This window comes from Rhizobium rhizoryzae, assembly GCF_011046895.1.
Classification (GTDB): Bacteria; Pseudomonadota; Alphaproteobacteria; order Rhizobiales; family Rhizobiaceae; genus Neorhizobium; species Neorhizobium rhizoryzae.
Genome location: NZ_CP049250.1, coordinates 1,691,173 through 1,920,423, shown reverse-complemented (window position 1 = coordinate 1,920,423; position 229,251 = coordinate 1,691,173). Strand labels below are relative to the sequence as shown.

At 58.8% G+C, this 229,251-nt stretch carries 208 protein-coding genes, 2 tRNA genes, 1 other RNA gene and 2 pseudogenes (1 of these 213 only partly in view); 113 read left to right on the top strand and 100 right to left on the bottom strand.

Features of this window, described 5'->3' with window-relative positions:
• Both livM and G6N80_RS15190 read right to left on the bottom strand, forming a co-directional pair.
• Positions 1–1,287, bottom strand: partial view of a high-affinity branched-chain amino acid ABC transporter permease LivM gene (livM, locus tag G6N80_RS15195; protein WP_376781753.1) — the 5' portion only. Its footprint begins 66 nt before the window's first position; the window shows 1,287 of its 1,353 coding nt (coding positions 1–1,287); it begins with the start codon at positions 1,285–1,287; its stop codon lies beyond the left edge, outside the window.
• Between the two features lie 49 nt (positions 1,288–1,336).
• Positions 1,337–2,239: a branched-chain amino acid ABC transporter permease gene (locus G6N80_RS15190; RefSeq protein WP_062555517.1), complete on the bottom strand. Its 903-nt coding sequence runs from the start codon at positions 2,237–2,239 to the stop codon at positions 1,337–1,339.
• 478 nt (positions 2,240–2,717) lie between these two features.
• Between G6N80_RS15190 and G6N80_RS15185 the strand changes: the two genes are divergently transcribed.
• The 3 genes from G6N80_RS15185 (at position 2,718) to G6N80_RS15175 (ending at position 5,315) form a co-directional block, all read left to right on the top strand.
• Positions 2,718–3,746, top strand: a complete 1,029-nt coding sequence (locus G6N80_RS15185) for a DUF2793 domain-containing protein (RefSeq protein WP_165134982.1) — start codon at positions 2,718–2,720, stop codon at positions 3,744–3,746.
• A 238-nt stretch (positions 3,747–3,984) separates the two neighbouring features.
• Positions 3,985–4,260: a CtrA inhibitor SciP gene (gene sciP / locus G6N80_RS15180; RefSeq protein WP_062555519.1), complete on the top strand. Its 276-nt coding sequence runs from the start codon at positions 3,985–3,987 to the stop codon at positions 4,258–4,260.
• Between the two features lie 773 nt (positions 4,261–5,033).
• Positions 5,034–5,315: a GNAT family N-acetyltransferase gene (locus G6N80_RS15175; protein ID WP_062555942.1), complete on the top strand. Its 282-nt coding sequence runs from the start codon at positions 5,034–5,036 to the stop codon at positions 5,313–5,315.
• Positions 5,316–5,532: 217 nt separating this feature from the next.
• Here the strand turns inward: G6N80_RS15175 and G6N80_RS15170 are convergent, their stop codons facing one another.
• The gene (locus G6N80_RS15170) at positions 5,533–5,883 is read right to left on the bottom strand and encodes a flagellar export protein FliJ (protein WP_062555520.1); all 351 of its coding nucleotides are present in this window, start codon (positions 5,881–5,883) and stop codon (positions 5,533–5,535) included.
• A gap of 441 nt (positions 5,884–6,324) precedes the next feature.
• Between G6N80_RS15170 and ctrA the strand changes: the two genes are divergently transcribed.
• Positions 6,325–7,026, top strand: a complete 702-nt coding sequence (gene ctrA / locus G6N80_RS15165) for a response regulator transcription factor CtrA (RefSeq protein ID WP_062555521.1) — start codon at positions 6,325–6,327, stop codon at positions 7,024–7,026.
• A 181-nt stretch (positions 7,027–7,207) separates the two neighbouring features.
• Here the strand turns inward: ctrA and G6N80_RS15160 are convergent, their stop codons facing one another.
• Both G6N80_RS15160 and chpT read right to left on the bottom strand, forming a co-directional pair.
• The gene (locus tag G6N80_RS15160; RefSeq protein ID WP_062555522.1) at positions 7,208–7,570 is read right to left on the bottom strand and encodes a response regulator; all 363 of its coding nucleotides are present in this window, start codon (positions 7,568–7,570) and stop codon (positions 7,208–7,210) included.
• 96 nt (positions 7,571–7,666) lie between these two features.
• A complete protein-coding gene (gene chpT / locus G6N80_RS15155) occupies positions 7,667–8,314 on the bottom strand; it encodes a histidine phosphotransferase ChpT (RefSeq protein WP_062555523.1) in 648 nt (215 codons plus the stop codon).
• Positions 8,315–8,533: 219 nt separating this feature from the next.
• On the opposite strand from chpT, the gene G6N80_RS15150 reads away from it, so the two are divergent.
• Positions 8,534–9,118 (top strand): DUF1134 domain-containing protein, encoded by a 585-nt coding sequence (locus G6N80_RS15150; protein WP_062555524.1) that lies wholly within the window; start codon positions 8,534–8,536, stop codon positions 9,116–9,118.
• 130 nt (positions 9,119–9,248) lie between these two features.
• A complete protein-coding gene (locus G6N80_RS15145) occupies positions 9,249–10,430 on the top strand; it encodes a coiled-coil domain-containing protein (protein ID WP_165134979.1) in 1,182 nt (393 codons plus the stop codon).
• A 4-nt stretch (positions 10,431–10,434) separates the two neighbouring features.
• Here G6N80_RS15145 and G6N80_RS15140 read toward each other — a convergent pair whose 3' ends face one another.
• Positions 10,435–11,277 carry a TrmH family RNA methyltransferase gene (locus tag G6N80_RS15140; protein WP_165134976.1) on the bottom strand — a complete coding sequence of 281 codons (843 nt, stop codon included), beginning with the start codon at positions 11,275–11,277 and terminating at the stop codon, positions 10,435–10,437.
• Between the two features lie 2 nt (positions 11,278–11,279).
• On the bottom strand, positions 11,280–11,663 hold the full coding sequence (locus G6N80_RS15135) for a hypothetical protein (protein WP_062555527.1): 384 nt from the start codon (positions 11,661–11,663) through the stop codon (positions 11,280–11,282).
• 42 nt (positions 11,664–11,705) lie between these two features.
• Here G6N80_RS15135 and G6N80_RS15130 point away from each other — a divergent pair, with 42 nt between their 5' ends.
• From G6N80_RS15130 to G6N80_RS15120, 3 genes are all read left to right on the top strand, one after another.
• Entirely contained in the window at positions 11,706–12,734 is a 1,029-nt protein-coding gene (locus tag G6N80_RS15130; RefSeq protein WP_165134973.1) for an RluA family pseudouridine synthase, read from the top strand.
• 288 nt (positions 12,735–13,022) lie between these two features.
• Positions 13,023–13,925, top strand: a complete 903-nt coding sequence (rpoH, locus tag G6N80_RS15125) for an RNA polymerase sigma factor RpoH (protein ID WP_062555529.1) — start codon at positions 13,023–13,025, stop codon at positions 13,923–13,925.
• A gap of 368 nt (positions 13,926–14,293) precedes the next feature.
• Positions 14,294–16,120, top strand: a complete 1,827-nt coding sequence (locus G6N80_RS15120) for a methyl-accepting chemotaxis protein (RefSeq protein WP_165134970.1) — start codon at positions 14,294–14,296, stop codon at positions 16,118–16,120.
• Between the two features lie 37 nt (positions 16,121–16,157).
• Here G6N80_RS15120 and fosX read toward each other — a convergent pair whose 3' ends face one another.
• From fosX to G6N80_RS15105, 3 genes are all read right to left on the bottom strand, one after another.
• A complete protein-coding gene (fosX, locus tag G6N80_RS15115; RefSeq protein WP_165134967.1) occupies positions 16,158–16,583 on the bottom strand; it encodes a FosX/FosE/FosI family fosfomycin resistance hydrolase in 426 nt (141 codons plus the stop codon).
• Between the two features lie 132 nt (positions 16,584–16,715).
• Positions 16,716–19,235 carry a hypothetical protein gene (locus G6N80_RS15110; protein ID WP_165134964.1) on the bottom strand — a complete coding sequence of 840 codons (2,520 nt, stop codon included), beginning with the start codon at positions 19,233–19,235 and terminating at the stop codon, positions 16,716–16,718.
• Positions 19,236–19,295: 60 nt separating this feature from the next.
• The gene (locus G6N80_RS15105) at positions 19,296–20,594 is read right to left on the bottom strand and encodes an adenylosuccinate synthase (protein WP_062555533.1); all 1,299 of its coding nucleotides are present in this window, start codon (positions 20,592–20,594) and stop codon (positions 19,296–19,298) included.
• Positions 20,595–20,763: 169 nt separating this feature from the next.
• Here G6N80_RS15105 and G6N80_RS15100 point away from each other — a divergent pair, with 169 nt between their 5' ends.
• Both G6N80_RS15100 and G6N80_RS15095 read left to right on the top strand, forming a co-directional pair.
• Positions 20,764–21,678: a DMT family transporter gene (locus tag G6N80_RS15100; RefSeq protein ID WP_062555534.1), complete on the top strand. Its 915-nt coding sequence runs from the start codon at positions 20,764–20,766 to the stop codon at positions 21,676–21,678.
• A 113-nt stretch (positions 21,679–21,791) separates the two neighbouring features.
• Positions 21,792–22,589 (top strand): creatininase family protein, encoded by a 798-nt coding sequence (locus G6N80_RS15095; protein ID WP_165134961.1) that lies wholly within the window; start codon positions 21,792–21,794, stop codon positions 22,587–22,589.
• On the opposite strand, the gene G6N80_RS15090 is transcribed toward G6N80_RS15095, so the two are convergent.
• Positions 22,590–23,552: a LysR family transcriptional regulator gene (locus G6N80_RS15090; RefSeq protein WP_062555536.1), complete on the bottom strand. Its 963-nt coding sequence runs from the start codon at positions 23,550–23,552 to the stop codon at positions 22,590–22,592. It lies immediately after the preceding gene.
• A gap of 197 nt (positions 23,553–23,749) precedes the next feature.
• Here G6N80_RS15090 and G6N80_RS15085 point away from each other — a divergent pair, with 197 nt between their 5' ends.
• The 8 genes from G6N80_RS15085 (at position 23,750) to G6N80_RS15050 (ending at position 32,757) form a co-directional block, all read left to right on the top strand.
• Positions 23,750–24,751: an ABC transporter substrate-binding protein gene (locus tag G6N80_RS15085; RefSeq protein ID WP_376748566.1), complete on the top strand. Its 1,002-nt coding sequence runs from the start codon at positions 23,750–23,752 to the stop codon at positions 24,749–24,751.
• A 293-nt stretch (positions 24,752–25,044) separates the two neighbouring features.
• A complete protein-coding gene (locus tag G6N80_RS15080) occupies positions 25,045–25,881 on the top strand; it encodes an ABC transporter ATP-binding protein (RefSeq protein WP_062555537.1) in 837 nt (278 codons plus the stop codon).
• Positions 25,881–26,699: an ABC transporter permease gene (locus G6N80_RS15075; protein ID WP_165134955.1), complete on the top strand. Its 819-nt coding sequence runs from the start codon at positions 25,881–25,883 to the stop codon at positions 26,697–26,699. The genes G6N80_RS15080 and G6N80_RS15075 overlap by 1 nt, the downstream gene beginning before the upstream one ends.
• The gene (locus G6N80_RS15070) at positions 26,699–28,006 is read left to right on the top strand and encodes a cytosine deaminase (protein WP_165134952.1); all 1,308 of its coding nucleotides are present in this window, start codon (positions 26,699–26,701) and stop codon (positions 28,004–28,006) included. Before G6N80_RS15075 ends, G6N80_RS15070 begins: the two co-directional genes overlap by 1 nt.
• Before the next feature lie 5 nt (positions 28,007–28,011).
• Positions 28,012–29,427, top strand: a complete 1,416-nt coding sequence (locus G6N80_RS15065; RefSeq protein WP_062555540.1) for an FAD-binding oxidoreductase — start codon at positions 28,012–28,014, stop codon at positions 29,425–29,427.
• A gap of 413 nt (positions 29,428–29,840) precedes the next feature.
• On the top strand, positions 29,841–30,422 hold the full coding sequence (locus G6N80_RS15060) for an NAD(P)H-dependent oxidoreductase (protein ID WP_062555541.1): 582 nt from the start codon (positions 29,841–29,843) through the stop codon (positions 30,420–30,422).
• A gap of 82 nt (positions 30,423–30,504) precedes the next feature.
• Positions 30,505–31,074, top strand: a complete 570-nt coding sequence (locus G6N80_RS15055; RefSeq protein ID WP_062555542.1) for a transglycosylase SLT domain-containing protein — start codon at positions 30,505–30,507, stop codon at positions 31,072–31,074.
• 162 nt (positions 31,075–31,236) lie between these two features.
• Positions 31,237–32,757 carry a pyruvate kinase gene (locus G6N80_RS15050; protein ID WP_246251416.1) on the top strand — a complete coding sequence of 507 codons (1,521 nt, stop codon included), beginning with the start codon at positions 31,237–31,239 and terminating at the stop codon, positions 32,755–32,757.
• Positions 32,758–32,760: 3 nt separating this feature from the next.
• Here G6N80_RS15050 and G6N80_RS15045 read toward each other — a convergent pair whose 3' ends face one another.
• The 7 genes from G6N80_RS15045 to galE form a co-directional block, all read right to left on the bottom strand.
• Complete coding sequence (locus G6N80_RS15045) at positions 32,761–33,171, bottom strand: RidA family protein (protein WP_165134949.1); 411 nt, start codon at positions 33,169–33,171, stop codon at positions 32,761–32,763.
• A 56-nt stretch (positions 33,172–33,227) separates the two neighbouring features.
• Positions 33,228–34,073: a DUF4214 domain-containing protein gene (locus G6N80_RS15040; RefSeq protein WP_165134946.1), complete on the bottom strand. Its 846-nt coding sequence runs from the start codon at positions 34,071–34,073 to the stop codon at positions 33,228–33,230.
• Positions 34,070–34,420, bottom strand: a complete 351-nt coding sequence (locus tag G6N80_RS15035; RefSeq protein WP_165134943.1) for a spore germination YkwD domain-containing protein — start codon at positions 34,418–34,420, stop codon at positions 34,070–34,072. The genes G6N80_RS15040 and G6N80_RS15035 overlap by 4 nt, the downstream gene beginning before the upstream one ends.
• Positions 34,421–34,623: 203 nt before the next feature.
• Positions 34,624–35,232: an alpha/beta hydrolase gene (locus G6N80_RS15030; protein WP_165134925.1), complete on the bottom strand. Its 609-nt coding sequence runs from the start codon at positions 35,230–35,232 to the stop codon at positions 34,624–34,626.
• Positions 35,233–35,250: 18 nt separating this feature from the next.
• Positions 35,251–36,177 (bottom strand): VOC family protein, encoded by a 927-nt coding sequence (locus tag G6N80_RS15025; protein ID WP_062555546.1) that lies wholly within the window; start codon positions 36,175–36,177, stop codon positions 35,251–35,253.
• Between the two features lie 132 nt (positions 36,178–36,309).
• Complete coding sequence (gene ung, locus G6N80_RS15020; protein ID WP_165134922.1) at positions 36,310–37,005, bottom strand: uracil-DNA glycosylase; 696 nt, start codon at positions 37,003–37,005, stop codon at positions 36,310–36,312.
• A gap of 16 nt (positions 37,006–37,021) precedes the next feature.
• Positions 37,022–38,011 carry a UDP-glucose 4-epimerase GalE gene (gene galE, locus G6N80_RS15015; RefSeq protein WP_165134919.1) on the bottom strand — a complete coding sequence of 330 codons (990 nt, stop codon included), beginning with the start codon at positions 38,009–38,011 and terminating at the stop codon, positions 37,022–37,024.
• Positions 38,012–38,175: 164 nt separating this feature from the next.
• On the opposite strand from galE, the gene G6N80_RS15010 reads away from it, so the two are divergent.
• On the top strand, positions 38,176–38,535 hold the full coding sequence (locus G6N80_RS15010) for a YbaN family protein (protein ID WP_062555946.1): 360 nt from the start codon (positions 38,176–38,178) through the stop codon (positions 38,533–38,535).
• Between the two features lie 12 nt (positions 38,536–38,547).
• On the opposite strand, the gene G6N80_RS15005 is transcribed toward G6N80_RS15010, so the two are convergent.
• Positions 38,548–38,736 (bottom strand): DUF3008 family protein, encoded by a 189-nt coding sequence (locus G6N80_RS15005; protein ID WP_165134916.1) that lies wholly within the window; start codon positions 38,734–38,736, stop codon positions 38,548–38,550.
• A gap of 159 nt (positions 38,737–38,895) precedes the next feature.
• Here G6N80_RS15005 and G6N80_RS15000 point away from each other — a divergent pair, with 159 nt between their 5' ends.
• The 6 genes from G6N80_RS15000 to G6N80_RS14975 all read left to right on the top strand — a co-directional run bounded on the left by G6N80_RS15000 (position 38,896) and on the right by G6N80_RS14975 (position 45,766).
• Complete coding sequence (locus G6N80_RS15000; RefSeq protein WP_165134914.1) at positions 38,896–39,165, top strand: hypothetical protein; 270 nt, start codon at positions 38,896–38,898, stop codon at positions 39,163–39,165.
• Between the two features lie 100 nt (positions 39,166–39,265).
• The gene (locus G6N80_RS14995; RefSeq protein ID WP_082547267.1) at positions 39,266–40,096 is read left to right on the top strand and encodes a nucleotidyltransferase family protein; all 831 of its coding nucleotides are present in this window, start codon (positions 39,266–39,268) and stop codon (positions 40,094–40,096) included.
• Positions 40,093–40,854, top strand: a complete 762-nt coding sequence (locus G6N80_RS14990; protein ID WP_246251415.1) for a metallophosphoesterase family protein — start codon at positions 40,093–40,095, stop codon at positions 40,852–40,854. The genes G6N80_RS14995 and G6N80_RS14990 overlap by 4 nt, the downstream gene beginning before the upstream one ends.
• Positions 40,855–40,956: 102 nt before the next feature.
• Positions 40,957–43,635, top strand: a complete 2,679-nt coding sequence (treY, locus tag G6N80_RS14985) for a malto-oligosyltrehalose synthase (RefSeq protein ID WP_165134908.1) — start codon at positions 40,957–40,959, stop codon at positions 43,633–43,635.
• Positions 43,636–44,132: 497 nt separating this feature from the next.
• Positions 44,133–45,485, top strand: a complete 1,353-nt coding sequence (locus G6N80_RS14980) for an NAD(P)/FAD-dependent oxidoreductase (protein WP_082547238.1) — start codon at positions 44,133–44,135, stop codon at positions 45,483–45,485.
• Complete coding sequence (locus G6N80_RS14975) at positions 45,482–45,766, top strand: hypothetical protein (protein WP_062555553.1); 285 nt, start codon at positions 45,482–45,484, stop codon at positions 45,764–45,766. The genes G6N80_RS14980 and G6N80_RS14975 overlap by 4 nt, the downstream gene beginning before the upstream one ends.
• A 46-nt stretch (positions 45,767–45,812) precedes the next feature.
• Here G6N80_RS14975 and G6N80_RS14970 read toward each other — a convergent pair whose 3' ends face one another.
• The 3 genes from G6N80_RS14970 to G6N80_RS14960 form a co-directional block, all read right to left on the bottom strand.
• Positions 45,813–46,625 carry an SDR family oxidoreductase gene (locus tag G6N80_RS14970; RefSeq protein WP_062555949.1) on the bottom strand — a complete coding sequence of 271 codons (813 nt, stop codon included), beginning with the start codon at positions 46,623–46,625 and terminating at the stop codon, positions 45,813–45,815.
• Positions 46,626–46,757: 132 nt separating this feature from the next.
• Entirely contained in the window at positions 46,758–47,345 is a 588-nt protein-coding gene (locus G6N80_RS14965; protein ID WP_246251414.1) for a DedA family protein, read from the bottom strand.
• 125 nt (positions 47,346–47,470) lie between these two features.
• A complete protein-coding gene (locus G6N80_RS14960; RefSeq protein ID WP_165134899.1) occupies positions 47,471–48,406 on the bottom strand; it encodes an alpha/beta hydrolase in 936 nt (311 codons plus the stop codon).
• Between the two features lie 164 nt (positions 48,407–48,570).
• On the opposite strand from G6N80_RS14960, the gene G6N80_RS14955 reads away from it, so the two are divergent.
• From G6N80_RS14955 to G6N80_RS14935, 5 genes are read left to right on the top strand one after another with little or no spacing between them, the layout of a single operon-like run.
• Entirely contained in the window at positions 48,571–49,485 is a 915-nt protein-coding gene (locus G6N80_RS14955) for a siderophore ABC transporter substrate-binding protein (protein ID WP_062555556.1), read from the top strand.
• Between the two features lie 48 nt (positions 49,486–49,533).
• Positions 49,534–50,493 (top strand): ABC transporter permease, encoded by a 960-nt coding sequence (locus tag G6N80_RS14950; RefSeq protein WP_165134896.1) that lies wholly within the window; start codon positions 49,534–49,536, stop codon positions 50,491–50,493.
• Positions 50,483–51,436 carry an iron chelate uptake ABC transporter family permease subunit gene (locus G6N80_RS14945; protein WP_165134893.1) on the top strand — a complete coding sequence of 318 codons (954 nt, stop codon included), beginning with the start codon at positions 50,483–50,485 and terminating at the stop codon, positions 51,434–51,436. The genes G6N80_RS14950 and G6N80_RS14945 overlap by 11 nt, the downstream gene beginning before the upstream one ends.
• A complete protein-coding gene (locus G6N80_RS14940; protein WP_165134890.1) occupies positions 51,433–52,191 on the top strand; it encodes an iron ABC transporter ATP-binding protein in 759 nt (252 codons plus the stop codon). The genes G6N80_RS14945 and G6N80_RS14940 overlap by 4 nt, the downstream gene beginning before the upstream one ends.
• Positions 52,192–52,212: 21 nt before the next feature.
• Positions 52,213–53,070, top strand: coding sequence for a glycerophosphodiester phosphodiesterase (locus tag G6N80_RS14935; protein WP_165134887.1), 858 nt, complete (start codon positions 52,213–52,215; stop codon positions 53,068–53,070).
• Positions 53,071–53,126: 56 nt separating this feature from the next.
• Here G6N80_RS14935 and G6N80_RS14930 read toward each other — a convergent pair whose 3' ends face one another.
• The gene (locus G6N80_RS14930; protein ID WP_376748564.1) at positions 53,127–53,417 is read right to left on the bottom strand and encodes a hypothetical protein; all 291 of its coding nucleotides are present in this window, start codon (positions 53,415–53,417) and stop codon (positions 53,127–53,129) included.
• A 336-nt stretch (positions 53,418–53,753) separates the two neighbouring features.
• Here G6N80_RS14930 and G6N80_RS23505 point away from each other — a divergent pair, with 336 nt between their 5' ends.
• Positions 53,754–55,574 carry a methyl-accepting chemotaxis protein gene (locus tag G6N80_RS23505; RefSeq protein WP_062555562.1) on the top strand — a complete coding sequence of 607 codons (1,821 nt, stop codon included), beginning with the start codon at positions 53,754–53,756 and terminating at the stop codon, positions 55,572–55,574.
• Between the two features lie 129 nt (positions 55,575–55,703).
• On the opposite strand, the gene G6N80_RS14920 is transcribed toward G6N80_RS23505, so the two are convergent.
• Positions 55,704–56,414 (bottom strand): GntR family transcriptional regulator, encoded by a 711-nt coding sequence (locus G6N80_RS14920; protein ID WP_062555950.1) that lies wholly within the window; start codon positions 56,412–56,414, stop codon positions 55,704–55,706.
• A gap of 255 nt (positions 56,415–56,669) precedes the next feature.
• Between G6N80_RS14920 and G6N80_RS14915 the strand changes: the two genes are divergently transcribed.
• The 6 genes from G6N80_RS14915 (at position 56,670) to G6N80_RS14890 (ending at position 62,794) form a co-directional block, all read left to right on the top strand.
• Positions 56,670–57,755, top strand: a complete 1,086-nt coding sequence (locus G6N80_RS14915) for an ABC transporter ATP-binding protein (RefSeq protein WP_062555563.1) — start codon at positions 56,670–56,672, stop codon at positions 57,753–57,755.
• Between the two features lie 50 nt (positions 57,756–57,805).
• Positions 57,806–59,095, top strand: coding sequence for an ABC transporter substrate-binding protein (locus G6N80_RS14910; protein WP_165134884.1), 1,290 nt, complete (start codon positions 57,806–57,808; stop codon positions 59,093–59,095).
• 394 nt (positions 59,096–59,489) lie between these two features.
• Complete coding sequence (locus G6N80_RS14905; protein ID WP_062555565.1) at positions 59,490–60,395, top strand: ABC transporter permease; 906 nt, start codon at positions 59,490–59,492, stop codon at positions 60,393–60,395.
• Position 60,396: 1 nt separating this feature from the next.
• A complete protein-coding gene (locus G6N80_RS14900; RefSeq protein ID WP_062555566.1) occupies positions 60,397–61,215 on the top strand; it encodes an ABC transporter permease in 819 nt (272 codons plus the stop codon).
• Positions 61,215–61,958 carry an aspartate/glutamate racemase family protein gene (locus tag G6N80_RS14895; protein ID WP_165134881.1) on the top strand — a complete coding sequence of 248 codons (744 nt, stop codon included), beginning with the start codon at positions 61,215–61,217 and terminating at the stop codon, positions 61,956–61,958. The genes G6N80_RS14900 and G6N80_RS14895 overlap by 1 nt, the downstream gene beginning before the upstream one ends.
• Positions 61,955–62,794: a GNAT family N-acetyltransferase gene (locus G6N80_RS14890; protein ID WP_062555568.1), complete on the top strand. Its 840-nt coding sequence runs from the start codon at positions 61,955–61,957 to the stop codon at positions 62,792–62,794. Before G6N80_RS14895 ends, G6N80_RS14890 begins: the two co-directional genes overlap by 4 nt.
• On the opposite strand, the gene G6N80_RS14885 is transcribed toward G6N80_RS14890, so the two are convergent.
• Positions 62,795–63,625: a universal stress protein gene (locus G6N80_RS14885; protein WP_165134878.1), complete on the bottom strand. Its 831-nt coding sequence runs from the start codon at positions 63,623–63,625 to the stop codon at positions 62,795–62,797.
• Positions 63,626–63,981: 356 nt separating this feature from the next.
• On the opposite strand from G6N80_RS14885, the gene G6N80_RS14880 reads away from it, so the two are divergent.
• Positions 63,982–64,209, top strand: a complete 228-nt coding sequence (locus tag G6N80_RS14880; protein ID WP_062555570.1) for a helix-turn-helix domain-containing protein — start codon at positions 63,982–63,984, stop codon at positions 64,207–64,209.
• A 350-nt stretch (positions 64,210–64,559) separates the two neighbouring features.
• Here G6N80_RS14880 and G6N80_RS14875 read toward each other — a convergent pair whose 3' ends face one another.
• Complete coding sequence (locus G6N80_RS14875) at positions 64,560–64,985, bottom strand: hypothetical protein (protein WP_165134875.1); 426 nt, start codon at positions 64,983–64,985, stop codon at positions 64,560–64,562.
• Between the two features lie 121 nt (positions 64,986–65,106).
• Between G6N80_RS14875 and G6N80_RS14870 the strand changes: the two genes are divergently transcribed.
• Complete coding sequence (locus G6N80_RS14870) at positions 65,107–66,555, top strand: glycerophosphodiester phosphodiesterase family protein (RefSeq protein ID WP_165134872.1); 1,449 nt, start codon at positions 65,107–65,109, stop codon at positions 66,553–66,555.
• A gap of 235 nt (positions 66,556–66,790) precedes the next feature.
• The gene (locus tag G6N80_RS14865; RefSeq protein WP_165134869.1) at positions 66,791–67,831 is read left to right on the top strand and encodes a hypothetical protein; all 1,041 of its coding nucleotides are present in this window, start codon (positions 66,791–66,793) and stop codon (positions 67,829–67,831) included.
• A gap of 25 nt (positions 67,832–67,856) precedes the next feature.
• Here G6N80_RS14865 and G6N80_RS14860 read toward each other — a convergent pair.
• The 3 genes from G6N80_RS14860 to G6N80_RS14850 all read right to left on the bottom strand — a co-directional run bounded on the left by G6N80_RS14860 (position 67,857) and on the right by G6N80_RS14850 (position 70,556).
• A tRNA-Met gene (locus tag G6N80_RS14860) sits at positions 67,857–67,933 on the bottom strand.
• 145 nt (positions 67,934–68,078) lie between these two features.
• Positions 68,079–69,275 (bottom strand): tRNA 2-thiouridine(34) synthase MnmA, encoded by a 1,197-nt coding sequence (mnmA, locus tag G6N80_RS14855; protein WP_062555573.1) that lies wholly within the window; start codon positions 69,273–69,275, stop codon positions 68,079–68,081.
• A 153-nt stretch (positions 69,276–69,428) separates the two neighbouring features.
• Complete coding sequence (locus tag G6N80_RS14850; protein WP_165134866.1) at positions 69,429–70,556, bottom strand: mechanosensitive ion channel family protein; 1,128 nt, start codon at positions 70,554–70,556, stop codon at positions 69,429–69,431.
• 123 nt (positions 70,557–70,679) lie between these two features.
• Here G6N80_RS14850 and G6N80_RS14845 point away from each other — a divergent pair, with 123 nt between their 5' ends.
• Positions 70,680–71,096: a DUF1810 domain-containing protein gene (locus G6N80_RS14845; RefSeq protein WP_165134863.1), complete on the top strand. Its 417-nt coding sequence runs from the start codon at positions 70,680–70,682 to the stop codon at positions 71,094–71,096.
• A 2-nt stretch (positions 71,097–71,098) separates the two neighbouring features.
• On the opposite strand, the gene G6N80_RS14840 is transcribed toward G6N80_RS14845, so the two are convergent.
• The 3 genes from G6N80_RS14840 to G6N80_RS14830 all read right to left on the bottom strand — a co-directional run bounded on the left by G6N80_RS14840 (position 71,099) and on the right by G6N80_RS14830 (position 75,150).
• Positions 71,099–72,115: a Tim44 domain-containing protein gene (locus tag G6N80_RS14840; RefSeq protein WP_165134860.1), complete on the bottom strand. Its 1,017-nt coding sequence runs from the start codon at positions 72,113–72,115 to the stop codon at positions 71,099–71,101.
• Between the two features lie 177 nt (positions 72,116–72,292).
• A complete protein-coding gene (gene serA / locus G6N80_RS14835; RefSeq protein WP_165134857.1) occupies positions 72,293–73,888 on the bottom strand; it encodes a phosphoglycerate dehydrogenase in 1,596 nt (531 codons plus the stop codon).
• A gap of 83 nt (positions 73,889–73,971) precedes the next feature.
• On the bottom strand, positions 73,972–75,150 hold the full coding sequence (locus G6N80_RS14830; RefSeq protein ID WP_165134854.1) for a phosphoserine transaminase: 1,179 nt from the start codon (positions 75,148–75,150) through the stop codon (positions 73,972–73,974).
• 304 nt (positions 75,151–75,454) lie between these two features.
• Here G6N80_RS14830 and G6N80_RS14825 point away from each other — a divergent pair, with 304 nt between their 5' ends.
• Entirely contained in the window at positions 75,455–76,045 is a 591-nt protein-coding gene (locus G6N80_RS14825) for a DoxX family protein (protein WP_165134851.1), read from the top strand.
• Between the two features lie 70 nt (positions 76,046–76,115).
• On the opposite strand, the gene G6N80_RS14820 is transcribed toward G6N80_RS14825, so the two are convergent.
• The 17 genes from G6N80_RS14820 to ruvC all read right to left on the bottom strand — a co-directional run bounded on the left by G6N80_RS14820 (position 76,116) and on the right by ruvC (position 92,617).
• The gene (locus G6N80_RS14820; protein ID WP_062555657.1) at positions 76,116–76,964 is read right to left on the bottom strand and encodes an outer membrane protein; all 849 of its coding nucleotides are present in this window, start codon (positions 76,962–76,964) and stop codon (positions 76,116–76,118) included.
• 216 nt (positions 76,965–77,180) lie between these two features.
• Positions 77,181–78,533, bottom strand: coding sequence for a phosphoglucosamine mutase (glmM, locus tag G6N80_RS14815; protein WP_062555658.1), 1,353 nt, complete (start codon positions 78,531–78,533; stop codon positions 77,181–77,183).
• A 223-nt stretch (positions 78,534–78,756) separates the two neighbouring features.
• A complete protein-coding gene (gene ftsH / locus G6N80_RS14810; protein WP_062555659.1) occupies positions 78,757–80,691 on the bottom strand; it encodes an ATP-dependent zinc metalloprotease FtsH in 1,935 nt (644 codons plus the stop codon).
• 102 nt (positions 80,692–80,793) lie between these two features.
• A complete protein-coding gene (tilS, locus tag G6N80_RS14805) occupies positions 80,794–82,152 on the bottom strand; it encodes a tRNA lysidine(34) synthetase TilS (protein WP_165134848.1) in 1,359 nt (452 codons plus the stop codon).
• A gap of 36 nt (positions 82,153–82,188) precedes the next feature.
• Positions 82,189–83,208: a tol-pal system protein YbgF gene (ybgF, locus tag G6N80_RS14800; protein ID WP_062555661.1), complete on the bottom strand. Its 1,020-nt coding sequence runs from the start codon at positions 83,206–83,208 to the stop codon at positions 82,189–82,191.
• 183 nt (positions 83,209–83,391) lie between these two features.
• Positions 83,392–83,931, bottom strand: a complete 540-nt coding sequence (gene pal, locus G6N80_RS14795; protein ID WP_137133577.1) for a peptidoglycan-associated lipoprotein Pal — start codon at positions 83,929–83,931, stop codon at positions 83,392–83,394.
• A 148-nt stretch (positions 83,932–84,079) separates the two neighbouring features.
• Positions 84,080–85,387 carry a Tol-Pal system beta propeller repeat protein TolB gene (gene tolB, locus G6N80_RS14790; RefSeq protein ID WP_062555663.1) on the bottom strand — a complete coding sequence of 436 codons (1,308 nt, stop codon included), beginning with the start codon at positions 85,385–85,387 and terminating at the stop codon, positions 84,080–84,082.
• A 14-nt stretch (positions 85,388–85,401) separates the two neighbouring features.
• Positions 85,402–86,577, bottom strand: coding sequence for a cell envelope integrity protein TolA (gene tolA / locus G6N80_RS14785; protein ID WP_062555664.1), 1,176 nt, complete (start codon positions 86,575–86,577; stop codon positions 85,402–85,404).
• Positions 86,578–86,587: 10 nt separating this feature from the next.
• Entirely contained in the window at positions 86,588–87,046 is a 459-nt protein-coding gene (gene tolR / locus G6N80_RS14780) for a protein TolR (RefSeq protein WP_062555665.1), read from the bottom strand.
• Positions 87,047–87,074: 28 nt separating this feature from the next.
• A complete protein-coding gene (gene tolQ, locus G6N80_RS14775; RefSeq protein WP_062555666.1) occupies positions 87,075–87,794 on the bottom strand; it encodes a protein TolQ in 720 nt (239 codons plus the stop codon).
• Positions 87,795–88,006: 212 nt separating this feature from the next.
• Positions 88,007–88,471, bottom strand: a complete 465-nt coding sequence (gene ybgC / locus G6N80_RS14770; protein WP_062555667.1) for a tol-pal system-associated acyl-CoA thioesterase — start codon at positions 88,469–88,471, stop codon at positions 88,007–88,009.
• An 84-nt stretch (positions 88,472–88,555) separates the two neighbouring features.
• Positions 88,556–88,792, bottom strand: coding sequence for a hypervirulence associated TUDOR domain-containing protein (locus tag G6N80_RS14765; RefSeq protein WP_165134829.1), 237 nt, complete (start codon positions 88,790–88,792; stop codon positions 88,556–88,558).
• A 63-nt stretch (positions 88,793–88,855) separates the two neighbouring features.
• Positions 88,856–89,377: an NUDIX hydrolase gene (locus G6N80_RS14760; protein ID WP_165134826.1), complete on the bottom strand. Its 522-nt coding sequence runs from the start codon at positions 89,375–89,377 to the stop codon at positions 88,856–88,858.
• A complete protein-coding gene (locus G6N80_RS14755) occupies positions 89,374–90,279 on the bottom strand; it encodes a metallophosphoesterase (RefSeq protein ID WP_246251413.1) in 906 nt (301 codons plus the stop codon). The genes G6N80_RS14760 and G6N80_RS14755 overlap by 4 nt, the downstream gene beginning before the upstream one ends.
• Before the next feature lie 2 nt (positions 90,280–90,281).
• Positions 90,282–91,322, bottom strand: coding sequence for a Holliday junction branch migration DNA helicase RuvB (gene ruvB / locus G6N80_RS14750; RefSeq protein ID WP_062555669.1), 1,041 nt, complete (start codon positions 91,320–91,322; stop codon positions 90,282–90,284).
• An 88-nt stretch (positions 91,323–91,410) separates the two neighbouring features.
• Positions 91,411–92,028: a Holliday junction branch migration protein RuvA gene (ruvA, locus tag G6N80_RS14745; protein ID WP_165134823.1), complete on the bottom strand. Its 618-nt coding sequence runs from the start codon at positions 92,026–92,028 to the stop codon at positions 91,411–91,413.
• A gap of 79 nt (positions 92,029–92,107) precedes the next feature.
• Positions 92,108–92,617, bottom strand: coding sequence for a crossover junction endodeoxyribonuclease RuvC (gene ruvC, locus G6N80_RS14740; protein WP_062555671.1), 510 nt, complete (start codon positions 92,615–92,617; stop codon positions 92,108–92,110).
• A 187-nt stretch (positions 92,618–92,804) separates the two neighbouring features.
• On the opposite strand from ruvC, the gene G6N80_RS14735 reads away from it, so the two are divergent.
• Both G6N80_RS14735 and G6N80_RS14730 read left to right on the top strand, forming a co-directional pair.
• On the top strand, positions 92,805–94,085 hold the full coding sequence (locus tag G6N80_RS14735; protein ID WP_165134820.1) for a hypothetical protein: 1,281 nt from the start codon (positions 92,805–92,807) through the stop codon (positions 94,083–94,085).
• A 95-nt stretch (positions 94,086–94,180) separates the two neighbouring features.
• Positions 94,181–95,179, top strand: coding sequence for an LLM class flavin-dependent oxidoreductase (locus tag G6N80_RS14730; RefSeq protein ID WP_165134817.1), 999 nt, complete (start codon positions 94,181–94,183; stop codon positions 95,177–95,179).
• Between the two features lie 15 nt (positions 95,180–95,194).
• On the opposite strand, the gene G6N80_RS14725 is transcribed toward G6N80_RS14730, so the two are convergent.
• Together G6N80_RS14725 and G6N80_RS14720 are read right to left on the bottom strand one after the other, a co-directional pair.
• Positions 95,195–95,818 carry a hypothetical protein gene (locus G6N80_RS14725; RefSeq protein ID WP_165134814.1) on the bottom strand — a complete coding sequence of 208 codons (624 nt, stop codon included), beginning with the start codon at positions 95,816–95,818 and terminating at the stop codon, positions 95,195–95,197.
• 138 nt (positions 95,819–95,956) lie between these two features.
• Positions 95,957–96,703: a YebC/PmpR family DNA-binding transcriptional regulator gene (locus G6N80_RS14720; RefSeq protein WP_062555675.1), complete on the bottom strand. Its 747-nt coding sequence runs from the start codon at positions 96,701–96,703 to the stop codon at positions 95,957–95,959.
• A 160-nt stretch (positions 96,704–96,863) separates the two neighbouring features.
• Between G6N80_RS14720 and G6N80_RS14715 the strand changes: the two genes are divergently transcribed.
• A complete protein-coding gene (locus tag G6N80_RS14715; protein WP_165134811.1) occupies positions 96,864–97,367 on the top strand; it encodes a pyridoxamine 5'-phosphate oxidase family protein in 504 nt (167 codons plus the stop codon).
• Between the two features lie 9 nt (positions 97,368–97,376).
• On the opposite strand, the gene G6N80_RS14710 is transcribed toward G6N80_RS14715, so the two are convergent.
• A complete protein-coding gene (locus tag G6N80_RS14710; RefSeq protein WP_062555676.1) occupies positions 97,377–98,210 on the bottom strand; it encodes an MBL fold metallo-hydrolase in 834 nt (277 codons plus the stop codon).
• A gap of 101 nt (positions 98,211–98,311) precedes the next feature.
• Positions 98,312–99,571 (bottom strand): MFS transporter, encoded by a 1,260-nt coding sequence (locus tag G6N80_RS14705; protein ID WP_165134808.1) that lies wholly within the window; start codon positions 99,569–99,571, stop codon positions 98,312–98,314.
• A 251-nt stretch (positions 99,572–99,822) separates the two neighbouring features.
• Between G6N80_RS14705 and G6N80_RS14700 the strand changes: the two genes are divergently transcribed.
• Both G6N80_RS14700 and G6N80_RS14695 read left to right on the top strand, forming a co-directional pair.
• Positions 99,823–99,984, top strand: a complete 162-nt coding sequence (locus G6N80_RS14700; RefSeq protein WP_165134805.1) for a hypothetical protein — start codon at positions 99,823–99,825, stop codon at positions 99,982–99,984.
• A 125-nt stretch (positions 99,985–100,109) separates the two neighbouring features.
• Entirely contained in the window at positions 100,110–101,504 is a 1,395-nt protein-coding gene (locus G6N80_RS14695; protein ID WP_165134802.1) for an FAD/NAD(P)-binding protein, read from the top strand.
• A gap of 63 nt (positions 101,505–101,567) precedes the next feature.
• Here G6N80_RS14695 and G6N80_RS14690 read toward each other — a convergent pair whose 3' ends face one another.
• The 3 genes from G6N80_RS14690 to G6N80_RS14680 all read right to left on the bottom strand — a co-directional run bounded on the left by G6N80_RS14690 (position 101,568) and on the right by G6N80_RS14680 (position 105,813).
• A complete protein-coding gene (locus G6N80_RS14690; RefSeq protein WP_165134799.1) occupies positions 101,568–102,482 on the bottom strand; it encodes a fructose bisphosphate aldolase in 915 nt (304 codons plus the stop codon).
• 216 nt (positions 102,483–102,698) lie between these two features.
• On the bottom strand, positions 102,699–103,901 hold the full coding sequence (locus tag G6N80_RS14685) for a phosphoglycerate kinase (RefSeq protein WP_165134796.1): 1,203 nt from the start codon (positions 103,899–103,901) through the stop codon (positions 102,699–102,701).
• Between the two features lie 82 nt (positions 103,902–103,983).
• Entirely contained in the window at positions 103,984–105,813 is a 1,830-nt protein-coding gene (locus G6N80_RS14680) for a potassium/proton antiporter (RefSeq protein ID WP_062555681.1), read from the bottom strand.
• 214 nt (positions 105,814–106,027) lie between these two features.
• Here G6N80_RS14680 and G6N80_RS14675 point away from each other — a divergent pair, with 214 nt between their 5' ends.
• Positions 106,028–106,531 carry a hypothetical protein gene (locus tag G6N80_RS14675; protein WP_246251412.1) on the top strand — a complete coding sequence of 168 codons (504 nt, stop codon included), beginning with the start codon at positions 106,028–106,030 and terminating at the stop codon, positions 106,529–106,531.
• A 74-nt stretch (positions 106,532–106,605) separates the two neighbouring features.
• Here G6N80_RS14675 and gap read toward each other — a convergent pair whose 3' ends face one another.
• Both gap and tkt read right to left on the bottom strand, forming a co-directional pair.
• Positions 106,606–107,616: a type I glyceraldehyde-3-phosphate dehydrogenase gene (gap, locus tag G6N80_RS14670; RefSeq protein WP_062555683.1), complete on the bottom strand. Its 1,011-nt coding sequence runs from the start codon at positions 107,614–107,616 to the stop codon at positions 106,606–106,608.
• Positions 107,617–107,683: 67 nt separating this feature from the next.
• Positions 107,684–109,663: a transketolase gene (tkt, locus tag G6N80_RS14665; RefSeq protein WP_165134793.1), complete on the bottom strand. Its 1,980-nt coding sequence runs from the start codon at positions 109,661–109,663 to the stop codon at positions 107,684–107,686.
• Positions 109,664–110,011: 348 nt separating this feature from the next.
• On the opposite strand from tkt, the gene G6N80_RS14660 reads away from it, so the two are divergent.
• The 11 genes from G6N80_RS14660 to rcdA all read left to right on the top strand — a co-directional run bounded on the left by G6N80_RS14660 (position 110,012) and on the right by rcdA (position 118,049).
• Complete coding sequence (locus G6N80_RS14660; protein ID WP_062555685.1) at positions 110,012–110,284, top strand: DUF4164 domain-containing protein; 273 nt, start codon at positions 110,012–110,014, stop codon at positions 110,282–110,284.
• Between the two features lie 33 nt (positions 110,285–110,317).
• Positions 110,318–110,698: a cell division protein ZapA gene (locus tag G6N80_RS14655; RefSeq protein ID WP_062555686.1), complete on the top strand. Its 381-nt coding sequence runs from the start codon at positions 110,318–110,320 to the stop codon at positions 110,696–110,698.
• A 61-nt stretch (positions 110,699–110,759) separates the two neighbouring features.
• Positions 110,760–110,918, top strand: a non-coding RNA gene (ssrS, locus tag G6N80_RS14650) — 6S RNA.
• A 94-nt stretch (positions 110,919–111,012) separates the two neighbouring features.
• Positions 111,013–112,512, top strand: a complete 1,500-nt coding sequence (locus G6N80_RS14645) for a sensor histidine kinase (protein ID WP_156379261.1) — start codon at positions 111,013–111,015, stop codon at positions 112,510–112,512.
• Positions 112,509–112,946 (top strand): response regulator, encoded by a 438-nt coding sequence (locus tag G6N80_RS14640; RefSeq protein WP_062555687.1) that lies wholly within the window; start codon positions 112,509–112,511, stop codon positions 112,944–112,946. Before G6N80_RS14645 ends, G6N80_RS14640 begins: the two co-directional genes overlap by 4 nt.
• 15 nt (positions 112,947–112,961) lie before the next feature.
• The gene (locus G6N80_RS14635) at positions 112,962–114,002 is read left to right on the top strand and encodes a sensor histidine kinase (RefSeq protein ID WP_165134790.1); all 1,041 of its coding nucleotides are present in this window, start codon (positions 112,962–112,964) and stop codon (positions 114,000–114,002) included.
• 243 nt (positions 114,003–114,245) lie between these two features.
• Positions 114,246–115,475, top strand: coding sequence for a hemolysin family protein (locus G6N80_RS14630; protein ID WP_246251499.1), 1,230 nt, complete (start codon positions 114,246–114,248; stop codon positions 115,473–115,475).
• Positions 115,472–116,053 carry a 5-formyltetrahydrofolate cyclo-ligase gene (locus G6N80_RS14625; protein WP_165134784.1) on the top strand — a complete coding sequence of 194 codons (582 nt, stop codon included), beginning with the start codon at positions 115,472–115,474 and terminating at the stop codon, positions 116,051–116,053. Before G6N80_RS14630 ends, G6N80_RS14625 begins: the two co-directional genes overlap by 4 nt.
• A 10-nt stretch (positions 116,054–116,063) precedes the next feature.
• Positions 116,064–116,888: a TIGR00282 family metallophosphoesterase gene (locus G6N80_RS14620; protein ID WP_165134781.1), complete on the top strand. Its 825-nt coding sequence runs from the start codon at positions 116,064–116,066 to the stop codon at positions 116,886–116,888.
• A gap of 7 nt (positions 116,889–116,895) precedes the next feature.
• Positions 116,896–117,087: a DUF1192 domain-containing protein gene (locus G6N80_RS14615; RefSeq protein WP_062555691.1), complete on the top strand. Its 192-nt coding sequence runs from the start codon at positions 116,896–116,898 to the stop codon at positions 117,085–117,087.
• A gap of 449 nt (positions 117,088–117,536) precedes the next feature.
• Positions 117,537–118,049 carry a protease adaptor protein RcdA gene (gene rcdA / locus G6N80_RS14610; protein ID WP_062555692.1) on the top strand — a complete coding sequence of 171 codons (513 nt, stop codon included), beginning with the start codon at positions 117,537–117,539 and terminating at the stop codon, positions 118,047–118,049.
• An 80-nt stretch (positions 118,050–118,129) separates the two neighbouring features.
• Here rcdA and G6N80_RS14605 read toward each other — a convergent pair whose 3' ends face one another.
• Positions 118,130–119,023, bottom strand: coding sequence for a D-alanyl-D-alanine carboxypeptidase family protein (locus G6N80_RS14605; RefSeq protein WP_165134778.1), 894 nt, complete (start codon positions 119,021–119,023; stop codon positions 118,130–118,132).
• Positions 119,024–119,149: 126 nt separating this feature from the next.
• Positions 119,150–119,371 carry a 50S ribosomal protein L31 gene (gene rpmE / locus G6N80_RS14600; protein ID WP_062555693.1) on the bottom strand — a complete coding sequence of 74 codons (222 nt, stop codon included), beginning with the start codon at positions 119,369–119,371 and terminating at the stop codon, positions 119,150–119,152.
• Between the two features lie 199 nt (positions 119,372–119,570).
• On the opposite strand from rpmE, the gene G6N80_RS14595 reads away from it, so the two are divergent.
• Entirely contained in the window at positions 119,571–121,355 is a 1,785-nt protein-coding gene (locus tag G6N80_RS14595) for an ABC transporter transmembrane domain-containing protein (RefSeq protein WP_062555694.1), read from the top strand.
• A 243-nt stretch (positions 121,356–121,598) separates the two neighbouring features.
• The gene (locus tag G6N80_RS14590; RefSeq protein ID WP_246251498.1) at positions 121,599–122,534 is read left to right on the top strand and encodes a Bug family tripartite tricarboxylate transporter substrate binding protein; all 936 of its coding nucleotides are present in this window, start codon (positions 121,599–121,601) and stop codon (positions 122,532–122,534) included.
• 63 nt (positions 122,535–122,597) lie between these two features.
• On the opposite strand, the gene G6N80_RS14585 is transcribed toward G6N80_RS14590, so the two are convergent.
• The 6 genes from G6N80_RS14585 to G6N80_RS14560 all read right to left on the bottom strand — a co-directional run bounded on the left by G6N80_RS14585 (position 122,598) and on the right by G6N80_RS14560 (position 129,501).
• The gene (locus tag G6N80_RS14585; RefSeq protein WP_246251411.1) at positions 122,598–124,241 is read right to left on the bottom strand and encodes an FAD-binding dehydrogenase; all 1,644 of its coding nucleotides are present in this window, start codon (positions 124,239–124,241) and stop codon (positions 122,598–122,600) included.
• Between the two features lie 107 nt (positions 124,242–124,348).
• Complete coding sequence (locus G6N80_RS14580; protein ID WP_062555697.1) at positions 124,349–125,380, bottom strand: peptidoglycan -binding protein; 1,032 nt, start codon at positions 125,378–125,380, stop codon at positions 124,349–124,351.
• 3 nt (positions 125,381–125,383) lie between these two features.
• On the bottom strand, positions 125,384–126,439 hold the full coding sequence (locus G6N80_RS14575; RefSeq protein ID WP_165134769.1) for an OmpH family outer membrane protein: 1,056 nt from the start codon (positions 126,437–126,439) through the stop codon (positions 125,384–125,386).
• A 306-nt stretch (positions 126,440–126,745) separates the two neighbouring features.
• Positions 126,746–127,546 (bottom strand): inositol monophosphatase family protein, encoded by an 801-nt coding sequence (locus tag G6N80_RS14570; RefSeq protein ID WP_165134766.1) that lies wholly within the window; start codon positions 127,544–127,546, stop codon positions 126,746–126,748.
• 156 nt (positions 127,547–127,702) lie between these two features.
• Complete coding sequence (locus G6N80_RS14565; RefSeq protein WP_165134748.1) at positions 127,703–128,839, bottom strand: tetratricopeptide repeat protein; 1,137 nt, start codon at positions 128,837–128,839, stop codon at positions 127,703–127,705.
• A gap of 8 nt (positions 128,840–128,847) precedes the next feature.
• Positions 128,848–129,501, bottom strand: a complete 654-nt coding sequence (locus tag G6N80_RS14560) for a thiamine phosphate synthase (RefSeq protein WP_165134745.1) — start codon at positions 129,499–129,501, stop codon at positions 128,848–128,850.
• A gap of 149 nt (positions 129,502–129,650) precedes the next feature.
• Between G6N80_RS14560 and G6N80_RS14555 the strand changes: the two genes are divergently transcribed.
• Both G6N80_RS14555 and G6N80_RS14550 read left to right on the top strand, forming a co-directional pair.
• On the top strand, positions 129,651–130,427 hold the full coding sequence (locus G6N80_RS14555) for a sulfite exporter TauE/SafE family protein (RefSeq protein WP_165134742.1): 777 nt from the start codon (positions 129,651–129,653) through the stop codon (positions 130,425–130,427).
• 77 nt (positions 130,428–130,504) lie between these two features.
• Complete coding sequence (locus tag G6N80_RS14550; RefSeq protein ID WP_062555702.1) at positions 130,505–130,762, top strand: ArsR/SmtB family transcription factor; 258 nt, start codon at positions 130,505–130,507, stop codon at positions 130,760–130,762.
• Between the two features lie 133 nt (positions 130,763–130,895).
• Here the strand turns inward: G6N80_RS14550 and G6N80_RS14545 are convergent, their stop codons facing one another.
• A complete protein-coding gene (locus G6N80_RS14545) occupies positions 130,896–131,069 on the bottom strand; it encodes a YdcH family protein (protein ID WP_082547245.1) in 174 nt (57 codons plus the stop codon).
• Between the two features lie 455 nt (positions 131,070–131,524).
• Here G6N80_RS14545 and G6N80_RS14540 point away from each other — a divergent pair, with 455 nt between their 5' ends.
• From G6N80_RS14540 to G6N80_RS14515, 6 genes are all read left to right on the top strand, one after another.
• Positions 131,525–131,728, top strand: a complete 204-nt coding sequence (locus G6N80_RS14540; protein WP_062555703.1) for a YdcH family protein — start codon at positions 131,525–131,527, stop codon at positions 131,726–131,728.
• Positions 131,729–131,745: 17 nt separating this feature from the next.
• Entirely contained in the window at positions 131,746–132,246 is a 501-nt protein-coding gene (gene purE / locus G6N80_RS14535) for a 5-(carboxyamino)imidazole ribonucleotide mutase (RefSeq protein WP_137133540.1), read from the top strand.
• Positions 132,243–133,301, top strand: a complete 1,059-nt coding sequence (locus G6N80_RS14530; protein WP_062555704.1) for a 5-(carboxyamino)imidazole ribonucleotide synthase — start codon at positions 132,243–132,245, stop codon at positions 133,299–133,301. Before purE ends, G6N80_RS14530 begins: the two co-directional genes overlap by 4 nt.
• Positions 133,302–133,449: 148 nt before the next feature.
• Positions 133,450–133,575: a type B 50S ribosomal protein L36 gene (gene ykgO, locus G6N80_RS14525; protein ID WP_003497670.1), complete on the top strand. Its 126-nt coding sequence runs from the start codon at positions 133,450–133,452 to the stop codon at positions 133,573–133,575.
• Positions 133,576–133,835: 260 nt separating this feature from the next.
• Positions 133,836–134,396, top strand: a complete 561-nt coding sequence (locus G6N80_RS23245) for a tetratricopeptide repeat protein (protein ID WP_183898027.1) — start codon at positions 133,836–133,838, stop codon at positions 134,394–134,396.
• Positions 134,303–135,433: an alpha/beta fold hydrolase gene (locus G6N80_RS14515; protein WP_165134739.1), complete on the top strand. Its 1,131-nt coding sequence runs from the start codon at positions 134,303–134,305 to the stop codon at positions 135,431–135,433. The genes G6N80_RS23245 and G6N80_RS14515 overlap by 94 nt, the downstream gene beginning before the upstream one ends.
• 80 nt (positions 135,434–135,513) lie before the next feature.
• Here G6N80_RS14515 and pyk read toward each other — a convergent pair whose 3' ends face one another.
• Together pyk and G6N80_RS14505 are read right to left on the bottom strand one after the other, a co-directional pair.
• Positions 135,514–136,953: a pyruvate kinase gene (gene pyk / locus G6N80_RS14510; protein ID WP_062555706.1), complete on the bottom strand. Its 1,440-nt coding sequence runs from the start codon at positions 136,951–136,953 to the stop codon at positions 135,514–135,516.
• Positions 136,953–137,381 carry a DUF1036 domain-containing protein gene (locus G6N80_RS14505; protein ID WP_062555960.1) on the bottom strand — a complete coding sequence of 143 codons (429 nt, stop codon included), beginning with the start codon at positions 137,379–137,381 and terminating at the stop codon, positions 136,953–136,955. Before G6N80_RS14505 ends, pyk begins: the two co-directional genes overlap by 1 nt.
• Before the next feature lie 230 nt (positions 137,382–137,611).
• Here G6N80_RS14505 and G6N80_RS14500 point away from each other — a divergent pair, with 230 nt between their 5' ends.
• The 3 genes from G6N80_RS14500 (at position 137,612) to G6N80_RS14490 (ending at position 139,179) form a co-directional block, all read left to right on the top strand.
• A complete protein-coding gene (locus G6N80_RS14500) occupies positions 137,612–138,412 on the top strand; it encodes an N-formylglutamate amidohydrolase (protein ID WP_062555707.1) in 801 nt (266 codons plus the stop codon).
• A 12-nt stretch (positions 138,413–138,424) separates the two neighbouring features.
• Positions 138,425–138,733, top strand: a complete 309-nt coding sequence (locus G6N80_RS14495; protein ID WP_062555708.1) for a DUF1244 domain-containing protein — start codon at positions 138,425–138,427, stop codon at positions 138,731–138,733.
• 176 nt (positions 138,734–138,909) lie between these two features.
• On the top strand, positions 138,910–139,179 hold the full coding sequence (locus G6N80_RS14490; protein WP_062555709.1) for a DUF2312 domain-containing protein: 270 nt from the start codon (positions 138,910–138,912) through the stop codon (positions 139,177–139,179).
• 207 nt (positions 139,180–139,386) lie between these two features.
• Here the strand turns inward: G6N80_RS14490 and G6N80_RS14485 are convergent, their stop codons facing one another.
• From G6N80_RS14485 to G6N80_RS14480, 3 genes and pseudogenes are all read right to left on the bottom strand, one after another.
• Complete coding sequence (locus tag G6N80_RS14485) at positions 139,387–141,321, bottom strand: peptidoglycan L,D-endopeptidase MepK (protein WP_343048719.1); 1,935 nt, start codon at positions 141,319–141,321, stop codon at positions 139,387–139,389.
• 248 nt (positions 141,322–141,569) lie between these two features.
• A pseudogene (locus G6N80_RS23575) lies at positions 141,570–141,782 on the bottom strand (helix-turn-helix domain-containing protein); the annotation flags it as partial.
• A 134-nt stretch (positions 141,783–141,916) separates the two neighbouring features.
• Positions 141,917–143,108, bottom strand: a pseudogene (locus G6N80_RS14480) (sigma-54-dependent transcriptional regulator); the annotation flags it as partial.
• A gap of 242 nt (positions 143,109–143,350) precedes the next feature.
• Between G6N80_RS14480 and G6N80_RS14475 the strand changes: the two are divergent.
• From G6N80_RS14475 to hemH, 9 genes are all read left to right on the top strand, one after another.
• A complete protein-coding gene (locus G6N80_RS14475) occupies positions 143,351–145,150 on the top strand; it encodes a M3 family oligoendopeptidase (protein ID WP_165137101.1) in 1,800 nt (599 codons plus the stop codon).
• A 176-nt stretch (positions 145,151–145,326) separates the two neighbouring features.
• A complete protein-coding gene (locus G6N80_RS14470; protein WP_165134736.1) occupies positions 145,327–147,213 on the top strand; it encodes a sensor domain-containing diguanylate cyclase in 1,887 nt (628 codons plus the stop codon).
• 52 nt (positions 147,214–147,265) lie between these two features.
• The gene (locus tag G6N80_RS14465; protein WP_246251410.1) at positions 147,266–148,435 is read left to right on the top strand and encodes an aminodeoxychorismate synthase component I; all 1,170 of its coding nucleotides are present in this window, start codon (positions 147,266–147,268) and stop codon (positions 148,433–148,435) included.
• Entirely contained in the window at positions 148,384–149,040 is a 657-nt protein-coding gene (locus G6N80_RS14460; RefSeq protein WP_062555963.1) for an aminotransferase class IV family protein, read from the top strand. The genes G6N80_RS14465 and G6N80_RS14460 overlap by 52 nt, the downstream gene beginning before the upstream one ends.
• Entirely contained in the window at positions 149,033–149,944 is a 912-nt protein-coding gene (locus G6N80_RS14455; protein WP_343048717.1) for a heme-dependent oxidative N-demethylase family protein, read from the top strand. Before G6N80_RS14460 ends, G6N80_RS14455 begins: the two co-directional genes overlap by 8 nt.
• Positions 149,945–150,083: 139 nt before the next feature.
• Positions 150,084–151,532 (top strand): homospermidine synthase, encoded by a 1,449-nt coding sequence (locus G6N80_RS14450; protein WP_165134715.1) that lies wholly within the window; start codon positions 150,084–150,086, stop codon positions 151,530–151,532.
• A 120-nt stretch (positions 151,533–151,652) separates the two neighbouring features.
• The gene (omp10, locus tag G6N80_RS14445; RefSeq protein ID WP_165134712.1) at positions 151,653–152,021 is read left to right on the top strand and encodes an outer membrane lipoprotein Omp10; all 369 of its coding nucleotides are present in this window, start codon (positions 151,653–151,655) and stop codon (positions 152,019–152,021) included.
• Positions 152,022–152,252: 231 nt separating this feature from the next.
• Positions 152,253–154,301 (top strand): 5'-nucleotidase C-terminal domain-containing protein, encoded by a 2,049-nt coding sequence (locus tag G6N80_RS14440; protein ID WP_165134709.1) that lies wholly within the window; start codon positions 152,253–152,255, stop codon positions 154,299–154,301.
• Positions 154,302–154,439: 138 nt separating this feature from the next.
• Positions 154,440–155,474 (top strand): ferrochelatase, encoded by a 1,035-nt coding sequence (gene hemH, locus G6N80_RS14435; protein ID WP_165137093.1) that lies wholly within the window; start codon positions 154,440–154,442, stop codon positions 155,472–155,474.
• Between the two features lie 48 nt (positions 155,475–155,522).
• Here hemH and G6N80_RS14430 read toward each other — a convergent pair whose 3' ends face one another.
• From G6N80_RS14430 to queC, 4 genes are all read right to left on the bottom strand, one after another.
• Positions 155,523–156,407 (bottom strand): GGDEF domain-containing protein, encoded by an 885-nt coding sequence (locus tag G6N80_RS14430; RefSeq protein WP_165134706.1) that lies wholly within the window; start codon positions 156,405–156,407, stop codon positions 155,523–155,525.
• Between the two features lie 116 nt (positions 156,408–156,523).
• On the bottom strand, positions 156,524–157,270 hold the full coding sequence (queE, locus tag G6N80_RS14425; RefSeq protein WP_062555966.1) for a 7-carboxy-7-deazaguanine synthase QueE: 747 nt from the start codon (positions 157,268–157,270) through the stop codon (positions 156,524–156,526).
• A complete protein-coding gene (queD, locus tag G6N80_RS14420) occupies positions 157,249–157,605 on the bottom strand; it encodes a 6-carboxytetrahydropterin synthase QueD (RefSeq protein ID WP_062555717.1) in 357 nt (118 codons plus the stop codon). Before queD ends, queE begins: the two co-directional genes overlap by 22 nt.
• 3 nt (positions 157,606–157,608) lie before the next feature.
• Positions 157,609–158,316 (bottom strand): 7-cyano-7-deazaguanine synthase QueC, encoded by a 708-nt coding sequence (queC, locus tag G6N80_RS14415; protein WP_165134703.1) that lies wholly within the window; start codon positions 158,314–158,316, stop codon positions 157,609–157,611.
• A gap of 167 nt (positions 158,317–158,483) precedes the next feature.
• Here queC and G6N80_RS14410 point away from each other — a divergent pair, with 167 nt between their 5' ends.
• The gene (locus G6N80_RS14410; protein WP_165134700.1) at positions 158,484–159,503 is read left to right on the top strand and encodes an SPFH domain-containing protein; all 1,020 of its coding nucleotides are present in this window, start codon (positions 158,484–158,486) and stop codon (positions 159,501–159,503) included.
• Positions 159,500–159,961 carry an NfeD family protein gene (locus G6N80_RS14405; RefSeq protein WP_062555720.1) on the top strand — a complete coding sequence of 154 codons (462 nt, stop codon included), beginning with the start codon at positions 159,500–159,502 and terminating at the stop codon, positions 159,959–159,961. Before G6N80_RS14410 ends, G6N80_RS14405 begins: the two co-directional genes overlap by 4 nt.
• Here G6N80_RS14405 and G6N80_RS14400 read toward each other — a convergent pair whose 3' ends face one another.
• Positions 159,962–160,957, bottom strand: a complete 996-nt coding sequence (locus tag G6N80_RS14400) for a KpsF/GutQ family sugar-phosphate isomerase (protein WP_062555721.1) — start codon at positions 160,955–160,957, stop codon at positions 159,962–159,964.
• A gap of 132 nt (positions 160,958–161,089) precedes the next feature.
• On the opposite strand from G6N80_RS14400, the gene G6N80_RS14395 reads away from it, so the two are divergent.
• The gene (locus G6N80_RS14395) at positions 161,090–162,733 is read left to right on the top strand and encodes an outer membrane beta-barrel protein (protein WP_165134697.1); all 1,644 of its coding nucleotides are present in this window, start codon (positions 161,090–161,092) and stop codon (positions 162,731–162,733) included.
• 73 nt (positions 162,734–162,806) lie between these two features.
• On the opposite strand, the gene galU is transcribed toward G6N80_RS14395, so the two are convergent.
• The gene (gene galU, locus G6N80_RS14390) at positions 162,807–163,691 is read right to left on the bottom strand and encodes a UTP--glucose-1-phosphate uridylyltransferase GalU (protein WP_062555723.1); all 885 of its coding nucleotides are present in this window, start codon (positions 163,689–163,691) and stop codon (positions 162,807–162,809) included.
• A gap of 208 nt (positions 163,692–163,899) precedes the next feature.
• Between galU and G6N80_RS14385 the strand changes: the two genes are divergently transcribed.
• Together G6N80_RS14385 and G6N80_RS14380 are read left to right on the top strand one after the other, a co-directional pair.
• Positions 163,900–165,114 carry a lytic murein transglycosylase gene (locus G6N80_RS14385; protein ID WP_165134694.1) on the top strand — a complete coding sequence of 405 codons (1,215 nt, stop codon included), beginning with the start codon at positions 163,900–163,902 and terminating at the stop codon, positions 165,112–165,114.
• Positions 165,115–165,213: 99 nt separating this feature from the next.
• Positions 165,214–166,377, top strand: coding sequence for an SGNH/GDSL hydrolase family protein (locus G6N80_RS14380; RefSeq protein ID WP_165134691.1), 1,164 nt, complete (start codon positions 165,214–165,216; stop codon positions 166,375–166,377).
• Here G6N80_RS14380 and G6N80_RS14375 read toward each other — a convergent pair.
• The 3 genes from G6N80_RS14375 to gltB all read right to left on the bottom strand — a co-directional run bounded on the left by G6N80_RS14375 (position 166,369) and on the right by gltB (position 173,381).
• Positions 166,369–166,932, bottom strand: coding sequence for a nucleoside 2-deoxyribosyltransferase (locus tag G6N80_RS14375; protein ID WP_165134688.1), 564 nt, complete (start codon positions 166,930–166,932; stop codon positions 166,369–166,371). The genes G6N80_RS14380 and G6N80_RS14375 overlap by 9 nt on opposite strands.
• A 115-nt stretch (positions 166,933–167,047) precedes the next feature.
• Positions 167,048–168,502: a glutamate synthase subunit beta gene (locus G6N80_RS14370; protein ID WP_062555727.1), complete on the bottom strand. Its 1,455-nt coding sequence runs from the start codon at positions 168,500–168,502 to the stop codon at positions 167,048–167,050.
• A gap of 160 nt (positions 168,503–168,662) precedes the next feature.
• Positions 168,663–173,381, bottom strand: coding sequence for a glutamate synthase large subunit (gene gltB / locus G6N80_RS14365; protein ID WP_165134685.1), 4,719 nt, complete (start codon positions 173,379–173,381; stop codon positions 168,663–168,665).
• A gap of 413 nt (positions 173,382–173,794) precedes the next feature.
• On the opposite strand from gltB, the gene G6N80_RS14360 reads away from it, so the two are divergent.
• Both G6N80_RS14360 and G6N80_RS14355 read left to right on the top strand, forming a co-directional pair.
• Positions 173,795–174,847 carry a threonine aldolase family protein gene (locus tag G6N80_RS14360; RefSeq protein WP_165134682.1) on the top strand — a complete coding sequence of 351 codons (1,053 nt, stop codon included), beginning with the start codon at positions 173,795–173,797 and terminating at the stop codon, positions 174,845–174,847.
• Between the two features lie 244 nt (positions 174,848–175,091).
• On the top strand, positions 175,092–175,568 hold the full coding sequence (locus G6N80_RS14355; RefSeq protein WP_062555729.1) for an SgcJ/EcaC family oxidoreductase: 477 nt from the start codon (positions 175,092–175,094) through the stop codon (positions 175,566–175,568).
• Positions 175,569–175,618: 50 nt separating this feature from the next.
• Here G6N80_RS14355 and G6N80_RS14350 read toward each other — a convergent pair whose 3' ends face one another.
• Positions 175,619–176,476, bottom strand: coding sequence for a LysR family transcriptional regulator (locus G6N80_RS14350; protein ID WP_165137091.1), 858 nt, complete (start codon positions 176,474–176,476; stop codon positions 175,619–175,621).
• Between the two features lie 88 nt (positions 176,477–176,564).
• On the opposite strand from G6N80_RS14350, the gene G6N80_RS14345 reads away from it, so the two are divergent.
• Positions 176,565–177,569, top strand: a complete 1,005-nt coding sequence (locus G6N80_RS14345) for a bile acid:sodium symporter family protein (RefSeq protein ID WP_062555731.1) — start codon at positions 176,565–176,567, stop codon at positions 177,567–177,569.
• Positions 177,570–177,665: 96 nt separating this feature from the next.
• Here the strand turns inward: G6N80_RS14345 and G6N80_RS14340 are convergent, their stop codons facing one another.
• Positions 177,666–178,148: an Hsp20 family protein gene (locus G6N80_RS14340; protein WP_062555732.1), complete on the bottom strand. Its 483-nt coding sequence runs from the start codon at positions 178,146–178,148 to the stop codon at positions 177,666–177,668.
• A 399-nt stretch (positions 178,149–178,547) separates the two neighbouring features.
• On the opposite strand from G6N80_RS14340, the gene G6N80_RS14335 reads away from it, so the two are divergent.
• The gene (locus G6N80_RS14335; RefSeq protein WP_165134679.1) at positions 178,548–179,537 is read left to right on the top strand and encodes an alpha/beta fold hydrolase; all 990 of its coding nucleotides are present in this window, start codon (positions 178,548–178,550) and stop codon (positions 179,535–179,537) included.
• Positions 179,538–179,546: 9 nt separating this feature from the next.
• Here G6N80_RS14335 and hisN read toward each other — a convergent pair whose 3' ends face one another.
• A complete protein-coding gene (hisN, locus tag G6N80_RS14330; RefSeq protein WP_165134676.1) occupies positions 179,547–180,323 on the bottom strand; it encodes a histidinol-phosphatase in 777 nt (258 codons plus the stop codon).
• Positions 180,324–180,609: 286 nt separating this feature from the next.
• Positions 180,610–181,494 carry an N-formylglutamate amidohydrolase gene (locus G6N80_RS14325; protein WP_062555735.1) on the bottom strand — a complete coding sequence of 295 codons (885 nt, stop codon included), beginning with the start codon at positions 181,492–181,494 and terminating at the stop codon, positions 180,610–180,612.
• A gap of 176 nt (positions 181,495–181,670) precedes the next feature.
• Here G6N80_RS14325 and cpdR1 point away from each other — a divergent pair, with 176 nt between their 5' ends.
• Entirely contained in the window at positions 181,671–182,033 is a 363-nt protein-coding gene (gene cpdR1, locus G6N80_RS14320; protein ID WP_062555736.1) for a response regulator CpdR1, read from the top strand.
• 106 nt (positions 182,034–182,139) lie between these two features.
• Positions 182,140–182,214: transfer RNA gene (locus tag G6N80_RS14315), tRNA-Val, on the top strand.
• Between the two features lie 102 nt (positions 182,215–182,316).
• Here the strand turns inward: G6N80_RS14315 and G6N80_RS14310 are convergent.
• Positions 182,317–182,904 carry a hypothetical protein gene (locus G6N80_RS14310; RefSeq protein ID WP_165132425.1) on the bottom strand — a complete coding sequence of 196 codons (588 nt, stop codon included), beginning with the start codon at positions 182,902–182,904 and terminating at the stop codon, positions 182,317–182,319.
• 457 nt (positions 182,905–183,361) lie between these two features.
• Between G6N80_RS14310 and G6N80_RS14305 the strand changes: the two genes are divergently transcribed.
• A complete protein-coding gene (locus G6N80_RS14305; RefSeq protein WP_062555738.1) occupies positions 183,362–184,651 on the top strand; it encodes a TadE/TadG family type IV pilus assembly protein in 1,290 nt (429 codons plus the stop codon).
• A 52-nt stretch (positions 184,652–184,703) separates the two neighbouring features.
• On the opposite strand, the gene G6N80_RS14300 is transcribed toward G6N80_RS14305, so the two are convergent.
• Complete coding sequence (locus G6N80_RS14300; RefSeq protein WP_062555739.1) at positions 184,704–185,021, bottom strand: hypothetical protein; 318 nt, start codon at positions 185,019–185,021, stop codon at positions 184,704–184,706.
• Between the two features lie 229 nt (positions 185,022–185,250).
• On the opposite strand from G6N80_RS14300, the gene G6N80_RS14295 reads away from it, so the two are divergent.
• Positions 185,251–187,041: a chloride channel protein gene (locus G6N80_RS14295; RefSeq protein ID WP_165137089.1), complete on the top strand. Its 1,791-nt coding sequence runs from the start codon at positions 185,251–185,253 to the stop codon at positions 187,039–187,041.
• 83 nt (positions 187,042–187,124) lie between these two features.
• Here the strand turns inward: G6N80_RS14295 and G6N80_RS14290 are convergent, their stop codons facing one another.
• Positions 187,125–188,159, bottom strand: coding sequence for a glutamine synthetase beta-grasp domain-containing protein (locus tag G6N80_RS14290; protein WP_062555740.1), 1,035 nt, complete (start codon positions 188,157–188,159; stop codon positions 187,125–187,127).
• A gap of 396 nt (positions 188,160–188,555) precedes the next feature.
• Between G6N80_RS14290 and G6N80_RS14285 the strand changes: the two genes are divergently transcribed.
• The 10 genes from G6N80_RS14285 to G6N80_RS14240 all read left to right on the top strand — a co-directional run bounded on the left by G6N80_RS14285 (position 188,556) and on the right by G6N80_RS14240 (position 206,509).
• On the top strand, positions 188,556–188,759 hold the full coding sequence (locus G6N80_RS14285) for a DUF2735 domain-containing protein (RefSeq protein ID WP_062555741.1): 204 nt from the start codon (positions 188,556–188,558) through the stop codon (positions 188,757–188,759).
• 361 nt (positions 188,760–189,120) lie between these two features.
• Entirely contained in the window at positions 189,121–192,444 is a 3,324-nt protein-coding gene (locus tag G6N80_RS14280; RefSeq protein ID WP_062555742.1) for a transglutaminase family protein, read from the top strand.
• Between the two features lie 10 nt (positions 192,445–192,454).
• Positions 192,455–194,857 (top strand): circularly permuted type 2 ATP-grasp protein, encoded by a 2,403-nt coding sequence (locus G6N80_RS14275; RefSeq protein WP_425503928.1) that lies wholly within the window; start codon positions 192,455–192,457, stop codon positions 194,855–194,857.
• A gap of 3 nt (positions 194,858–194,860) precedes the next feature.
• The gene (locus G6N80_RS14270) at positions 194,861–195,739 is read left to right on the top strand and encodes a transglutaminase family protein (RefSeq protein WP_062555743.1); all 879 of its coding nucleotides are present in this window, start codon (positions 194,861–194,863) and stop codon (positions 195,737–195,739) included.
• A gap of 115 nt (positions 195,740–195,854) precedes the next feature.
• Positions 195,855–197,159 carry a vWA domain-containing protein gene (locus G6N80_RS14265; RefSeq protein WP_062555744.1) on the top strand — a complete coding sequence of 435 codons (1,305 nt, stop codon included), beginning with the start codon at positions 195,855–195,857 and terminating at the stop codon, positions 197,157–197,159.
• A 228-nt stretch (positions 197,160–197,387) separates the two neighbouring features.
• Complete coding sequence (locus G6N80_RS14260) at positions 197,388–199,850, top strand: glycogen/starch/alpha-glucan phosphorylase (protein ID WP_062555745.1); 2,463 nt, start codon at positions 197,388–197,390, stop codon at positions 199,848–199,850.
• Positions 199,850–202,063: a 1,4-alpha-glucan branching protein GlgB gene (gene glgB, locus G6N80_RS14255; RefSeq protein WP_165134673.1), complete on the top strand. Its 2,214-nt coding sequence runs from the start codon at positions 199,850–199,852 to the stop codon at positions 202,061–202,063. The genes G6N80_RS14260 and glgB overlap by 1 nt, the downstream gene beginning before the upstream one ends.
• A 26-nt stretch (positions 202,064–202,089) precedes the next feature.
• Positions 202,090–203,352, top strand: a complete 1,263-nt coding sequence (glgC, locus tag G6N80_RS14250; RefSeq protein ID WP_165134670.1) for a glucose-1-phosphate adenylyltransferase — start codon at positions 202,090–202,092, stop codon at positions 203,350–203,352.
• 83 nt (positions 203,353–203,435) lie between these two features.
• Positions 203,436–204,881 carry a glycogen synthase GlgA gene (gene glgA / locus G6N80_RS14245; protein ID WP_165137085.1) on the top strand — a complete coding sequence of 482 codons (1,446 nt, stop codon included), beginning with the start codon at positions 203,436–203,438 and terminating at the stop codon, positions 204,879–204,881.
• Positions 204,881–206,509 carry an alpha-D-glucose phosphate-specific phosphoglucomutase gene (locus G6N80_RS14240; RefSeq protein WP_062555748.1) on the top strand — a complete coding sequence of 543 codons (1,629 nt, stop codon included), beginning with the start codon at positions 204,881–204,883 and terminating at the stop codon, positions 206,507–206,509. The genes glgA and G6N80_RS14240 overlap by 1 nt, the downstream gene beginning before the upstream one ends.
• 211 nt (positions 206,510–206,720) lie before the next feature.
• Here the strand turns inward: G6N80_RS14240 and G6N80_RS14235 are convergent, their stop codons facing one another.
• Entirely contained in the window at positions 206,721–207,167 is a 447-nt protein-coding gene (locus G6N80_RS14235) for an SRPBCC family protein (protein ID WP_062555749.1), read from the bottom strand.
• 108 nt (positions 207,168–207,275) lie between these two features.
• Between G6N80_RS14235 and glgX the strand changes: the two genes are divergently transcribed.
• Positions 207,276–209,231 (top strand): glycogen debranching protein GlgX, encoded by a 1,956-nt coding sequence (gene glgX, locus G6N80_RS14230; RefSeq protein ID WP_165134667.1) that lies wholly within the window; start codon positions 207,276–207,278, stop codon positions 209,229–209,231.
• 120 nt (positions 209,232–209,351) lie between these two features.
• Entirely contained in the window at positions 209,352–209,840 is a 489-nt protein-coding gene (locus tag G6N80_RS14225) for a MaoC family dehydratase (RefSeq protein WP_062555751.1), read from the top strand.
• Between the two features lie 21 nt (positions 209,841–209,861).
• On the opposite strand, the gene G6N80_RS14220 is transcribed toward G6N80_RS14225, so the two are convergent.
• The 6 genes from G6N80_RS14220 to G6N80_RS14195 all read right to left on the bottom strand — a co-directional run bounded on the left by G6N80_RS14220 (position 209,862) and on the right by G6N80_RS14195 (position 218,512).
• On the bottom strand, positions 209,862–211,949 hold the full coding sequence (locus G6N80_RS14220; RefSeq protein ID WP_165134664.1) for a methyl-accepting chemotaxis protein: 2,088 nt from the start codon (positions 211,947–211,949) through the stop codon (positions 209,862–209,864).
• A 353-nt stretch (positions 211,950–212,302) separates the two neighbouring features.
• Positions 212,303–212,848, bottom strand: a complete 546-nt coding sequence (locus tag G6N80_RS14215; protein WP_165134661.1) for a sarcosine oxidase subunit gamma — start codon at positions 212,846–212,848, stop codon at positions 212,303–212,305.
• Positions 212,841–215,798: a sarcosine oxidase subunit alpha gene (locus G6N80_RS14210; protein WP_165134658.1), complete on the bottom strand. Its 2,958-nt coding sequence runs from the start codon at positions 215,796–215,798 to the stop codon at positions 212,841–212,843. Before G6N80_RS14210 ends, G6N80_RS14215 begins: the two co-directional genes overlap by 8 nt.
• On the bottom strand, positions 215,795–216,109 hold the full coding sequence (locus tag G6N80_RS14205; protein ID WP_062555755.1) for a sarcosine oxidase subunit delta: 315 nt from the start codon (positions 216,107–216,109) through the stop codon (positions 215,795–215,797). Before G6N80_RS14205 ends, G6N80_RS14210 begins: the two co-directional genes overlap by 4 nt.
• Before the next feature lie 14 nt (positions 216,110–216,123).
• On the bottom strand, positions 216,124–217,377 hold the full coding sequence (locus G6N80_RS14200; protein ID WP_062555971.1) for a sarcosine oxidase subunit beta family protein: 1,254 nt from the start codon (positions 217,375–217,377) through the stop codon (positions 216,124–216,126).
• 154 nt (positions 217,378–217,531) lie between these two features.
• The gene (locus G6N80_RS14195) at positions 217,532–218,512 is read right to left on the bottom strand and encodes a zinc-binding dehydrogenase (RefSeq protein WP_165134655.1); all 981 of its coding nucleotides are present in this window, start codon (positions 218,510–218,512) and stop codon (positions 217,532–217,534) included.
• A 303-nt stretch (positions 218,513–218,815) separates the two neighbouring features.
• On the opposite strand from G6N80_RS14195, the gene rpsU reads away from it, so the two are divergent.
• Complete coding sequence (gene rpsU, locus G6N80_RS14190; RefSeq protein ID WP_062555758.1) at positions 218,816–219,043, top strand: 30S ribosomal protein S21; 228 nt, start codon at positions 218,816–218,818, stop codon at positions 219,041–219,043.
• A 174-nt stretch (positions 219,044–219,217) separates the two neighbouring features.
• Positions 219,218–220,060: a tetratricopeptide repeat protein gene (locus tag G6N80_RS14185; protein WP_062555972.1), complete on the top strand. Its 843-nt coding sequence runs from the start codon at positions 219,218–219,220 to the stop codon at positions 220,058–220,060.
• Between the two features lie 85 nt (positions 220,061–220,145).
• Here G6N80_RS14185 and G6N80_RS14180 read toward each other — a convergent pair whose 3' ends face one another.
• On the bottom strand, positions 220,146–220,370 hold the full coding sequence (locus tag G6N80_RS14180; protein WP_062555759.1) for an aa3-type cytochrome c oxidase subunit IV: 225 nt from the start codon (positions 220,368–220,370) through the stop codon (positions 220,146–220,148).
• 305 nt (positions 220,371–220,675) lie between these two features.
• On the opposite strand from G6N80_RS14180, the gene G6N80_RS14175 reads away from it, so the two are divergent.
• Complete coding sequence (locus G6N80_RS14175; RefSeq protein WP_062555760.1) at positions 220,676–221,245, top strand: TRAP transporter small permease subunit; 570 nt, start codon at positions 220,676–220,678, stop codon at positions 221,243–221,245.
• A 1-nt stretch (position 221,246) separates the two neighbouring features.
• On the top strand, positions 221,247–223,115 hold the full coding sequence (locus G6N80_RS14170) for a TRAP transporter large permease (RefSeq protein ID WP_165137083.1): 1,869 nt from the start codon (positions 221,247–221,249) through the stop codon (positions 223,113–223,115).
• Between the two features lie 119 nt (positions 223,116–223,234).
• Here the strand turns inward: G6N80_RS14170 and G6N80_RS14165 are convergent, their stop codons facing one another.
• The gene (locus G6N80_RS14165) at positions 223,235–224,341 is read right to left on the bottom strand and encodes a TRAP transporter substrate-binding protein (protein ID WP_062555761.1); all 1,107 of its coding nucleotides are present in this window, start codon (positions 224,339–224,341) and stop codon (positions 223,235–223,237) included.
• Between the two features lie 527 nt (positions 224,342–224,868).
• On the opposite strand from G6N80_RS14165, the gene G6N80_RS14160 reads away from it, so the two are divergent.
• Positions 224,869–225,630 (top strand): gamma-glutamyl-gamma-aminobutyrate hydrolase family protein, encoded by a 762-nt coding sequence (locus G6N80_RS14160; RefSeq protein WP_165134652.1) that lies wholly within the window; start codon positions 224,869–224,871, stop codon positions 225,628–225,630.
• Here the strand turns inward: G6N80_RS14160 and G6N80_RS14155 are convergent, their stop codons facing one another.
• From G6N80_RS14155 to G6N80_RS14145, 3 genes are all read right to left on the bottom strand, one after another.
• A complete protein-coding gene (locus G6N80_RS14155) occupies positions 225,631–226,593 on the bottom strand; it encodes a 2-hydroxyacid dehydrogenase (protein WP_165134649.1) in 963 nt (320 codons plus the stop codon).
• A gap of 115 nt (positions 226,594–226,708) precedes the next feature.
• Positions 226,709–227,731: a LacI family DNA-binding transcriptional regulator gene (locus tag G6N80_RS14150; protein ID WP_062555764.1), complete on the bottom strand. Its 1,023-nt coding sequence runs from the start codon at positions 227,729–227,731 to the stop codon at positions 226,709–226,711.
• Positions 227,732–227,811: 80 nt separating this feature from the next.
• Positions 227,812–228,324 (bottom strand): MarR family winged helix-turn-helix transcriptional regulator, encoded by a 513-nt coding sequence (locus tag G6N80_RS14145; RefSeq protein ID WP_165134646.1) that lies wholly within the window; start codon positions 228,322–228,324, stop codon positions 227,812–227,814.
• A gap of 70 nt (positions 228,325–228,394) precedes the next feature.
• Here G6N80_RS14145 and G6N80_RS14140 point away from each other — a divergent pair, with 70 nt between their 5' ends.
• On the top strand, positions 228,395–229,192 hold the full coding sequence (locus G6N80_RS14140) for a creatininase family protein (RefSeq protein WP_165134643.1): 798 nt from the start codon (positions 228,395–228,397) through the stop codon (positions 229,190–229,192).
• Positions 229,193–229,251 lie beyond the last annotated feature (59 nt).

Genomic DNA, 229,251 nt, shown 5'->3' with positions numbered 1-229,251 from the left:
TTCACGCGAGCCGACAAAACCGCGCGGCTTGAACAGCATGACCACCACCATGGCCAGACCGAAAATCAGCATGCGGTACAGTTCAGGCGTGAAGTCGTCACCGAAGACATGCTTCAGGAATTCCATCTCGCGCAACAGTTCGGTACCGCCCACCATGACGATGGCGGCGACCGCAATACCGGTCAGCGAACCCATGCCACCCAGAACGACCACCGCCAGGATGACGGCAGATTCCAGGAAGACGAAGCTTTCCGGCGACACGAAGCCCTGGCGAGCCGCAAAGAACGATCCGGCAAAGCCGCCGAACATCGCCCCGATAGCAAAGGCCGTCAGCTTGGTCTTCACCGTATCGATGCCGAGCGACCGGCAGGCGATTTCATCCTCGCGCAACGCTTCCCACGCCCGGCCGATGGGCATGCGGCGCAGCTTCATGGTCACATAGGCCGTCAGCATGCACAGCCCGAGAATGACGTAGAAGAGGAAGATCTTGTAGTAGGCCGAGGACATCGGCAGACCGAAAGACTTCGCAAAATTGTTCGGCGCCCCGACATCGAAGGAATAGATGCCGAATACGGATGCCTTCGCGATACCGGAGATTCCAGCCGTACCGCCCGTGACTTCGGTCCAGTTCATCAGCACGAGGCGGATGATTTCACCAAAAGCCAGCGTCACGATGGCAAGATAGTCACCTCTCAACCTCAAGACCGGGAAGCCGAGAATGATGCCCCAGAAGGCAGCCAGAATACCCGCCAAGGGCAAAAGGATCCAGAAGGACAGGCCGAACTGGTCCGAAAGCAGCGCGTAGGAATAGGCGCCCACCGCATAGAAGGCCACGTAGCCGAGGTCGAGAAGACCGGCGAGGCCGACAACAACGTTCAGACCCCAGGCAAGCATGACGTAGATGAGGATCTGGATACCGAAGTTGTCGACAAACTTCAGCGATCCCTGCACGCCGTTCAGCATGATGGCAAGCGGCGGATACAGAACAAGAGCAACCAGAGCAATCTTCAGGAAATGGGTGTGGAAGAAACCCTTTTCGGAAGAGATCTCCGGAATGCCGGCCTTGGCCTTGGCCAGCTTGCGTCGGTCGATATGCGGCTTGATGAAGCCGACGACAAGGAAGCGACCCAGAGCGGAGGCGATCACGAAGATAGCCAGCAGACCCCAGCGGGTGCGCCATACCAGCTTGTTGTCGATGTTCTGATAGGTCTCGATACCCACATAAAGCAGGAACATTCCGAAGGCCAGCAGGCCCGCAAAAAGACCTTCCTTGATGGCTCTGGCCATCAGGCCGGACGAGTCTTCACTCGTCGTGACAGGAGAGTTTGCCATCTTCTTACACCTTCTCCACTTCAGGTCGGCCCAGGATGCCGGTCGGCTTGAAAATCAGCACGAAGGCGAGAATGGCGAAGGTCGCCACGTCCTTGTAGGCAATGGAGAAATAGGCAGACCAGAGCGATTCGATCAGCCCGATCAGGAGACCGCCCAGCACGGCGCCCGGAAGCGAGCCGATGCCGCCGAGAACGGCCGCCGTAAACGCCTTGACGCCTGGAATAAAGCCATCGGCGAACGAGGCCACGCCGTAATACATGAGATACATCGAGCCAGCCACAGCCGCCAGCGCCGCACCCATGATGAAGGTGATGGAGATCGTGCGGTCGACATCCACGCCGAGCAGCGCCGCCATCTTCCGGTCCTGCTCGGTCGCACGCTGGGCGCGCCCAAGCGGCGTCTTGTTGACGATGTACCAGAAGACGAACAGGAGAATGGACGTCACCAGAACGATGAGGATCTGCTTGAGCGAGATCGTCACATCACCGAAGTGATACACGTCATTGACCAGCGGCGGGATCGGCTTGTTGCGCGGACCCTGCGTGACCTGAATGAAGTTCGACAGAACGATGGACATGCCGATCGCGGTAATCAGCGGCGCCAGACGGAAGGATCCGCGAAGCGGCCGATAGGCAACACGTTCGATTGTCCAGTTCCAGAGACTCGTCACAAGCATCGCGACGACGAGCATGACCAGAAGCGCCAGGGCGACCGGAACGCCTGCAACGAATGTCGTGAGAACAAGAAAGACGATCAGGGCAGCGAAGCCGCCAAGCATGAAGATATCGCCATGGGCGAAGTTGATCATGCCGATAATACCATAGACCATCGTATAGCCGATTGCGACAAGGCCATAGATCGATCCAAGAGTCAGCCCGTTCAGGAGCTGCTGGATGAAGTACTCCATTAATTTTCCCCCGCGGCGCAGTCTGGCTCAGCCGTTGCGCCTCTGTATGTTTGGCCCTTATGGGTTCTTAACATTGGCCCGATTGATAACGTTTTCGTCCGAAATGTGAAGCAAAAAAGACTGCTGCGGCAAATCTTCCAACAACCTCTTCTTAAACTGATGTTAGAAAGAACAAAGGTATCAGGAAAACGGCAGCCGATGCTGAAATTCTGGCCGTGTGCCAGCGGTCGCACAGGGCATGCCCGCACACCGGCAAGGAGCGCACGCAACACGCCTGCCGCCGAGCCGTAGCGAAACTCATGACAAGTCTTCGCTTTTTGCTTTCGCTACGAAGTATAGAGAAGCATAGAATCTGCGTAGGGATCCAGACCGCCACCCTGCAGACCTGCACCTATCATCGTTCCGTTCGCTGACACCCTGCTGCAGGAAGGCTGCCTGAGTGTCGCTGATCGTCTTTGGTTTCAGGAGATCGATGAAAATGGATAAGAGCCCGCGACTTTCATTACCTTATATATTGCCCTCTCAGGCGCAGAAGCACCTGACCCATAACGAGGCCCTCGACCTGCTGGATTGCCTGGTTCAACTCACCGTCGAAATGGAGGCGCAATCCCCTCCGACAGAGCCGCGGAACGGGGAGTGCTACGCAGTGAGCCCGGGCGCGACGGGTGCGTGGTCTGGCTATGATGGCATGGTTGCGACGCTGAGAGACGGGGCCTGGGGCTTCTGGCAGCCATTGCCCGGGTATCGGGCATGGTTTCGAACTGAGGCTGTCCTCAAGGTTTTCGATGGCGTGAACTGGATCAGGCCAGCCCTGCCCCAGGTGCTGACCCCACAGAGGCTCGGCATCGGCGCAACGCCGGATGATTACAACCGGCTTCTGGTGTCCTCGCCCGCCACTCTGCTGAACCATGCCGGCAATTCGCACCGGGTTACCATCAACAAGGCAGCGACCGGTGATACGGCCTCCATCCTGTTCCAGAGCAACTGGTCCGGCCGCGCCGAGATGGGCCTTGCCGGTTCGGACAGCTTTTCGTTCAAGGTGTCTTCCGATGGCGTCAGCTGGAACACCGCGCTGCACATCCGCCCTGACGGCGCTGTCAACCAGCCGATGCGGCCTCTTGGACGGGTGCGCAATGAGGCAGGCTCGACCCTGGTGACTTCCGGATCCATCACCGGTTTTACGACCGTGAGCCTGGAACAGGGAGGCATCTCGCTTGGCAGCACGCTTGCGGGCGGTGGCAAACCGGTGATCGTTCCGATCGAGGGGCTCTATCAACTCGATCTCAAGGTCACGATTTCAACGGCCAGCGCCTATCGTGTGAGCCTGAACAGGGAGAGCGGGGAAACTTTGACGACACTCCGCTTCCCCTCGTCCGCTCCCGTCAGCCTGTCCGGCTCGACGGTCACCTATCTCGCTGCGGGCGAGAAACTGGTTCTCGTGCATCAGGGAACAGCGACCGTGACAGAAGGTCCAGCAGAAACAGAGCTGACGCTAATACGCCTCTGATTTCGACACCTTAACAACCTGGATCCGTTTCCGGCCGGTGCGGGTCCAGCATCAACCGACTTCAACCAGCAGCTCCAAGTATATTAGAATTCAGTAATTAAAAACGGCAGCGCGAGACTCCACGCAATAAGTTTCGTCGAGGACAGTGATTCGGACAATTTGCCTTTTCGATTTAGTCAATTGTTAAAGCTGCGGCGCTACGGTCGCTTTCGTGGTCTTGTGTAATGTAGAGAGTCCAATGACCGAAATGATCCGTCCACGAGTAAAATATGTCATCGGCCCCGATGGCAGCCCCCTGACGATTGCTGACCTGCCCCCGGCAAACACGCGCCGCTGGGTTATCCGTCGTAAGGCTGAAGTGGTTGCAGCGGTGCGTGGTGGCCTTTTGAGCCTCGAGGAAGCCTGCGCACGCTATACTTTGACTGTTGAGGAATTCCTGTCCTGGCAGTCTTCCATCAATGATCATGGCCTGGCCGGCCTGCGGACGACGCGGATCCAGCAGTATCGCCACTAACCAGGCATGACAGGCGCGTTTGCGCCTTGATACCCCCTGGCATTCCAGGGGTTTTTGCATGCGCCTCATCAAGGCGCGCGCCCTCTTCCGCGCTCGCTATTCGCATCACGTCAGCCATAGACCACTTCGACAGATGCGTTACGGCGCGGCGCGTTCGAACGCGCGAACGACGCTGTAAGACCTTCAAATAATGCATGTTCGTTCCGCTCAACCGAATCCGGTTGAGCGCGACATGCATTAGCGCCCGCTCGGGATTAGAGCGGAGTTCGACCTGATTGAATCATTCTGCAGCAATGGATTTTCGTCAGGATCAAGGATTTTGCCGACGGGCATATCGGGATATACGTCCGAGGCGAAAGCCGAAGGTAATGGCGAAAATACATGCTGCCCACCGGCCACGCCGCTTTGCCGAGGCAAAGCGACAAGCGTGTCCGGCACTTCAAATGCTTGCCGGATTGCAAGGCAATCCGGCGGGAGGGTTGGCCGAAACCGGCCGTCCACTTTGTCGAAGGGCTTGGGCGTATGCTACGGCTACGCCACGCGCCCTTCTCCTCGTGGAACAACCGGTTTGGGCCGACAGAATTGATCCAATCAGGTCGAATTCCGCTCTAAGACCTCCCCCTATTCCGGTTCCACTGCGTGCAGCTGCGCTGCATGGCTGCCGGGTATTGACCGCTCACCGTCCAAGACCCAATTCTCTCATCCGAAACGCACAATGATGCGTGACAGGCGGCCTGCCCGCATTGGTCAGGCTTGCGCCAATGGAGACGATCATGAATATCACACAGGGCGAAACAGGCTCGGGTGGCTTTTACAAGGCGGAACTGGACGGCCACCACGGCGAGATGACCTATTCGCGAACCTCCCCTCGCCTCATCATCATCGATCACACGCAAGTTGACGATGCGCTGCGTGGCAAGGGAGTTGGTCAGGCATTGGCCGAGTTTGCAGTCACGGAAGCAAGGACGAATGGCTGGAAGATCATTCCGCTCTGCCCCTTCTTCAAGGCTCAGGTGGAAAGACATCCTGACTGGCAGGACATCATCCAGAAATAGAGCAGGTCCAGTAAAAGTGCGTTAGCGGTTTTACGTCCGGACTGCTTAAAAACCAAAGAGATAGAGCATTGCAGGTGATCCTGCTTTCACCGGAAGTGCTCTAGGTCGTCAGCCCGGCAAGGGTCCGGCTCTTGATCAGGTGCATATCACGCAAAAAGCCCACGCCAGGTTTACCCTCGCGTGGCTTTAGTTTTTTGTTGGAACGGTGCAAACGATATCAGGCGCGAGCCCGAACCGTCGCATCCCTTTCTTCCAGTGCCGTTGCTTTTGCATGCTCGGCCTGGGCTTCTTCAAGCGCCAGTTCGGCTGCATCCTGCTGCACCTTCAACTCCTTGATGGAGACCTGAAGGTTATCGGCCCGCTGGCGAGCCGCCTTTGCAAATGTTGGATATGCAAAGTGATTCGGATCGGAAATTCCCGATTTCTTCTCTTCCAGCGAAATCTGGTGCTCCAGTTCCTTCGCCATCCGTTCGAATTCGGCCATCATCATCTGCAACTGTTGCAGCTGTCGGCGTTTCTCATTCACCTGAAATTCCTTCAGGCGTACAAGGCTGTCACGCGTCTTCATACGCAATACTCCCGTGGATAGCGAGACCCCGGCCATTTCACACTCTCAAACCCTGAGTCCACAGTGCAACACTTGGGACATAAAAATTGCCGCGCCGTTAATTATTTTTCCCGCGCGGTAACCTTTCATTTACGGGCATCATTAATGATAGGGACGATCATTTAAGGGTCCGTAAATGCCATGGCCGAATTCGGCCGACGACAATGATGAGTCGTATGAATCACTTAAGGGAATTTCCTCCCAAAAAGATTCAGGTATGGCGCTGGCAGATTCACGAGAGAAATCAGGCGAATACCAAGTTTGTTTAACGAATTCCTATGCCTTGCCAAAGGGAGTCAGAGTTTGTTAACCAATTGGTGTCAGCTTCCAAATCAGGCAACGTCTGGATCCGTTTCGCGTTAGGGGGCAATCCACACCTTCGCGGCGGTTAAGGGGAAAATTATGCGGGTTCTACTCATCGAAGATGACAGCGCGACTGCCCAGAGCATCGAGCTGATGCTTAAGTCCGAGAGCTTCAATGTTTATACGACCGACCTCGGGGAAGAGGGCGTCGACCTTGGCAAGCTGTACGACTACGATATCATTCTTTTGGATCTCAACTTGCCGGACATGTCCGGTTACGAGGTTCTTCGTACGCTTCGTCTTTCCAAGGTAAAGACACCTATCCTCATCCTGTCCGGCATGGCCGGCATCGAGGACAAGGTTCGTGGTCTCGGTTTCGGCGCCGACGACTACATGACCAAGCCATTCCACAAGGATGAGCTGGTCGCACGTATTCACGCCATCGTCCGCCGTTCGAAGGGCCATGCACAATCGATCATCGTCACCGGTGAGCTGATTGTGAACCTCGACGCCAAGACGGTTGAAGTGGGTGGACAGCGCGTCCATCTGACTGGCAAGGAATACCAGATGCTCGAGCTTCTTTCCCTGCGAAAGGGCACGACTCTGACGAAGGAAATGTTCCTGAACCATCTGTATGGCGGTATGGATGAGCCGGAACTGAAGATCATCGACGTCTTCATCTGCAAACTGCGCAAAAAGCTGGCCAATGCCGCCGGTGGGGCGAACTACATCGAAACCGTCTGGGGCCGTGGCTATGTGCTGCGCGAGCCGGACGGCAGCGAATACGCCGAAACCGCCTGATACGGTTGCCATCCCGCAGGTTTCATAAAGAAGCGCCCGGAGCTCACGCTGCGGGCGTTTTGCCGTTTCTCCCAGCAAGGAAGATCCTATTCCGGCTCAAGCGCCAAGGCACGGCAAGCCTTGGCGGCAGGCACTCGTTGCCTCGCGCTTCAACGATCTATCGGTTGGGAAAAAGTCCCGTTCAGGCAACCTTGGGCAGGTTGGCAAAGACCGAAGAGAGGATCTTGCGGTCGAAGGGCTTCAGCAGGAAGTCGTCTGCGCCAGCCCGCTTGCCTTGCATCATCTTCTTCAGATCGGCTTCGATGACGCAGTAGTAGATGCGAACCGCCTTGCCCTGTGGCAGGCCACGGACACCGGCAATCAGGTCTAGCGCACCATCCAGTGCGGCATCCACGATGAGGATCGACGGGATCTCCGCCTGGCAGCGCATCATCGCCTCGCGGCCGGACGTTGCTTCGACCACCAGAAAATCGAGTTCGGTCAGAATGCGCTTGGCAACCGTTCGAACAATGTCTGAACTGTCGGCGATCATCAGGCGCTGCATCGAACCCTCCATTGGACCAAATGGACCATACCCCGCGTACGTTATCGCACGCGGGTTGAGGTTATAGAGTTCGCGCTAATGAAAGGTTACCAGTGATTAGACGACTGCACCTTCTGCGATAAAGGTGATGCGGTCTTCGTAGGAAACGTGTTTCAGCTCCATGCCGCATTCGTCGGCCAGAAGTACCGTGTAGTAGGGCTGGATGGTGTGGCCATCGACAGCCTCTTCCAGCGTACCGGAGTTGATTTCCACATACTTGGCGGGAACGCGCAGCATGCGGCCCTTTACGGTGATGGAGAATTTCGGATCGGTCTCAACGTCCTCCAGAACGATGTCCATCGAGCCGCCGCGCGGAATGGCGCTGTAGGCCACGAGGAAGAGGTTGAGCAGCAGCTTCACGCGGTTCTTCGGAATGATGGCGCGCGGACCGCTCCACGTCACTTCGGTCTTTTTTTCCGCCGCGGCAAAGTCTTTTGCGGCTTTCTCCGCTTCACCCGTGTCAATGGAAGCGCCAACGGAACCGGAGGCCCCAAACGCCAGACGGGCAAACTTCAGGCGAACCGAAGCATTGAGGGCGGAGGTGCGGATCAGGTCCAGCGCGTCGGCATCGGTACCGCCTTCATCCAGCAGTTCGAGACCGTTGTTGATGGCGCCAACGGGCGAAATGACATCGTGGCAGACACGGCTGCACAGGAGCGCCGCCAGATCGGGACCGCTCAGAGTGAGGTTCGGATTCTTCGGCATGGATTTCGGTTCCTGTTCCGGTGGCTCTCGCAGGCGCGGCTATCGCGCATCACGAGGGACTGACATTGCAAGATTGCCCGGACCTGTTCTTCTCGACTTGGGTTCGGTGCTTCGCCGCCATAATGACACCATTTTTGGTAAACCGGTTGTTAACAGGATGGCAGCAGAATAGTGCAGCCGTGACCCAGGCATACGATTTTCGAACAAACGGACAGGCCCATGATCATCAGAAGACTTTCCGCTGTTGCCCGGCTCGTAGTCGCCACACTCGGCGCAACGCTGGTTTCAGTCATGTCCACGCCCGCACAGGCCCAATCGGGATCGCAATATTCGGTGCAGGAAATTGTCGATGCCGGACACGGCTTCTTCGGCTCCACAAGCGGCGGGCTGGCCAAGGTCGTGGAGAAGGCCTTCTCTCAGTATGGTCTGCCAAACGGTTACATCCTCGGCCAGGAAGGGTCCGGTGCATTCATTGCCGGCCTGACCTATGGCGAAGGCGAGCTTTACACAAAGAATGCTGGTCAGCACCCGGCCTTCTGGCAGGGACCATCTCTGGGTCTGGACTATGGCGGCCAGGGCGCCCGCACCATGATGCTGGTCTATAATCTGCCGGATATCCAGAGCCTGTATGCGCGCTTTGGCGGCGTCAGCGGCTCGGCCTTCGTGGTGGCAGGCGTCGGCATGACGGCCCTGCGCAACGACCAGATCGTCCTCGTTCCCATCCGCACCGGGCTTGGCGCACGCCTTGGCGTCAATGTCGGTTATCTGAAGTTCACGCAGCAGCCGACATGGAATCCCTTTTGATTCCGCGAGCCGGCGGCAGTCTATCCCGCCTTGCCGCGCCATCCTGCCTGTTAACGCAGTTGCACATATTGCTGTCCGGCATGGGATCGGTTAGCACTATCGGAAATTGCCAGCCTGCTTTGGATCTTCCGTGATACAATTCGCGCTACTCTTCGGGTTCGGCTTTCTGAGCGCCGTCCTGCTGGTCATGATCCTGGCACCGGCGGTCCATCGCCGCGTCGTCGTTTATACCGAGAACCGTCTCAAGGCCACCATGCCCATCAGCCCCTCGGAAGTGCGGGCGCAGCGGGACATGGCGCGCGCCGTCTACGCCGCCGAAAACGCACGCACCAAGCAGGAACTGCTGCAGGAACGGGATAAGGCCGTCGGCATGCAGATCCGGTTCGACAAGCTGGCGGCTGAAGCGTCCGAACTGCATTCCAGCAACCACGAACTGCAAATGCAGGTGCAGGATATGAGCACCGAGGCCGCCGATCTGCGCTCACGCCTGCGTCGCGAAGAAGGCTTCATTCGGCAGTTGAAGGAATCGCTGCATCTGGTCGAAACGAACGTATCGGCGCGGAACGAAACAATCGAGGCGCTGGAGCGTCGCATGACCCGTCTGACGGCGGAAATCGATGATCTGCGCCTCGACCTGTCTGCCCGTGAGACCGAGATTGAAAGCAGCCGCCTGCGCGGCACTGCATTGCGCGAGGAACGCGATACGCTTCGAATCGACACGAAACTTCTGACAACGCGGGCAAAAGATGCCGAAATGCGTTTGCAGGAAGCAGAGCGCAAACTGGCACGGCTGGAAAAGAAGCTGGCAAGGGAAACCGCAGCGAAGGCGGATCTCGAAACGCGGCTTCAGTGGCGCGAACAGGAACTGGATCGTATGCGCACTGCGCGTAGTAGCAGCGCAGAGGTGGTCCAGCCGGTCACGGGCAACTACCCCTTGCCGCGCAAGAAACTTCCAGCCAATGCGAAGAAGGCCGCGGCGGCAGCACTTCTCGAAACCACGGATGATGACGAAGACAACATGTTGCCCGTACAGACGCTCGAAACCGATCTTCGAAGCCGTTCTACGGCACTGACGGCCCAATTGACGAAGGCGAAGACGAAGAAGGCCCAGGATGCTGTTCGCGCGGAACTTGCCGCCATCGCCGCCGATATGGTTGCCCTGACGGCTGTGAAGGATGGCAATGGAGAAGAGCTGAAAGCCTCGTTGCTTGCCGCGGCCAGGGATAAGCCGGAAGACAACGACGATCTGAGCCTTGCCGAACGGGCGGCCATGGCGATCGACCGCGTCTCGCCAGCAGCGACGGCGGAATAAAAGATCAGCCGAGCAAGTCCTGGCCGCGCGCCATTTCATAAAGCGCGATACCGGTAGCTGTTGCTGCATTGAGGCTGTCCAGCTGCGGCATTTGCGGAATACGGGCTGTCTGGAAGCGCTCCATGATGTGGGCAGGCAGCCCCTCTCCCTCAGTCCCGGTCACCAGTGCAACGCGGTTGCCCTTTGGGACGTTCCGGATATCGATCTCGCCACGTGGCGAAAGCCCGAAAATCGCAAAGCCCGCTCGATCCACGGTTTCCAGCAGCGAAAGCGCCGCACCACCGCGTGCAAACGGTACAGATAGGACGGAGCCGACAGAGACCCGCAAGGCCTTGCGATAGAGCGGATCACAGCAGGTTTCGTCCAGAAGCAGCGCACTCACTCCAAAGGCCGCAGCGTTGCGGAAGATCGATCCTATGTTGTCATGGTTGGAAATGCCGCAACAAACGCCGACCAAGGCCTTTTCCGGCAGCGCGTTCAAAAGCGCGTCCGCACCCTGCTCCAGCATACGGGAACCGAGCGCCAGAACGCCGCGGTGAAGGTGAAAGCCTGCGATCTGATCGAGAACCGCAGCGGAGGCGACATAGACCGGGACTTCGGCGGGAAACGCCGCAAGAATCTCACCGAGACCCTCCAGGCGGTTCTCCAGCAGCAGAAGCGTCTCCGCACGAAAGCGTGCCTTGGCTGACACGTGGGCGGCAGCCAGCATGCGTAGCACGACCGTACCTTCCGCTATGAACTGCCCGTGACGGCCAACCAGATCCCGCTCGCGAATATCGCGAAACTCGGCGATACGCGGATCATGCGGATCGTTTATGCGGATGATCTGGCGGGCAGTGTCACGCATGGTCAGTTGGTGACCGTCACATCCGCTACGATCCGGCCAACGGACAGATCGAAGATCAGCGCCTTGCGCTCACCCTTCAGGCTGCCCCAGAACAGGATCTGGCTGCCGGAACTGGAAACGGACTGGATCTCGAAACCCTGCGGCAAGGCGGCGCGTGCGGAAAGCGGCTGGTCGGCGGGTACCGCGAACCCGGCAGGCGCTGCCAGTTTTTCCGGTTCAGGCCGGTTCTTCACCTTATAGACAACCGCGAACAACACGGCCATAAGGCTGACGATTATGATGCCGCTTGAGACGATCTGCAGACGAACCATCTTCCGCCGAACGTTTTCCATCACCGGATCGAGCGGCTCGTCGTCTTGCTGGTGCTCGGTATCATGATTGGCCATCAGTCAGGCGCCCTTGCTGTCAATGTCATCGGAAACAAAGAAATGAACGACCCCTTTAATCAAGGCGAGACGCCAAGGAAAGTGCTGACTGCCGGAGAAGATGCCGAAGGGCGGCTGGATTCGTGGCTGACCGGTGTTCTGGAGGGTGAGTTTTCCCGCAATCGCATCAAGTCGCTGATCGAGCAAGGTGCGGTGTACATTGATGCCAAGCCCTGCCTTGAGCCGAAAAAAAAGGTTCATCCGGGCATGGTTGTCGAAATCGAGGCCCCGGAGCCGGAAGATCCGGAGCCGAAGGGCGAGGATATTCCGCTCGAGGTTCTTTACGAAGACGATGACCTGATCGTGATCGCAAAGCCAGCCGGACTGGTGGTGCATCCGGGTGCCGGAAATTGGACCGGTACGCTGGTCAACGCCCTGATCCACCATTGCGGCGACAGTCTTTCGGGCATTGGTGGCGTCAAGCGACCGGGCATCGTGCATCGTCTCGACAAGGATACGAGCGGCGTCATGGTCGTTGCGAAGAACGATATGGCACATCGCCATCTGGCGGACCAGTTTGCCGATCACGGTCGCACGGGCGATCTGGAGCGCGCCTATCTTGCCCTCGTCTGGGGGCGTCCGCAGCAATTGCGCGGCACGATCGATGCACCGCTTGGCCGCTCGACGGCCGACCGCACCAAGCGCAGCGTGAAACGCGAGGAGAGCATGGATGCGCGTGAGGCCATCACGCACTACGAGGTGGTGGAACGTTTTCACGAGCGGGAGGATTCCACGGCTCTGGCGGCTCTGGTGGAATGCCGGCTGGAAACCGGCCGCACTCATCAGATCCGTGTTCACATGGCCCATATCGGTCATCCGCTGATCGGAGATCCGGATTACGGCGCAGCCTTCAAGACCAAGGCCAACCGCCTGCCGGATGCGGCGCGCGAGGCGGTGAACGGCTTTCGCAGGCAGGCACTGCACGCCTATCTGCTCGCCTTCGAACATCCGCGCACGGGCGAAATCATGGAATTCGAGGCACCGATGCCAGAGGATTTCGACGTGCTTCTGGACGCTCTTCGCGCAGAATAAGATGCAAACCGCAACATTCTGCTGCCTCGGGTGTTTATGAAGTGCGCCGGGCAGGTTTGGCGCGTCTGAAGTTGATCGGTAGCTCTGCGCGGGAAATCGATACCGCCGATCAACATGTCATGATCCAGCCAGATTCCACAGCGTATCTAGCTAAGGACAGGCTTGAACGGTGCAAATCCAATACTTATCTGTCACGTGGCTCGGTGCGAGGTCGCCAAGACTCGCGCCGCACAGGCTCGCCAGCGGCAGACGCTTCCAGGGAGCCGGAAACGAAGAAAGGGGTGCTCTATGGCCCGCAACACACTTCCGTCCATTACAGCCGGCGAAGCTGGTCTGAACCGCTATCTGGACGAAATCCGCAAATTCCCGATGCTGGAACCGCAGCAGGAATACATGCTTGCCAAGCGGTATAATGAACATGGGGATCGCGACGCCGCACATCAACTGGTGACTTCGCATTTGAGACTCGTGGCGAAAATTGCCATGGGCTATCGCGGCTACGGCCTGCCGATCGGCGAAGTCGTCTCTGAAGGTAATGTCGGCCTGATGCAGGCGGTCAAGAAGTTCGATCCCGAGCGCGGTTTCCGTCTGGCGACCTATGCAATGTGGTGGATCAAGGCCTCCATCCAGGAATACATCCTGCGCTCCTGGTCACTCGTCAAGATGGGTACGACCGCCAATCAAAAGCGTCTGTTTTTTAACCTGCGCCGCCTGAAGGGTCGTATTCAGGCAATCGACGAGGGTGATCTGAAGCCGGAACAGGTCCGCGAGATTGCGACGAAGCTGAATGTCTCAGAAGAGGAAGTGATTTCGATGAACCGTCGCCTGACCGGCGATGCCTCATTGAACGCGCCCATTCGCGCGACGGAAGGTGAATCGGGTCAGTGGCAGGATTGGCTGGTCGACGACCACGATAGCCAGGAAGACGTTCTGATCGAGCAGGACGAGCTGGAAACGCGACGCCGCATGTTGGAACGGGCGCTCAGCGTGCTCAATGAGCGGGAACGCCGGATCTTCGAAGCGCGACGTCTGTCGGAAGACCCGGTAACGCTGGAAGAGCTCTCAGCCGAGTTCGATATCAGCCGCGAACGCGTGCGTCAGATCGAAGTCCGCGCCTTTGAAAAGGTGCAGGAAGCCGTCCAGAAGGAAGCTCTGGCTGCTGCGAAGGCCTTGCGCGTCGTTGACGCGTAAGGCGGATCCGTCGGTACGGCGGCGCAAACCTCCGCCGGATCGCCTTACATTTTAGTCGGCAGCCGAAGTTTTGACGCTTGTTATACTTTATGACGAGAGAGGCGAATGCATGGGCGTTGCGGCTGCGTCGGTGCGACGGCCGACCTACCTATTGATTTAGCTACATTAATATTAGAAAATAACAATATATCACTTTATGCATGAAAAACTAAACCCCTAATTGTTGTGGAGGGGCTTTAAGCTTTCGGTTACCTCGCAGGCACATATCTGAATAAAACGTCAGGATGTAACTGTCGCCACATCCTCTTGAGGGTTATCGCACGGCTGACCCTGACGGATGTTCAGGTGGGCACAGATCGGGGTCAAGCATGTTTCCTTTCGCATCCGGTACAGACAGCGCAAAATTGGCAGCCATCGACATGCTCACCGCGAATGTGATGATAGCGGACGCGAAGCTGAACATCATCTACATGAACGGTGCGGTGCGCGAACTCCTGCAGGAGGCGGAAAGCGAGTTGAAGCAGGAGCTTCCCCGTTTCGACATGCGCACGCTTCTCGGCAGCAATATCGACATATTCCACAAGAACCCGTCCCATCAGCGCAAGATGCTTGCAGGTCTCACCAAGCAGCACAGGGCCACCATTCATGTCGGCAACCGTACATTTGACCTGATCGTAAACCCGATCAAGCGCGGCAGCACCATCACCGGATTTGTGGTCGAATGGGCGAATGCCCAGGAGCGCATCGAGAACACGGATTTCCGCAAGCAGTTGCAGGCCATAAGCCGCGCCCAGGCGGTGATCGAATTTACGCCGACCGGCGATATCATGCTCGCCAATGAAAACTTCCTGAAGACGGCGGGCTACACGCTTGCCGAGATCAAGGGCAAGAACCATCGCATGTTTCTGGCTCAGGGTCAGGAAGGCGATGCGGAATACGCGTCACTCTGGGCAGAGCTCAACGCGAACCGTCCGGTGATCGGAGATATCGTTCGGCAGGGAAAGAACGGCCAGGCCATCTACCTGAATGCCTCCTACAACCCGATAACCGATGAGAGCGGCAAGGTCGTCAAGGTCGTGAAATTCGCGACCGATGTCAGCGGACGCGTGCACGCGGTCAGAACGATTGGCAGTTCGCTGGCCAAACTCGCAGACGGCGATCTGTCCTTCCGTCTGGATGAAGCCTTCAGCAAGGATTTCGAGACCCTGCGTCAGAACCTGAACGATGCTGTTTCACGACTGGGCGAAACCCTGTCGGTCGTTTCACGGACCGCCGAATTGATTGATGGTGGCTCGCGCGAAATCAGCGGAAGCGCTCAGGACCTTTCAAAGCGCACGGAGCAGCAGGCGGCGGCACTGGAAGAAACCGCTGCGGCACTGGACCAGATTACCGTCAACGTCCGCAACGCCTCCGCCCGCACCGATGAGGCCCGCGAAGCCAGCGAAACGGCGGACAAGAGTGCCGCGCATTCGGGCAAGATCGTGTCAGAGGCGGTCGGCGCCATGGCCCGGATCGAACAGTCGTCGCAGCAGATCTCCAACATCATCGGCGTCATCGACGAAATCGCTTTCCAGACCAACCTCCTGGCGCTGAATGCCGGTGTCGAGGCCGCCCGCGCCGGTGAAGCCGGCAAGGGCTTTGCCGTCGTAGCGCAGGAAGTGCGTGAACTGGCCCAGCGCTCCGCCCAGGCGGCCAAAGAGATCAAGGAACTGATCCGCAATTCGACCGACGAGGTCAATAATGGCGTGAAGCTCGTCAGCGAAACCGGGGAAGCGCTGAAGACGATCCAGGAAAACATCATCGCCGTGAACGAGCACATGCAGTCGATCGCCAGCTCGGCACGCGAGCAGTCGACGGGTCTTTCCGAGGTCAACACTGCCGTCAACCAGATGGACCAGATGACCCAGCAAAATGCCGCGATGGTGGAAGAAACCACGGCTGCCAGCGCATCTCTGGCGCAGGAGGCAGAACAGCTTCGCCACCTGATCAGCGGCTTCGTGCTTCCACAGGCAAAACAGCGACCGGTTCAGCCCGCCACCACCCGACCCCCGGTCCAACGGCCGGCAACAAACCATGCAGCCAGCCATCAGGCACCGGCACAGCCGCGCGCTCCGGCTTCCGCCCCACGTCGCCCCGCCGCTTCGGCAACTGTCGGTAACACGGCCTTGAAGACGGATGACTGGGAAGAGTTCTGAGCAGAGCCATCGGTTGATCGTCTAGATGTCTAGATGTCTAGACATCTGCCTCAGGAGCGGCGTAACGCTTCAGCCGCTCCTCAAGTGTACCGGTATGCAGTTCGAAGAGATGATTGTCGTCGTCGTAGAAATAGATCGACTGACCCTCTCCTTCCACACGTGATCTCGGATCTTTCAATTCGAGCCCGAGATCCTCTATGGCCTTGAGGCGCTCGTCCATGTCCGACGGCTCGATCCGGAAGGCCACATGGTTGTAGCTGCGATGGGAGAGCCCCTCGCCTTCCATGATTGCGATCCAGACCGCCGAGGGCTCCGCGCCAATCAGGAAAAACCGCTCGCGCGACAGCGAGAAGCTCGTCTCGCCGCTGTCATAGACCTTTCGACCTTTCAGAACACGCGTGACGATCTTTTCCATGCGGTCGAGATCGCTAACGACGAAGGTAATGTGGCTGAGCGCTTGCATCTTCGGCTCCAATTCCGGTTGATGAAACCAGTCTGCCCGACAGAAACGTCGGCATGATGATGGTTGGGATCAAATAAAAAATCCCGGTCGCTTTTGGCAACCGGGATCTCGAAATCGGACGTATGGGGATTGTTACTGCCCCTGCTGCGGGGCCGCCGCTTGCCAGACGCGGGTGGCTTCATCGAACGCCTTGCGCCCATCATCACCCTTCTGCATCGTCAAAAGCGCGCGACGACCATTGCTGTAGATGAGGGGAACATCGATCCAGTCACGGCTTCTGATCAGATCGAGGTTACGCGCACGCGCATCCGGGAAGTCGTTCAGAGCGATCATGTGGAAGTCCGGCGTGATCTTTGCCGGTACCGCCACGAGCGGATCGCCGCGATCCTGCTCCGTCTGCTTCATGGAAATCCGCTGGACGCTGTCGATGGAGCCTCCTTCGAAGTTCGGCGGCAGCGAGAAGACGAACTCCACAAGATGACTTGCCGGAAGAGAAGGATCCGTATTGCGCTTGAATGTGACAAGCGCCGTCAGACCACGTCCCGGAATGCTGATGCGTCCCTGGACGGCGGGCTCGGTCTTGCCATTCTCGACCGCTTCCTTCTGCAACGACCAGGAGACAGAACCTTCAACCGCGGTCGGCGAAGACTGTCCGACCCGCTCCTCATAGAGGAAGATCTTGTTGCCAGCGACAGCAACCGTATTGGCGGGCTGGCTGGATGGCGGAACGCCAGGGGCCGTTGCGCCGGCTGCAGTGTTTGGCGCAGGCGCACCATTGGCGGGTGCGGCAGTACCAGCGGGCGGCTGGGCTGAAGCGGCTGGCGGCGAAACCTGTGCAACGGATTGATTGCCCGCTGTACCGGCTGGACCGCCGGAACCGCTATCCTTTTCGGTGCCGTCCGGCATCAGACGCTGGGTGAATTTTTGCGGTTCGCCGGGCTTGGCAGCGGTGGCCGGTTGCGCCGCCGGTGTCGTGGCTGCCGTTTGTTTTGCAGGCGGGGTCTGGGCAGCAGGCGTCGCCGTCTGCGCAGGTTGACCCGCCGGTTGGCCCGTCTGTTGAACCGCAGGCGCGGCACTATCCGTGCCACCGATCAGACCGCTCAGCGCATCACGGTTGAGCCAGATGGCATAGCCACCGCCTGCAAGGATCGCCAGACCGACAACGCCGAGCAGAATGCCGACATAGTTGCGCTTGGGCTTTGGCGCGACCCGGTAAGGACGTGCAACCGGTTGAGCCATGAGCTCTTCCAGTTCCTGATTTTCAGCCAGTTGGTCCCGTGGCTTGACATCGGACGTTGTCGCGGCCCGTGCCGCCGCAACGCCCGCAGCACCGGCGGCAACGCCCGTGGCAGCCGCAGCGGCCTTGGTCTTGTCATAGCCGATCAGTTCTTCGAGGTCGTTCCAGGGATCGGCGTCGGCAGGTTCAGGCTTCGCCGTTGTCGCAGGCTCCGGCTTGGCACTGATGAACTCGGCGAAAGGATCATGCGGCTCGAGTTCCGGCCCTCTGGATTGCGATGGGGCGGGGTCCAGATCCGGAAAATCCGAGACGGGCGGCATGCGCGCGTCCGTCGCCACATGGGTCGGCTCTTCGAAATGAGCAGAGAAAAGCTCGGCGGCAGCGCTGTCGTCAAAGGTCTTGGCAGAGGGCTCAGCGGGCTGCGCATCCTTGTAATCGGCCTCGTCGGCCCAGGCATGCTCTTCCATTGGCCGGGATGCACGCACAGGAACCTCGTCCGGCGTCCAATCGACGACGGGCTCCGGCTGACTGTATTCCCCCACGACCGGCGCCGTGGACGGCGCATCGGGCCAGGCGGGTGCGACACTGACCGGGCGTTCCGGCACCGGCGCCTCGTATGCATCGACCGGCGCATCAACAGCCGCATCGGCTTCCGATGCTTCATCGGGTTGCGTGGCTTCGGTTTCCGCCTGCACCCAGGCATTGCTGTCGATGACGGCTTCGTCCGTGGCAATGGACGCCTGATCGAAATGGCCGTGATGGACGGGCGGAGCGGGACGCGCGGTCTCGACATCGTCTTCATCGGCGAAGGGATCATTGGAACGTGCATCTGGCTCCGCTTCCACGGAGACCAGCGCGTCATCGGAATGATCTGGCTGGTAGGGTTCAGAGGAAGCGTCTGCGACGGGCTGGTTCACCCATTCCGGCTCGGCCTGGCTAGCGTCCTGGCTGGCGTAGTGGCCTCCAGACACATCATAGGGCTGAACCGGAAGAGGTTCCGGCTCGGACTGCTGATGATGGTCACCATATACGGGCTCTGCTTCTTGCTCGTCCTGCGGCTGATGATAGGCCTCAGTCTGAGCTTCCTCGGCAGCAGCGGCCTCGGGAGGTTCCTCATAGGCCTGCACTGGCTCCGCAGGCGCTTCGGCAATGGCCTCATCCGGTTGTGCAGCAGCCAAAGATGCATCGTCATCGGGCGGCGCGGCCTCCCGATGTTCAGCTTCGACATCCCGGATGGCAGCTTCCAGCTTTTCCATCTGTCGACGCAGCATGTCTTCCGAGGGCTGCGGCTTCATGCTTTCCAGCTGTCGCTGAACCGCACCGCGCGCCTTCTCGTAAACCCGGATGCGCATCTCGGGCGTATTGTTCGCCAAGCCATCCACGGCTCGGCGAATAACTGCTACAAAATCAGCCATTGATACTTTCTCTTGCTCACCAGCATTCACGCCGAGTGAAAAGGCAGATAGCGCTGAAGATTAATCTTCAAACGGATCGGTCACAAGTATTGTGTCGTCCCGTTCCGGACTGGTTGACAGAAGTGCGACCGGTGCACCGATCAGCTCTTCCACCTGACGAACATATTTGATGGCCTGAGCCGGAAGATCCGCCCATCTGCGCGCACCAACAGTCGACTCTTTCCAGCCTTCAAGCGTAATATAAATTGGCTCCACCCGGGCCTGGGCTGCCTGGGCTGCGGGCAGATAATCGATTTCCTGACCGTCGAGCTTGTAGCCGACGCAGATCTTCAATTCATCCAGACCGTCCAGCACATCCAGCTTGGTCAGCGCGATGCCGGTAATACCGTTCGTGGCGACCGACTGGCGCACAAGCGCCGCATCGAACCAGCCACACCGACGCTTACGCCCGGTAACTGTGCCAAATTCATGACCACGCTCGCCCAGGAACTGTCCGATTTCATCGGTGAGCTCGGTCGGGAACGGACCTTCGCCAACGCGCGTCGTGTAGGCCTTGGTAATCCCGAGGATATAACCGAGCGATCCCGGACCCATGCCGGAACCGGCAGCAGCCTGACCGGCAACGGTGTTGGAAGAGGTCACGAAGGGGTACGTGCCATGGTCGATGTCGAGAAGCGAGCCCTGTGCACCTTCGAACAGAATACGCGAACCCTTGCGGCGCTCCTTGTCCAGCAGACGCCAGACCGAATCCATGAAAGGAAGAACGCGCTCCGCAATCGAAGTCAGTTCTTCCATGATGGCGGAATGTTCGACTTCCGGCGCACCGAAACCACGGCGCAGCGCATTGTGATGCGTCAGGATGCGGTCGACCTTGGCGTCGAGCGCGTCGAGATCGGCGAGATCCATGACCCGGATCGCGCGGCGACCGACCTTGTCTTCATAGGCCGGGCCGATGCCGCGGCGGGTGGTGCCGATCTTCGTGCCGCTGTTGGAGGCCGCATCTTCGCGCATGCCGTCCAGTTCGCGGTGGATGGAAAGAATAAGCGTCGCATTTTCCGCGATACGCAGGTTTTCCGGGGTCACTTCGACGCCCTGGTCCTTCAGGCGGCCCATTTCCGCAATCAGCGCATGCGGATCGACGACAACGCCATTGCCGATGACAGCCATCTTGCCCGGACGCACGACGCCAGAAGGCAGCAGCGAGAGCTTGTAGCTGACGCCATCGATAACGAGCGTATGCCCGGCATTATGGCCGCCCTGGAAGCGCACAACGATATCTGCACGTTCAGAAAGCCAGTCGACAATCTTGCCCTTGCCTTCGTCACCCCATTGCGAACCGATTACCACGACATTCGTCATTTCTGAGCTTTCCTGCTGTGCCGCGGGCCTTTCACCCGCTCAAACCGGCGCATCTATACTGTGTCATTTAGCGGAAAGCGACCCGTTTATGCGTTGATAGACCGTTTTTGCGTGACATATCACAAACTGAAAGGCTATCTCCCCTGCCAGAGGAGCGGGCAACGACGCCATGTCCGCATCCATTCGGGAGCCGGAATTGCATATCAGAGCGTATTTTTTCCTCACCATTGCAGCACTCTGTTGGGGTGGCAATGCTGTTGTCGGCAAGCTTGCCATTGGCCATGTAAGCCCGATGATGCTGACCTTGTGGCGCTGGGCCTTTGCTTGCGCCATCATTTTTGCAATCTCCATTCCGCAGTTGAAAAAGGATTGGCCCGTCGCGCGCCAGCATCTGCCGCTTCTGTTTACGCTGGGCGCCATCGGCTATACTCTCTTCAACGTGCTCCTGTACTCTGCCGTACACTACACGACGGCTATCAATGCCACGATCGAACAGGCGGCCATTCCCTTTCTGATCTTCCTGGCCAATCTGATTCTCTTTCGCATCCGCATCTCGATAGCCCAGGTGCTGGGCTTTTCGCTGACCCTTGTCGGCGTTGCCCTCACGGCTTCGCATGGCGATCTGAAAAGCCTGCTTGCGCTTGAGATGAATTTTGGCGACGTGCTGATGCTGGGCGCAATTGTTGGCTACGCCGCCTATACGATCCTGCTGCGCTGGCGCCCGCCCATTGACTGGCGCACGCTGATGGCAATCCCGGCGCTTGCTGCCCTCATCTGCACCATCCCCCTGGTCGGCTGGGAAATCTCGCGCGGCACCGCCATCTGGCCAGATGCACCCGGCTGGCTTGCTGTGCTTTACACGGCCCTCTTTGCCTCGCTGGTGGCCCAGATCTTTTATGTCCAGGGCATCGTTCATATCGGCGCCAACCGGGCGGGCCTGTTCATCAATCTCGTTCCGGTGTTCGGCACGCTGCTCTCCGTCATCATTCTGGGTGAGGAACTTGCAGCCTTTCACGTGATTGCCTTGGTGCTGGCACTCGGCGGCATCGCGATTGCCGAACGCTGGAAACCGAAGCAAACCTGACGAAGCTGGCATCAGCGAACGCAAAAAAGCAGCGAGCCGCACGGAATTTGGCGCTTTTCGTGCGCGGTGCCTTTGGCTTAAGCCATGGCTATTCGATTACGAGGAGCCGCGCCATGGCCAAGCCATTTTACTGGAATGAGTTGAACACCCGCGACTTCGCGAAGCTGGATGCGGAAAAGACAATCGCCATCCTGCCGCTGGCCTCCACCGAACAGCACGGGCCGCATCTGCCCGTTGCCACCGATGTGGCCATTGCCAACGGCATGCTGGCGGAACTGAAGAACCAGCGACCGGACGATCTCGATATTCTCGTTCTTCCCACGCAGGAAATCGGCAAGGCCAATGAACATATCTATGGTCCGGGCACGCTTTCCTACGGCGCCGACCTTCTGATCCCCATGTGGACGGCAATCGGTGAAAAGGTTTCGCAGGCAGGCGTGAAAAAGCTGGTCATGGTCAATTCCCATGGCGGCAATCTGGACATCATGAGCATCGTCTCGCGCGAGATGCGCGTGCGCTTCGGCATGGCCGCGGTTGCAACCCAGTGGGGTCGCTTCGGCCACCCGGAAGGCATGGTCAGCGCGCACGAGCAGGCTTTCGGCATTCATGGCGGCGACGTGGAAACATCGCTGATGCTCTACTTCCGGCCAGAGCTTGTGCATATGGAACATGCGCAGAATTTCGAATCGAAAGCCGAATGGATGAAGAGCCGATCGCGCTTCCTGCAACCCCTTCCGCCCCACTCGCTGGCGTGGATCGCCCATGACCTCAACCCGGACGGCGTGGTCGGTAATGCCGCCAATGGCACCGCCTCGAAGGGCGAAGCCATTTGCAAACATCAGGTGGCCGGCTTCATAGAGCTGCTGCAGGATCTGCAGAACTATCCGCTTTCGAACCTCTACACGCCGTGATCAATCCCGCTGCGAAACAGCACTGCCCTGCTTCGGCACATGGCCCTTTGCCTCCAGTTCCGCAACGATCTGCGTCAGCTCGGCCAGCAGAAACTCGATGAACAGGCTGGTTGCCGTATCCAGCGTGGCGCGCGAACGGGCAAACAGCTTCATCGGCTGGTGACGGCGATAGCTTTCCGTCAGCGGACGAAACACAAGCTCGCCGCGCTGGCATTCGCCAATCACATCGAGCGGGTTGAGGAATGTCAGCCCCACGCCCTTTTTCACCAGATAGCGCAGCGTCTCAGGCCCTGCTGATTCTACGACAGGCTCCACCGGAACCGGCAATGGTGCCAGAATGAGGTTGATCATGTTGCGCAGGCTCATTCCCGGCTGGGCCAGCACGAGCGGTTCCTGCACCACTTTGACGAGGTCGATCGGTCCCGCCTCCTTCGCCAGCCGATGATCCGGCGGTAGCACGACCCCGATGGGTATGTCGAAAGTCGCAATCGTTCTGAGGCCTGGTATCGCCGGAATATTGAAGCCGATGCCGATATCCACCTCACCGGCAAGAACAGGATTGGCCGTCGTCGTCGCACCGTCAATCGCCAGCTGGATGCGCACCCGCGGATGGCTTTCCACGAATTTGGCGACGATCTCCGGAAGCGGCCCCGCCGCCAGCCCGACAGTGGAGATGAGTGACACCCGCCCCGCCTGCGGCATCTTCAAACCGCGCACGCGCGTTTCCAGCTTGTCATAGGCCTTCAACACATCGCGAATATGTTCGATGCACAATTCACCGGCAGCCGTGAGTTTGAGGCCGCGCGGCAGGCGTTCGAAAATCGGCACGCCCAACTCTTCTTCCAGTGCCAGGATCTGACGATTGATGGCAGAAGAGGCGACATTCAGATGCGCCGCCGCCTTCCGAATGGAGCCACAACGGGCAATTTCGTCAATATATTGAAGCTTGCGCGAATGTAACATGGGGTCAACCTGCTGCTTAAGCTTTCATCACTGCGTGGCCCTTGGGCAAACATTTGGCGAGCGATGCCGGAAAGGCATCAATCCGAGCGAATTTTGATGCTTTTCAAAGCGCAATTGCAATGGCTGAAATGCAGAAAAGGAAGTCGTTGACGGCTTACCTCACCAAAAAAGGGAACAGACGGATGGATCAGCACATGATGTCGAAAACCGGGCTTGCCGCACTGGCCATGGGATTGATGCTGGCGGGCACCGGCCCCGCGCTTGCCCTCGATGAGGTTTCCTATGGCACCAACTGGCTGGCGCAGGCAGAACACGGCGGTTTCTATCAGGCCGTAGCCGATGGCACCTACGAGAAGCACGGCCTGAAGGTGAAGATCATCCAGGGCGGTCCGAATGCTGCCAACCGCTCGCTGCTGATTGCGGGCAAGGTGGATTTCTACATGGGCGGCCCGCTGGGCGACATGGATGCCGTCAAGGAAGGCATTCCGATGATTTCGGTCGCCTCGATCTTCCAGAAGGACCCGCAGGTTCTGCTGGCGCATCCCAATGCTGGCGTGGAGAAGTTCGAGGATCTGGCCAAGCTCGATACCATCTTCATGGGCAAGGACGGCTACGTCACCTATTTCGAATGGATGAAGAAGAACTTCAAGGGCTTCAAGGAAGAGCAGTACAAGCCCTATACCTTCAACCCGGCGCCGTTCATTGCAGACAAGAAGTCTGCCCAGCAGGGCTATCTGACCTCGGAACCCTACGAGATCGAGAAACAGGCCGGTTGGGCACCGAAGGTGTTTCTGCTGGCTGACGCGGGTTACAGCCCCTACTCCACCATGATCACCACCACTCAAGGCATGATCGACAAGAAGCCGGATGTGGTGCAGCGCTTCGTCGATGCCTCCATCGAAGGCTGGTACAACTATATCTACGGCGACAACAAGAAGGCCAACGAACTGATCAAGAAGGACAATCCGGAAATGACGGATGGCCAGATCGCCTATTCCATCAAGAAGATGAAGGAATACGGCATTCTGGAATCCGGCGAGGCTCTGACCAAAGGCATCGGCTGCATGACGGATGCGCGCTACAAGCAGTTCTTCGATGAGATGGTGCAGATCAACGCGCTGCCGAAGGATCTGGATTACAAGAAGGCCTACACCACCAAGTTCGTCTGCAAGGGCGTTGGCATGGCGCTGAAGAAATAAATTCGCTGGCACATGTTACCCCCCTCTGTCCTGCCGGACATCTCCCTCTCAAGGGGGGAGATTTGCAAATGGCACCCTCTTCGCCACCCATCATCGCGAGCATCCTGAACGAAGCGATAGACTGGGAAATAGCATCCTGCGAAGACAAGGGTTTTGGTAGGAAGAGAGCAGGAGCCAAACATCGATCTCCCCCCTTGAGGGGGAGATGTCCGGCAGGACAGAGGGGGGGGTGACTACACCCGTTTGTCGTCTGCAAGAATACCGAAAAACCGACCTCCTGATCGCGTGACGGAATGACAGATTTGCAATCGCCTGAAGCCTCGCCACCCAGCACTCCGCACAAGCGCCCGCTCGTGGTGATGACGAATGTCTCGAAAAGCTTCTCCAGCGGCACGCTTGCGCTGTCGGATATGTCGCTGACCGTCGCTGGCGGTGAGTTCGTCAGCCTGCTCGGCCCCTCCGGCTGCGGCAAATCCACGGCGCTACGCATCATATCCGGTCTGGGTGACGTGACGACCGGCAGCATCGACTGGCCAAGTTCCCGCATCAACGCCAAGGGCCTGCCGGAAGGCGACATCTCATTCGTGTTTCAGGAACCGACGCTGATGCCCTGGCAGACGGTGTTCGGCAATGTCTACCTTCCCTTGAGATTGCGAGGCGTTTCCAAAGCTCAGGCGAGCGATGAAATCATGGCAGCGCTGGAAACCGTGGGCCTCAAGGATTTCGCCAAGGCCTATCCGCGGGAGCTGTCCGGCGGCATGAAGATGCGCGTTTCCATCGCCCGCGCGCTCGTGACCAAGCCGAAGCTGCTGCTGATGGACGAACCCTTCGCGGCACTCGACGAGATTACGCGCCAGAAGCTGAACGATGATGTGCTGCGCCTGTGGCGGGAAACCGGCATCACCGTCATCTTCGTCACCCACTCCGTGTTCGAAAGCGCCTATCTTTCCAATCGCATCGTGGTGATGAAGGCGCGTCCGGGGCGCGTGCATGCGGATTTCCCGCTGGAAACCAGCCTCGAGCGCGGGCCGCTCTACCGCACATCGGAAGAATATCGCGCCGCCTGCGAGAAAGTCTCGGCCTCTCTTCTCGAAGCGATGGGGCCCGGTGCCGCCATGGAGATGCACTGATGAATGCCGCGTCACCCTCCCTCGCCCGCCAGCACCGCGAAACGGTCCTGCGCGTCTTGATCCCCGTCGGCGTGGTTGTGGCCTTGATCCTCATCTGGCACCTGACGGTGACGCTCTCCGGCGTGCCGCAATATATTCTGCCAAGCCCGGGCGCCGTGGCCGGGGCAATGGTGAAAGACTGGGGCACGCTCGCCCCGGCGCTCTGGGTCACGACGCAGATTACGCTGGCGGCGCTCGCGCTGGCGCTGATCGGCGGGGTGGGTATCGCCGTCTTCCTCATCCAGTCGAAATGGATCGAGACGGCCTTCTATCCCATTGCCGTCATCCTTCAGGTCACGCCGATCGTCGCCATCGCGCCGCTGATCCTGATCTATGCGCCGACGACACAGGTGGCGCTGCTTGTCTGCGCCTTTCTCGTCGCCTTCTTCCCCATTCTCTCCAACATGGTGCAGGGGTTGAAGAGCGTCGATCACAACCTCCTGAACCTGTTCGATCTCTATGGCGCCTCTCGCTGGCAGACGCTGATCTATCTGAAGCTCCCGGCATCGCTTCCTTACTTCATGACCGGCCTACGCATTGGTGGCGGCCTGTCGCTGATTGCCGCGGTGGTGGCGGAGTTTGCAGCCGGTTCCGCCGGTGCCGGTTCTGGCCTCGCTTTCCGTCTTCTGGAAGCGCAGTATCGACTGAACATTCCACGCCTGTTCGCGGCACTGATCCTCTTGTCCGTCCTTGGCGTTGTGATCTTCGGTATCACCTCTTTCATCGCCTGGCTCAGTCTTCACCGCTGGCATGAAAGCAGCCTGAAAAGAGAAAACTGATGAGCTTTTGCGAACTGCCCGACGCCCCCCATTTCGTGCTGGCCAACGCCACCCTGCCCGCCGTGACGGTGGAAGGCTTTTCTGGCCCCGCAAAAGAAGGGCTTGTGACTGCCGACCTGGTGATCGGCGATGGCAAGGTGGAAAGCGTGCTTTCCCCCGGCACAGCGCCCGCTGCCCTGCCCAGCCTCGACATGCGCGACGGCATGGTCTGGCCCTGCCTGGTGGATATGCACACGCATCTGGACAAGGGCCATATCTGGGAGCGTCGGCGCAACCCGGATGGCTCTTTCATGGGCGCGTTGGAAAATGTCGGCGCAGATCGCGCTGCCAACTGGTCAGCTGATGACGTGCGCGCGCGCATGGAGTTCTCACTGAAGACGGCCTATGCCCACGGCACGAAGCTGATCCGCACGCATCTGGACAGCATTCCGCCGCAGCACGGCATTTCCTTCGAGGTTTTTTCGGAGCTGAAGCACGACTGGAAGGACAGGATCGCCCTGCAAGCCGTGGCCCTGTTGCCCCTGGAATCAGTCCTCGATGAAACCGTTTTCGGCGATATCGTTGCGGTCACCAAGCGCCACGGCGGTCTCTTGGGCGGTGCGACACGCATTCTGCCGGATTTCGAAAAGATCCTGGAAACGCTGTTTCGCGCAGCTGCCGACAACGGTCTAGACATTGATCTCCATGTGGACGAGACGGAAGACAAGCAGGTCCTGACGCTGAAGACCATTGCCGAAACAAAGCTGAAAACCGGCTTCGACGGTGCGGTCACCGTCGGCCATTGCTGCTCGCTGGCACGACAGGATGATGATCTCGCCAAGCAAACGATAGATCTCGTGGCCAAGGCCGGACTTTCGGTTGTCTCGCTGCCCATGTGCAACATGTATCTGCAGGATCGCCATGCAGGCAGAACGCCGCGCTGGCGGGGCGTAACGCTGTTTCACGAACTGGCAGCAGCGGGCGTGAAGACTGCCGTGGCCTCCGACAACACCCGTGACCCCTTCTACGCCTATGGCGATCTGGATGGCGTGGAAGTGTTCCGCGAATCCGTACGCATTCTCCACCTCGACCATCCGCTGGATACGGCAGCGCGCGTGGTAACCACCACCCCGGCCGACATTCTCGGAAGACCTGACATTGGCCGCATCAAGCCGGGTGGACCGGCAGACCTCATTCTGTTCAGCGCCCGTCGCTGGAGCGAGTTTCTTTCCCGTCCGCAGGCGGACCGCATCGTAATGCGGAATGGCATGGGCATCGACCGCCGCCTGCCGGATTATCGTGACCTTGACCCAATCCTGATGAAGTGAGCGCCATGGCCGATTACGCAAAGATCAAACAGGAACTGGAAGGCATCGCGGTAGAAGATAATCCGGCTCTGGTGCGCCAGAAAAGCCGCGATTTCTACTGGTACTCTCCAATCCTGAAAGAAGAGCTGGACAGCGTGACGGGTGATCTGGTGGTTTCCCCCACCACGGAAGAAGAGGTTATCCGCACGCTGAAAGTAGCCTTTGCCCATGGCGTACCGGTAACGCCACGCGGTGCAGGAACCGGCAATTATGGTCAGGCCATGCCGCTGTCCGGCGGCATCGTGCTCAACCTCATCAACATGAACAAGGTGAAGGAAATTCACCCCGGCCGCGTGATCTGCGAACCCGGCATCATCATCGCCGAACTCGACCGGCAGACGAAGGCCCATTCCGGGCAAGAGCTTCGTTTCCATCCCTCGACTGCACAGACGGCGACGATTGGCGGCTTCATCGCCGGCGGTTCCGGTGGCGTCGGCTCCATCCACTGGGGCGGTCTCCGCGATCTCGGCAACATCCTTAGACTTCGCGTCGTGACCATGGAAGCAGAGCCGCGTGTGCTGGAACTGACGGCCTGGGATCTCCAGAAGGTCAGCCATGCCTATGGCACCAATGGCATTATCACCGAGGTGGAAATGCCGCTCGCACCCGCCTATGACTGGGTGGATGTGCTGGTGGGCTATGATGATTTCATGGATGCAGTGCGCTTTGCCGATACGCTGGCCCATAAGAACGGGCTGCTGCTGAAGGAAATCGCGCCGATTGCAGCCCCTATCCCCTATGACTACTTCCCACGCCACAAGCCGTTCATCCGTCATCGCGGCCAGTCCATTGTCGTGGTGATGATTGCGCCGCATGCCATCGATGCGTTTACGGCACTGACGGAGCGTATGAAGGGCGAAATCCTCTTCCGCTCCGACAAGGTGGAAAGCATGAAGGGCATACCACATGCTTATGAGCTTGGCTGGAACCACACGACGCTGCGCGCCCTGAAGGTCGATCCGAGCTTTACCTATCTTCAGGTCCAGTACCCAAGTCCGGATCACGTGGCGAAGGTGGGCAAGATGGTGGAAATCTTCGGCGATGAAGTTCCGGGCCATCTGGAATTCATCAAGTTCGATGGCAACATCCAGTGCGCCGGTCTGCCGCTCGTGCGCTACACCACGAAGGAACGGCTGGAAGAGATCATCAAGATCCATGAGGATCACGGCTGCCCGATCTTCAACCCGCACCGCTATACGCTGGAAGAAGGCGGCATGAAGCAGACGGACGAGGTACAGCTTGCCTTCAAGAAGGAAACCGATCCGAAGGGCCTGCTGAACCCCGGCAAGATGATTGCCTGGGAGAACCCGGATTTCGATTTCAAGGCGGGCAAGAACTACCTCTTCCCCGGCCTTCAGTCCTTTGCCGAAGCGGGGGAGTAAAACGCTCAGCATCGCGTCATAGAAGCACCCCCCTCTGCCCTGCCGGGCATCTCCCCCTCAAGGGGGGAGATTGGCAAGGAGCGATCGCTCGTCCAGCTTGCCAACTGTCTTTGCCGCGCCCGCCCAGCCTGACGGAGAGCGGTCGGGAGCCGCAAATCGATCTCCCCCTTGAGGGGGAGATGTCCGGCAGGACAGAGGGGGTCGTTTACAAAAGGAATTCAGGAACAAAAGATAAGCCACCGCCACCACAACACCATTCCGAAGGTACTCCCGGCCGGAGCAGATCCGGCTCATGAATATGGCGGTTTCTTTGCCTCGGCTGGGCGGCGAGGCAGGAAACCGCTGGGACAAACGGCGCGGAAGTCTTTGATCTGGCCTCCAGCAGGAGGCCGCAAGATTTGGAGCTTTGACTCATGCGCGTTCTTGTTCTGCATTCCCACCCTGTCGAAGAAAGCTTCGGCAAATCCCTGTTTCGCCTGACCTGCGACAGCCTTCGCCATGCAGGCCATGAGGTGGACGCTTGCGATCTCTATGCCGAGGGTTTCGATCCCGTGCTGAGCGCGGAGGGACGGCGGATCTATCATGATTATCCGCAGAACATGGCGGGGTTGGAAACCTATGTGGAACGCCTTCTGAAGGCGGAGGGCCTCGTCATTTGCACGCCGATCTGGAACTTCGGTTTCCCGGCCATGCTGAAGGGCTACTTCGACCGCGTCTGGCTGCCGGGTGTTTCCTTCGATCTCAAGGAAGGAAAACTGATCCCGACGCTGCGGCACATTCGCAAACTTTCCGCCGTTGTGACCTATGGCGCCACACCCATGCGTGCCTTTCTGGCAGGCAATCCGCCGAAGAAGATCGTAACCCGCGTGATGCGGGTGCAGATCAAGCCTGGCGCGCCCGTTTCCTATCTCGCCCATTATGACATGAACAATTGCACGGATGAGACGCGCGCCGCCTTCATGGCCCGCGTCAAGGCGCATATGGAAGCCTTCTGAACACGAGTTCGGGAGGGCGCAATCCGTAAAGGTTTAGTTAAAACTTAGCTGTCATGGTTCTGTCAGATCGAGAGGACCAGCGATGCGTTATGCGTTTTTCATCGCCCTTCTCTTTCTTGCTGGCTGCGGAACAGCGCCAAGCAGGATTGATAATGCGTGTGCAATCTTCAAGCAGCGCGACGGGCTCTTCAACAACTGGGCACGAGAAGCACGACATGCTTCCCGCCAATATGGCGTGCCTGTACCGGTCTTGATGGCCACGATTTACACTGAATCCAGCTTCCGGGCCTATGCACGGCCGAAGCGGACGTATCTGCTCGGATTCATTCCGTGGAGCAGGCCGTCCACAGCTTACGGCTACGCACAGGCGCTGGATGGCACTTGGGCGGTCTACAAGCGCGAAACCGGCAGCTGGGGCGCAAGCCGCAGTAATTTCGGCGATAGCATTCACTTCGTCGGCTGGTATCACAACAAGAGCAACAAGCGGAACGGCATAGCGCTCAATGATACCTATCGCCTCTATCTTGCCTATTACGCGGGACACAAAGGCTATGAGCGCGGCCAGTTCACCTCGGCCATTCGTGCAGCAGCCCAGCGCTCCGCAGGCATAGCCGAACGTTATGAGCGGCAATTGCGCGCCTGTGGTTATTGACCCTTCACGAAATCCGCAAAGCTCACGCAAAATGCTTGTTTCATAAACTTTTCTTGTGATCCGGGCGTGCGGATTTGTTTAACCGCAAGGTTGCGACGGTTGCGATCATATCCATGTCATCTGCACGGCACAGCATGAACGTGCCCAATGCGGAGAGACGATATGCCAACGATTCAGCCACAGATCCATTCTCTCGGTGACAGCAGAGCCGGTTCTACCGAGATGGCGGCGCTTTACGCCGAGCTTCTTTCCTTGCGCGAAGAGGTGGCCGAGGAAGCGGGCGCAGCGTTTACCGAGCAGTTGCAGGCTAAGGATCTGGACGCCTCCGAAACCCGGCGTACCCTGAACCTCCTGCATTATCTTGCCCTGCGCAGGCGTGATCTGCGCCCCTTGCAAAGGCGGCTGATGGTGCAGGGTCTTTCTTCGCTGGGGCGTCTGGAAGGGCGCGTTCTGCCGACGCTGGATGCCGTGCTGGCAACGCTTGCCCCTCACGCCGACACGACGACACCACACGCCAGACCGAACGAAGACACTTTCTTTTTCGGCGAAGCTGCTCTGGCGCGTGAAGCCGAGCGCCTGCTGGGTGCCGCCCCTGCCCACCGGCGCGGCCGTATTATGGTAACGCTGCCGGGCGATGCTGCGGGAAGGCCGGAATTCATCGAGGATCTGGTCCGCCGTGGCATGAACATCGCTCGTATCAACAGCGCCCATGACGATCCCGAATGCTGGCTTGCCATGGCGGGGCATGTGCGGGCGGCGGCGCAAAAATTCGGTTCGCCCGTCAAGATCCTCATGGATATCGCAGGCCCGAAGATCCGAACGGAAAAAGTGCTGCCGGAGAAGAAGCTCAAGCTGCAACTGGGCGACATGCTGCGACTGGTGGCCAATGGCGAGCCCTTTCTCGATAACGAGGTCAAGGCATCCGCGTCTGTCTCCCTGCCGGAAATCGTAACCCGCCTTTCGATCGGAGATCGGGTCCGCTACGACGATGGCAAGCTGGAAGGCACCGTGGAGGCGCTGACCCGCGGTGAGGCACTCATCCGCGTCAACCGTTGCAAGACCGGCGGAACCCGCCTGAAGCCCGAGAAGGGTCTGAACCTGCCGGATACGGTGCTGGGCCTCTCTCCCCTGACCGCCAAGGATGAAACCGACTTGGCCACCGTCGTCACCTGCGCCGACATGATCGGCTATTCCTTCGTCAGCAGGCCGGAGGACATTGATCTGCTGGAGGCAGCCCTTGAGAAACTACCGCCCCGGAAGACGCCGCTTGGGCTGGTTGCCAAGATCGAGCATCCGCAGGCGGTTCACAATCTCCCGGCACTCATTGCCGCTGCCGCCGGCTCGCACCGCCCCTTCGGCGTCATGATTGCCCGTGGCGATCTGGCGGCGGAACTGGGTTTCGAGCGCGTGGCGGAAATGCAGGAGGAAATCCTCTGGATCTGCGAGGCAGCATCCGTTCCCACAATTTGGGCCACGCAGGTTCTGGAAGATCTGGTCAAGGACGGCCTTCCCTCCCGCGGCGAAATGACGGATGCCGCGATGGCCGCCCGCGCCGAATGCGTGATGCTGAACAAAGGACCAGCTGTGGCCGAGGCCGTCGAACTGCTGGACTATTTGCTCGCCAAGATGGACGAGCACATGGTCAAGAAGACGCCGATGCTGCGGGCGTTGAACTCGTGGTAATTCCTAGAGCACTTCCGGCAGTTTTGCCGCCGTGACTTCCACCTCCACCAGAAACTCAGGTCTTGTGAAGCCGCTGACGATGATCAGCGTCGAGACCGGTTTCGGATCCAGCGTGTAGCGATCGCGCACCGCCATATACGGGGCAAAATCCTCACGCTTCGTCACGAAGCCCGATATGCGGATGACATCGGCAAATGTCATGCCGGCCTCTTCCAGAATGGCCCTGATCGCCTCGAAGCACAGTTCGGCCTGCGCCGTCACATCCCGTGGTATGCTGTCATCAGGCGCAATGCCAAGCTGGCCGGATGTGACCAGCAGTGAGGCTCCCGGCGGCACCAGAAGCCCATGATTGTAGGCCCCGAAAGGCTTGCGGACCGATGGCGGGTTGAAGACCTGTTTTACGCTGTCCGGCATTCGAGGCTCCCGTGATTCTTTAAAATCATAAAGAACTTAGCACCGCCGGATGCGGATCACACGTACCAGATGCCATCCTTCACGGCTGCCGAAACGCGCGCCTGGTTTTCCGGGCTTTCCGAGAACTGGACCAGAAGATCGGCGCGGTCATTCGTGCCTGTGTCCAGGCGGGAAACCCAGAAATTCAGGCCGCCCTGGTCGAAGGCGCGACCCAGCGTATGCTGGTATAGAAGCTCGACATATTTGGTGTTGGTAACCGTGGCCGCCGTGCCGTAGGTCTGCACGAATTCTCGCGACGCCAGAAAGTTTTCCGCGACATTCTTCAGGCGGACGCCCTTGTCCATTTCCTTGATCCAGAAGGACAGCCCACCGGTATCCGGTGTACGCTCGAAGGCCGCCTGATACAGGCGATAGGCCGAACCGGCAATCTCCCCGGCGCCCTTGTCGAAGGCTAGCGTGCCATCGGAAAACTGAATGCGCTCGATGGAAATCAGCGTATCGGTGCCGCCACCAAGCTTGTCGATCCTGACGGTCGATGTCGTATCGAGACGATAATCCGAGCGCTTGCCTGTATAGACGGCCGTATCCACGCCATTGCCGCCATCCATGGTGTCCGCGCCACCACTCTGGTTCAGACGATCATTGCCGCCAAAACCCTGCAGCACATTGTTCTGGTCGTTGCCGGAGAGGATGTCGTTCCCCTCGCCGCCGGTCATGGGTCCGGTGACGACCGGCGCCCCTGCCGGGTCCGCAGCCTTGCCGAACCAGACATGCGCAACGCCCTTGTAGATGCCGACACCGATGGCGTTCCAGGTCATGGTCGACCAGGTATTCTTGTTGGTGATGACATCGTTATGCGGTGCCGAACCCTGCCAGCTTTTCAGCGCATCAGCCGGGGTCATGGTCCCGCCGTTATTAGGAATGCCCGTGCTGATTCGTATCCGTAGAAGTCGATGCCCGTGGAAGCCTTGTAGCTCGTGTTCAAGCGCTGCGGGGCCAACCACATGTTGGTCCAGGTCGCATTGTTGTTGCTGTCGTAAGGCGCATCGCTCCAGCTGTGGCCGTTATAGCCGCCCATGTTTTCGCTTTGGTCCAGCGCATGGCGACCTGCCGTGATGGTCAATCCGACAGAGAGCGGAATGGAGGGCAGACCCAGCGTCGCCCGATAGTTCATGATGAGGTTGTAGAGCTCAAGTTCGGCAGCCGAGAGACCATCCTGAGAGCTGTCTGTATAATAATTCGTCGGCATGCCCAATCCCTCCAAATATGAAGCAATGTCATATACTTTTCGGTGGGACCACGTTAACATGTGTCAAATTTTAGGTATAGACTGCATACAGTTCATTTGTACACGACCCGCGCAAAATTCAGCGCGTACAATCAAAAGTAATGCGGAAAAGAAATACTCTGATGGATAGTATGAGGCGGCGACAGCACCGCCTCAGACGCCGATCAGGCTGTGTATGGCGCGAGGAACGCTTTCACCGCCTCGATTTCATTGCCGCGGATTTCATGCCCGCCTGGATGCCATTCCACCTGAACCTCTTCGCCCTGCGCGGCAAAATAATCCGCCAGCGCCTGGGTCAGGGGAACCGGGCAGATCGGATCGTTCTCGCCTGCGGTGATCAGAACCTTGCCGCGGCCAGATCGTGGGTTGGGCTCGAACGGCATCAGCGGATGCATCAGCACGGAAGCCTCGAACAGGTCCGGCTTTTCGATCACCACATTGGCGAGGATATTGGCACCGTTCGAGAAACCAAGCCCGATGACAGGGCCAGACTGGTAGTGCTGTTTGCAGGCGGCGACGAAGGCGGCCATCTGGACTGTCGCCCGCGCCAGATCATCCAGATCGTAGACCCCTTCCGCCTTGCGCCGGAAAAAGCGCGCCGCGCCGCGTTCTGCCACATCGCCACGGGGGGAGATCACCGTGGCATTCGGCGCCAACCGGCTGGCGAAATCGAAGAACTGGTTCTCATCGCCACCTGTACCATGGAAGACAAAAAAGATCGGCGCTCCGGTCGCACCGGGCCGCGCCCGGTGCACATAGCTTTCCATTGTCATGGTCGAAATCCTCAAGCTTCAAAGCTTTTCCAGATGCTCTTCGAGATAGGAGCGAAGATGCGCATGCTGCGTTGGCAGCTTGAGTGCTTCGCCCAGATGCGCGGTATCTTCGTCGCGGTCGAAACCGGGCTCATTGGTGGCGATTTCGAACAACACGCCACCCGGTGTGCGGAAATAGATGGCCCAGAAGTAATCGCGATCGATAACCGGGGTCACCTGATAACCGGTGTCCATCAGAGCCTTGCGGACTTCCAGCTGCTTTTCACGGTTTTCGACGGCAAACGCGATGTGATGCACCGAGCCGGCACCGAGATTGGCACGCGCGATGTTCGGCATCGTCTCGATATCGATGAAATCGGCACCATTGCCTCCGGGAATGCCCAGACGCACCACCCCATCGGCGCGATCCACTTCCTCATAACCCATGAACTTCAGGAGCTCGGCCGTCGCGCCTTCGTCCCGCAACCGCATGGAAGCGGAGTGAAAACCACGAATGGCGTGGTCGATATCGACCCCATTGCCCGTCCAGGCAGCGCGATCGTCATCCTTCACCTCGACCAGTGCGAAGCCATCGCCATCCGGACCAAAGAAGTTCAGGCGCTTTTCCCCGAAAGCCTCATCGGCCTTCAGTTCCAGATTGCCCTTGGCGGCCAGACGATTGCCCCAATAGGTGAGCGATCCTTGCGGCACGGAGAAGACGGTTGTTCCAACTTCGCCCGTGCCGGGACGCCCCTTGGCGATGTGCGGGAACGGGAAATAGGTCATGACCGAGCCGGGCGTGCCAACCTCGTCGCCGTAGTAGAGATGATAGACATCCGGCGCATCGAAGTTGACGGTCTTCTTCACCCGGCGAAGGCCGAGCGTATCAGTGAAGAAGCTGTTGTTGGTCTTGGCATTGGCTGCCATCGACGTAACGTGATGCAGTCCCTTGATCTGGTTCAACATGGCAGAACTCTTTCGATCCCTGCGGCTGCGGTTATTCGCGCCGCTTGTCTGAACCGGAAGATGGCGCGAGACGCAAAGGTTTCATAGACTGAACAATCAGAACGCATTGTTCACAAATTGGAGTGAACTAATTTAAGCTGGTCGTTCCGGCAATTGCCAATCCACCGGCTCCCGTCCGTTGGAGATGAGATAGGCGTTGGCTTTGGAAAAATGGCCTGATCCGAAAAAGCCGTTATGAGCCGAAAGCGGCGATGGATGCGGTGCTTTCAGCACCAGATGACGGCGCTGATCCACAAAGGCGGCCTTCTTCTGCGCGTAAGACCCCCAGAGCATGAAGACAACATGGCTGCAGTCCTCGTTGACGGCGCGGATGACCGCGTCGGTAAAGCGCTCCCATCCCTTGCCCTGATGGGCGGCAGCCTTGCCCTCTTCCACGGTCAGAACACTGTTCAACAGCAGTACGCCCTGCTTTGCCCAATGTTCCAGAAAACCATGCTTTGCCGGAGGAATGCCAAGGTCACTCTGCATTTCCTTGTAGATGTTCACGAGCGAAGGCGGGATGCGGATGCCGGGCTGCACGCTGAAGCACAGGCCATGGGCCTGGCCCGCGCCATGATAGGGATCCTGTCCCAGGATCACGACCTTCACCTGATCGAGCGGCGTCAGGTCCAGCGCACGGAAATATTCGGAGCCTTTGGGAAAGATATGCTTCCCCCCCTCCTTTTCCTTGAGCAGAAAGGCCCGCAGGTCGGACATGTAGGCGCTGTTGAATTCGCCGGAGAGAGCGGCCTTCCAGCTCTCTTCCAGTTTCACAGTCTGCTCCGTCATGTTCGTCTGCTCCGCTTCAGGTAATCGGATGGTTGCTGCGCGAATGCCAGTTCCAGGCGGAGCGAATGATATCGTCCAGACTGTAACGAGGCTCCCAGCCAAGCACAGCCCTTGCCTTGTCGTTGTTAGCAACAAGAGATGTGGAGTCGCCCTCGCGGCGGTCAACATACTCCACCGGGAAAGGTCGGCCGGAGACGGCAGAAATCGCCGCCAGCAACTCCTTCACTGTCGTTCCCGTGCCGGTGCCAAGGTTCAACTCCACCGTCTCGCCACCGCTTAAGAGATAATCCACGGCGCGCACATGCGCATCCGCCAGATCCAGCACATGAATGTAGTCGCGCACGCAGGTGCCGTCGCGGGTATCGTAATCGGAACCGAAGACCTTGAAGCCCTGACGGCGACCGAGTGCCGCATCGATGGCGAGCGGTATCGCATGCGTCTCTGGCTGGTGCCATTCGCCGATACGCCCTTCGAAATCGGCACCGGCCGCATTGAAATAACGCAGCATGACGGAGCGCAGGCCCTTGTATTGCCCGTAATCCTTCAGTGCCTGCTCGATGATGAACTTCGTACGGCCATAGGGGTTGATGGGTGCCTGCCCGTGGCTTTCGTCCATCGGCACCTGTTGCGGCAGACCATAGGTCGCGCAGGTGGAGGAGAAGACGAAATTCTGCACCCCTGCATCCATGGCGGCAGAAAGGAGGGTAAGCGCGCCGATGACGTTATTGTCGTAGAAGGCGACCGGATTCTTGACCGATTCTCCCACTTCGATCAGCGCCGCGAAATGCAGGACGGCATCCGGCTTATGGGTTGCAAAAACTTCATCGAGCCGTGCGCGGTCGCGAATATCGCCCTCTTCCAGAGGTCCCCAGCGTACGAATTCGGAATGCCCGTTGGAAAGATTATCGAAGACAATGGGCTGGTAGCCACGCTCATTCAGCACAAGGCAGGTGTGAGAACCGATATATCCCGCACCGCCGACGACCAGCACCTTCTTTTGTACCATGAATGATTCGAAGCTCCCCAAAATCCACGGCGCGACTATATAGCTGGCTGTAGCAAATGCCAGCATTGCGCGATGCCGGGGAAGTTGAGACACGAAGAAAAGATTTCCGCCACGCTTGCGTCTCGGCTATCGTGCGAGGCAACAAACAGGATGCGGCATTTCTCATGCGATTGGTCTACTTGGCTCTCGGCTGGTTCTTCGTAGGTCTGGGTCTGCTGGGTGCGTTTCTGCCGCTGCTTCCCACAACGCCCTTCCTGCTTCTGGCCATTGCCTGCTTCACCCGCTCGTCACCACGTTTGGAAGCCTGGCTTCTCAACCATCCGCGCTTCGGCCCGCCGCTCATTGCCTGGCGGGAAAAAGGGGCGATACCGCGCCGCGCAAAGATGCTGGCAGTCGGAATGATGGCTGTCAGCTACGGCATCTTCCTGTTCGGCACCTCCCCGCCTCTGTGGCGAGCGTTGCTCGTGCTCGCCATTTTGGCCGGCTCCTCGATCTTCATTGTCACGAGACCGGACAGCACCTGAGCCACAAGAGACTTACTGGCTGGCCGCATGCTGCGGCTTTCCCTTGCGCTTGGTGGACGCCATGTCGTGAAGCTCCTTCTCGGACATGGATTTCTCCATGCTTTTCGAAGCCCCTTTGAGTTCACTTTTCTCGATGTCGCCGCGCTTGGCAGCAAGCGCTGCACCGGCAGCCTTCTGCTGTGCTTTCGATTTTGCAGGCATGACAAACTCCTTGGTCGAGGTCCAATGCGGTTCGAACGGAAATTCAGACGTCAGGTTCCGTTGCTTTTGGTTACGCCCAGGAGGAACCCAATCGCGCCCCGCCGGGTTGTCTCGCCAAAGGCTGCGATGGCGCAGCCGTCAAGAGCGAAGGAAACAGCCATGGACAACGACAACATGACAGCCCGTGACAAGATGACGGATGAAGGCTCGCGCCGGTTTGAACAGGAAGGCCGCGAACGTGCAGAAGATGCGCTTCACACGCAGCCTGACACAACGAACCACAAGGCAGTGATGGAAGCATCGCGCCTCGGCGGCGGCGATACCTATCTCGTGAAAAGCGATCTCGAAGATCTTGACGAACGCGTCGACACGGACGCCTCGGATGGTCGCCCGAGCCCCATGGCCAACGCCGACAATCCCGAGCGTTGAAATCTGATGCACAAACCGGCGCGGCGGAACCAGATGCCGCGACCGGTGTTCTTCCGCGACCAACGGAGGATCATTCATGAACGACCCGACTGACCGCGACATGAGCCCAACGCCACGGCCAGCCGACCCGAACCTGGAGGGTGTGCCGCATATTCAGGCACGCGCGGCGCCCACATTGGCAACCGCAGATGCTCAGGATTTTGTGGCGCTGTCGGTAGAGGAGCTTGCCTCCTCCCACATTCCGTTCCTGTTGGCCGGCACCTACGCCGTCAGCGCCTATACGGGCATTTCCCGTCCGACCAAGGATCTCGATATCTTCTGCAAGGCGGGTGATTTCAATCGCATTCTCGCCCATTTCAAGAGCAAGGGCTTCGACATTGAAGTCGAGGACGACCGTTGGCTTGGGAAGGTCAAGCAGGGCGAGCATTTCTTCGACGTGATCTTTGCCGGATCGAACGGGACGATGCCCATTGGTGACGCATGGTTCGAAAACGCGCGTCAGATGGATTTCAATGGCCATAAGGTGCGCGTGGTGGCTCCGACCGAACTCATCTGGTCGAAATGCTTCGTCCAGTTGCGCCACCGCTATGACGGCGCCGATGTGGTCCACGTCATCCTGCGGGCGCACGACCAGATCGACTGGCGCCGCCTGCTGGGCCACATGGAAGTGCATTGGGAGGTGCTCCTGATGCACCTTCTGAACTTCCGCTGGATCTATCCAACCGAGCGAGACAAGGTGCCGGACTGGCTGCTCGATGAATTGCTGGAACGCCTTGCCGCGCAACGCCAATTGCCCCTGCCGCAGATGAAGATATGCCGCGGCCGCATGTTCTCGCGCATCGATTTCGAGATCGACGTGAAGGAATGGGGCTTCGCCGATGTGGGCGGCGAAGGCGAGTTGAGGCAGGAACAGGAAGGGGCTTTGCTGTGACGAAACCGACCCAGAGCCGAAAGGCAGAAACGAATACAAAGGCGGCCCCCGCCAAGGTCCGGATTGCCGCCGTCGCCGATCTGCACGTCAAGGAAACGGGGTCCGTCTCCTACAAGGATCTCTTCACGGAAATTTCCACCGAGGCCGACATTCTTGTCATGGCGGGCGATCTGACAGACCTCGGCAAGAAGGCCGAAGCGGAACTGCTGGCCGCTGATCTGCGGGCCTGCACCATTCCAATGGTGGCGGTGCTGGGGAACCATGATTTCGAATGCGGGGCCGTGGACGAGGTTCGTAGTATTCTGAAAGGGGCTGGCGTTCACCTTCTGGAAGGTCAGGCGGTCGAGATTCACGGTGTTGGCTTTGCCGGCGTAAAGGGCTTTGCAGGCGGGTTCGGGCGCCACATGTTGGGCAGCTTCGGTGAACCCGCGATCAAGGCCATGGTCGCCGAAAGCGTGGAAGAAACCATGCGCCTGGAAAACGCATTGCGCCAGGTGCGGTCCGAACGCGCCATGGTCGTTCTCCATTACGCCCCCATCCCGGAAACAGTGGAGGGTGAGCCGAAGGAGATCTACCCGTTCCTGGGTTCCTCACGACTTGCAGAAACCATTGACCGTTTTCCCGTGAGTGCCGTTGTGCACGGCCACGCCCATCGCGGCCGCTTCGAGGGGAAAACCCCGGGCGGCGCGCCCGTCTACAATGTGGCGGCCCACATCGAGAAGCCGAACGGAAAGCCCTACGCCATCATCGAGCTTTGAGCGCGGCCAGTAATTCGGTTGCAGCGCGGGAACTGCTTGCCCTGACTGACGTTTCGATGGCTCGGCATCAGTATCAGACCCCGCGTCGGAGGCGCATCAAGCTTGACGATCCCTACATCCACCTACCGGATCCAGTTCCGCAATGGCATGACCTTCGACAAGGCTGTCGAGCTTGTTCCTTACCTGCGCGACCTTGGCATCAGCCATCTGTATGCCTCTCCTGTATTCACCGCCGCCAAGGGCTCTACTCACGGCTATGACGTCGCCGATTGCAACGAGATCGAGCCCGAAATCGGCGGGCGCGAAGGCTTTGACCGGCTGAGTGCTGCCTTGAAGGAGGCGGGCCTTGGCCTCATCATCGACATCGTCCCGAACCATATGGCATCCGCTCTCGAAAACCCTTGGTGGCGCAGCATCGTGGAATGGGGCAAGGACAGCCGCTTCAGCCACTTCTTCGACGTCAACTGGATGCGCAGGCTGACCCTTCCCTTTCTGGGCGACGACTTTCAACAGGTGCTCGACGCCGGTGATATCACCCTGCTCTACGACGCAGAACAGGGCTGCCTCGCACTTGGCTATTTCGAGAGCCACTATCCGATTGCCCCCTCTACCTATGCCTTGGCGCTCGGCAGTATCGACCACCCTCAGGCGGATGCCCTGATCGCGCTTGCACGGGATGCAAAGCCCGAAGAGGAAGACGCATTCCACCAGTCGGTGCGCAGCCTTTTGAGTGCCGAGCAAGCAGAACGTCTGAACGCGTCCCTCGCGCAATTGGCATCCGACAAGACGTTCCTTGCCAGCCTGCATGAGGCGCAGCCCTATCGCCTGATGTCCTGGCGTGATGCGCCGCGCGACCTCAGCTATCGCCGGTTCTTCGAAATTACAGGGCTCGCGGGACTGCGTGTCGAAGACGAGGAGGTTTTCCTTGAAAGCCACCGCCTGACGCTGGAACTGGTGAAAAACGGACAGGTAGACGGCCTGCGCATCGACCATGTGGACGGTCTGGCGGATCCCGGTCGCTATCTCGCGCGCCTGCGGGATGAAGTTGGTCCCAAATGCACGCTGCTGGTGGAGAAAATCCTGGCTCACGGAGAAAGCCTTCCGGCGAAATGGCCTATTTCCGGCACCACCGGCTATGAATTCATCTCCTCCGTGTCTGATGTCCTGATTGAGCCCTCCGGGTTGGAGACCATGCGGCGGAGCTACGCGGAGCTTGCCGGTCAGCCGATCGACGTGGAGCAGGAAATCCGCAAGGCCAAGGGGCTAATGGCGGATGTCAACTTCGAAGGCGAGTTCCGGACTCTGGTCACCACGGGGCTGGAGATTGCACAGACGCATCAGGGACAGGGCAGCGCTGCACTGGATGACGCGGCATTTTCACATGCACTTCGCGAGCTGCTGATCGCTTTCCCGATCTACAGAACCTATGGCCATGCGATTGGTCTGGAGCCCGCGGACCGTCAGCGACTGAGCGAGGTTCTGACCAAGGTTCGGGACGGCAAAGAACCACCGGATGCTGAGGCTCTGTCGATGATTGCCCGAATTCTGATCGGAGATGTCGACCAGACATCGGAAGCAAGAGCTGCCGTCTTCAGGACACGCTTCCAGCAACTCACGGGTCCGCTGATGGCAAAGTCCATCGAGGACACTTTGTTCTTCCGCCTCAACCCGGTGCTTGCCCTCAACGAAGTCGGCGCAGAACCTCTGCCCCGCAGCTTCAGCCTGCAGAACTTTCATGCAGACATGAAACTGCGCCAGGCCCAGCAGCCGGAAGGACTTTCCGCCAGCACGACACACGATACGAAGCGGGGCGAAGATGCCCGCGCACGCCTTTACGCTCTGACGGAACAACCGGACGGGTTCGCCGCTGCCATCAACGACTGGCGCGAGAAGAATTCTGTCGGCCTCGTTCAACTGAACGACGGAGCCGCTCCGGAGCCGGAAGTTGAATGGCTGTTGCTACAGGCCCTCGTCGGTGTCTGGCCGCATGATCTTGATCCAGGACACGCCGAGGGGTTGAAAGCACTCGAGGAGCGTTTCCTGCCTTACGTCGAAAAATCATTGCGGGAAGCGAAGCTCAAGACCAGCTGGAACAACCAGAATGCAGGCTATGAGAAGGCAGTGCTGGCCTATGCCTCCCGTCTGCTTGCTCCGGAAACGCTGGCCTTCCGTGAAGATTTCCTCAACCGCATGCGTCCCGTCATGCTGGCAGGGGCCGTCAACTCCGTCACGCAAACCTTGATCAAGCTCACGGCTCCGGGGGTCCCTGACATCTATCAGGGCAGCGAAACCATGGATCTCAGCCTTGTCGATCCTGACAATCGTCGCATGCCCGACTATGATCGATTGCAGGACATGCTCGATCATACGCCGGACGCTGCAGACACTGAAACCTGGCTGACAGGCCATCTGAAGCAGCATCTCATTGCAACACTGCTGAAACTGCGCCAGCAGAATCCGGATCTCTTCTGGCACGGCGACTATACACCGCTGACCATTGCCGGAGAAAAGCGGGATCACGCCGTGGCCTTCGCTCGAAAGCTCGGCAAACAGACACTCCTCGTCATTGCCCCGCGCTTTGTGCTGGCAGGCATACAGGGAATGAACGCTCTGCCTTCCGCCGAATTCTGGTACGGAACCGGCGTGTCCCTGCGCGATTTGCGCTTCGACGGTGGTCTGGAAGATGTGTTTTCGGGCAGAGGTTTCGAACCGGGCGAGCGCCTGATGCTGGACGATGTTTTCTCCGAGCGCCCCTACGCGGTGCTTCTCGGCAAGGCTTGAGGCCACGACCACGCTACCCGACCCCTCCCCCGACCGGGGAGGGATTTCTCTTGACGAATGTCCTGAACAGCAAAAAGCGCCGGTTGTTTCCAACCAGCGCTTTTTGAAATTTGCTTGCGTTCAATTCAGGCGATGCCGACGAACGACAGAACGGCCAGAACGATGACAACGGCTCCGACGAGCCAAACGATGCTGTTCATGTTTCCCTCCAGGGTTTGAAGAATGACGAGAATGGGCGCCCGGATGGCGCGTGTGATCAGGAAAGACCGATCAGGTTCAGGACCGCAATTACGATAACGACGGCTCCCACGAGCCAGACGATGCTGTTCATTTTTCCCAAGCTCCCTTGCGTTTCGCATCATCAACGGCAAGGGCAGCAAAAGGTTCCAAGACCTGTGCGGGAACCTTCCAGCCAGCGGCTGGTTGAGCGGATGCTTTCGAAGCGGCATGCAAAGACCGTGTGCCAAGCATGTCAGCCCGTACCAAGAGGATGTCGAATGAGCTTTCACCCGGATACCTCGGTTCTCCAGAGAGGGCCGCAGGAAACCCCTCCGACGGTTGTCGGGCGTCCGACCCGGATCGTCATCATTGGGGCAGGGTTTGGCGGATTGGCGGTCGCACGAGAGCTTGGCAATACCGTGCTTGAGGTGACGGTCATTGATCGACGCAATCACAACCTTTTCCAGCCGCTGCTCTATCAGGTTGCGACTGCCGCCCTTTCTCCCGCCGATATTGCCGAACCAATCCGGCGCACGCTGGGTCGATACAAGAATATCAGGGTGATGCTTGCGGAGGTCACCGGCGTGGACCAGACGGCCCGGCACGTCCTTCTGGAGGACGGCGCTCCGGTTGCCTACGATCACCTGATCATCGCGACCGGTTCCGAATACAATTATTTCGGCCATGACGAATGGCGCGCCGTCGCGCCCGGATTGAAGACAATCCACGAGGCGCGGCTGATCCGGCAAAGGCTTCTGCTCTCCTTCGAGCGAGCCGAACTCTCGCAAGATGCCACGGAGAAGAAAGCGCTCCTCACCAGCGTCATCATTGGTGGCGGCCCGACAGGCGTCGAGCTGGCAGGCGCCATCGCGGAACTGGGCCGCTATATGATCACCCGGGACTTTCGAAAACTTGCCCCGGAGGATTTCCGCGTGATCCTGATCGAGGCCGGACCGAAGATCCTAGCGGCCTTTCCCGACGAGCTGACGGATTATGCATGGCATGAGCTTGCGAAGCTCGGCGTCGACATTCGCACCGGTGTACGTGTTGAAAACATCACGCGAGGCAGCGTTCAGACCTCCGGCGGCACCATTCCGGCGGGCAATATCCTGTGGGGTGCGGGCGTCAAGGCATCGCCAGCTCACAAGTGGCTGGGGCTGGAGGCGAAGATGGGCGGACGCATTCCAGTTGGTCCCGATCTGCAGGTCGAAGGAACGAAAGGCATCTACGCACTAGGCGATACCGCGCTTCGCATCGATGATGAGGGCAAGCCGCTTCCCGCCCTCGCTCAGGTGGCGAAGCAGCAGGGCGAATATCTGGGCAAGGCTTTGCGCGAACAATTGCTCGACGGCAGGCCTTCAGAGCCGTTTCATTTTCACAATCGCGGAAACACTGCGGTCATAGGACGCCACGCCGCCATTTTCGATTTCGGCAATCGTCGCCTGAAAGGGCGGCTTGCCTGGCTGCTCTGGGCAATTGTCCATGTTTTTCTGCTCGTCAATTTCGAAAAACGCCTGCTGGTCACGGTCCAATGGCTATGGCGCTACGTGACGAGGCAGAGGGGCGCCCGTCTCATTGACGAAAACGCAGCAACCGGATTGCCTGCCACGACACACAGGAGCGAGACATGAATACGGCAAACCCGCAACTGGAAGGTCTCTATATGGCCTTGGCCGCCATCAACCGGCTTCTGGTCGAGAAGCAATTGCTGACGCACGAAGAGATCCGGGAAACACTGGCCGAGGTGGAACGTGCGGTGATCAATGATCCTAACGCGCATAACGTTTCACCTTCCCATTCGAAGGCAGTTGCCTTTCCGATCCGTCTCTTGTCCGTGGCAAACGAGGCAGCCGAAAAGGGTGTCCATCCAAGCTTCGAAGAGCTTGCGCGGCATGTTGGCCAGCAACGATAGTGTCTGGCACAGGTACGCCCGGAAGACCGGGCGCACCTGATCGAGTTCAAATAATCGGCTTGCCGCCTGTGACGGCAATCGTAGCGCCCGAGACATAGGAAGACAGCGGGTCTGCCAGCATGACATAGGCGGTTGCCAGCTCTGCCGGTTGACCCGGTCGCTTCATCGGCACCTGCTTGCCGAAGTTCTTGACGGAGTCTTCGGGAAGCGTCGAGGGAATGAGCGGCGTCCAGATCGGTCCCGGCGCAACCGCATTGGCGCGGATACCCTTTTCCGCCAGCATCTGCGCAAGACCTGCCGTAAAGTTCTGGATCGCGCCCTTCGTCGTGGCATAGGCCAGAAGCGAAGGGTTTGGACTATCCGCATTGATCGAGGTCGTGTTCACGATGGCCGAGCCGGGCTTCATGTGCTTCACGGCAGCTTTCGTCAGATAGAACATGGCGTGGATGTTGACCTTGAAGGTCAGTTCCCATTCCTCGTCGGGGATCTCGTCGATATCGGAGAAGGTGGCCTGATGCGCGGCATTGTTGACGAGGATGTCGATGCCTCCCAACTCGCGAACAGCCGTCTCGATGATCTTGCGGCAATGATCCGCCGATTGCAGATCACCCGAGACCAGCACAGCCTTGCGACCAGCCTCTTCCACCAACCGTTTGGTTTCCTGCGCATCCTCATCTTCATTGAGATAGGAGATCAGCACATCCGCGCCTTCCCGCGCATAGGCGATGGCAACGGCGCGCCCGATCCCGCTATCGGCGCCGGTCACCACTGCCTTCATGCCTTGCAGGCGGCCGGAACCCTTGTAAGAATTCTCGCCATGATCCGGCACCGGCTGCATCTGGCGCGTCAGCCCCGGCATCTCGATCTTTTCCTGCGGGAACGGCGGCGTGGGATGGTTCTGGTTCATGAAGTCTCACCTTTTGTGTTGGCGTGTCCGATTGAGGTCGGAGGTTCAACTCGGGGGTGGCCGCGATGTTCCAGTCCTGAGGGGCTATGAGAAGTTGCGTCCGTCTTCATAATTGGAGATGGGGAACCGATTGATACGCCACCAGGCAAAGGCGATGCCCGCGACCATGACGACAAGCAGAATGACACTGGCGAAACCCCAGCCAGCCAGTGCGGCTTGCTCGACCTGCCTGCCGAACACGAACCCAACCATCACGAGACAGAGAGTCCAGACCAATGCGGATGCCGCATTGCAGAGTGTGAAGGCAGGCCAGGACATCGTCCCAAGCCCGACGGGAAGCGCCCCGATGGTCCGCATGCCTTTGGGATAGCGATAGAGAAAGATGTATGCTTTTCCATAGCGTTGGATGAGCGCATTGGAGATAGCCATCGGCTTGCGAAAGAGCGGATACCGCGTCACCCAGGCGATGCCATAGCGCCGGGCGGCTAGGAAGCGCGCTTCATCCCCCAGATAGCCGCCCGCAAAAGTGACCCCGAGGACAAGGGACAGGTCGAGGAGCTGTGCCTGGGCTGCGTAGCCTGCGAGAAGTGGCAGGCTACCGCTTTTGAGCGCACAATAGAGGAAGAGGATCACATAAACCCACGCACCATATTGCTGCATCAACTCCGACATTGCGCCCATTCCAGTCTCGCCGCTCCGATCACCGGCCCGTTGCCTTACCCATCCCACACTACGGCAGGATGGGCGTACCGGTTTTCGGCATCATCGCGGCAGATACGGCAAGATGCGTGATCGACTCAGGCTGTGCGTGCCCAATCAAGAATTTGGGGCAAGGCACCCAGAAGCGTCGCGCCATGGACATGGCCTTCCAGCACACGCGATGACACGGAAAGCTGCGGCACTGATGAAAGCCGCCGGATGAGATCCATGGTTTCCGTTGCAGGTCCTGTCGGCGGCGGTCCTTTGTCGTTTGAGCGCTGTTCCTTGTCGCCAAGAGATATGAACAGGCGTTTGCTGCTCTTGAGGTTCCAGTCGGCCAGCCGCTCCAGCCGTTCCATCGGCTCCATGGCCCACCAGAGCGAGGGGCTGATCGGCGCATAGGCACTGAAGGCGTCCGGCTGCCGATAGAGAGTGATCAACGTCATCAACCCACCGAACGAGTGCCCACCGAGCGCCCGGCGGCTGGGATCGACCACCAGCCCCTCTTCCGACAGGCTACGCAAGTCGCCGGTCAAAAGCGGCAGGAACTCGAAGGCGCCGCCGATCCTCCGCTCCGGTCGCAGCGGGTCCGGCTGCGGCCCCTCGCCGGTTCTTGGCGGTGTATAGTCCAGCGTACGCTCCGCCATGGCGAACTTGCGCGGCGTATCATAGCCAAGGCCGATGACGATGAGCCCGGGGGCCCGGGCCAGCAGTTCCACAGTCAGGTCATCAAAGATCGCGTTTCCATCCAGCAGATACAGGATGGGAAAGCCCGGAGGAGGTGCGGCTGTCTTGGGTATCGCCCGGAAGATGCGAAAACTGCGCCCGTTCGAAAGCGTTACGGCGCGATTGTCGAGACGATGCGTTGGCACATCTTGCGTGAAGATATCCAGCGTCGTTTCCGCGACCCGCATCTGGGCATAGGTCAGGCTTGGCTTTGTCACAGTCGACATGATCAGCAATGGCAATCCGGTGAGAACAGAACGGCGGGCGAGCGCGACGGGGAGCATGGTTCCTCGCTTTTCAACAGACATCAGGGACAGTGCATGGTGATTTCCCGGGGTTGTGATCGGTTGCGGCATATAATTCTTGACGGAGTTACACTGCTTTAAATAAGTGAACTCAGCTTCTCAACTTATAAACGCCGGTGGATGGCCTTTTTCAGGCCTCACCGGATGGGTGCCAAGGATCAGTCCCCATGTTGCTCTCGACGGTTCGCAAATTTGCTCTTTCCGCTGCGCTGGCACTCGGTGCCTCTCAGGCCCTGGCGGCTGACATCACCATTCGCCACGCACAGGGCGAGACGAAGCTTGCCGAAACCCCAAAGAAAGTGGTGACCTTCGATCTCGCCGCCCTCGATACGATGGATGCGCTGGGCGTTCCCGTGGCAGGCGTGCCGAAGGCGCTGATGCCCGATTACCTGCAGAAATACGTAATCGGCCCTGTGCCCAAGGTCGGCACGCTGTTCGAACCGGATTACGAGGCAATTGCCGAGCTTCAGCCGGACCTGATTATCGTAACGGCCCGTTCCGCCTCGAAATTCAAGGAGTTATCCGCGATTGCTCCGACCGTGGATCTCTCCGTCGACGGCAATGACTTCCTGAAGCAATCGGAAGCGAATATCCGAACACTGGCTAAAGTGTTCAATAAGGAAAGCGAAGCTAACCGACTCATCGAAAAGCTGAATTCCTCGACCGCCGAGTTGAAGCAGAAGACGAAGAATGCCGGCAAGGGCCTGCTGGTGCTGACGACCGGCGGCAAGATGAGCACCTATGGTCCAGGCTCCCGTTTCGGCGTCCTGTTTTCCGACTACGGCATGACGCCCGCCGATGCCACGATCAAGGCAGACAATCACGGGCAGCCGATTTCCTATGAGTACATTCTGGAAAAGAACCCGGACTGGCTGTTCGTCATCGACCGCGATGCCTCGATCGGCAACAAGGGCGAAGCGGCCTCCAAGCTTCTGGACAATGACATCGTGCGCCGCACCACCGCCTGGCAGAAGGGGCATGTCGTCTATCTCGACGGCCTGTCGCTCTATGTGGTGGGTGGCGGCCTGACCGCGCTTCAGAACACGGTGGACCAGTTGAACACCGCGCTCGCAAAGCCCTGAGCCGATGGGCGGCGCGCCCTCGGTGTGCCGCCTGCTTCTCATAAGCCCATGCGCCTGACACTTGCCCTCATCGCCCTTCTCTGTCTCGGCATCACCAGCCTGTTCTTCGGCGTGAGTGACATCTCCCCGCTTGCCCTGTTGAGCGGTGAGGCAGACGAGAAGGCCGTGCTGGTGCTTCTGGCAAGCCGCCTTCCCCGCACGCTGGCGCTCGTTCTCGCCGGCTCGGGCCTCGCCGTCTGTGGCACGCTGATGCAGATGCTGGCGCGAAACCGGTTCGTCGAACCCTCCACCGCAGGCACGGTGGAATCCGCCAGCCTCGGCATGCTGATTGCGCTGATCATCTCACCCAACATGCCCGTAATGGGTAAAATGGCCTTCGCCGCCGGGTTTGCTCTGCTTGGAACCGCCCTTTTCCTCGCCATCCTGCGTCGCATTCCGCTGCGCTCGGTCATCATGGTGCCGCTGGTGGGACTGATGCTGGGAGGCGTGATCTATTCGGTTGCCGCCTTCATCGCCTATCGCCTGAACCTCATGCAATCGCTCGCCGCCTTCGAAAGTGGCGACTTCTCCTCTGTGCTTCGCGGACGCTACGAAATCCTCTGGCTCTCGCTCGTCATGACGATAGCCGCCTATGTGGCAGCCGACCGCTTCACGCTTGCCGGATTGGGCGAGGAGTTTGCCACCAATCTCGGGCTGAATTATCGCCGCATCATGATGCTGGGGCTCATCATCGTTTCCATGGTCACGGCCTGCGTCGTCGTCACGGCGGGCGTTATTCCCTTCCTCGGACTCATCGTGCCGAATGTCATCAGCATGATCATGGGCGACAGCCTGCGCCGCACCCTGCCCTGGACGGCGATCCTCGGCGCGGGACTTGTGCTGGCCTGCGATATCATTGGTCGCATCGTTGTCTGGCCCTTCGAAGTGCCAGTGGGCGCGGTGCTGGGCGTGCTGGGAAGCGCCTTCTTCCTGTTCCTCCTCTTCAGGAGGCAGAGCCGTGCGGCGTAACTCTCTGGCGATCCTGGCAATTCTGGCGCTGATCGCGCTGGCGGCGGCAATCGGTTTCATGACCATCGGCGCACGCGGCAGCTGGAGCTTCATCCTCTCCTTCCGCGGCACGAAGCTTCTGGGCATGGTGCTGGTAGGCTATGCCATCGCGCTCTCCACCGTTCTCTTCCAGACCATCACCAACAACCGCATCCTGACACCATCGATCATGGGCTTCGATGCGCTTTACGGCCTGCTGCAAACCCTGCTGGTGCTGGTCTTCGGGGCCGCCTTTATTTCGGGGCTCGATGCACGCCTGCTCTTCCTGATCGAAGTCACCGTCATGATGGGCTTTTCGCTCATTCTTTTTCGCCTTTTGTTTTCCGGGGCGCTGAAGAGCCTGCACCTGTTGATGCTGGCGGGCGTCGTGCTCGGCATCCTGTTCCGCAGCCTCTCCGGATTTCTGCAGCGGATCATCGATCCGAATGATTTCCTCGTTCTTCAGGATCGCCTGTTCGCCAGCTTCAATTCCATCGACAGCCAGTTACTGGGTGTTTCTTTCCTGCTGGTCGGCCTTGTCTCGGCTATCGCCTGGCGGATCGGGCACAGCTTCGATGTCATGGCGCTGGGACGCGAGACCGCAATCTCGCTGGGCGTGGACCACCAGCGGCAGACCCTCGTGATCCTGCTTCTGGTATCGGTCCTCGTTTGCGTCTCGACGGCGCTGGTGGGGCCTGCCACTTTCTTCGGTCTGCTGGTCGCAAACCTCGCTTACATCATCATGCCGTCCGCCAAGCATCGCCACGTCATTCCGGCGGCCTGCCTGCTGGCCATCATCACGCTGGTGGGCGGACAGACCCTTCTGGAACGCGTGTTCGCCTTTAACAGCGCACTCTCCATCATCATCGAGTTTGCCGGTGGCCTGTTCTTCATTCTCTTTCTGCTCAGAGGAGCAATCCGATGATCGAGATCCGTGATGTCAGCAAAACCTATGGTTCCACCGTCGTTGTCGATGGCGTTTCCCTTACGCTGCCGAAGGGTGGGCTGACCGCCATCATCGGTCCGAACGGTGCGGGCAAATCGACGCTGCTCTCCATGGTGGCCCGCCTTCTGCCCATGGATTCCGGACAGGTGATGGTGGACGGACTGGATGTCGCCCGCACACCGGGCGATGCGCTGGCACGTCGTCTGGCCTTTCTGCGGCAGGACAATCACATGGTCGCCCGCCTGACGGTGCGCGATCTCGTGACCTTTGGCCGCTACCCCTATTCCAAGGGCCGCCCGACGCGGGAGGATCAAGGCCATGTGGAACGGGCGCTCGGCTATCTTGGTCTGAGTGATCTCTCCGAACGCTATCTGGATGAACTGTCCGGTGGCCAGCGCCAGCGCGCTTTCGTTGCGATGGTGCTGTGTCAGGATACGGATTACATGCTGTTCGATGAGCCGCTGAACAATCTCGACATCCGCCATGCGGTCGGCATGATGAAGCTTCTGAAGGGGGCCGCAAAGGATTTCGCCAAGACCGTAGTCGTGGTCCTGCATGACATCAACTTCGCCTCCTGCTATGCGGATCACATCGTCGTCATGCGCGATGGCAAACTGTTTCTTCAGGGAACACCGGACGATATCGTGCGACCCGAGATCCTGTCATCGATCTATGCTACGGACTTTGCCGTCCATGACCTTGATGGGCACCGGATCGCAACCTATTTCACCTGATGTCTTCTGACGGAACCCGCCATGCCGAATGATACGCCCGGTCTCGACATTTTCCACGACGGGCATCGCATACGGCTGAAATGGCATCGCCTGCGCCTTGCGCTGGATGCCCCGCTCTTCTCGGCCGCAACCATGGCGGAGGGTTTTCGCGTCGGCGCCTCCATGGAGCTGGACCTGCGGGTGCGCGGCGATGGCGGCTTTGTCGTTCTGCACGACAGTGACCTCGAAGGCGAAACGACGGGTTACGGGCCGGTTTGCAAGGCTGATGCGGCGACGATCAGAGGACTGTCCATGAAGTCCGGCGGAACCCTGCCCATTCTCTCGGAAGATCTGGCGGGGTTGATGCAGACGGCTCACCCGGAGGCGCTGCTCCAATTCGACATGAAGGACGACCTGAAGACGATTGGCGAAAAGGGTCTCAATCATCTGGCTCGAACCTTCGCGGGCCTGGGCCGGTTCATGATCGTCAGCGGTGCTGACCTCGATCTGATCGAAGCGATCAAGACCCGCCTGCCCGACGCACAGCGCGGCATTGACCCGACCAATAAACTGCTGGCACTCCTGCGTCAGAAAGGCCCTTCAGCGGTCGAAGCAGAATTGCGCGCCGACTGTCTGGGACCAACCGAGCCGAAGATGATCTACCTCTCCTGGCCGCTGATCCTTGAAGGCCATGCGGCGGGCCTCGATCTCATCGGCCTTTGCCACGCTCTCGGCAAGACCGTCGACGCCTGGACCTTCAACATCGCGGATCGTGCTGAAGGCTTTTCGGATGACGAATGGCAGCGATTCTCGACACTGGTCAGCCTGAAGCCAGACCAGATCACTACCGATGAAGCTCCGGCAACGGAACACGCATGGCTTGCCCGCTGCAGAACATAAACGCAAAGAACCCGCCGGGTGGCGGGCTCTTGCAGATCTTTGGGTAATTTAGCGGATCAGATTTCCGGGCAACCGCGCTCGTTGGCGAAGGTAATGCGCTCCAGTCCACGGCGCGTGTAGCCTTCCACGATCACACGGCCGGGGGTTACACGAACCACTTCCGGGTCCCGCAGACCTGCCTCACGAGCGGCTGCACGGGCCTGACGCTCGTCACAGCCACGGCGCGGCGGCGGAGGGCCACGGCGATCATTATCGCGAATGACGGGGCGAACGCCATCGGGGCCGATGCGCAATTCAAGGTCCTGCGCCCCTGCCGGGACTGAACTGACGACGGCTGCTGCTGCCATGGTAAGCGCCACTCCGGCTGCCTGGATCGCCTTAAACATCTTTCCTCCTTGTGCGCCTTTCGAGCACATCAATCGAATATCATCCCGGCAAGAACGCCGAACGCGCCAACCGGTTCCAAGAAGATAACCGCTTCGGATGGAACACAACAGTCCAGCCTTCGCCCAATTCTTGGTAAATCGATTTATTCGCATCATCAGGAATAATTACACCATCACTTAACCATTTCCACTGCACAACTTCTTGAAACACAACGAGAAGATGAAGCGTCTTCTGTTTTAGCGGTTTTGAATATGAAACGCGTATTCAACGTCACGTCTCAAATATAAAGGTTTACCATGCTGAGCAGCCTTTCAATCCGAACCAAGATCGTCTCGCTTATCCTCTTCTTCGGCTTGTTTGCGCTGGCAGGCATGCTCTACCTCAGCAACCGGTTCGATGACGTGAACGACCGCTATGCCGATTTCATCGCACAAAAGGCATCATCGGCCGTCCTGGGCGCGCGCTCCTCGGCAGGCATGTGGACGGCAGTCAATGCGATCTCCCGCGTGGCGCTGAACGAGCCGGGCACTCCGGCCTATGATGAGGCAAAGGCAGCTTTCGTGCGCAACCTCGACGGCGCTCGTCAGAAGCTGGTCGACATTTCCAAATCCGTTCCCGCGACCCAGCCAGCGGTGGCCGAACTTCAGGGTCTGATGGACCAGTTCAAGGCTCAGTACGATAAGGTTGTTGCGGCGAAGGAAGCGGGCAAGACGGATGAAGCGCTGGCTCTGGTTCGGGGACTGGACAAGCTTTCGCAGACCTTCTCCGAGAAGTCCGGTGCCAACAACACGAACCTGACCAATCTTGTCGAAACCGGTGGCAAGCAGATTTCGAGTGACACCGATGCCGTGATTAACACCAGCATGATCGTCATGTCGCTTGGCATCCTCGCAATGATTGGCGTGGCGGTATATGTCAGCCATGCAGGCATCACACAGCCAATGGAAAAGCTTCGCAATCGCATGTCGTCGCTCGCAGCCGGTGAGGCAGCCGCACCCATCGACGGCATCGATCGTGGTGACGAGATCGGCGCCATGGCAAAAACTGTCGAAGTGTTCCGCATGAATTCGCTGGAGCGCATCCAGCTTGAACAGCGTGCAGAGGAAGCCCGCAGCCAGACGGAAGCGGAGCGTGTCGCCAATGAAGCCATCAGGGCTGAGGAAGCAGGCGTGCTGGCGGATGTCGTGCAGTCGCTCGCATCCGGCTTGAAGGCCCTGGCAGACGGCGACCTTTCCTTCCGCATCACGCGTCCGTTCTCGCCAAAGCTCGACGGCTTGCGCACCGATTTCAACCATTCGCTGGAAAAGATGGCTGAGGCCATGCAATTGGTCGGCGGCAATGCCAATGCGATCACGGCCGGCGCCAACGAGATCCGCTCCTCCAGCGATGATCTTGCGCGTCGCACGGAACAGCAGGCAGCGTCCATCGAGCAGACAGCTGCCGCGCTTGAGGAAATCACGACGACGGTTCGCGATGGTGCAAAGCGTGCCGAGGAAACACGTCGCCTCGTGACAGCAACCGGCGAGGATGCACGCAAGTCTGGCAGCGTGGTTCGCTCTGCCGTGGACGCGATGCAGGCCATTGAAACCTCGTCCGGGGAGATTTCCAACATTATTGGCGTCATCGACGAGATCGCCTTCCAGACCAACCTCCTGGCCTTGAACGCAGGCGTTGAAGCGGCACGCGCTGGCGAGGCTGGCAAGGGTTTTGCGGTCGTGGCACAGGAAGTGCGCGAACTAGCCCAGCGCTCCGCGAAGGCCGCAAAGGAAATCAAGGATCTGATCCAGGCCTCCAGCGAACATGTCGCCCGCGGCGTGTCGCTGGTCGGCGATACCGGCAAGGCACTGGAAGGCATCGTCCAGCAGGTTCAGCAGATCACATCCAACGTTCAGGCAATTGCCGAAGCCTATCGCGAACAGTCTACCGGCCTGCAGGAAGTGAACACTGCCGTCAACTCCATCGATCAGGGCACCCAGCAGAATGCGGCCATGGTGGAAGAGGCGACGGCAACCTCGCACAACCTCTCGGCAGATGCGAACGCGCTGATCCAGTTGCTCGGCCAGTTCCGCCTGCCCCAGGCTGGACAGCAAAGGCAAGGCTACAGCCGCGCCGCCTGATATCCCCCGCATACCGAATGAAAGGGCTTCCTCACGGAGGCCCTTTTTTCATGAAGAGCTTAGGGTCGTAGCTAAAAATGTGCAGCGGTTTTGTGAAAACGACATGCGATAAAACAAAGAGTTAAAACGTCAGATATCGAGCGCGTCCTTCAAAGCCAAACCATCACGCACGCGCAGATCCAGATCCGCTTCGATATGGTCTATGTGATGCAGCATGATGGCGCTCGCCCGTGCCGCATCGCGCGCTTCCAGCGCCTCCAGAATATCGGCATGCTCATTGTGGCCGCAACGCGAAACGCCTGTATTTCCATAAAGCGCAATCACAAGTGACGAGCGCGCCACCAGTTCGTCCATGAACCTTTGCAGAATGGCATTGCCAGAGACCTCGGCCAGCATCAGGTGGAAATCGCCGGATGCCTTGATCTCCGCGCGGCGGGCCACGGGTCCCCGCTGGTTCATGTAGCGCGTTTCCTCCTCCAGATGCCGGCGAAAGCGCTCCAGATCGGCGGACGTGATGCGCTCCACCGCAGCAAGAACAATACCGGGCTCCAGCAGGCGTCGCGAGGCGAAGACCTGACGCGCCTCATCCGGCGTCGGATTGGATACAAAAGCACCCCGGTTTCGTTCCGTCTTTACCAGACCCTCGAAGGCGAGCATTTGAAGAGAGGCGCGCACCACGGTGCGGCTGGCCTCGAACAGCGTGCCGACTTCACTTTCCGAAAGCTTGGTCCCAGGCGCCAGACGGCGGTCGACAATAGCATTGCGCAGGGCATCCCGAATGGCCAAGGCCCGATCGTCCGGGGCAATATCGAAGGGAGAAATCTTGTCGCTGATCTGCATGGCGGGATCCGGTTTCTGCCAGACTGTACCCTGAGATTCGGCGCAAAGGAAAGCGCGTTCGGTTTGAATGATGCATCGAATACAATAAAGCCATTGCATCGTATACGATCGCAAAAATTTTGAGCACGGCGTGCTCCTTCATTGTGCGTGCAGTGCACAAATTAACAGAACCTTGCTTTCGGAGCTTCGGAAACGCCCCGGGAATGAACTTGGCACGAACCATGCATTGAAAGTCTCATCTTGAAGGAGACGTGCATGAGCAAAGCAGCCGAGATAGAAATTGCGTCGGTTTCCAAGATCTACGGAAACACAACCGCAGTTCATGCCATCAGCCTGAAGATTCCGGCTGGAAGTTACTGCTGCCTTCTTGGCCCTTCCGGTTGCGGCAAGACGTCAACCTTGCGCATGATTGCGGGCCACGAAAGCGTATCAGGTGGCGATATTCTTCTCGGCAACAAGAATGTCACGGATCTTGCCCCTGCCGAGCGCGGCACCGCCATGATGTTCCAGTCCTATGCCCTGTTTCCGCATCTCGATCTGGTCGACAATGTCGCCTTCTCGATGAAGATGAAGGGCGTGGACAAGGAGACGCGCCGCGCCAAGGCGCTGGATATGCTGAAGCTGATGCAGCTTGAGCCCTATGCCAGCCGCCGTCCCGCGCAACTGTCTGGCGGCCAGCAGCAACGCGTGGCGCTTGCCCGTGCGCTGATCACCGATCCGGAAGCCCTGCTGCTGGACGAACCACTTTCGGCGCTCGATCCCTTCCTGAAGATCCGCATGCGCGCCGAACTGAAAAAGCTGCAGACCTCGCTCGGCATCACCTTCGTGCACGTAACCCACAGCCAGGAAGAGGCCATGGCGCTGGCGGATATCATCGTCGTCATGAACGATGGCCGCATCGAGCAGGCAGCCGCGCCGCGCACGGTGTTCGAACGACCGGCGACGGCCTTCGTCGCCCGCTTCATGGGCGACCATAACGTAATCTCCGGGCGCGCGACGTCGTCGACACCGTTGGGTCTTTCTCTCACGGTTCCGGCGGGCGGTACATTCAGCGCCCCGGCTTGCGGCATACCAGAAGGCGACCCGGTCGACATCGCCATCCGCACCGACCGTGTGCAGATCGGCAAGGCCGCGCAGGATGGGCTGGGCTTCACCGGCAGCGTCTCCAACATCGAATATCGTGGCTCCTCCGTGAAGCTCACCGCCACCGGCGCTGGGATCGAGGAGTTCACTGCAATCATCAGCGACAGAGAGTTCTTCGAACAACCGATCAAGGTTGGCGAAGCCATTCAGCTGTCCTGGGATGCCGGGGACGTGATCGTCCTCGGAAAGGCTCAATAACAAGCAGCGCAACAAATACCAGCACAATAAAAACCAGAGAGGAACATGGCATGACCGACAAGACGAACAAGCCTTCGGGCCTGACCCGCCGCAGCCTTCTGAAAACCGCATCCGCCGCCGCAGGCCTTGCTGCCGGTTCCGGCGCCATCACCGGTTTTCCGACCATCTGGGCGCAGAGCAAGATCACGCTGCGCCAGTTCGGCACCGGCGTTTCCAACATCAACGCCATTGCCGAACAGTGCAAGAAGGACCTCGGCATCACGCTGGAAATGACGGCAACCGACAGCGACGCCGCCGCCCAGCGCGCCGTGACGCAGCCGAATTCCTACGATATCGCCGATATCGAATACTGGATCCTGAAGAAGGTCTATCCGGCAGGCGTCATCCAGCCCATGGATGTCAAGAAGCTGAAATACTATGACAAGGTCGTTCCGCTGTTCAAGAATGGCAAGCTGAAGCCCGATAGCGTGATTGCGCAGGGCACCGCGCCACACACGGTCGGCTATGTCGAGAAGCCCGGCACCAAGACCTTCGCCAAGAGCGAAACCGAATGGTTCACCATGATGCCGACCATCTACAATGCCGATACGCTTGGCATTCGTCCGGACCTCGTCGGTCGCGAAATCACCACCTGGGCGGACATTCTCGATCCAGCCTTCAAGGGCAAGACCTCCATCCTCAACATCCCGTCCATCGGCATCATGGATGCGGCAATGATCATGGAAGCCTCCGGCAAGATCAAATATGCCGACAAGGGCAACATGACGAAGGAAGAGATCGACAAGACCATCGCCTTCCTCATTGAAATGAAGAAGGCCGGACAGTTCCGCGCCTTCTGGAAGAGCTTCGATGAATCAGTAAACCTGATGGCGTCCGGCGAAGTGGTCATCCAGTCCATGTGGTCGCCTGCGGTTGCCGCCGTCCGCTCCAAGGGCATTGCCTGCAAATACCAGCCGCTGAAGGAAGGTTACCGTTCGTGGGGCGGCGGTCTGGGCCTTGCCGCCCATCTGAAGGGCGCGCAGCTCGACGCGGCTTATGAATACATCAACTGGTACACCTCCGGCTGGGTGGGCGGCTATCTCAACCGTCAGGGCTACTATTCCGCCTGCATGGATACGGCAAAGAAGTTCATGACCGACGACGAGTGGGGCTACTGGATCGAAGGCAAGGCCGCCAAGGGCGACATTCTCTCGCCGGAAGGCAAGGTCATGGAAAAGGCCGGTGCCGTGCGCGATGGCGGCTCGTTCGAGGACCGCATGGGCAAGGTCGCCTGCTGGAACTCCGTCATGGACGAAGACCGCTACATGGTTCGCCGCTGGAACGAATTCATCGCGGCGTAAGGGCAACAAAGCCCTCCCGGCCTCTGGGGCAGAGACTGGGGCCTACGCCCCCCTCTGCCTTGCCAGGCATCTCCCCCTTGAAGCGGGGGAGATCGGCAGAATGGTTACTCGCTCGCGCCATTACTATGCGAGCGGGGATCCCGACTTGTTCGAGGGCTGTAGGGTCTAAGCATGGCGCGCAAAAGTGTGCTGCGGTTTTGCGGCAACGACATGCGGTAAAACAAAGACTTAAAGCGTCAGGAGCGAATCTGAAGGATCGCGACGCTCTTTAGAGGCGGCGCCACGAGTCGATCTCCCCCCTTGAGGGGGAGATGTCCGGCAGGACAGAGGGGGGTGAGCCACATCCACCTTGAGAATTGAAGGATCAGGTGTAGCGGAAAGGATCAACCTCCCCATGGCAACAGTACGTTTCATAGGCGTTGGAGAGCCGAAGCCGAAGCGGAACATCCGCATCTCGCCGAAGCTTGCCGCCTATCTGCAGGCCGCGCCGCTCACGGTCATTCTCGGCGTCTTCCTTGCGCTTCCGCTTCTGATGATCCTCGTGGTCAGCTTCTGGGACTATGACTTCGCCCAGATGTATCCCGACTTTCTCACCATGAACTATGTCGAGACTCTCGGTTCCTGGGTTACCTGGAAGACTTACCTTAATACCTTGAAATTCGCGGTCCTTGTCTGGGCCATTACACTGTTCATCGGCTTCTGGGTCGCCTATTTCCTGGCATTCCACATCAGAACCACGGCGATGCAGATGGTGCTGTTCCTGGTGTGTACCGTACCGTTCCTCACCTCGAACATCATCCGCATGATTTCCTGGATCCCGGTTCTCGGGCGAAACGGGTTGATCAATTCCGGCCTCGTCAATTCCGGCCTCGTATCCGAACCCGTCGAATGGCTGCTCTATTCGGATTTCGCTGTCGTGCTGGCCATGGTGCATCTCTACACGCTCTTCATGGTGACGCCGATTTTCAATACGTTGATGCGCATCGATAAATCGCTGGTGGAAGCAGCCCGCGATGCAGGCGCCACAAGCTGGCAGGTGCTGACGAATGTCATCATTCCACTCGCCAAACCCGGCATGGCCATCGGCACCATTTTCGTGGTTACGCTGGTGATGGCGGATTTCTCGACCGTTCAGGTCATGTCCGGCGGACAGAGTGCATCCGTGGCGCTGATGATGAAGAACCAGATGTCCCTGCTGCAATATCCGGCGGCGGCGGCCAATGCAGTGGTTCTGCTGATCCTCGTCCTTTCCATGGTCGCAGGCATTCTGCGCATCGTCGATATTCGCAAGGAGCTTTGAGATGTATGCAGACAAACGCTCCCGCGAGTTCTATATCCTGGCCTTATTCTTCGCGATCTTCGTGCTGTTTCTCTACGGGCCACTATCGGCCATCGTCATCCTCTCGTTTCAGGGCGAGAACGGCGGGCTCACCTTTCCGTTGAACGGCGTCTCACTGCACTGGTTCGCGAACTTGCTGGAAACCCAGGCCGTGGGCGATTTCGGCGGCTCCTTCCGGCGCTCGGCGGCGCTTGGCCTGATGGTCATGGCCGTCACGGTTCTGGTGTCGCTTCTGGCAGGCCTTGCCTTTCGCCGAAAATTCATCGGCGCAACCGCGCTCTTCTATTTGTCCATCGCCAGCCTTGTGGTCCCGTCGATCATCATCTCGCTCGGGATTGGCGTCATGTTTCAGCAGGCAGGCGTACAGCCCGCGTGGTTCTCTTCGGCCTTCGGCGCGCACCTGACCTGGACCCTGCCGTTCGGCGTGCTGATCATGTTCGCCGTGTTCAACCGCTTCTCGCCCTCTTACGAAGAAGCGGCGCGAGATCTGGGCGCAACCTCCTGGCAGACATTCCGCTATGTAGTTTTGCCGATGATCGCGCCATCGCTGGTCGGTGTCGGCCTGTTCGGCTTCACGCTCTCCTATGACGAGTTTGCACGAACGCTGATGACATCCGGCACCTACAATACGCTGCCGCTGGAGATTTATGGTATGACGACCAACGTCACGACGCCGGTTCTTTATGCGCTCGGCACCGTGACAACCGTTTTCTCTTTCCTCGTGATTGCCGGAACACTCGGTCTGATCGCCCTTCTCAACCGCCGCAGGACACGCGGCTGATGAAGATCCTGCTCGTCAATCCAAACACCACAGCCAGCATGACTGCGACGGCAGCCCATGCCGCGAGGCTGGTTGCAGCCCACGGCACCGAGGTCGTCGCAGTCACATCGTCCATGGGGCCGGTATCGATCGAAGGCTACTATGACGAAGCGCTTGCCATTCCCGGCCTGCTGATGGAAATCGCAGCGGGTGAAAGATCTGGCGCGCAAGCGGCCATCATCTCCTGTTTCGACGATACGGGGCTGGATGCCGCCCGCGCCTTGGCGAACATTCCGGTCATCGGCATCTGCGAGGCGGCGCTCGCCGCCGCCTCCTTCATCGCCCAACGCATTACGATCGTCACGACAATGGAGCGCTCGCGCCTGCCACTCGAACATCTCGTCCATCGCTACGGCATGGCGGGACGCACAAAGGTGCGGGCCGCCGATATCCCGGTTCTCTCTCTGGAAGAGCCCTCCTCCAATGCCCGCGCCAGACTGTGCCAGCAGATGGAAATGGCACTGCGCGACGATAGGGCCGAAGCCATCGTTCTGGGATGCGCAGGCATGGCGGACCTGACGGCGGATCTGCGCAAGGAGTTCGGCGTGCCGGTAATCGACGGCGTGGCCGCAGCCGTGAAGCAGGCGGAATGTCTCATCTCGCTTGGTCTCACCACGTCGAAGATCGGCGCCTATGCACCACCGATCCCCAAACCCTATCTCGGCGCTCTGGCCTCTTTTGCCCCGGAAGCGATGCTGGCATGAGCGAGCCGCACATCCGCAATCTGAACCTTTCCGACCTGCACACCCTGCTGGACTGGGCAAAGGCAGAAGGATGGAACCCCGGCCTTGATGATGCCGAGCCCTTTTTCGCCGCCGATCCGAACGGCTTCTTCGGCTGTTTCGTCGACGGAAAGCTTGCCTCGGCGATCTCTGCCGTGCGCTATGGCGAGACATTCGGCTTCATCGGTCTCTACATCAGCCATCCGGATTTTCGCGGGAAGGGCCTGGGCCGACGCGTGTGGGATCACGGCATGGCCTATCTCGAAGGCCGGACGGTGGGACTGGATGGGGTGCCGCAGCAGCAAGCCAATTATGCGCGCATGGGCTTTGAGACCCGATACAATACGATACGCTGGAGCGGGTCTTTCGATAGGAATACCATCGTCTCGCCAAAGGTAATCGCGCTTGATCCGTCGGCCTTCACAGAGATTGCGCAATTCGACCGACGCGCCTTTCCCGAAGAGCGAACTGCGTTTCTGGGCGCATGGATCGCCCCTCCGCATCAGGCCTTAGGAATCGTAACGCGCGGCAGGCTCTCCGGCTACGGGGTGCTCCGTGCCTGCCATCAGGGTTTCAAGATCGGACCGCTTTTTGCCGAAACGACCGAGGAAGCGCTTCATCTCTTCGCGGCGCTGGCTCAACTGGCGCCGGGCGCACCGATCCATATAGACGTGCCTGAAGACCAATCGGCATTTGGTGAATACCTTCAGGGGCTTGGCTTCACGCAAGGCTTTACCACGGCAAGAATGTATAGAGGCGTTCCTCCCCGCCTGGAAGAACGCCTCGCTTTCGGTGTCACCACGCTGGAACTGGGCTGATCAACGAGCGATCAGCACCGGAACCTCGCATTCCTCCACCATCGACTGCGTAACACCACCGAAAACACGCTCGCGCAGCCGTGAATGCCCATAGGCCCCCATGACGATCAGATCGGCACCGACCTCAAGCGCGTGACTGTTGAGAACGTCCTGCACGCGGCGCCCGCCGCTCGGCAGTTGATCCACCACCACATTCACTCCGTGGCGCGCGAGATAGGCCGCCATGTCGGCGCCCGGCTCCCCGCCATTGGCGAGATAGGTGGCATCCGGATCGACCACAACGAGATGAACCGCCTCCGCATGCCGCAGGAGGTCCATGGCCTCTCGCGCCGCACGGCCCGCTTCCGGCCTTGAGTTCCAGGCAAGCAGCACTTTGCGAACCTTGGCGGCAGGCTTGTCCGTCGCCGACGTCAAGAGCAGCGGACGCTGCGCTTCGAAGACTGCACCATCCACGACAGCAGAGAGAAGGGCCGAATTTTCACGCGTCTTTTCACCGAGAAGCACGAGATCGGCGTAAAGGGCATGCCGATAGATAACATCCGCCGCAAAAGGTCGCTCGGTATAGAAGTGCTCGATATCGTAGGGGATATTGGCAATATCGAGGGAATTCCTGGCTTTATCGGCAGTGGACTGCAGCGCTTTCATGTCCTCGACACGCTGATCGAGCCATACAGTGCCAACCGGGTAGTCGCTGAGCGTCGGTGTGATGGCGATGTCCATCACGAGAACCGTAAGATGGGCGTCCATTTGCAGCGCCAGTTCAATCGCCTTGGCGAGATCCGTTTCCTGGTCGCGATTTCCAATAACGGAAAGAATGGTCTTGAACGACATGACATACTCCCTTGCAGCGCCGGGATCCAAGGGCCTGCCGCCCCCACATGTCCCAGCTGATGTGCCTATCTTACACGCGCCGGATTGCGACAAATTGATCTTCATCAAGTGAAGCTGAGCAACAGTCCGAATCGGAAATTTCATGGGCTGGCGGGAACCATTTGGCCACTGTTGCGTCTTGAGGTTCACGCTCTCGTCACGAGCGGGCCATATTTTTGCTTGGCCTGATGAATTTTAGAGACTACTTATGTGACGCCGCGTAACGGTCCGTGACCGGCGCCGCATCCTTTAGGACTGACACGAGGGCTATCCTGCCCCATTTGCCGAACAAGATCGGCACTACCGAAGGAGTATTCATGACGATCTCTCAAACCAATTTCGAAAATAACCGTGCAATTTCCATTGCCGAGACAATCGCCACCGCGCGCAAAGCAGCAGGTTATAGCCTCGACGATATGGCGATCACCACCGGATTAACAGTCAGCGAACTCTCCGCTCTGGAAGACGGAAAGGATGTAGATCCTGCCCGACTGAAGCGGGTAGCTGCTGCCCTCCAGCTGCAAGGCATTTCCAGCGATCACTAAAATCGTCCCTTGAAAAACGATTTCACGAAAATTTGATCACTGTCGAGCGGGCTATGTCCCGCTCGTTCTATTTCTGAACCGAGCTTAGTTACAGTCATCATCATAAGCGAATTCGCCATTCTTCTCCGAGGCTTCTGTGCAAGTCTCAGGCCTGAAACATTTCGCTAAAATACATAAACACGCACGAATTTACGGAATTGCGCGCAGAATGCGCAATAAAATGCCTGAAAATGTGCTCTGCGAATCAAATTTTATTCAAATTTTAAGTTGATTACGACAGCGACCGCTTTTATGGACCTCGCCATCATGAGGCAGCGGAAAAGTATAAATCGCTAATTTAAATAGCAATCTCAAACAAAAAATATGTAAAATCGAAATAAGAAAGCAGCAAATATGAAAAATATAAGTTTTCTTTCACCAAAAAACGTTAACGCGGACACTCTCAATCCTGACGTCGGACAACGTGACACCGGTCCAAGCAATCCGCCTTCAAGCCAGGGAGGCCCATCTTCAGGAGGTCGTGGATCTTCACGCACAGCCTCCGCAGGCGATGGAGGCCGCCCGTCCCAGAGCTCTCCATCCGGTAGAGGTGGAGCCAGCAGCGCCAGCGGACGAACCACGACAGCCAGCACCACCGGTGCCAGCAGTTCGAGACGGATCCTTCCCACCGGAACGGCCCGAAGCCCGGTTTTCAGCAGATTGAGCGCGACGCCAAATTCCAATGATACGCCCCAGACACCTGGAAACGGGCTAAACAAATTCACGCCGGTCACCAATTTTACCGGCAATCCTCCGATTGATGAAACATCGGAAACCAAGATCAGGGAATGGGTCGCCGGTGGAGGGAAATCCGATTGGCCACCAAGCTACGGCCTGCCGCCAAGAGCGGTCGACAGATTGACCACGATTGCAGGCGAACGGGGCTACGGCAAGAACCTGTTCATGACGCCGTCAGAAGCAGGTACAATGGCGGGCGGCCCCGACACAATGCGCAAGCAGGTGGTCGCTCATCGTGGCCTTTTCGACAATTCGCGCGGCATCATCGAAAACTCGATCAATTCAGCAGAAAATGCGCGCACCCATAATTTCCGCGGCATTGAACTTGATCTGCGTTCATCCAAGGACGGCGTAGCCTTCCTGATGCACGACGAAACAATCGGGCGCGTGACCAACGATGCGCGCAACCGTGCCATTTCGGATGTGGATAGCAAGGAATTTGCCGGGATGCCGCTCAGCATCTGGAACCCGGTCACGAACGAGCGCACTTCGGCAGTGACCGCAGGCGGTAAGCAGCAATATCCGGAAACGCTGCAGAGCGTCATAGACTATGTTCGCAAGACAAAGGCGGATACAAAGGATGCTGATGCGGTCAACATCATGCTGGACCCGAAGGACGAGAAATCTTCCCTCGTCGCCGTCGAAATGCTGTCACGTCCCGAAAACGCGGACGTAAGAGGCAATATTGGCATCAAGATCTACGCGAAATACATGCCGGATTCGACCACCGCGCAGGCCAACCTCCGCGGGGGGGCGTCGCCACTGCTTCAGGAATTGCAGAAGGCCGATGCCAAGATCGAGAAGAGCCAGAACCCTTATTCCAACCTGAAGCTCATCCCGGTCCTGACCAACCTGTCTGAAGTGGTCAATCCGGCATCCCCCAATCTGATCTGGACACAGGGCGCAAGATGGCTGGACGGCGTGAAGACGCTTGGTGACGTTCCCATGGTCGAGGTTCTTCGATTGAAGGGCGCACCGAACATGGAAGAGATGACAAATACCGTTACTCAGTTCCGCGCCATGCCGGGCAACGACAAGATTCCGATCACGGAATCCAACATCTCAGAAGCGGTGTCGGTGAATGGAAAGCCATTCTACTACTCGCATCAAGGGACCATGATCGATCTGCCCAACCGTCCGGATATGGATCAGCGCCGAACATTTGGCGCCCTGCAGCCCTATTCGCAGATCATCACATCCGACAATCCGTTCATTGAAATGCTGGCAGAACCAACACCACTGAAGGATGCCGATGGCGCCTTCAGTGGCATGGATCTCAACGCGCTGGCCCATGCCGACAGCAATCCGGCTTCTGCTCTCGGCGCACCACCGGATTTCCTCGGCAAGCCAAGCTGGTCGAACAATGGAGATCATCGCCGGCGTCTGGTGGACGACAGCAGTTGGGCAAAATACTCACCTGGAGGTAACACCGGCCCCATTGGCGGTGGCCAAGGTGGCGGCCAGGCACCAAACCCCGGCGGCCCCGGGATTAAGCTGCCGCCAGGTGATGGCGGAGGCAATGGAAAAGGCACGGAACCCGGGCAGCCAGACCCCGGCACAGGACAGTAGTCCTTCAAGAGCCAACAGGCAAAGCGGGATGGATCTCTTCCGTCCCGCTTTCGATCCTGCCGCGCAAGGGCACACGGCAGACATGTTAACAATTATGGTTGATTTTCTATAATCGAAGATCTACCATCAATAAACATTAGATATGCATGAATTTCGTCCCATTTCATCATCGGGACCTGACAGATATAGTTGTAGCGGTCGCTACTCTGATCTTCATCGCCGGAGGATAACCTCCATGAATCTGAATAATGAATCGCCCCTGTCTGGGGAACGCGCGCAATCACCTGAGGCGCAACCAACAGGAACGAGCGACCAGACCCGCACCGAAGAGACGACCGGCGGTCGAATCCAGGTGCGACAACTGGATCCGGCAAGCTCCCGCCGTGTCTTGCCGGGCCTGACATCCGGTCGGGACGGTGAGTCCGGAGACTCGCTCCGGGATCCAACCAAAGCAGATGGTATCGGCATCAGAGATCAATCACGCACCCTTGGCCCTGCCTCGGATGCGCAGGGCCAGACTGTCGGCACTCACAGCATGGAAAGGCCGGACATCCATTCCGGAAGCGGCGGGCATCGTCAAGGCCGCACCATCTCGCGCGTCGGCCTGCCGTCGCCGGGCGTCATTTCAGGCGGATGGCCAGATGGTCATAACCGTTCTGATATGGGCAAGGGCAACGAATCCTCCGGAGATTCGGCAGCGTCCGCTCCTGAGAGGCACCAAGACAAGGCTGCTCCGCTGGGACAGATCAGCCCGATACGCCCGACCGATGGCTTGGCTGGCACCCCCGCCCTCCCCGAAGGCAGTTCGAATACCCCCATGATTGGCAAAGACACCCCAAGGCATTCGAAGTACGAAGGAGTGGCAACGCATCATGCGTCGCGGCACATCTCGCCGACGGAACAGAACTCCATGACGAGGGTGCTCCTGTCGATACCACGTTCTCAGGCACCCTTGAGCAGATCCGGGATTGCTGCGCACGAACCGCATATGCCAATGGCTAATTCGGCTGGATTGCCAGCAGTTCTCCCAGCGAAAGCCGGTATGACCGCTTCCTTCCTCTCTCCAGCCAAGGGACGAACCCTGTTCAACAGTCCGGACCAGACCAGGATGACCGGTGATGAGAGCGCTTCGTCCGGGGAAGGCAGACCTCTCAATGCAGACATTTATCCAATACGACCGGTGACATACCGCCGTAAATGCAGAAGGCCCGACGGCTGTGTCCTGAAGGCTGGCGACACATCATTCTGTGATCGCTGCATCACGCCGGATCTTTAAGGTTTCATCAAAATTCGGGGAGAAATGGTAGCGGGGGGCGGACTTGAACCGCCGACCTTGGGGTTATGAATCCCACGCTCTAACCACCTGAGCTACCCCGCCACACTCGCGCAACCTGCTGGCATCTGGTTTCATGCCCGGCGCGATGTCGGGCTTATAAAGGGATGCTCCGGGCAAAGTCAAGCGCGCTTGTGACAAAATCGCAGAGGCTTTTCATGGAGCGTCACCACACCTGTGGAGAGGCTGTTCAGGCCGCTGCAGATGCCGAAAGAAGTGCCTTGAGAGAGGCTTCTGCCTCGGCTGCCCGTTCAGACCGTTCGATGAAACCGCCACCCCAGACCCGCGCATCAGGCCCTTCTGCCGAATACAGTACGCAGGCCTGACCGGGTGCGACACCTGCTTCGCCCACCAGAAGATCCACGTAGATACCACGCTCGTCCACATGAAGCGTCGCCGGTGTCGGCGGGCGGGTGGAGCGAACCTTGGCGAAGCACTGGAAACCCTCCCGGGCATCTTCGGCCAGCCCGGCATCGCCGATCCAGTTCATGTCGCGCAGATAGACCCGGTGCGTATCGAGCGCCTCGCGCGGACCAACGATGACACGACGGCCACGGGCATCGAGATAGATCACGTAGAGGGGCTCGCCCGTTGCAACACCGAGACCCTTCCGCTGACCAATCGTATAGTGCAGGATGCCGTCATGACGGCCAAGCACGCGTCCGTCCATGTGCACGATATCGCCAGCAAGCGCCGCATTCGGCTTCACCTTGTTGATGATGTCGGCATATTTACCCTGCGGCACGAAACAGATGTCCTGGCTGTCTGCCTTTTTGGCAACAACCAGTCCCATCTCTTCGGCAAGGGCGCGCACTTCGGCCTTGGACATGCCGCCCAGCGGGAAGCGAAGATAGTCGATCTGCTCCTGCGTTGTCGCAAACAGGAACCAGCTCTGGTCGCGGTCGCTATCGACGGGGCGGTACAGCGCGCGGCGGCCGGGATTGCCTGCCGTTGGATTGGGGCGCGAACGGATATAATGACCCGTTGCCAGCGCATCGGCGCCCAGTTCCTGAGCCGTGGCCAGAAGATCCGCAAACTTGACGGTCTGGTTGCAGGCCACGCAGGGAATTGGCGTTTCACCCATGGCATAGGCTTCGGCGAACGGGTTTATCACTGTTTCACGGAAGCGCTTCTCGTAATCCAGCACATAATGGGGAATGCCCAGCGTTTCGGAAACCCGACGCGCATCATCGATATCCTGGCCCGCACAGCAGGAGCCTGCACGGTGAACCGCTGCACCGTGGTCATAAAGCTGCAACGTGATTCCCAGCACATCATAGCCCTGACGTTTGAGGAGACCGGCAACGACGGAAGAATCCACACCGCCGGACATGGCGACAACAACGCGCGTATCCTCCGGCCTCTTGTTAAAATCCAGCGTATTCACAGGAACTCTCTCGGTCTGGGTTGTGGCGGCTGCGCCTCATCGCGGGCACATCTCATCCGGCAGCGGGATCGGCCACCGCCTCATTCACCCCGCTGATATAGAAAGGAAGCTCCTCAAACGCAAGCTTTCGGACGTTCAGCGCAATCGCTGGAGTCACGACTGCATGACGCGCGTGGCACCATTGGACGCGACGGAGGCGTTGACCGATTGGGTCTCCACGCCCTGTGCGCGCACTTTCGGCAAGCCATCCGGATAGGTTCGTTGAATATAGTCGATCAGTTTCTCACGTACCTCGCAGCGCAGATCGAATGTACGTCCGCCATCGGCTGCGGAAACCAGGATGCGGATCTCCATCACGTTCTCGCGGAAATCCGTGACGGCCACATTGATGACTTGACCATCCCAAAGCTTGGAACCGGCGGCGATCTCTTCGACCTTGCGTCGGATGTCATCGACCGGAACCGTATAATCAAGGTAGATCATCACGGTGCCGATCAGCGCCGCACCTTCGCGGGTCCAGTTCTGGAACGGCTTTTCGATAAAATAGCCAAGCGGAAGGATGAGCCTGCGCCAGTCCCACAGTTTCACGACGACATAGGTGGAGGTGATCTCCTCCACCTTCCCCCACTCCCCTTCCACGATCAGCGCATCGTCGATACGGATTGGTTGGGTGATGGCGATCTGGATGCCGGCAAACAGGTTCTTCAGAACCGGCTGCAGAGCTAGACCCAGCACGATACCGGCAACACCGGCAGATGCCATGAGGGAAACTCCGTACTGCCGCACGGCTGGAAATGTCATCAGCGCCGCCGACAGGGCAACCGCAACGATGAGCGTTGCGGCAACCCGTTCGAGGATGCGCGATTGGGTGACGTGCTTGCGCGCCAGAAGATTGTCTTCCGCATCAAGCTTGAAGCGCCGCAGATAGACTGTCATCCAGATGTGCAAGGCGGTGCGGGCGCTCCAACCCAACAGGATGATGAAGGCAAGAAGCAAAAGGTGCCGGATGAACCCCGCCTGATCATCGGTCAAAGGCGCAATGTTGACGGCAGGGGTCAACAGCCAGACGACGATTGCCAGCCGCAACGGCCTGCGGTTGCGCGAGACCAGGGACCGCCAGAACAGATCCCGCTCCGCCACAAGCCGGGTCAGCAGGCGGAAGACAAGGCGATGGACGAAGTAACCGATGATGACCGCCGCAACGAGAACGATCATGCTCAGCAGCCAGTTCGGTGTCAGGCGGATCAGGGTTTCAATGATGTTTTCAAGTCGTTGTTCCATGCACCCGACCTAGGGTGCAGTGCAGCATTGAAAAGATCAATAGCCTAACAAATCCGTGAACGACCTCCATGTACAACCGAAAACGGCAAGATCAGTTTCGTATGATGGACAGGAGGACCACCTATGAGTTCACATGATCTTCAGCGCTTTCTCGATGCTCAACAACCGGTTTATACTGACGCACTCGAGGAGTTGCGCGCCGGTCGAAAGCGAAGTCACTGGATGTGGTTCATTTTCCCGCAAATCGAAGGCCTTGGTCGTTCGGAAACAGCACGGTTTTACGCATTGGCCAACATGGACGCAGCAAAGGCCTATCTCGGCCATCCGACGCTCGGTCAACGCCTGCTGGACTGTACCAACACCATGCTGACCCACAAGCGACGCACGGCACATGACATTCTCGGCTCACCGGACGATCTGAAGTTTCGCTCAAGCATGACGCTCTTCATGGCTGCAAGTGAAAAGGGCTCGCCTTTCGAGCGAGCCCTTCAACAATTCTATGGGGGTGAACCGGATCAGGCGACACTGAGCCGATTGTGAGATCAATCGGTGCCCTGGATCGCCGAAAGCTTCCAGGCTTCACCCGGCTTGCGGACGAATGTCCAGATTTCCGTGCTTTCGACCGGAGCGGTTGGGTCGCCGGAAACAACCTTGCCCGTATTGCGGTTCACCATCACATCGATGCTCTGGTAACGCAGGGCAACCGTGGCATATTCCTGTCCGTTTTCGCGCCAGGATTCCGACAGATCGCCTTGCAGCAACTGCACGTCCTTGACGTCGTTGCGAAGACCCTGCGTCGCGTTCTCACCCAGTTCCTCGGCCAGGTAAGACATGGCTTCCGGCGTCGCGATTGCGCGCAGCTTTGCATAATCTTCAGCGCCATAGGCACCCTGGACGTCCTTCAACAACTGTTCGAACTGATCGAGATCCGCATTGTTGATGCCGATTTCGTCCGTTGCCTGCGAAGCGACCTTCGGGCGTGTCACCGCTGCAGCAGCGGCACCACCGGCCGCCATCGAACCCATTTGCGGGATCTTGAAGCCTGCGCCTTGCGCATTCGGAGCCTGATAGGCGTTACGAGCCGCACCCTGCGGCGCAGGCTGCTGACGACGCGCGAACATGCGCATGATCAGGAAGATGATGCCGCCAATCAACAGACCCTGGAACAACAAGCCGAGGAAGCCGGCAAGACCGCCAAAACCATTGCCCATCATCATGCCAAACAGGCCGCCCAACAGCAGGCCGCCCATGATGCCACCGCCGATGCCACCAAAGAGGCCGCGACGCGCTTGCTGGCCAGCAGCTTGCTGACCGGCGGCAGCTCCGGGATTGGCAGCATTGGTCTGCGTGTTCGGCGTCATGGAACGCTGCATCGGCGCAGCAGCACCGGGAGCCGTATTCGTCGTAGCAGGTGCATCATAGGTACGCGTGCCGCGGCTGCCGAAACCGCTGGAACCGGCACGACGGGCTTCCGCGAAATCAACGGCGGCTAGAGTCACAACCATGCCAAGTGCCAACACGGAAGCGGCGTGCTTGAAGCGCCGAAGTTTTGCAAACATTTCTCTCTCCTCAAAAACCCGTCCCACGGGCATTACGATCTATATAGAGAGCATCGCGAAAAGTTTTTAGAGGCCGCAAGACGATCTGACGCGGTTTTGATGAATGAAACCTATAACGTGAAAAACCCGGCGGAAAATTCCGGCCGGGTTCTTCTTGTCCTGGGGAGGACATTCTTATCAGTCGACGTTGAAGGTCAGCGGCTTGGCCTGCTTGATCGCCGGATTTGCAGTCAGCTTGTCCAGAACGTCCTGCTTGACGGCACCGTCGACATACAGAAGCGCGATTGCGTCGCCACCTTCCTTCTCACGGCCCAACTGGAAGTTCGCGATATTGACGCCGGCATTGCCGAGTGTCGTACCCACGAAACCGATCATGCCGGGAACGTCGGTGTTGGAGATGTAGATCATGTCCGCACCCACATCGGCATCCATGTTGATGCCCTTGATCTGGATGAAGCGTGGCTTGCCATCCGAGAACACGGTGCCCGCGACGGAACGCGTCTGCTTGTCCGTGGTGATGGTCAGCTTGATGTAACCGTCATAGACGCCGGTCTTGTCGCGCTTCACTTCGGAAAGCACGATACCCTTTTCCTTGACCATGATCGGTGCTGAAACCATGTTCACATCCGAAACCTGATTGCGGATGAGGCCAGCGAGCAGTGCCGACGTCAGCGCACGAGTGTTCATCGAGGCTGTCTGGCCATCGTAAAGAATCTCGATCGCCTTGATCGGGCTCTCGGTCACCTGACCGGCAAACGAGCCGAGAACATCTGCAAGACGAATGAACGGCTTCAGGATCGGTGCTTCTTCAGCGGTGATCGAAGGCATGTTGATGGCGTTGGAAACGGCACCCTTCACGAGGTAATCCGACATCTGCTCGGCCACCTGCAAAGCAACGTTTTCCTGAGCTTCCGTGGTGGAGGCGCCAAGATGCGGCGTGCAGACGACATTTGGCAGACCGAAGAGCGGGCTCTCCGTTGCAGGCTCAACTTCGAAGACGTCAAAGCCAGCACCAGCCACATGGCCGGACTTGATGGCATCGGCAAGGGCTGCTTCATCCACCAGTCCGCCACGGGCGCAGTTGATGATGCGGACACCCGGCTTTGTCTTGGCCAGCGCTTCGCGGGAAAGGATGCCGCGTGTCTTGTCCGTCATCGGCACATGCAGGGTGATGAAATCGGCCTGCGCCAGCAATTCATCCAGCTCGACCTTGGTGACGCCCATTTCCTGGGCGCGTTCGGCAGACAGGAAGGGATCATAGGCCAGAACGCGCATCTTCAGGCCCAGCGCACGCGAGCAGACGATGGAGCCGATGTTCCCAGCACCGATGACGCCCAGCGTCTTGCCGGTGATTTCAACACCCATGAACTTCGACTTCTCCCACTTGCCAGCCTGTGTGGAGACATCGGCGGCGGGGATCTGGCGGGCAACGGCGAACATCAGCGCGATGGCATGTTCAGCTGTCGTGATGGAGTTGCCGAACGGCGTATTCATCACGATGATACCGCGCTTGGACGCAGCAGGAATGTCAACGTTATCGACGCCGATACCGGCGCGGCCGATAACCTTGAGGTTGGTGGCGGCAGCAATCAGCTTTTCCGTGGCCTTGGTGGCGGAACGAATGGCCAGACCATCGTAATTGCCGATGATTTCGGCCAGCTTGTCCTTATCCTTGCCAAGCTTCGGCTGGAAATCAACTTCGACGCCGCGATCGCGGAAGATCTGGACGGCGGTTTCCGAAAGTTCGTCGGATACGAGAACGCGAGGTGCCATGACGAGGCCTCCTGATAGAGTTCGTTTGTAACGATCAACAATGGGGAACGGGGTCCTGCCTCAGGGGCAGGACCGAATGCAAATCAGGCAGCAGCCTTTGCAAGAGCTGCCTTCTGGGTCTGGAAGGCCCAGGTCAGCCAAGGCATCACAGCCTGCATGTCAGCTGTATCGATGGTCGCACCGGCCCAGATGCGAAGGCCGGACGGCGCATCGCGATAGGCACCGATATCAAGCGCAACATTTTCCTTTTCGAGGAGGGCTACGACACCCTTCGCAAAGGCAGCCTGTCCGTCCGCATCCAGCGCAAGTACGTCCGGATCGACGATCTTCAGGCAGACGGAGGTATTCGAGCGCGTCGCCGGATCGACAGCGAGATTGGCGATCCAGTCATTGGCTTCGACGAAATCGAAGATGACCTTGGCATTTGCATCGGCGCGCGCCATCAAGCCTTCAAGACCGCCAACAGACTTTGCCCAGTTCAGCGCATCGATATAATCTTCAACGCAGAGCATCGAAGGCGTGTTGATGGTTTCGCCAACGAAGATGCCTTCGATGAGCTTGCCGCCAGACGTCATGCGGAAAATCTTCGGCAGAGGCCAGGCCGGAACGTAGGTGGTGAGACGCTCGACAGCGCGAGGCGACAGAATGATCACACCATGGCCACCCTCACCGCCCAGAACCTTCTGCCATGAGAAGGTTACGACATCGAGCTTGGCGAAATCGAGGTTTTGCGCGAAAGCGGCAGAGGTCGCATCGCAGATCGTCAGGCCCTTGCGGTCAGCCGGAATGAAGTCCGCATTCGGAACACGAACGCCAGAGGTGGTGCCGTTCCAGGTGAAGACCACATCACGGTCAAAATCGACCTGCGTCAGATCCGGCAGGAGGCCGTAATCGGCATTGAACTTGCGAACGTCGCTGAGCTTCAGCTGCTTGACGACATCCGTCACCCAGCCAGCGCCGAAGCTTTCCCAGGACAGCATGTCGACGCCACGCTCGCCGAGAAGCGACCACATGGCCATTTCAACTGCACCGGTGTCGGACGCAGGAACGATGCCGATGCGGTAATCCGCAGGCACATTCAGAATTTCACGGGTAAGGTCGATGGCCAGCTTCAGCTTGTTCTTGCCAACCTTTGCGCGGTGCGAGCGACCGAGCGGGGCATCAGCGAGCGCTTCGAGCGTCCAACCGGGGCGCTTCGAGCATGGGCCAGAAGAAAAATGCGAGTTTGCCGGACGCACGGCGGGGGCGACGATATCAGCCATATAGATACCCTTCCAGGTAATTAGCCTCTCGTTGGGGAGAGGTGTCCCGCTGCTGCTTCTATGGGAAGTTCCAATACGGGTCAAGACAGAATTTGTCGCAATCAGGCGATTACACATAAGTCGTAAAATTGTTGAAAAAACTTGACCTGAATCAACAGGTATTACTTCTTGGTAGTTTAGCTTCCTCTCATCGGCCAGGCCAAGGCTGACGCCGAATTCACCTTTTGCGCGAGCATCCACTCAGACCCAGCCTCTCCAACCTTCTGTCCGGTTGGACCGGCCTTGCAAGATCATGAGGAAAATCATGGCTATCCCCGTCCCGCTCACCCACGAACGCGGCACTTCGAAGAGCCCGCTCTATCTGCCCTTCCTCTCAGGCTTTTACGAGCACTTCGCTCAGCCACTCGCTTGGGTTGCTTTCCGTGCTGTCATCGGCGGCATGTTGATGATTGAAGGTTATCCGAAGATCATGGCGCCCATGGCGCAGGTCGGCTTTGTCGAAAATCTTGGCTTTCACCCCGGCTGGCTCTTCTCACCGCTTCTGGCGGGCATGCAATTCTTTGGCGGAGCCTTGATCGCCCTTGGTCTGTTCACACGTCCGGCAGCCCTTGCAAATGGCGTGATGCTGGCAATCACGCTCTGGTTCCACTTTGCGTTCCCGTATGGCCATGCCTTCCTGACTGATCAGGGCATTGCAGCACTGAAAGGCGGAAGCGAATTCTTCACTCCGGCGGGCGTGAAGCGTCTGGCAGATGGCGGCACCCTGTTCCTGGAGCAGGTACAGACAAAGGCGGAACTTGCCTCGCTGTTCTGGATGGGCGGCGCACTCTTCTTCGCAGCCTTCGGCGGCGGCCAGTGGTCGGTGGATCGCAACATCATCAAGCGAGAATTTTGAGCCGCGAGTCGTTAAACACAAAAGGCCGCCGGGTTCGCGCCCGGCGGCCTTTTTGCTTGGAATGATGTGATTACTTGTAGACGATCGGGGCCGGGGCCGGCTCTTCCGGAACGTAAGGCGCAGCACATCCGCCGAAGGTGTAGCGGGCGCCGAGGCGTGCTTCGTGAACGTCGAAGCCCTTGTCATAGCCCGGTCCGCCGTTCTGGGCGTAGCCGAACATGTCGCCACCTTCAACGCGGCGATAGCGATAGCCGATATCAGCCTTGAGGTTGCAGGTCACGTCGATCGTCGCACCGGCCATGAGCGCATAGGTAAAGCGCCAGCCGCCCTTGCCGCCGTGCTCAACCGTCGTATCGCAGCCGATGCCATTGTCGGCGCAGGAGGTGTTGCGCAGCTTGTCCCACTTCACGTAGGTGCCACCGAGGCCGGCGCCGACGTAAGGCGTGAAATAGCCGTAGGTGCCGAGATCGACATAGGCGTTGGCCAGCAGGCTATAGGCGCGCATGTTGGCGATATCGCGCGATGTGCAGGGGCCAACGCAGGCGCCGAATGCAGCGCCGCCGCCCTTGGTAGAGCCTTCGAACTTGCTCTTGGAGAGGTAGTCGAAGGTAACGTCCGTGCGAAGATAGTTGTTGATCTGGTAACCGACACCGCCGCCGACGGTGAACGCATCGCGCAGTTCGGAGCGATGGAAGTCTACCTTCCGGCTGGTATCGTTGCCCTGGTAGAAGTTTGCGCCACGAAGGTCGTTGAAGCCGTAACCCACGTCGCCACGCAGATACCACCCACTGGAGCTCTGTTGAACCGCCACTTCCGGCGCGTTCATCGGAACCTCCGGCTGCGGCTGATAAAGATCTGCGGAATGAGCCACACCTGCCGTCAGGGCCAGGACAAGTGCGCCGATCAGGGTATTCCTCATGGCATGAACTCCAAGTTCCAGTTTGCTTCGACGCGCGGCGCGGCGAGGTTGTTCTAAACTGAACCGGATCATTAACGATAAAGGTTAAGGAGCAATTAAGGATAATGCCCTGCTAAGAGGATTGGTAAGTTTTGCATGAATGCGCCCGACAGGCGGATAAGAAAAAGGGCCCGCGACATGGCGCGAGCCCTTAATCATCTGACCTTTCCGCTGAACTCAGGCAGCGGAACGAACGTTGGAGATAACACCGATGAGATCGTTGACGATCCGCTCGATCTGAGCGCGATCATCGCCCTCCGCCATGACACGGATGAGTGGCTCGGTGCCGGAAGGCCTGATAACCAGCCTGCCCTTTTTGCCGAGTTCTGCTTCTGCACTTTCGATCGCCTGACGCACGATGATATCCTCCAGCGGCTTACCTCCGGAAAAACGCACATTCTTCAGCAGTTGCGGAACTGGCTCGAACCGGCGGCACACTTCGCTGACCGGCTGCCCGAGACGCTTGACGCGCGCCAGCACCTGCAGCGCCGCCACAAGACCATCGCCAGTCGTCCCGAAATCGGACAGGACGATGTGGCCGGACTGTTCGCCGCCTACGTTGAAGTTGTTGTTGCGCATATGCTCGACCACATACCGGTCGCCCACCTTGGTCCGGGCCAGGTTGAGACCCTTTTTCTTCAGGAAGCGCTCCAGTCCCAGGTTCGACATCACGGTTGCGACAATCCCGCCGCCACGTAGCGTTTCGTCATCCAGCCAGCTTTCGGCGATGACGGCCATCAGCTGGTCGCCGTCGATGATCTGACCGTGTTCGTCGACGATGATCACGCGATCCGCATCGCCATCAAGAGCGATGCCGATATCGGCACGCACTTCATGCACCTTGCGACGCAAGGCGTCCGGGCTGGTGGAGCCGCAATCGAGGTTGATGTTCGTACCGTTCGGGGTGTTGCCGATCGTCACGACATCTGCGCCCAACTCCCACAGCGCCGTTGGCGCCACCTTGTAGGCCGCACCATTGGCACAATCGATGGCAATGCGCAGGCCGTTCAATGTGACGTCGCGTGGCAGCGTACGCTTCACGAATTCGATATAGCGATAGATATCGCCGTCCACGCGTTTGGCACGGCCAATCTCGTGCGGCTTGGCGAGCTGCGCATAGATATCCTTGTCGAGCAGGTCTTCAATCTCAAGCTCGAGCTCATCGGAAAGCTTGTAGCCATCCGGACCGAACAGCTTGATGCCATTGTCTTCGAAGGGATTGTGAGATGCGGAGATCATCACGCCGATATCGGCACGCAGAGAACGGGTCAGCATGGCGACGGCCGGCGTGGGGATCGGGCCGAGCAGGAAGACATCAAGCCCAGCAGCCGTGAAACCCGCCACCAGCGCGTTTTCCAGCATGTAGCCCGAAAGGCGCGTATCCTTGCCGATCACCACCCGGTGACGGTGATTGCCGCGGCGAAAAATCGTGCCGACTGCAATCCCGACCCGCATCGCCAGATCCGGCGTCATGGGAAACACATTCGATTGTCCGCGAATGCCATCGGTGCCAAAGTAACGGCGTGTCATGAATGCTCCTTGATGCCCTGCGCGGCATTTGCTGCGACTTTGTGAGCTGTGGCCGTCGAACGAAAAACGCGCGGCCACATACTGTGCTCATGCCATAGAATATCGGCTCAAACACATAAATTACCGTCAATCTGGATTATATAGCGTTACCAAATCATAAATTGCAGACAAAGAAGGGGCCGCTCTTTCGAGCAGCCCCCAATTTTCAACCTCTATACCAACCTCAGTGAGGCTGAGGCTCAAGACCGCTTTCAGGCTCTCCACCCTTCGGCTCGTCTTTCTTCGAACCAGTCTTCGGGACTGCGGAGCCACGAGCGTTCGGGCTGTCATCACCCATATCCCGGGCAGGCTTCTCACCACGGATGAGCGCCTTGATCTCTTCACCGGACAGGGTTTCGTATTCCAGCAAACCTTCGGCCAGTGTGACGAACGCGTCGTGTTTTTCGGTCAGAATGCGGCGTGCCTCGGTATAGGCCTCATCAATCAGACGACGAACTTCCGTATCGATCTTCTGGGCTGTCGCTTCCGACACATTCTTCGACTGCGAAACAGAATGACCAAGGAAGACTTCCTGCTGGTTTTCACCATAGGCGACCTGGCCGAGGATATCGGAGAAGCCCCACTGGGTTACCATCGCACGGGCAAGCTTGGTTGCCTGCTCGATATCGGATGACGCGCCGGAGGTGATGTTCTCCTTACCGAAGGTCAATTCTTCGGCAACACGGCCGCCCATCATGATGACGAGACGCGACACCATCCACTTGTAGCTCATGGAATAGCGGTCGCCTTCCGGCAACTGCATGACCATGCCGAGCGCACGGCCACGGGGAATGATTGTTGCCTTGTGCAGCGGGTCCGCCACCGGAACGTTGAGGGCCGTGATCGCGTGGCCGGCTTCGTGATAGGCGGTCAGCTTCTTTTCGGCTTCGGTCATGGCGGAGGAGCGGCGCTCCGCACCCATCATGATCTTGTCCTTGGCGTCTTCGAACTCCTGCATCGTCACGAGACGCTTGTTGCGGCGGGCCGCCATCAGCGCAGCTTCATTGACGAGGTTCATGAGATCGGCACCGGAGAAGCCGGGGGTACCACGCGCAAGCGTCTTCAGGTCGACATTCGGAGCCAGCGGCACATTGCGAGCATGAACCTTCAGGATGCGCTCGCGACCGACGATATCCGGGTTCGGCACGACCACCTGACGGTCAAAACGGCCTGGACGCAGCAGCGCGGGGTCGAGAACGTCGGGACGGTTGGTCGCGGCGATCAGGATGATGCCTTCATTTGCCTCGAAGCCGTCCATCTCGACCAGCAGCTGGTTGAGGGTCTGTTCGCGTTCGTCGTTACCGCCGCCGAGACCTGCGCCACGATGGCGACCGACCGCGTCGATTTCGTCGATGAAGATAATGCAAGGCGCGTTCTTCTTGGCCTGATCGAACATGTCGCGGACGCGGCTTGCGCCGACGCCGACGAACATTTCCACGAAGTCGGAGCCCGAAATCGTAAAGAACGGCACATTGGCTTCACCCGCGATGGCGCGCGCCAGAAGCGTCTTACCCGTGCCCGGAGGGCCGACGAGAAGAACACCGCGAGGAATACGACCGCCCAGACGCTGGAACTTCTGCGGATCGCGCAGGAATTCGACAATTTCTTCCAGATCCGACTTGGCTTCGTCCACGCCTGCCACGTCTTCGAATGTCACCCGGCCATGCGCTTCTGTCAGAAGCTTTGCCTTGGACTTTCCAAAGCCCATGGCGCCGCGCGAACCACCCTGCATCTGCCGCATGAAGAACAGCCAGACGCCGAGGATCAGCAGCATCGGCAGCAGCGTACCGATATAGCTCAGGAAGCCGGACGAGCCATCCGATTCCGGACGCGCCACAATCGTCACGTTCTTGGCCTGCAGGCGGTCGATCAGCGTGTCATCGATCACGGGCGAATAGGTCTGGAAACCGGTTCCGCTCTCGGTATAGGTTCCAAGCACGCGATTGCCTGTTACCACCACGTCACGCACGCGCCCTGCATCCACATCCCGAAGGAACTGCGAATACGGCACTTCCCGCGAACTCGTCTGAGTCGGCGAGGTCTGGAACATGCTGAACAGCGCGATCAGCAACAGGGCTATGATCGCCCAGAGGGCGAAATTACGAAAGTTTGGGTTCATCGAACTCCCCGGACATTGACAGCCTGCTTTAAGCCAGCTGCCTTTCTTGGTCCTTAACATAGGTTCCCGGCACGGCCTTGCCAAGGCAAGGCGGGCTCCAGATCATGTTTTCCGTATCAAATCGTTAAGTGGCGGGCGGGGAATGGTCGTCAAACCCATCAATTGCGCAAGACAATCGGCCAGTCCAAGGTCGAAATCCGCAAGAAATTGCCTGAAGGGCGCAAGAACAGGCGTGATTTGCACCTGCACATCCTTGAACTCCTGCGGCACTATGACATGGGGTAAAGACCGCCATGCTGCCCGCGCAATCAGCGTCGGTACATCAGGGTAGCTCCCGGTCGCCACGTCCCCCTGGCCCGGCAAGACGGTACAGGCAGCCGGAACATGCGAGACGATCTCGAAACGTCCGTCCCACAGTTCGCGCTGCCACATGGAAACCTGCATTTCGGGCAGGTCGCGGCTTTCTCGCGCCAGATAAAGACCGTCGTCCTTATTGTAGAGAAGCACGCGTCCCAGCGTTTCGCGAAAGCTTTCGCCGCGCAGATAGCGGCTCATGATGCGATCGAAGGGTTCGCTCGCCGGAAGATGTTCCCGCCCCCCGAGAACCGCGATCAGCGTTCCAATCGCATAGAACAACACCTCCGGTGGCGCAGAAAGTGCCCTGGCATCAAGCCGTGCAGCACTGGCCTGCCAGACCGTGGCCGATTGTCGAAGCAGACCGGCAGCCGCCTCGGAGACCGATCGCCGCCGGTTCTGCGCCAGATCGACAGCCGTTCTCCAGGCATCGGCCTTCGCATCCGACAGCCCGGCTAGAGCAAGACGAACCCGCACCCGTTCCGACCGCTCATCCGTATTGGAAGGATCATCGATCCAGCCCATGCCACGACGAAGCAGAAAATCACGGATCGCGTTGCGCCTTGTCTTGAGAAACGGACGGAACAACCAGAAACGGCCGTTGATGAGGACCGAGGATGACATCCCGGCGTCGCCACTGCGGCCCTCACGTGGCGCAGTTCCTTCCGGCTCCCGCCGTTCGGGATCCCGCGCCTGCCGCATGGTGATGGTCTCGATCTGGTCGTCCAGCGTATGGCCGGTCACGATAGCGGTAGCCTGAAGCTCTTCGGCAATCTGACAAAGCAGTTGATAGCGCGCAATACGGGCTGCGGAGGCGCGACCGGTTTCGGGCTTTTCACCGGTCCAAGCCTGAATCCGGTGTTCGACGGAAAACTGGTCGCAAAGGAGATTGACGGCCAAAGCCTCGTCTGCCGATTCCGGGCGCAGCTGGTGGTCTATGGTGGCGGCCAGGATGGTGATGCCGCTTTCATCCGGATCGCCCGCCGCCTCGCAAAGCGCCGTCAGAAGCCCCGTCGAATCGCTGCCGCCGGAAATGGCCACCAAAAGGCGCGCTGGCCTCTTCAACGACGCGAGAAAGAGATCGATCGCTTCGCCGGGAGACAGCAATTGAGTTGCTGCAGAAAGAATGGGATCCCCCTGAAATCAGCAGCTCAACCGCTTGAGCTCGCTTGCGACCTTTGTGGTCACGGGCTTGGAAGCAGATGGATAGCGCTTGCCAACTTCACGCAACGTTGCACAGGCTGTGTCGCGATTATCGAGAGCGGCCAGTGACATGCCAAGCTTCAAAAGCATTTCCGGCGCCTTGGGCGACGAACCATACGTTTGGTGTGCGTTGAGGAAGGTCTTGGCGGAATCGTTATAGCGGCCCTGGCTATACTGCGCTTCGCCCAGCCAGAAGCTCGCGTCAGCCGCGCGCGCACTCTTGGGGTAGCTCTGCAGATAGGCCGTGAATTCGGCTTCGGCGGTCTTGTAGTCGCCGGATAGGATATGGTTGTAGGCGGCGCGGTAGCTATCGCTTTCCGTACCGAGAGACGCCGTCTGGTTGGTTGGCTTTGCAGGGGCAGAACCGGAATCGACACCGGGCAAGGCTGCGGCATTGCGCGCGTTCTGATTGACGCTTGCACCGACCTGTCTGCCGCTCTGGTCCATTTCGATGGAACCGAGGGTCGTTTCGCCCGGCGCAGTCGTCGAACGGTTCGAAGCCGGAGCGCCTGCAGATGGTCTTGCCCCCGCAGATGTCCCCGGCTGATCGATTATATTCGCGATTTCATCGTTTTTTTTTGAGCCGGCTGCCCCGGCGGCAGCAGCTGCGGCAACTGCAGGAGCAGCACCGCCCCCAGCCGAACCCTTTTCCAGCTCCTGGAACCGGAATTCATTGTCGGACTGGGTCTTGCGCATCTGCTCCTGCATCTGCAGCAGCTGGAAGCTCATTTCTTCGACGCGACCGTTCAGCTGGCGAATGGTTTCCTCCAACTGCTGGATGCGTACCGAATCACCGGAACTCTGGGCGAGCACCAGCGGCTGGCGTGCCTGCATTTTCTGCTGGCCTGCCTGCTCGTTTTTCGCGGCATCGTTCTTGAACAGGTTTCCGAGCGTGAATGCACTCGCGTGGCTCGTCGTGGCCGCAAGCCCCAGCATCGCTGCCAGAACAAGTTTCTTCATGATGTCCGTCCTGTTTTCCTAGAGGGTACGCACCCCATGGCGCAGCCCTGACGTTTTCGAATTCCAGACAAAACAATCCAAGCTGGCCCCGTTGCTTGCAGGTAAACCCGCAACTTCGGCTAAACTATGGAGATTACGAAAAAGGCGGCTGACGCCGCCTCCTCCGCGCCATCATGGCATCGATTACATTCCGGCGCCGCCGAGAACGGTGACTGCACGGCGGTTCTGAGACCAGCAGGAGATGTCGTCGCAAACCGCGACCGGACGTTCCTTGCCGTAGGAGATGGTCTTCATGCGGTTGGCCGGAACGCCGCGTGAAGCAAGATAGTCGCGCGTTGCAGCGGCACGGCGTGCGCCGAGAGCAAGGTTGTACTCGCGCGTGCCACGTTCGTCGGCATGACCTTCGATCGTGATGGCATAGCGCGGATAACGCTGCAGCCACTGTGCCTGACGATCCAGCGTCTGCTGGGCGTCTGCACGGATCGACGTGGAGTCGGTGTCGAAGAAGATGCGGTCGCCGACATTGACGGTGAAGTCCTGGCTGGAACCCGGCGTTGCGGCACCTGCGCCACCGGCACCAAGGCCCAGTTCGCCAGCGCTGTTCGGCAGGTTCTTCTTGTTCGCGCAGCCTGCCAGAGCAAGAGCGAGCGTGAGGGCAATGACAGCCGGGTTGCGTGCGAGGGTCTGCATACGGCTCATTGCCGGGGTATCGATGCGGCTCATAGCCGGTCTCTCCTTGATCAGAATTTTATCGTTGCCGGAATCTAACCGTTTCTGGTTAACGCACGACCAACGATCATGGTTAATTTTCCCCTAAACCGTTTCACTGCCGCCTTTGCAAGGGCAAGCAGCAGTGAAAAGGCATTCACATTCATTCAAGCAGCGGTGACCAGGCCGGATCGGATGCGAAGGCAGGTGTCTTGATCTGCTGTTCGTTGTAACCCGTTAGGTCGATGGAATAGAGCTGCGGACCGCCCGCTCCTGCGTTCTGGCGGAAGAACATCAGCACGCGACCGTTTGGCGCCCAGGTGGGGCCTTCATTGTGGAAGCCCGTCGTCAGAATGCGCTCACCTGAACCGTCCGGCTTCATCACGCCGATGGAGAACTTGCCGCCCGACTGCTTGGTGAAGGCAATCAGATCACCGCGAGGAGACCAGACCGGCGTCGAATAGGCACCATCGCCAAAGGAAATGCGTGTCTGGCCGGAACCGTCGGCACCCATGACATAGAGCTGCTGACGACCACCCCGGTCGCTTTCAAACACGATGCGGCCACCGTCGGGTGAATAGGACGGGGACGTGTCGATCGCCGCCGTGTTCGTCAGACGCGTGGTTGTGCGCGAGCGCAGATCCATCGTGTAGATGTTCGAGTTACCGTCCTGCTGGAGGCTCATGATGACCTTTTGGCCATCCGGAGAAAAGCGGGGCGAGAAGGTCATGCCCGGGAAGTTGCCCACGACTTCGCGCTGGCCTGTCTCAAGCTGAAGCAGATAGACGCGCGGCTGCTGTCCTTCGAAGGACATGTAGGTCACTTCCTGACGGTTCGGCGAGAAGCGCGGCGTCAGAACGATGTCCTTGCCATTGGTCAAGCTGCGAACATTGAAGCCGTCCTGGTCCATGATCGCCAGCTGGCGCACACGCGCATTCTTCGGACCGCTTTCCGAGACGAACACGACGCGGGTGTCAAAATAGCCGTTCTCGCCGGTGATCTGCTTGTAGATCGCATCCGCAATGATGTGGGCGACACGACGCCAGTTTTCCGGCTGCGTGAAGAACTGCTGGCCGGTCATCTGGGTACCGCCGAACGTATCCCACAGGCGGAATTCGGCCCGAAGGCGGCCATCGCCCTCGCGGGTCACGCGACCTGTCACCAGAGCCTGCGCATTGATTGCCTTCCAGTCCTCGAAACGCGGCATCTTGCCCGGATCGGAGATCTTCTCGATGAAGGCGGCCTTGTTGACCGGTGCGAACAGACCCGAACGCTGCAGATCCGCCGCTATGACGCCGGAAATCTGCGCGCCAAGTTCGTTGCCGGAAATGAAGTCCGTGATGGCAATGGGCAGTGGCTCCACATTGCCGCGATTGATGTTGATTTCCACGCGCGCCTGGGCGGGCGCTGCAAACATCACGGCCATACCGGCAATGGCCAGCATGACGCGGATGAGAGTTGGTTTCAGCATGATATTGGGGCCTTTCAAAGCAGTTCGCTCGGGTCGAAGTTCACAACGACTTCGCTCCACGCGTCATATTTGTCGGCAGGAAGATTCTTGAATGGCGAAGAGCGCATGACGGCTCGAATTGCACTGCCTTCCAGCATGCGGCGAGCACTCTCGTTGCCGCCGGACGATGTTACTTCCGGTCTGCCAACGATGGCGCCAGACGGATCAAGCTTCATGGTTACGGTAATCACCATGCCCTTGCCGCCATCGACACCGGCAATCACCGACCAGTTGTTCTGGATCTGGCCCTTCAGCGCATCCATCTCGCTCTGGCTGAGCGAGGAGCCGCCAGTCGTTTTCTTGCCGCCCAGCGAAGCCGTCTGCTGCGAGCGCTTGGCACCGCCACCGGCAGCCTGTTGCTTGTTCAGCAGGCTGGCGATGTCCTCGGCATTGAAATCGCTCTGCTTGGACGATGCAGACTTGGCCGTCTCCTGCTTCTTGTCGGCAACCTTCTTGTCGCTCGGCTTTTCGGCATTGGCCGTCTCGGTCTTCTTGTCCTGCGGCTTTTCGGCAGGTTTCTGCTCCGGCTTCTTTTCCGGCGGCTTCTCGACGGGCTTTGCCTCTTCCTGCTTTGGTGGTTCAGGGCGCGGACGTGCGGCAGGAACCGGAGCCGTGGTCGGCAGCGGCGTTTCTTCCACCTTCTGCGCCTGCGGTTCCGGCTTCGGAGCCTCGGGCTTCGGCGGTTCCGGCTTAGGTGTCGGCGGTGTGATTTCAGGCTTCGGGATCGGCAACGCCGCCGTCTCTACCGGCTTCGGCGCAGTTTCTTCCTTGGCGATTTCCTTGACGTCGTTGTTTTCCGTCGTCGGGTTGGGCAGCGGCTTCTCGTTCTTCGGCGGAGCTGCAGCCGTTTCCGTCGTCGTCGGCTTCTTGACCGGCGTCGGCGGGTTCTTCAGGTCGACATCGTTCTCGCCCGCATTCTCCGCGTTCTCGACAACGTTCTGCTTCTCGGTTTTCTTGGGCGAAGGCTTTTCGGTCATCGGCGCCTTCTTGTCACCCTGCTGGATCTGGGTGATGGATTCCACCGGAACGATATCGACAGGCAGGGCCTCAACCGGCGCAACCTCGAAAGAGGCAGGCGCACTGATCGATACCAGCGCCCAGGCGAGTATGACTGTGTGTGCGACCAGCGATGTGCCGAGACTCGTCTTCATCGGTGCTGAATCACTTCTGCTGTTCCTGCAGCGTCACAAGACCGATGTTCTTGAAACCGGCTGCAGAAATGCGGGCCATGACCTTCATCACACCACCATAGGCAGCGGCGGTATCGCCGCGCACATAGATGCGCTCGTTATAGCCGGTCTTGGCAATGGCCTCGAGCTTGGGAACGACCTCATCAATGGAAATCGGTGTTTCCTGCAGGAAGATCTGTCCCTGCGGGTTGACCGAGACGGTGATGGGCTGCGTATCGGAATTCATCGCCTTTGCCTGGGTTTCCGGCAAGTCGATCGGAACGCCCACCGTCATCATCGGTGCGGCAACCATGAAGATGATGAGAAGAACGAGCATGACGTCGACCAGCGGCGTCACGTTGATTTCGCTGATTGCACCGCCGCGCCCGCGACGGCCACGCCCGCGACGACCACCACCCGATGCCTTCGATCCCCCAGCCGACATACCCATGAAGCTACTCCTTCAGAAAACGAAACGCTTACTGCGCGGCCTGGCGCGGCTGCAGCTTCTCGTCGATCTGGCGTGACAGGATGGCGGAAAACTCGTCGGCAAAACCTTCCATGCGGGAAGACAGTTTGCCTGCATCTGCCATGAACTTGTTGTAGGCCATGACCGCCGGGATAGCGGCAATAAGGCCAATGGCGGTTGCCAGAAGCGCTTCGGCGATACCCGGTGCCACGACCGCAAGGTTGGTGGACTTCGATCCGGCAATGGCCTGGAACGAGGTCATGATACCGACAACCGTACCGAACAGACCGATGAAGGGACCAGCAGAACCAATGGTTGCCAGCGATCCCAGCCGCGCCTCATAGTGCTCGCTCTCGCGTGCCATCGTGACATCCATGGCGCGGTCGATACGCATCTGCAGACCGATCGGAGAGCGTGCGCCGCGTTCGAAGCTCTTCTTCCACTCGCGCATGGCCGACACGAAGATGGCGGCAAGGCCGGTATTCTGCCGGTCCGACAGCGTTCGGTAGAGTTCCTCGAGAGACTGGCCGGACCAGAAAACCTGTTCGAACTGGTCGAACTGGCGCTTGGCCTTCTTGAAATTCATGTATTTGTCGATCACGATGGCCCAAGTCCAGACCGAGGCGCCCATGAGGCCGATCATCACGAGCTTCACGATGAGCCCGGCTTGCATGAAAAGCGAAATGAGGCTTACCGAGTTTGCAGCAGCCGCTAGATCAGCGTGTTCCATAAATCCCTTACCCCTGAATCGAATCGCCCGGCACGTAGCAACGGGCCGGTTCGCAAGCGCTGTATTGTATGAGCGCGGTTGCGCAGAAAAGCCCGTCTACCTTAAGGTTTAAGGGCCTTCTCGCCTTCAAATTTGGTTAAACGAAGGCGTGCACCGCACAAAACTTATCCCGGTCAGTAAGACCTCATTATGGTTAAAGTTCTCTTAAAATTTTATGTATTTTGACCTTCATCAACCCCGTTGAACGAGTGCGCCAGACCTTCCGGCAACCGGCGCGGGCGCCCGAGCCGATTGATGACCGCGATGATGACTTTGGCCTGGATAAGCAATGTCTCGCCCCGACGGATCTCCTGAGACAGAACCATCTTGGCTCCGCCCGCCTTCTCGGTACGCGTCAGGATCGTCACGACATCGTCCATGCGCGCGGGTGATTTGAAGTCAATTTCCATACGGTGGACGACGAAGACGAGCCCCTCCTCGTCGAAACCGATCAGCTTGCTCTGCTCGCAGCCGAGGCAGCGGAGATAGTCGGTTCGGCCGCGCTCCAGAAAATGCAGATAGCGCGCGTGGTAGATCAGGCCCGAAAAATCGGTGTCTTCGTAATAGACACGCTGCTGAAGCCGATGCTGACCGTCGATGATTTCACCGGCAATCTTGTGCGTCTCAGGGCTGCTCATGGGGAAAAAGTCCTGCTGCTTTGTTTCAACGCGAAGCCAATACAGTGTTTGCGCGGTTCTGCAACCGGCAGCAGGACCTCTCCCTCAGTGCTTCTTGTGAACCTCGGAGGTGCTTTTCAGAACTTGGGCTCCATCCTTCTGCTTGATGAGGACGGCAGGCTTGTCGCTATCGGCCTTGCGCTTGATGGTCTTGCCCTTGATCTTACGTTCGACGTCGTCCGTGAAGGTCTGCTTCACTTCGCCTTCAGCCGTTCCCTTTCCCCATTTCCAGGAAACCTCGTCGCCCTTCTTGATCTTCTGGCCGCTCGCTTTCGTACTCATCGTGCTCTCCTTGAGGGTTTCTGCAACCGTCAACGATGCTCTCAAAGTCCCGTTCCGTGATGTTTACGCGTGCGACTTGCCTTTTTCATCGAGATTGCGATCATCCCAGACGAGGTGCTTCACAGTCTGCGGCAAATTCTCGATCTCGCTGGCAATAAAGTACGGCGGAATATCCAGTTCCGTCAGGGCCTGTGTGGTCGCAGGCACCCACTTGAACTCCAACTCGTTATTGCCGTCCTTGATCCGATGCACGATCTCCCCGGAGGCGAAGGGGAAGCTTTCAGGAATATCCATGAGATAGAAGATACCCAGTTCGTGGCAATCCCGGCCTTCGTAATGGAAGAAGTTCTCGACGATCCAGAGCAGCCGGTCGACCCGCACATGAACCTCAAGCTCCTCCATCATTTCGCGACGCAGGGTTTCATCGGATGTCTCGCCGATCTCCGCCCCACCGCCCGGAAAGGTCCAGAAAGGTTCGTGGACAGCGCGGTGAACCAGCACATGACCATTGCGAAAGCCGAGACCCGCCACGCGCATCTGGAACGTGCGCTTAGGCTTCGATTTAATACGGATGCGGGTTCTCATCGGCTTTCTCCGAGTTCGATCAACAGAATTTCCGGCCATGAGCCGATCCGCAAGGGCAGCGACGAACATCCAAGGCCCCGCGAAACAATCAGATCACATCCATCGTGTTGAAAGTAGCCTGCCGGAAATACGCGGGATCCGCGCGAAGCCGAGAATGGCCTCCATCCGAATAGATTAAATTGCCCCCCATGCGTATGGCCCGAAAGTGTCAGAGAAAACCGAGCGTGGGGCGACATGAACACATCCGGTTCGTGTGCCATCAGGATCGCAGGCGCATCATCCGTAATGTGCGATAACAGATCCGGCATGTCATCTGCACCAAGTTCTTGGTTACGATTGAATCGCGCCCATGCGGGAAAGGCAATCTGATCCCCAAGACCCGCAAGCCAGAAGGGCCGCCCGTCCTTCTCCAGTCGCACCGCATGGTTGATGTGCACAGTAATGCCGGCATCCCGCAGCAAGGTGGCGACCACAGGTTCGCGCGTTGAATCTCGCTGAACTGCAGCGTCGGACCAGTAATCATGATTACCGAGAACTGCATGGACACCGAGTGGAGCAGTTAGCGCCGCAAGCGGCTTGAGCCATTCCTCCGAGGCAAGCGGTTCGGCAAACCGGCGGATACCCGGCATGTAATCTCCGAGAAGCAGGATAAGATCTGCGTCCAGATCCTGCGCTTGACGGCAGATCGAGGTGACACGACGCCCGTCCATCCACGGCCGGCAGGCATGGACATCGGCGATGACGGCCATCTTCAACTGCAAGCCACTTGTCCAGTTCCGTGGCGTCACGCGGTAGGACTGAATTCGTGGCCTCGCAAAGGCTTCGAGAAACGGATAGCTGACTGTAGCCAACCCAGCCAGCAGACCGCTGGCCATCAGCTTCAGCATCGTGCGGCGATGCACCCTCACTCTTCCTCGCTGAACAAGCGAAACTGCGCGGCCTCCAGATCCTTCGGCGGCTGGAGGCCCAAATGCTTCCAGGCGGTTGCGGTCAGCACCCGTCCACGGGGCGTGCGCTGGATGAACCCCTGCTGGATCATGTAGGGCTCGATGATATCCTCGATCGCATCGCGTGGCTCGGACAAGCCCGCCGCGATGGTTTCGATGCCCACCGGCCCGCCGCCGAAATTGACCGCGATCATGTTGAGATAGCGCTTGTCGAGCTGATCGAGCCCTGCATGGTCGACATGCAGCCGCGTCAAGGCCTCGTCGGCGATCTCCCGGGTCACTGCCTCTGCACGCGCAACTTCGGCGAAATCACGCACACGCCGCAGGAGGCGACCTGCGATGCGCGGCGTACCACGGGCGCGGCGGGCAATCTCGCGTGCACCTTCTTCCGTCATGCCGAGGCCCAGAAGTCGCGCGCCACGCCGCACGATGCCTTCGAGTTCCTCCACCGTGTAGAAATTGAGGCGAACCGGAATTCCGAACCGGTCGCGCAGCGGCGTTGTGAGCAATCCGAGGCGCGTGGTGGCGGCCACCAGCGTGAACTTCGCAAGGTCGATCTTGACCGAGCGCGCCGCTGGCCCCTCCCCGATGATCAGGTCCAGCTGGAAATCCTCCATCGCCGGATAGAGAATTTCCTCGACCGCCGGATTGAGGCGATGAATCTCGTCGATGAACAAGACGTCGCGCTCTTCGAGATTGGTCAGCAGCGCCGCCAGATCTCCCGCCTTGGCAATCACAGGTCCGGAGGTCGAGCGGAAGTTGACGCCAAGCTCCTTTGCCATGATCTGCGCCAGCGTCGTCTTTCCCAAACCGGGCGGGCCGACGAACAGCACGTGATCCAGCGCCTCACCGCGGTTCTTGGCAGCCTCGATGAAGATTTTCAGATTGGCACGCGCTTCCGCCTGACCGGTAAACTCGTCCAGCGACTGGGGCCGCAAAGCCGTATCGAAATCTTCACCCTTCTTGTCAGGCGAAAGAAGGCGGTTTTGTTCGCTCATCACTCATTCCAGACGCAAACGTCACACACGTTGCGCAATTAACATCGAAGCTATCCAAACGACAGGACTTCGGCAATCACAGCCGGGATCAGCGCGACAATTCCTTCAGGCCAAGCCGGATGAGCTTGGCACTATCTGCTGCCTCGCCCGCAGTCTTGAGCGCAGCAGCAACGGCATTGGCAGCCTGATCGCGCGAGTAACCGAGATTCGTCAAGGCCGAGACTGCGTCACTGACCGGCGCGGAGGCAACCCCCTCGCCCAGCTCCTGCTTGAAGCCGATGGTCGCGCTGGCTTCCCCGGCAAAGGCCGGAGCCTTGTTTTTCAGCTCGGTAACAATGCGGATCGCAACCTTGGGCCCAACACCCGGCGCTCGCGAAACGGCAGCCTTGTCCTGAAGCGCAATGGCATTGGCAAGCTCCGAAGGCGTTAGCGTTGAAAGAACGGCAAGAGCCACCTTGGATCCCACACCCTGCACGCTCTGAAGCAGATTGAACCACTGCCGCTCGAGCGCACTCAGAAAACCGAAGAGCTTCAGCTGGTCTTCGCGCACGTAAGTTTCGATGAAAAGCACAATGGCTTCACCAACCGATCCGATCCGCGATAGCGTCCGCGAAGAGCAGAAGGCGATGTAGCATACCCCGTGCACGTCCACGACGACGTGATCCTCGCCGATCTCGTCGATGGTCCCCTTCAACTTACCGATCATGCATAGCACCTGCCCGTTTCCGCCTGCGTATCAAACGCGGATACCAGAACAAGTCAAGAACAAATTGAGCCCTGCCGGTTCAACCCGCGAGCGCCTGCCGCATTCTGTTGCCCGCGCGGTGGTGCGCATGGCAAATCGCGATTGCCAGCGCATCGGCGGCGTCATTACCCTTGAATTCCACCTTCGGCATCAGGATTTTCAGCATCATGTGGATCTGCTGCTTCTCGCCGTGACCCACGCCGATCACCGACTTCTTGACCGCATTTGGCGCATATTCGGCAACCGGTAGACCGGCTCTGGCTGGCACCAGCATCACCACGCCGCGGGCCTGCCCGAGCTTGAGGGTCGCGACGGCGTCCTTGTTGACGAATGTCTGCTCGACTGCCGCCTCATCCGGGCGATAGGCATGAACGACTTCCGCCAATCCATCGTGCAACTGGCAAAGACGAGAGGCAAGATCCATGTCCCCGTCGGAGGTCACCGTGCCGGACGCCACGAACTTCAGGCTGTTGCCGATCGTGTCGATAACGCCCCAGCCGGTACGGCGAAGCCCTGGGTCTATCCCAATGATACGAATCACAGTTGTCATGCGAAAAATCCTAACCCCAGTTGCTAGTGAACAGCCAGCAAAAACGCGAACAAAAACGAAACAAACGCGATAAGCGTTAACCGCCGATTAACGCTGAGATAAGGAAGCCGTGGGGCCAGCAGCTTGAGAGCCAACTTTTGCCGACGAATCGCATTAGTGGATCATCAACCAAGCATGGAGGTCCATCATGACGATGTTCGCCCGCTTGAAGCAGCAGCCGCTCCAGCCAATTCAATGGCTTGTTGCGCTGAACATCACCATCGCGTCGGGCCTGGCTTTTCAGGCAAGCGCTCTTTCGCCGGTGATGACAGGCTTCAGCATTCTTGCCGCAGTGTCCGCGGCGCTGGCATTCTATCTGCTGCGCACCCGGATTGCGTCAGCCGCATTCGCACAGACATCGACGCAGAGAGCGGAAATGGCTCCGGCAGCCTGGTCCGAGGCCGCAAACGGCATAGGCCTGCCCAAGGACGATCCGATGAACGAGATCGCAGGGCTGCTGACATCGATCAAGCCCGCGGCATCCTCGCCGAAGGAGAGTGCTGAGCAAACCTCGCTTCGTCGGCTTGAAGAGGCCCTTCGGCGCCTTGCCAATGGAGAAACATCAATTCTTCTGCATGAAGAGTTTCCGGAAGGCATGGATGGGCTACGGTTTCAGTTCAATCGGCTGGCTTCAACGCTTCAGATAAACCTTTTGCCAACTGGGCGTGCCGCAGCCCAGCTGCGCGACAATGCCTATCGCGCTCAAAGCACCATCGCCCTGATCTCAGCCCGCATGGAAAAGATGCTGACGGGCACCAAGGCGCTGGCCGAGGCGACCGTCCATCTCGGCACCAACCTTAAAGACGCCCATGGGGAAGCGGAGCGCCTGAGCCGCAGGCGCGTTGATGCCCTGACGCGCACCAGCCGGATGGAGGCGTTGACGACAGACCTTGCTGAGCAGCACGCCGCTTCGCTTGCCGCCCGTCAACACCTGCACGAGCTCTCGCGCCGAATGTCGGATCTCGCGGTCCGCGCAGAGCAATTCGCCAGTGACCCCGAACGGCATGCCGCAGCCTTCCGCAGGAGCCATGCCAGCGATTGCGTCGCCTTCGCCCGCGACTACCTTCAGGCTTGTCATGACCTTTCCAGGTCGCTGGAAGGCTCGACCCAGAACCTGCGCCAGCTCAAGCACGAGCAGCATGCTCTGGCAGAATCGCTGGAGGAACAGTCGCACAGCGTCAGCAAACTGTGCACGACACTGGATCAGGAAACCCATCGGATTGCCATCAGCCAGACCGTCGCTCGCGAGATCGCGTCGGTCACCACTCGTCTTTCCCCGATGGCGGAGGACGTCGAAGCGCAACTCATGAAGATCATGGGCCAGACGACGACAATCGAGACCCGTCTCTCCCTGTTCAAAGTGCGAGCCGCTGAGAAGACGACTGTCCTCAAGCCGACGAAGGCGCCGCATTTGCGCTGCGTAACCTGAACTTGCTATAGCGGACCAGGAATTAATCAGGCCCCCTTACGATTCCCGATCAAACTCCTTAAATGAGATGGAACGGAATTTGTTACAGGTGGGCCATGATACCCTTTTCCATCCTTGATCTTTCGCCCGTGGCGGAAGGCCAGACCGTCTCGCAGGCTCTGGACCAGTCGCGCAGGCTTGCCCAGAAGGCCGAGGAGTTGGGCTTCAACCGCATCTGGCTGGCAGAGCATCACGGCATGCCCGGCATTGCCAGTGCCGCAACCGCGGTGGTGATCGGCCATATCGGCGCAGCAACCAAGCGTATCCGCATCGGCTCTGGCGGCATCATGCTGCCCAACCATTCGCCATTGGTCGTGGCAGAACAGTTCGGCACGCTGGAAGCTCTCTTCCCCGGCCGCGTCGATCTGGGTCTCGGTCGTGCGCCCGGCACCGATATGAGAACGGCGCGTGCACTGCGCCGGAACCTGGATGCAGGCGCCGAAAACTTCCCGCACGATATTGTGGAACTCCAGCATCTACTGGGAGAGGCCCGCGAGGATCAGGCAATCCTGGCGGTTCCGGGGCTGGAAGCGAATGTTCCGATATGGCTTCTAGGGTCCAGCCTCTACAGCGCCCATCTGGCGGCTGCACTGGGCCTGCCCTACGCCTTCGCCTCGCATTTTGCGCCCGACATGCTGATGGATGCCATCGCGATCTATCGCGAGCGGTTCCAGCCGTCACAGACCTTGCAGAAGCCTTACGTCATGGTGGGCGTCATGGGCGTTGCGGCAGAAACCGATCAGGAAGCAAAGCAAATGTTCACTTCCGCGCAGCAGCAGTTTGTGAACCTGCGCCGAAACGTGCGCACCAAATTTCCGCGCCCGGTCGCGAGCATGGAGGGCATCTGGTCGGAAGCAGAGCGCTACGGCGTGGAGCACACGCTGCGCTTCGCAGCCGTCGGCTCGCGCGAAGCGGTGCATCAGAAGCTGGAAGGCTTCTTGGCTGAGACCGGCGCCGACGAACTGATCATCTCGATGCCGATCCATGATTTCGAAGCCAGGCTGCGCTCGGCCGAAATCTTCGCCAGCCTGCCCATGATGCAGGCCGCACATTGATCAAGGATCTCTACCTCACCTGGTCGTGCTGGATGGCCAGGTGAGGTAGTAGGATTTGTCGCCAAGCGATCCATAAAAGGCATTCTGGCCACTCTGGCGGTCGATATAGCTGCCATCCTTGTTGCGGCTGAAGATGCCGCCGTTCTCGCGCGTCAGATGATCACGCAGGAAGCTGCCCCAATCCTTCACGGTGAGATCGGTTACCTTGATCTCCTGCGTGGACACCTTGCCCGGCGCCACCAGCTGAACACTCTTTCCCTCCGCAGCATCCGCCACGGTCAGTGTGCCCGCCTCCAGCGCCTTCAGCATGGCGTCTGCCTGGCTCGCCTTGCCCGGCTCCGTCTTCATCTCCTCAAGCCGCTGCTTGATGAAGGTTGCGAAATCGGCCGATGTCACGCTGTCCGGCTGTTTCACCGTATCTGTGGAGGGTGTGGTATCGTCCTGCTGGTCGGCGATCCGGTTCAGCAAATCATAGGTGCCGCTATCGGATGCATCATCGCTGCTGTCGATGCCGTAATCGCTGAGCAATCGGCTGGCGAGACTGCCGCTCGTGGCGTTCTGCTCCTGATCGGTCTGCTTCATCACTTTCAGCATGGTCAGCGTCGACCACTGCCGAACATTATCCACTGATGACACCATGTGATGATCCTCTCGACCGCTGCAAATACGGGCAGAATGCCATGCAAGGCATGTACGAGGCTGGTGGGCACGCGCAAAACGAGAAAGCCGGCCCCAGATCTGGAGCCGGCTTTCCGCAAATCAGAAACGATGAGAGACTTAAGCCGAGAGCTTCGCCATCACTTCGTCGGACACTTCGAAGTTCGAATAGACGTTCTGCACATCGTCATCGTCTTCGAGGCTGTCGATGAGCTTCATCAGCGACTGTGCCTTTTCTTCATCCACCGGAACCGTGTTCTGCGGCTTCCAGACAGCCTTGACTGTCTGCGCTTCGCCCAGAACGGCCTCGAGCGCCTTGGAGACTTCGCCAATGCTCTCGAAAGCGCAGATGATCGTGTGACCGTCTTCATCGGAGATCACGTCGTCAGCACCGGCTTCGATCGCAGCTTCCATCACGGCATCCGCGCTGCCAGCGGAAGCCTTGTAGACGATTTCGCCAACGTGATCGAAGGAGAAGGAAACAGAGCCGGTTTCGCCCAGCGCCCCGCCCGCCTTGGTGAAGATGGAGCGAACATTGGAGGCGGTGCGGTTGCGGTTATCGCTCAACGCTTCAACGATGACGGCAACACCGCCGGGACCGTAGCCCTCATAGCGAACGGAATCATAGCTCTCGCTATCGGCACCGGACGCCTTCTTGATGGCGCGGTCGATATTGTCCTTCGGCATGGACTGCGCCTTGGCGTTCTGGATTGCCAGGCGAAGAGCCGCATTCATCGAAGGGTCAGGCAGGCCCGACTTTGCAGCCACGGTGATTTCGCGTGCGAGCTTGGAGAACATCTTGGACCGGATGGAATCCTGACGGCCCTTGCGGTGCATGATGTTCTTGAACTGTGAATGGCCAGCCATGGCACCCCTTAATCGCGTAAAATGTCTGGAATGGCGGGCTTATAGGCAGGAAATCGGTCGCTTTCAAGAAAAAAGCAGATGGAGCGCAAGCAGGAAAAGCCGGAACAAACCTTTGGCGGCAACGTTTCACGGCCGCACCCTCATCAAGAAAGGACCGGCAATGGCAAGTCTGACCGAAGCCCGCGAAGCCCCTGCACGCCAGCTGTGGGAAGAAATCAACTCAATCCATGCGGGCATGCTTGGTATCGAAGGCTCTCACCAGCACTTCCAGCCCATGGCCCCTCATGCAGACCCCAAAACCAATACGGTCTGGTTTTTCACCAAGACCGACACGGATCTCGTACAGGCAATTCGCCCCGGTACACGCGCGCATTTCTGCGTTGTCGGCAAGAACCACGATTACCATGCCTGCCTCGCGGGCGTTATAGAGGTCCGCAAGGATCAGGCAAAGATCGACGAGTTCTGGAGCGCCATGACGGCTGCCTGGTACGAACACGGCAAGGATGATCCGAAGCTGACCATGCTTGCATTGCATCTCGATGATGCCGAGATCTGGGCGTCCACCGACAGCACGCTGAAGTTTGGCTGGGAAATCGCCAAGGCAAATATAAGCGATGAAAAGATGCCCGATGTCGGCGTCAAGCAGCATCTCACCTTCGCCTGATAACCCCTCTCACATTCCCTGCGGAATCAGGATCTGCGGCTTTCGTGGCAGGTTCCGCAGGGAGACGGTGATGACAGGCTCCTTGGCGTAGACAATATCGAATTTCCCGTCGAACATGGTCAGAAACCGCTCAAGCGGCGGGCCACTGCGATGCATGGGAAGGATCAGGGAAGACCGCAGGCGCTGCACGACGCGGCTCATGCTATCGGCGCCCATGGTCAGTCCGCCGTCGGTCGGCACCATCAGCACATCCAGCCGTCCGATCTGCGTATAGTGGCTGTCAGTCAATTCATGATGCAGATGGCCAAGATGGCCGATACACAGGCCAGCAATCTCGAAGATGAAGATTGAATTGCCGTTTTCCTCGAAGCCGCCATAGGCGCGGATATCCGTTGAAACATTGCGGGTATAGGTATCCCCGACCACGACGTGATGATCCGCCTTCTGCCCCGGCGTATCACTCCAGCCCGGCAGCACGTGCTTTATGCCCGCATCGGGTGAGCGCGTGTAATGCGTGGAGTGGGCCTTGTTCATTGTAACGATGTCCGGCAGCCGCTGAGGCCGGTAATAGCCACTGTAGTCGGTTGCGATCAGCACCCCTTCCGGGCTTTCGATGGAATAGGTCGAATGCCCGATGAAGGTAATCCGGACATCCTCTGCAATCTTTCGCGCCTGCGCCATCTGTTGCGGCTTGAAGCTGACGAAGCTCGCCTTCGGCACCGTCTCGGCGATTGCCTGGCATTGACTGGCGGGGCGAGGCTGATCCTGCGCCTGGGCGACACCAAGGTGCGAGCCCGCGAAAAATACGCCTGACATCAAAGCGAATGCGACTGCGCGAAACATGGTGCCAATCCCTCGTCTTCGTGAACGAAAGATGCGGCAGTCATGACAGAGCGTCCAGCCTTGGAAGGCCGTTCCGCTCTCACTTTCCCGTCATCGAAGCATCAACGCCGGTCGGTCGAGCCTGTCGCGCGCGGATCGAGCTTCAGGCCCTCTGGCGTCGCGAGCTGGGCGGAAGCACCGGGCACCGCCGTAGTATAATTGTCTTTTTCCTCGCGCGGACGCGCTGCCCGGATCCGGCTGCGGATAATTGAATAGGCAACCACGATCAGATGCGCGACAGCCGTGACGGCAAACAGCGCATGCGGACCGAAATGCGTCATGACCGGTCCGCCCAATGTCGGGCCGATGACCGTGCCGATCCCGTAAAGCAGAAGCAGGCCGCCCGACACCTTGACGAAATCTTCCGGTGCCGCGAAGTCATTCGCATGCGCAACAGCGATCGGATAGAGCGCATTGGCCGCAGCACCATAGATCGCCACCAGCGCGATGATGACATAGACATTCATCGGATGCAGCACCACCAGCACAAACCCTGCAAGAGCGGAAAGCGCGGAAAGCGCAGCCAGCACATAGCGGCGGTCCATTCGGTCGGACAGGCGACCCGCCGGGAACTGCATGATGGCACCGGCAAAAATGGTAATGCTGACCATGATGGCAATGGTGCCCTGGTGAAGCCCGGCCTTCGCACCAAAGACGGCAACCAGCGTGCCATAAGCACCGTTCGCGATACCGATCATCAGAATGCCGACGAAGGAGACCGGCGAATTTCGATACAGTCCCTTGAGATCGAGACTGACCCGCTTGAGCGGTTGCGGCGATGCCGCCGTCGAGATCGTGGTCGGCAGGATGGCGATGCAGTACAGGATGCCGCAGACCATGAACAGGATCGGGGTCGTGACATCCGCTACCCCGACCAGCAACTGTCCGCCAACAACGCCCATCAGCGTTATTGCAATGTAGAGCGAGAAGATCGCACCGCGGCTTTCGTTCGTCGCGCGCTCGTTCAGCCAGCTCTCGATGATCATCGAGGTTCCGGCGGTGCAGAAGCCGGTGACCGCACGCAATGTCAGCCAGGCCGCATCGTTCACGAACATGCCTGTCACAAGCACGTTGAGGCAGATGATTGCGCCAAAGCCGGAAAAGGCGCGAACATGGCCGATGCGGCGCACCAGAAGAGGCGCTGCAAAGCACCCTGCAACAAAGCCCGCAGCCCAGGTGGTGCCGAGAAGGCCGAGAATCTCGTTGGAATAACCCTCATGCGTGCCGCGCACCGGCAGGAGCAATCCCTGTAGCCCGTTTCCCAGAAACAGAAACAGCGTGCCGAGGAGAAGACTGAAAACGGGCAGAATATTGCGAGGCATCGGCAAAACCGCGAGCAGAATCAGAACGTGAACAGGACCGTGACAGCAAAGCACGGCAATGGTTAAGTCATTGCGCAAATAATCGGAATTCAGGCATGAATCCGGCAGTTGCGGCTGACTTGAAGAGTTTTCGCGATGGAATTCGCCCCGTTTGCAAAATGAGCGGTTCCGAATCCCATTCGCAACACCTAATCCTGATGAAGTGCAAAAATGTCCAGCCTGTGGCTGCGGTTGAAGGAATCTGGAACAAAATGACGAAAATCATCGGCCTGTTGCTGTTGCTGGCCATGGTGGTCCAGATCATCAAGCCGCTGGGCTTTCCTGGCCTGAAACGCCGTGCCGATTTTTGGAAGCTGGCGGTTCTTGCCTTTGTCTCCTGGGCCATCATCCTGCTGCTGCGCGACTTCACGTGAGGCCGACAACCCTGGGCCTGAAAATACGGGTTTGAAATCCGGGACTTGAAATCTCGACAGGTTCACTAGTCTATTGAAGGAGAGATGTCGGGCAACTGGTATGTCCGGCCAGACAAGGAGCGCTCATGAAATATGACGTTGCCGTTGTTGGAGCAGGCTTTTCAGCAATTGCTGTCACGCTGCAGCTCCTGCGAAAGCTTTCTCCTCATCAATCGGTCGCCGTTATCGGTGATGATCCGGGCTTTGGTCGCGGTACGGCCTATCGCAGCGAGTTCCACATCCATCGCCTGAACGTGGCTGCCGCCCGCATGTCCATCTTCCCGGACAGGCCGGATGACTTCCTGAACTGGCAGATGGAAAAGGGCCGCAGCGTCAAGGCAGGAGACTATGTGCCGAGAAGCGATTTCGGCCTTTATCTCCGAGACCGATTGGCGGAACTGTTGAGGCAGCGCCAGACCTGCGCCCGGGTCGATTTCATCAAGGCCAAGGCGCTGGGCTGTCTGGATATCGGGGCAGATACCACCATGATCCGGCTCGCCCATGGCGGGGAACTGGTGGCACGCAATCTCGTCCTGTGTCTCGGTGTCGGCAGCGCTTCCATTCCTGCACCTCTGCGAGACCTGCCGGAAACCGCCAAATCTCACCTGGTGGAAAACCCTTGGAGGCTGGGCTGGCTTTCCAAGGTCGGCGCCAATGAGCGTGTCTGCATTCTCGGTTCCGGCCTGACCATGGTGGATCAGGTTCTGGCATTGCGTGCCAGCGGGCATCAAGGCATGATCCATGTGCTCTCACGGCGGGGGCTTCTGCCCCATCGACATGACCGTCAGCCCGTGTCACCGGTGCCGCCGGAATTGCCCGAAACAGATCGACGCATGAGCAAGCTGCTGGCCGCCTTGCGCAAACAGGTTCGGCGCGGCGCTCCCTGGCGTTCGGTAATCGACGGCCTCAGACCGCATACGCAAACTTTGTGGCAGGAACTGCCGGATGCGGAAAAGAAACGTTTCCTGCGCCACGCTGTGCCCTGGTGGACCGTGCACCGGCACAGGCTGGCACCGGACGTGGCCGATGATCTCGATCGCGTCCTGAACGATGGACGTCTCACGGTCCATGCAGGCTATCTGCAACAGGCGGAACTTTCGCGCCCCGGCATCAGCCTCTCCTATCGCGCAAGGGGCTCGCGTGAAATACGGCGCCTGACGGCGGACTGGATTGTCAATTGTACCGGCATGGAAAGAGCAGGCATTGATCACTCTCCTTTTCTCCAATGCATGGAGGATCGTGGCCAGCTTCAGCCAGACCCCTTGGGTCTTGGCATCATGGTTGATGAGACAAGCCGCCTGATTGGCCGGGATGGCCAACCGCAACACAATATCCATGTGGTGGGTGCTCTGACCGCAGGCCGTTTCTGGGAAATCACGGCGGTGCCGGATATTCGCGTGCAGGCCAATGCCGTTGCCGCGCAGATTGCTGCCGAACTTGCGTCCAGTCCGGCCAGTGACGTGCGGGCAGCCACATCCTGACAGGTTAAAGCAAAAAAGCCGCCTCGTTTCCGAAGCGGCCTTTTTTTAAACCTGTAGAAAATCTCAAGCAGCGCAGCCGGCTGCAACCTTGTTGACGCTGGCGTCATAGATCTGGTCGATGGTTCCGGCGACGGCTGCGTTGAATTCGGCATCCGTCATCGTCACACGCAGGCTCTCGGTCAGGCCGCGCGAGAAGCTTGCAATCATGCCGGGATTGTGCTTCAGCTTCTGGCAGGCGTCTGCCGTGCTGTATCCACCGGACAGCGCGACCACGCGAACGACCGACTTGTGGCCGATGAAGGGCGCATAGAAATCGGCAACCGTCGGGATCGTCAGCTTCAGCATGACCGTCTCGCTGGACGGCAGCTTGTCGAGATGGGCAGCGATCTCGTCACGCAGAATGGCTTCCGCTTCCTGCTTGGTCGGGCTCTTGATGGAAACTTCCGGCTCGATGATCGGCATCAGGCCCTGACCGATGATCTGACGGGCCACTTCAAACTGCTGCTTCACGACGGCCGCGATGCCGGCCTTGTCCGCATTCGCGATGAGCGAGCGCATCTTGGTGCCGAAAATGCCCTTTTCGCGGCCACGGATGAGCAGGGCATCCAGTTCCGGCATCGGCTTCATGGTCTGAACGCCGTTTTCTTCCGCGTTCAGGCCCTTGTCAATCTTCAGGAAGGGAACGACGCCGCGCTTCTGCCAGAGATAGGACGGAACCGGCTCACCATTGACATCGCCGTCCATCGTACGCTCGAACAGGATCGCGCCGATAACCTTGTCGCCCGTAAACGAGGGCGCGCTCATGATGCGAACGCGCATGGCGTGCATCAGGCGGAACATTTCCTCGTCGCCCTGGTAGTCGGTTTCCATGACGCCATAGGCACGCAAGGCTCCCGGTGTCGAACCGCCGCTCTGATCCAGAGCCGCAATAAATCCCGGTGCGGAACTCATCTTGTGCAACATCTTGGCGTCTCCCATACTCAACTCCTGTCCCTAAGTCGGCCTATAACGGGCTCATCCCGTCGGATATCATTCGCGGATAACAGAAGTTTTTAGTGAGGGAAATCCTACGCTTAAGGCTTGAAACGATTGAAATTATTTCAATCGTTTAAAACATCTAAAAAAATTTAAAGCTGGTGATTTTCACGCGCGCAACTCTTTCCTTGAATTGCGCACGCGCTATTTTGTCGCGGTTCAGGCGCTCTTGATCAGAACGGAGACACCGGGCAGTTCCTTGCCTTCCATCCATTCAAGGAAGGCACCACCGGCAGTCGAGACGTAGGAGAAGCTGTCTGCGACACCCGCATGGTTGAGCGCAGAAACCGTATCGCCACCACCTGCGACGGATACCAGCTTGCCAGCCTTGGTTTGTTCTGCGGCAAATTTTGCAGCGGCAACCGTCGCCGTATCGAAGGGCGCGATTTCGAAGGCGCCAAGCGGGCCGTTCCAGACCAGCGTATGCGCGCGACCAATCCATTCATTGACGGCTTCAACAGACTTCGGGCCAACATCCAGAACCATGGCATCGACTGGAATGGCTTCGATATCGACCACTTCATTTTCTGCATTGGCCTTGAACTCGCGGGCCACCACACCATCGACCGGCAAAACGATGGCGCACTGCGCGCTGGCCGCTTCGATCATGATCTGCTTGGCTGTCTCTGCCAGATCATGCTCGCAGAGAGACTTGCCGACCGAGGTGCCACGCGCTGCGATGAAGGTATTGGCCATGCCACCACCGATCACGAGCGCATCGACCTTCTTCACGAGGTTCATCAAGAGATCGATCTTGGTCGAAACCTTGGCGCCACCAACAATGGCGACAACCGGGCGTGCCGGATTGCCAAGACCCTTCTCGAGCGCTTCCAGTTCTTCCTGCATGGTGCGGCCTGCATAGGCGGGAAGATGGTGGGCCAGACCCTCCGTCGAGGAATGGGCGCGGTGCGCGGCAGAGAAGGCATCATTGACGAAGATATCGCCATTGGCGGCAAGCGCTGCCGTAAAGTCGGCGTCGTTCTTTTCCTCACCCTTATGGAAGCGGGTGTTTTCCAGAAGCAGGATGTCGCCATTCTGCATCTTGGAAACGGCAGACGCTGCTGCTTCACCAATGCAATCATCGGCAAACAGAACGGCGTGATCCAGCACCTCTTCAACGGCAGGCACGATCAGCTTCAGGGACATATCGGCCACCGGCGCACCCTTGGGGCGGCCGAAATGCGCAAGCAGGATAACCTTTGCGCCCTTGCCGGACAGTTCAAGGATCGTCGGAGCGACACGTTCGATGCGCGTTGCGTCCGTCACCTTTCCGTCCGAGACGGGAACATTGAGGTCCACGCGCACGAGAACGCGCTTGCCTGCGATATCGGAGAGGTCGTCCAGGGTCTTGAAGGCTGGCATTAGGGCAATCCGTTTCGATGGTTGAAATTCGAAGCGGACCATACTCAACCTGCCGGACGGTGCAAGGCCCGTCGCCTTTTTCCTAACCCCGATTTTCCTGTCCGGGTACCGGCTTTCCCCGGTAACGGCGGATGAGATCGCGAATGCGATGGGCGATTTCCCGCATGTTGATGAAAATCGGCAGCCGCGTCGCAGGTTCGACAGGCTCCAGCGAGATACCGACGGAGCTTACATGCTCGTGCTCGTCCAGATCCCGCACGATCAGGATGATGGATCCGAGACGCACCCGGTCGGCATAATCCACCTTGCCGCCAAGCCTGTAGGTCATGAGATCGCCCACCGTCATCGCCTGTTCCGCCGTTGTCAGAAGGCCCGGACCATAGGCGGCATCCAGTTCCTTCGCGGGGCGCGAGGGCGAGATGGCGAAGGCACCGAAGAAATCCGCATCATCCTCGTCCACCGGCACGCGGCTGGCAAACAGCCGGTCAAGCAGGCGAGAATAACCGGGCGCGATGAACAGATAGACCTGGTCGTTCTCCCGCAACCGACCGGCATATTGGTAGCGCATGCTGCGCCCATCGCGGATGACGAGCGAGGGCATGGCCCAGCGAGGAATGCGTTCGCCCCGCAGGATGGGGCTGTCCTTGATGACACGGTAGGAAATGAGTTCGTGATTGGCCCTGCCCGGCAGGTCCAGTTCCACCTTGTCCACTTCGCCCATTCTCGGCGGAATGATGAGGCCTAACCGTTCCGCCACCGATCGGATCGTCCAGCCTTGCAGCAGCAGCGAGACGAGCACGATGATGAACGCGGTATTGAAAAACACATGCTGGTCGTCAATGCCGCCAAGGATCGGCATGATGCCGAGCAGAATGGAAACCGCACCGCGCAGGCCCACCCAGGCCACGAAGCCGATTTCCTGCTGTGTAAAGTCGAACGGCAGCAGGCTGAGCCAGACGGCGATCGGCCGTGCGACGAAGATGAGGAAGAGCGCAAGCCCGATGGCCGGCAGCAGGATGGTGGGGAACTGCGAAGGTGTCGCCAGAAGACCCAGCACCAGGAACATGATGATCTGCGCAAGCCAGGTCAGCCCATCCTGGAAGCGGCGGATCGCTTCCTTGGCGAAGATGCGCTTGTTCCCGGCAAAAATGCCCGCGACATAGACCGCCAGAAAGCCGCTGCCGCCCACCGCCCCGGTGAAGGAGAAGATCAGCATCGCAAGTCCGAGCACGAAGATGGGCGCAAGACCGCGATCCAGCGGCAGCCGGTTGAGGACCGAGACGATCATCAAACCGCCCAGCAGGCCGAGTGCAGCGCCAAGCCCCATCTGCTTGACGAACATGGTCAGAAGATCGAGGTTGAAGCCGGAGGTACCGTGACCGGAGGCAATGAGTTCGACCAGCGCGATGGTCAGAAACACCGCCATCGGATCGTTGGTGCCGGATTCCACTTCCAGCGTCGAGCGTACCTTATCGCGGATGTGAACTCCGCCGACGCGCAGAAGGAAGAAGACAGCTGCTGCATCGGTCGAGGCGACGATGGAGCCGAGCAGCATTCCGTGCAGCCAGTCGATGCCGAGCAGCAGGGACGCCGCAAACGCGAATATCGCAGCCGTCAGCACCACGCCCACCGAGGCCATCGTCAAGGCAGGTGCAGCCGCGATCTTGAAGGAATGGAGCGATGTGCCGAAGCCGGAATCAAAGAGAATGACAGCCAGCGCCAGCGAACCCAGCACATAGGCCATCGAGAAGTTGCTGAAATTGATGCCGATCCCGTCCACTCCGGCAACGAGCCCGATCATCAGAAAGATCAGAAGAAGGGGCGCGCCAAACCGGAAGGCGAGCAGACTGGAGAAGGCGGCCGCGAGAACAAGCACCGTTCCCACCAGCACAACGACATAAAACGCCTCCAAAGATCCCGCCCCTCTCGCACCTACGACCACCAAGGCCGCTTGTGCAGCCTCGCATCACCATGTTCCCAGCCTAGCCTTGCGGTCGACAACCGAAAAGACAACGGCAACTGAAAGAAACTTTCGCTTCATTATGCATAGGCGTCGATGATTCGGGCAGCAGCAGGGCGGTTTTCCTATTGTGCGATGTCGATCAAGCTTTTCATTCGAGCCGGGCATGCACTGCGATGTCACATTCAACGGAAGCCCGTCCGTCACCTTCAAGCCAGGCCTCCACATCATCAAGGGCAGGATGATTCTGAACTCCGGTTCGACGGTCACGGCAAATGGCGTGACCTTCTATTTTCCCGATGTCGACAGCGAAATCCGGGCCAATGGCGGGCTGACCTTCACCGGCTCGCCATCAACCAGCGGCGCCTACAAGGACATTCTGATGTTTGAAAAGACATCGGACGCGGCCAACAACAGCCGCAAGACGCAATACATCTTCAACGGCTCCAAGGGCGAAAACATCGAAGGCATCATCTACCTGCCCAACCGCGATGTTACCTATAACTCCACGACGAACCAGACCAGCAAGATCAGCATGGTGGTCAATTCTGTCATCATGAACACGTCCAACTGGCGCGTGGAGCCATTTACGCCATCTGCCACGGCGAGCACCACGACCTCCGCCTCGAACGGCAGCAGCACGTCGAACTTTGGACGGCTCGTCAAATAACAGACGGCCCGCAGAACACACTGGACATGAAAAAGGGCGCTCGAGGCGCCCTTTCTCGTCGATTACTGGCTGGCTCAGATGAGCTTTGCCATCGCAACAGCCGTATCGGACATGCGGTTGGAGAAGCCCCACTCGTTGTCGTACCAGCTGAGAATACGCACGAAATTGCCTTCCAGAACCTTTGTCTGGTCGAGTGCGAAGATCGAGGAATGGCTGTCATGGTTGAAGTCGCGCGAAACCAGCGGCTCATCCGTATAGCCCAGGATACCCTTCAGAGCGCCGTTCGATGCAGCGATGATGGCATCGTTGATTTCCTTGGCGGTCGTGTCGCGCTTGGCAACGAACTTGAAGTCCACCACGGAAACGTTTGGCGTCGGAACGCGGATGGACGTGCCGTCCAGTCTGCCCTTCAGATGCGGCAGAACCAGACCAACAGCCTTGGCAGCACCGGTCGAGGTCGGGATCATGGAAAGGGCTGCGGCGCGGGCGCGGTACAGATCCTTGTGCATGGTGTCGAGCGTCGGCTGGTCACCTGTATAGGAGTGGATCGTCGTCATGAAACCATGGTCGATCCCGACCGCATCATCCAGAACCTTCACCACCGGCACGAGGCAGTTCGTGGTGCAGGAGGCGTTGGAAATGACCAGATGGTCCTTCGTCAGCTGGTCGTGGTTGACGCCGTAGACAACCGTCAGGTCCGCGCCGTCAGCCGGGGCCGAAACGATGACGCGCTTGGCGCCAGCCGTCAGGTGAGCGGCAGCCTTGTCGCGCGCTGTGAAGATGCCCGTGCATTCCAGAGCGATGTCAACGCCCAGTTCCTTGTGCGGCAGCGTTGCCGGATCCTTGACTGCCGTGACCTTGATCGGCTTGCCACCGCCAACGGTGATCGTATCGCCCTCGACCTTGACCTCTGCCGGGAACTTGCCGTGGATGGAATCGTAGCGCAGCAGGTGAGCATTGGTCTCGACCGGGCCGAGATCGTTGATCGCGACGACTTCGATGTCGGTGCGGCCCGACTCGACGATGGCACGGAGAACGTTGCGGCCGATGCGGCCGAAGCCGTTGATGGCAACCTTGACAGTCATGTGCATTAACTCCCTAGACTTGGGCTTATGGTGATGGAAAACGGGCGCCATCAGGCGCCCGGAATAATCAAAGCTTGGCTTCGGCGGCTGCGACGACAGCTTCGACCGTAATGCCGAAGTGCTTGTAGAGATCCTTGGCCGGACCGGAAGCACCGAAGGACTTCATGCCGATGAAGGCACCATCGTTGCCGATGAAGGCATCCCAGCCCTCCCGAACGCCTGCCTCGATGGCGATCTTGACCGGCGACTTGCCGAGGATTGCCTTGCGATAGTCTTCCGACTGCTCGAAGAACAGCTCGACGCACGGGACCGATACGACACGCGTGGCAACACCCTTGCCTTCCAGAGCTTCAGCAGCCTTGACCGCAATCTCGACTTCCGAACCGGATGCAAACAGCGTGACCTTGGCATCGCTGGACGAAACCAGTTCATAGGCTCCCGAGGCGCAGAGGTTCTTTTCCTCATACTCCTTGCGCACCGGCATCAGGTTCTGACGGGTCAGCGCCAGACCGGACGGACGATGCTTGTTGTTAAGCGCGATCTGCCAGCATTCCGCCGTCTCGGTCTCGTCGGCCGGACGGAACAGCATGAGGCCAGGGATAGCGCGCAGCGATGCCACATGCTCGACCGGCTGGTGCGTGGGACCGTCTTCGCCGACGCCGATGGAATCATGCGTCCAGACGTGAACCACGCGAATGCCCATCAGGGCTGCCAGACGAACGGACGGGCGGCAGTAATCCGAGAAGATCAGGAAGCCGCCCGAATACGGAATAAGTCCACCATGCAGCGCAATGCCGTTCATGGCAGCGGCAGTGGCATGCTCGCGGATGCCATAGTGCATGTAACGGCCAGAAAAATCATCCGGAGAGATGGACTTCATCTGGCTGGTCTTGGTGTTGTTGGACGGCGTCAGGTCGGCGGAGCCACCCAGCGTTTCCGGCAGAAGACCGTTGATCACTTCCAGCACATCTTCGGAAGCCTTGCGCGTGGCAACAGTCGGATTATTGGCAGCCACCTTCTTCTTGAAGGCATCGAGGGCGCTGTCAAAACCGCCCGGCAGGTCGCCGGCAAAACGGCGCACGAACTCGGCACGCTTTTCGGTTTCGGCAGCAGCCAGACGCTCTTCCCATTCCTTGCGTGCCTTGGTGGAACGCAGACCGGCCAGACGCCAGTTGTCCAGAACGTCAGCGGGAACGCTGAATGCGTCCGCTTCCCAGTTGAGCGCCTTGCGGGTTGCCGCGATTTCTTCGGCACCCAGCGGTGAGCCGTGAACCTTGTGGCTGCCCTGCTTGTTCGGTGCGCCAAAACCGATGATGGTTTTGCAGGCGATGAAGGTCGGGCGATCGGATTTCTGCGCCTGCTCGATCGCTGCGGCAATCGCGTCCTGATCGTGGCCGTCGATCTCGATCGTGTTCCAGTTCACCGACTTGAAGCGGGCGATCTGGTTGGTGCTATCCGACAGGGAGACCGCACCGTCGATGGTGATCTTGTTGTCATCCCAGAAGACGATGAGCTTGTTGAGCTTCAGGTGACCGGCGAGCGCGATGGCTTCCTGGCTGATGCCTTCCATGAGGCAGCCGTCGCCGACCAGCGCATAGGTGAAATGGTTCTGCAGCTCAGAGCCGAATTCCTGCGCCAGCTTGCGCTCGGCGATCGCCATGCCCACCGCATTGGCAATGCCCTGACCGAGCGGACCCGTGGTGGTCTCGATGCCCGAGGCATGACCGTATTCCGGATGGCCCGCAGTCTTGGAACCGAGCTGACGGAACTGTTTGATGTCTTCGATCGTCATATCCTCGTATCCTGTTAGATACAGGAGAGAATAGAGAAGCATCGAGCCGTGACCGGCAGAGAGCACGAAACGGTCGCGATCCGGCCAGAGCGGGTTCTTGGGATCGAACTTCAGGTAACGGCTGAACAGAACGGTTGCGACGTCGGCCGCACCCATTGGCAGGCCTGGGTGCCCGGAGTTTGCCTTTTCGATCGCATCCATGGAGAGGAAACGGATCGCATTCGCCATCCGGTTATGTTTTTCGGCAGAGGTCATGGCTAGTCCGCTGGTTTGCAGTGTCAATCAAGCCCGTGAGTAGGACCAAACGAGGCGCGGGTGTTCCATATCAGGTGCAACGGCCAAGTCAATAAATGCCACCCGCGAACTGGGCTCGTCGCTGCATTTGATGCAGTCGTAAAGTAGGATCTGTCGGCTTCACTTGAAAGGCCTAAAAATGAGGATAGCGTCCCTCAGGTCGAAAGACTTGATCCACAGCAAAGGCATGCCGACGCATGGCTCGGTTTATTGACCGGAAATGACACGACGCATAGTGTGCAATGCTTATGAGAGATCTGGCGGCCACGATTCGCAATCGCCATATCTTATGCCTTGTGACCCCGCAGGATGCCGGTGAGTAAAACCTTGGAAGCCACCATAGCCGAACTCTGGGCTGCCGTTAGCCGCCTCGAGACTGCCGTGGACATGCGCATGGAGCGTCAGCGGGAAGCCGCTGATGTGGAAAGTGAAGTGCGGCGCGTTCATGCCGATCGCGCACGTCTGGCGCATGAGCTTGATCAATCGGAATTCCGTGCCAACCGGCTGGAAGAGGTCAACCGCGAAGTATCACGCCGTCTGGTGACGGCGATGGAAACCATTCGTGCCGTTCTCGACCGGTAATCAGGCCGATAATCAGGAAAGCAGGCGACAGCCATGGCTCAGGTAACCATCACCATAGACGGCAAGGCCTACCGCATGGCTTGCGAGGAAGGCCAGGAAGGCCACCTTGAAACGCTGGCTTCCCGTTTTGATCGCTATGTCGGCCACCTGAAGAGCCAGTTCGGCGAGATCGGAGACCTGCGCCTCACCGTCATGGCGGGGATCATGGTGATGGACGAGCTTTCCGAGCTCAACCGTCGCATCGCGTCCCTCGAGGGGGAGCTTGACGTGCTCAAGGCGGAAGGCAATGGCGCCGCCGAAGCACAGCACAAGAGCGAGGTGGCGATGATCCACACGCTCTCGGAACTTGCAGGCCGCCTTGAAGGCATCACGGCAAAGCTCAACACGCGGCCCTCCCAGAATCCGGCCAACTGATATCTCATCTATTTCCGTTCGCCCCACTGGCGATCCCTCACCTTCTCGCTTATATTGTCGTTGCGGTCTGCGCTTCCCGACAGGAACCACAATCCCTGGGGCCATACTCGATCCAAAGGGAGCTGTCCCTGACCAGGCCCGTGGGCCTGGACACACGGTGCCCACCTACTTTTGTAGGCACCCAGGATCGTAAATCTCCATCGGTCGCCGTGGATCGTACTTTCTTTGAAGGTTGAAAAACCTTTTGCGTGTAAAGCCTTGACTTCTCGCGCCGCAGGACCAACTACCCCGTTCGGGGTAGGGTTCTCTCATATATGCCATTCACAAATACAAAATTCGCGCGCTCGTCGCTTTTGATGCTGATGGTTGGCGCAGCCGTTCTGGCCGCTATCGTCGTTTCGTCCGTTTATCTGGCGCGCTCGACGCAAAGCTACTTTGCCGACGTCGTGCGTCTGCGCGACTTGAGAAGTTCCTCAGCGGACATGATGCTGTTGCTGCGGGCGGCAGAAGCCGGGCAGCGTGGCTTTCTGCTAAGCCGTGACCAAGAGTTTCTCGAACCCTATCTGGCGGCAACCGAGCGGGTTGCCGCGTCTCGATCCCGTTTCCAGAAAGCCTACGACGGTCAGACGGCGGTGCATTTTCCGGTGGAGCAGTTCAACGAATTGCTCGATGCGAAATTGGCTGAAATGAAACGCACGCTTGATCTCGCCGAGGCGGATCGATTTGACGAGGCGATCACGCTCGTCCGCGAAGCAACTGGCCGCGAAATAATGGACAGTATCAGCAGCCTGCTGATCACCCTTATCCGCGATCTGGATGAACGGCTGAGTACTGGGATTCAGGAGCTCAACGGCACCGCTGGCACGCTGCAATGGGCGACAGTGGGCGGCGGCATTGTCATCATGATCGTTGTGGGCGGAGCCATTCTCGTTGTCGTACAACACGTTCGAGAGCTGTCCCACGCCCATCGTGAGGTTGAAGCGCTGAATGCTGGGCTGGAAGAGCGGGTCGATGAGCGCACCGAGGACCTCATGCAGGCAAACCGCGAGATCCAGCGCTACGCCTATATCGTCAGCCATGATCTGCGTGCGCCGCTCGTCAACATCATGGGCTTCACCAGTGAACTGGACCAGACACTGAAATCGATCCGCGCCTATGTCCTGGCGGATGGCGACAAGTTGTCAGACGATCAGATCCAGCAGGCACGCCTCGCCGTGGAAGAGGATCTGCCGGAAGCAATCTCCTTCATCCGCTCCTCCACGAAGAAGATGGACGGGCTGATCAACGCCATCCTCAAAATCTCGCGCGATGGGCGCAGGGAATTGAAGCCGGAACCGGTGAACCTGCAGGAGCTTCTGGAAGCAACGGCGGCCAGCATCAATCATCAGGTAACCGATGGTGATGGTGAGGTCAGCATCTCCGCCCAGGCGGCGCGCAACCTCGTCACCGACAAGTTCTCGCTCGAACAGATCTTCGGCAATCTCTTCGACAACGCGGTGAAGTACAAGAGCCCGCAGCGTCCGTTGCAACTGGTTGTCAAAGCCTATGCTGTCGGTCGAACCGCGCTGCGCATCGAAGTACAGGACAATGGTCGAGGCATAGCGCCGGAAGATCATGAAAGGGTTTTCGAGCTCTTCCGTCGGTCGGGACTGCAGGACAGCCCGGGCGAAGGCATCGGCCTCGCCCATGTCAGATCATTAGTTAGAAATTTAGGAGGTGAGATTACGGTCACCTCCACGCTCGGCGGCGGCTCAACTTTCATTGTGCGCCTGCCGATGGATCTTTCCCAGTATGTCAGGAGTCACGGGGTATGAAAGCTGCAGGACGCGAAGTCACAATCGTCATGGTCGAGGATGACGAAGGCCATGCCCGCCTGATTGAAAAGAACGTGCGCCGGGCGGGCGTCAACAACGAGATCATTCCCTTTACCAACGGGAACGCCGCTCTCGACTACATTCTCGGCCCCGACCGCACCGGCGACAATATCCAGAACAGGTATATCCTCATCCTTCTCGACCTGAACCTGCCGGACATGTCGGGCATCGATATTCTGGAGAAGGTGAAGTCCAACCCGCATGCCAAGCGCCTGCCGGTGGTGATCCTGACGACGACGGATGACGAGCGCGAGATTCAGCGCTGCTACGATCTTGGCGCGAATGTTTACATTACCAAGCCCGTGGATTACGACAGTTTTGCCAATGCCATCCGGCAGTTGGGCCTGTTCTTTTCCGTCATGCAGATCCCTTGATGTCGCGTGGAGACAATGTCGCAGACCATCCTCTACGTTGACGACGATGCAGCGCTTGGCCGCCTGGCCCAGCGTTCGCTCGGTCGCGTCGGCTATACGGTGGAGCATGTCATGGACGGTGCCGCCTGCCTCGCGGCACTGGACGCCAACCATTACGATGCCATTGTCCTCGATCATTATCTGCGATCCGAGACAGGTCTCGACATTCTGCGCATGTTGAAGGAACGCGGCCTTTCGATCCCGACAATCTACGTGACGGGATCGAGCGAGGCGACGATTGCCGTCGATGCGCTGAAAAGCGGTGCCGCAGATTATGTGATCAAGACTGTCGGCGAGGAATTCTGGTCTCTGATGGAAAGCGCGCTGCGCCAGGCCATCGCCACAGCGGAACTGCACCGGGCGAAGGAGCTTGCGGAACAGGAAATCCGCCGCGGAAAAGAACGCGCGGAAGTTCTGCTGGCAGAAGTCAACCACCGGGTTGCCAACAGTCTGGCACTTGTCGCCGCTCTGATCCGCCTTCAGGTGACGAGCAGCAAGGATGAGGCTGTGCGCGACGCCCTGACGGAGACGCAGGCCCGCATCACCGCCATCGCAGGCATGCATCGCAGTCTCTATACATCCGACGATGTCCGGCATGTGGAGATGGACAAGTATCTTGCCACTCTGGTGCAGGAGGTTCACCGCTCCGTCAATCTGGGTAGCGAAGGCCCATCCATTTCGCTGGATGCCGATGCCGTATCGCTGACATCGGATCGTGCGGTCTCCGTTGGCATGATTGTGACCGAACTTCTGACCAACGCCCTGAAATACGCCTACCCCGTGGGCTCTGGCGGCGAGGTGCGCGTGCATCTTAAACACTCGGGTGACGGCACCGCCCTCCTTGCCGTGGAAGATGACGGCGTTGGCCTTGTCGAAGGATCCACCCCCAAGGGAACAGGGCTCGGCAGCCGCATCATCCGTTCGATGGCGGCTACGCTTGGAAGCTCCATCGCCTATGCGGACGTCACACGCGGAACGCGTGCGGAACTCGCTCTGGAACTCGGACAAACTGGCTGAGCGCATTGCCAAGGCGCAGCGCCACCGATAATATCGCGCTCCTAACGTCAGCCGTGGCCTTCATCAGGGAACCGAAACAGTTTCCATGTGTTTGCGCGGCGGGGTCGACCGGATGTTCGAGTCGGCCCGGGCCTGCCACGCTTTATTCAAGGTGGCCTTGGCTCTGGCGCAACAAATGAGAGTCACTTGTTAACCGAAATATCCATCGTCGTTCTTCTCACCATCCTTAACGGCGTACTGGCCATGTCCGAACTGGCTGTCGTTTCCTCCCGTGCCGTGCGCCTGAGGGTTATGGCCGAACAAGGCAACAGAGGCGCCGCGCAAGCCATCAAGCTGGCGGAAGACCCTGGCCGTTTCCTTTCATCCGTTCAAATCGGCATTACGCTCGTCGGCGTCCTTTCAGGCGCTTTCTCCGGTGCAACCCTCGGGGCTCGCCTGTCCGCCTGGCTTCTGTCCATGGGCCTTCCTCAAGGCTGGGCGGATGGCCTCGGCGTCGGCTCAGTCGTTGTGGCCATCACCTATCTTTCGCTGATTGTTGGCGAATTGGTGCCGAAGCAGATCGCGCTGCGGGCCCCGGAAATCGTTGCAGCGCGCGTTGCACCGATGATGGTGCTTCTGTCGAAGCTCGCGCTTCCCCTGGTGTGGCTGCTGGATGCCTCCGGTCGAAGCGTCCTGGCGCTCCTGGGTCAGAAGGGCGAATCCGAGGAGCGAATGACCGATGAGGAAATTCGCACGGTTCTTGCCGAAGCGCAGATCGCGGGCGTGATCGAGACCGAAGAATCGGCCATGATCTCCGGTGTCATGCGCCTCGCAGACCGGACCGCTCGCGGATTGATGACCCCGCGCCGCGATGTGGAAGTCGTCGACATCGAGGACGATCCGGCGGAAATCCGCGCTCAGCTCAGGAACACGCAAAAATCCCGGCTACCGGTTCGCAACGGCTCGTCCGACGAAATTCTCGGCGTTCTGTTCGTGAAGGATGCCTACGAGGCAATTGCCGAAGGCAAGGATCCGGACATTCGCAACCGCATGCGCGAGGCTCCCGTGGTCTCCGACCTCACGGGCGCCATCGACGTGATCCAGGCTCTGCGCAAGTCCAGCGCCCATATGGTTCTGGTCTATGACGAGTATGGCCATTTCGAAGGCATTGTAACCTCCGGCGATATTCTTGAGGCCATTACCGGCGTGTTCCAGGAAGACGAGGTCGAAGAGCCTGCAATCGTTCAGCGGGATGACGGCTCCTTCCTCGTTGCTGGCTGGATGCCGGTCGATGAATTTGCCCATCAGATGGGTTTCTCCATGAAGGAAGATCCGGATTACGAGACCGTTGCCGGCTTCGTGCTGGACGAGTTGAAGCACCTGCCGGAACTGGGTGAGCGATTTAACTGGAATGGCTGGTCCTTCGAAGTGATCGATCTGGACGGCAGGCGCATCGACAAGCTTCTGGTGCAGAAGGCAGCGGTCGAGGCATGACCGGCAATGTCGAGGCGAAGGCCCTTCTGAGAGCGGAGCGGCTGGCCGCCCGCAATCAGCTGGCGCCGGCAGAACGCATCGAGAAGAGCCTGGCAATCGCCGAGACTGGCCTCAAGGAATTGGAACTGGAGCCGGGCATGATCGTGTCCGGCTTTTTCCCGATCCGGTCCGAGGCGGATATCAGACCGCTGATGGCAGGCCTCAAGTCACGCGGCGCCATTCTTTGTCTACCGGTTATCCTCGACAAGACGACCATCGTGTTTCGCGAACTGCATGCGGACCGTCCTCTGGTGCCGATGGGATTTGGCACCTTCGGTCCGGGTGCCGACTGCGCTGAACTCGACCCTTCGCTGATGCTCGTACCCTTGGCAGCCTTTGACAGGACCGGCCATCGCATTGGCTATGGCGGCGGCTATTACGACCGCGCAATCGACCGTTTGCACAGGAAAGGCTTGCATCCACGTCTGATCGGCATTGCCTTCGATTGCCAGAAAGTGGCATCAGTACCCGCAGAACCTCACGATATGCGTCTTCACGGCATCCTCACAGAAAGTGGCCTGAGACGCCTGAACAGCTGAACGGATTGGCATGCGACTTCTCTTTCTCGGCGACATGGTAGGCAAGACCGGACGCACTGCCGTCTGGGATCGCCTTCCCGGCCTCATCTCGGACCTCAAACTTGATTTCGTGATCGTCAATGGCGAGAACGCTGCGGGCGGCTTCGGGATCACCGAAGATATCTATCTCGAGACGATCAATGCCGGAGCCGATGTCGTCACCACCGGTAACCATGTCTGGGATCAGAAGGAAGCCGTGTCCTTTGCTGGCCGTCACGATCAGTTCCTGCGCCCTGCCAATTACCCGGCTGGCACCCCCGGTCGCGGCTCCGGTCTGTTCTACGCCCGCAACGGCGCGCGCGTTCTGGTCGCCAACATCATGGGCCGCGTGTTTATGCATCCGGAGCTGGATGATCCCTTCAAGAGCGCCGAAGCCATTCTCGACGCTTGCCCGCTCAAGGAACAGGCGGACGCCATCGTCTTCGATTTCCATGCGGAAGCAACAAGCGAGAAGCAGTGCTTCGGGCATTTCGTCGATGGTCGTGCCAGCTTCGTTGTCGGCACCCATACGCATGTTCCGACGGCCGACCACCAGATTCTGAACGGTGGAACCGGCTATATGTCCGATGCTGGCATGTGCGGCGATTACGATTCATCGCTCGGCATGGAGAAGGAAGAGCCGCTGAACCGTTTCATTTCCAAGATGCCGAAGGGGCGTTTCGAGGCCGCGAGCGGTCCCGCAACGATCTGTGGCGTTGGCGTGGAAATATCCGACAGCACCGGGCTTGCGGAAAAGATTGCCCCGCTTCGAATCGGCCCTCGCCTGCAGGAAGCCATTCCCGAATTCTGGAGATAACCGGACAATGAGCATCTTCGACGACGACCGCCCGAAAAAGGTAACGCAACACGAAATCGGCTGCGACCTCTCACTCTTGTCTGCGGACGAGCTGGACAAGCGGGTCGCTTTGCTCGAGGCGGAAATCGTCCGTTTGAAGGCAGAGCGCGCGCAGAAGGATGCAGGACGCCGAGCGGCGGAAGACTTCTTCAAGCGGTGAGACAAAGCGCCTCATCGCGCTTCATGTTTGCAACCGTACGAATCACTTGAGCAGGGTTTCGATCACAAGTGGCGTTACTTGGCGTTATGGGACAGATCTGATCCAGACTGGAATGGCTGCTCGCGAAGAATTTATACCGCGTGTAAACCTATTAATCGGCCATTAAGCATTTTCAGTAATGATGATCTCGACCGGGTTTCCTGGTCTCAGACAGTTTCTCCAATCGGCGATTTGGTCTGATTCTCCCTGTTTTACCTTGAGAGCCGCTCCCGCGGCTCTTTTTTTTGTGTCTATGCTTGTAAACTGTGGGAATTAACCCTTCTTTAAGAAACGCCTTGCGGATTTGCGCTAGTGGGATCATCTTCTGTTGCAGAAAGAAGCGAGAGCGGAACCTTTTGAGTGGTTTCGTCATTGCCTGATCAAGTGGATGCGTTAGCAGGATTATCTCGATGTCAGAGCAGGTATTGAATACCGTCAGTTTCGCAGGCCGCGCCGCTAGCTCGTCGCAGTTCAAGGCGCTGTATACGGAAGGCATGTCGCTGGTCGAAGAGACCGCCGCTTATCTGGATGGCCCGGGCCGCGCCGCGTCCAAGGTGCTGCCGCGTGTCGCGACTGTGCTTTACGCAGCCGAATCCATGCGGCTCACCACCCGCCTGATGCAGATGGCATCGTGGCTGCTGCTGCAGCGCGCCGTCAACAATGGCGAAATGAGCTACGATCAGGTGCTTGCCGAAAAGAACAAGGTTCGCCTCGACGGTTTCAATGTCGATCGCATGGCGCCGGGCTGGGGTGATCTTCCGGAAGCCTTCCGTGATCTTGTCGAGCGTTCGCTGCGTCTGCAGAACCGCGTTGCGCTTCTCGATCGCGAAATCTATCGCCCGCAGGAAGCCATCGTTCCGGACAACGAGAACAGCGTTCGCGCGCAGCTCGATCTCCTACGGACGGCCTTCAAGGGCGCTTGAGCCCAACGAAGAAGTTCATGAAAAAAGCCGCGATGCCCATGAAGGGCGACGCGGCTTTTTCTTTGCTCGAATAGATAGTGTCAGGGCTGGGCAACGGTCGTCTTGACCGTCGCTGTCTTTGCAGGAGCAACGACATCCGCACCGGGACGCTTTGCAACAGCCGTCGGATCAGCCGGCAGGAAGCGATCGAGGAGAACCTTCATCGTCTCATCCCGTTCCTGAGCCGTCTTTCCACCGAGCACGACACCGACGAGACTGCGCCCTCCTCGCGAAACCGAGGTCACCAGGTTGTATCCGGATGCATCCGTATAGCCTGTCTTGATTCCGCTGGCGCCCGGATAGGTGTTCAGTACGCCGTTATGACCGCGGATCTTCATGCTGCGGAACTGGATGGACCGCGCGGAAAACATCTTGAAGTCTTCGGGGAAGTCGCGCATCAGCGCCATGCCAAGCTTCGCCATGTCGGCAGCAGTGGTCACCTGCTCGGGGTCGGGAAGTCCGGCGGGATTCTTGAAGACGGTGTTGGCCATGCCGAGCTGGCGCGCCTTTACCGTCATCAACTTTCCAAAGCCTTCTTCGGTGCCACCGAAATACTCGCCCATGGCGGTTGCGGCATCATTGGCAGAGATCACGATCATGCCTTCGACCGCCTCGCGCACGCTGATCGTGTTTCCGGCACCGATCGCAAACTTGTACGGCTCCTTGTTATTGGCGTTCTCGGAAATCTTGATCCGGTCCGTCCATTTCAACTTGCCGGAGTGAAGCGCCTCGAACGTCATGTAGAGCGTCATCATCTTCGTGAGCGAAGCCGGATAATGCAGCTCCGTCGCACGGTCAGCTTCCAGCACCTGGCCGGTTTTCACATCGATGACCAGGCTGGCCTGATTGCCTTCGGCATGGACCGGTGCAGTGGACAGAAACAGGGAGCCTGCGACGAAAAGCGAGGTCAGCGACCGCGAAAAGGCAAAAGACATGAGCATTCTCTTCATGTTGCGAAAGCCGAGATACCGGCTTTCGGACAAAAAAGAAAACCGCCCGGAAGCTTTCGCCTCGGGCGGCAGGATATCGTCAGAGAACCGGATGCATGATCCGGCTCAAGATCAGAGGCCGAGGCCGCCGAAGCGCTTGTTGAACTTGGAAACGCGGCCACCGCGGTCCATCAGCTGCTGGCTGCCGCCGGTCCATGCCGGATGCGACTTGGAATCGATTTCCAGGTTCATCACTGCGCCTTCCGAACCCCACGTGGAGAAGGTTTCGTATTCGGTGCCGTCAGTCATGACAACCTTGATCTTGTGGTAGTCGGGATGGATGTTCGCCTTCATGACACAGTTCCTGCTTTGCGGGGTCTTTATGTCGCAATTGCAGCGAGCGACCCTATTCCGTAAATGAAGCCGTGCACCGGTCAAGGCCACGGCTTCCCAATTCGATGCGGAGCCTATACAGGAAGGTCTCCCAAAGCACAAGTACCCGCAAACGGGCTGAACAGCCCTGTTTTGTGGCCAAGCCAGACGGAAATGCCCGATGAAAGCCGAGAAGACGCGCCGCTCCCCCCAGCCTCTGCTGCGCCTGATGCCCTATGTCATGCGCTACAGGAAGATGGTGGCGGCTGCAGGCGTGTTTCTGGCGCTTGCGGCGGCAACAACGCTGATGTTGCCGCTGGCCGTGCGCCGCATGGTGGATCATGGTTTCGCGGCGGCAGACGGCAGCTTCATCAACAGCTATTTTGCCATGTTGCTGGCGCTGGCCGTGCTTCTCGCGGTGTCGAGCGCCATGCGTTACTACTATGTCATCACGATCGGTGAACGCGTCGTTGCCGATCTCCGCACAGAAGTCTTCCAGCGGGTCACCGCGCTCTCGGCCTCCTTCTTCGATGTCAACCAGTCCGGTGAAATCGTCTCGCGCCTGACGGCGGATACGACACAGATCAAGTCCGCCTTTGGTTCCGCCGCCTCGCAGGCCCTGCGCAATGTCATCCTCTGTCTTGGCGCGATGGCAATGATGATCCTGACGAGCCCGAAGCTCTCGCTTCTGGTTCTGGGCGCCATTCCGCTGATCGTCTTCCCGCTGGTGGGTTTCGGGCGCTCCGTTCGCCGCCGTGCGCGCGCGGCCCAGGATACGCTGGCTGCAACCTCCGCCTTCGCGTCTGAGACCATATCGGCCAATCGGACCGTTCACGCCTTCGGCGCCGAACAGGCCGCGAGCGCGCGCTACACCTCGACCGTCGAAGCGGCCTATGACGCAGCGCGCGTTGCCATCCGGTCACGGGCCTTCCTCACCGGCTTCGCCATCCTGATGGTCTTTGGCAGCATTGTCGGCGTGCTGTGGTACGGCGCACAAAGCGTGCTGAACGGCACCATGACCGCCGGAACGCTTGGGCAATTCGTTCTCTATTCAGTCATCGCCGCAAGCTCACTCGGTCAACTTTCCGAGGTCTGGGGAGAGCTTTCGCAGGCTGGTGGCGCGGCGGAGCGCCTCAGCGAATTGCTGAGCGAAGTCCCGGCGATTCGCGATCCACAGCATCCGGTTTCCCTGCCCTCCCCCGCACGCGGCGAAGTCAGCTTCGACAAGGTTGGCTTCATCTACCCGACACGGACCAATGCCGCAGCCATCGAGCAGCTGTCCTTCACGGTCGCTGCGGGTGAAACAGTCGCAGTCGTCGGCCCTTCCGGCGCTGGCAAGAGCACGCTTCTTGCCCTGCTGATGCGTTTCTATGATCCGACATCCGGCGCAATTCGCCTCGATGGCGTCGATCTGCGCGAGGCAAGGCTTGCAGAACTTCGTTCGCGTCTTGCCATCGTGCCGCAGGATGTGACCATCTTTGCCGCTTCCATCCATGACAACATCGCTTTCGGACAGCCGAATGCCACGCGCGAGGCCGTTCGGCAGGCGGCGATTGCGGCGCAGGCGGATGAGTTCATTTCCCGTCTCGAAAACGGCTATGACACCATGGCAGGCGAACGTGGCGTTACCCTTTCCGGCGGCCAGAGACAGCGCATTGCCATAGCCCGCGCCATCCTCAAGGATGCACCCGTACTGCTTCTGGACGAAGCCACCTCGGCGCTGGATGCCGAAAGCGAAACGCTGGTGCAGAAGGCACTGGATGGTCTGATGCAGAACCGCACGACCATCGTGATTGCTCATCGCCTCGCGACCATTCTCAAGGCCGATCGCATTCTGGTCATGGAGAACGGGCGGATCGTTGAGGAAGGAACGCACCAGCAACTGGTTGCGAAGGGCGGCCTCTATGCCAGCCTTGCCAAACTACAATTCGAGGCTGGCAGCCAGAGCTTCATCGCCGCGCAATAAGCAAGGCCGGACGTTGGGTGGAAATCCACCCGGCAAATGCTGTGCATGGGTGGAAAATCACCCATTCGCAGATTGTCTGGCGCGTGCCTTCCGATCGATCGTCGTATTTCCGTTGTGTTGTGCATCCGTGCGACAACAATTCCGCGCATCTGGCAGGCGTGGAGGAGAACCGTCTGCTGGCTTGACCATTTACGGGAGGATGATCGGATGAAGTTTCTCAAATCCATTCTGGCCGCTGGCCTGATGACGGGCCTTTTTGCCGCAAGCAGCGCCAGCGCGCAGTTTCCGGAACGTACGATCACGCTCGTCGTGCCATTCGCGGCGGGTGGCTCAACGGATGTGGTTGCTCGCGTCATTGCCGAGCGCATGTCTGCCGATCTTGGCCAGCAGGTCATCATCCAGAACGTCGCGGGCGCTGGCGGAAGCCTGGGAGCGGCCAACGTCTCCCGTGCCGAACCGGATGGCTATACCATCCTCATGGGAACCGTCGCCACCCATGCACTGAACCCGCTGATGCTGAAGGCCAAGCCCTACGATGCCGAAAAGGACTTTGCTCCAGTCTCGCTGCTGGTGGTCGTTCCGAACGTGCTGGTCGTCAATCCGCAGCTTCCCGCGAAGAATGTTGCCGAACTGCTGGCGCTTCTGAAGGCCAATCCGGACAAGTACAGCTATGCCTCGTCCGGCAATGGAACGCCGCTGCATCTGTCGGGCCTGCTGTTCAACAGCATGGCGAACGTCAACATGCAGCACGTGCCTTACAAGGGCGCCGGTCCTGCACTGAACGATGTCATCGGCAATCAGGTGCCGATCATGTTCGACAACCTTCCCTCCTCTTCCGGTCACATCAAGGCCGGAACACTGCGCGCCCTCGCCGTCACCACATCACAGCGCGCACCATCCTTCCCGGATGTTCCGACCATGGCTGAGGCTGGCATCCCGGGCTATGAGACCTATACCTGGAACGCTCTCTTTGCTCCAAAGGGCACGCCCAAGCCCGTGGTGGACCGCCTGAACGCAGCCGCGAAGGCAGCGCTCGCAACGCCAGCCGTGGCCGACCGCATGAAGGAATTCAGCGCCTCCATCGTTGCCTCCTCACCGGAGCAACTGGGCGACCATGTGAAGGCGGAGCTGGCGAAATGGGCACCCATCGTCAAGAGCGCCAATGTGACGATGGATTAAGTCTACGACCCTCAACAAAAAGGCCAGAGAGGCAGCTTACGCCGCCTCTCTGGCTTCCCCTGCTCAGGCTGCCGCATGTCGCCCGGCGATGCGGCCCGAAAACAGGCAGCCGCCGAGAAATGTCCCTTCCAGCGCATTGTACCCGTGCAGGCCGCCCCCGCCGAAACCTGCGGCCTCGCCAACGGCATAAAGCCCCGGCACGACCTCGCCATCCGCCCCCAGCACGCGCGCATTGAGATCTGTGTGGATGCCGCCAAGCGTCTTGCGCGTCAGGACATGCAGACGCACCGCGATGAGCGGGCCTGCTGCCGGATCGAGCAAACGATGCGGCTTGGCCGTGCGCATCAGTTTGTCGCCGAGATAGTTTCGGGCGCCGCGTATGGCAGTGACTTGCGCATCCTTCGAGAAGCTATTGAGAATTTCACGGTCTCGCGCCTCGATCTGCTGGCGAATGCGCGAGGGATCCAGCCTGTTTTCACCGGTCAGCCTGTTCATGCCCGCAACCAGCTCTTCCAGCGAGTTGCGCACCACGAAATCCTCGCCCTTGTCCATGAAGGCCTGAACGGGCGCGGGAGGCTCCTTGCCGAGACGCTTCAACAGAAGCCGGATATTCTTACCCGTCAGATCCGGGTTCTGCTCAGATCCTGAAAGGGCAAACTCCTTCTTGATGATCGCCTTGGTGAGGATGAACCAGCTGTAATCCGATCCCCGATCTCGCAAGATCTTCAACGTGCCGAGCGTATCGAATCCCGGCATGGCGGGCGCAGGCAGGCGCTCCCCATTCGCATCGCACCAGAAGGAGGATGGCCCCGGCAGAATGCGGATGCCGTGGTTGGGCCAGATCGGATCCCAGTTCCGCAAGCCCTCCGTATAATGCCACATGCGGTCCGGGTTGATGACTGCGCTGCCGCTTGCCTGGGTGATCCCGATCATCCGGCCATCGACATGGTGAGGCACACCGCTGACCATGCTCTGCGGTGGATCGCCCAGCCTCTCGCGGGGCCAGTTGCGCCGGACGAGGTCGTGATTTCCACCAATGCCACCCGATGCGACGATGACGGCAACGGCAGTGAATTCGAAGGACCCCACAGCCTCGCGCGAACTCTTCTGCCCGCGCAAGACCGGATCATCCGCAAGAATAGTGCCGGACACGCCGGTGATGCGCCCCGCTTGACTGACGAGGTTGTCGACCTGATGACGAAACTTGAACGTCAGGAGACCTTTGTCCGCATCGGCCTCAGCGCGCTTGACGAAGGGTTCGATGACGCCCGGCCCTGTTCCCCAGGTCACATGAAAGCGCGGAACCGAGTTTCCATGGCCATGTGCTTGGGAGCCGCCCCGCTCCGCCCAGCCGACAACCGGGAACCAGCGCATGCCCATCTGGTGCAGCCATGCCCGCTTTTCGCCCGCTGCAAATTGCAGATATGCTTCGGCCCACAGACGCGGCCAGTGATCTTCCGGCCTATCGAAACCAGCGGAACCCTGCCAGTCCTGACGGGCAAGGTCCAGACTGTCGCGAATGCGCATTCGCCGCTGTTCCGGGCTATCGACAAAGAACAGGCCACCCAGCGACCAGAAAGCCTGTCCACCGAGATTTTGCGGCCCTTCCTGATCGATCAGGCAAACGCGCTTGCCCGCGGCAGTGGCTTCCGTTGCTGCGACCAGACCCGCCAGCCCGCCGCCAACGACGATGACATCAAACTCCACGGTGAATCTCCCTCCCCCGATTTCCATTTACTCTTACGCAAACGTCAATAGAGGGCAAGGGGCAGACGTGGAGCCCAATACGTTTCGAAAACTGCTTATTTAGCGGATTATCTCTCGGTAAGCTTCAGCTCGATACGGCGGTTCTGCGACCGTGCTTCCGGCGTTTCGCCCTCGGCAATCGGCTGGAACTGGCCGAAGCCTGCTGCCACCAAACGATTGGCGGGCACACCCTTCGAAATAAGATACTTTACCACGGATGTAGCTCGAGCGGAGGAAAGCTCCCAGTTATCGCGATAGCGCCCGGTGCCACTCAAAGGCGCATTGTCCGTATGGCCATCGACACGCAGAACCCAGTTTATTTCCGCGGGAATTTCCTGCGCAAGTTCCAGAAGTGCGGTCGCGAGCTTGTCCATTTCGGTGCGACCCCGGTCATCGAGATCGGATCCGCCAACGGGAAACAGAACTTCCGACTGGAACACGAAGCGGTCTCCGACAATGCGGATGTTCTGGCGGTCGGATAGAATTTCCCGCAACCGACCGAAGAAATCGGAACGGTAGCGGTTGAGTTCCTGAACGCGCTGGGCAAGCGCCACATTCAGGCGCCGGCCAAGATCGGCGATTTTCGCCTGCGAGTTCTGATCCCTCGCTTCAGAAGCCTGCAGTGCCGCTTCGACGGCGGCGATCTGCGCTCGCAAGGCGGCGATCTGCTGATTGAGCAGTTCGACCTGGCTCATGGCGCGCGCACTTGCCTGCTGCTCCTGATTGAGCTGTTCGGTCAGCGTACCAATCCGGGCATTGGCCGCGTCACTGGAGCCGGCCCCGCGATCAAGAAGCGCCTGAAGCCGCGAGCGTTCCGTTTCAGATGCCGAGAGCGAGGCCTGAAGATTGGCCAGCACATCCTCGGCATCCTGTTTGCCACTCTTTTCAAGCGCCAGCAGTTCGGTCAGTTCGGCAATCTGGCTGTTCAGACGCGTCAGGACCTCATCGCGACCCGTGATCTCCCGACCGAGAATAAACTGGGCCAGCACGAACACCGTGAGCAGAAACATGATGGCGAGCAGCAGCGTCGACAGCGCATCGACAAAGCCCGGCCAGTAATCGACCCCGCGCTCGCGGCGCCGGTTGCGACCTAGCGCCATGGCTTATTTCTCCCCGATCTTGTCGGAAAGGCGATCGAGCGCGCGGCGCATGGCTTTGGCCTCGTCCTGCTGCGCCTCGATCCAATCGCGCAGCATCTGCTGCTCGTTGCGCATGTTCTTGACCAGCCCCTGAATGCTTTCGGCAAGCTGGCTGATGGCTGCCATCGAGCGTTCCGATTGCGAGCCTGCATCGCCAGGCGCCTGCCCCTTGGCCTGAAGCGCAACCAGCTTGCGCAGTTGCTCGACCATGCGGCGCAGTTCGTCGGACGAAGGCTGGCCGGACACGTCGGCAACGGCGTTCTCGGAGTTCACGTCGGTGACGGAAGACAGCCAGTTCTCCAGCTCCGTGTAGAAGCGGTTCTGCGCACGCCCGGCCTGGAGATCGAGAAATCCGAGGATCAGCGAGCCGGAAAGACCGAGCAGCGAGGACGAAAAGGCCGTACCCATGCCGGACAGCGGCGCCGTCAGGCCACTTTTCAGCGCCGTCAGAATGTCATTGTTGTTGCCGGAATTCGGGTCGAGACCCTGGATGACCTCGCTGATCGAGCCGATCGTTCCAATCAATCCCCAGAAGGTGCCGAGAAGACCGAGAAACACCAGCAGGCCGATGAGATAGCGGGATATATCCCGTGTTTCATCCAGTCGCGTCCCGATGGAATCGAGGATCGACCGCAAGACATTGGCAGACAGCGCCACGTGGCGGCTACGCCCCAGCAGCGCGCGCATGGGTGCCAGCAAACGCGGCTCCTTGCCAACCCTGTCGGCGCTGCCGGCTGCACGGAAGGAATTGAACCAGCGTACCTCCGGAATGAGGCTGATGACCTGGCTGAAGATCAGGATGATGCCGATGCCCAGCACACCGAGAATGAGCCCGTTCAGGCCCGGATTGGTCATGAATGCCGTATGCGCCTGCCGATAAAGGATAGCAGCGATGAAGCCGATGATGATCAGGAAGATCACCATGGTCCAGATGAAGGGAAGCGGATTGGAAAGTTTGTACCCGTGGTGTCGGGGAGCCAGATCAGACCCGTTCACATCTTCCAGGGTATCATTCGCCATGATGCACGCAACCTCCACGCAACTGTGGTGGGGAGGCTATTTCAAAAATGAGACAAATTGAAGTGATGCTCTCGGGCAATGAGCAGGTTATCCCGCCCGTTCGAAAGATCCCCGAGTGAATATCGGAAAAATCCACTACAGCGCGGCGCGTTCGATTGAACGCGCGAACGACGCTGTAAGACTTTGACTTGATGCATGTACGTTCCGCTCAACCGAATCCGGTTGAGCGCGACATGCATTAGGATCTTCGGCCAGCCAACCGGGCCGAAGATGTTTCAAGCGTCAAAGTTCTAGCGTCGTCGCGAATCAGCGCGATGGCACCGGACGGTTGGTCACTTCCAGCAATTGCTTCTGGATCAATTCGTTACCGGCAACGACCGTGCCATCGTCCAGCATGTCGGTGCCGCCCTTGAGCGTGGAGGTGAAACCACCCGCCTCGCGGATGAGGATCAGACCAGCCGCGATGTCCCACGGAGAAAGACCCACTTCCCAGAAGCCGTCGATACGGCCTGCTGCCACATAGGCCAGATCGAGAGCGGCCGCGCCGAAACGGCGAACGCCGGAAACTTCTCCCATGACATGGCGCAGTTCGACCAGGAACTTGCCGTGATTGCCGCGACCCAGATGCGGCATGCCGCAGCCGATGACGCAATCGGAAAGAACGCGGCGGGCCGCCACGCGAATGCGGCGATCGTTGAGGAATGCACCGCCGCCCTTTTCCGCCGTGAACAACTCATCCGTTGCCGGGTTGAAAATGACACCGGCAACGATTTCGCCGTCCCGCTCCAGCGCGATGGAAACCGCGAACTGTGGAATGCCGTGCAGGAAGTTGGTGGTGCCATCGAGCGGATCGACGATCCAGCGATGCGCACCGTCCGTGCCCTTGATCTCCTGGCTCTCCTCACCCAGAAAACCGTAGGTCGGGCGGGACTTCATCAGCTCGTCATAGACGATCTTCTCCGCCTTCAGGTCTGCCTGCGAAACGAAATCGCCCGGACCCTTGACCGAAACCTGCAGGTTCTGCACTTCGCCGAAATCGCGAGCAAGTGACTTGCCGGCTTTCATTGCTGCCTGAACCATAACGTTGAGAAGGGCGGAGCGAGCCATCGGATAATCCTTGGGTAAACGGCGTGTGTTCCCGATCCATCAGGGAACGAAACTTGGCGAATTTTCGTGAATAGGCGCGTTCAGAACCACAAAACCGGCTGAAATTCAAGTGCGACCGGAGTTTTGCTCGGCGCAAGGGTTAAGATGCGCCTTTCGTCATGGCTTCTGCGCGCCTCTCCGGAAACGGTTTGCGGCATCAATGGCCTGTTTCTGCTGCTCGTCATTGATGCCGAGATAGAAGTCTTCCAGCACAGGATCGGAGAGCCCCGCGCGTCGAGAAAGAACATACCATTTGGCCGCTTCCACCGGATTGGGACGCGTGCCAAGCGCATTGACATACATATGAGCGAGCTTGTTCTGCGCCACGACATTGCCGCGCAAAGCTGCGATACGCAGCCATTCGAAGCCCTTGTCATAGTCGCGCTCACCACCGACACCGTTGACGAGCCAGATCCCCATGTCGAGTTGCGCGGTGTCGAACCCCGCCTTGGCGGCCCGCTCCAGCCATTCACGCGCCTTGGCCTTCTTCTCAGGCGGCACGTCCGGAAGTGATTGGTAAAGCTGGGCGACGGCATACTGGGAATCGGCGACCCCCTGTCCAGCGGATTTTTCGTAAAACGGAAGCGCCAGCTGTAACCCCTTCTCACCGGGATTATCGGCTACGAGAAGCTGCGCCCAGTTGAATTGCGCCGAGGCATTGCCCGCCTCTGCCGCACGCCGCATGAAATCATCGGCCTTTGCCTTGTCGCGCGCCACATCCTTGCCGCGCATCAGCAGCAGTGCGTACTGGAACATGGCGGAAGGATCGCCGCGCTCGGCTGCCTGCTGATACCAGAAGGCTGCATTTTTCGAATCACGTGGAATGCCCATCCCGCGCGTCATCATCTCGGCCACCAGCGTCTGCGCGGCGGCATCTCCGGCCTCGGCACGGGGGAGCGCCTTCTCCAGCGCCAATTGATAGAGACCGCGCTGGAAGGCGCCATAGGCTTCATCGACCGGGCCGGTATAGGGCTTTTCCGGCGGAAGCGGCGGCAGCGTCGTCCCCATGCGCTGCAACAGCGAAATGCCGCTGGAGGGATAGGCTTCCACAGGCGGCTTGCCCCCTTCGCCAGCCTTTTCAGGCGGGCTTCCCTTTTGCAAAGTCCCGGCATTGTTCTCGACGGGACGTGTGACCGCTCGCTCCGAGGTCTGCGCGAATGCCGGAGAGCAGAAGATCAGGCCTGCCGCAGACACGGCAAGGAAAAGGTGATGTTTCAGCAAATTGGACCTGATGGAACGGTGGGTGCGACGCATGTCGATGTTCAATCGTCAAACCGTGGCGCTTTTTCGTCCAAAACTGCGTTGACTTCGGCAACTGCGGCCGCCGCCCCGGCGGGATTATCGAATATTGCCGTACGAAGCGCCACGAACTCCGCACCGGATTCAGCCACGGCAACCACGGAGCCAACCTCTGTACCGCCCATGACGATGCAAGGGATCTCGATCATCGATGCCCACCATTCGCCCAAAGCGACATTCTTGGGATGCGCTTCCGGCTTGATATCGCCATCCAGGCGCCCGAAGAAGATGTAGTCTGGACGCGCTTCGCCCACTTCCAGCGCCGTGTGCCGGTCCGTTGCTGTCGAAGAGCCGACGATCAGCTTCGGCGAGAACTTCTCCATGGCTTCGCTGAGTTCTTCCATGGAGCCGCTCAGATGCAGGCCGTCGGCCTTGACGCGACCGGCAACGCGCGAATCGCCTGCAATCAGCGCAGCCGCACCGGCTGCCTGTACGATGGGCACCAGCTTCTCCGCCCGTTTCTGGAATGCACTGTCATTGCTGTCATATTGCGGCAGGATGACGGATGCGACGTCACCGCCCCGAAGAGCATGGCTCAACTGCTCTGCCAGCGAGTCGTCGTCTTCCATGGCCGGCACGATCAGCACAAGACGGCAGCGATCTTCAGGAAGGGTCATCATCGGCTCCAGTTCGTGTGGCAGGCGGATAAGCGCCTTTACCGTTCAACATCGTCATACTCTGAAATGCAAGTTGATCCGGACAAGGCTCGTCATAGGTCAACGAGTCCGATAGACCGGACAGGCCCTTCAATCAACTGTCATCCCTCATGTTCGCCATTTCCCTACCGGACCCGATCTTTTTTGCCGCCGCCATTCCGGCGGTTTCGCTCGTTGGCCTGTCCAAAGGTGGGCTGGGTGGTGCCTTCGCGCTGATTGGCGTGCCGCTGATGGCCATGGTTGTAACCCCGGTGGACGCCGCTGCCATTTTCCTGCCCATCCTCATCATCATGGATCTGGTCGCGCTCTATGCCTGGCGGAACTTAAACGACCGGAAGCTGCTGCTGACGCTGCTTCCGGGATGCATCATCGGCATCGCGCTCGGCTGGGCGACATCGGCCTATGTTCCGGATGACGCACTGCGTTTCGTCATCGCCGTGTCCATGATCCTGTTTGCAAGCCGCTATTTCTATCAAACCTATGGACCTCATCGTGCCACGCCCGTGGAAGCAACCGGACATCGCAAGGGTCCGGCACTCTTCTGGGGTACGATCTCTGGCTATGGCAGTTTCGTCGCCCATGCGGGCGGCCCACCCTTCCAGATCTACGCCCTGCCGTTGAAGCTCGATCCGAAGAATTACACCGGCGCCAGCGTTCGCCTGTTTGCCATCGTCAATGCGGTGAAGGTCATACCTTACGTGGCGCTGGGCGCTCTCGATACGAAAAACCTGACGCTTTCGTTCACGCTGCTCCCCGTCGCTCTCATCTCCACCATGGCGGGCGCATACATCGTCAAAAAGCTCAAGCCGGACGTGTTTTATCCTCTCGCTTACGGACTGGGGCTGATCGCCGCGATCAAGTTGCTCTACGACTCGCTGCCCCTCTGAGAAGGCTTGCCGAGAAGGTCATTTCGCACCGCACAAATCCGCTTGCTGAGGGCATGAACTTCGCGTAGCGTGCTTGCATGTCGACCGATCCTTTTGCAGCCATTGCCGACCCCAATCGTCGCCACCTGCTGGAAGAGCTGAGGCGCGCCCCGCGCACGGTCAACGAACTGGCGGAAGGCCTGCCGATCAGCCGCCCTGCGGTTTCGCAGCACCTGAAGGCTTTGCTCGACAGCAATCTGGTCACGGTGACGTCCGAAGGCACGCGCCGCATCTATTCCGTGAATATCAAGGGATTCCAGAAGCTGAATATCTGGCTCGACCAGTTCTGGGCCTGAATGTTCAGGCTTGTCGATTGAAGCACTGGGCGAGACCCTTTAACTCCCCTCTTCAAAGAGATCGCCGCCTGCGGATCTTTCCGATCCACGGCGGCGATCAATCTTCAAAAACCCATAAACGATCGCGATAGCGTCAGTGCTTCGTCTTTTTGAGGCGTTCCAGTTCATCCTTCAGGCGCAGCTTGCGCCGTTTCAGCATGGCAATTTGTGTGTCATCGGAGGATGGGGACGCTAGAACTGACTGGAGCTCCTCCTCAAGAGCACCATGTTTCTTCTCGAGCGATGCGATATGAGCCTGAATGGTCATGTGGCACGTCCTTCCTTTTGTTCTCCGGCCACCAGCTCCCCTGAGCCAGCGGCTTTTGGTTTGCGAAGGAAGTGTGACATGATCCGCCTGCTTTGTCGAAGGCGAAATAGGGGCTTCTCCGTGGCAAATTGGTGGTCTTGATTAAATGTGAATAAATCCCCGAAGATGCATGACCCTGCGTGAACTGTCGTGAAACAGGCGGGCACGGACAACTTTTCAACGTCCGTCAAAATTGTCTATTCTTTTCAGCCCCTTGGCAGATCAACAGGCGCGGTTTACCGTTGCGAGTGGTTTAGCATTTCTTATCTTTGCGCAAGATTGGATGCGTCGCCAAAAGCCTTTCCAACGCTTTTACTGCGCGATCTACTAGTCGCTTGGCAGGTTTGATGCTAGGAGCATGCCTGCATTCCCCGGCGATACAAAGACCGGATTGAAAATGTGGGGACATACAGACGATGGCCGATCAGGAACAGGCGGATATCAGGCTGGCGCTGGCGCGCCTCCGGCAGGAACACGAAGACTACGATGCCGCCATCAACGCCATGATCGCGACCGGTTGCGAGGCCCTGCGCATCCAACGGATGAAGAAAAAGAAGCTCGCCATCAAGGATAAGATGACGAAGCTGGAAGACCAGATCATTCCCGACATCATCGCGTGAGCACGGAGGACGTGAGCTTGCCGCAGGAGAGACCGCCGGTTGCCATCATCATGGGAAGCCAGTCCGACTGGGAAACCATGAAGAACGCTGCAGACATGCTGGATGCCCTGGATGTCGGCTATGAAGCCCGCATCGTATCTGCGCACCGCACGCCGGACCGCATGGTTGCCTTTGCCAAGGGCGCGCGGGAGGAAGGTTTCCAGGTCATCATCGCCGGAGCTGGCGGTGCCGCCCATCTGCCGGGAATGGTGGCCGCACTCACCGCTCTTCCGGTCTTCGGTGTACCGGTTCAATCGCGCACCATGTCGGGCATGGACAGTCTTTATTCCATCGTCCAGATGCCTGCCGGCATTCCCGTCGGAACGCTGGCCATCGGACGCGCAGGCGCCGTCAACGCGGCCCTTCTCGCAGCAGCCGTGCTTGCACTGTCCGATCCGGATCTGGCCGACAGGCTGGATGAATACCGCGCACGCCAGACGGCGTCCGTTGCAGACTATCCCATCGACGAGGCGCCATGACGCTTTCCACCATCGGCATTATCGGCGGCGGCCAGTTGGGCCGCATGCTTGCCATGGCCGCAGCCCGGCTGAATTTCCGCACCATCATTCTGGAACCACAGCCAGACTGTCCGGCAGCACAGGTTGCCAACGAACAGATCGTGGCCGCCTATGATGATCCCGCAGCGCTGGAACGGCTGGCGGCAAGTTGCGACGTCGTCACCTACGAATTCGAGAACGTACCTGTCGGTGCCGCTGAAGCGCTGGCAAAAACGCGACCGGTTTATCCGCCTGCAAAAGCGCTTGAAGTGGCGCAGGACCGTCTGCACGAAAAGCGCTTTCTGAACCAGTGCGGCATCGAGACGGCACGGTTTCACGCCGTTGACTCGCAAGAGGATCTCGAAAGGGCGCTTGCCGATTTCGGCGGCCAGGGCGTCCTGAAGACGCGCAGACTGGGTTATGATGGCAAGGGCCAGCGCGTGTTTCGCTCGGCGGACGAGAGTGCCGCAGGCGTTTTCGATGCCATGGGCGGCGTGCCGCTGATTCTCGAGAGCTTTGTTCCATTCGAACGTGAAGTTTCGGTCATCGCCGCCCGTAGCATCAGCGGCGAGATTGAGACCTTTGACCTGGCGGAGAATGTGCACCGCAACGGTATTCTGCACACCTCCACCCTGCCTGCAAGAATCAGTTCATCCACGGCCGATGCGGCAAGACAGGCAGCCGAGCGCCTGCTCTCCGGCCTCTCCTATGTCGGCGTGATCGGCATGGAATTCTTCGTCATGGCCGATGGAACGCTGATTGCCAACGAAATTGCCCCCCGTGTGCACAATTCGGGACACTGGACGGAAGCGGCCTGCGTGGTCTCCCAGTTCGAGCAACACATCCGCGCGGTCGCGGGCTTGCCACTTGGAAATCCTGCCCGGCATTCGGACTGTGTCATGACCAATCTCATCGGCGACGATATCGAGCAGTTGAACGATTGGCTCTCCAGGCCGCATGTGCTGGTTCATCTTTATGGCAAGGCGGAGTCGCGTCCTGGCCGCAAAATGGGCCATGTCACCGCGCTTTTGCGGTGAAAAGCCCTTCTCCGCAGGGGCTTGTCGGTTGACAGGCTGCTGGTGAACCTGTATCCACCCTCCATCCTAAAGGGCGCGCTGTAAATGCGCGCTTTTGATTGTCAGAGACTTAAGGGCTCTAGCGCCCTGAAATACGCGGACCAGAACAATGAAGATCAAGAACTCGCTCAAAGCGCTTAAGGCCCGTCATCGCGATAACCGTCTGGTTCGCCGCAAGGGCCGCGTTTACATCATCAACAAGCAGAACCCACGCTTCAAGGCTCGTCAGGGCTGATATCGACGGAAGCGGCCTTTGGGCAGCTTCGACATCACGTTGTCGATAACGTGTGTTTTTTGTTTTGAAACTCGGCGCATGCGGATTAGATCTATCCCATGCGCCGATTTCGTTTGACCATCGCCATTCTGTCCTCCGCTTTGCTCTGCGGCCCCGTGGGCGCGCAACAACCAGGGACAGGCTTGCCATCAAGCCCCCCACTCTCGGGCCAGGCACCGGCTCCACAAGCCAGACCTCCTCAACCTACTCCCATTCAGCCCATGCCGCCGAAGCCGGGTGCGGTTACCGTTCCTGCAGGCACTCAGGCTGCCGCTCCTGCCGAGCCACCGATCACCGATCCGAAACTGGCTCAGGACAAGCTGCTGAAAGATCTGGGCCGGGAGCGCGACCCGGCAAAGGCAAAAGAGATCGCCAACAAGATCACTGCGAACTGGAATGCATCCGATAGCCCGACAGTCGATCTCTTGATGCAATGGGCAAACAGGTCGATTGCGGAAAAGAAGAACGCTGCCGCTCTGGATTTTCTGGATGAGGTGACGGTTCTGAAACCAGATTATATCGAAGGATGGAATCGCCGTGCAACGCTGCATTACACAATGGGCGACAGGCGCAAATCCATGACGGACATCAATCAGGTTCTGCAACGGGAACCTCGCCATTTCCCTGCTTTGGCGGGCATGGCAACGATTCTGATGGAAAACGGACAGGATGAGCTTGCGTTGAAGGCATGGGAACGCTTTCTTGCCATCTATCCTGCGGAACGGGACGCGCAGGAGAACGTTACCAAGCTTTCCGAGAAGCTGGCTGGCAGCCGTACCTGATTCCCATCCGAGGCATTCCCCTGTCCTATATCATCATCGCTCTGATCATCGTCGCAGCGCTTGTCGCGGGCTTGTTTGGCTTCACCGCCTGGCAGGCCAAGGTTATTGAGGACACGTATCCGAACATCGGCACGCTGACCGATGTCGGCGGCTTCAAGATGAACGCCCTGCACGTGCCCCCCGGGCCGAATGCCGACCTGCCGCCGATCGTCTTCGTCCATGGCGCAAGCGGCAACCTGCGGGATCAGGAGGCCGCCTTTCTGGGGCCGCTCAAAGGCCGTGCTGAACTGCTCTTCGTTGATCGTCCCGGTCACGGCTATTCGGAACGCGGTGGACCGGAGAACGCCTATCCCGACGGGCAGGCGGACGCTATCGCCAGGCTGATGGAGGCCTACGGCATGCGCCAAGCCATCATCGTCGGCCATTCCTTCGGCGGCGCCATCGTGGCCAGTTTTGCCCTCAACCACCCGGACAAGGTGATCGGTTCGCTGTTCCTGGCTCCTGCCACCCATCCCTGGCCGGGCGGCATCGACTGGCACTACAGGGTGACATCGACGCCAGTCATCGGCTGGCTGTTCAGCCACACGCTGGTCATGCCTGCGGGCATGACGATCCTGGACGCTGCCACCAAGAGCGTGTTCGCCCCCAATAGACGCCGCGAGACCTATGTGACCGAAGGCGCCCCTGCCCTCGTTCTGCGCCCGGCGAACTTCCAGTACAATGCGCAGGACGTTGCCAATCTTCTCGACTACGTAACCCGTGTCTCACCACGCTATCCGGAGATCCAGACGCCTGCGGTGATCATCACCGGCGATGACGATCCGGTCGTTTTGGCAAACATTCACTCGGTGGGATTACGACGCGACATCAAGAATTCGGAGCTGATCTGGCTGAAGGGTGTCGGCCACAAGCCGGACTATGTGGCGACCGATCTGGCCATTGCAGCCATCGAAAAGCTTTCCGGCAAGCCGCGCGATCTGCAGGCGCTTGCGAAGGAGGTGGATGCGCGCGTGGCACAGGAGAATGCGACTCAGTAGTCGTCCAGGTAACTCTCGCATTAAGTCAAACGAAAACGCCCGGACAATGCCGGGCGCTTTACGATCAGAAATGGTGAGGCTCAGACGCCGGACTGGCCGTCCGGGCCGATATAGGCCATGCGCAACATGTTGGTCGCACCGGGCGTACCCAGCGGAACACCTGCGGAAATGATGATGCGGTCGCCGGGCTTGCCGAAGCCTTCATTCGCCACGATGCGGCAGGCCTTGTTGACCATATCGTCCAGATCGCTCGGCTCTTCGGCCACAACGCAATGCAGGCCCCAGCAGACCGAAAGACGGCGTGCAGTCTGTACGACCGGCGAAAGCGCAATGATCGGAACCTGCGGACGCTCACGGGAAGCGCGCAAGCCTGTCGTGCCGGACGAGGTATAGGTGACGATGGCGGACAGCTTTAGCGTCTCGGCGATCTGGCGCGCAGCAAGCGAAATAGCGTCTGCTCCGGTCGCTTCCGGCGACGGACGCTGCGCATAGATGATGTTCGAATAGTAGGGATCCTGCTCCACCGTGCTGGCGATTGACGCCATGGTGGAGACCGCCTCGACCGGATACTGACCGGATGCGGATTCCGCCGACAGCATGACGGCGTCCGCACCTTCGAACACCGCCGTGGCAACGTCCGACACTTCAGCGCGGGTCGGAACCGGCGCCGTGATCATGCTTTCCAGCATCTGCGTGGCAACGACCACCGGCTTGCCGGCGCGGCGGCAGGCGCGGGTCAACTGCTTCTGCAGGCCCGGAACGGTTTCCAGCGGCATTTCCACGCCCAGGTCGCCACGGGCTACCATCAGCGCGTCGGAAAGCTCTATGATTTCCTCGATGCGCTCGATGGCCTGTGGCTTTTCGATCTTGGACATCAGGCCGACGCGGCCCTTGGAGATCTTGCGCACTTCTGCCAGATCTTCCGGACGCTGCACGAAGGAAAGCGCCACCCAATCCACCTGGTCGGTTGCGAGGACGGCATCGAGATCAGCGCGGTCCTTGTCGGTCAGAACACCGACGGCGAGCAGCGTATCCGGCAGGCTGACGCCCTTGCGGTCAGAGATGGAGGTTCCGGCAACCACAGTGCAGACAATGCTCTTGCCGTCGCACTTTTCCGCCTTCAGCATCAGCTTGCCATCGTCGATCAGCAGGCGATGACCCGGCTTTACGGACTCCAGAATTTCCGGATGCGGCAGGAAAACACGGGTCTCATCACCCGGCGCTTCATTGTTGTCGAGCGTGAAGGTCTGGCCCGGAGCCAAGGTCACCTTGGTATTTGCAAACTTTCCGACGCGCAGCTTGGGACCCTGCAGGTCGGCGAGAATGCCAATGGGGCGGCCGTTCCTCGCTTCGACCGAGCGGATCCGCTCGATCAGCGTGCGCATCACATCATGGCTGGCATGGCTCATGTTGATGCGGAAGAGGTCGGCGCCTGCCAGATGCAATTTCTCGATCATCGCCTCGTCGGAGGAGGCAGGCCCCAGCGTTGCGAGGATCTTCACTTTGCGATTGCGCTTCATCAGTTCTGGCCTTCTTGCGTACCAGGCGTATCAGACAACTGGACCATCCAGCTTCCCTGACGGCCCGTGTCATATTCCTTGAATCCCATGCGCTGATAGCCGCGAGCGAAGCAATCACCGACGCCGGTGATCTTGAACTCGTTTTCGGCAACGCACATGTTCACGTCACCGGTCCAGCGCCCGCCACGCGCGGCATCTTCCGCGTAGAGATAATAGTAGCGGGATTGCAGTTCACCCTCGATGAGAGTCGCGCAGCTGGAGGCCGGAACCTGCCACCACCCTTCCGAAATCCAGCCTTCGGCGGCGCGATAGCCAATGGCCACGCCGACGAGGTTTTGCGTGCCATTGCAGACACGAAAATCCGCGTGAGCAGGTGCTGCGGCCAAAAGAACCGGCGCGCCGACCAATGTCAGCGCGATTGCCGGCATCAGCTTGAGAAGAATGGATGAGAATTTAACTGTCGACACGGCTTCCGCTGGGACTCCATGAGAAATGATCTGCACTGTCTTCGCCCGCGAGCGTTGGAAAGTCAACAAAATCTAATCGATTAAATTACCGTAAGCCACGGTTGACTTGTCTGCTTTCCTGCTTGCGCCACGATTGTCTGGCATGCCATCAAAGACAAAATGGACATAAGCAAGGCAGGCGCTTTATCGAGATGCAAGAGTTCGAATCGCATGAAATCATTGAGGGAGACGATACGAAAGGCATGATCCTTCTGGCAGATCACGCCATGAACCGTCTTCCCGAAAGCTATGGTTCGCTCGGTCTCGATGCATCGGCATTCAAACGTCACATAGCCTATGATATCGGCATCGAAGGCCTGACACGGCAGCTGGCATCAAGGCTTGGTGTTCCTGCGGTCCTGTCCTGTTTCTCGCGCCTTCTCATTGATCCGAACCGCGGCGAGGATGACCCGACACTGATCATGAAGATTTCCGACGGCGCCATCATTCCCGGCAATTACCCTATCAGCGACGAGGAATGGCAGCACCGGCTGAACAGGTTTCATCGGCCCTACCATCATGCAGTTGATCAGGCAATCTCGAAGGTCGCGGCCAAGGCAGGCAACGCGCCTCTGGTGCTGTCCCTGCATTCCTATACGCCCGCCTGGAAGGGGACGCCCAGACCCTGGCATGCCGCCGTTCTGTGGGATACCGATCATCGCGCCGTGCATCCGCTGATCGCGCACTTGCGGGAAGCGGGCGACATTCTGGTGGGTGACAACGAACCCTACGACGGTGCCTTGAAGAACGACACCATGTACCGCCATTGCATGATGCGGGGCATTCCCCATGCACTGCTGGAAGTACGGCAGGACCTGATCGGCGACGATAACGGCATTGCGGCCTGGGTGGATCGTCTGGCGCCAATCTTTGAGACCCTCAATGATAGGCCGGAATTGCACCATTATTCGATCTTCCCGTCGCGCACTGGCCCCTACCCGTCCGAACCTTGAAGGAATGAAGCGATGAGCGAACTGACCCAGGAGCAACAGACGGAACTGGAGGCTGCCGCCTTCCGTCGCCTTGTCTCCCACCTGCGCAACCGGACGGATGTGCAGAACATCGACCTGATGAACCTCGCAGGCTTCTGCCGCAATTGTCTCTCCAACTGGTATCGGGAAGCAGCCGAAGAAGCTGGCCTTCCCGTCAGCAAGGATCAATCGCGCGAGATGGTCTACGGCATGCCCTACGAGGAGTGGAAGGCGCGGTACCAGGCGGAAGCCAGCGATGCACAAAAGGCAGCCTTCGAGAGCAGCGGCCCGCACAAATCGTGAGGCGGCATTTGAAAACGCCTTGACCTTGCCATGAGTTCACGGCACTTGGACGACCCAAGACGACAGCGGTCGGACCGGTCATGATGATCCTCCTGCTGCTGCCTGCGAACAGATGCATGCGCGTGTCCGGACGGGCACTCGCCACACCCAAATCCTTAATATGACAGGAGGCCCCGATGTCTGATGCTCATGGCGTCGCCCGCGACCAACTCCGCGCCTTTGTCGAGCGCATCGAACGACTGGAAGAAGAAAAGAAGACCATCGCCGACGACATCAAGGATGTCTATGGCGAGGCCAAGTCCATGGGCTTCGACACCAAGATTCTGAAAAAGGTCATCGCCCTTCGAAAGAAGGATGAGCAGGAGCGTATGGAAGAGGATCTTATTCTCGATACCTACCTGCAGGCTCTGGGCATGGTCATTGCCCCGGCGGACGAAGCCGCCTGATCGGCAACCGAACTTCATCGTACAAGACATGCCCGTCGAGACCCCTCGGCGGGTATTTTTGTTTGGGCTGACATCGAACATGCCCTTCCCCATGTCCGCACAGCATCGACATGGCCGTCGTTCACGGCAAGAAAGCACCTGCAGATCGATGGATTTCATCAACCGGCAGATGCGTTGAAACTTCGGGATCGCTTTCCGCAGCGCCACTCAGGGCTTTACGGTATTGGCATCGCTGAAACGATTGGGATCCACGGCAACCGCCTGCGAAACGGGCCGGAAACCGCCGCTATAGGCACTGGAGGAATCGGTGCTGAAGACGCGGGTCATCAGGCGTGGCGCCTTCGTGGATGCACTCGGATCCGGGCGGCTGTTGGAGCTTGCCCATTTCGCCAGAATATCACCGGTCAAGACCTTGGCGTCAGGCGTGGCTGGCGTTCCACCAAGCTTGGTTACCGCACCACCCTTTACGGCCCGCACGTTCTGCATGTCCTGCGGGCGTGGCGGCTTGGGCTGTGCAGCACGGGCAGGATGCGGCGCTGGCGGTTCTGCAGAAGGCTTCGGTGGATCGAAACCGTCGTTGAAGATCATGCCCCGGGCACCCGTATCCGCTGGTGCTGGAGAGGCAAGGGCGACCTGCTGCTGGGGCTCGCGCTTTGCCGGAACCGGAACTGCTGCAACTGGAACAGAAGGGCTTTGCGGCTCTTCTGCGGTCCGTGCCAGCTCGGCAATCAGGTCCGGTGTCAGCGCCTGCTTGTCCGTCTCCTGCGGTGCGGTCGCGGCGGCAACAGTTTCGGCACGAACCTGCGCCAAGGCTGGACGCTGAGCCGGTACAGGAACCGAAGCCAGCATGTATTCGTCAGTGCCCGGCTGACCAAGCGATGCCGTTGCCACGCCCTGCGCATCACCCTTCAGGCCGCGTGGACCAAGAAGCGTGGGTACAGGGACCGACATGCTGGCGAGATCGGCAAAGCCTGCATTTTCAGGCGAAGGGCGTGCAAGCGGCGTGGCCGGGCTTGCCGGCATGGCGGCCGCAATGGCCTGTTGTGCCGTGTCGCGCTGTGGGGAATAGAGCGCCGTCGCAAGGCTGCCCGGCTCGGGCTCCTGACGGAATGCCGGGCGTGCCAACGGAACCGGAGCGGCAATGGCCACCTGTTGCGGCTGTGCTGGAGGTGCGGCCGTTGCCACAGCGACCGGTGCAGGTGCCGGACCTTCTTCATCCTCGGAAGCCGCGGAGGCGGCGGCGCGTGTTGGTGCTGGACGCTGCGCGACCATGGTTGGAGCGGATTCTTCCGCATCCTCCTCTTCATCCCCGCCGCCAAACAGCATTGCGAAGAGGTTCTTGGACTTGCCGCTCGAACCAGAGCTTACGCCACCGGCAGTCCCTGCGATCTGGATGGAATCGGCCGCGACACGGCGCTTGTAATCGGCAACGGCCTGCTCGTAACCGGGAAGCGGCTTGCCATCTGCGGGAAGATGAACCGTGTTTCCGTTCGGAAACAGGCGCACGAGATCCTGACGCGACATGCGCGGCCAGGCACGAACACCGCCGACATCAAGATGCACGAAGGGCGAGCCGGACGTTGGATAAAAGCCGACGCCGCCGACCTGCAATTTCATGGCGGTTTCGCGCAGGGTCGCAAGCTTCACGCCGGGAATGAAGAAGTCCATCGCCTTGCCCAGCATATGCTGGCTGTTCTTGGCCACACCCTTGGTACGCGAGCGCAGCATGCCGTTGGTGTTGGGAGAACGATAGGCAGAGACGACATGAATATACTCGGAGCCGCCAACCCGGCGGTAAACTTCCCAGACCAGATCGAAAAGGCGCGGATCCATGCGGGTGGGTTCGTTACGGCGCCAGTCTCTCAGGAAACGGTTCAGCTCCTGCAAGCCCTTCGGATCAAAGCGACCATTGCGCTTGTAGGTAATCACGGCGCGTTCGCCGGTATGCACGAAATAGAGCTTGAGGCTGCGGGTCTCGTTGGCTGCCGCTGCATCGCTGACAGGCAGGATGTTCAGGGACAGGCCAAGGGCCAGTCCGAGCACGGACGCCTTCGCGGCTTTGGCTACGGCGCGCGCCACGCGGCCTAGCATTTGCCGTCCGTTGTCACCCGAAGGCGTGGAATCTGCATTCTGATACGGCAAAACGTTCCCCGTCCGATAGACAACATCCGGTGCTGCCTCACATGACCGTGAATTGCGGTGACACGATGGCAAATCTGCCACAGGTGTACAAGCATTTATTTCATGGTCAACAAATGACTACTGAATGGTTGACGGAACGTAACAATCCATCCTTACCCGAAGGTAAACGCGCAAACGCATTCGGGAGCGCTGGCGAGGCGCTCCCAAACTCGTGATGATGTGGGCCTAGTTCGGAGGCGACGCGGGGTTCACGCCGCCTCCTTCAAAGGGTCGTCGGGGTCAATCCCGTAATCCTTGAGCTTGCGATAAAGGGTCGACCGACCGATTCCCAGCTTCCGCGCTACCTGGCTCATCTGGCCGCGATAGAATTTGAGCGCAAAACGAATAAGTTCTTCCTCGACATCCGCCAGCTTGCGCACCTCGCCGGTATCGTCCGTGCTGACAATGATATTGTCGCTCGCCGGGTGATGATGGCTGTTGGTGCGGTTATGGTCGGCCCGTGCCGAGCGCAAGAGATCAGACAGTGCTGCCTGTTCGTCCTGCGGGTCGTCATGAGGTTGCGGTTCGACGATCGTGGCCAGAAGCTCGGGGCTCTGATAGGCCGGGATTTGCGCCGCAATCTGCGGGAAATCCTTGTCCGTCAGCTCAGGCCCTTCCGCCAGCACAACGGCCCGGAAGATCGCGTTTTCCAGCTGGCGAATATTGCCCGGCCAGTCATAGGCCGTCAGAAGCGCCATGGCGCTGGCACCGACCGTCAGGGTTGTCGGTAGCTTCTGCTCGGCAGAGAACCGCTCCGTGAAGACCCGGGCCAGATGCGGAATATCCTCCTTGCGACGACGCAGGGCAGGAATGGTGATCGGAAACACATTCAGGCGATAGTAGAGATCCTCGCGGAACCGGCCCGCCCGCACCTCTTCGATCAGATCCTTGTTCGTCGCGGAGATCAGCCGGACATCGACCTTCTGAACCTTCGAAGCCCCGACCGTCTCGATCTCGCCCTGCTGCACGGCACGCAGAAGTTTGACCTGCACGTCAAGCGGAAGTTCGCCGATCTCGTCGAGGAACAGGGTGCCGCCATCCGCTTCGACGAACTTGCCCGTATGGCGCTCCGTTGCGCCGGTGAAGGCCCCCTTCTCGTGACCGAAGAGAATGCTCTCCACGAGATTGGCGGGAATGGCACCGCAATTCACGGTGATGAACGGCTTGTGCGCACGCTCGCCACTTGCCTGAATGGCGCGGGCGATCATTTCCTTGCCAACGCCGGATTCGCCTTCCAGCACGACCGGGATGTTGGATTGGGAGGCGCGATGGGCAAGATCGATGACGCGCAGCATGTCCGGACTTGCCGACACGATGTCACCGAAGCCGATGCTTGCGCCCTTGGTCTTTCGGGTCGCCTTGACCTTGGCCTCCCGCGTATCCACCTTCAGTGCATTGGAAATGGATGCCGCGATGCGCTCTGGTGAAACCGGTTTGACGACGAAATCAAAGGCACCGGCTCGCATGGCCTGGACAACGGTCTCGATGCCGCCCTGCCCGGTTTGGACGATCACAGGCACGTCGACATCGATTTCTGCCGCAGCTTGCAGGAAGCCAAGACCATCCATTTCCGGCATCATCAGATCGAGCACGATGACATTGAACTGGCGACGATTTCGCTTCAGGAGCTCGATCGCAATGCGACCGTTCTCGGCCAGGTGAGCCGTATGTCCATGCCGCTCCACCGCATTTTTCAGAAGGCGCCGCTGGACCGGGTCGTCATCGACAACAAGTATATGGGCCGTCATGCTTGCTCCGAGTGCTCAAGTTCTGTCCCTTCAGTGGGACCATCGAACATCGTTGTGTCAGAAAGGGTTGAATATCCTGTTTTGGGAAATGCTTGCATTTTAACTGCCGTCACGGAAAACAGAACAGGCGCCTCGATTTGCGCCAGAATTTAGTTGGGAGATCACCATTGACCGTTAAGCATCCTCGTCACCCCGGATCGTATGCAGCATTTGCCCACGCGTCGAGTCCCGGCGGTCAAGATCTGAGCCAGAACGAGGACGCGCTTGGCGATTTGCCCACCTGGCGCCTTCAGGATTTATACGAGGCGCGCGACAGCGCAAGCTTTAACACAGATCTGAAGAAAGCAGCAGAGCTTGCGCAGGCGTTCGAGACCAAGTGGAAGGGCAAACTCGAGCAGGCAGCACAAGCGAGCGGCTCCGAAGGCCTTGGCGCAGCTATTGAGGAATTCGAAGCGCTGGAGGATCTGGCCGGGAAGCTCGGTTCCTTTGCAGGCCTGACCTATTTTTCCGATACGTCTGATCCTGCCAACGGCAAGTTTTTCGGCGATGTCCAGTCGAAGCTCACCGAACTTTCCTCGCATCTTCTGTTCTTTACACTGGAACTGAACCGCATCGAGGATGCCATCATAGACCGCTGCCTGGAACGCGACACAAAGGCCGCTCACTATGCCCCCTGGCTTGTGGATCTGCGCAAGGACAAGCCCTACCAGCTGGAGGACAGGCTGGAGCAGCTCTTCCTGGAAAAATCCATGACGAGTGCGGCCGCTTTCAATCGCCTCTTCGACGAGACCATGAGCGAGCTTCGGTTTGAGATCGATGGCGAGAAGCTTCCTCTGGAGCGCACGCTCAATCTGCTTCAGGAAGCTGACGAAGGGGTTCGCGCCAGAGCGGCGGCGGCACTCTCAAAGACCTTCAAGGATAATCTGCGCGTTTTCACGCTGATTACCAACACGCTTGCCAAGGACAAGGAGATTTCCGATCGCTGGCGTGGGTTTGAGGATATCGCCGACAGCCGCCATCTGGCCAACCGGGTCGAGCGGGAGGTGGTGGATGCGCTGGCCTCTGCCGTACGCGAGGCCTATCCGCGGCTTTCTCATCGTTATTATGCCATGAAGGCCAAATGGCTTGGCATGGAGCAGATGAATTTCTGGGATCGCAATGCGCCTTTGCCGGAATCACCAAAGGCCCTGATTTCCTGGAACCAGGCGCGCCAGACGGTTCTGGACGCCTACGGAAACTTTGCACCCGAAATGGCGGACATTGCACGCCGCTTCTTCGATGAACAATGGATCGATGCGCCCGCACGTCCCGGCAAGGCGCCCGGCGCCTTTGCCCATCCCACCGTTCCATCCGCCCATCCTTATGTGCTCGTCAACTATCTCGGCAAGCCGCGCGATGTCATGACCCTTGCCCATGAACTGGGGCATGGCGTGCATCAGGTGCTGGCAGGCGGACAAGGCGCTCTGATGTGCCAGACACCGCTGACGCTGGCCGAAACCGCCTCGGTGTTCGGCGAAATGCTGACCTTCCGCGCACTTCTCAACAAGACCGCTGACAGCAAAGAACGCAAGGCCATGCTGGCGCAGAAGGTGGAGGACATGATCAACACGGTCGTGCGCCAGATCGCCTTCTACGAATTCGAGAGAAAGGTGCACGCGGCCCGCAGGCAAGGCGAACTGACTGCTGAGCAGATCGGGCAACTGTGGCTCTCTGTCCAGACCGACAGCCTGGGCCCCTCGATCAAAATCTCCGAAGGCTACGAGACGTGGTGGACCTACATCCCCCACTTCATCCATTCGCCGTTCTATGTCTATGCCTATGCCTTCGGCGACTGCCTGGTGAACTCGCTCTATGCCGTCTATCAAAACGCCGAGGAAGGTTTCCAGCAGAAATACTTCGATCTGTTGAAGGCCGGTGGCAGCAAGCACCACTCTGAATTGCTGGCACCATTCGGCCTGGATGCCACCGATCCAGGCTTCTGGAGCAAGGGCCTTTCGATGATCGAAGGTCTGATCGACGAGCTGGAAGCACTGGAGCATTGAGCACACACGACAGGATGACCTCAAGCGGGCGACTGGCGAGCGGCTCTGACCCTGCTTTTGGCAGAACTGCTCGCCGATCCGCGAATATTACACTTGCACGGATCATTTTCGAATTCTTCATTAATTTGAATAAAATAGTAGACAATGTCCGGTTTGATCTACGGCTATGAAATTCCATGACATCGACGATTGATAACTGGCAGCCTAGAATTCGCGTTCTGACCGTGATTGTCATCGCTGCTTTGCTGGCTGGCCTGGGCGTTTGGAACGAGATCACCACTTGGCAACGGCTGGTGCTAAGCTCCAACAACCGGCTACTGGAAACAGCCAGAGCAATTGGTCTACACACCGATGATGTCTTTGCTCTGGCAGAGCAGCCGCTTGCACAACTGGCACTCAAGGCGCAAATCGTACGACAGGACCAGCGCCCGGAAGCGGCCCTTCTGGAAGACATGCAGAGCCTGCGGCGATCCTCCACCTTCCTGAATGAAATAATTTACATTCAGGCAGATGGCACTGTTTCGCATTCCAGGCCGGATGCTATGGCCACCACCGCCGAACTATCCTTGGAAGAATATTCTGGGTTTCACCGTTCACACGCATCGACCGACACACATATCGGCACGGCTGTGCGCAGCAAGTCTGGCAAAGACTGGCTCCTGCCTGTGTCCAGAAGAATCGACGCCCCTGATGGCAGCTTTGCCGGGGTATTGCTTGCAACAATCCGTCTCGATCATTTCGCAAGGTTTATCGAGAGCTTCGACTTGCGTGGCGACACGGCATTTTATCTGGTGCACAGCGAAGGCGGGGTCCTGCTGCGCTATCCCTTCTGGGCCAGATCGGTGGAGGCGGACCTGGGCGACAGGGAGTTTTTCCAGGATCAAGGTCCGGCAAAGCAGCAGGGCAACCACGAATATCGATTGCAAAGCGGCGAGTCTCGCCTCAGCGGCTATTATTATAGTCCAGACACCCGCGTGACCGCGATAGTAACGCGGTCCAAGAGTGCGCTCTTTCACAATTGGGTCACGCGGTCCAAATATCCCTGGGCATGCCTGATAGCAGCTTATGTCGTGGGCCTCGGCATCACATTTCGCTGGCTACGCCAGATCAGGTTACGCGAGATTGGCGACCGAAAGGTTGCGGCCCGCGAGGCCGAATTCCGCCTGATCGCCAATGCTTCCTCCGATGTCATTGAAAAACATTCCATGGCGGGTATTCGCGAATACGTATCGCCGGCTGCCGCGATACTTTTCGAGCAAGCTCCTGAAACGCTGATTGGTAAGAACGTTACGGACGGGCAGGACGAGGCGACCAGAACAGCATGGAGATCCGCGCAATTGCGGCTCCAATCCGGCTCGTTGGCCGAAACCATTCTGGCGCAGCGCCAGCGTGCCGATGGCTCTGTTATCTGGCTGGAGAGTGTTCTTTCTTGCGTGCGCAGCGAAAACGGCGCACCGGCGGATGGAATTGTTGTGGTAACGCGTGATGTGACCCGCCAGGAAACGGCGAAGCGTGAGCTGGACACTCTGGCCGTGACCGATGAACTGACGGGCCTCTTCAACAAGCGCTACTTCAGCCAGCATCTCCAGACAGTTTTGAGCGAAAGCCCCGGCGCTCCCGTTTCACTCCTGCTGCTTGATCTGGATCGTTTCAAGCAGTTCAACGACACCTATGGCCACCTGCCGGGCGATAACTGCCTGCGCGACGTGGCAAATGCCATCCGCAGCGCCCTACCGGAGAGTGGCGCTGTTGCTGCTCGTTTTGGCGGAGAAGAAATGGCTGTTCTTCTTCCCGGCTTTGGACAGGCCGCAAGTCTTCTGTTGGCGGAAAAGCTTCGCCGTGCAGTGGAGGCCCTGAAGATTGCTCACGAAGCGAATGCGCCGTCCGGCATTGTCACCATCAGCATCGGCCTGTGCGTGCTCCCGAAAGGCCATTCGGAAACGTCGGAAACCCTGATTGTCTCTGCCGATCAGGCGCTGTATGAGGCCAAGAGCCAAGGGCGCAACCGCATAGCCTTGAGTGCCGTTCCAGCACCACCGCTCAAACAATTCGCTGCGATTTGAACATTCCCGACAGCCCCATTGTTCACCGCAGTTCTGCCCGATAAGAAGCGCCATGCAGAACGAGATGGAACCGGCATTGAAACCCTATGCGCTCTTTCGCGATGACCGCACCTCGCGATCTATGCTCTTCAGCAATCCGCGCGAGATCGTTGTGGCACGCACAGCCGCGGAGATCCTGCCCGCAATTCAGCGTCTGGAACAGGCGCGCAAAGATGGCTTCTGGCTGGCGGGATACATATCCTATGAGGCAGGCCATATCTTCGAGGAGAAGCTGCGTCACCTGATTGTCGATGACCGGGAAACGCCGCTGGTCTGCATGGGCGTTTTCGAGGCTCCGAAACACGAAAGCAACGTCTCCGTGCCATCCATCGGCGACAATGAGGCGGTCCTCTACGACGCACAGGCCGAATGGAGCCTCTCCGATTATCAAATCCGTTTCGACACCCTGCATCAGCATCTGCGACGTGGTGACTGCTATCAGGCGAACCTGACAATGCCGGTCCATGCCAGATGGTCAGGTACGCCCACGGGCATTTTCGCGTCTCTGGTCGAACGCCAGCCGGTGCACTACGGCGCACTGATCGAACTGGGCGGACCGGCCATCGTATCCCGCTCGCCGGAACTTTTCTTCCGGGTGGATGAAACCGGCTGGATCGAAACCCATCCGATGAAAGGCACGGCACCGCGGGGAAAAACTCCCGCCGAAGACGACGCGATCATTGCTGCCATGCTGGCGGACGAGAAGACGCGGGCCGAGAACCGCATGATCGTGGATCTCCTGCGCAATGACGTATCGATCATCTCGGAGGTCGGCTCGCTCGATGTGCCGAAGCTGTTTTCCATCGAGACTTATCCAACGGTTCATCAAATGGTTAGCCATGTCCGCGCAAAGCTGCTGCCGGATATCGGGTTCCCGGACATTCTGGCCGCACTTTTTCCTTGCGGTTCGGTCACAGGTGCGCCCAAAATGTGGGCCATGCAGATCCTCGGGAAGCTGGAAGCCGGACCACGAGATGTCTATTGCGGCGCGATAGGCTATTGCGATCCGGCCGGACCCATGAGGTTTTCGGTGGCTATCCGCACACTGACCCTTTTTCCGGATGGAAAAGCGGTCTTCAATGTCGGCGGCGGTATCGTGTTCGATTCGAACGCAAAAGCGGAATATGAAGAATGCCTGCTCAAAGCGCGCTTCGCAGTAAACCAGCAGCGGATTTCTCGCTGATCGAAACCCTCCGTTGGGAGCCGGGACAGGGCTTCCTGCGGCTTGACCAGCATTTGCGGCGGTTGACCCGCTCTGCGGATGCGCTGGGCTTTCGTCAGCCCCAGCAAGTCGGCAAGCTGCTGGAGGAAGCCGTGGCCGAAGCATCAACCCCGATGCGGACACGGTTGACCGTGACATTCCGCGGCAAGGCAGAGGTAACCGCCACTCCATTCCAGCCGATTGCCGAGGGTACGGTCTGGAAGCTTCGCATTGCCAAGCAAACCCTGCTGTCCGATGACACATTGTTCCGGCACAAGACCAGCCGACGCGACCCCTATGAAGCGGCCCGCGCCGAGTTTTCATCAGACGAAGCGGATGAGGTTCTTCTGCTGAACGAGCGCGGAGAACTATGCGAGGGGACGATCACAAATCTCTTCGTCGAGGCTGAAGATGGGCAATTGCTGACCCCGGCGCTCAACTGCGGTCTCCTGCCGGGTGTTTTGCGCGCGGAGCTCATTCGCGAACGCAAGGCTCGCTCGGAAGTCCTCAAGCCCGCAGATCTCAAGCATCGGAAGATCTTCGTCGGCAACTCGTTGCGCGGGTTGATTGCAGGCGAGCTTGCCTGATCGACGTGCCGACCTCATGCCGCTGACCCATACGCCCTATGCCAGACGCCTTCGTCCGTTCACGATAGGTCTTTCTTCACTCGATCCAAGCCGTTGGATCGAGCCGGATCAGCACTTGCCGCGTTATGTGCGCGAGAAGCAAAAGCTGGCCGGGGAGCGGCTGCATGATGTGTTTCGCGCCACGCATGACAGCCTTGATGCGCAACAGGAATGCCTTGATTGCCTGCTCCTGCATCTGGAACGTGATCACCCCCATGTCTATCGGCGCGATGGCTCCACCATAAGTTTCGCGGGCCAGCAGATAGACCTTGCCGACGAGGCCGTTCCGCCCCTCATGCGCGCCGGATTTCTGGTGCAGGATGATCTGGTGATCATGCGCCGCCGCGCAACCGGCTGGCATATTGCAGCAGCGCATCTTTCCTTTCCCTCATCCTGGGTGCTTGCAGAGAAGTTCGATCGCCCGATGGAAGAGATCCACGCCCATGTACCGGGGTTTCAGGGCGGAACGCGCAATGCGATGATGGTGAACCGCATCTTCGACAATCTGTTGCCGGAACAACCAGCCGAGCGCTTCAACTGGTCGATCAACTGGCAGGAGAAACTCTATCATCCGGAATCAGGCCGCAACGATGCGGCAGAGCCGGAAACCGCTGTCGTGCGCGTCGAACGTCAGACCCTGACGAAGCTGCCGGTCACGGGCGACATCGTCTTCACGATACGGATCTATCTGGATCCCGTCAGTCTGTTTGCCACCCACCCCGATGGAAGCCGCATGGCTCTGGCCCTTGCAGATCAACTGGATGGATTGAGCGGGGAGCAGGCAGCCTACAAGGGTCTGGACCGGCAACGGTCACCACTCGTTCAGCGATTGAGACAGATGGCACTCTCCAAAAATCAGTTTTGAAGCGATCAGAACCGGCCCCAACACTTTATTATGTCGCCGTTTTGTGATCTAGAACCGGCACAATTGGCCCGCTGGCACACGATAGGCTGGCGGCCCCATGCACGGGTGCTCTACGCCCTTGCACCTCAAGGAGACACAGATGAGTGAAATGACCTATCCGGTTCATGGCGAGATTACCGGTCCGATCGTCATGATCGGCTTCGGATCCATCGGTCGCGGCACGCTGCCGCTGATCGAGCGCCACTTCAAGTTCGACAAGAGCCGGATGGTGGTGATCGACCCGCGCGACGACGACAAGGCCATTCTCGACAAGCATGGCATCAGGTTCATCCAGTCGCATGTCACCAAGGAAAACTACAAGGAACTGCTGAAGCCGCTTCTGACCGAAGGCGAAGGCCAGGGCTTCTGCGTCAACCTGTCGGTCGATACCGGCTCGCTGGATCTGATGAAGCTGTGCCGGAAGCTCGATGTTCTCTACATCGATACTGTGGTTGAGCCTTGGCTTGGCTTCTATTTCGACAAGAACATGAAGAACTCCGAGCGTACGAACTACGCGCTGCGCGAAACCGTTCGTCAGGAAAAGAAGAAGAATCCGGGCGGCACGACAGCCGTCTCCACCTGCGGCGCAAATCCGGGCATGGTCTCCTGGTTCGTCAAGCAGGCGCTCCTGGACATTGCCAGAGATGTCGGCCTCGAATTCGAAGAGCCTGCCGTGGATGACCGCGAAGGCTGGGCGAAGCTGATGAAGAAGGTGGGCGTGAAAGGCATTCACATTGCCGAGCGCGACACCCAACGCACCAAGAACCCCAAGCCGCTGAACGTGTTCTGGAACACCTGGTCGGTGGAAGGTTTCATCTCTGAAGGCCTGCAGCCGTCTGAACTCGGCTGGGGCACGCACGAGAAGTGGATGCCGAAGAACGCCAAGAAGCACAAGAAGGGCTGCAAGGCTGCAATCTATCTGGAGCAGCCAGGCGCCAACACCCGTGTGCGCACCTGGTGCCCGACGCCGGGTCCGCAATACGGCTTCCTCGTGACCCACAACGAGTCGATCTCGATCGCGGATTTCTTCACGGTTCGCGACAAGGATGGCGAGGTCAGCTTCCGCCCGACCTGCCACTACGCCTACCATCCGGCCAATGATGCCGTGCTTTCGCTGCACGAAATGTTCGGCAATGGCGGCAATGCACAGCCCGTGCTTCACGTTCTGAACGAAGACGAGCTGGTGGACGGCGTGGACGAACTGGGCGTGCTGCTCTACGGCCACGACAAGAACGCCTACTGGTATGGTTCACGCCTCTCGCTGGAGGAAACCCGCCGGATTGCGCCTTACCAGAACGCCACTGGTCTTCAGGTTACCTCCGCTGTTCTGGCCGGCATGGTGTGGGCACTCGAAAATCCGAAAGCTGGCATCGTTGAAGCCGACGAGATGGATTACAAGCGCTGCCTCGAAGTGCAAACGCCCTATCTCGGCCCGGTCGAAGGGCACTACACGGACTGGACGCCACTCGATGGCCGCCCGGGCCTCTTCCCGGAGGAGCTGGACGAGAAAGATCCCTGGCAGTTCAAGAATATTCTTGTGCGCAACTGATGCGTTTCCGGTCTTAGGCCGCAATTTCCACTGAAATTCATCGCAAGGCGGGTGTGAAAGCATCCGCCTTGTATTACATCTGGATAAAGTTGAATCGCGTCCGAATCGCGGGAGACAAGAATGAAAATCAAAGGGAGCCTAGCGCTCATCGCTGCCGCAGCCATGCTGTCGGCCTGTGTTTCATCCCCTCAGCCGCGCTCCATGCCGGTCGCCCAGCAACAGCCGCAGGGCGTAGAAGGAACATGGGCAGATCCGAACGGCATCGTCTCAACGTTCCAGGCCGGCACATTTAACACCCGCTCGACGGACAACAATGCCCTTCTGGCCAGCGGAACCTACACCCAGACGTCCCCGAACCTGATCGAGATCAACATGACATCGATCGTTCGGCAGAAGCAGTCGCGGGTCAATTGCGCGCTCATCAACCCGAGCCAGCTGAACTGCACCGCCGACAGCGGTTCACAATTCTCGCTGACGCGCCGCACCTGAGCATTCGGAAATCGATGTCAGCGTCCTTCAAAACCCTGCTTCGGCAGGGTTTTTTCTTTGGTAAGCATGACGATCCGAGCCTGTTGATGGATACATTCGTCTTGTCATATTTCGCTTGAGTTCAGCATCTTCAAATGAAAACATGCGCATGAAACGCGTGTCACAAAAAACAACTAAGAACAGGCGGAACGGGCGAGTGACACCGCGCCCATGAACAGGAGAGAACTCAGGATGATGAAACGCTTTGGTTTCAGCCTACTGGCAGCAGCGACCTTGACCTTGTCGTCCGGCGTCGCGTTTGCCGATTACCAGCTGAACGTCCTTCACATCAACGACCTGCATTCGCGAATCGAAGCGATCAACAAGTCGGACGCGACCTGCTCCCAGAAGGAGGCAGACGCCAAGGAATGCTTCGGCGGCATCGCCCGCGTGAAAAGCGCAATCGATGGATTCCGCAAGGACAATGCTGGTGCCAATATTCTTGTTCTGGATGCTGGCGACCAGTTCCAGGGCTCTCTCTACTACTCCACATTCAAGAGCGCGCCTGTCGCTGAATTCATGAACGGCATCGGTTTCGATGCCATGGCAATCGGCAACCACGAGTTCGACGATGGTCCGGAAGAGCTGAACAAGTTCATCGGTGCGCTGAAGTTCCCGATCATCTCCGGCAACACGATTGCCAAGAAGGGTTCGCTGCTGGACGGCAAGTACAAGGGTTATGTGGTCAAGGAAATCGGCGGCCAGAAGATCGGCGTGGTTTCTGTTCTGGCAACCGATAGCGGCGAAACATCATCCCCCGGCCCAGACATCAGCTTCGAAGACGAGATTACCTACCTGAAGTCCGCCGTGAAGGATCTGGAAGGCCAGGGCGTCAACAAGATCATTGCGCTCACCCATGTCGGCTACAACAAGGACAAGGAAATCGCGGCAGCCGTAGACGGTATCGACGTTGTCGTCGGTGGTCACAGCCACACCTATCTGTCCTCCACCGACAACAAGTCTTCCGGCCCCTATCCAACCTTGGTCAAGAACCCGGCTGGCGTCGAAATTCCGGTGGTCACAGCCTACGCCTATTCCAAATATCTCGGCGAGTTGAAGGTTACCTTCGACGACAATGGCGTGGTGAAGGCAACGAGCGGCGCTCCGAAGCTTCTGGATGCCTCGGTCACGCCGGACGAAGCCTATGCCGCGCGCGTCAAGGAACTGGGCGCGCCGCTGGAAGAACTGAAGAAGAAAGTCGTGGGCGTCTCGGACGGCCTGATCGACGGTGACCGCAAGAATTGCCGCGCCAAGGAATGCTCCATGGGCAACTTGCTCGCCGATGCATCGCTGGCCCGTGTGAAAGATCAGGGCATTACGATCGCCATCGTCAACGGTGGCGGTTTGCGCGCGTCCATCGACCAGGGCGACATCACCATGGGCGAGGTTCTGACGGTTCTGCCGTTCCAGAACACGATTGCCACCTTCCAGATCAAGGGTTCGGATCTCAAGGCGGCTCTTGAAAACGGCGTCAGCCAGATCGAGGATGGTGCGGGACGCTTCGTGCAGGTCGGCGGCATGAAATACTCGTTCGATCGCTCCAAGCCGGTCGGTAGCCGCGTTGGCGACGTTCAGGTCAAGGAAGGCGACAAGTTCGTTGCGCTCGATCCAGCCAAGACCTACGGCGTCGTGACCAACAACTACGTGCGCGGCGGCGGCGATGGCTTCAAGATGTTTGCGACCAACGCCATCAACCCCTACGATTTTGGTCCGAACCTTGAGCAGACGGTTGCCGACTATCTGACCGCGAACAATCCTTACAAGCCTTACACCGACGGTCGCATCACCGACACGACCCCGGCTGATTACGTTGCTCCGGCCAAGGCTCCCGCCCCTGCTGCGGCTCCAGCCGCTCCGGCAACCGCTGCCGCGACACCAGCGCCTGCTGCTGCTCCAACGGCTCCGGCTCCTGCTGCTCCGGCAGCAACCGCACAGGCTCCTGCAGCGCCTGCAGCACCGGCACCGGCACCAGCTGCAACGCCAGCACCGGCTGCGCCTGCGGCAACGGCACAGGCGCCTGCTGCGGCAAAACCGGCACCGGCAGCCCCTGCTGCTGCACCGGTTGCGGCCGCTCCGGCAGCGCCCAAGACCTACAAGGTCATGAAGGGTGACTCGCTCTGGAAGATCGCCGAAAGCACGCTCGGCGACGGCGAGGACTGGAAGAAGATTGCGGACGCCAACAAGATCCGCAATCCGAACCTGATCGAGATCGGCTCCGAACTGCAGATTCCGGCGAAATAAGTCGAGAGACGTTTTGCCACAAACCGATGAGCGGTCCGGGGCTTTCCCGGACCGCTTTTTGTTTCTAAATAGAACCGTTGATGGAAACTGTGCGTATTGAGGCCGGGTCTCAATAGTTTTCCGGGGAATAGTTTGATGATGAATGCTGCAGCAGGCCACCTGCCCTCAGATCACCCTGCGGTTCGGTTCGGCAAGGTGGGCGTCCTGCTCGTAAACCTCGGCACGCCGGATGGCACGGATTACAAATCCATGCGCCGCTATCTGGCCGAGTTCCTGACCGACAAGCGCGTGATCGAATGGTCGCGCCTGTTCTGGTATCCGATCCTCTACGGCATCGTGCTGAACCGTCGTCCGCAAAAGGTGGGCAAGGCCTACGAGTCGATCTGGAACAAGGAGCTGGATGAAAGCTACCTGCGCACCTACACGCGCAATCAGGCGGAAATCCTGGCAGAGCGCTTCAAGGACATGCCACATGTGCATGTGGATTGGGCCATGCGCTACGGCCAGCCGGCCATCCAGGCCAAGATGAACGAGATGCAGAAGGCGGGTTGCGAAAAGATCCTGCTCTTCCCGCTCTATCCGCAATATGCTGCCGCGACCACGGCCACGGTGAACGACGAAGCCTTCAAGGCGCTTCTGAAAATGCGCTGGCAGCCCGCCTTGCGCACCGTGCCGCGCTATCACGATGATCCGGTCTACATCGATGCCCTGGCGAACTCGATCGAGAAGCATCTGGCGACGCTGGACTGGGAACCGGAACTGGTGATCACCTCCTATCACGGCATTCCCATGTCCTACTTCAAGAAGGGCGATCCCTATCACTGCCAGTGCTACAAGACGACACGCCTGCTGCGCGACCGGCTGGGCTGGCCGAAGGAAAAGCTGATGGTTACCTTCCAGTCCCGCTTCGGACCGGAAGAGTGGCTACAGCCCTATACGGACAAAACGGTCGAGAAACTGGCCAAGGAAGGCACCAAGCGCATCGCCATCCTCAACCCCGGCTTTGTCTCCGATTGCCTTGAAACACTGGAAGAAATTGCGGAAGAAGCGGGCGAGGACTTCCTGCACAATGGCGGCGAGAAATTCACCCATATTCCCTGCCTGAACGACAGCGAAGACGGCATGCGCGTGATCGAGCACATCACGCGCCAGGAACTCAAAGGCTGGATCTGATGATCCAAAAGCAGTGAAAATGCCCGGCTAGCCGGGCATTTTAACATTTCACCGCGATTCCGCCGGCCAACCGGCGCTTTGAACGCGGTTTCGACCTGTCTCCTTTGCGCGATACAGCGCCCGGTCGGCCTGCAAAAGCATGGCCTGCATGCTATCGGCGGGTGTTGCCTCGTAAACGCCGAACGACGCGGTCACGCGACCGGGCCGCAGAGGCTCTATCCAGAGCTTTTCGAACTGCGCCCGAAACCGCTCGGCAATCGCAGCAGCCTCACTCGCTCTTGTCTTCGGCAGAACCAGACAAAATTCCTCGCCGCCGATTCGCGCCGCAAGATCGTAACGGCGCAGGTTGTCGCGAATGACTTCGCCAACGGCCATCAGAACCTTGTCGCCCACATCATGACCGTGGCTGTCGTTGATATTCTTGAAGTGATCGAGATCGAACAGAACGACGGAAATGGGAGCCTTTTCCCGCTCCGCCCGCGTTTGTTCGATCGCGATGCGTTCTGTCAGCCATCGGCGATTGCCAAGTCCCGTCAACTGGTCGGTGGATGCCTGCTGGCGCAGCTTGCGCATCACGCCATCGAGTTCCGCAATCGTCGTGGCAACCGTGTTGGCAACGACACCAATTTCATCGGATTGGGCAAGGCGCAGTCTCACAGGCGTCCCGTCCGCCTGATATTGCTGCACAGCGCTTGCCAGATTGCGCAAGGGGCGGATGAACCACCAGAGTGTGGACAGGCAGGTGATCGTCCCGATCAAGGTCGCAGCCAGCAAAATGGTGAGCACGGGGCCGGGATTGGTTGAAAAGCCGCTACCAAGATAGGCGATCATGGCAATGAGCGGCAGGTGAATGGCCAGAAAACAAACGGCAAAAATCTTGGCCACCAACGAACCGCGAACGGCCCGAAGTGCCATGGATGGCGTCGGAATCATTCCGAATTCCTCTCAACTGATTCATGTCAGGTGCCGGACCCTAGGACCGGGGGGCTAATCAGCACTTAAGCGAATCGTTAAAATTCGAATCAAAGAGGCTTCGGATTTTTTTATTTTCAAACGCCGCGCCGGTTTCCCCAGAGCAGCACATGCAACTGTGGCAGAACCGTTGCGGCAAACCAGCGATCGGCCATAACACGGTCGATCAGCCAGTGCATACGGCCCATGATTCCTTCCACATCGATGGGGAAATCCTCCGCATCGGGCGGCGGTGGGGTATGGTTTCCGGGCTGGAGATAGACGCTAAGCTGCGGAAATCCTGCCGAAACCGAGCGGGCGAAGGCATAATCTGCCTCATCGAACACGACGAATTTCAGCACCACGCGCGGGCCTTCTCCAGCCCGGGCGGTGCAATCAACAAGCGTCTGCCGGTCATACTCCATTCCGCTGGAGGGCGGCTTGGGCGAAAGAACCAGCACATCAAGGCTCGAAAACCAATCTCTCGCCAGACTGCCCTGCGTTTCGAGAGCGAACCGGTAACCGCGCCTCTTTCCGTGCTCGATCAATGGGCCTAGAGGCTGGATCGCCGGATTACCGCCGGAAAGGGACACCATCAACGGGGATTTGCCCGAAAGCCGTTCGACCTCGGCCCAGATGTCTGGAACACTCATCGCAGTCCACGTGTCGCGATAGGCGCTCTCGACAGCATGCAGGCTGTCGCACCACGAACAGCGATAATCGCAGCCGCCGGTTCTGACAAAAACCGTCGGCTGGCCAATCAACACGCCCTCGCCCTGAATGGTTGGGCCGAAGATTTCCGAAACCCGGATCAAGTCACCGCTCACGGGCGATACTCCGCCCAGGTCTTCGGCGTTTCCGAAACCTTGACGGCAGAGGTTTCCGGAAAGCGCGCCTTGCACCACTCATAGAAATGGCGGGCGAGATTCTCCGCGGTCGTGTAGCCGTGACCCAGCACATCGTTCAGATGACGATGGTCGAACTGGTCATCGATATAGGTCTTCAGCGCCTTGAGATCGTGGTAATCGCGCACGAAACCATCGGCATTCAAACTCTCCCCGGCCAGTTCCACCACCACAATGTAGTTGTGACCATGGAGACGATTGCACTGATGGTCTTCCGGCAGATGGTCCAGCCGGTGTGAGGCGGAGAAATGGAATTCCTTGGTGATGCGGAACATGGTTCAGACCTCCCGCGCTTCAAAGCCCGCCGTCGCGGTTTTCCAGAAATCCGGATCTTCGTACTCGGTGGGGTCATTGATCCCGGCGAGATGGAAAGCCTCGCGCCGTTCCACGCAGGTGCCGCAGCGCCCGCACTGTTTCGCGCCACCCTTGTAACAGGACCAGGTATCGGCAAACGGCGTATCGTATTTCGCCCCTTCCCGCACGATCTCTGACTTTGGAACCTCCACGAAGGGAGCCAACAGCGTCACCGAGGCATAGCCTTCCAGCGCCGCGTTCTGCATGGTTTGAAAGGCGTTAATAAAACCGGGGCGGCAATCGGGGTAGATGAAGTGGTCACCGCCATGGACGGCCACGGCGACCGCATCAGCCTGCCGGGCTGCCGCAAGCCCGAAGGCAATGGTCAGCATGATGGCGTTGCGGTTCGGAACGACAGTGATCTTCATCGTTTCTTCCGCATAATGACCATCCGGCACATCCACGTCATCGGTCAGCGCGGACCCGGTAAGGTGCTTGCCGATGGGGGTGATATCGATAATGTCGTGCGGCACGCCAAGTCTTGCTGCAGCCTTGGCGGCGAAGTCCACTTCCTTGGAATGGCGCTGGCCATAGTTGAAGGAGATGAGGCCAATGAGGGTTTGTTCCGCCGCGATCTTGTAGGCAAGCGAAACGGAATCGAGTCCGCCGGAGCAGACGACGAGGGTCTTCATGATCGTGTTCCTTGTTTTTACCGGGTAGGCTGCGACCGGAGTTTTACCTGCGCGCCTGTTAGCGCAGGGAGCGCGTCTTTGGCAAGCACTGCGCTGTCATGACGCTGGCAGGTTGGTGCGATAAGGTTTACACGGGCAGGAAGAGTAGAAAGCGCGGGAGAACAACCATGCCTATGTCTGGTTTCGATATCGTCGTCATCGCAGCCGTGGTGATCGTCATACTGGTGCTGTTTGCCGCCGTGAAAACAGTGCCGCAGGGCTATCGTTACACGGTGGAGCGCTTTGGCCGATACACCCGAACGCTCGATCCGGGCCTCAACATCATCACGCCCTTCATCGAGAAAATCGGTGCGAAGATGAACGTGATGGAGCAGGTTCTGGACGTACCGACACAGGAAGTCATCACCCGGGACAATGCCAGCGTCTCTGCCGATGCGGTGGCTTTCTACCAGGTGCTGAACCCGGCGCAGGCCGCCTACCAGATCTCGAACCTGCAGAACGCAATCCAGAACCTGACCATGACCAACATCCGCTCGGTCATGGGCTCCATGGATCTCGATGAACTGCTCTCTAACCGCGAGGTCATCAACGAACGCCTGCTGCGCGTCGTGGATGAAGCCGTCCAGCCCTGGGGCATCAAGGTCACGCGCGTCGAGATCAAGGATATCCAGCCGCCAGCCGACCTCGTTCAGTCCATGGCACGCCAGATGAAGGCGGAGCGTGAAAAGCGCGCGCAGGTTCTGGAAGCGGAAGGCTCGCGTAATGCCGCCATCCTGCGGGCAGAAGGTGCAAAACAGGCAGCCGTTCTTCAGGCAGAGGGCGAAAAGGAAGCGGCCTTCCGGCAGGCCGAAGCGCGCGAACGTCTGGCAGAAGCCGAAGCGAAAGCAACGCGCATGGTGTCCGAGGCCATTGCCGCAGGCGATGTGAACGCCATCAACTATTTCGTCGCACAGAAATACACAGAAGCCATGGCCTCGATCGGCACCGCATCCAATTCCAAGATCGTGCTGATGCCGATGGAGGCCTCGTCCCTGATCGGCTCTCTGGGCGGCATCGGCGCCATTGCTCGCGAGGTCTTCGGCGAACGATCCGAAACACCTCGCGACACGGCACGCCGCGTCAGCAATCAGCCGCGCACCACGCCCGCCGTCAATCCGTTCAACCGTAATCCCGAGAGCGACCTATGATCGCGAGCATGATCGCTTCCCTTGGTCCCTGGAACTGGTGGATCCTGGGATTTGTGCTTCTGGCCGCGGAACTGGCCGCACCCGGTGTCTTCCTGATCTGGATCGGTCTGGCCGCCCTTGTCATGGGTACGGCCTCCCTTTTCGTTTGGGAACAGGCCTTCTGGAGCTGGCAGATCCAGTTGCTGCTCTTCGCGGGCCTTTCGGTGATCATCACGCTGATCGGCCGGCGTTTCTACGGAAGCGACGATGCAAAGACCGACCAACCACTGCTCAACCGCCGGGGCGAAAGCTTGGTTGGGAGAACGGCCACCTTGGCGGAACCCATCCGCGAAGGGCGAGGCCGGATCCGCCTTGACGATACCTGGTGGCCGGTCAGCGGCCCGGACCTTCCGGCGGGAATGCGCGTGCGCGTCGCACACTGGAGCGGCAGCGAACTGATCGTGGAACCGGTGGCCTGATCAGGCCACGCCGATCCGCAAGAGATCGTGGAAATGGACGAGACCAAGCGGGCGCTTTTCTGCATCGGCAATGATCAATGCACCGATGCTGTGCTTGTTGATCAGGGCAAGGGCTGCTGTCGCGAGTGTTTCCGGGGGAATAGTCTTCGGCGTCCGGGTCATCACGTCATCGACCGTCAGCTCGCCCAGATTGCGCGTCAGGTTTCGCGCCATGTCGCCTTCGGTCACGATACCGGCAATGGTGCCTTCTTCGTTCAGAACGATGACGCAGCCGAAATGCTTGCGGGAGAGAACCTGCACGGCTTCCGGCATTGAGGTTCCTGATGGCACGAGGGGCAGGCGCTCCCCCGTATGCATGATATCCTTCACATGCGTCAGACCAGCGCCCAGCTTTCCGCCCGGGTGGAAAGTATGGAAGTCGGTCGCGGTAAAGCCACGCGCCTCAAGCAACGCAATCGCCAGCGCATCGCCGATCGCCAACTGCATCAGCGTCGAGGTCGTAGGGGCAAGCCCATGCGGGCAGGCTTCCTCCTCGTTCGGCAGCAGCAGAACCACGTCGGAAGCGCGAGCAAGCGAAGATTCAGGTGAACAGGTGAGAGAGACCAGCGGAATCGAGAAGCGCCGCGTGTAGGAGAGAATATTGCGCAGTTCCGCGCTTTCTCCGCCCTTCGACAGCGCAATCACGAGATCATTTCCCGCAATCATCCCGAGATCGCCGTGATTGGCTTCCGCAGCGTGGACGAAGGAAGCGGGCGTTCCAGTAGAGGCGAAGGTGGCCGCAAGCTTGGCGCCGATATGACCGCTCTTGCCAACGCCCGTCACGATCACTCGACCGGTGATGTTCGAGATCAGCTCGACGGCGCGCGTCAACGGTTCGGCAAGCCCGTTCTGCAGGGCCGCCTCCAGCGCCTCAAGCCCCCGCTTTTCGGTGGCCAGCGTTCGCAGCGCTGAATGAACAGGATCGGTCAAGGTCAAGGATCTGGTCTCGCTCATCATGGGCGGGAGCCATAGCCGCGAACCGACCAAATGTCCATGCGGCCAATCAAGCTCCGCAAAAGGGAAATCAACCAATCGTTAACCACAAGGGTTTACGAATGGGTAAGAATATTTGGGAGCCCAGTCGGCGCCATGACGAAACGCATTTCAAACGATGCTTTGCGGCAGCGGCGCCTTGGCGCTACGCTGACCCTGCTTGCGTCAACCATTTTAGCCATTCCGACCATCGCAGCAGCGCAATCCGCCAATAATCGCAATACGAATGCGACGGCCAGCAGCGGAAGCACCGCACGCACCGGCGGCTTGAGCACGCTGAACGAAACATTTCCCACCCGCAGCACAGGAACAGGCACCAGTACCGGCGGCGCGAACGATCCGCTTTCCAGCCCGACCGATCCCTACTCCGCAAGCAACACGGCACTGGCAGGCAGCGGCTCAGCGGACCCACTGGACCAAACCGGCAACGGATTGTCTTCAACCGCTACCGGCACGACAAGCCTTGCCACCACCCCCCTGCGTGCGGGAGCCAACATGCTGCAGGGTACACCGCTCAATCAGGCGGATGGTCTCATCGCCGACGATCTGGGCGAGCTCACCGTACCGCAGCAGAACGCAGCAGAAGAAGCGATCGAGGGCGGGGATACGTCTGCACGCCGCGGCGATGGCCTGGGGGTAAAGCTTGGCACTTTCACGCTTCGGCCAAGCGTGAACCAGAGCGTCAATTCTGAAACGACCCGTAGCGGCTCCAATACTAGCCGCCGAAATTATCTTGCAACCACGCTGAATGGAACGCTGACCTCCGATTGGGCGCGCCACGCGCTGACCATCACCGGCGCGGGCACCTTCCAGAAAAACATCAGCGGCACCGGTCAGACCGAACCGAATGCGCGGCTGGACGCCGATTTGCGTTTGGATCTGTCAAACCAGACCGTCGCCCATGTTCTTGCCGGTTACGCCTTCGAGCGTGAGGATGCGAGCGACCCAAACGCGATTGCCGGTACCGTGGAACAGGCGCGCGTCGACCGTTTCTCGTTGGGCGGCACGATCGAACGCGACTTCGGAATTCTGCGCGGGACCGCAGCGCTGACCGGCACACGCACACTCTACGGCTCTGCCCGCTTTGCAGATGGTCGCTCGCTCAGCCTCAGCGACCGGGATCGCAACGCTGTCGAAGGCCGCATCCGTGTCGGCTACGAGCTTTCGCCTGCTCTTATCCCCTTCATAGAGGCTACTCTCGGACGTGCGCTCTACGACGACGATGTCGACCGGCTGGGTTATGCCCGATCCTCCTGGAGCTACGGCGGCCGTGCAGGCGTGCAACTCGATCTTGGAGAGAAGTTGCGCGGCGAACTGGGCCTTGGCTATGCCATCGTCGATTATGAGGATGCCCGCCTGAAATCCATCGACGCTTTTACAGTGGATGGGACGTTGCTCTGGTCACCCCAGCGCGGGACAGACGTGGATCTGGGTCTCAGAACGACGGTGCAGGACGCCACGGCAGCAGGTCAAAGCGGCTGGGTTGACTATCAGTTGAGTGCGGGCCTCTCGCATCTAATCCGCAACGATCTGACAGGCCGACTGACCGCCTCGTCCACGGTGCGCGATTACCCAAGCACGCAAAACGCCTTGAACTGGTCTCTTGGAACCGGTGTCATCTGGAATATCAATCGCTATTTCGATGCCACTGCCAACCTGGGCTACGAGTTCACCGACAATCCGGGCGGAACCGACAGCAAGCAGTTGCGCGCCGGCGTCGGCCTGACTCTCAGGCGATGAACTAACCCTCAGGCGATAAAAAGAGGCCCCGGAATCACTTCCGGGGCCCTTTTCGTTTTCACGAAATGCAAGCTCACATCTTCGATGTGATGGCCTTCAGCGGTCCTTCGATCAACGGACGGATGTCGTCGCGCTTCAAGGCGAAGGCAAGATTTGCAAGAATGAAGCCATCCTTGGCACCACAGTCGAAGGTCTCGCCCTTGAAGTGATAGGCCGAGAACTCCTGCGACTTGGCAAGCGCGAGCATGCCGTCCGTCAACTGGATTTCGTTGCCCGCACCACGCTCCTGGGTCTCGAGGATCTTGAAGATCTCGGGCTGCAGGATGTAGCGACCATTGATGAAGAAGTTGGAAGGGGCAGTGCCCTTGGCAGGCTTCTCCACCATCTGCGTGATCTTGAAGCCTTCTTCGCCCACCTTGTCGCCCATGCCGACGATGCCGTACTTGTGCGCCAGCTCAGGATCGCACTCCTCGACCGCCAGAACATTGCCGCCTGTCTTGTCGTAAAGCTCGACCATCCCCTTGAGGCAGCTCTTTTCAGACGCCATGATCATGTCCGGCAGCAGCACGGCAAATGGCTCGTTGCCAACGATATCGCGCGCGCACCAAACGGCATGGCCAAGGCCAAGCGGAACCTGCTGGCGGGTGAAGCTTGCAGTACCGGCAGTCGGCAGAAGGTCGGAAAGCAGCGTCAGTTCCGCATTCTTGTTCCGCTCGCGCAGCATCTGCTCCAGCTCGTACTGGATGTCGAAATAGTCTTCGATGACGCCCTTGCCGCGACCTGTCACGAATACGAAGTGCTCGATGCCGGCCGCAGCCGCTTCATCGACAACGTACTGGATGACCGGCTTGTCCACGACCGTCAGCATTTCCTTCGGAACAGCCTTGGTCGCGGGCAGGAAGCGCGTTCCAAGACCTGCAACGGGGAATACGGCTTTACGGATCTTCTGTTGTCCCACTCATGCCTCCTTCAAGCACAAACCTATGAGGGTGCCATGGCCTTCGCCTTAGCAGCCAATCACTACCTTTTCACAAACAATGACAGAGGAGTGTCCACATGGTAAAGAATTTGTTGACACTGTCGGTCTACCCTGTTGCTTCAATGTCAGGGCGTCGTTCCCGATCCTGGCAAATTTGAGACCGGATAGAACAAGGAACACTCCGCCGATGAAAAAATTCAGCGCCAGACGCTTTGCCCTCTCCGCCATCGCAGCGGTTGTCGTTGCGACTTCTGCGATAGATGCCAAGGCCGACGCCGGTTTCAAGGCATGGGTCGCCAAATTCTATGAAACGGCTGCGGCGAGCGGGATTAGCAAATCCACTTATAACCAGGCATTTGCGGGCATCACCGGCCCGGATGAGGAAGTGCTGGAAAAGGCACGCTATCAGCCCGAGTTCAAGGCGCAGATCTGGGATTATCTCGATTCCCGCGTAAACCCGTACACCGTAAAGGTTGGGCGCGAGATGCTGGCCAAGCACAACCGCACGCTGACGGCGCTGGAACGCCATTTCGGCGTCGACAAATATATCCTGCTGGCCATCTGGTCGATGGAAACGAATTACGGGGCGGCCCTCCAGAACCACGACCGTCTTCACCACGTGCCGCAAGCGCTCGCGACCCTTGCCTGGGGTGACCCGAAACGAGCCAATTTTGCCCGCAAGCAATTGCTTGCTGCCCTCAAGATTCTGCAATCTGGCGATGTGACACCGAAGCATCTGACTGGCTCCTGGGCAGGTGCCATGGGGCATACGCAGTTCATACCGACAAGCTATCTTCTCTACTCCGTTGATGCCGATGGCGATGGCCGTCGCGATATCTGGAGCTCCATCCCTGACGCTCTGGCAACCGCCGCCAATCTTCTTGCGAAAAACGGCTGGCAGACCGGCTCCACCTGGGGCTATGAGGCCGTATCGCCTGCCGGTGCGGCGCGCCATGCAGGCCAGACGAAAACGCTGGTGCAATGGGCGAAGCTTGGTTTCGTGCGCGCCAATGGCAAGGCGTTCCCTCGCCCCAATGATCGCGCCACGCTCAAATTGCTCGCCGGAGCGGAAGGTCCCGCATTCCTGATGATGACCAATTTCACTGTCATCAAGCGCTACAATGCAGCAGACTCCTATGCGCTGGGCGTTGGTCTGCTGGCCGACGAGATCGCCGGTTACGGCGGCATGCAGCAATCCTGGCCGCGTCCTCACAATACGCTGGACATCAAGGAAAAGTTTGAATTGCAGAGCCGCCTCAAGGAACTGGGCTATTATGATGGCGAAATCGACGGAAACTTCGGCTCCGGTTCGAAGGCTGCCATTGCCGCCATTCAGGCACGCCTCGGCATGGAGCGGGATGGCGAACCGTCCAAGGGACTGTTGAAAGCCTTGCGGAAGTGACCACATTCCCGCAGACTTGACCTCATGGCCCGCACGGCTTTGTCGCGCGGGCATCGGTCCCGATGGATGGGACCAGCTTATCGAGAATGGGCCGAAGACATGACTTCCAAGCGCAGGCTCCCTCGCCGCCTCCTGACCACGGCCCTCATTGTGTTGATGGCCCTGCCCGCGGGCGTGGGCGTAGCGCAGGAACAGCGACGCACCCTGTTCGACATGTTGTTCGGCAATGAACGGCGCCGTCCCGAAAGCTCCATCATCCAGATGCGCCCTCGCCCGGAGCGGGTAAGGCCGCAGGGCGCGGCGCGACCGGCTGCACCAACACCTGTCAAGCCTCCGGCCGCAGCACCGCAGCCGGAAGCCGTTGAGAAAATGGACAGCGCCCGCAAGATCCTGGTGGTTGGAGATTTCGGCGCCATGGGTGTGGGACAGGGACTGGAAACCGCTTTCGAGCAGGATCCCTCCGTCAAGGTCATCGCCAAGGGCTCTGTTGCTTCCGGTCTCGTCCGGCAGGACCATTATGATTGGCTGAGTGAACTGCCCCGCATGCTGGAGCAGGAGAAGCCGCAGATCGTGGTGGTGATGCTGGGCGCAAATGACCGGCAGTCCATGCAGGTGGGTGCCGAGCGGGAGCGTTTCCGCACGGATATCTGGCTGAAGGAATATGAAGAGCGCGTCACACGCCTCGCGAAAATGGTGACGGATCGCAAGATCCCGCTTCTCTGGGTCGGCCTTGCGGCATTCGAATCCCCGTCACTGACAGCCGATGCCGTGACGCTGAACGGCATTTACAGGTCGAATGTCGAGGAAGTGGGCGGAGAATTCGTCGATATCTGGGATGGCTTCGTCGATGAAAGCGGTCAGTTCATCGTGACAGGATCGGACGTGAACGGCCAGCCGGCCCGCCTGAGAGGCACGGATGGTGTGAGCTTTACCGATGCGGGCAAACGCAAGCTGGCCTTCTACGTGGAAAAACTGGCCAAGCGCCATCTGGGCGATCTGTCGGTCGGAGATCTGATCCGCCTGGATGCAGGCGATCTGCCGCTGCTTTCCAGCCTGCCGCCGGAAGTAGAAGCGAAGATGCCAAGCCAGCCTATCAATCTCTCCGATCCCGAACTGGACGGTGGCAAGGAACTGCTCGGAGCCTCCACCATCAAGCCGGTGGCCCGGGAAACACCTCAGAACCTGTTGCTGACCAAAGGCTTCCTGCCCGATGCCCCTGTTGGCCGTATTGACAATGTCAGGCTGAACCCCACGTCACCGTGACGCATACCAATCCAGGCAGGACCGGAACGCTGTCAGGTCCGTGTAGAGCGCGTCAGGTGGTGCATCATGCACGGCAATGAAGCCGCCGCGCCGCTCGATGCCGCCATGCAGCATCAGATTGTCGATCATGTCGAAATCCTCGAGCGACAGGCCGTCCGGGCCGCGTTTGCGTCCATCTGGTCCCTCCGCGATCTCACCTTTGTAGAATTCCCGCGTACGCTGGAAATGGTTTGCCGTCATGTTCGTGTAAGCGGCAACACGCTTGCCCTGCGCACAGACATAGCCAAGCTCGAAGGCGGTGCCGACATCGGCGGCAATACCCCGAAACGGCGTGAGATTGGCGATGATCCCATCGGCGCGGTTCATCATGCCTTCATCGACGGCACTGATCTTCAGGCCGAACTCATGACGAGTCGGGGCAGGCTCAATCGTAACATCGCCAGGGCAGATGGGCTCGAACCCGAACTCGCGCGCCATAGCGGCCTTTGCGTCCAGCATGTGGCGGGCATTTGGGAGAAAAACTTCCGGCCCGGCAAGATAGAGTTTGAGGCTCATCGACAAATCCTCCGGATCGGAACAGAAAAATCATAACCCGAAGCGTGGTACGCGAGGTTGGGCTTCGCGTACCACGCTTCGGGCCGTAGTAACTCTTTGTCGGAACGTAAAGACGTTAGCGCGGCAGGACCGAGGAACCCATCAAGGCCTCGTCCACGGCACGGGCGACCTGACGACCTTCACGAATGGCCCAGACCACTAGCGACTGGCCGCGACGAACGTCACCGGCCGCCCACAGCTTGTCGACCGAGGTCTTGTAGTCCTTCTCGTTCGCGACCACGTTCGTGGAACCGCGGCGGTCTACATTCAGCTGCAGCTTGTCACCCAGATCGCTCAAGACGCTATCCTTCGCCGGACCGGAGAAGCCGATGGCGATGAAAGCGAGGTCCGCCTTGATGATGAAGTCCGTGCCGGCAATCGGCTTGCGGCGCTCATCCACCTGGCAGCAGCGAACGCCGGTCAGTTGGCCGTCTTCGCCAACGAATTCGAGCGTTGCGACCTGGAATTCGCGGTTCGCACCTTCTGCCTGCGAAGAGGAGGTACGCATCTTTGTGGCCCAGAACGGCCAGACGGCCAGCTTGTCTTCCTTCTCGGGAGGCATGGGGCGAATGTCGAGCTGGGTCACCTTCACCGCACCCTGGCGGAAAGCCGTGCCCACGCAATCCGATGCGGTGTCGCCACCGCCGACAACGACGACATGCTTTGCGCCGGCCAGGATCGGCTCCGACGGCCAGCCCACGCTATCGATGTTTTCACGACCGACGCGGCGGTTCTGCTGAACGAGGTATGGCATGGCATCATAGACGCCGTGCAGGTCCACACCCGGAATACCGGCTGGACGCGGGGTTTCGGAGCCGCCGCAATAGACAACTGCATCATGGTCGGCGAGAAGCTTTTCCATCGGCAGGTCGACACCGATGTTCACGCCGCAATGGAAGGTAACACCCTCGCCCTTGATCTGCTCGACGCGGCGATCGATGAAGTTCTTCTCCATCTTGAAGTCCGGGATACCGTAGCGCAACAGACCGCCAGGCTTGCTCTCGCGCTCGTAGACATGAACCTCATGGCCAGCACGACCCAATTGCTGGGCAGCGGCAAGACCGGCAGGTCCGGAACCGATAATGGCGACCTTCTTGCCGGTATGAATGGTTGGCGGCTGCGGCGCGATAAAGCCCAGTTCATAGGCTTTGTCGGCAATGGCCTGCTCGACGGTCTTGATCGCGACAGGCGCATCTTCCAGGTTCAGCGTGCAGGCTTCCTCGCAAGGCGCCGGGCAAACGCGACCGGTAAATTCCGGGAAGTTGTTGGTGGAATGGAGGTTGCGGATCGCCTCTTCCCACTTGTTGTTATAGACGAGGTCGTTCCAGTCCGGGATCTGGTTATGAACCGGACAGCCGGTCGGGCCATGGCAATAGGGAATGCCACAGTCCATGCAGCGCGCGGCCTGTTTGGTCACTTCGGCATCCGACATCGGAATGGTGAATTCGCGGAAATGGCGAATACGATCCGACGCAGGCTGGTACTTTGCCACCTGCCGGTCGATTTCCATGAAACCCGTAACCTTGCCCATGTTTCATCCCTCACTTCGAAATGGGAGCCGAAGCTCCCTGTATCGACCGTCGCCACTTGCGCCCACATCGATACGATCAGATCCCTTGTGATCTTCCCGTTCGACGCAGTGCTCAAGCACCGACCGAACGGTCTGATCCGTGAATGACGGCTGCGGCGATTTACTCCGCCGCAACGCCCATGCGCATCCGTTCCATTTCCTCAAGCGCACGGCGGTATTCGACCGGCATGACCTTGCGGAACTTCGGACGGAACTCGCTCCAGCGATCCAGGATCTCCTTGGCACGGTTGGAGCCCGTGTAGTGGAGATGGTTGGAAATCATCTGGTAGAGACGTTCCTCATCGTGGCGCGTCATGTCTTCGGAAACGTCCACGCGTCCCTTGTGCATGAGGTCGCCACCATGGTGGTGGAGCTTCTCCAGCATGTCGTCTTCTTCCGGAACCGGCTCCAGCTCGACCATGGCCATGTTGCAGCGCTTGGCGAAATCGCCGCTCTCGTCGAGAACGTAGGCCACGCCACCGGACATACCGGCCGCGAAGTTACGGCCCGTTTCGCCGAGAACCACCACGATGCCGCCCGTCATGTATTCGCAGCCATGATCGCCCACGCCTTCGACGACAGCCACAGCGCCGGAATTACGCACGGCGAAACGCTCGCCCGCCACGCCGCGGAAGTAGCATTCGCCGGTGATTGCGCCGTAGAGCACCGTATTGCCGACGATGATAGAATGTTCGGCAGCAAGCTTCGAGTTCTCCGGCGGACGCACGATGATGCGGCCACCTGAAAGGCCCTTGCCCACATAGTCGTTGCCGTCGCCGACGAGATCAAACGTGATGCCGCGTGCGAGGAAGGCACCGAAGGACTGGCCAGCCGTGCCACGCAGCGTGACATGGATCGTGTCGTCCTTGAGCCCCTTGTGACCCCAACGCTTGGCAAGCGCGCCCGAGAGCATGGCACCGGCGGAGCGGTCCACGTTCTTGATCGGCACTTCGAAGACCACCGATTCCTTGTTTTCCAGCGCAGGCATCGACTTTTCGATCAGCTTGCGGTCCAGCACGTCATCGATCGGGTGCTTCTGGCGCTCGGTCCAGTAGGTTGCTTCCTTCGGCGCTTCCACCTTGTGGAAGATGCGGCTGAAGTCGAGGCCCTTGGCCTTCCAGTGCGCCAGCATCTCATCCTTTTCGAGCAGTTCCGAAGCGCCGATGATCTGGTCCAGCTTGGTGAAGCCGAGCGAGGCCAGGATTTCGCGCACTTCTTCAGCGACGAAGAAGAAGTAGTTGATGACGTGTTCCGGCGTGCCCTTGAAGCGCTTGCGCAGAACCGGATCCTGCGTGGCAACGCCAACGGGGCAGGTGTTCAGATGGCACTTGCGCATCATGATGCAGCCAGCCGCAATCAGCGGAGCCGTTGCGAAGCCGAATTCATCGGCACCGAGAAGCGCGCCGACGATCACGTCACGACCGGTCTTCAGGCCACCATCCACCTGAAGGGCAATGCGCGAACGAAGGCCGTTCAGCACCAGTGTCTGCTGGGTTTCGGCAAGACCGATTTCCCATGGGGAACCGGCATGCTTCAGCGAGGTGAGCGGAGAGGCACCCGTACCGCCATCGAAACCGGCAACCGTAATATGGTCGGCGCGTGCCTTGGCAACACCGGCAGCGACCGTTCCAACGCCCACTTCGGACACCAGCTTGACCGAGATGTCGGCATCCGTGTTGACGTTCTTCAGGTCGAAGATCAGCTGCGCCAAGTCTTCGATCGAATAGATGTCATGATGCGGCGGCGGCGAAATGAGGCCGACACCTGGCGTGGAGTGACGGGTCTTGGCGACCGTCGCATCCACCTTGTGGCCAGGCAACTGGCCGCCTTCGCCAGGCTTTGCACCTTGGGCGACCTTGATCTGCAGCATATCGGCATTGACGAGATATTCCGTCGTCACACCGAAGCGGCCCGACGCAATCTGCTTGATGGCAGAGCGTTCAGGGTTCTGCGAACCGTCCGCCAGCGGCATGTAACGGTCGCTCTCTTCACCGCCCTCACCCGTGTTGGACTTGCCACCGATGCGGTTCATCGCAATCGCCAGTGTCGTATGTGCCTCGCGGCTGATGGAGCCGAAGGACATGGCACCTGTCGAGAAGCGCTTGACGATATCGACAGCAGGCTCGACCTCATCGAGAGACACCGGCTTGCGACCGATCTGGTCGGCGGACTTGATCTTGAACAGACCGCGAATGGTGTTCATCCGTACGGATGTCTCGTTCACCATCTCGGCGAACTCACGATAGCGATCCTGGCTGTTACCGCGAACGGCATGCTGGAGTGTTGCTACGACATCCGGCGTCCAGGCGTGGTTTTCGCCGCGCATACGGTAGGCATATTCGCCGCCGATATCGAGGTTGGAGGCCAGAACCGGATCCTTTCCGAAAGCGGCCTTGTGGCGGGCAAAGGTTTCTTCCGCGATTTCAGCCAGACCAACGCCTTCGATGGTCGTGGCCGTACCGAAGAAGTACTTGTTGACCAGTTCCGAAGCGAGACCAATGGCATCGAAGATCTGTGCGCCACAGTAAGACTGGTAGGTGGAAATGCCCATCTTGGACATGACCTTGAGAATGCCCTTACCGACAGCCTTGATGTAGCGATAGACGACTTCGTCTTCGGAGACTTCCTTCGGGAACTCGCCCTTCTTGTGCATGTCGATCAGCGTATCGAATGCCAGATAGGGGTTGATGGCTTCCGCGCCGAAACCGGCAAGGCAGCAGAAATGATGGATTTCGCGTGGCTCACCCGTTTCGACAACCAGACCGACGGAGGTACGCAGACCCTTGCGGATCAGGTGGTGGTGCACGGCAGCCGTGGCGAGAAGCGCCGGAATGGCGATACGGTCGGGACCGAGCTGGCGATCCGACAGCACGATGATGTTGTAGCCGCCGCGAACAGCGGCTTCCGCACGCTCGCACAGGCGATCCAGCATTTCCGGCATGCCTTCGGCACCGCGCTCCACATCATAGGTGAAGTCCAGCGTCTTGGTGTCGAAATGGTCTTCCACGTGGCCGATGGAGCGGATCTTTTCCAGATCGCCATTGGTCAGGATCGGCTGGCGCACTTCCATGCGCTTGGCCTTGGCCATGCCTTCGTGGTCGAGAATGTTCGGGCGCGGACCGATGAAGGAGACGAGGCTCATCACCAGCTCTTCGCGGATCGGGTCGATCGGCGGGTTCGTAACCTGCGCGAAGTTCTGCTTGAAATAGGTGTAGAGCAGCTTGGACTTCTGCGACATGGCCGAGATCGGCGTGTCGGTGCCCATGGAGCCAACCGCTTCCTGACCCGTCGTTGCCATCGGCGACATCAGGATCTTGGTGTCTTCCGAGGTGTAACCGAAGGCCTGCTGACGATCGAGCAGGGACACGTCGCGGCGCAGCGCACGCGGCTCCACCGGCTTCAGGTCTTCCAGAATGATCTGGGTGCGGTCCAGCCAGTTGCGATAGGGGTGCTTGGTCGCAAGTTCGCTCTTCACTTCCTCATCGGAAATGATGCGGCCCTTTTCCATGTCGATCAGCAGCATCTTGCCTGGCTGCAGGCGCCACTTCTTGACAATGGTTTCTTCCGGCACCGGCAGAACGCCCGCTTCGGAAGCCATGATGATACGGTCGTCCGAGGTCACGACGTAACGCGCCGGACGCAGGCCGTTGCGGTCGAGCGTCGCGCCGATCTGCTTGCCATCGGTAAAGGCAACGGCAGCCGGACCATCCCACGGCTCCATGAGAGCTGCGTGATATTCGTAAAACGCCTTGCGCTCAGGGCTCATGGACTGGTTGCCGGCCCAGGCTTCCGGGATGAGCATCATCACCGCATGCGCCATGGAATAGCCGCCACGCACCAGGAATTCGAGGGCGTTATCAAAGCAGGCCGTATCCGACTGGCCTTCATAGGAAATTGGCCACAGCTTGGAGATGTCGTCGCCAAAGAAAGGCGAGGATACGGACGCCTGACGCGCGGCCATCCAGTTGACATTGCCGCGCAGCGTGTTGATTTCGCCGTTATGGGCGACCATGCGATACGGGTGCGCCAGCTTCCACGACGGGAAGGTGTTGGTGGAGAAACGCTGGTGCACGAGGGCAACGGCGCTCTCGAAACGCGGATCGCTCAGGTCCTTGTAATAGGCACCCACCTGATAGGCCAGGAACATGCCCTTGTAGACGATCGTCGAGGACGACAGCGAGACCGGATAGAAGCCGGTTTCCTGACCGCCGAACTGGTCGTAGATGCGGTTGGAAATGACCTTGCGCAGCAAAAACAGCTTGCGCTCGAAATCATGATTCGTCGCGGCATCGCGGCCAGCGCCGATGAAGATCTGACAGTGATAAGGTTCTGTCGCAGCAATTTCCGGCGCCTTCGACAGAGACGAGTTATCAACAGGCACATCGCGGAAGCCGAGGAACTGCTGGCCTTCTTCGGCGACGACTTCAATCATCACCTTCTTGAAGTGCTCGATCTGCTCCGGGTCGCGCGGCATGAAGATGTGGCCAACGGCATATTCGCCAGCCTTCGGCAGCGTCACGCCCTGCTTCGCCATCTCCTCGCGGAAGAAGCGATCCGGGATCTGCACCAGAATGCCAGCGCCATCACCCATCAGAGGATCGGCACCGACAGCACCGCGATGGGTGAGGTTTTCCAGAATGAACAGACCGTCCTTGACGATCTGGTGCGACTTCTGACCCTTCATATGCGCAATGAAGCCGACGCCGCAGGCATCATGCTCGTTACGCGGATCATAAAGCCCCTGCGCGAGCGGCAGGCCGGACGGCGACAAACGGGCAGGAATGAGCGCTTTCACCGTCTCGCTGCCGTCAGCGGGGGTGGATATAGCCTTCGTCATCATTTCCTCCTTGTCAGCGCACACGCGCATCAGGGTTGAACCAGAAAAGCGTCGCTTGACGCGCCGCAGAGGCACCGCCTGAAACGGCCAACCCTTGAAGGTTAACAGTTTCAACCAGTGCCGGGACCCGAAATAGGACAGGATAACTGTCCTAGTTCCTGATTTTTTATGACAGACATCTGTTCAAGGCGCAAGGCGCAGGCTCGAAAAAAGAAGGCTTATTACGGCATGAAAGTTATCTTGAGTGCTGCACAGCAGAAATAAAATTAGGCCAAGACATGTCTCGTCGCATTTTCATTGCGACCTATTCCGTTCCGGCAAAGGGTATGTGAGGAACACTTGATCGAACGGCGCATCCGTCTAATTTTCCCACCGCCGTCTCCCGGCGCTTACCGACGCATATGAAAGGTCACTTCATGTTCTTTGCCTCCGACAACTGGGCGGGCGCGCACCCGCTGATCAGCGAACGCTTGACGAAGGAGGCCGCAGGCTTTGCATCCGCCTATGGTACCAGCGAACTGGACCGTTCGATCGAAGCACGTTTCAGCGACATCTTTGAGACAGACGTTGCCGTCTTCTATGTCGCGACGGGAACAGCGGCAAATTCGCTGGCGCTCGCCAGCCTCGCCAGACCTGGGGGCGTGACATTCGCCCATTCGGAGGCCCATGTCATTGAGGATGAGCTCGGCGCTCCGGACTTTTTCTCCGGGATGCGCATGATCGAAGTCGCGGGCCCACTCGGAAAGATGGATGCCGAAAGCCTGAAGGCGCAGATAGCCCGCTTTCCGCAGGATGCGGTACACCACGGTCGCGCCAACTCGGTCACGCTGACGCAGGCAACCGAGCAAGGCACCGTCTATGATCTTTCTGAGATCCAAACGCTCACGCAAATCGCCCGGGAAAACGGCCTCGGTGTGCATATGGATGGCGCACGCTTCGCCAACGCCCTGGTGGCGCTTGGTGCAACGCCTGCGGAAATGACCTGGAAACGCGGCGTCGACGTTCTCTCATTCGGCGGCACGAAAAATGGCTGCTGGTGCGCCGAAGCCATCGTCTTTTTCGATCCTGCCAAGGCACGTGAAATGCCGTTCATTCGCAAGCGGGCGGCACAACTCTTCTCCAAGTCGCGCTTCATCTCCGCCCAACTAGCCGCCTATCTGGACAATGACCTCTGGCTGGATCTCGCCAGGCACGCGAACGGCATGGCCGACAGACTGCGCGATGGGCTCGCCGCATCCAACACGGCACGGCTTGCATGGGGAACTCAAAGCAATGAGGTTTTCGCTGTGATCCCTAGAGCCACGGCCAAGTTGGCAGAGGACATGGGCGCGAAGTTCTATGAATGGCCGACCCCGAAAGATGTGGCCGAGACGATCCAGAAGGACGAATCCCTCATTCGCCTTGTTACCAGTTTCGCAACGACCACCGAGGACGTGGATCGCTTTCTGGACATCCTGCAGCAGGCTTAAGGGAGATACAGGTGGGAGACGCCTCCCTCCTACCTTCGCTGCATATGTATGCCGCAATTATATCCAAAATTTAACAGAATTATGCTTATGTATTTTCTTATTCTACACAATGAAAAATTGCGATATATTAGAAATAATGCGCATAACAGGAATGTAATATCCTGTTATTGAGAGTCTTATTGTTTGACGAGAGACCCGCCTCCACATGCTTCATGTCAATAAACGAGCATCGGAGACGGAATAAATGAAGAAGTACTTTGTAGCCGGCAGTCTGGTTCTGGGAGCATCGATTGTTGGAGCGAGTGTCGCGCAGGCGAAATCCGCCACTTGCCCCGACACGACACCAGCCCAGATCGAGGCACTATTCACCGACTTCAACAATGCCTGGGCCACCAAAGACCCCGCCAAGGTGACATCACTGTTCACCAAGGAACCTGTTCTGCTTGCTACAGTCTCCAATAAGCCTCGGACAACCCCAGCAGAGGTGAATGACTATTTCGTCGGGTTTCTGAAGAGCAGCCCCGTCGGCAAGATCGATACGTCGACAATCGAGATCGACTGCAACACGGCATCGCGTCTTGGCACCTGGACAGTAACGCTGACGGACGCGAAAACCGGCGCGAAGACTGATGTGAAAGCGCGCTACAGCTTCCTGTACCGATACGAGGACGGAGCCTGGAAGATCGATCATCTCCATTCATCCATGATGCCGGAGAAGTAAGTTCCGAGGGCAACAAGGGCGCCCGGAAACTCTTCCGGGCAACCTCTTTTTCACCCCGCCTGCGGGACGAGACGCGCGACAATCAGCGCTGACAATGCCTCCACCAGAGCCGCATCCGCCCCACGACGGGGAACGAGTACGAATTCCACATCATCGAGAGGCGGGAGCCAGCCGCCCGACACCTCTTTCAGGCCATCGGGCGCCATGCTGCGCGGCTGCACCAGAACGCCCATTCCCGCGCGCGCCGCTGCCGTGAGTCCGCTCAGGCTGGCGCAGGTGCAGACGATGCGCCACAGGATCTTGTGGCGGTCCAGCGTGTCTTGAGCAATCTTGCGCGTAATGCTCGGTGTCGGAAAAGCGATCAGCGGAACCGGCTCCCCCTCTTTCAAGCGGATGAGCTCCGGATCGCGCGCGAGCCAGACGAGAGGTTCTCGGTACAGCAGACGCCCCTGCGTTTCACCAATATGGCGTTTTGCCAGCACGAGATCCAGCTCCCCGACGTCCAGCATCTGATAGAGGGGTGAGCTCAGGGCCACCGTCAGTTCCAGATCCACCAGCGGATGAAGCCGGATGAAGTCTTCCAGGATCAGCGTCAGGCGGCTCGCAACGACATCTTCTGAAACGCCAAGCCGCAAGCGCCCGCGCAAACGGTTTTCGCCAAACAAGGAATGAACCTTCCCGTTGAGATCCAGCATGGCACGCGCATAGCTCAGCAGTGCCTCACCTTCGGTCGTCAGTTGAACGCGATGCGTGGTTCGATCGATCAGCTGTTTGCCCAGGCTTTTCTCCAACCGCTGAATATGCTGGGTGACGGTCGATTGACCGATACCAAGCCGATCGGCGGCGGCGGTAAAACTGCCGCTCTCCTGCAGAGAGACAAAGCTTTCCAGATGGATCAGATTCAACATCGTATCACGATCTACGATAACTGTTAGTGTTTGCATTTTGCTTCATGATCACTCATCCGTAAATCTGGTTTTTCGAATGGACTAGATCATGCGCCGTTTTCTGCCAGATACTTTCACCCTGCTGCTGGTCGCAACCGTCATCATCGCTTCTCTTCTCCCCGCACAGGGACAATTCGCGACGATCTTCGGCTATGCGACGGACTGCGCCATCGCGCTGCTGTTCTTCCTGCATGGCGCGCGCCTGTCGCGCGATGTGGTGATTGCCGGCATCCTGCACTGGCGCCTGCATATCACCATCCTTATCGTGACGTTCGGCATCTTCCCGCTGCTGGGACTGGGGCTTGGATTCATCCCGGAGACAATCCTGAAGCCGGAGCTCTATCTCGGCCTTCTCTTCGTCTGCGTCCTCCCTTCGACGGTCCAGTCTTCGATCGCCTTTACCTCGATCGCAGGCGGAAACGTGCCCGCAGCCATTTGTTCGGCCTCGGCCTCCAACCTGTTTGGTATGTTTCTGACGCCTCTGCTGGTCGGCCTGCTGATGACCACAGGTGGTAGCGCCGGCTTCAACCTCGGCGCCTTGGAAACAATCGTTCTTCAACTACTGGCACCGTTCATTCTCGGGCAGGTTCTGGAACCCTGGATCGGCAAGTGGATCCGTTCAAAGAAGAAGCTTCTCCTGCCGGTCGATCGCGGCTCGATCCTCATGGTCGTCTACTTGGCGTTCAGCGAGTCCGTGAATGAGGGTCTCTGGAGCACATTTTCGGTGCAGGACATCGGTGTTGTCATCGCCCTCGACATTCTGCTTCTCATCGTCGTCCTGATGATCACGATGTTCGGAAGCCGCCTGCTGGGTTTCAACAAGGAAGACGAGATTACCATTACCTTCTGCGGATCGAAGAAGAGCCTTGCTTCCGGTGTCCCGATGGCAGGCGCCATCTTTGCCGGGCAAAGCATTGGTGCCATTGTGCTTCCCCTCATGCTGTTTCACCAGATCCAGTTGATGGCCTGCGCCGTCATCGCCCAGCGTTATGCTGCCAAGAAGGCGGAGCGTGAAGCGTTGGCAGAGGCTGCCCTCGCAACAAAACCGGCGTGAGCAAGGGTCAGTAAAGTCCAGGCACCAAAAAGCCCCTGCCGAGATCATCGGCAGGGGCCTCGAGTTTCAATCGCTCATCAATTGCCTGTTACAGGCTCAGTTGACCTGCTTTGGCGCAGGCTGAGCCTCGATGGTCTTGGTCGCTTCGGCAATATCAGCCGCAATCGCAATGCGACGTGGCTTCAAGGTCTCGGGAATGTTGCGAAGAAGGTCGATGTGCAGGAGACCATTCTTCAGGGAAGCGGCCTGAACCTCCACGTGATCGGCAAGCTGGAAGCGGCGCTCGAAGGCGCGCTTGGCTATGCCGCGATACAGGAATTCGGTCTTGTTGGCTGCCTCGTCCTCAGACTTCTCACCCTTGACCGTCAGCACGTGTGCATGAGCCTCGATGCTGAGTTCCTTTTCGTCGAAACCGGCAACGGCCATCGTGATGCGATAGGTGTTTTCACCCGTCCGCTCGATATTGTAGGGGGGATAGCTGGGTGCCTGCTCCGGTTGGCCAACGCTGTCCAGCATGGAAAAGAGACGGTCAAAGCCAACGGTAGAGCGATAGAGCGGCGAAAAATCAACGTGACGCATAGTGTCCTCCTTGAAGCGACGTTTGCGAAAATCAAAGCAAGGGAAACGACCCATTCTGGCGACGCTTCCCCGTTATTACGAACCCTTGCGGCGTCCGTGACCTTGAGATGGTGAGCCAATTTTGCCCGTTCAAGACCTTTCCGAATTTTCTCGAAATTTCCGCAAAGCTGACATTGGCGAAAGCCTGAACTCCAGGTGAACGGGGCATTCCCGGCCTGTTCAGATTGATCCGGCTATTTCTTCTCTCGAACCGGATGGGTCTGCCTCCGGCGACTGAAGCCACGTCCCTTCTCTTCAGTCATTCCCCCTCGCCGGAACTGGCTCGACCGGTTCCGGCTTTTTTCTTTGACCTGGCGGCCAGCACCCCCTATCCCTGACAAAAAAGAGCAAGGCGGCACCATGGACGAAGCTCAGGTCTCCCGATCGGACATTCTCTTCTCCACGCCGGATAATCCGGTCCCGGACAATTGCACGGCTGGCTATTTCGAGGGCTTTCGCGGCACACGCCTCCGTTATGCCCTGTTCCGGTCAGCCATCTCTCCCGCCAAGGGCACGGTGGTCCTGCTGCAAGGACGCAATGAATTCATCGAGAAATATTTCGAGACCATTCGCGATCTCAATGCCATGGGGCTCTGGGTCGCGACCTTCGATCTACGCGGACAGGGCGGCTCTGAGCGCCTGTTGAAAGATGCACGCAAAGGCTATGTCCGCCGCTTCATGGATTATCAGCACGATCTGGAAATCTTCCTGCAAACCATCGTGCTGCCGGATGCCCGTCTGCCCTTCTTTCTGATTGCCCATTCGACCGGAGCCCTGATTGCTCTGGCATCCGCGCCGCGCCTCAACAACCGGATCGACCGCATGGCGCTCGCCGCACCTTTCGTCGGGTTGGGCGGACAGGCCTTGCCGGAAAAATGGCTGCGGCCCCTCACCTCGACATTATCCAGAGTGGGGCTGGGCTCAGTCTCGATGGGCAAGGACCAAGGTCATCGCCCCTTTGCCAATAACCCGCTGACATCGGATGAAGTTCGCTTCAACCGGAATGCGGCGATCGTCGCGGCGAGGCCAGACCTCACCATCGGGGCGCCCACGGCACGATGGCTGCACGAAAGCCTGATGGCGGGCTCCATGGTCAACGAACAATCGCATCTGACACGGATAACGATCCCGACGCTCATCCTGGCACCCATGCTGGATGGTATCGTGCCCTACATCTATCAGGAACGGCTGTCGCGAAACTTCCGGGCCGGACAACTCATTACCATCACCGGCGCCCGGCACGAGATCTTTCAGGAGCGCGATATCTATCGTTCCCAGGCGCTGGCTGCGATCCAGGCCTTCATGCCCGGCACGGAACCGCTGGTGGATCTCTCCGAGACAGCCGCCTGAGCGTGATCGTCAACGCCCGGCCAGCAGGTCCATGGCCTGCTCATAGACCGCACGACTGCCGGCTGCGATGATGCTGCCGCCATCTTCCGGACGACCCCCATCCCAGGTGGTGATGATGCCGCCCGCCTGCTCGATCAGCGGAATGAGTGCACCGACATCATAGGGCTTCAGGCCATTTTCGACGACAAGATCCACATGCCCCGCCGCCAGAAGCGCATAGGCATAGCAATCCGTGCCGTAGCGGAAGAGGCGAACCTTGCTCTCGACGCGGTCGTACTGGCTGCGCTCAGCGGTCGAGAAGATGTGCGGCGATGTGGTGAACAGAATGGCGTTGGAGATATCTCCACAATCGCGCACCTGGATACGATGCGCACCATCCGGGCCGGAATACCAGCTTGCAGACCCATCGGCAAAATAGCGCTCGCCGGTGAAAGGCTGGTCAACCAGTCCCATCACGGCTCGTCCGCCGGAACGCAAGCCTATCAGCGTACCCCAGACGGGAACGCCTGAAATGAAAGCACGAGTTCCATCGATCGGATCGATCACCCAGATATGCTCGCGATCAAGCCCGATCGATTCGTGCTCTTCGCCCAGAATGCCATGGTCGGGAAAGGAATTGATGATGAGTTCCCGGATGGCGAGTTCCGCCGCCTGGTCGGCTTCGGTCACCGGATCGAAACCCCCATGCAGTTTGTTGGCGACCGCAGTCCCGACCCTGAAACGAGGCAGCGTCTGGCTGCGCGCGGCATCGGCTAGGCTATCGAAGAAGGCGCGATCTGGCAGCATGTTTCCCCCGGTCGAAAATTTGTCCTCCTTTCTAGTCGAAAGGCCGACAGGAGCAAGCACAACCGCATCGAATTAACGGCACAACATGCATCTGCCTTAAGTTTGATCACCAAAAAGGAATGCTTGACATTTGGGCAATGTGTCATTAATGTGATTTTTGCAGTCGAAAGATTGTAAATACCCTCCTTGGGTGTTTCCTCCCTAGACTTAGCCGCGTCCGTGAGGCGCGGTTTTTTTTGCCCGCACGCAAGCGTCGGGGCAGGAATGATAAAAAAGGAAACGAAAACTACTCTGCCGCGAGCGTCGATTCGATCGAAAATTCGTCCGCAAAATCGATCATCTGCCGCATGAAGAGCGACAGTGCCGCAGCGACCACCTCGAAATCCGCGCGTTTTTCCAGCGTTGCCTCATCCACATAGAGAGACCGGTTGATCTCGATCTGCAGGGCATGAAGCCCACGGACCGGGCGGCCGTAGTGTTCGGTAATGAAGCCGCCCGCATAGGGCTTGTTGCGAACGGCGTTGAAGCCGAGATCCTCCAGGATATGCAAGGCCGCACGCGACAGTTCGGCGGAGGCACTGGTGCCGTAGCGATCTCCAATGATGAAATCGGGCCGCGTATCCGAGCCCGCAATGCGGATATTGCCCGGCATGGAATGGCAGTCGATCAGGACGGAAAAGCCGAAACGGGCGTGAGTGCGAGCAATCAGGCGCCTCAGGCACGCATGGTAGGGCTTGTAGAGCGCCTCGATGCGCGACAGCGCATCCGCAACCGGCATGCGTCGCGCATAGATCTCCATGTTCTCCGCAACGATCCGTGGAACCGTACCCAACCCACCTGCAACGCGCATGGAGCCGATATTGGCGTAGGATGGCAGAGCATCCTCGAACATGCGCGGGTCAAGCTCGTAAGGCTCGCGGTTGACATCCAGATAGGCGCGTGGAAAGTGGGCAACCAGCAGTGGCGCACCGAGTTGGGGCGCATCCGAGAACAACTCGTCTACAAAGTGGTCCTCGGATCTGCGGATACTCAAGGAATCAAGCCGGGACGCCGCCAGAAATTCCGGTGGATAAAACCGGCCGCTATGGGGGGAATTGAAGACAAAGGGAATGGTTTGCTGCTCAGGCTCCCGCACTTCAAAGGGTTCTAGCCGACCATCAGCCCATTGCATTCGTTCTTTACCATGTAGTGAACAACTCAAGGTGACATGTTGCCAGTTGCCTGCTGCGAAGTCCATACTATGTAAATCCATAAAGAAGGCATCTGACGGTTATCGTTCACCGGTTTTTTACTGGCGAAAAGCTACCGTCAAAGCCCTAATTCAAGAGAAACCCATTAACGGTCCTGATGATGCAAAAGATCCTTCTCGCCGAAGATGACAATGATATGCGCCGCTTCCTGGTCAAGGCGCTGGAAAAGGCCGGTTACAAGGTGACCTCCTTCGACAATGGAGCAAGCGCTTATGACCGCCTGCGCGAGGAGCCGTTCTCCCTGCTTCTGACCGATATCGTGATGCCTGAGATGGATGGTATCGAGCTGGCGCGTCGCGCCACCGAACTCGACCCGGATCTCAAGGTCATGTTCATCACCGGCTTCGCCGCCGTTGCCCTGAACTCCGATTCGAAGGCTCCGAAGGACGCCAAGGTGCTTTCCAAGCCCTTCCACCTGCGTGACCTTGTGGACGAAGTGAACAAGCTTCTGGCCGCTTGACCCCGGTTTTCCGGGCTTCTTTCTGACGCTTCAAAAAAACGTCACGAAGATGCAAAAAAGCGGTTGACGGGTCGGCCGCTTTTATGGTCTATCCGCCGCCACGGAAGGGCGTGTAGCTCAGCGGGAGAGCACTACGTTGACATCGTAGGGGTCACAAGTTCGATCCTTGTCACGCCCACCATTCCCATTCAAAAAGGCCTTCAGAGCGATCTGAAGGCCTTTTGGTTTTAGGGCACGAAATTTTGTTCGCCCCCGTGAACATGGGCAGGGCGGAGGGCCAAGGCTATTCTTTCCATCGGCATTCAATAACGCCGTCCAAGGCCTCTATGGCACGCCCGAGTGCCCGGTAGTTTATCTTCTTGCCGATCCATCCGGCGCGCTGAAAATAGCAACCTGTGCGAGCCGCCTTGTCGAGATCCTTCATTGTCCAGCGAATTTCCAGGCAACGCTGTCGCACGTCATCAAGTGCGGGATGACCTGTGCTTTTGTAGGTTGACCGGACCGCGCGACAAAATCCGTGATAGCGCGCCACCTGGCAGATATTCGTCCAGCTGGAGTGCGGAAAGGCCTCTTCGATTTCCTGGACGCTGGCAACGGGATAAAGCCGACGCAGCTTTGCAAGCTCTGCGGCGGTCCAGACATGGATCTTCCGGCGAAGCCCCAGCAACTGGCAGCGACTGGCAATCGCGGCGCGCGAACGGTGCGGCAGAAGCTTGCTCATCAGATCGTACTCGCCTTGATGAGCAATGAGGACCGCCTCCTCCTCCCGGCTCCAGAGCCTGTCGCCCTTCATGTTCTGGCCATGCTTGCGCATCCGCCGACGGCTGCGCTGACCCATCTTCACCGCACGAGTCAAATAGTCCAGGCTCATCGCTCACCTCTGGTCGCAGTGAACAGCCGCGTCCACAGGCGCCGAGCACAAGGGTGGCTGTCCTTCGTCCATCCCTCAGACGCGCATGAACTGCACTGCCGTCGGTGGCATCATAGGGCAACTGTTGAGCATCTCGCGTTACCGACCTGAAGCTGAGCAACCGTATTCATGAAGCGGCCGGTTACTGCATGGCTCAACTCTTGAGCATGACCCTTCCTTATCAATGAGAAGCGCTCACCTACCCGCATTGCGTGTACAATCACAACCGAAAGAATAATCCAAGCGCAACCTGAGCAAAAATTACGTTACGTCAGAGAGATGCAACAAAATTAACATTATCCATTCATCCATTATTACCAATGGATGTTTCCGATCAGGTCGAACAACATTAGATTCATGAAATTTATACTGCAGCACCATAATACCGGAGGGAACTGCCGAAACCTGAGACAGAACCATGCGAAGCATTCTGAAAGATCGCAGCGGAAATTTTGGGATCATGAGCGCGCTCCTCATGGTTCCACTTGCCGCCGTTGCCGGTTTGAGCGTCGACTTTGCCAATGCACTGGCTGCCAAGAACGAGCTTCAGTCTGCCGCTGACGCTGCGGCGCTGGCGGCAATCTCGGATAACTCGGCCGGCTACAAGAAAGCCATGTCGATGACCGGTGATGGCGAAATCCTTGATGCGGAAACCGACGCCAAGAACCTGTTCAGCGGCGAAATAACGGGCAACAGACCCTACACACTGACGAATGTGTCTGCGACTGTATCGCGATCAGGGGTCGACCTGACGTCAAAGATCACCTATTCCGCAGAGGTACCGACGTCATTGCTGATGGCACTCGGCCAAAACAAGATCACCATCAGCGGAACGGCAACCGCTGCCTATAAGACGGCGACCTACCGCGATTTCTATCTGTTGCTGGACAACACGCCTTCCATGGGCGTGGCGGCCACGCCATCCGACATCTCCACCATGGTGGCTAATACGGGCGATAAATGCGCCTTCGCTTGCCATATCGTCAACAATGGCGTCGAAGACCCGAACAGCTATTACAATCTTGCCAAGCAACTGGGTGTCACGACGCGCATCAACGTCGTTGCGCAGGCAACGGCCGCCTTGATGGACACGGCAACGAGCGCGCGCAAGGTGTCCAATCAGTTCCGTATGGCGGTCTATACTTTCGGCCAGAAGGCGGAAGATACGAAGCTGATGGAAGTGGCGAACCTGACCTCGGATCTCAAGACGGCCAAGAACAAGGCCAGCATGATAGATCTGATGTCGATCCCCTATCAGGGCTATAATAACGACCAGCAGACGGATTTCACCCTTGCGATGCAGAACATCGCGAAAGTCATCGGCCCGGCGGGCACTGGTGCCACCTCGACATCGCCGGAGAAAATCGTCTTCTTTGTCTCGGATGGCGTCAACGACAGCTACAAGCCTGTTGGCTGCACCAAGAAGCTGACGGGTGGACGTTGCCAGGAACCCATCAATCCCGATGCCTGCCAGGCGTTGAAGGACCAGGGCTATAAGGTCGCCGTTCTCTATACCACCTATCTGCCTTTGCCGACCAACCAGTGGTACAATGACTGGATCAGCCCGTTCCAGGCAGAGATCGCTTCACGCATGCAGAGCTGCGCATCTTCCGGCTATTTCTTTGAAGTCAGCCCGTCGGAAGGCATATCCCAGGCCATGAGCGCGCTCTTCATGAAAATCATCAGTTCATCGCGCATTACGAGCTGATATCAGGCCCTGGAGCCGGGCAGCAGATCCTGCACCCGGCTCGCGTTGGACTTTACCAGCGCGGCGGACCACCCCAGCGGCGATCCCACCCACCGTGATGGTGATGATGGCGCGGCGGCGGGCCCCAACCCCAGCCTGGCGGTGGCGGCGGCGGGCGGTGATAGCGCGGCGGTGGCGGTGGGCGGCGCGGTACGCACTCACCCCAGCGGTTCAATCTCCAGCCGCGCCCGCAGGCCCAGTCGACCTTCTCAATCAAGCCAGATGCTGCACCATTCGCCGGAACGACTTTTGGTGCGACGGGCATGGGTTGCGCTTCGGCGGCAACCGCGCCGGCAGCAAGGATTGCGGCAGCCAAAAACATAGACTTCATGATCGTCACCTCAGTTTCGATAGTGAGGAGATTAGGAAGTGAAAACTGAACAGCTTCTGAACCGCGCGTTCATGAAATCGTCGCTTTCCCACTCCTATAAGCGCCCACAGCTTGCACTGACCGCGCTTGACACTTGACGCCTTGGCTCCAATTGCCGGGTAGAGAGGCCCAAGGCATAGGCGCTGTTTGGCGCTGATGTAAAATCATGAACAGGAAGGCTGCAGGCTCGATGCAGACGCTGGCTCCCGGAGCGATATTCAAGTTTGGCCAAACCTGGGGCAAGCTCCTGAAAAGGAAGGCCTTCACGCGCGGCTCCGAGATCGGACTGATCTTTTCCGGCATTCTGATCGGCATCGGCGCAGGCTGTGCGGTCAGCGGCATGAGCTGGATTTCCAAGGCATTGCACAGCCTGATCTTCGGCATCGAAATGAGCGAGTGGCTGAGCGCCTCGGAGATCGAAAACAAACTCATCGTCCTGTGCGCGCCCATTGTCGGCGGCATTGTCCTTGGCTGCGTCCTGTTCATCCTGTCGCGACGGCGAAAGCGCGCAATGGTTGACCCCATCGAGGCCAACGCGCTCTATGGCGGGCGCATCTCGCTGACCGACAGCGTGATCGTCGCGGTGCAGAACCTGATCTCCAACGGCTTCGGAGCCTCTGTCGGACTGGAAGCCGGCTACACCCAGCTCTCCGCCGGTCTCGCATCGAAGCTCGGCTCCAAGCTCAAATTGCGGCGGGAAGACATGCGCGTCCTCGTTGGTTGCGGTGCCGCCGGCGCCATCGCCGCCGCCTTCAATGCACCGCTCACCGGCGCCTTCTATGCGTTCGAGCTCATCATCGGCACCTACAGCATGGTCGCCCTGGCGCCTGTCGTCGTCTCGGCCATCGTGGCAACCTTCGTGGCGCGCGGGTTTTCCGGCGACAGCTTTTTGATCGAAGTCGGTGAAATCGGGACGATCACGCCAGCGGATTACATCCCGGCCATTGCGCTCGGCGCAATCTGCGCAGGCGTCGGTATCCTGATCATGCAGGGCGTCGCCTTCATTGAGGAAACGGCGCGCAAGAGTTCGCTTCCTCCCTACCTGCGACCGGCGCTTGGAGGAATCCTGATCGGGCTGATGGCCATGATAACGCCGCAGGTTCTTTCCGCCGGACATGGCGCGCTTCACATCAATCTGGATAGCCAGGCCCCGGTGCAGGTGCTTATTGGCCTCTTCCTGCTCAAATCGGTCGCCTCGGCGGTGTCGATCGGGTCCGGCTTCCGTGGTGGCCTGTTCTTCGCATCGCTCTTCATGGGCGCATTGCTTGGCAAGATATTTGCCATGCCTGCTGACTTCATCACGACCGGTTCCCTGACGCCGACCGTGCTGGCGGTGGTGGGAATGAGTGCGCTGGCCGTTGCAATCATCGGCGGCCCGCTGACCATGACCTTCCTGGCGCTGGAAATCACGGCAGACTTTCCCATCACGGCCCTCGTTCTGGCGGCCGTCATCACCTCATCGCTCGTCGTGCGAAATACATTCGGCTACTCATTCGCGACATGGCGTTTCCACCTGCGGGGGGAAAGCATCCGCTCGGCCCATGATGTCGGCTGGATCCGCAACCTGACCGTCGACAAGCTTATGCGTTCCGATGTGAAATGCGCGAAGCTGGGTGTGTCCTTGGCAGAATTCCGGGAAGCTTTTCCGCTCGGCTCAGCCAAACGCGCCATTCTGCTGGATGATAACGACCGCTATGCCGGCATTGTATCGATACCGGAGGTTTACGCCGAGGAGGTCGAAAGCACGAAGCCACGGAGCGAGGTCAAGGATTTTCTCCAGTTCGAGAACGACTTCCTGTTGCCGAACATGAACGCGAAGCAGGCGGCTGAAATCTTCGATCAGGCCCATGCGGAGGCTCTGCCGGTTATCAACAATCTCATCGACCGGCGCGTCATCGGCCAGCTCAGCGAAGCGCACACATTGCGGCGATACTCCGAAGAACTGGATCGCCGCCGCCGCGAAGCCGTGGGCGAGGCCTGAAACCTGTAAAAATCAATACTGAGAAAACGAAAACGGCGCCGGGATGACCCGACGCCGTTTCGTTATGATCAGGGCCGATAGGCTCAGGCAGCAGCCGAAGCAGCCGTCGGGACTTCTGCGATCGTTGCCAGAACGCGCGAAGCGATCTGGTACGGGCAACCCTGTGAATTCGGACGACGGTCTTCCAGGTAACCCTTGTAGCCGTTGTTGACGAAGGAATGCGGAACGCGGATGGAGGCGCCACGGTCGGCAACGCCGTAGGAGAACTTGTTCCACGGAGCCGTTTCGTGCTTGCCGGTCAGACGCAGGTGGTTGTCCGGGCCGTAAACGTCGATGTGCTCTTTCCAGTTCTTGGCAAAGGCTGCCATGAGCGCTTCGAAATATTCCTTGCCGCCAACTTCACGCATGTAGGTCGTGGAGAAGTTGCAGTGCATGCCCGAGCCGTTCCAGTCCGTATCGCCGAGCGGCTTGCAGTGGAATTCGACGTCGATGCCATACTTTTCGCAGAGACGAAGCAGCAGGTAGCGTGCAACCCAGATCTGGTCGGCAGCCTTCTTGGAGCCCTTGCCGAATACCTGGAATTCCCACTGGCCCTTGGCCACTTCGGCATTGATGCCTTCGTGGTTGATGCCGGCAGCGAGGCAGAGGTCGAGATGCTCTTCGACGATCTCGCGGGCAACGGAACCAACGTTCTTGTAGCCGACGCCCGTGTAGTAAGGACCCTGCGGAGCTGGATAACCCTGCTCAGGGAAGCCGAGCGGACGGCCGTTTTCGTAGAAGAAGTATTCCTGCTCGAAACCGAACCAGGCGCCATCGTCGTCCAGGATCGTTGCGCGGCTGTTCGACGGATGCGGCGTGACGCCATCCGGCATCATGACTTCGCACATAACGAGAGCGCCGTTCGTACGGGCCGGATCGGGATAGATCGCAACCGGCTTCAGAACGCAATCGGAGCTATGACCTTCGGCCTGCATCGTCGAAGAGCCATCGAAGCCCCAAAGCGGCAGCTGCTCAAGCGTCGGGAATGTATCGAATTCCTTGATCTGGGTCTTGCCGCGAAGGTTTGCCACCGGCTTGTAACCATCCAGCCAAATGTACTCGAGCTTGTATTTCGTCATAGTGATCTCTCGTTTCTTATGCTGCGCGTTGTGAGCACATCCTGTTTCGCGCTTCCCTTCATGGGCGCACCGCCAGGACTGCCCATAGCAATGCATAAGCCGTGCCAGTTTGAGTCGCGTTCTGCGATTCGCTGCAGCGAACAAGGGCTGCACCCTGCGAGGCCCCCGGAATGAGGGCAAACGGAACTCCTCCGATCCTATGCCGTTATCCAATGGAGGCAGGCGCGAGATTACAGAAGCGGAGGCCGCACACAGCCAGATTGCCACTTGCGTTTTGCGCAAAAATAATGCATTCTGAACAAAATAAGCGCACCAAAAATGGTGCAAATTAAAGCATCAAGCATAAAAAATAGGCAAAAGCATATCCGGACGGAAAAATGCACCAAGGATAAGACCATGACAACAGCAAGCCCCGAGCATACCGCACAGATCATTCAGTTTCCGGTTGGAGGCCTCAGAGGCCGCCGCGATTTCATGGCGCGGATCGAGAAGAAGGCTGTGGAAGCCAACCCCGCTCTTTGCGATCTGGCTTTCGGTGGCGGCTGGTATCATGCCGAGGCAATCAAGGACTCTGCTCCTTCAGCAGGCAAGCCGTCCTGATTGATCTGCCTACTGAAAAGGCTAAATCGTCTAATTTTTAATCATGAGCTGCGAAATTAAGCAATTTCGCAGCTCATTCCTTTTGCAGCAGACGCGACACGATTCTGAATGCAGCATCCCGCCCAAGGCTTTTGCAGCGCGAATTATATTTGGGCATTCGGCAAAACAAGGCGAATGGAAAATCTTTCGCCTGCAAGATGAGCTCACGGCGATTTGCAGCGCATGGCTTGTCTCTACTGTTGTGACGAGCTGCACGCGCCTGTCGGCAACTTGAAACACCTTGCTTTATTCTCCTGCATTGCACAAACTTGAACCCGCAGTTCGGTGACGGGTATCTGTTTGCGGCCCGGCAAGGAGTTTCATGTCCATCAAAGCCAGCATCTACCATCTTACGCATTATATGTATGACAAGCCGGTTCGATTGGGACCGCAGATCATTCGCCTGAAGCCCGCAGCCCATTCCCGAACGCGCGTTCTCAGCCATTCGCTGAAGGTGACCCCCGAAAATCACTTCGTAAACCTGCAGCAAGACCCTTACGGAAATTATCTCGCTCGCTTCGTGTTTCCGGATCCCGTGACGGAATTCAAGATCGAAGTCGACCTGATCGCCGACATGACGGTCTACAACCCCTTCGACTTCTTTGTCGAAGAGGAAGCGACGAAGTGGCCCTTCGACTACCCCGAAAATCTGGCCGAGGACCTTTCGATCTATCGAAAGCCGGAGCCGACCGGCCCTCTCCTGACAAAGTTCCTGGAGACGATCGACAAGAGCCCTGAACAGCCGACCGTTGACATGGTGGTGGGGCTGAACGCCCGCCTGCAGCGCGAAATCGGCTATATCGTTCGCATGGAACCCGGCGTGCAGACGCCTGAGGAAACGCTGGAGCGCGCCAAGGGATCCTGCCGTGATACAAGCTGGCTTCTGGTGCAGATTCTACGCCATCTGGGTTTGGCGGCACGCTTCGTTTCCGGCTACCTCATCCAGTTGACGCCAGACCTCAAAGCCCTTGATGGCCCCTCCGGCACTGAGGTGGATTTCACCGATCTGCATGCCTGGGCGGAGGTTTATCTTCCCGGCGCCGGTTGGGTGGGTCTGGACCCGACCTCGGGCCTGCTGACAGGCGAAAGCCATATTCCGTTGGCCGCCACGCCACACTATAAGAACGCAGCCCCAATTTCGGGCGGCTATTACGGCGAGGCGGAAACCAGCTTCGACTTCGACATGAAGGTCTCGCGCGTTGCCGAACACCCGCGGATCACCAAGCCGTTTTCCGATGAAAGCTGGGATGCGCTGAATGCACTGGGCGAACAGGTCGACGCCGTGCTCAAGGCGCAGGATGTGCGCCTCACCATGGGCGGCGAACCGACCTTCGTGTCCATCGATGACTTCCAGTCAGAGGAGTGGAACACCGCAGCCGTTGGCCCCACCAAGCGCGACCGTGCCGATGTGCTGATCCGCAAGCTGCGCGAGCGCTTCGCCCCCGGTGGATTTCTGCATTACGGTCAGGGAAAATGGTATCCGGGCGAAAGCCTGCCGCGCTGGACCTTCTCGCTTTACTGGCGCAAGGACGGACTGCCCATCTGGTCAGACCCGGATCTGATCGCCATCGAGAAGCGCGATCACGAGGTAACCCACGAAGACGCGGCCAAGCTTCTTCAGGCGATTGCGCTGGAGCTGGACCTTTCGACGGAGAATGTGGCGCCTGCCTATGAAGATCCGGCGGAATGGATCATCAAGGAAGCGAACCTGCCCGACAATGTCGATCCGGCTAATTCCAAACTCAAAGACCCGGAAGAAAGAAACCGCATCGCCAAGGTCTTCTCCCAGGGACTGACAAGTCCGGCCGGTTATGTCTTGCCGGTTCAGGCCTGGCAGACGCGCGCTTCAGGCCGCAGCTGGGTCAGCGAAAAATGGCGCACACGCCGCGGGCGGCTTTATCTCATTCCGGGCGACAGCCCTGTCGGCTTCCGCCTGCCGCTGAACTCGCTGCCCTATATTGCGCCCTCCTGGTATCCCTACATCAATCCGGTCGATCCAAGCGTCGAGCGTCCGCCTCTTCCAGACTTCTCGACGGAGAAGGGTCGCGTCATGCCGGAGCATTCGCTGCGGCCCGATATTGCGCAGCAGACCCAGCTCGGCCAATCCTATGAGGAAATCGGCGGGCGCGTGCGCACTGCCATCTCCGTGGAAGTGCGCGATGGACGGGTCTGCGTCTTCATGCCACCGACCGCCGCGCTGGAGGAATATCTCGATCTCGTCGCCTCGGCGGAACGTGCTGCGAGGGCGCTCAATCTGCCGGTTCATATCGAGGGCTATACGCCACCGCATGATGAGCGGCTGAATGTCATCCGCGTTGCGCCAGATCCGGGCGTCATCGAGGTCAACATCCATCCGGCTTCCAACTGGAAGGAATGCGTGGAGATTACCACCGCCATCTACGAGGAAGCCCGCCTGAGCCGTCTGGGTGCGGACAAGTTCATGATCGATGGCCGCCACACCGGCACCGGCGGTGGTAATCATGTGGTCGTCGGCGGTGCAAATCCGAATGACAGCCCCTTCCTGCGCAGGCCGGACCTTTTGAAGAGCCTTGTGCTCCACTGGCAGCGGCACCCCTCCCTCTCCTACCTCTTCTCGGGCCTGTTCATCGGCCCGACCAGTCAGGCCCCACGTATCGACGAAGCTCGCCACGACAGCCTCTACGAGCTGGAAATCGCGCTGGCGCAGGTGCCGGCGCCCGGCCAGGGTGTGCCTCCCCTGCCCTGGCTGGTGGACCGCCTGTTCCGCAATCTCCTGACGGATGTCACCGGCAATACCCATCGTTCGGAAATCTGCATCGACAAGCTGTTCTCCCCAGATGGCCCGACAGGACGCCTGGGCCTGGTCGAGTTCCGCGGTTTCGAAATGCCGCCGAACGCACGCATGTCTTTGGCTCAGCAATTGCTGGTGCGGGCATTGATTGCGCGTTTCTGGAAGAACCCGGCACAGGGGTCCTTCGTCCGCTGGGGAACGGCGCTTGCCGACCGTTTCATGCTGCCGCACTTCGTTTGGGCAGATTTCATGGACGTTATCGCCGATCTTCGTGACAACGGTTTCGATCTGCGCCCCGAATGGTTCACCGCCCAGCTGGAATTCCGATTCCCCTTCTTCGGCGAAGTGGAATATGAGGGCGCGAAACTGGAAATCCGGCAGGCGCTGGAGCCATGGCATGTCATGGGCGAACAGGGCGCGATCGGCGGTACCGTGCGTTACGTCGATTCCTCGGTCGAGCGTCTTCAGGTCCGGCTGGAGACCAGCAATCCATCGCGCTACCGCGTGGCATGCAATGGCCGCAATGTCCCACTTGCGTCGACAGGTGCGTCCGGGGTCGCCGTAGCCGGTGTCCGCTTCAAGGCATGGCAACCGGCATCGGGCCTGCACCCGGTCCTGCCCGTTAATTCGCCGCTCACTTTCGACATCTATGATACATGGTCGAACCGCTCAATCGGTGGCTGCGTCTACCATGTCGCTCATCCCGGAGGTCGCAATTACGAGACATTCCCGGTGAATGGCAACGAAGCGGAAGCAAGAAGGCTTGCGCGATTCGAACCTTGGGGGCATACGGCTGGCCGCTATACGTTGATGGCAGAGCTGCCCTCCGCCGAATTCCCGCTGACGCTTGATCTGCGTCGGCCGATAGGAGTGTGAATTGTCAGTGATCCCGGTAACAGAGCTGGACTATGCAGCCGAGGCGGTGGAAGGAGATCCCATCCTCGGCTACCAGGCCTTGCCGGGCGTATCTGACGAAATGCTGGACAGGGACGGCCAGATCCGCCCGGTCTGGCAAAACCTGATTTCCTCGCTCAGCTGCATGTCGGAAGGCGAATTGCACGAACGCTTTGCCCGCGCGGATCGCTACCTGCGCGATGCGGGCGTCTTCTATCGCTCCTATGCCGGACAGGGAAGTGCAGAGCGCGCGTGGCCAATCTCGCATGTGCCGGTCGTGATCGATGGCAAGGAGTGGGAGAAGGTCTCGGAAGGCCTGATCCAGCGCGCGGACCTGCTGGAGAAGATCGTTTCCGATATCTATGGCGAAAACCGGCTGGTGCGCGAAGGCATTCTGCCACCGGCGCTGATTGCTTCAAACCCCGAGTTTCTGAGACCTCTGGTCGGTATCAAACCATCCAGCGGCTATCATCTGCATTTCTGCTCATTCGAGATCGGCCGCGGACCGGACGGTAACTGGTGGGTTCTGGCAGATCGCACGCAAGCTCCGTCTGGCGCTGGCTTCGCGCTGGAAAACCGCGTGGCCACCACCCGCGCCTTCTCCGATATCTATGGCGAAAGCCATGTCCATCGGCTTGCCTCCTTCTTCGGAGCGTTTCGCGATGCGTTGCAGGCACAGAAACGCTATCCGGATGACAGGATCGCCGTTCTGACACCCGGCCCAGCCAACGAAACCTATTTCGAACATGCCTATATCGCCCGCTATCTTGGCTTCATGCTGCTGGAGGGCGAGGATCTCACCGTCGTCAACAACAGGGTCATGGTGCGCACCGTCGCAGGCCTGAAGCCTGTCAGCGTTCTCTGGCGCCGTCTCGACGCGCCTTACGCCGATCCGCTGGAGCTGAACCAGAATTCACACATCGGCACGCCGGGAATGGTGGAAGCACTGCGCTCCGGCTCCGTGACAATCGTCAACGGGCTCGGCTCGGGTATCCTGGAAACGCGCGCACTTCTCGCATTCACGCCAACCATCTGCCGCCATCTGCTGGGCGAAGAGCTCAAGCTGCCCTCCATCGCCACCTGGTGGTGCGGCCAGAAGAGCGAGCGCCAGCACGTGGCGGAAAATATCGAGAAGATGGTGATCGGACCCGCCTATTCCCGTGCACCCTTCTTTGACGACAACAACCAGTCGGTTCTGGGGGCGACCCGCAAGGGCGGCAAGCAATCCGTTGAAGACTGGCTGAATGCCGCAGGCGGCAAGCTGGTGGGTCAGGAAGCGGTGACGCTTTCCACGACACCGGCCTATGTCAACGGCAGGCTGATGCCTCGTCCCATGTCCTTGCGCGTCTTTGCAGCGCGCACCGAAAATGGCTGGCAGATCATGCCGGGTGGCTTTGCTCGCATTGGCTCTGGCGACGATGTGGCCGCGATTGCCATGCAGGCTGGCGGAACCGCTGCAGACGTCTGGATCGTCTCCGACAAGCCGGTCGAAAAGCCATCGCTGCTGCCGCCGGAGGAAAGTTTTTCCCGCAACATGCCGGGAAGCCTGCCAAGCCGCGCCGCCGACAATTTGTTCTGGCTTGGCCGCTATATCGAGCGGGCGGAAGGGGCGCTGCGCATCCTTCGTTCGTGGCATATGCGCTATGCCGAAAGCGCCGATCCTGAACAGCCGCTGCTGGCCGATGTCTCGCGCTATCTCAAAGGCGTCGATATCGACATGGTGAAGGCGGTGCCGCTGCCGCTCATTCGCAACATCGACAGCGCGATCTATTCTGCCAGCAATATCCGTGATCGCTTCTCGCCCGATGGCTGGCTGGCGCTGAACGATCTGGCAAAGACAGCGCGCCGCTTCCACGAAGGCGTTCAGCACGGCGACGATGCCGCCCATGCGATGACGGTGCTCCTGCGCAAGCTGGCGGGCTTTGCCGGTCTCGTGCACGAAAACATGTATCGCTTCACCGGCTGGCGCTTCCTGTCCATTGGTCGCTATCTCGAACGCGGCCTGCACATGACGCGTCTGCTGGGTCACATGTCCGGGCCCGACGCACCGGACGGCGCGCTGGATATGCTGCTGGAGATCGGCGACAGCGTTATGACCCACCGCCGCCGCTACAATGTGAACACCGCTCGCCTGACGGTGACCGATCTTCTGGCGCTCGATCCGCTCAACCCGCGCTCTGTCCTTTTCCAGTTGAACGAGATCCGGACGGAAGTCGAGCAATTACCGCATCCGTATGGCACCGGCCAGATGTCGGCGCTGGACCGGGAATCCATGCGCCTGCATTCCGGCCTCGCGGTCATGACGCCGGAGGCAATGACACCGGATGTCTACGAGCGTCTTGAGGCGGAGATGGAAAAACTCTCCGATCTGCTCGCGCAAACCTATTTCGGATAACCCATGCTTTACGATATCTCGCTCCACATGGGCTATCTCTATGACACGCCCGCCTCGGGAGCTCGCCACATCCTTCGCCTTCTGCCGCTCTCGATCCCGGACCGGCAGCGCCTGATTGCGGGATCGGTGACCGTTGCTCCGACTGCGGAAGAGCGCAGCGACTTCATCGATTTCTTCGGACAGCAGGCAACCTCCATTTTTCTGCGCGCACAGCACGAGAAGCTCGACATCCGCATGCAGGCGCGCGTGATGGTCGAGGCCGCACCGCTGACGGCAGACCTGTCGCCGGAGTTGAAGGATCTGGCGGTGGAGCTTGCCGAGATTCGCTCGATCGATCCCCATGCGCCGCATCATTTCACCGGCCAGAGCCCGCGACTGCCAGACAATGCTGAGATCGCAGCCTTTGCACGAGAAACCGCAAAAGCGGGTCAGACCGTGCGGGAGATCGCGAACCTGCTTTGCGCGCGCATCTTCAAGGAATTCAAGTACGACGCCGAAGCAACGACCGTGGACACGACCCCGGTGGAGGCTTTCAAGCTGAAGCGCGGCGTCTGCCAGGATTTCAGCCACATCATGATCGTGGCGCTCAGAAGTCTGGGAATTCCGGCCGGTTATGTGAGCGGCTTCCTGCGCACCATTCCGCCACCGGGCAAGGAGCGTCTGGAAGGAGCCGACGCCATGCATGCCTGGGTGCGCATCTGGTGTGGAAAATCGACCGGCTACATAGAGCTTGATCCGACCAACAACATTCCCGCAGGAGCAGATCATATCGTCGTCGGCTATGGACGCGACTATGCCGACGTCGCCCCCGTTGTGGGTGTTCTCAAATCCTACGGTACGCATCGCACGGTACAGTCCGTCGACGTTATCCCGCTCAAGTAGCAGAATCGCACCACATTTGGGCGTTCAGCTAAAAATTTACGCATGCAATTAGGAGTTTCGTTAGCTGTCGGCGGTAATCGTTATTCTGTTCTAATGAATGGGACGGACCGAGGCGATGAACTACTCAACCTTCAAAAATCTGCTTGCCGATGAAGCCGGCAACTTTGCGATGATGACGGCCATACTGCTGCCGGTGACGATTGGCGTCGGCGGTGTTGCTGTGGACCTCACCAATGTCATGCGCGAGAAGGCCGAGATCCAGAACATCGCGGACGCAGCAACGCTGGCTGCAGCATCGAAAATGTCCAAGGACGACATTACCGAAGCCGAAGCCACGAAGATGGCCAAGGACGAAATGGTCGGTCAGTATCTGGCCAATCTGCAGTCAAGCGGCATGTCTGAAGACGAGATTGCTGCCGCGAAAGCCGACCTGCAAAAGAACATGAATACCGGCGCAACCATTACCTCGACGGGGGGCTCCAGCAAGAATTTCGAAGTCCGGATGACCCTCAAGGCGAACGTTCAGTTGAGCGGCCTGACGCGTGTTCTGGGCTTTGAAACTATCCCGATTTCGGTTTCCAGCATTTCGGCCAGCGCCCGCGAAGGAAACGCACTGTCCATGTATCTGGTGCTGGACGAGTCCGGCTCCATGGCCTGGGATACGACGACGGTCGATCCGCTCAAGCCGACCAAACAGGAAACCTACACGGCGACTGTTCAAGGCACTTGTTACGATTACTGGCGCGGTTACTACTCCTGCACTTATAATGAGCAGCGCACGCGCACAGTGGCCAATTACGTGACCAAGATCGCTGCGCTGAAAACAGCGGCAGGCGTGATGACGACCGAACTGCTGAAGGCAGCAGCGCCCGATCAGACCAATGCGACGGCACAGGAGACAGAGGCCAAGAAGCTGATCCGCATTGGTGCCGTTTCCTATACCCACGAAACCAAGACAGAGCAGAAGCCGGCCTGGGGCACCACAACCGCCAAGAATTACGTCCTTGCGCTGCCTGCCGTTCCGGAAGGCGGTACGGATGCCAGCGGCGCCATGGCAGTTGCCTTCTCGGATCTGCAGAAAGCCAACGTCACAGAAGCAACGCAGCATAAGGCAAAGCAGAATTACAGCTTTTCCCGTTTCATCGTGCTGATGACCGATGGTGAGATGACCGGCTATAGCAATGCCTGGAACAAGGGCATCGACGACAAGGTTCGTACCGCCTGCGCCCAAGCCAAGGCAGATGGGATCACCGTCTTCACGGTCGCCTTCATGGCACCGGACAAGGGCAAGGACCTGCTGCAAGCCTGCGCCAGCAACAAGGAAAGCTACTACGAATCGTCAAACATGTCCGATCTCGTGGCCGCATTCGGCGACATTGGGCGAAAGGCAGCCAAGACACAAACGCGCTTGACAAATTGACGCAACACATTCTTCTCAAGGTTTACAGGCGCTTGCAGAGATGCGAGCGCCTTTCCGTTTTTCTTCAAGACCTTGCATCGACCAAAGCGCTTTGAAAAACTCTGACAAACCCTATTGCGACCTCTGAACGCATGTGCATCATAACGATTATATTCGACGTTGAAGAAAAGGCCATATTCTGAACCGAACGCCTCCTCCACCGTTCCCTCCAGCAAAGTTGGCAGCCCAATGAATAATACGCTTCCTCCGGTAGAAATCCCGCAACCGGCACCGCGCAGCTCCCGCCCCGAAATCATGGCGGAAGAGATCATAGAGCGCCTGACCTACCGCATCGGTAAGGACGCCAAGGTTGCCAAGCCGCATGACTGGCTCACAGCGGCCATCCTCGTGGTTCGTGACCGAATCATCGACAAGTGGATGGAGTCCACGCGCAAGGTCTACCGGACGGGCGACAAGCGCGTTTACTACCTATCGCTAGAGTTCCTGATCGGCCGCCTGATGCGCGATGCCGTTTCAAACATGGAGCTTCTCAGCGAGATCAAGGATGCGCTCGCATCTTTGGGTGTCGATATCGATGTGATTGCGGGCCTCGAACCGGATGCGGCGCTCGGCAATGGGGGTCTTGGTCGACTGGCAGCCTGTTTCATGGAAAGCATGGCAACGGTCGATATTCCCGCCTATGGCTACGGCATTCGCTACGTGCACGGGCTTTTCCGCCAGCAGATGGCCGATGGCTGGCAGGTGGAACTGCCGGAAAACTGGCTTGCACACGGCAATCCATGGGAATTCGAGCGGCGTGAAAGCTCCTATGAAATCGGCTTTGGCGGCTCGGTGGAAAGTGTCGGCGGCTATGATGATCCGCCGCGTTTCGTCTGGAAGCCTGCGGAACGTTTCATCGCCATGGCGTACGACACGCCAATCGTTGGCTGGCGCGGCAAGCGCGTCAACACGCTGCGTCTCTGGTCCGCCCAGCCGATCGATCCGATCCTGCTCGACGCATTCAACGCCGGTGATCACATCGGTGCGCTGCGCGAAAGCAACAAGGCGGAGACACTCACCCGCGTTCTCTATCCGGCAGATGCCAATCCGGCCGGACAGGAGCTGCGTCTGCGCCAGGAGTATTTCTTCTCGTCGGCTTCGCTGCAGGACATTTTGCGCCGTCACCTCCAGCAGTATCCGGACTTTACCAACCTGCACGAAAAGGTGTCGATCCAGCTGAACGACACGCACCCGGCCATTTCGATTGCTGAACTGATCCGTCTCTTGTGTGATGTGCACGGCATGGATTTCGATCTGGCCTGGGACGTGACGCGCCAGACCTTCTCCTACACCAACCACACGCTGCTGCCCGAGGCTCTGGAAAGCTGGCCGGTTCCGCTGTTCGAGCGTCTGCTGCCGCGCCACATGCAGATCATCTACGCGATCAATACCAAGATCCTGCTGGATGCCCGCAAGGAAAAGAAGTTCGGCGACAGCCAGATCCGGGCGATATCGCTGATCGATGAAGGCGGCGACCGGCGCGTGCGCATGGGCAATCTTGCCTTCGTGGGCTCGCACTCCATCAATGGCGTCTCGGCACTCCATACCGATCTGATGAAGGAAACGGTGTTCGCCGACCTCCATTCGCTTTACCCCAACCGTATCAACAACAAGACGAACGGCATCACCCCGCGTCGCTGGCTGATGCAGTGCAATCCGGGCCTGACCAACCTGCTGCGTGAAGCCATCGGACCTGAGTTCGAGGACAATACCGAGGCCCTGCGCGCACTGGACAGCTTTGCCGACGACAGCGCCTTCCAGCAGAAATTCGCGGAGGTGAAGCGTCAGAACAAGGTGCAGCTTGCCAATCTCGTGGCAGGCCGCATGGGCATTCGCATCGATCCGTCGGCCATGTTCGACATCCAGATCAAGCGCATCCACGAATATAAGCGTCAGCTTTTGAATATCGTCGAAGCGGTTGCGCTGTACGATCAGATTCGCTCCCATCCGGAACTGGATTGGGTGCCGCGCGTCAAGTTCTTCGCGGGCAAAGCTGCGCCCAGCTACCACAACGCCAAGCTGATCATCAAACTGGCAAACGACGTGGCGCGTGTCATCAACAATGACCCGGCTGTCCGAGGGCTTCTGAAGGTTGTATTCATCCCGAACTACAACGTCTCGCTCGCGGAAGTCATGGTTCCGGCGGCGGATCTGTCAGAACAGATTTCGACGGCGGGCATGGAAGCCTCCGGTACCGGCAACATGAAGTTCGGCCTGAACGGTGCACTGACAATCGGCACACTGGATGGCGCCAACGTCGAGATGCGCGACCATGTGGGCGAGGAAAACATCGTTATCTTCGGCATGACGGCGGACGAAGTCGCCCGCGTCCGCTCGGAAGGCCACAATCCACGGGCCATCATCGAGCAGTCGCGTGAACTGGCCCAGGCGCTCCAGGCCATCTCGTCCGGCGTCTTCTCTCCCGATGATCGTTCACGCTTCACGGCTCTCATCGATGGCATCTATAACCATGACTGGTTCATGGTGGCCGGTGACTTCGATGCCTATGCGAAGGCGCAGCGCGATGTCGACCAGATCTGGGCCGATCCCGTGTCCTGGTACGGCAAGACCATTCGCAATACGGCGCGCATGGGCTGGTTCTCGTCTGACAGAACCATCCGGCAGTATGCGTCGGAAATCTGGAGAGCATGATGAGCCAGTCGCCCGCATCCAATGGCAAGAACGGACAAACACCGAGTGAACTTCCGCTTGCCGAGATCGAGGCGCTCATCAGCGGTTCACATGCAAATCCTTTCGCGGTTCTTGGGCCGCACAAGTCAGGCAGCGGGATTATTGCCCGCTGCTTCATACCCGGAGCCGAAAACGTGACCGTGACGGCACTGGACGGAACGATTCTGGGTGAGCTTGGACTTCGCCACGAAGCAGGCTTTTTCGAAGGACCGGTGACGCTCACCACGCTCAAGCCCCTGCGCTACCGGGCGCGCCGGGGCGATGCGGAATGGGCGCTGACCGATCCTTACAGCTTTGGCCCGGTGCTGGGTCCCATGGATGACTATTTCGTTCGCGAAGGGTCGCACCTGCGCCTCTTCGACAAGATGGGCGCACATCCGCTGAAGCACGAAGGCGCCGAAGGTTTTCACTTTGCCGTATGGGCTCCCAATGCCAAGCGCGTTTCCGTGGTCGGCGACTTCAACAATTGGGACGGTCGCCGCCATGTCATGCGGCTGAGGGTCGATACCGGCATCTGGGAGATCTTTGCCCCCGACGTCCTGCCTGGCAGTACCTACAAGTTCGAGATCATCGGCAAGGATGGCGTGCCCCTGCCCCTGAAGGCAGACCCCTATGCACGGCGTGCGGAGCTTCGGCCACAGACGGCATCGCTAACCGCACCGGAACTGGTGCAGGAATGGGAAGACGAGGCACATCGCAAGTTCTGGGCAGAATGCGACCATCGCCGCCAGCCGATTTCGATCTACGAGGTTCATGCGGGCTCCTGGCGCAAACGGCCAGACGGAACCTTTCTCAGCTGGGATGAACTGGCGGCGGAACTCATTCCCTATGTCACGGATATGGGCTTTACCCATATCGAGTTTCTGCCCATTACCGAACATCCCTTCGACCCGTCCTGGGGCTACCAGACCACCGGGCTCTACGCCCCGACCGCGCGGTTTGGCGAGCCGGAGGGCTTTGCCCGCTTCGTCAACGGTTGCCACAAGGTGGGTATTGGCGTCATTCTCGATTGGGTGCCCGCCCACTTCCCGACGGATGCCCATGGTCTTCGGGAATTCGATGGCACTGCCCTCTACGAACATGCCGATCCGCGTCAGGGCTTCCACCCGGACTGGAATACGGCGATCTATAATTTCGGTCGTATCGAAGTTCTGTCCTATCTCATCAATAACGCGCTCTATTGGGCGGAAAAGTTTCATCTAGACGGCCTGCGTGTCGATGCGGTCGCGTCCATGCTCTACCTCGATTATTCCCGCAAGGAAGGCGAGTGGGTCCCTAATGAGTATGGCGGGCGCGAGAATCTTGAAGCCGTTCGCTTCCTGCAGAAGCTGAACTCCGCAAGCTACGCCTCGCATGCGGGGCTGATGACGATTGCCGAAGAGAGCACATCCTGGCCCAAGGTTTCGCACCCCGTGCACGAAGGCGGCCTCGGCTTCGGCTTCAAGTGGAACATGGGCTTCATGCACGATACGCTGAGCTACCTGAAGCGGGAGCCGGTGCATCGCAAGTTCCACCATAACGAACTGACATTTGGCCTGATCTACGCCTATTCGGAAAACTTCGTTCTGCCGCTGTCCCACGATGAGGTGGTGCATGGCAAAGGGTCGCTGATTGCCAAGATGGCAGGCGATGACTGGCAGAAGTTCGCCAACCTGCGCGCCTATTACGCCTTCATGTGGGGCTATCCCGGCAAGAAGCTGTTGTTCATGGGACAGGAATTTGCGCAGTGGAGCGAGTGGAGCGAGGCACGTTCGCTCGACTGGAACCTGCTGCATTACCATCCGCATGAAGGTGTCCGCCGTCTGGTACGCGATCTGAATTTCACCTACCGCTCCAAGCCTGCACTGCATGCACGCGATTGCGAGGGTGAAGGCTTCGAATGGCTGATCGCGGATGATTCCGACAATTCGGTCTATGCCTGGTTGCGCAAGGCGCCGGGAGAAAAGCCGGTTGCCGTCATTACCAATTTCACGCCGGTCTACAGGGAAAACTACCGTGTGCCTCTGCCGAAGGAGGGCCGCTGGCGCGAAATACTGAATACTGACGCCGAAATCTACGGCGGCAGCGGCAAGGGCAATGGTGGCAGGGTGCAAGCCGTTTCTGCCGGAGGAACCATTAGCGCAGAGGTCACACTACCACCGCTCGCCACCATCATGCTTGAGCCTGAAACCTGATTTTATCGATACCTGGGAGGAACGCCATGACGACAAAACGTGTTCAACCGCTAGCCCGCGACGCCATGGCCTATGTACTGGCAGGGGGACGCGGCAGCCGTCTGAAGGAACTGACGGATCGCCGCGCAAAGCCTGCGGTCTATTTCGGCGGCAAGGCCCGCATCATCGATTTCGCACTCTCGAATGCCTTGAATTCAGGTATTCGCCGCTTCGGTGTCGCTACTCAGTACAAGGCGCATTCGCTGATCCGCCATCTGCAGCGTGGCTGGAACTTCCTGCGTCCCGAACGTAACGAAAGCTTCGATATTCTGCCTGCCTCCCAGCGCGTCTCCGAAACGCAATGGTATGAAGGCACAGCCGATGCGGTTTACCAGAACATCGATATCATCGAGGCCTATAACCCGGAATACATGGTTATTCTGGCCGGCGATCACATCTACAAGATGGACTACGAGCTGATGCTGCAGCAGCACGTGGATTCCGGTGCGGACGTCACCGTCGGCTGCCTGGAAGTGCCGCGCATGGAAGCCACCGGCTTCGGCGTCATGCATGTCAACGACAAGGACGAGATCAGCGCTTTCGTGGAAAAGCCAGCCGATCCGCCGGGCATCCCCGACAAGCCGGACTACGCCCTTGCATCCATGGGCATTTATGTCTTCCACACCAAGTTCCTGATGGAATGCCTGCGCCGCGATGCTGCCGATCCAGGCTCCAGCCGTGACTTCGGCAAGGATATCATTCCGTGGATCGTGGCGAACGGCAAAGCCGTGGCGCATCGCTTCGCGCAGTCCTGCGTGCGTTCTGACTTCGAAAAGCAGGCATACTGGCGCGATGTGGGAACGATCGACGCCTACTGGCAGGCAAATATCGATCTGACGGGCATCGTTCCCGAACTCGATATCTACGACAAGTCCTGGCCGATCTGGACCTATGCGGAAATCACGCCGCCGGCAAAGTTCGTCCATGACGACGAAAATCGTCGCGGCTCGGCAGTCTCCTCCGTTGTCTCGGGCGATTGCATCATTTCGGGCTCGGCACTTTCGAACAGCCTTCTCTTCACCGGCGTGCGCGCAAATTCCTATTCGCGCCTTGAAGGTGCGGTGATCCTTCCAAATGTTCGCGTAGGACGGCGCGCCCAGTTGAAGAATGTGGTGATTGACGCGGGTGTCACCATTCCGGAAGGTCTGATCGTGGGCGAAGATCCAGAACTCGATGCCAAGCGGTTTCGCCGCAGCGAGAACGGAATCTGCCTGATCACGCAGCCGATGATCGACAAACTGGATCTCTGACACATCTGGAATTCGGGCACAGTGAGAGACGATGGAGTATCAGTGCTCCATCGTGTCACCGCATGGGGGAGAAGGTGATGGGCATGAAGGTTCTGTCGGTTGCCTCGGAAGTTTATCCGCTGGTGAAGACCGGAGGGTTGGCCGATGTAGCGGGTGCGCTGCCGCTGGCTCTTGGCAAACTCGGCATCGAGATGAAGACGCTGATCCCCGGCTATCCGGCGGTCATGTCGGCGCTACGCGATGTCGCCATTCGCATGACATTCGATGATCTGCTGGGTGTCAGCGCGGATGTGCTGGAAGCGAAGGTCGCCGGTCTCGATCTTCTGGTTCTGGACTGCCCCGCCCTTTTCGACCGGGCAGGCGGGCCCTATCTCGACACCCATGGGCATGATCATTTCGACAACTGGCGGCGCTTCGCGGCGCTTTCCAAGGCGGGCGCCGAGATCGCGCTCGGCAACATGCCGGGCTGGAAGCCGGATCTCGTGCATGTCCACGACTGGCAGACGGGCCTTCTGCCTGCCTATCTGCGCTTTGCCGACACGCCGGCGATCCCCACCGTGATGACCATTCATAACATCGCGTTCCAGGGTAATTTCAACGCCGATATCTTCCCCCAACTCGGGCTGCCTCCGCATGCCTTTGATATGGAAGGCGTCGAATACTACAATCAGGTCGGCTATTTGAAGGCAGGCATTCAGACCGCCTGGGCGGTAACAACGGTCAGTCCGTCCTACGCGGAAGAAATCCTGACGCCGGAATTTGGCATGGGGCTGGAAGGCTTGCTCAATCGCCGTGTCAGCGATCTGCACGGCATCGTCAACGGCATCGACGTCGATGTGTGGAACCCGCAATCCGACAAGGACTTGGCCAACCACTACTCTGTTGGCGACCTCAAGGCACGCCGCGAGAACAAGCGTGCCGTGGAAGCACAGTTCGGGCTGGTGGATGACGACGCGCCACTCTTCTGCGTCATATCCCGCCTGACCTGGCAGAAAGGCGTGGACCTGATTGCCCAGTCCGCTGACGATCTTGTGGCCATGGGCGGAAAGCTTGCGGTTCTGGGCTCCGGTGACGCGGAACTGGTGAATGCGCTGCAGGCAGCGGCGAGCCGCCATCCGGGCCGCATCGGCATCAAGGTCAGCTATGACGAGCCGCTATCGCACCTCATGCAGGCGGGCTGCGATGCCATTCTGATCCCCTCGCGTTTCGAGCCTTGTGGCCTGACGCAGCTCTATGGCCTTCGCTACGGCTGCGTGCCTGTGGTTTCCCGCACGGGTGGGCTGAACGATACCGTTATCGATGCCAATCCCGCCGCGCTTGCGGCAAAATCCGCCACCGGGGTCACCTTTGGCCCCGTAACGCTCGATAATTTCAAGCGCGCGCTTCGCCGCGCCGTTCGCCTCCATGGCGACACAAAGACATGGGTTCAGATGCAAAAGCAGGGCATGAAATCCGACGTGAGTTGGGAAAAAAGTGCCGGGCTTTACGCCGAACTATACTCCAGCCTTCTACCGAAAGGTTCGCATTGATGATCAAGACCGTCTCGACCACGCCCTATCAGGATCAGAAACCGGGCACATCCGGCCTGCGCAAGAAGGTGCCGGTGTTCGCCCAGGAAAACTATGCCGAGAACTTCATCCAGTCGATCTTCGACAGTCTGGAGGGCTTTGAGGGCAAGACGCTGGTGATCGGTGGCGATGGTCGCTACTACAACCGCGAAGTTATTCAGAAGGCCCTGAAAATGGCCGCAGCCAGCGGCTTCGGCAAGGTCATGGTCGGCAGAGGCGGCATTCTCTCTACACCAGCCGCGTCGCACGTCATCCGCAAATACGGTGCCTTCGGCGGCATCGTGCTGTCGGCCAGCCACAATCCCGGCGGCCCGACGGAAGACTTCGGTATCAAGTACAATATCGGCAATGGTGGTCCCGCACCGGAAAAAATCACCGATGCGATCTTTGCCCGCACCAAGGTCATCGATACCTACAAGATCCTCGACGAAGCGGATGTCGATCTTGATACGGTCGGCCTTTATGCGCTGGGTGACATGATTGTCGAAGTCATCGATCCGGTGAAAGACTACGCTGACCTGATGGAAAGCCTGTTTGACTTCGGCGCGATCCGCAGCCTGATCGGCTCCGGCTTCCGCGTCGTGATCGATTCGATGAGCGCTGTCACCGGACCCTATGCCGTGGAGATTTTGGAGAAGCGCCTCGGGGCGCCCGCCGGTTCGGTTCGCAACGAAGTGCCGCTTCCCGACTTCGGTCACCACCATCCGGACCCGAACCTCGTTCATGCCAAGGAACTGTATGACGATGTCATGAGCCCGCAAGGCCCGGATTTCGGTGCGGCTTCCGATGGCGATGGCGACCGCAACATGGTCGTCGGCAAGGGCATGTTCGTGACCCCTTCCGACAGCTTGGCCATCATTGCCGCCAACGCAACCTGCGCGCCAGGCTATGCAGACGGCATTGCCGGCATTGCCCGCTCCATGCCGACCAGTGGCGCCGCCGACCGCGTGGCGGAGAAGCTCGGCATTGGCATGTATGAGACACCGACCGGCTGGAAATTCTTCGGCAACCTTCTGGATGCTGGCAAGGCAACCGTTTGCGGAGAAGAGAGCTTCGGCACCGGCTCCAACCATGTCCGCGAGAAAGATGGCCTCTGGGCCGTTCTCTTCTGGTTGAACATCATTGCCGCCAAGAAGAAGAGCGTGAAGGAAATCGTGGAAGCCCATTGGGCCGAATACGGTCGGAACTATTATTCCCGCCACGATTATGAGGAAGTGGATACGGACGCCGCCAACGGGCTGGTTGCTGCCCTTCGCGAAAAACTCAACTCCCTGCCTGGCCAGAGCTTTGGCGCGCTGAAGGTCGAAGCCGCGGATGATTTTGCCTACAACGATCCGGTGGACGGTTCGGTGTCAAAAAACCAGGGCATACGCGTGCTGTTCGAAGGCGGCAGCCGTGTGGTTTTCCGCCTCTCCGGCACCGGCACATCGGGCGCGACGCTGCGGCTCTATGTGGAGCGTTATGAGCCGGATAGCTCCCGCCATGACATTGAAACGCAGGCAGCACTGGCCGACCTGATTGCCGTGGCAGATGAAATTGCGGACATAAAGAAGCGGACGGGCCGCGATGCGCCAACCGTTATAACCTAAGCGGCTAAGCTTCACCCCCCTCTGTCCTGCCGGACATCTCCCCCTCAAGGGGGGAGATCGATTCGTGGCAACCCACGGAATGCCATGGTGCATGGTTGGTGCGGCAACCACAGTTTGCGAGAAATAGCGAGCGAAAGCATCTTGCCAATCTCCCCCCTTGAGGGGGAGATGCCTGGCAAGGCAGAGGGGGGTAACGCGCTCGTATGACTGTCTAACCTTGCCGAATCTCCGGCTCTACCAGAAGCGTCAGCAAGGAGAGCGATTCCTGCCAGCCGAGATAGCAGGCTGCTTCCGGAATCGGGTCGGGAATACCCGCCTGCACAATGGTGAGTTCTGTACCCATCGGTGTCTCCTTGAACTCCACCACCGTTTCCATCTGCCCGGACAGGTTCGGATCATCGAACTGGTCCGTATAGCGAAGGCGCTTGTTTTCGACGAATTCGAGATACTTGCCACCGAAGGAATGCGTTTCGCCCGTCGTGAAATTGGTGAAGGACATGCGAAAAATGCCGTCCTCCTTCGGCTCGAATTCATGCATTCGTGCGGTGAAGCCGTGCGGCGGATTCCACTTCACCATGGCATCGGCATCCGTAAACGCACGAAAGACCCTGTCCACTGGCGCCTTGAGCAAACGATGCAAGCGAATGGTCGATGGCATGTTTTCCTCCCCAAAACCGTCGAACTGTGCAAGATGCGTATAACGCGCAACCTGCGTGCATAAGTTGATCCTAATACTATGGCAGTTTCTCGAAGAACTGGAAGCCGCATGCAGCATTCTTTTCTGGGCGCAATCCTTTCCGCAGATGGCGTTACCTTCGCAGTCCAGTCCACACATGCCACGGGCGTGGAGGTCTGCATCTTCGACGCTGAGGGGCGGCAGGAACTCCAAAGGTTGCCGATGACGCCACAGGGCTATGGCCGATTCACCCTCGCCGTTCCGGGACTTGGGGAAGGCACCCGTTATGGCTTGCGCGCTTCCGGTCCTCACGATCCTGATCGCGGACTTTGGTTTGACCCGGCTAAACTGCTGGTCGACCCTTATGCGAAGGAGTTGGATCGCCCCTACACCTACGATCCTCGCCTTTCGGAATTCGGCCTCGATACGGGGGATCTGGTTCCCAAGGCGATCGTGACGGCAGACCCACCGGTCACGTCAAAACCGCCAGTGTTTTGCAAAGGTGGCCTGATCTACGAGCTTGGAGTTCGCCCCTTCACCATGCTTCACCCGGACGTTCCGCAGCATGAACGCGGCACGCTGAAGGCCCTTGCTCATCCATCCGTCATCGCGCATCTGAAACGCATCGGTGTCGATGCGGTCGAGCTTCTGCCAATCACCGCCTGGATCGACGAGCGGCATTTGCCGCCTCTCGGGCTCACCAATGGCTGGGGCTACAATCCGGTCACCTTCATGGCGCTCGATCCACGGCTTGCTCCCGGTGGCATGGCGGAACTGAGCGAAACGGTTGCGGAACTGCATCGCCACGGCATTGGCGTCATCCTTGATCTGGTCTTCAACCACACCGGCGAGAGCGATCGCTATGGCGCCACCCTGAGTTTCCGGGGTTTGGATAACCCGAGCCTCTACCGGCATCAACCGGACAATCCGGGCGCGTTGATCAACGATACGGGCACCGGCAACACAATCACCTGCGACCACCCAACCGTCCGGCGAATGATTGTCGACACACTTCGCCATTTCGTTCTGAATGCGGGGGTCGATGGGTTCCGTTTCGATCTCGGCACCATTCTGGGCCGCAGTCACGAGGGCTTTTCGCGCCATAGCGATACGCTGCTGGCCATCACGCAAGACGAGCTTCTGGCTGACCGGATTCTGATTGCCGAACCTTGGGACATTGGCCCCGGCGGCTATCAGCTCGGCAATTTCCCGACACCCTTCCTCGAATGGAACGACCGCGCCCGCGATGACATGCGCTGCTATTGGCGTGGCGATCCTTCGAAAACCGGAACGCTTGCCAATGCTCTGGCCGGCTCGTCAGATATCTTTTCCAGCCACGGAGAGACCGAGACGCGCACGGTAAACTTCATTGCAGCCCATGACGGGTTCACGCTGATGGATCTGGTGTCCTATGCCCACAAGCATAACGAGGCCAATGGCGAGGATAACCGTGATGGCCACAACGAGAACCATTCGTGGAACAATGGCATCGAAGGCGCAACCCCTCTTTCCGCCGTGGTGTCAGGCCGCAAACGCGATGTGAAGGCGCTTCTGTCCACTCTGTTCTCAACGCGCGGCACCATCATGCTGACGGCGGGCGATGAGGGTGGACGCAGCCAGCAGGGCAACAACAATGCCTATGCGCAGGATAACGAGATCACCTGGCTCGACTGGAGGACGCTCGATGAAGAGTTGCTGGCGCATACCGCGGAGCTCGCTGCCATCCGCCGCCGGTTCTCAGCCTTTGCCGATCTCGATTTCTTTCACGGCGACGGCGACATCACCTGGCTGAACGAACTGGGCGAACCGATGACCATAGCCGACTGGGAGCAGCCGGAACGAACACAGCTGACCATCCTGCTGCAAACCCTGGATCGTGACACACAGACGGATGTGCAACTGGCCATCGTCTTTAACCGCTCCAGCGAGGTTCGGCAGATCTGCCTGCCGGAAGGCGCCTGGAATGAGGTGCTGGGTGATCGCCCGCAGCCCGAGGAAGGGTTTGCTCCGCGTTCGGTAACCTGGCTGGTGTCACAAGAGCATTGAGTGAAGACAGTATAAGAGGCTCTGCTGATAAATGCTGAAGCCCCTGAAAATCACGGTAGATTGTTTGAATATTGCAAGGCGACCCTCCAGATATGAAGTCCATTGTTCGATAGGAACAGAATGACCAAAATCATTTCATTGACAGACGTCCCTGCCCTGATCGGACAGGAAATCGGCGTATCCGACTGGATCACCGTTGACCAGACGATGATCAACCAGTTTGCCGATGCAACACTGGACCAGCAGTTCATTCACACGGACCCGGAAAGAGCGGCCAAGGAAAGCCCGTTCGGAGAAACCATCGCTCATGGCTTTCTCACCCTCTCCCTGCTGTCAGCCATGAATTACTCGGCACTGCCCAAAATCCGTGAACAGACGATGGGCCTGAACTACGGCTTCGACAAGATCCGTTTTGGCTCGCCGGTGCGTGTCGGTCGGCGCGTGCGGGGAAGATTCGTGCTGAAGGAAGCGCGGTATCGCGGAGCCAATATGCTGATGACGAGCTATGACGTAACGGTTGAGATCGAGAACGAACGAAAGCCAGCGGTCACCGGAACCTGGCTGACGATCGTTCAATTCGACCCCAAGGACAGGCCCGAGGAGACTTGAAGCTCGAGCCTATCCGCTGCATCAGGCCGCTTGCCGCTGTGCGGCTGATCGTTGTGCCAGTTGGAAGCCTGAAATCAGCGATCTCAGACGTTCGCTTTCGGTTGCCAGCATCGCACTGGCGGCGGTTGCCTCCTCAACCATGGCGGCATTGCGCTGTGTCACCTGATCCATCTGGTTCACAGCGCTGTTGACTTCAGCAAGACCAGTTGATTGTTCCGTGGACGCATTGGAGATGAAGCGCATGTGGTCGTTTATATGCCGGATATGTGCCTCGACTCTCTGAAGCGCCTCCGCTGTATCGGCAACCAGCGTCACCCCGCCCCGGACATAGGTGCCGGACTGGCCAATCAACTGTCGGATCTCGCCGGCAGCCTTCGACGACCGTTGCGCAAGTTCACGAACCTCCTGCGCCACGACGGCAAAGCCTCGCCCGGCCTCTCCCGCACGCGCAGCCTCTACACCAGCATTGAGCGCAAGCAGGTTGGTCTGGAACGCAATTTCGTCGATCACCCCGATGATGCTGGTAATCTGCTGAGAGGAGGTTTCAATGAGCTTCATCGCTTCCGTCATTCGGTCCAGCACGCGACTTGATTCAACCACGCTTGCCTCCGCCTCGACAGCAACTGCCTGCGCCTCCTGTACGCGGTGCGTCGAGCCTTTGACATTGGTGGTGATCTGATCGAGCGCCGCCGCGGTCTGCTCAAGCGAAGCGGCCTGCTGCTCCGTCCGGTTCGAAAGATCGTTCGCACTGCCGCTGATCTCGCGAGCACCACCGTCGATGACATGCGCGGCACCCGCGACTGTGCTCAACGTTTCAGACAACTGCCTGATGGAGCGATTGAAGTCCTGGCGAAGTTGCTCGAATTCCGCTGCCAGCGGCGTATCGATCGTGTGCAGAAGGTTGCCTACGGCAAGCTCCTGAAGACCCTTCCCAAGAACGGAGGTCGCCTGCTGCATCCTCAAGGCGCGTTCCCGACTTTGCGTTTCGTTCTCTTCGCGGCTTTCATCAGCCGCCGCCCGTTGCGCCCTGGCCTCTTCCTCAAGCTGCTGGTTGGTCAGCGCATTTCGCTGAAAGATCTCCATGGCACTCGCCATGCGCCCAAGTTCGTGGCCAGAGGCTTTCTCTGGAATGATCATATCCAGCCGACCCTGAGCGAGCTCGGCCATTGCCTGCGTCAATCCTCCAAGCGGTCCAGTAATCGAACGTCTGACTGCTGTTGCCAAAACCACTTGAATGCCACCGAGCAGCACAAGGCCGCCGACCAGCAGCTTGAAACGGAAATCGCGCTCCGCAGCCGCTGTCAGTTCCGCGGCCTTGCTGAAGTCACCGATTGCTTTTGCGATCTCACCGAAGAGAGGATCGAGACGCGCTTCCTGCTGACGCAGGTCGCCGATTTGCCGCGCCTCAAGCGCTGCCGTTTGCGCATAGTCCTTGAAAGATGCCTGATACCCATTCAACAGATTTGCCATGTTCTGGTCCGAAGACAATCCGTAAGCCGAAGAGGGAAATGCCGCCAGTTCACTGACGGCACGCTCTACAGCCTTGACGTATTTTTCATCACCCCGAAGCATGAAATCCTTCTCATTGCGCCGCGCAGACAGCATGGCAATGGTGATGCGCGGATCGGCTTTGTCAGTCAGGAGTGATTCAATGGCATGGATGGAGCCCCTCAACTTGCCTTGAAGCCCCTCTTCCGGGCTATAACCAAGCTTCTCGCGCTGTTGCGCCACTTGGCCGAATCTGGCGGAATAGCCTTGAACACCCTGCAGCAGAGCCTGCAATTGAGCCGCTTGGGCCATCGGCATCTCCGGATCTCTAGCCAGTTTCGCAATTGCGGTCTCGAGTTCCAGCGAGAGCGTCTTGAACGCCGTAACACCGGAAGCCTTGGGGGACGTGACATAGCGACTGGCCTCGACCTTGAGCTGGCCGAAACTGGCTTGTGTCCATAGCACATCGTCTGCCAGACTTTGCTGACGGGCGAGCTGATCATTCGCAGCATCCTGATGTCGAAGCGTTTCACCAAAGATGACCGCGACCAGCATCATGCCAACGAGCGAGCTGATCGCCATGATCCATGTTCTTGCCCGGATTGATAATCTGCGCAGCATGCATTTCCTCCTCATCATTCAAGGAACAGCAAGCACGACGTTTATGCGCGACCTTTGATGCAAACGGCTCGACTGACTGCGGCATTCGTCCGCAGACCTGCAAGAGACAGATCGAGTTTGACTGGTGCTTACGCTGTGGTTCCGCTCTGGACTATCCGTGAGCGATATCCTTGAATTCCCCGAGAAACAGAGTGGAGAATGTTGGTAAAGAACGGGTTACCGAAGATAATATACTTAAAAATTAAACGAATTGATTTTTGATATTACATAATATGATAATATCAAAACTAAATAAATGAGTTCGAAGGACTACCCCACGGGACAATATATATACCGTAAGGTAGTCCCCGATACTATTCTACGTCGAGCGCAGCCTCGCGCAGGAGGCCGAAGGCGTATTCCGAAAAAGACCGCCAGCATTCGAGACGAAAACTCTGTTCCCCTGTTCGCAAGAGCACGACTTCGATCTTGCCAAACAGAGTGCGCGCACAAGCACCCACCGGGAAAGCTTTCAATGAAAGATCCAGCGGGCAGCCGCCGTTCAGGGCGTCGGAAGAACCCGCCCCCTCGATCAGGATTGCCGTGTTGCGATGCGAGACATCCGTTGCGGAATGGACCGCACCAGAAGACCGGGCAGCCTCCACAAGCCCACCCTCGCCCTCATCGATCACGAGCCACTCATCCGGCCCCAGCCAGAGCGCGGTGCGCGAACCGGAAGAGGCAGAGGTCTTCGGTTGTGTGGGCAGGCTCAATCCGAGCGCCGTTGAAAGCGCGGAAACCGCGTCTTCTCCGGCGCGCAGCGAGATGCGATGGGCAGGCGACGCAGGCTTCAGCCGAACGGAAGCCGTCCCGCCGTGAGCCCCGGCCAGTGGTACTGCGCGCGTTGCAAGTTCAGCCATGGATGCGGCCTCCTTCCTTGTCGAAGAACACCATGTCCGTCACGGTTGCGGCAATGGTCTTGTCTTTCATCGGGATGTAGACGGTCTTGCCCATGCGGGCGCGGCCATCGGCCACGAGCGCTATTGCAATCGAGCGGCCCAGATTTTCCGACCAGTAGGCAGACGTCACATGGCCCAGCATGGTCATCGGCTTCGGTTCGTTTGGATCAGCAACGATCTGGCCGCCCTCTTCCATAACTTCCGTGAGGTCCTGCGTCAGCAGGCCAACCAGTTGCTTGCGACCGGACCGGATCAGATCAGGACGCTTCAGGCCGCGAATGCCGACGAAATCCGTCTTCTTCTTCGAAACGGCCCAGCCATAACCGGCATCATCCGGAGTAACGGTTCCATCCGTATCCTGTCCAACGATGATATAGCCCTTCTCGGCGCGCAGCACGTGCATGGTTTCCGTGCCATAGAGGCAAGCGCCCAAAGCCTCGCCACGCTCCCAGATGGCCTTCCAGACGGAAGCACCATAATCGGCAGGTACGTTGACTTCGAAGCCGATTTCACCGGTAAACGAAACCCGGAACAGACGAGCCGGAACACCCATGACCGTGCATTCGGCAACGCTCATATGCGGGAAGGCCTCATTGGAAAGGTCGAGACCTTCCACCAGCGGCTCGATGATTTCGCGCGCCTTCGGACCCTGCACGGCAATCACCGCCCATTGTTCGGTGGTGGAGGTCAGCCAAACCTTGAGATCCGGGAATTCGGTCTGGAGGTAGTCCTCCATGTGGTGGAGCACGCGCGGCGCACCGCCCGTCGTGGTGGTCACATGGAAGCGATCTTCCGCCAGGCGCCCCACGACACCGTCATCGTAGATGAAGCCGTCTTCGCGGGTCATGATGCCGTAACGGCACTTGCCGGGTTTCAGGTTGTCCCAGCCATTGGTGTACATCAGGTTCAGGAACTTCGCCGCATCCGGACCGACCACCTCGATCTTGCCGAGCGTGGAGGCGTCAAAAATACCAGCCACCTCGCGTGCTGTCTTGCACTCGCGGTTCACAGCCTGATGCATATCCTCGCCGCGACGCGGGAAATACCAGGCACGCTTCCAGTTGCCCACATCCTCGAACTCCGCGCCTGCGGCCACAAGTTCGCCATGCAGCGGCGTCTTGCGGGCGGGATCGAACAGATCGCCGCGAGAATGGGCAATCAGCGTACCATAGGTCACAGGCGTATACGGCGCGCGGAAGGTGGTGAGACCGACCTGCGGAATGTCCTTGCCCAGCATTTCCGCCGCAATCGCCAGACCATGCATATTGGACAGCTTGCCCTGATCGGACGCCATGCCGTTTGTCGTGAAGCGCTTGATGTGCTCGATGGAGTGCATGCCTTCGCGCACGGCAAGGCGAATGTCCTTTGCCGTCACGTCGTGCTGGAAATCCACGAAGGCCTTCACCGCCGTATCAGGCCCTGCCCCTTCGGCAGCACCAATCATGCCGCCCGTCCAGGCATAGGTGCTCTGACCGGTCAGGCTCACCGAGCCGCCGCCAGCAGCCGACGCCTCCGCCAAAAGGGCGCCGATCTCATCGGTTCCGTTGCAAGCACCGACGGAGACACACGCTTCCGCGTAGATATTGGGCAGGAAACGCTGGTTTTCTGCATCGAACTTCAGCTTGCCGCGCGATTGCGAAAAGAGATGAACCGAAGGCGTCCAGCCGCCGGACATCAACAGCGCATCGACCGGGATCTTGCGATGATTGGTCGAGCCGTTGCGCGCCACCGTCATCGAGGAAATGCGCAAACGGCCAGATGTGTTGACGACCGAATAGCCGGACAGGACTTCGATGCCGAGAACACGCGCAGCCGAAAGAAGCGCTTCGCTTGGCTTGGCACGGCAATCGACGATGGAAACCACGTCGATACCGGCGCGCTTCAGGTCGAATGCCGCCTCGTAGGCGCTGTCATGGGCCGTGTAGACGCCAATCTTTGAGCCGACGGCAACACCGTAATGGTTGAGGTACATGCGCGCCGCCGAGGCCAGCATGATGCCGGGACGGTCATTATTGGCAAACACCATGTGCCGCTCGATCGCGCCGGTTGCGAGTACAACCTTTCTCGCTCGCACCTGCCACAAGCGTTCACGCGGCAGCGACTTATTCGGACGCGGCAGGTGATCCGTCACCCGCTCCGCAAGACCGATGAAATTGTGATTGTAGTAGCCGAACACGGTGGTGCGGGTCAGCACGCGCACATTCGGCATGGCTTTCAGTCTGGCGAGCACGCCTTGAGCCCAGTCATAGCCCGGCTTGCCGTCAATCACGGTTCCGCTATCGAACAAAAGCGCGCCGCCCACTTCGGCACGCTCATCCACCAGAATAACGGAGGCACCCGTTTCAGCGGCGGAAAGTGCCGCCGTCAGGCCGGCAGCTCCGGCACCGGCCACCAGGACGTCGCAATGGGCAAAGCGGTTGGCATAATGATCCGGATCTTCTTCCTTCGGCGCAACGCCCAGACCGGCAGCACGGCGGATGATCGGCTCATAGAGCTTCGCCCAGGCCTCGCGCGGCCACATGAAGGTCTTGTAGTAGAAGCCTGCCGCGAAGAATGGCGAGAGCAGATTGTTGATACCGCCGATATCGAAGGACAGGAACGGCCAACGGTTCTGCGACTGGATGATCGCACCGTCGAAAACCTCCTGCACGCTGGCGCGCACATTGGGCTGACGGCGGGCGCTGTCACGCGCGACATCCAGAAGCGCATTCGGCTCTTCCGCACCGGCAGACAGGATACCGCGAGGACGGTGATACTTGAACGAGCGGCCCATGAGATGCACGCCATTCGCCAGAAGCGCGGAAGCAACCGTATCGCCTTCCAATGCGGTGTAGATCTTGCCGTCGAAGGTAAAGCGGGCCTTGCGGGCAGGCGTCAGCCGTCCGGCACCCTTGATGCGATGAGACGTCATGCCGCATCTCCTTCCACCGGTTCAGAGGCACCCGGGACCGGTTGCCGCGCCAGTCCTGCCTTGTAGCTCAACAGGAACTTGTCGCTCACGGTGTCACGGATCGTGTTGAAGAAGCGTCCGCAGCCATGAATGTGCCGCCAGCGTTCCCAGGCAATGCCCTTGGTGTTGTCGCGAATGAAGAAATATTCGGCAAAGGCTTCATCGGAAATCTCGGCAATGTTCTCGGGCCGCGCGATATGCGCCTCGCCCGCCCAGCGAAATTCCAGTTCGGAACGGCTCTCACCGCAATAGGGGCAATGGATCAACAGCATGAATGTCCCCTTCTTCAGTGCGCGACAGCGGCAGCCGCCGCTTCGTCGATCAGGCGTCCTGTGCGGAACCGGTCCAGCGTCAGGCCTTGCGCCAGACGATGCGGCTCGCCCTTGGCAATCAGCCAGGCAAACAGGTTTGCAGACCCCGGCGTTGCCTTGAAGCCACCCGTTCCCCAGCCGCAATTGACGAACAGGTTCGGCACCGGTGTGACGCTCTGGATGGCGGAGCGATCCGGCGTGTTATCGGTAATGCCACCCCATTGGCGCATCATCTTCACGCGACGGAAAATCGGGAACAGCTCGCAAATGGCATCCAGCGTATGTGTGATGATCTGAAGACCCCCGGTCTGGGAATAGGAGTGATACTGGTCCGTACCGGCGCCAATCACCAGTTCGCCCTTGTCCGACTGCGAGATATAGGCGTGCACCGTATTGGACATGACCACGCAGGGAAAAATCGGCTTTAGCGGTTCCGACACCAGCGCCTGAAGCGGGTTGCTGGTCAGCGGCACCCGCACATCCGCCATCTGCATGACGACCGAGGAATGACCGGCAGCAGACACGCCGATCTTGCGTGCACCGATGAAGCCGCGATTGGTCTCAACGCCTGTCACTTCACCGCCCGGACCGCGACGGATGCCGGTGACTTCGCAGTTCTGGATGATGTGAACGCCGCGATCGGATGCCGCGCGCGCATAGCCCCAGGCAACCGCATCATGACGTGCCGTGCCGCCACGCTTCTGAAGTGCTGCACCATTGATGGGGTAACGGGCCGTCTTGGAGATATCGAGCGGCGGACAGAATTTCTTTGCCTCTTCCGGCGTCAGCCATTCATTATCGATGCCATAAAGCCGGTTGGCATTGATGTGCCGCTTGAAGCTCTGCATGTCGTGCGTGTTGTGCGACAGCATCATCACGCCACGCGGCGAATACATGACGTTATAATTGAGATCCTGGCTCAAGCCTTCCCACAGTTTCAGGGAATGCTCGTATATATCCATGCTCTCTTCATAGAGATAGTTGGAGCGGATGATGGTGGTGTTGCGGCCCGTATTGCCGCCGCCCAGCCAGCCTTTTTCGATCACCGCCACATTGGTGATGCCATGTTCCTTGGCAAGATAATAGGCCGCGCCCAGTCCGTGACCGCCGCCGCCGATGATGATGACATCGTAAGAAGAACGCGGTTCCGGCGAGACCCATTGCGGTTCCCACCCCTTGTGGCTGCGCATGGCCTCCCGGGCCACCGCAAAGACCGAATATTTGCGCATATCTGCCTTTAGCTCCTTGAGGCGAAATAGCCTTTCGTGGAACCATACAAATCGCAAATCAAAGCGCGTCGCAATGGTTGCTTTGCGACGCATTCAGGCTTTGGTTTCGACACACGCGATTTTGTTAAAGCGCGTGTGCCAGCTTGGTTCGGTCTCAGGAGAGACGAAGAAGAACCTTGCCCTTGCGACCACGCTCGACTGCGGCATCCACAGCCTTCGCAGCTTCAGCCAGTGGGAAAACGGCATCGACCTGCAGTTTCAGCTCACCCTTGGCGGCACGGGTTACCAGTTCGCCGATCATACGGCCGGCATCCTCCCGCGACATGGTTTCCATGAGCTTGGCAAGCCAGAAACCCTTGACGACCGCTTGCTTGAAGATGACGTCTCCCGCAGAAATCCGCATTTTCTCGCCCGACATCACGCCAAACGAAATCAGCTGACCGCCCTCGCCCAAAAGCGACAGGAGATCGCCGGACGCGTCTCCGCCAACGCCATCGATGGCAACAGCGATCGGCGATGTTCCGGTCAGCGAGGTCACTGCCTCCGTCCAGTTCGGCGCATCGGTTGCGATGACGTTTTCGATGCCCAGCTCCTTGAGTTCTTCCACCGCATCTGCGCGGCGCACAAGGTTGATGACATGGATGCCACGCGGCTTGGCAAGCTGCGCCAGCACCTTTCCGACCGCACCATTGGCAGCATTCTGGATTAACCACTGGCCTTCGCGGATACCGGTGAATTCCAGAAGCGTCAAAGCGCTCAACGGCATGGCAATCAGCTGCGCTGCCGTTTTATCATCAATGCTCTCTGGCATCGGCACACAGGAAGCGCCCTTCGCAATGGCATATTCGGCCCAGGCACCCTTCAGCCCGCTGGCAACCACCCGCTGACCGACGGAAACGCCCTGCACACCCTCGCCCAGCGCATCGACAATGCCCACCCCTTCGCTACCGGCACCCGCTGGCAGCGGCGGCTTGTATCCGTACTGGCCGCTGACCGTCAGCACATCATGGTTGTGGATCGGAGACAGAATCATGCGCAGGCGCACCTCGCCAGCTGCGGGTTCCGGCTTGGAAAGCTCCTGGACCGCGAGCACCTGGGAGGGTTTTCCGAATTCCGAATATGAAAGGCCTTGCATATTGCTTCTCCTGTTCTGTCGTTATTGAAACGTGCCGGTATATGCGCCTTGTTTTCGAAAATTCAAACGGCGGCATCTTCCTCATCGAGCCTTTAGGTGGCCGTGCACGGTGCTGCACCTGCTGGATTCAAGGGGTTTTGCACAATTTAGCAAACGGAGCCGCCAAGCCCGCTGGACTTCGTAAATCCCTTCTGTTATGTGCCTTCACCAATCGCATGGCTGCGGCCATGGAAACCCATTGTTTCGCCTTCAGTACTGCGCTGTCAGGCGGCTAACTCGAATAACCAAAGGAACGGGATTCACGTGCAGGTACTTGTCCGCGACAACAACGTTGATCAGGCTCTCCGCGCTCTCAAGAAGAAGATGCAGCGCGAAGGCATCTTCCGCGAAATGAAGATGCGCGATTACTACGAGAAGCCTTCCCAGAAGCGCGCTCGTGAAAAGGCAGAAGCTGTGCGCCGCGTGCGCAAGCTGGCCCGTAAGCGCGCACAGCGTGAAGGTCTGGTTGCTGCTGGTCGCACCGGCCGCTAATTGGCCGTCTTTTCGACGTTATTTCGTGATTGAAGGGCGGGGGCGAATTTTCGCCGCCGCTTTTTTTGGTTTCCCGGATCGCCGCCTTACACGTAAAGACACGAGGAATTGTGCCTGATGGCCGCTACGACCGCAGCAAATTCGCCTGAACTTCAAACCCCAGAATCAAGGCAGATGCAACGCCGCTTGCAGGTTCGCATCGCGGGACCAATGCTGCTGCTCAGCGGACTATTGCTGGCTGGCTGCGAAACGACGACCAGCACCGACCTCATCCGGCTTGATCGCGCACAAGGGTCAGAGCAGAACATTGCCTCCCTCTCCTCGGTCATCCAGGCAAACCCGCAGGATCCGGAAGGCTATAACGTGCGCGGTGCGGCCTATGGTCGCTCCGGGGACTTCAAGCGCGCCGTGGACGATTTCAACCGCGCGATCCAGTTGAACCCTCGCTTCTTCCAGGCCTATGCGAACAGGGCGCTCGTGTATCGCAACATGGGCAAGCCGGCAGAAGCAGTAAACGACTACAACACTGCACTCCAGATCAACCCGAACTATGACGTAGCTCTGATCGGACGCGGGAATATCTATCGTCAGGCTGGCCGCATAAACGAAGCCTTCAATGATTTCGACCGCGCAATCCAGCAGGACACGACGGATGGTCGCGCTTGGCATGGCCGTGGTCTGATCTACCAGGTTCGCGGACAACACGCCCAGGCGATCGAAGACTTCTCCAAGGCCATCTCGCTGTCTCCGGGTTCGCCGGAGCCCTATAACGGCCGCGGCGTATCCTATGTCGCGCTGAACAACGATGACAACGCCTTTGCCGACTTCAACCATGCCATCGAGCTGAACGATAAGATCGCTGAATCGTGGGCGAATCAGGCGCTGGTCTATGAGCGCCGCGGCGACAAGGCACGCGCCTACAAGTCCTACAACCATGCTGTTCGTCTGGACCCGAATTACAAGCCTGCACAGGACGGTGCGGCACGCACGCGCAGTGGCCCGGCTGCCGCGGGCTGAAGATATTTCCCTTCGCAGACATGATGCAAAAGGCCCGGTCGATGCCGGGCCTTTTTCGTCTCGTCTTGCGAATGAAGACCTAAAATCAACTCAGTAGATAGAAACCGGCCGCGTTCAGGATGAAGAATACGAGGATGCCGCCGAGCAGACCGCCACCGGCGTAAAAACCAGCCAGCATGGCAATCAGCAGGACCACGCACATCATCGTGCCCCACTTGGCACCGGCCAGGAACAGGTCATAGGTCTTTTCGTGCTCGCGATAATCCATCGGAGCGCCTGTTTCGACCGGTCCTGCGTGATGATGATCCATGCTCAAACTCTCCCCTGCATCGATGTCCAGCGCCTGCAAGACAGGCGCAATCCTCTACTGAGAGAAATGGCTACACAAAAAGCACAAAAAGCGCAATCGACTTGGTGTTACGCAGTCTGCTGCGCCTGGCATGAAATCTGCTGCACAATCGCGAAAATCTGGCAAACGACACTTTCATGCAAATTCCCGCATCATTGAGCAAGAAATATCGGGAAAGCCACACCCACCAGACATTGGTAGCGTTGCGCAGATTCACGATTTAGCCTTAGAGAAGATAACAAAGAATAAAGTGGGGGAATTGCATCATGACTGTGCTCCTTGCTCTCAGCCGCGCCATCGATGCGGTGACGAGCTTCATTGGTCGCTGGGTGTCGTGGCTGCTACTGGCGGCTGTCTTGATCAGCGCTGGCAATGCCGTCATGCGCAAGGCGCTCGATATTTCGTCGAACGCCTGGCTTGAGGTTCAATGGTATCTGTTTGGCACTGTTTTCATGCTCGCAGCAGCCTATGCCTTGCTGCAGAACGAGCATGTCCGCATTGACATTCTGTCCTCCACCTGGAGCAAGCGCACGCGTGACCTGATTGATCTGACGCTTCACATCATCTTCCTTCTGCCATTTGCAAGTTTGATGACCTATCTGGCATGGCCATGGTTCTGGCTTTCCTATCAGTCAGGCGAGATATCTTCGAATGCCGGCGGCCTCATCATCTGGCCGGCAAAGCTGGCTGTCCTGATCGGCTTTGCGCTTCTGCTCGCTCAGGCCTTCTCTGAGATCATCAAGCGTTTCGCCGTCGTTACGGGCCGGATACCGGATCCGCGGGAGGAGAAATCTTCGGAAGCCGCAGCCCCAGCCTCCGAGGTGACCCATGGCTGAGATCATTCATATCATTGCACTCAATTTGCCACTGGTGATGTTTTCATCAGTGATGCTGATGCTGCTTCTTGGCTATCCTGTTGCTTTCACGCTCGCAGCGGGCGGCTTGATCTTCTTCGTTGTCGGCGTTGAACTCTCGCATATCTCACCAGATATCCGGTTGTTCTGGCCCCTCCTCCAGTCGCATCCCGAACGCATTTACGGGATCATGTATAATGACACGCTGCTGTCGATCCCCTTCTTTACCTTCATGGGGATCATCCTGGAGCGATCGAGGATGGCGGAGGATCTGCTGGACACAATCGGCCAGTTGTTTGGCCCTGTCCGCGGCGGTCTTGCCTATGCAGTCATCCTTGTCGGTGCATTGCTCGGAGCAACGACCGGTGTCGTTGCTGCATCCGTCATGGCCATGGGATTGATCTCGCTTCCGATCATGATGCGGTACGGCTATAACCGTCCGCTCGTATCTGGCACGATCGCAGCATCCGGCACGCTCGCACAGATCGTGCCACCATCGCTCGTTTTGATCGTTATGGCCGATCAGCTTGGTCGCTCTGTTGGCGACATGTATGTCGGCGCACTCTATCCCGCCCTGCTGATCGTGGGCACCTATTGCCTTTACATCTTCGCGGTCACACTGGTGAAGCCAGAATGGGCACCCGCCCTGCCGCAGGAAGCACGCACGCTTGGAAATGGCGTAACGTCGTTGGCTGTGATGTTCGTCATTGCGATTGGCCTCTATTACCTTGGCCTTCACGTTCTCTTTGTCGGCATTCAGAGTGAGGAATGGCGGCTTGTTGCGGCTCTGGCATTCGCCGTCGGCGTCGTTTATGTGGTGGCGCTCGTCAACGAGAAAATCGAAAAGAAAATCATCTCGCGTCTTTCCGAACGCGTGATCATCGTTCTGATTCCGCCTTTGGCCCTTATCTTTCTGGTTCTCGGCACGATCTTCCTCGGCATTGCCACGCCGACGGAAGGTGGCGCCATGGGTGCCACAGGTGCCCTTCTTCTTGCACTTGCCAAGGGCCGCCTGACTCTTGGGTCAATCAAGACGGCTCTGGACGCAACCACGCGCCTGTCGGCCTTCGTCATGATGATCCTGATCGGTGCGCGTGTGTTCGGCCTCACCTTCTACGGCATCAATGGCAATGTCTGGATGGAGGAACTGCTGCTGGCGCTGCCGGGCGGAGAATATGGCTTCCTGATCGTTGTCACGATCATCGTCTTCATTCTGGGCTGCTTCCTCGACTTCTTCGAGATTGCCTTCATCATGGTCCCGCTTCTGGCACCTGTTGCAGACAAGCTCGGCATCGATCTGGTCTGGTTCGGCATCATCCTCGGCATCAACCTCCAGACCTCGTTCCTGACACCACCGTTCGGCTTCTCCCTCTTCTTCCTGCGCTCGATTGCGCCAGCAAGCCCATGGGTCGACAAGGTCACAGGCAAGACCATGCCGCCTGTCAGGACGACGGAAATCTATAGGGGCGTCTTCCCCTACATCATCATTCAGTTCGTGATGATTCTGGTTGTGATTGCATTCCCGGGACTGGTCATGCATTACAAGACAGACCAGCCGACAACCAATCCTTCCGATGTGCAAATTCAATTGCCGGGAATGGGATCCGGCAGCACACCTGGAAATGACGGTCTGCAACTTGGCCTCCCCCCGCTCGGTGGGCAGAACGGTTCAGCGCCCGCCATGGGCCTGCCCCCGTTGACCTTTGGCAATGACAGCCTGCCAGCAGGCCAATCCGGTTCAGCTCCAGCATTGGGACTGCCGCCATTGAATGGTCTGCCTGGGCAACAGCCGACACAAACGCAACCTTCCGGTCAGCCGGATTTGAGCCAACCGCCCAAGATCAATCCTTGAGATTGCATTGGTTCTGATATCAAGGCCTCACCTCGGTGGGGCCTTTTTTGTACTTCTTACAGGCAACAAAAAACCCGGGGTTGAAGCCCCGGGTTTCGTTTGGAAAGCAGATGAATTGATCAGAGCTTGCCGTTGCGCTGCTGGATCATCATGAAGGTATCGTAGGTGTATTCAGCAAGCTGCATCCACAGATAACCTTCCTTCTTGAAAGCCACCTGATCTTCGTAGATCTTCTTGAACCATTCGTTCTTGGCGGAAATCTCGGCATAGACTTCCTTCGAAGCGTTGAAGGCTGCTTCGAGGATCGGCTGGCTGAAAGGACGCAGCGTCGTGCCATTGGCTACGATCTGCTTGATCGCAATCGGGTTCTTGGCGTCGTATTTCGCCATCATGTTGCTGTTGGCAAAGGCGCAGGCGTCCTGAAGCACTGCCTGGTAGGACTTCGGCAGAGCCTCGAACTTCGCCTTGTTCATGAAGGCGTGGATAACCGGACCACCTTCCCAGAAGGCCGGGTAATAGTAGAACTTGGCGACCTTGTAGAAGCCGAGCTTCAAGTCGTCATAAGGACCGACCCATTCGGCGGCATCGATAGTGCCTTTTTCCAGCGACGGATAAATGTCGCCACCAGCGATCTGCTGTGGCACAGCGCCCAGCTTCTCGACGACGCGGCCGGCGAGACCGGCAATACGCATCTTGACGCCCTTGAAATCGTCAACGGTGTTGATTTCCTTGCGGAACCAGCCACCCATCTGCACGCCGGTGTTACCCGCGATATAGCCGATCAAACCGTGAGTCGCGTAGAATTCGTTGAGGAGCTTCGTACCATTGCCTTCGTAGAACCAGGAGTTCGTGAGACGCTGGTTGAGACCGAAGGGAATTGCCGTTCCGATCGCGAACGTCGGGTCCTTGCCGACATAGTAGTAGGAGCAGGTGTGGCACATTTCGACCGTTCCGGCGGAAACGGCATCCGCCGCCTGCAGGCCGGGAACGATTTCGCCCGCCGCAAAGGTCTGGATGGTGAAGTTCCCATCGGTCGCAGCGGCCACATGCTTGGCAATGTCTTCCGCACCGCCATAAATCGTGTCCAGAGACTTCGGGAACGACGATGTCAGACGCCAGGTGATCTTTGGTGCAGATTGCGCAATGGCAGGTGCCGCAAGCGCAGTTGCTGCAGCAGCACCCGTGCCGGCTGCAGCTGCCTTTTTGAAGAATGAACGACGATCCATTTAGTACCTCCCGTTATTGATGCGCCGACGGTTTTTTCTCCCCTCCATCGGCCATGGTTCGAAGTAAACATGAGGTCTGTCCGCTGGCAAGCGGTCGGGATAATATTCCTTCGTGATTGGTGACCGGAAGAGCACAATACTTTCGTCTAATGTAATCTCGTTGACTAAAACTTCGGCAGTTCAGGGCAGACTAATACCAAATGTCGATGATAGGGACCGATTGCGCCGGAGCGATTTCGGTTTGCGGCGAGAAGAAAACCACAGTCGGACCCGATGGTCCGGCGCGGATTTTCGACGACGTCCGAAGACCAACAGCGCCCGGTCCTCTGGATGGGCCGGATTTCCTTCACCGACTTTGTCGCAATCCTCGACCGATGCAGGAGCATCGCTCTCCGGTATGCTCCTCGTCGGATGAAGGTCTCCGGTCCCACGCAATCGGTTCATATCATCGACATTTGGTATAAGGGCTGACGCTTGACACTGGACTGGCCTGCTGGTGAAAAATACGGCTATATTCGGAGTATCCTATGACCCTGCCGCTCATCGCCATTCCCGCCGATATTCGCCATCTCGACAAAGCGGATTGGCACGCCGTCCAGACGCAATATGTCAACGCCGTGCTGAAGGTCGCCAACGGAATGCCGATCATCATACCGGCGCTTGAAACCGGGGCGGACTTGCAGACGGTTCTTGATCGGGTGGACGGCGTCCTGATCTCGGGCTCGGCCACGAATGTCCACCCTTCCCTCTACGGCGCGGATTGGACTGAAGCAGACGGCCCTTTCGATCCCGCCCGTGATGCCACCTCGCTAGAACTCATTCGCCAGACGATAGAACGCGGCATTCCGCTGCTCGCCATCTGCCGGGGAATACAGGAATTGAACGTTGCACTTGGAGGAACCCTGGCGCGAGAGATTCAGGATCAGCCCGGCACATGGGATCATCGCAAGCCGCCGGTCGAAAGCCGTGACGAGATGTATTCGATCCGCCAGCCAGTGCTGATCGAACAGGGGTCCTGCATGGAACGCTATCTGGGTCTGACCGGAGAAGTTCAGGTCAACTCCCTGCACCGTCAGGCAATCGGCGAGAAAGCGCCGCGCCTGCAGGTGGAAGCCAAGGCACAGGATGGCACTATCGAAGCCGTGTCGGTGATCGGCGCCACAGGCTTTGCCGTCGGCGTTCAATGGCATCCGGAATACTGGGCGGAAGGAGATCGTCCCTCCCGCGCCCTATTCGAGGCATTCGGAGCCGCCGTCCGAGACTATGCGGCCCATAGACCAAAGGCCTGATTAGGTCGTAACCGGCGTTTCCGGCACGGCCGTCAGCAACTGCTTCTCGCTGAACCACTTGATCAGGTTGTCGACAACGAGATCGGCCATATCGTTGCGTGTCGGCACCGATGCCGAAGCCACATGCGGCAGCATGCAAAGAGTGGGAAGATCGAAGAACCCGGCTGGAATCTTCGGCTCGTCATAGAAGACATCCAGTCCTGCGGCGGCAATGGTGCCCTGGCGCAGCGCGGCCTCGAGCGCCTCTTCATCGACGCTGGTGCCTCGACCCACATTGATGAAAACGCCGTTCGGCCCCAGTGCCGCCAGAACCTCGGCATTGATGATCTTGTGCGTTTCCGGCGTCGCCGGAATGATGGAGATCAGCGTATCAACAGACTTCGCCAGTTCCACGGCAGAAGACGCATAGGTGTAGCTCACATCCTTGCGCGGCGTGCGCGTGTGATAGCTGAGCTTCACCTTGAACGGCTCCAGCCGCTTGGCAATCTCAAGCCCGATACGCCCCAGCCCCAGAAGGCCGACATGCCGGTTCTTGAGCGAAAGCGGCGTGAGCGGGAACGGTCCTTCCTTTTCCCAGCGTCCTTCGCGCAGATAGGTTTCGGCCACCGGCAGACGGCGGATCGTGTTCAGGAGAAGGCCGATCGTCGTATCCGCCACCTCGTCGTTCAGAACGTCCGGCGTGTTGGTGACGAGAATGCCTTTGGTGGCCGCATGCCGGGCATCCACCCCGTCATAGCCCACGCCGAAATTGGCAATCACTTCAGCGTTCGGCAGTTGATCGATCCACTCGGCAGGCATCTTGTTGGTGGTCGCCACACCGCGAATACGGGCTCTCTGCTCATCCGAAATCTGCATTTCAGAACCGACAGGCGTCTGCAGAAGATCGAAGGCCTGCGCCAGCCGTTCCAGAACGCGGGGATGCATGCGGCCCGGCACGAGCACGGTGATCTTGTTGTCAGTCATGATGAATTTCCTATCGAAGAGATTGCGGACGCGAGTGGCGCATACTGCGTCAGAAATTGCGCAGAAACAAACGCATGTGCTTTGGTTCTGCGCAATTTTTCTAATCGACCAAAAGTCAGCTACGCGGCTGGTAGGGTCCGGTTGACTGGCGGATCCGCATCTCCGGCTTGATGAGATGAATGCCATCCGGCTCATGGCTTCCGGCAAGGCGGTCAAGCAGCGCGCGTGCAGCAAGGCGCCCCACCTCGGTCTGGCCGTTCCAGACGGTGGTCAGAGCGGGTGTAGCGATGGATGCCTCTTCCAGATCGTCGTAGCCGGTGACGGAAATATCCTTGCCTGGCGTCAGTCCCGCTCGGGCAATGCCGTTCATCAGGCCAATGGCAACGAGATCGTTCCAGCACACGGCAGCCGTCGGCTTCTGGGGCAGAGACAGGAAATGCACCGCTGCCTCGAACCCGCCCTGCTTCGTGCGAGGCCCGGGAATGCGCAGCTCGGAATCCACCTCGATCCCGGCCTTTCGAAGCGCATTCACATAGCCCTGATAGCGGTCACGCCCGGTCGACGTCTGATCCGTACCGCCAATCATCGCGATGCTGCGGTGACCCAGTCCGATAAGATGGTTGGTGGCAAGCGAAATGCCGTAACTGTCGTCGCCACGGTAGGTTGGCAGATCCACCCCTTCCATGGAGCGCGCGACGAGGATTGCGGGCATGCCGTTCGCCTCGGCCAGCTTCACATCCTCAAGCGGCGTTCCGATTGCAGGAGACATGATGACACCGTCACCACCAAGCTGCAGAAGCGTTTCAATGAAGGTGCGCTGCTTTTCGACCGAGTCATAATGATTGGAGAGAATGAAGGTCTGGCGGCTGCGATCCAGCTCGCTTTCGATGGCCTTGAGAATTTCTCCGTAGAACGGGTTCATGATGTCGTGCACGACAACCCCGATGATACCCGAGCGGGATGTCCGCAGGCTGGCAGCACGGCGGTTGTAGATATACCCAAGCGCGCGGGCCTGTTCCTTGATCTTCTCCCGCGTATCGGAAGCAACAAGCGGACTGTCACGCAGCGCAAGCGATATGGTCGCGGTAGACAGCCCAAGGCTCTCCGCGATGGTCGACAACTTGATTTTCTGAACCACAACCCCTCCCGGCGGATTCCCGATCTAACGGATCTAAAAATTCTTTAAACAATTTAATCCGCGATGGCAATCCGCCGTCATCAATCTGTCACAACCTCTTCCTCATCCTCGGATTGCGCCTCTCCAATCAGATTCCGATTGAGCGCCTTCAGAAGCTTCAACAGTGTCCGGATCTCCTTGTCGGAGAAATCCTCAAGCGCCTTGGAGTTGGTTGCAGCGGTGGCAAGGTTGATCTTTTCGAGGCTGTGCAGACCCAGAGGCGTCAGATGCACTTTTACCTGACGGCCATCGCCGCCGTCCGGCTTTCGCTGAACGAAGCCCTGCGCTTCCATGCGGCCAATGGTGCGGGTCATGGTGGGAGCCTTCACACCAAGACGATGCGCCAGCTCACCGGGTGTCAAAGCCTCACCTTCAGCCAGCTCTAATATAACTCCGTCCTGACCGGAATAGAGCCCTGCCTCCAGGAGATTGCGAGAATGGACCGTTCGCATTGAACGAGCGGCCCCTGCAAGCGCAGGCGCCAGATCATGCGCGCCGCCGGGCGCCTTCTTCCGGCCAGCCTTTTCCTTCTTCTCGCCCTTTTTCTTGCTCATCTCCCGCCCTTCCCGCTATACCACGCACCTTCGTCTCCCATCCTTAGCCAAAGCGGAACGTGATCGCCAGATGTCCCCAGAACTGCCTCGGCCCCGCTTCCACGAGAATGACAGGACGCTGCCCCCCGAAAGGCGGGCAGACTGGATTGTCGTCTTGCCGCTCGGTGCCCATGAGCAGCATGGGCCGCATCTGCCCTTCGAGACCGATAGCTTGATCGCCGCCGGTCTCGTCGAGCGCCTGATCGACGCCCTGCCGAAAGATCTGCCCGTCTCCTTCCTGCCCGTCGAACGCATTGGCTATTCCATCGAGCATGCGGACGTGCCCGGCACGCGCACACTTTCCTTTGCGCAGGCCATCAACCGCTGGCTGGCGATTGCGGAAGGCCTGGCGGACCAGGGCATTCGCAAATTCGTGATGCTGAATGCCCATGGCGGCAATTCTCCACTGATGACGGTGGTCGCGACCGAAGCACGCGTGCGCTTCAACATGCTGGCCGTCGCCACGAGCTGGACCCGCTTCGGCCAGCCGGAAAGCTGGATCTCGCCTGAAGCCAAAGCCATCGATATTCATGGCGGCGATATCGAAACATCCGTCATGCTGGCTCTTCATCCTGACAAGGTCGATATGGCAAAAGCGGCCTCCTTCGGTTCCCGCCAGTCCGACTTCGCCAGAGACTTCAAGCATCTGCGCGCCTACGGGCCCCACGCCTTCGGCTGGAAGATGTCCGACCTGAACAGGCAGGGCGTTGCCGGAAACGCGGCTGCAGCAACGGCACAACGCGGCGAACAGCTCGTTGCCCATGCGGTGAGCGGCTTTCTCGAACTGCTGGATGACGTCCACCGCTTCGACTTGTCCACGCTCTCGTGAGGTATGTGAACATATAACATAAGGAAAGCCTTTGAACTCGGCGGTACGAGGGCTTATAT

What these genes read in the sequence shown, in the direction of transcription:
- G6N80_RS15190 (WP_062555517.1), bottom strand. Translation starts at nt 2,239, where the DNA reads ATGGAGTACTTCATCCAGCAGCTCCTGAACGGGCTGACTCTTGGATCG.
- G6N80_RS15185 (WP_165134982.1), top strand. Translation starts at nt 2,718, where the DNA reads ATGGATAAGAGCCCGCGACTTTCATTACCTTATATATTGCCCTCTCAG.
- sciP (WP_062555519.1), top strand. Translation starts at nt 3,985, where the DNA reads ATGACCGAAATGATCCGTCCACGAGTAAAATATGTCATCGGCCCCGAT.
- G6N80_RS15175 (WP_062555942.1), top strand. Translation starts at nt 5,034, where the DNA reads ATGAATATCACACAGGGCGAAACAGGCTCGGGTGGCTTTTACAAGGCG.
- G6N80_RS15170 (WP_062555520.1), bottom strand. Translation starts at nt 5,883, where the DNA reads ATGAAGACGCGTGACAGCCTTGTACGCCTGAAGGAATTTCAGGTGAAT.
- ctrA (WP_062555521.1), top strand. Translation starts at nt 6,325, where the DNA reads ATGCGGGTTCTACTCATCGAAGATGACAGCGCGACTGCCCAGAGCATC.
- G6N80_RS15160 (WP_062555522.1), bottom strand. Translation starts at nt 7,570, where the DNA reads ATGCAGCGCCTGATGATCGCCGACAGTTCAGACATTGTTCGAACGGTT.
- chpT (WP_062555523.1), bottom strand. Translation starts at nt 8,314, where the DNA reads ATGCCGAAGAATCCGAACCTCACTCTGAGCGGTCCCGATCTGGCGGCG.
- G6N80_RS15150 (WP_062555524.1), top strand. Translation starts at nt 8,534, where the DNA reads ATGATCATCAGAAGACTTTCCGCTGTTGCCCGGCTCGTAGTCGCCACA.
- G6N80_RS15140 (WP_165134976.1), bottom strand. Translation starts at nt 11,277, where the DNA reads ATGCGTGACACTGCCCGCCAGATCATCCGCATAAACGATCCGCATGAT.
- G6N80_RS15135 (WP_062555527.1), bottom strand. Translation starts at nt 11,663, where the DNA reads ATGGCCAATCATGATACCGAGCACCAGCAAGACGACGAGCCGCTCGAT.
- G6N80_RS15130 (WP_165134973.1), top strand. Translation starts at nt 11,706, where the DNA reads ATGAACGACCCCTTTAATCAAGGCGAGACGCCAAGGAAAGTGCTGACT.
- rpoH (WP_062555529.1), top strand. Translation starts at nt 13,023, where the DNA reads ATGGCCCGCAACACACTTCCGTCCATTACAGCCGGCGAAGCTGGTCTG.
- G6N80_RS15120 (WP_165134970.1), top strand. Translation starts at nt 14,294, where the DNA reads ATGTTTCCTTTCGCATCCGGTACAGACAGCGCAAAATTGGCAGCCATC.
- fosX (WP_165134967.1), bottom strand. Translation starts at nt 16,583, where the DNA reads ATGCAAGCGCTCAGCCACATTACCTTCGTCGTTAGCGATCTCGACCGC.
- G6N80_RS15110 (WP_165134964.1), bottom strand. Translation starts at nt 19,235, where the DNA reads ATGGCTGATTTTGTAGCAGTTATTCGCCGAGCCGTGGATGGCTTGGCG.
- G6N80_RS15105 (WP_062555533.1), bottom strand. Translation starts at nt 20,594, where the DNA reads ATGACGAATGTCGTGGTAATCGGTTCGCAATGGGGTGACGAAGGCAAG.
- G6N80_RS15100 (WP_062555534.1), top strand. Translation starts at nt 20,764, where the DNA reads ATGTCCGCATCCATTCGGGAGCCGGAATTGCATATCAGAGCGTATTTT.
- G6N80_RS15095 (WP_165134961.1), top strand. Translation starts at nt 21,792, where the DNA reads ATGGCCAAGCCATTTTACTGGAATGAGTTGAACACCCGCGACTTCGCG.
- G6N80_RS15090 (WP_062555536.1), bottom strand. Translation starts at nt 23,552, where the DNA reads ATGTTACATTCGCGCAAGCTTCAATATATTGACGAAATTGCCCGTTGT.
- G6N80_RS15085 (WP_376748566.1), top strand. Translation starts at nt 23,750, where the DNA reads ATGTCGAAAACCGGGCTTGCCGCACTGGCCATGGGATTGATGCTGGCG.
- G6N80_RS15080 (WP_062555537.1), top strand. Translation starts at nt 25,045, where the DNA reads ATGACAGATTTGCAATCGCCTGAAGCCTCGCCACCCAGCACTCCGCAC.
- G6N80_RS15075 (WP_165134955.1), top strand. Translation starts at nt 25,881, where the DNA reads ATGAATGCCGCGTCACCCTCCCTCGCCCGCCAGCACCGCGAAACGGTC.
- G6N80_RS15070 (WP_165134952.1), top strand. Translation starts at nt 26,699, where the DNA reads ATGAGCTTTTGCGAACTGCCCGACGCCCCCCATTTCGTGCTGGCCAAC.
- G6N80_RS15065 (WP_062555540.1), top strand. Translation starts at nt 28,012, where the DNA reads ATGGCCGATTACGCAAAGATCAAACAGGAACTGGAAGGCATCGCGGTA.
- G6N80_RS15060 (WP_062555541.1), top strand. Translation starts at nt 29,841, where the DNA reads ATGCGCGTTCTTGTTCTGCATTCCCACCCTGTCGAAGAAAGCTTCGGC.
- G6N80_RS15055 (WP_062555542.1), top strand. Translation starts at nt 30,505, where the DNA reads ATGCGTTATGCGTTTTTCATCGCCCTTCTCTTTCTTGCTGGCTGCGGA.
- G6N80_RS15050 (WP_246251416.1), top strand. Translation starts at nt 31,237, where the DNA reads ATGCCAACGATTCAGCCACAGATCCATTCTCTCGGTGACAGCAGAGCC.
- G6N80_RS15045 (WP_165134949.1), bottom strand. Translation starts at nt 33,171, where the DNA reads ATGCCGGACAGCGTAAAACAGGTCTTCAACCCGCCATCGGTCCGCAAG.
- G6N80_RS15040 (WP_165134946.1), bottom strand. Translation starts at nt 34,073, where the DNA reads ATGACCCCGGCTGATGCGCTGAAAAGCTGGCAGGGTTCGGCACCGCAT.
- G6N80_RS15035 (WP_165134943.1), bottom strand. Translation starts at nt 34,420, where the DNA reads ATGCCGACGAATTATTATACAGACAGCTCTCAGGATGGTCTCTCGGCT.
- G6N80_RS15030 (WP_165134925.1), bottom strand. Translation starts at nt 35,232, where the DNA reads ATGACAATGGAAAGCTATGTGCACCGGGCGCGGCCCGGTGCGACCGGA.
- G6N80_RS15025 (WP_062555546.1), bottom strand. Translation starts at nt 36,177, where the DNA reads ATGTTGAACCAGATCAAGGGACTGCATCACGTTACGTCGATGGCAGCC.
- ung (WP_165134922.1), bottom strand. Translation starts at nt 37,005, where the DNA reads ATGACGGAGCAGACTGTGAAACTGGAAGAGAGCTGGAAGGCCGCTCTC.
- galE (WP_165134919.1), bottom strand. Translation starts at nt 38,011, where the DNA reads ATGGTACAAAAGAAGGTGCTGGTCGTCGGCGGTGCGGGATATATCGGT.
- G6N80_RS15010 (WP_062555946.1), top strand. Translation starts at nt 38,176, where the DNA reads ATGCGATTGGTCTACTTGGCTCTCGGCTGGTTCTTCGTAGGTCTGGGT.
- G6N80_RS15005 (WP_165134916.1), bottom strand. Translation starts at nt 38,736, where the DNA reads ATGCCTGCAAAATCGAAAGCACAGCAGAAGGCTGCCGGTGCAGCGCTT.
- G6N80_RS15000 (WP_165134914.1), top strand. Translation starts at nt 38,896, where the DNA reads ATGGACAACGACAACATGACAGCCCGTGACAAGATGACGGATGAAGGC.
- G6N80_RS14995 (WP_082547267.1), top strand. Translation starts at nt 39,266, where the DNA reads ATGAGCCCAACGCCACGGCCAGCCGACCCGAACCTGGAGGGTGTGCCG.
- G6N80_RS14980 (WP_082547238.1), top strand. Translation starts at nt 44,133, where the DNA reads ATGAGCTTTCACCCGGATACCTCGGTTCTCCAGAGAGGGCCGCAGGAA.
- G6N80_RS14975 (WP_062555553.1), top strand. Translation starts at nt 45,482, where the DNA reads ATGAATACGGCAAACCCGCAACTGGAAGGTCTCTATATGGCCTTGGCC.
- G6N80_RS14970 (WP_062555949.1), bottom strand. Translation starts at nt 46,625, where the DNA reads ATGCCGGGGCTGACGCGCCAGATGCAGCCGGTGCCGGATCATGGCGAG.
- G6N80_RS14965 (WP_246251414.1), bottom strand. Translation starts at nt 47,345, where the DNA reads ATGTCGGAGTTGATGCAGCAATATGGTGCGTGGGTTTATGTGATCCTC.
- G6N80_RS14960 (WP_165134899.1), bottom strand. Translation starts at nt 48,406, where the DNA reads ATGTCTGTTGAAAAGCGAGGAACCATGCTCCCCGTCGCGCTCGCCCGC.
- G6N80_RS14955 (WP_062555556.1), top strand. Translation starts at nt 48,571, where the DNA reads ATGTTGCTCTCGACGGTTCGCAAATTTGCTCTTTCCGCTGCGCTGGCA.
- G6N80_RS14950 (WP_165134896.1), top strand. Translation starts at nt 49,534, where the DNA reads ATGCGCCTGACACTTGCCCTCATCGCCCTTCTCTGTCTCGGCATCACC.
- G6N80_RS14940 (WP_165134890.1), top strand. Translation starts at nt 51,433, where the DNA reads ATGATCGAGATCCGTGATGTCAGCAAAACCTATGGTTCCACCGTCGTT.
- G6N80_RS14935 (WP_165134887.1), top strand. Translation starts at nt 52,213, where the DNA reads ATGCCGAATGATACGCCCGGTCTCGACATTTTCCACGACGGGCATCGC.
- G6N80_RS14930 (WP_376748564.1), bottom strand. Translation starts at nt 53,417, where the DNA reads ATGGCAGCAGCAGCCGTCGTCAGTTCAGTCCCGGCAGGGGCGCAGGAC.
- G6N80_RS23505 (WP_062555562.1), top strand. Translation starts at nt 53,754, where the DNA reads ATGCTGAGCAGCCTTTCAATCCGAACCAAGATCGTCTCGCTTATCCTC.
- G6N80_RS14920 (WP_062555950.1), bottom strand. Translation starts at nt 56,414, where the DNA reads ATGCAGATCAGCGACAAGATTTCTCCCTTCGATATTGCCCCGGACGAT.
- G6N80_RS14915 (WP_062555563.1), top strand. Translation starts at nt 56,670, where the DNA reads ATGAGCAAAGCAGCCGAGATAGAAATTGCGTCGGTTTCCAAGATCTAC.
- G6N80_RS14910 (WP_165134884.1), top strand. Translation starts at nt 57,806, where the DNA reads ATGACCGACAAGACGAACAAGCCTTCGGGCCTGACCCGCCGCAGCCTT.
- G6N80_RS14905 (WP_062555565.1), top strand. Translation starts at nt 59,490, where the DNA reads ATGGCAACAGTACGTTTCATAGGCGTTGGAGAGCCGAAGCCGAAGCGG.
- G6N80_RS14900 (WP_062555566.1), top strand. Translation starts at nt 60,397, where the DNA reads ATGTATGCAGACAAACGCTCCCGCGAGTTCTATATCCTGGCCTTATTC.
- G6N80_RS14895 (WP_165134881.1), top strand. Translation starts at nt 61,215, where the DNA reads ATGAAGATCCTGCTCGTCAATCCAAACACCACAGCCAGCATGACTGCG.
- G6N80_RS14890 (WP_062555568.1), top strand. Translation starts at nt 61,955, where the DNA reads ATGAGCGAGCCGCACATCCGCAATCTGAACCTTTCCGACCTGCACACC.
- G6N80_RS14885 (WP_165134878.1), bottom strand. Translation starts at nt 63,625, where the DNA reads ATGTCGTTCAAGACCATTCTTTCCGTTATTGGAAATCGCGACCAGGAA.
- G6N80_RS14880 (WP_062555570.1), top strand. Translation starts at nt 63,982, where the DNA reads ATGACGATCTCTCAAACCAATTTCGAAAATAACCGTGCAATTTCCATT.
- G6N80_RS14865 (WP_165134869.1), top strand. Translation starts at nt 66,791, where the DNA reads ATGAATCTGAATAATGAATCGCCCCTGTCTGGGGAACGCGCGCAATCA.
- G6N80_RS14850 (WP_165134866.1), bottom strand. Translation starts at nt 70,556, where the DNA reads ATGGAACAACGACTTGAAAACATCATTGAAACCCTGATCCGCCTGACA.
- G6N80_RS14845 (WP_165134863.1), top strand. Translation starts at nt 70,680, where the DNA reads ATGAGTTCACATGATCTTCAGCGCTTTCTCGATGCTCAACAACCGGTT.
- G6N80_RS14840 (WP_165134860.1), bottom strand. Translation starts at nt 72,115, where the DNA reads ATGTTTGCAAAACTTCGGCGCTTCAAGCACGCCGCTTCCGTGTTGGCA.
- serA (WP_165134857.1), bottom strand. Translation starts at nt 73,888, where the DNA reads ATGGCACCTCGCGTTCTCGTATCCGACGAACTTTCGGAAACCGCCGTC.
- G6N80_RS14830 (WP_165134854.1), bottom strand. Translation starts at nt 75,150, where the DNA reads ATGGCTGATATCGTCGCCCCCGCCGTGCGTCCGGCAAACTCGCATTTT.
- G6N80_RS14825 (WP_165134851.1), top strand. Translation starts at nt 75,455, where the DNA reads ATGGCTATCCCCGTCCCGCTCACCCACGAACGCGGCACTTCGAAGAGC.
- G6N80_RS14820 (WP_062555657.1), bottom strand. Translation starts at nt 76,964, where the DNA reads ATGAGGAATACCCTGATCGGCGCACTTGTCCTGGCCCTGACGGCAGGT.
- glmM (WP_062555658.1), bottom strand. Translation starts at nt 78,533, where the DNA reads ATGACACGCCGTTACTTTGGCACCGATGGCATTCGCGGACAATCGAAT.
- ftsH (WP_062555659.1), bottom strand. Translation starts at nt 80,691, where the DNA reads ATGAACCCAAACTTTCGTAATTTCGCCCTCTGGGCGATCATAGCCCTG.
- ybgF (WP_062555661.1), bottom strand. Translation starts at nt 83,208, where the DNA reads ATGAAGAAACTTGTTCTGGCAGCGATGCTGGGGCTTGCGGCCACGACG.
- pal (WP_137133577.1), bottom strand. Translation starts at nt 83,931, where the DNA reads ATGAGCCGCATCGATACCCCGGCAATGAGCCGTATGCAGACCCTCGCA.
- tolB (WP_062555663.1), bottom strand. Translation starts at nt 85,387, where the DNA reads ATGCTGAAACCAACTCTCATCCGCGTCATGCTGGCCATTGCCGGTATG.
- tolA (WP_062555664.1), bottom strand. Translation starts at nt 86,577, where the DNA reads ATGAAGACGAGTCTCGGCACATCGCTGGTCGCACACACAGTCATACTC.
- tolR (WP_062555665.1), bottom strand. Translation starts at nt 87,046, where the DNA reads ATGGGTATGTCGGCTGGGGGATCGAAGGCATCGGGTGGTGGTCGTCGC.
- tolQ (WP_062555666.1), bottom strand. Translation starts at nt 87,794, where the DNA reads ATGGAACACGCTGATCTAGCGGCTGCTGCAAACTCGGTAAGCCTCATT.
- ybgC (WP_062555667.1), bottom strand. Translation starts at nt 88,471, where the DNA reads ATGAGCAGCCCTGAGACGCACAAGATTGCCGGTGAAATCATCGACGGT.
- G6N80_RS14765 (WP_165134829.1), bottom strand. Translation starts at nt 88,792, where the DNA reads ATGAGTACGAAAGCGAGCGGCCAGAAGATCAAGAAGGGCGACGAGGTT.
- G6N80_RS14760 (WP_165134826.1), bottom strand. Translation starts at nt 89,377, where the DNA reads ATGAGAACCCGCATCCGTATTAAATCGAAGCCTAAGCGCACGTTCCAG.
- ruvB (WP_062555669.1), bottom strand. Translation starts at nt 91,322, where the DNA reads ATGAGCGAACAAAACCGCCTTCTTTCGCCTGACAAGAAGGGTGAAGAT.
- ruvA (WP_165134823.1), bottom strand. Translation starts at nt 92,028, where the DNA reads ATGATCGGTAAGTTGAAGGGGACCATCGACGAGATCGGCGAGGATCAC.
- ruvC (WP_062555671.1), bottom strand. Translation starts at nt 92,617, where the DNA reads ATGACAACTGTGATTCGTATCATTGGGATAGACCCAGGGCTTCGCCGT.
- G6N80_RS14735 (WP_165134820.1), top strand. Translation starts at nt 92,805, where the DNA reads ATGACGATGTTCGCCCGCTTGAAGCAGCAGCCGCTCCAGCCAATTCAA.
- G6N80_RS14730 (WP_165134817.1), top strand. Translation starts at nt 94,181, where the DNA reads ATGATACCCTTTTCCATCCTTGATCTTTCGCCCGTGGCGGAAGGCCAG.
- G6N80_RS14725 (WP_165134814.1), bottom strand. Translation starts at nt 95,818, where the DNA reads ATGGTGTCATCAGTGGATAATGTTCGGCAGTGGTCGACGCTGACCATG.
- G6N80_RS14720 (WP_062555675.1), bottom strand. Translation starts at nt 96,703, where the DNA reads ATGGCTGGCCATTCACAGTTCAAGAACATCATGCACCGCAAGGGCCGT.
- G6N80_RS14715 (WP_165134811.1), top strand. Translation starts at nt 96,864, where the DNA reads ATGGCAAGTCTGACCGAAGCCCGCGAAGCCCCTGCACGCCAGCTGTGG.
- G6N80_RS14710 (WP_062555676.1), bottom strand. Translation starts at nt 98,210, where the DNA reads ATGTTTCGCGCAGTCGCATTCGCTTTGATGTCAGGCGTATTTTTCGCG.
- G6N80_RS14705 (WP_165134808.1), bottom strand. Translation starts at nt 99,571, where the DNA reads ATGCCTCGCAATATTCTGCCCGTTTTCAGTCTTCTCCTCGGCACGCTG.
- G6N80_RS14700 (WP_165134805.1), top strand. Translation starts at nt 99,823, where the DNA reads ATGACGAAAATCATCGGCCTGTTGCTGTTGCTGGCCATGGTGGTCCAG.
- G6N80_RS14695 (WP_165134802.1), top strand. Translation starts at nt 100,110, where the DNA reads ATGAAATATGACGTTGCCGTTGTTGGAGCAGGCTTTTCAGCAATTGCT.
- G6N80_RS14690 (WP_165134799.1), bottom strand. Translation starts at nt 102,482, where the DNA reads ATGGGAGACGCCAAGATGTTGCACAAGATGAGTTCCGCACCGGGATTT.
- G6N80_RS14685 (WP_165134796.1), bottom strand. Translation starts at nt 103,901, where the DNA reads ATGCCAGCCTTCAAGACCCTGGACGACCTCTCCGATATCGCAGGCAAG.
- G6N80_RS14675 (WP_246251412.1), top strand. Translation starts at nt 106,028, where the DNA reads ATGCACTGCGATGTCACATTCAACGGAAGCCCGTCCGTCACCTTCAAG.
- gap (WP_062555683.1), bottom strand. Translation starts at nt 107,616, where the DNA reads ATGACTGTCAAGGTTGCCATCAACGGCTTCGGCCGCATCGGCCGCAAC.
- tkt (WP_165134793.1), bottom strand. Translation starts at nt 109,663, where the DNA reads ATGACCTCTGCCGAAAAACATAACCGGATGGCGAATGCGATCCGTTTC.
- G6N80_RS14660 (WP_062555685.1), top strand. Translation starts at nt 110,012, where the DNA reads ATGCCGGTGAGTAAAACCTTGGAAGCCACCATAGCCGAACTCTGGGCT.
- G6N80_RS14655 (WP_062555686.1), top strand. Translation starts at nt 110,318, where the DNA reads ATGGCTCAGGTAACCATCACCATAGACGGCAAGGCCTACCGCATGGCT.
- G6N80_RS14645 (WP_156379261.1), top strand. Translation starts at nt 111,013, where the DNA reads ATGCCATTCACAAATACAAAATTCGCGCGCTCGTCGCTTTTGATGCTG.
- G6N80_RS14640 (WP_062555687.1), top strand. Translation starts at nt 112,509, where the DNA reads ATGAAAGCTGCAGGACGCGAAGTCACAATCGTCATGGTCGAGGATGAC.
- G6N80_RS14635 (WP_165134790.1), top strand. Translation starts at nt 112,962, where the DNA reads ATGTCGCAGACCATCCTCTACGTTGACGACGATGCAGCGCTTGGCCGC.
- G6N80_RS14630 (WP_246251499.1), top strand. Translation starts at nt 114,246, where the DNA reads ATGTCCGAACTGGCTGTCGTTTCCTCCCGTGCCGTGCGCCTGAGGGTT.
- G6N80_RS14625 (WP_165134784.1), top strand. Translation starts at nt 115,472, where the DNA reads ATGACCGGCAATGTCGAGGCGAAGGCCCTTCTGAGAGCGGAGCGGCTG.
- G6N80_RS14620 (WP_165134781.1), top strand. Translation starts at nt 116,064, where the DNA reads ATGCGACTTCTCTTTCTCGGCGACATGGTAGGCAAGACCGGACGCACT.
- G6N80_RS14615 (WP_062555691.1), top strand. Translation starts at nt 116,896, where the DNA reads ATGAGCATCTTCGACGACGACCGCCCGAAAAAGGTAACGCAACACGAA.
- rcdA (WP_062555692.1), top strand. Translation starts at nt 117,537, where the DNA reads ATGTCAGAGCAGGTATTGAATACCGTCAGTTTCGCAGGCCGCGCCGCT.
- G6N80_RS14605 (WP_165134778.1), bottom strand. Translation starts at nt 119,023, where the DNA reads ATGTCTTTTGCCTTTTCGCGGTCGCTGACCTCGCTTTTCGTCGCAGGC.
- rpmE (WP_062555693.1), bottom strand. Translation starts at nt 119,371, where the DNA reads ATGAAGGCGAACATCCATCCCGACTACCACAAGATCAAGGTTGTCATG.
- G6N80_RS14595 (WP_062555694.1), top strand. Translation starts at nt 119,571, where the DNA reads ATGAAAGCCGAGAAGACGCGCCGCTCCCCCCAGCCTCTGCTGCGCCTG.
- G6N80_RS14590 (WP_246251498.1), top strand. Translation starts at nt 121,599, where the DNA reads ATGACGGGCCTTTTTGCCGCAAGCAGCGCCAGCGCGCAGTTTCCGGAA.
- G6N80_RS14580 (WP_062555697.1), bottom strand. Translation starts at nt 125,380, where the DNA reads ATGGCGCTAGGTCGCAACCGGCGCCGCGAGCGCGGGGTCGATTACTGG.
- G6N80_RS14575 (WP_165134769.1), bottom strand. Translation starts at nt 126,439, where the DNA reads ATGGCGAATGATACCCTGGAAGATGTGAACGGGTCTGATCTGGCTCCC.
- G6N80_RS14570 (WP_165134766.1), bottom strand. Translation starts at nt 127,546, where the DNA reads ATGGCTCGCTCCGCCCTTCTCAACGTTATGGTTCAGGCAGCAATGAAA.
- G6N80_RS14565 (WP_165134748.1), bottom strand. Translation starts at nt 128,839, where the DNA reads ATGCGTCGCACCCACCGTTCCATCAGGTCCAATTTGCTGAAACATCAC.
- G6N80_RS14560 (WP_165134745.1), bottom strand. Translation starts at nt 129,501, where the DNA reads ATGACCCTTCCTGAAGATCGCTGCCGTCTTGTGCTGATCGTGCCGGCC.
- G6N80_RS14555 (WP_165134742.1), top strand. Translation starts at nt 129,651, where the DNA reads ATGTTCGCCATTTCCCTACCGGACCCGATCTTTTTTGCCGCCGCCATT.
- G6N80_RS14550 (WP_062555702.1), top strand. Translation starts at nt 130,505, where the DNA reads ATGTCGACCGATCCTTTTGCAGCCATTGCCGACCCCAATCGTCGCCAC.
- G6N80_RS14545 (WP_082547245.1), bottom strand. Translation starts at nt 131,069, where the DNA reads ATGACCATTCAGGCTCATATCGCATCGCTCGAGAAGAAACATGGTGCT.
- G6N80_RS14540 (WP_062555703.1), top strand. Translation starts at nt 131,525, where the DNA reads ATGGCCGATCAGGAACAGGCGGATATCAGGCTGGCGCTGGCGCGCCTC.
- G6N80_RS14530 (WP_062555704.1), top strand. Translation starts at nt 132,243, where the DNA reads ATGACGCTTTCCACCATCGGCATTATCGGCGGCGGCCAGTTGGGCCGC.
- ykgO (WP_003497670.1), top strand. Translation starts at nt 133,450, where the DNA reads ATGAAGATCAAGAACTCGCTCAAAGCGCTTAAGGCCCGTCATCGCGAT.
- G6N80_RS23245 (WP_183898027.1), top strand. Translation starts at nt 133,836, where the DNA reads ATGCCGCCGAAGCCGGGTGCGGTTACCGTTCCTGCAGGCACTCAGGCT.
- G6N80_RS14515 (WP_165134739.1), top strand. Translation starts at nt 134,303, where the DNA reads ATGGGAACGCTTTCTTGCCATCTATCCTGCGGAACGGGACGCGCAGGA.
- pyk (WP_062555706.1), bottom strand. Translation starts at nt 136,953, where the DNA reads ATGAAGCGCAATCGCAAAGTGAAGATCCTCGCAACGCTGGGGCCTGCC.
- G6N80_RS14505 (WP_062555960.1), bottom strand. Translation starts at nt 137,381, where the DNA reads ATGCCGGCAATCGCGCTGACATTGGTCGGCGCGCCGGTTCTTTTGGCC.
- G6N80_RS14500 (WP_062555707.1), top strand. Translation starts at nt 137,612, where the DNA reads ATGCAAGAGTTCGAATCGCATGAAATCATTGAGGGAGACGATACGAAA.
- G6N80_RS14495 (WP_062555708.1), top strand. Translation starts at nt 138,425, where the DNA reads ATGAGCGAACTGACCCAGGAGCAACAGACGGAACTGGAGGCTGCCGCC.
- G6N80_RS14490 (WP_062555709.1), top strand. Translation starts at nt 138,910, where the DNA reads ATGTCTGATGCTCATGGCGTCGCCCGCGACCAACTCCGCGCCTTTGTC.
- G6N80_RS14470 (WP_165134736.1), top strand. Translation starts at nt 145,327, where the DNA reads ATGACATCGACGATTGATAACTGGCAGCCTAGAATTCGCGTTCTGACC.
- G6N80_RS14465 (WP_246251410.1), top strand. Translation starts at nt 147,266, where the DNA reads ATGCAGAACGAGATGGAACCGGCATTGAAACCCTATGCGCTCTTTCGC.
- G6N80_RS14460 (WP_062555963.1), top strand. Translation starts at nt 148,384, where the DNA reads ATGCCTGCTCAAAGCGCGCTTCGCAGTAAACCAGCAGCGGATTTCTCG.
- G6N80_RS14450 (WP_165134715.1), top strand. Translation starts at nt 150,084, where the DNA reads ATGAGTGAAATGACCTATCCGGTTCATGGCGAGATTACCGGTCCGATC.
- omp10 (WP_165134712.1), top strand. Translation starts at nt 151,653, where the DNA reads ATGAAAATCAAAGGGAGCCTAGCGCTCATCGCTGCCGCAGCCATGCTG.
- G6N80_RS14440 (WP_165134709.1), top strand. Translation starts at nt 152,253, where the DNA reads ATGATGAAACGCTTTGGTTTCAGCCTACTGGCAGCAGCGACCTTGACC.
- hemH (WP_165137093.1), top strand. Translation starts at nt 154,440, where the DNA reads ATGAATGCTGCAGCAGGCCACCTGCCCTCAGATCACCCTGCGGTTCGG.
- G6N80_RS14430 (WP_165134706.1), bottom strand. Translation starts at nt 156,407, where the DNA reads ATGATTCCGACGCCATCCATGGCACTTCGGGCCGTTCGCGGTTCGTTG.
- queD (WP_062555717.1), bottom strand. Translation starts at nt 157,605, where the DNA reads ATGTTCCGCATCACCAAGGAATTCCATTTCTCCGCCTCACACCGGCTG.
- queC (WP_165134703.1), bottom strand. Translation starts at nt 158,316, where the DNA reads ATGAAGACCCTCGTCGTCTGCTCCGGCGGACTCGATTCCGTTTCGCTT.
- G6N80_RS14410 (WP_165134700.1), top strand. Translation starts at nt 158,484, where the DNA reads ATGCCTATGTCTGGTTTCGATATCGTCGTCATCGCAGCCGTGGTGATC.
- G6N80_RS14405 (WP_062555720.1), top strand. Translation starts at nt 159,500, where the DNA reads ATGATCGCGAGCATGATCGCTTCCCTTGGTCCCTGGAACTGGTGGATC.
- G6N80_RS14400 (WP_062555721.1), bottom strand. Translation starts at nt 160,957, where the DNA reads ATGATGAGCGAGACCAGATCCTTGACCTTGACCGATCCTGTTCATTCA.
- G6N80_RS14395 (WP_165134697.1), top strand. Translation starts at nt 161,090, where the DNA reads ATGACGAAACGCATTTCAAACGATGCTTTGCGGCAGCGGCGCCTTGGC.
- G6N80_RS14385 (WP_165134694.1), top strand. Translation starts at nt 163,900, where the DNA reads ATGAAAAAATTCAGCGCCAGACGCTTTGCCCTCTCCGCCATCGCAGCG.
- G6N80_RS14380 (WP_165134691.1), top strand. Translation starts at nt 165,214, where the DNA reads ATGACTTCCAAGCGCAGGCTCCCTCGCCGCCTCCTGACCACGGCCCTC.
- G6N80_RS14375 (WP_165134688.1), bottom strand. Translation starts at nt 166,932, where the DNA reads ATGAGCCTCAAACTCTATCTTGCCGGGCCGGAAGTTTTTCTCCCAAAT.
- G6N80_RS14370 (WP_062555727.1), bottom strand. Translation starts at nt 168,502, where the DNA reads ATGGGCAAGGTTACGGGTTTCATGGAAATCGACCGGCAGGTGGCAAAG.
- gltB (WP_165134685.1), bottom strand. Translation starts at nt 173,381, where the DNA reads ATGATGACGAAGGCTATATCCACCCCCGCTGACGGCAGCGAGACGGTG.
- G6N80_RS14360 (WP_165134682.1), top strand. Translation starts at nt 173,795, where the DNA reads ATGTTCTTTGCCTCCGACAACTGGGCGGGCGCGCACCCGCTGATCAGC.
- G6N80_RS14355 (WP_062555729.1), top strand. Translation starts at nt 175,092, where the DNA reads ATGAAGAAGTACTTTGTAGCCGGCAGTCTGGTTCTGGGAGCATCGATT.
- G6N80_RS14350 (WP_165137091.1), bottom strand. Translation starts at nt 176,476, where the DNA reads ATGTTGAATCTGATCCATCTGGAAAGCTTTGTCTCTCTGCAGGAGAGC.
- G6N80_RS14345 (WP_062555731.1), top strand. Translation starts at nt 176,565, where the DNA reads ATGCGCCGTTTTCTGCCAGATACTTTCACCCTGCTGCTGGTCGCAACC.
- G6N80_RS14340 (WP_062555732.1), bottom strand. Translation starts at nt 178,148, where the DNA reads ATGCGTCACGTTGATTTTTCGCCGCTCTATCGCTCTACCGTTGGCTTT.
- G6N80_RS14335 (WP_165134679.1), top strand. Translation starts at nt 178,548, where the DNA reads ATGGACGAAGCTCAGGTCTCCCGATCGGACATTCTCTTCTCCACGCCG.
- hisN (WP_165134676.1), bottom strand. Translation starts at nt 180,323, where the DNA reads ATGCTGCCAGATCGCGCCTTCTTCGATAGCCTAGCCGATGCCGCGCGC.
- G6N80_RS14325 (WP_062555735.1), bottom strand. Translation starts at nt 181,494, where the DNA reads ATGCAATGGGCTGATGGTCGGCTAGAACCCTTTGAAGTGCGGGAGCCT.
- cpdR1 (WP_062555736.1), top strand. Translation starts at nt 181,671, where the DNA reads ATGATGCAAAAGATCCTTCTCGCCGAAGATGACAATGATATGCGCCGC.
- G6N80_RS14310 (WP_165132425.1), bottom strand. Translation starts at nt 182,904, where the DNA reads ATGAGCCTGGACTATTTGACTCGTGCGGTGAAGATGGGTCAGCGCAGC.
- G6N80_RS14305 (WP_062555738.1), top strand. Translation starts at nt 183,362, where the DNA reads ATGCGAAGCATTCTGAAAGATCGCAGCGGAAATTTTGGGATCATGAGC.
- G6N80_RS14300 (WP_062555739.1), bottom strand. Translation starts at nt 185,021, where the DNA reads ATGAAGTCTATGTTTTTGGCTGCCGCAATCCTTGCTGCCGGCGCGGTT.
- G6N80_RS14295 (WP_165137089.1), top strand. Translation starts at nt 185,251, where the DNA reads ATGCAGACGCTGGCTCCCGGAGCGATATTCAAGTTTGGCCAAACCTGG.
- G6N80_RS14290 (WP_062555740.1), bottom strand. Translation starts at nt 188,159, where the DNA reads ATGACGAAATACAAGCTCGAGTACATTTGGCTGGATGGTTACAAGCCG.
- G6N80_RS14285 (WP_062555741.1), top strand. Translation starts at nt 188,556, where the DNA reads ATGACAACAGCAAGCCCCGAGCATACCGCACAGATCATTCAGTTTCCG.
- G6N80_RS14280 (WP_062555742.1), top strand. Translation starts at nt 189,121, where the DNA reads ATGTCCATCAAAGCCAGCATCTACCATCTTACGCATTATATGTATGAC.
- G6N80_RS14270 (WP_062555743.1), top strand. Translation starts at nt 194,861, where the DNA reads ATGCTTTACGATATCTCGCTCCACATGGGCTATCTCTATGACACGCCC.
- G6N80_RS14265 (WP_062555744.1), top strand. Translation starts at nt 195,855, where the DNA reads ATGAACTACTCAACCTTCAAAAATCTGCTTGCCGATGAAGCCGGCAAC.
- G6N80_RS14260 (WP_062555745.1), top strand. Translation starts at nt 197,388, where the DNA reads ATGAATAATACGCTTCCTCCGGTAGAAATCCCGCAACCGGCACCGCGC.
- glgB (WP_165134673.1), top strand. Translation starts at nt 199,850, where the DNA reads ATGAGCCAGTCGCCCGCATCCAATGGCAAGAACGGACAAACACCGAGT.
- glgC (WP_165134670.1), top strand. Translation starts at nt 202,090, where the DNA reads ATGACGACAAAACGTGTTCAACCGCTAGCCCGCGACGCCATGGCCTAT.
- glgA (WP_165137085.1), top strand. Translation starts at nt 203,436, where the DNA reads ATGAAGGTTCTGTCGGTTGCCTCGGAAGTTTATCCGCTGGTGAAGACC.
- G6N80_RS14240 (WP_062555748.1), top strand. Translation starts at nt 204,881, where the DNA reads ATGATCAAGACCGTCTCGACCACGCCCTATCAGGATCAGAAACCGGGC.
- G6N80_RS14235 (WP_062555749.1), bottom strand. Translation starts at nt 207,167, where the DNA reads ATGCCATCGACCATTCGCTTGCATCGTTTGCTCAAGGCGCCAGTGGAC.
- glgX (WP_165134667.1), top strand. Translation starts at nt 207,276, where the DNA reads ATGCAGCATTCTTTTCTGGGCGCAATCCTTTCCGCAGATGGCGTTACC.
- G6N80_RS14225 (WP_062555751.1), top strand. Translation starts at nt 209,352, where the DNA reads ATGACCAAAATCATTTCATTGACAGACGTCCCTGCCCTGATCGGACAG.
- G6N80_RS14220 (WP_165134664.1), bottom strand. Translation starts at nt 211,949, where the DNA reads ATGCTGCGCAGATTATCAATCCGGGCAAGAACATGGATCATGGCGATC.
- G6N80_RS14215 (WP_165134661.1), bottom strand. Translation starts at nt 212,848, where the DNA reads ATGGCTGAACTTGCAACGCGCGCAGTACCACTGGCCGGGGCTCACGGC.
- G6N80_RS14210 (WP_165134658.1), bottom strand. Translation starts at nt 215,798, where the DNA reads ATGACGTCTCATCGCATCAAGGGTGCCGGACGGCTGACGCCTGCCCGC.
- G6N80_RS14205 (WP_062555755.1), bottom strand. Translation starts at nt 216,109, where the DNA reads ATGCTGTTGATCCATTGCCCCTATTGCGGTGAGAGCCGTTCCGAACTG.
- G6N80_RS14200 (WP_062555971.1), bottom strand. Translation starts at nt 217,377, where the DNA reads ATGCGCAAATATTCGGTCTTTGCGGTGGCCCGGGAGGCCATGCGCAGC.
- G6N80_RS14195 (WP_165134655.1), bottom strand. Translation starts at nt 218,512, where the DNA reads ATGCAAGGCCTTTCATATTCGGAATTCGGAAAACCCTCCCAGGTGCTC.
- G6N80_RS14185 (WP_062555972.1), top strand. Translation starts at nt 219,218, where the DNA reads ATGCAACGCCGCTTGCAGGTTCGCATCGCGGGACCAATGCTGCTGCTC.
- G6N80_RS14180 (WP_062555759.1), bottom strand. Translation starts at nt 220,370, where the DNA reads ATGGATCATCATCACGCAGGACCGGTCGAAACAGGCGCTCCGATGGAT.
- G6N80_RS14175 (WP_062555760.1), top strand. Translation starts at nt 220,676, where the DNA reads ATGACTGTGCTCCTTGCTCTCAGCCGCGCCATCGATGCGGTGACGAGC.
- G6N80_RS14165 (WP_062555761.1), bottom strand. Translation starts at nt 224,341, where the DNA reads ATGGATCGTCGTTCATTCTTCAAAAAGGCAGCTGCAGCCGGCACGGGT.
- G6N80_RS14160 (WP_165134652.1), top strand. Translation starts at nt 224,869, where the DNA reads ATGACCCTGCCGCTCATCGCCATTCCCGCCGATATTCGCCATCTCGAC.
- G6N80_RS14155 (WP_165134649.1), bottom strand. Translation starts at nt 226,593, where the DNA reads ATGACTGACAACAAGATCACCGTGCTCGTGCCGGGCCGCATGCATCCC.
- G6N80_RS14145 (WP_165134646.1), bottom strand. Translation starts at nt 228,324, where the DNA reads ATGAGCAAGAAAAAGGGCGAGAAGAAGGAAAAGGCTGGCCGGAAGAAG.
- G6N80_RS14140 (WP_165134643.1), top strand. Translation starts at nt 228,395, where the DNA reads ATGTCCCCAGAACTGCCTCGGCCCCGCTTCCACGAGAATGACAGGACG.